This window comes from Streptomyces sp. NBC_00158, assembly GCF_045160885.1.
Lineage (GTDB): Bacteria > Actinomycetota > Actinomycetes > Streptomycetales > Streptomycetaceae > Streptomyces.
On sequence record NZ_CP108161.1, the window covers coordinates 4,624,653 to 4,852,141 of the forward strand.

199 protein-coding genes, 6 tRNA genes, 3 pseudogenes and 1 riboswitch (2 of these 209 cut by a window edge) are annotated in these 227,489 nt (G+C 73.0%); of the genes and pseudogenes, 102 read left to right on the forward strand and 106 right to left on the reverse strand.

What is annotated here, in order from left to right; all coding sequences use genetic code 11:
• Together OG553_RS21285 and OG553_RS21290 are read left to right on the forward strand one after the other, a co-directional pair.
• A protein-coding gene (locus tag OG553_RS21285) for a PLP-dependent cysteine synthase family protein (protein WP_125816755.1) crosses the window boundary here: on the forward strand, positions 1-480 show its 3' portion. The gene continues 471 nt to the left of window position 1, outside the view; the window shows 480 of its 951 coding nt (coding positions 472-951); its start codon lies off the left edge, out of view; its stop codon occupies positions 478-480.
• Between the two features lie 181 nt (positions 481-661).
• Positions 662-1,114, forward strand: a complete 453-nt coding sequence (locus OG553_RS21290; protein ID WP_405980509.1) for a hypothetical protein — start codon at positions 662-664, stop codon at positions 1,112-1,114.
• A gap of 77 nt (positions 1,115-1,191) precedes the next feature.
• On the opposite strand, the gene OG553_RS21295 is transcribed toward OG553_RS21290, so the two are convergent.
• Positions 1,192-1,545: a DUF488 domain-containing protein gene (locus tag OG553_RS21295; RefSeq protein WP_405980510.1), complete on the reverse strand. Its 354-nt coding sequence runs from the start codon at positions 1,543-1,545 to the stop codon at positions 1,192-1,194.
• Complete coding sequence (locus OG553_RS21300; RefSeq protein WP_405980511.1) at positions 1,542-1,958, reverse strand: hypothetical protein; 417 nt, start codon at positions 1,956-1,958, stop codon at positions 1,542-1,544. Before OG553_RS21300 ends, OG553_RS21295 begins: the two co-directional genes overlap by 4 nt.
• Before the next feature lie 195 nt (positions 1,959-2,153).
• Between OG553_RS21300 and OG553_RS21305 the strand changes: the two genes are divergently transcribed.
• Positions 2,154-2,906 (forward strand): MBL fold metallo-hydrolase, encoded by a 753-nt coding sequence (locus OG553_RS21305; protein WP_405980512.1) that lies wholly within the window; start codon positions 2,154-2,156, stop codon positions 2,904-2,906.
• Between the two features lie 89 nt (positions 2,907-2,995).
• On the opposite strand, the gene OG553_RS21310 is transcribed toward OG553_RS21305, so the two are convergent.
• Positions 2,996-4,252, reverse strand: a complete 1,257-nt coding sequence (locus OG553_RS21310) for a PTS transporter subunit EIIC (protein ID WP_405980513.1) — start codon at positions 4,250-4,252, stop codon at positions 2,996-2,998.
• Between the two features lie 277 nt (positions 4,253-4,529).
• A complete protein-coding gene (locus tag OG553_RS21315; protein WP_405980514.1) occupies positions 4,530-5,831 on the reverse strand; it encodes a PTS transporter subunit EIIC in 1,302 nt (433 codons plus the stop codon).
• Between the two features lie 218 nt (positions 5,832-6,049).
• Between OG553_RS21315 and OG553_RS21320 the strand changes: the two are divergent.
• The 4 genes and pseudogenes from OG553_RS21320 to rdgB all read left to right on the forward strand — a co-directional run.
• Positions 6,050-6,301 (forward strand): annotated as a pseudogene (locus OG553_RS21320) (glucose PTS transporter subunit EIIB); the annotation flags it as partial.
• 106 nt (positions 6,302-6,407) lie between these two features.
• Entirely contained in the window at positions 6,408-7,142 is a 735-nt protein-coding gene (gene rph, locus OG553_RS21325; protein WP_405980515.1) for a ribonuclease PH, read from the forward strand.
• 99 nt (positions 7,143-7,241) lie between these two features.
• Positions 7,242-7,637, forward strand: a complete 396-nt coding sequence (locus tag OG553_RS21330) for a hypothetical protein (RefSeq protein WP_405980516.1) — start codon at positions 7,242-7,244, stop codon at positions 7,635-7,637.
• Positions 7,638-7,644: 7 nt separating this feature from the next.
• Positions 7,645-8,247: an RdgB/HAM1 family non-canonical purine NTP pyrophosphatase gene (rdgB, locus tag OG553_RS21335; protein WP_405980517.1), complete on the forward strand. Its 603-nt coding sequence runs from the start codon at positions 7,645-7,647 to the stop codon at positions 8,245-8,247.
• A 53-nt stretch (positions 8,248-8,300) separates the two neighbouring features.
• On the opposite strand, the gene OG553_RS21340 is transcribed toward rdgB, so the two are convergent.
• From OG553_RS21340 to bcp, 4 genes and pseudogenes are all read right to left on the reverse strand, one after another.
• A tRNA-Leu gene (locus OG553_RS21340) sits at positions 8,301-8,384 on the reverse strand.
• Positions 8,385-8,457: 73 nt separating this feature from the next.
• Entirely contained in the window at positions 8,458-8,937 is a 480-nt protein-coding gene (locus OG553_RS21345) for an HNH endonuclease (RefSeq protein ID WP_405980518.1), read from the reverse strand.
• Positions 8,934-9,026, reverse strand: a pseudogene (locus OG553_RS21350) (HNH endonuclease); the annotation flags it as partial. The pseudogene OG553_RS21350 and the gene OG553_RS21345, both read right to left, overlap by 4 nt.
• A gap of 101 nt (positions 9,027-9,127) precedes the next feature.
• On the reverse strand, positions 9,128-9,595 hold the full coding sequence (gene bcp, locus OG553_RS21355) for a thioredoxin-dependent thiol peroxidase (RefSeq protein WP_361597615.1): 468 nt from the start codon (positions 9,593-9,595) through the stop codon (positions 9,128-9,130).
• A 116-nt stretch (positions 9,596-9,711) separates the two neighbouring features.
• On the opposite strand from bcp, the gene OG553_RS21360 reads away from it, so the two are divergent.
• From OG553_RS21360 to OG553_RS21370, 3 genes are all read left to right on the forward strand, one after another.
• On the forward strand, positions 9,712-10,029 hold the full coding sequence (locus tag OG553_RS21360) for a DUF3618 domain-containing protein (protein ID WP_405980519.1): 318 nt from the start codon (positions 9,712-9,714) through the stop codon (positions 10,027-10,029).
• A 57-nt stretch (positions 10,030-10,086) separates the two neighbouring features.
• Positions 10,087-10,428, forward strand: coding sequence for a co-chaperone GroES (locus OG553_RS21365; protein ID WP_079427293.1), 342 nt, complete (start codon positions 10,087-10,089; stop codon positions 10,426-10,428).
• Positions 10,429-10,481: 53 nt separating this feature from the next.
• Positions 10,482-10,554: riboswitch (guanidine-III (ykkC-III) riboswitch) on the forward strand.
• Between the two features lie 32 nt (positions 10,555-10,586).
• Positions 10,587-10,907, forward strand: a complete 321-nt coding sequence (locus OG553_RS21370; RefSeq protein WP_030158619.1) for a multidrug efflux SMR transporter — start codon at positions 10,587-10,589, stop codon at positions 10,905-10,907.
• 14 nt (positions 10,908-10,921) lie between these two features.
• On the opposite strand, the gene OG553_RS21375 is transcribed toward OG553_RS21370, so the two are convergent.
• Complete coding sequence (locus OG553_RS21375) at positions 10,922-13,351, reverse strand: transglycosylase domain-containing protein (protein ID WP_405980520.1); 2,430 nt, start codon at positions 13,349-13,351, stop codon at positions 10,922-10,924.
• 177 nt (positions 13,352-13,528) lie between these two features.
• Between OG553_RS21375 and OG553_RS21380 the strand changes: the two genes are divergently transcribed.
• The 5 genes from OG553_RS21380 to OG553_RS21400 all read left to right on the forward strand — a co-directional run bounded on the left by OG553_RS21380 (position 13,529) and on the right by OG553_RS21400 (position 18,556).
• Positions 13,529-14,332, forward strand: a complete 804-nt coding sequence (locus tag OG553_RS21380) for an ABC transporter permease (protein ID WP_405980521.1) — start codon at positions 13,529-13,531, stop codon at positions 14,330-14,332.
• Positions 14,325-15,239 carry an ABC transporter permease gene (locus OG553_RS21385; RefSeq protein ID WP_405980522.1) on the forward strand — a complete coding sequence of 305 codons (915 nt, stop codon included), beginning with the start codon at positions 14,325-14,327 and terminating at the stop codon, positions 15,237-15,239. The genes OG553_RS21380 and OG553_RS21385 overlap by 8 nt, the downstream gene beginning before the upstream one ends.
• Before the next feature lie 10 nt (positions 15,240-15,249).
• Positions 15,250-16,254: an ATP-binding cassette domain-containing protein gene (locus tag OG553_RS21390; RefSeq protein WP_405980523.1), complete on the forward strand. Its 1,005-nt coding sequence runs from the start codon at positions 15,250-15,252 to the stop codon at positions 16,252-16,254.
• 122 nt (positions 16,255-16,376) lie between these two features.
• A complete protein-coding gene (locus tag OG553_RS21395) occupies positions 16,377-17,135 on the forward strand; it encodes a DUF1707 domain-containing protein (RefSeq protein WP_405980524.1) in 759 nt (252 codons plus the stop codon).
• A 47-nt stretch (positions 17,136-17,182) separates the two neighbouring features.
• The gene (locus tag OG553_RS21400; protein ID WP_405980525.1) at positions 17,183-18,556 is read left to right on the forward strand and encodes a DUF445 domain-containing protein; all 1,374 of its coding nucleotides are present in this window, start codon (positions 17,183-17,185) and stop codon (positions 18,554-18,556) included.
• A 1,585-nt stretch (positions 18,557-20,141) separates the two neighbouring features.
• On the opposite strand, the gene OG553_RS21405 is transcribed toward OG553_RS21400, so the two are convergent.
• Positions 20,142-20,444 carry a hypothetical protein gene (locus tag OG553_RS21405; RefSeq protein WP_405980526.1) on the reverse strand — a complete coding sequence of 101 codons (303 nt, stop codon included), beginning with the start codon at positions 20,442-20,444 and terminating at the stop codon, positions 20,142-20,144.
• Between the two features lie 94 nt (positions 20,445-20,538).
• A complete protein-coding gene (locus OG553_RS21410; RefSeq protein WP_405980527.1) occupies positions 20,539-20,721 on the reverse strand; it encodes a hypothetical protein in 183 nt (60 codons plus the stop codon).
• A gap of 158 nt (positions 20,722-20,879) precedes the next feature.
• On the opposite strand from OG553_RS21410, the gene OG553_RS21415 reads away from it, so the two are divergent.
• From OG553_RS21415 to OG553_RS21440, 6 genes are all read left to right on the forward strand, one after another.
• Complete coding sequence (locus OG553_RS21415; RefSeq protein WP_405980528.1) at positions 20,880-21,422, forward strand: GNAT family N-acetyltransferase; 543 nt, start codon at positions 20,880-20,882, stop codon at positions 21,420-21,422.
• A 28-nt stretch (positions 21,423-21,450) separates the two neighbouring features.
• A complete protein-coding gene (locus OG553_RS21420) occupies positions 21,451-22,455 on the forward strand; it encodes a hypothetical protein (protein ID WP_405980529.1) in 1,005 nt (334 codons plus the stop codon).
• A gap of 22 nt (positions 22,456-22,477) precedes the next feature.
• On the forward strand, positions 22,478-22,939 hold the full coding sequence (locus OG553_RS21425) for a very short patch repair endonuclease (protein WP_405980530.1): 462 nt from the start codon (positions 22,478-22,480) through the stop codon (positions 22,937-22,939).
• A gap of 80 nt (positions 22,940-23,019) precedes the next feature.
• Entirely contained in the window at positions 23,020-25,113 is a 2,094-nt protein-coding gene (locus tag OG553_RS21430) for a helix-turn-helix domain-containing protein (protein WP_405980531.1), read from the forward strand.
• Positions 25,110-26,093 (forward strand): hypothetical protein, encoded by a 984-nt coding sequence (locus OG553_RS21435; RefSeq protein ID WP_405980532.1) that lies wholly within the window; start codon positions 25,110-25,112, stop codon positions 26,091-26,093. The genes OG553_RS21430 and OG553_RS21435 overlap by 4 nt, the downstream gene beginning before the upstream one ends.
• A complete protein-coding gene (locus tag OG553_RS21440) occupies positions 26,090-27,040 on the forward strand; it encodes a DUF6339 family protein (RefSeq protein WP_405980533.1) in 951 nt (316 codons plus the stop codon). Before OG553_RS21435 ends, OG553_RS21440 begins: the two co-directional genes overlap by 4 nt.
• A 22-nt stretch (positions 27,041-27,062) precedes the next feature.
• Here OG553_RS21440 and OG553_RS21445 read toward each other — a convergent pair whose 3' ends face one another.
• The 6 genes from OG553_RS21445 to OG553_RS21470 all read right to left on the reverse strand — a co-directional run bounded on the left by OG553_RS21445 (position 27,063) and on the right by OG553_RS21470 (position 36,036).
• The gene (locus OG553_RS21445; protein WP_405980534.1) at positions 27,063-28,340 is read right to left on the reverse strand and encodes a DNA cytosine methyltransferase; all 1,278 of its coding nucleotides are present in this window, start codon (positions 28,338-28,340) and stop codon (positions 27,063-27,065) included.
• 53 nt (positions 28,341-28,393) lie between these two features.
• On the reverse strand, positions 28,394-29,380 hold the full coding sequence (locus OG553_RS21450; protein ID WP_405980535.1) for a DNA cytosine methyltransferase: 987 nt from the start codon (positions 29,378-29,380) through the stop codon (positions 28,394-28,396).
• Between the two features lie 79 nt (positions 29,381-29,459).
• Positions 29,460-32,411, reverse strand: coding sequence for a Z1 domain-containing protein (locus tag OG553_RS21455; RefSeq protein ID WP_405983098.1), 2,952 nt, complete (start codon positions 32,409-32,411; stop codon positions 29,460-29,462).
• Between the two features lie 17 nt (positions 32,412-32,428).
• Entirely contained in the window at positions 32,429-33,409 is a 981-nt protein-coding gene (locus OG553_RS21460) for a PD-(D/E)XK motif protein (RefSeq protein ID WP_405980536.1), read from the reverse strand.
• The gene (locus OG553_RS21465) at positions 33,402-34,934 is read right to left on the reverse strand and encodes an ATP-binding protein (protein ID WP_405980537.1); all 1,533 of its coding nucleotides are present in this window, start codon (positions 34,932-34,934) and stop codon (positions 33,402-33,404) included. Before OG553_RS21465 ends, OG553_RS21460 begins: the two co-directional genes overlap by 8 nt.
• 97 nt (positions 34,935-35,031) lie before the next feature.
• A complete protein-coding gene (locus OG553_RS21470; RefSeq protein ID WP_405980538.1) occupies positions 35,032-36,036 on the reverse strand; it encodes an SEC-C metal-binding domain-containing protein in 1,005 nt (334 codons plus the stop codon).
• Between the two features lie 56 nt (positions 36,037-36,092).
• On the opposite strand from OG553_RS21470, the gene OG553_RS21475 reads away from it, so the two are divergent.
• From OG553_RS21475 to OG553_RS21490, 4 genes are all read left to right on the forward strand, one after another.
• Complete coding sequence (locus tag OG553_RS21475) at positions 36,093-36,971, forward strand: class E sortase (protein ID WP_405980539.1); 879 nt, start codon at positions 36,093-36,095, stop codon at positions 36,969-36,971.
• Between the two features lie 50 nt (positions 36,972-37,021).
• A complete protein-coding gene (locus tag OG553_RS21480; protein ID WP_405980540.1) occupies positions 37,022-37,369 on the forward strand; it encodes a DUF6412 domain-containing protein in 348 nt (115 codons plus the stop codon).
• Positions 37,370-37,483: 114 nt separating this feature from the next.
• Complete coding sequence (locus tag OG553_RS21485; RefSeq protein ID WP_405980541.1) at positions 37,484-38,143, forward strand: YidC/Oxa1 family membrane protein insertase; 660 nt, start codon at positions 37,484-37,486, stop codon at positions 38,141-38,143.
• A gap of 140 nt (positions 38,144-38,283) precedes the next feature.
• Complete coding sequence (locus tag OG553_RS21490) at positions 38,284-39,141, forward strand: fumarylacetoacetate hydrolase family protein (protein WP_405980542.1); 858 nt, start codon at positions 38,284-38,286, stop codon at positions 39,139-39,141.
• 91 nt (positions 39,142-39,232) lie between these two features.
• Here the strand turns inward: OG553_RS21490 and OG553_RS21495 are convergent, their stop codons facing one another.
• Positions 39,233-40,441, reverse strand: a complete 1,209-nt coding sequence (locus tag OG553_RS21495) for an ALF repeat-containing protein (RefSeq protein WP_405980543.1) — start codon at positions 40,439-40,441, stop codon at positions 39,233-39,235.
• A gap of 98 nt (positions 40,442-40,539) precedes the next feature.
• On the reverse strand, positions 40,540-41,646 hold the full coding sequence (locus OG553_RS21500) for a Gfo/Idh/MocA family oxidoreductase (protein WP_405980544.1): 1,107 nt from the start codon (positions 41,644-41,646) through the stop codon (positions 40,540-40,542).
• 55 nt (positions 41,647-41,701) lie between these two features.
• On the opposite strand from OG553_RS21500, the gene OG553_RS21505 reads away from it, so the two are divergent.
• The 13 genes from OG553_RS21505 to OG553_RS21565 all read left to right on the forward strand — a co-directional run bounded on the left by OG553_RS21505 (position 41,702) and on the right by OG553_RS21565 (position 54,877).
• A complete protein-coding gene (locus OG553_RS21505; protein WP_405980545.1) occupies positions 41,702-42,781 on the forward strand; it encodes an ROK family protein in 1,080 nt (359 codons plus the stop codon).
• Between the two features lie 435 nt (positions 42,782-43,216).
• The gene (locus OG553_RS21510; protein ID WP_405980546.1) at positions 43,217-43,966 is read left to right on the forward strand and encodes a hypothetical protein; all 750 of its coding nucleotides are present in this window, start codon (positions 43,217-43,219) and stop codon (positions 43,964-43,966) included.
• A 50-nt stretch (positions 43,967-44,016) separates the two neighbouring features.
• Positions 44,017-44,787, forward strand: a complete 771-nt coding sequence (locus tag OG553_RS21515; RefSeq protein WP_405980547.1) for a GntR family transcriptional regulator — start codon at positions 44,017-44,019, stop codon at positions 44,785-44,787.
• A gap of 158 nt (positions 44,788-44,945) precedes the next feature.
• On the forward strand, positions 44,946-46,067 hold the full coding sequence (locus OG553_RS21520) for a TIGR03364 family FAD-dependent oxidoreductase (RefSeq protein WP_405980548.1): 1,122 nt from the start codon (positions 44,946-44,948) through the stop codon (positions 46,065-46,067).
• A 101-nt stretch (positions 46,068-46,168) separates the two neighbouring features.
• Positions 46,169-46,885, forward strand: a complete 717-nt coding sequence (locus tag OG553_RS21525; protein WP_405983099.1) for a phosphonatase-like hydrolase — start codon at positions 46,169-46,171, stop codon at positions 46,883-46,885.
• Positions 46,882-47,931, forward strand: coding sequence for an ABC transporter ATP-binding protein (locus OG553_RS21530; protein WP_405980549.1), 1,050 nt, complete (start codon positions 46,882-46,884; stop codon positions 47,929-47,931). The genes OG553_RS21525 and OG553_RS21530 overlap by 4 nt, the downstream gene beginning before the upstream one ends.
• Positions 47,924-48,904, forward strand: coding sequence for a 2-aminoethylphosphonate ABC transporter permease subunit (locus tag OG553_RS21535; protein WP_405980550.1), 981 nt, complete (start codon positions 47,924-47,926; stop codon positions 48,902-48,904). The genes OG553_RS21530 and OG553_RS21535 overlap by 8 nt, the downstream gene beginning before the upstream one ends.
• Positions 48,891-49,688, forward strand: a complete 798-nt coding sequence (locus OG553_RS21540; RefSeq protein WP_405980551.1) for an ABC transporter permease — start codon at positions 48,891-48,893, stop codon at positions 49,686-49,688. Before OG553_RS21535 ends, OG553_RS21540 begins: the two co-directional genes overlap by 14 nt.
• Before the next feature lie 63 nt (positions 49,689-49,751).
• Positions 49,752-50,834: a 2-aminoethylphosphonate ABC transporter substrate-binding protein gene (locus OG553_RS21545; RefSeq protein WP_405980552.1), complete on the forward strand. Its 1,083-nt coding sequence runs from the start codon at positions 49,752-49,754 to the stop codon at positions 50,832-50,834.
• A 165-nt stretch (positions 50,835-50,999) separates the two neighbouring features.
• On the forward strand, positions 51,000-52,613 hold the full coding sequence (locus tag OG553_RS21550) for an alkaline phosphatase family protein (protein ID WP_405980553.1): 1,614 nt from the start codon (positions 51,000-51,002) through the stop codon (positions 52,611-52,613).
• Between the two features lie 107 nt (positions 52,614-52,720).
• Entirely contained in the window at positions 52,721-53,500 is a 780-nt protein-coding gene (locus OG553_RS21555; RefSeq protein WP_405980554.1) for an HAD-IIA family hydrolase, read from the forward strand.
• 103 nt (positions 53,501-53,603) lie between these two features.
• Positions 53,604-54,203 (forward strand): hypothetical protein, encoded by a 600-nt coding sequence (locus OG553_RS21560; protein WP_405980555.1) that lies wholly within the window; start codon positions 53,604-53,606, stop codon positions 54,201-54,203.
• Entirely contained in the window at positions 54,200-54,877 is a 678-nt protein-coding gene (locus tag OG553_RS21565; protein WP_405980556.1) for a class F sortase, read from the forward strand. The genes OG553_RS21560 and OG553_RS21565 overlap by 4 nt, the downstream gene beginning before the upstream one ends.
• Before the next feature lie 82 nt (positions 54,878-54,959).
• Here the strand turns inward: OG553_RS21565 and OG553_RS21570 are convergent.
• Positions 54,960-55,033 (reverse strand) — tRNA-Lys (locus OG553_RS21570).
• 227 nt (positions 55,034-55,260) lie between these two features.
• Here OG553_RS21570 and OG553_RS21575 point away from each other — a divergent pair.
• From OG553_RS21575 to OG553_RS21595, 5 genes are all read left to right on the forward strand, one after another.
• Complete coding sequence (locus tag OG553_RS21575; protein WP_405983100.1) at positions 55,261-56,712, forward strand: peptidoglycan-binding protein; 1,452 nt, start codon at positions 55,261-55,263, stop codon at positions 56,710-56,712.
• A gap of 865 nt (positions 56,713-57,577) precedes the next feature.
• Positions 57,578-58,906 (forward strand): SPFH domain-containing protein, encoded by a 1,329-nt coding sequence (locus OG553_RS21580; RefSeq protein WP_405980557.1) that lies wholly within the window; start codon positions 57,578-57,580, stop codon positions 58,904-58,906.
• 223 nt (positions 58,907-59,129) lie between these two features.
• Positions 59,130-59,786: a lytic polysaccharide monooxygenase gene (locus OG553_RS21585; protein WP_405980558.1), complete on the forward strand. Its 657-nt coding sequence runs from the start codon at positions 59,130-59,132 to the stop codon at positions 59,784-59,786.
• A gap of 26 nt (positions 59,787-59,812) precedes the next feature.
• Complete coding sequence (locus OG553_RS21590) at positions 59,813-61,522, forward strand: AMP-binding protein (protein WP_405980559.1); 1,710 nt, start codon at positions 59,813-59,815, stop codon at positions 61,520-61,522.
• 77 nt (positions 61,523-61,599) lie between these two features.
• Positions 61,600-61,673: transfer RNA gene (locus OG553_RS21595), tRNA-Lys, on the forward strand.
• Between the two features lie 111 nt (positions 61,674-61,784).
• Here the strand turns inward: OG553_RS21595 and OG553_RS21600 are convergent.
• Complete coding sequence (locus tag OG553_RS21600) at positions 61,785-62,543, reverse strand: IclR family transcriptional regulator (RefSeq protein WP_405980560.1); 759 nt, start codon at positions 62,541-62,543, stop codon at positions 61,785-61,787.
• A 263-nt stretch (positions 62,544-62,806) separates the two neighbouring features.
• Between OG553_RS21600 and OG553_RS21605 the strand changes: the two genes are divergently transcribed.
• On the forward strand, positions 62,807-63,958 hold the full coding sequence (locus OG553_RS21605) for an LLM class flavin-dependent oxidoreductase (protein ID WP_405983101.1): 1,152 nt from the start codon (positions 62,807-62,809) through the stop codon (positions 63,956-63,958).
• Between the two features lie 266 nt (positions 63,959-64,224).
• On the forward strand, positions 64,225-65,931 hold the full coding sequence (locus OG553_RS21610) for a glycosyl hydrolase family 18 protein (RefSeq protein ID WP_405980561.1): 1,707 nt from the start codon (positions 64,225-64,227) through the stop codon (positions 65,929-65,931).
• Positions 65,932-66,000: 69 nt separating this feature from the next.
• Here the strand turns inward: OG553_RS21610 and OG553_RS21615 are convergent, their stop codons facing one another.
• The 3 genes from OG553_RS21615 to OG553_RS21625 all read right to left on the reverse strand — a co-directional run bounded on the left by OG553_RS21615 (position 66,001) and on the right by OG553_RS21625 (position 70,827).
• Positions 66,001-68,445 carry a caspase domain-containing protein gene (locus tag OG553_RS21615; protein ID WP_405980562.1) on the reverse strand — a complete coding sequence of 815 codons (2,445 nt, stop codon included), beginning with the start codon at positions 68,443-68,445 and terminating at the stop codon, positions 66,001-66,003.
• Positions 68,442-68,876 carry a hypothetical protein gene (locus tag OG553_RS21620; protein WP_405980563.1) on the reverse strand — a complete coding sequence of 145 codons (435 nt, stop codon included), beginning with the start codon at positions 68,874-68,876 and terminating at the stop codon, positions 68,442-68,444. The genes OG553_RS21615 and OG553_RS21620 overlap by 4 nt, the downstream gene beginning before the upstream one ends.
• Positions 68,877-68,994: 118 nt before the next feature.
• Positions 68,995-70,827, reverse strand: a complete 1,833-nt coding sequence (locus OG553_RS21625; protein WP_405980564.1) for a putative bifunctional diguanylate cyclase/phosphodiesterase — start codon at positions 70,825-70,827, stop codon at positions 68,995-68,997.
• Positions 70,828-71,238: 411 nt separating this feature from the next.
• On the opposite strand from OG553_RS21625, the gene OG553_RS21630 reads away from it, so the two are divergent.
• A complete protein-coding gene (locus OG553_RS21630) occupies positions 71,239-72,438 on the forward strand; it encodes a M6 family metalloprotease domain-containing protein (protein ID WP_405980565.1) in 1,200 nt (399 codons plus the stop codon).
• A gap of 70 nt (positions 72,439-72,508) precedes the next feature.
• Here OG553_RS21630 and OG553_RS21635 read toward each other — a convergent pair.
• The 4 genes from OG553_RS21635 to OG553_RS21650 all read right to left on the reverse strand — a co-directional run bounded on the left by OG553_RS21635 (position 72,509) and on the right by OG553_RS21650 (position 74,453).
• Positions 72,509-72,582 (reverse strand) — tRNA-Lys (locus OG553_RS21635).
• Complete coding sequence (locus tag OG553_RS21640; protein WP_405980566.1) at positions 72,573-73,166, reverse strand: bifunctional DNA primase/polymerase; 594 nt, start codon at positions 73,164-73,166, stop codon at positions 72,573-72,575. Before OG553_RS21640 ends, OG553_RS21635 begins: the two co-directional genes overlap by 10 nt.
• A gap of 310 nt (positions 73,167-73,476) precedes the next feature.
• Positions 73,477-73,824, reverse strand: coding sequence for a hypothetical protein (locus OG553_RS21645; RefSeq protein WP_362461827.1), 348 nt, complete (start codon positions 73,822-73,824; stop codon positions 73,477-73,479).
• Between the two features lie 71 nt (positions 73,825-73,895).
• The gene (locus tag OG553_RS21650) at positions 73,896-74,453 is read right to left on the reverse strand and encodes an NADPH-dependent FMN reductase (protein WP_405980567.1); all 558 of its coding nucleotides are present in this window, start codon (positions 74,451-74,453) and stop codon (positions 73,896-73,898) included.
• A gap of 136 nt (positions 74,454-74,589) precedes the next feature.
• Here OG553_RS21650 and OG553_RS21655 point away from each other — a divergent pair, with 136 nt between their 5' ends.
• Genes OG553_RS21655 through OG553_RS21665 form a run of 3 tightly spaced genes read left to right on the forward strand, consistent with a single transcriptional unit; the run spans position 74,590 to position 76,125 of the window.
• Positions 74,590-75,084, forward strand: a complete 495-nt coding sequence (locus OG553_RS21655) for a MarR family winged helix-turn-helix transcriptional regulator (protein WP_405980568.1) — start codon at positions 74,590-74,592, stop codon at positions 75,082-75,084.
• A 15-nt stretch (positions 75,085-75,099) separates the two neighbouring features.
• Positions 75,100-75,666, forward strand: a complete 567-nt coding sequence (locus tag OG553_RS21660) for an SMI1/KNR4 family protein (protein ID WP_405980569.1) — start codon at positions 75,100-75,102, stop codon at positions 75,664-75,666.
• Positions 75,667-75,708: 42 nt separating this feature from the next.
• The gene (locus tag OG553_RS21665) at positions 75,709-76,125 is read left to right on the forward strand and encodes a GNAT family N-acetyltransferase (protein ID WP_405980570.1); all 417 of its coding nucleotides are present in this window, start codon (positions 75,709-75,711) and stop codon (positions 76,123-76,125) included.
• A 447-nt stretch (positions 76,126-76,572) separates the two neighbouring features.
• Here the strand turns inward: OG553_RS21665 and OG553_RS21670 are convergent, their stop codons facing one another.
• The 3 genes from OG553_RS21670 to OG553_RS21680 are packed head-to-tail and all read right to left on the reverse strand — an operon-like array spanning position 76,573 to position 80,683.
• A complete protein-coding gene (locus OG553_RS21670; RefSeq protein ID WP_405980571.1) occupies positions 76,573-77,907 on the reverse strand; it encodes an AAA domain-containing protein in 1,335 nt (444 codons plus the stop codon).
• Positions 77,904-79,475 (reverse strand): hypothetical protein, encoded by a 1,572-nt coding sequence (locus OG553_RS21675; RefSeq protein WP_405980572.1) that lies wholly within the window; start codon positions 79,473-79,475, stop codon positions 77,904-77,906. The genes OG553_RS21670 and OG553_RS21675 overlap by 4 nt, the downstream gene beginning before the upstream one ends.
• Positions 79,463-80,683 carry a hypothetical protein gene (locus OG553_RS21680; protein WP_405980573.1) on the reverse strand — a complete coding sequence of 407 codons (1,221 nt, stop codon included), beginning with the start codon at positions 80,681-80,683 and terminating at the stop codon, positions 79,463-79,465. The genes OG553_RS21675 and OG553_RS21680 overlap by 13 nt, the downstream gene beginning before the upstream one ends.
• Before the next feature lie 96 nt (positions 80,684-80,779).
• Between OG553_RS21680 and OG553_RS21685 the strand changes: the two genes are divergently transcribed.
• On the forward strand, positions 80,780-81,376 hold the full coding sequence (locus tag OG553_RS21685; protein WP_405980574.1) for a histidine phosphatase family protein: 597 nt from the start codon (positions 80,780-80,782) through the stop codon (positions 81,374-81,376).
• A 116-nt stretch (positions 81,377-81,492) separates the two neighbouring features.
• On the opposite strand, the gene OG553_RS21690 is transcribed toward OG553_RS21685, so the two are convergent.
• A complete protein-coding gene (locus OG553_RS21690; RefSeq protein ID WP_405980575.1) occupies positions 81,493-82,815 on the reverse strand; it encodes a tetratricopeptide repeat protein in 1,323 nt (440 codons plus the stop codon).
• Between the two features lie 291 nt (positions 82,816-83,106).
• Between OG553_RS21690 and OG553_RS21695 the strand changes: the two genes are divergently transcribed.
• Positions 83,107-83,550, forward strand: coding sequence for a hypothetical protein (locus tag OG553_RS21695; RefSeq protein WP_405980576.1), 444 nt, complete (start codon positions 83,107-83,109; stop codon positions 83,548-83,550).
• Positions 83,551-83,575: 25 nt separating this feature from the next.
• Positions 83,576-84,460 (forward strand): spermidine synthase, encoded by an 885-nt coding sequence (locus OG553_RS21700; RefSeq protein ID WP_405980577.1) that lies wholly within the window; start codon positions 83,576-83,578, stop codon positions 84,458-84,460.
• Between the two features lie 7 nt (positions 84,461-84,467).
• Here the strand turns inward: OG553_RS21700 and OG553_RS21705 are convergent, their stop codons facing one another.
• Positions 84,468-84,683, reverse strand: a complete 216-nt coding sequence (locus OG553_RS21705; protein WP_405980578.1) for a hypothetical protein — start codon at positions 84,681-84,683, stop codon at positions 84,468-84,470.
• 1 nt (position 84,684) lies between these two features.
• Here OG553_RS21705 and OG553_RS21710 point away from each other — a divergent pair, with 1 nt between their 5' ends.
• The 3 genes from OG553_RS21710 (at position 84,685) to OG553_RS21720 (ending at position 87,172) form a co-directional block, all read left to right on the forward strand.
• Positions 84,685-84,930: a hypothetical protein gene (locus OG553_RS21710; RefSeq protein WP_405980579.1), complete on the forward strand. Its 246-nt coding sequence runs from the start codon at positions 84,685-84,687 to the stop codon at positions 84,928-84,930.
• A 179-nt stretch (positions 84,931-85,109) separates the two neighbouring features.
• Positions 85,110-85,799: a response regulator transcription factor gene (locus OG553_RS21715; RefSeq protein ID WP_185899126.1), complete on the forward strand. Its 690-nt coding sequence runs from the start codon at positions 85,110-85,112 to the stop codon at positions 85,797-85,799.
• Positions 85,796-87,172: a sensor histidine kinase gene (locus OG553_RS21720; RefSeq protein WP_405980580.1), complete on the forward strand. Its 1,377-nt coding sequence runs from the start codon at positions 85,796-85,798 to the stop codon at positions 87,170-87,172. The genes OG553_RS21715 and OG553_RS21720 overlap by 4 nt, the downstream gene beginning before the upstream one ends.
• 30 nt (positions 87,173-87,202) lie before the next feature.
• Here OG553_RS21720 and OG553_RS21725 read toward each other — a convergent pair whose 3' ends face one another.
• Positions 87,203-87,358 (reverse strand): hypothetical protein, encoded by a 156-nt coding sequence (locus tag OG553_RS21725; protein WP_405980581.1) that lies wholly within the window; start codon positions 87,356-87,358, stop codon positions 87,203-87,205.
• 151 nt (positions 87,359-87,509) lie between these two features.
• Between OG553_RS21725 and OG553_RS21730 the strand changes: the two genes are divergently transcribed.
• Together OG553_RS21730 and OG553_RS21735 are read left to right on the forward strand one after the other, a co-directional pair.
• Complete coding sequence (locus OG553_RS21730; protein WP_405980582.1) at positions 87,510-88,187, forward strand: NADPH-dependent F420 reductase; 678 nt, start codon at positions 87,510-87,512, stop codon at positions 88,185-88,187.
• A gap of 87 nt (positions 88,188-88,274) precedes the next feature.
• Positions 88,275-88,571, forward strand: coding sequence for a DUF3303 family protein (locus OG553_RS21735; protein ID WP_405980583.1), 297 nt, complete (start codon positions 88,275-88,277; stop codon positions 88,569-88,571).
• On the opposite strand, the gene OG553_RS21740 is transcribed toward OG553_RS21735, so the two are convergent.
• A complete protein-coding gene (locus tag OG553_RS21740; protein ID WP_405980584.1) occupies positions 88,519-89,790 on the reverse strand; it encodes an MFS transporter in 1,272 nt (423 codons plus the stop codon). The two genes, OG553_RS21735 and OG553_RS21740, sit on opposite strands and share 53 nt — an antisense overlap.
• Positions 89,791-89,949: 159 nt before the next feature.
• Between OG553_RS21740 and OG553_RS21745 the strand changes: the two genes are divergently transcribed.
• Positions 89,950-90,942: a LacI family DNA-binding transcriptional regulator gene (locus OG553_RS21745; protein ID WP_405980585.1), complete on the forward strand. Its 993-nt coding sequence runs from the start codon at positions 89,950-89,952 to the stop codon at positions 90,940-90,942.
• 58 nt (positions 90,943-91,000) lie between these two features.
• On the opposite strand, the gene OG553_RS21750 is transcribed toward OG553_RS21745, so the two are convergent.
• The 4 genes from OG553_RS21750 to OG553_RS21765 all read right to left on the reverse strand — a co-directional run bounded on the left by OG553_RS21750 (position 91,001) and on the right by OG553_RS21765 (position 93,721).
• Positions 91,001-91,073, reverse strand: a tRNA-His gene (locus OG553_RS21750).
• 94 nt (positions 91,074-91,167) lie between these two features.
• Positions 91,168-91,770: an oligoribonuclease gene (orn, locus tag OG553_RS21755; RefSeq protein WP_405980586.1), complete on the reverse strand. Its 603-nt coding sequence runs from the start codon at positions 91,768-91,770 to the stop codon at positions 91,168-91,170.
• A 78-nt stretch (positions 91,771-91,848) separates the two neighbouring features.
• Entirely contained in the window at positions 91,849-93,024 is a 1,176-nt protein-coding gene (locus OG553_RS21760) for a helix-turn-helix domain-containing protein (protein WP_125817271.1), read from the reverse strand.
• Positions 93,025-93,400: 376 nt separating this feature from the next.
• Complete coding sequence (locus OG553_RS21765; RefSeq protein WP_405980587.1) at positions 93,401-93,721, reverse strand: hypothetical protein; 321 nt, start codon at positions 93,719-93,721, stop codon at positions 93,401-93,403.
• Between the two features lie 482 nt (positions 93,722-94,203).
• Between OG553_RS21765 and OG553_RS21770 the strand changes: the two genes are divergently transcribed.
• Positions 94,204-94,734 carry a universal stress protein gene (locus OG553_RS21770; protein WP_362461766.1) on the forward strand — a complete coding sequence of 177 codons (531 nt, stop codon included), beginning with the start codon at positions 94,204-94,206 and terminating at the stop codon, positions 94,732-94,734.
• 99 nt (positions 94,735-94,833) lie between these two features.
• Complete coding sequence (locus OG553_RS21775; protein ID WP_405980588.1) at positions 94,834-95,400, forward strand: GPR1/FUN34/YaaH family transporter; 567 nt, start codon at positions 94,834-94,836, stop codon at positions 95,398-95,400.
• A 102-nt stretch (positions 95,401-95,502) separates the two neighbouring features.
• On the opposite strand, the gene glmS is transcribed toward OG553_RS21775, so the two are convergent.
• The 3 genes from glmS to OG553_RS21790 all read right to left on the reverse strand — a co-directional run bounded on the left by glmS (position 95,503) and on the right by OG553_RS21790 (position 98,668).
• The gene (gene glmS / locus OG553_RS21780; protein ID WP_405980589.1) at positions 95,503-97,320 is read right to left on the reverse strand and encodes a glutamine--fructose-6-phosphate transaminase (isomerizing); all 1,818 of its coding nucleotides are present in this window, start codon (positions 97,318-97,320) and stop codon (positions 95,503-95,505) included.
• A gap of 74 nt (positions 97,321-97,394) precedes the next feature.
• On the reverse strand, positions 97,395-97,670 hold the full coding sequence (locus OG553_RS21785; RefSeq protein ID WP_007264192.1) for a hypothetical protein: 276 nt from the start codon (positions 97,668-97,670) through the stop codon (positions 97,395-97,397).
• A gap of 107 nt (positions 97,671-97,777) precedes the next feature.
• Complete coding sequence (locus OG553_RS21790; protein WP_405980590.1) at positions 97,778-98,668, reverse strand: DUF4429 domain-containing protein; 891 nt, start codon at positions 98,666-98,668, stop codon at positions 97,778-97,780.
• Positions 98,669-98,731: 63 nt separating this feature from the next.
• Here OG553_RS21790 and OG553_RS21795 point away from each other — a divergent pair, with 63 nt between their 5' ends.
• Positions 98,732-100,315 (forward strand): family 20 glycosylhydrolase, encoded by a 1,584-nt coding sequence (locus OG553_RS21795; protein ID WP_405980591.1) that lies wholly within the window; start codon positions 98,732-98,734, stop codon positions 100,313-100,315.
• Between the two features lie 159 nt (positions 100,316-100,474).
• Here the strand turns inward: OG553_RS21795 and OG553_RS21800 are convergent, their stop codons facing one another.
• The 10 genes from OG553_RS21800 to OG553_RS21845 form a co-directional block, all read right to left on the reverse strand.
• Complete coding sequence (locus tag OG553_RS21800) at positions 100,475-102,256, reverse strand: IucA/IucC family protein (protein WP_405980592.1); 1,782 nt, start codon at positions 102,254-102,256, stop codon at positions 100,475-100,477.
• On the reverse strand, positions 102,253-102,843 hold the full coding sequence (locus tag OG553_RS21805) for a GNAT family N-acetyltransferase (RefSeq protein WP_405980593.1): 591 nt from the start codon (positions 102,841-102,843) through the stop codon (positions 102,253-102,255). Before OG553_RS21805 ends, OG553_RS21800 begins: the two co-directional genes overlap by 4 nt.
• Positions 102,840-104,141, reverse strand: coding sequence for a lysine N(6)-hydroxylase/L-ornithine N(5)-oxygenase family protein (locus OG553_RS21810; RefSeq protein WP_405980594.1), 1,302 nt, complete (start codon positions 104,139-104,141; stop codon positions 102,840-102,842). The genes OG553_RS21805 and OG553_RS21810 overlap by 4 nt, the downstream gene beginning before the upstream one ends.
• On the reverse strand, positions 104,125-105,615 hold the full coding sequence (locus tag OG553_RS21815) for a pyridoxal phosphate-dependent decarboxylase family protein (RefSeq protein ID WP_405980595.1): 1,491 nt from the start codon (positions 105,613-105,615) through the stop codon (positions 104,125-104,127). Before OG553_RS21815 ends, OG553_RS21810 begins: the two co-directional genes overlap by 17 nt.
• Positions 105,616-105,769: 154 nt before the next feature.
• Positions 105,770-106,678 (reverse strand): siderophore-interacting protein, encoded by a 909-nt coding sequence (locus OG553_RS21820; RefSeq protein ID WP_405980596.1) that lies wholly within the window; start codon positions 106,676-106,678, stop codon positions 105,770-105,772.
• A 123-nt stretch (positions 106,679-106,801) separates the two neighbouring features.
• Positions 106,802-107,848, reverse strand: a complete 1,047-nt coding sequence (locus tag OG553_RS21825) for an ABC transporter substrate-binding protein (RefSeq protein WP_405980597.1) — start codon at positions 107,846-107,848, stop codon at positions 106,802-106,804.
• A gap of 149 nt (positions 107,849-107,997) precedes the next feature.
• A complete protein-coding gene (locus OG553_RS21830) occupies positions 107,998-109,158 on the reverse strand; it encodes an acyl-CoA dehydrogenase family protein (RefSeq protein WP_405980598.1) in 1,161 nt (386 codons plus the stop codon).
• 7 nt (positions 109,159-109,165) lie between these two features.
• Positions 109,166-110,086, reverse strand: a complete 921-nt coding sequence (locus OG553_RS21835; protein WP_405983102.1) for a hydroxymethylglutaryl-CoA lyase — start codon at positions 110,084-110,086, stop codon at positions 109,166-109,168.
• Positions 110,087-110,097: 11 nt separating this feature from the next.
• Positions 110,098-112,158, reverse strand: a complete 2,061-nt coding sequence (locus tag OG553_RS21840; RefSeq protein WP_405980599.1) for an acetyl-CoA carboxylase biotin carboxylase subunit — start codon at positions 112,156-112,158, stop codon at positions 110,098-110,100.
• Positions 112,159-112,183: 25 nt separating this feature from the next.
• Positions 112,184-113,800, reverse strand: a complete 1,617-nt coding sequence (locus OG553_RS21845) for a carboxyl transferase domain-containing protein (RefSeq protein WP_405980600.1) — start codon at positions 113,798-113,800, stop codon at positions 112,184-112,186.
• A 100-nt stretch (positions 113,801-113,900) separates the two neighbouring features.
• On the opposite strand from OG553_RS21845, the gene OG553_RS21850 reads away from it, so the two are divergent.
• Genes OG553_RS21850 through OG553_RS21860 form a run of 3 tightly spaced genes read left to right on the forward strand, consistent with a single transcriptional unit; the run spans position 113,901 to position 116,219 of the window.
• Positions 113,901-114,479, forward strand: coding sequence for a TetR/AcrR family transcriptional regulator (locus OG553_RS21850; protein WP_405980601.1), 579 nt, complete (start codon positions 113,901-113,903; stop codon positions 114,477-114,479).
• A gap of 56 nt (positions 114,480-114,535) precedes the next feature.
• Positions 114,536-115,342, forward strand: coding sequence for a phosphatase (locus tag OG553_RS21855; RefSeq protein ID WP_405980602.1), 807 nt, complete (start codon positions 114,536-114,538; stop codon positions 115,340-115,342).
• Between the two features lie 52 nt (positions 115,343-115,394).
• Positions 115,395-116,219 (forward strand): DUF4253 domain-containing protein, encoded by an 825-nt coding sequence (locus tag OG553_RS21860; protein ID WP_405980603.1) that lies wholly within the window; start codon positions 115,395-115,397, stop codon positions 116,217-116,219.
• 19 nt (positions 116,220-116,238) lie between these two features.
• Here OG553_RS21860 and OG553_RS21865 read toward each other — a convergent pair whose 3' ends face one another.
• From OG553_RS21865 to OG553_RS21885, 5 genes are all read right to left on the reverse strand, one after another.
• Positions 116,239-116,646 carry a helix-turn-helix domain-containing protein gene (locus OG553_RS21865; protein ID WP_385761584.1) on the reverse strand — a complete coding sequence of 136 codons (408 nt, stop codon included), beginning with the start codon at positions 116,644-116,646 and terminating at the stop codon, positions 116,239-116,241.
• A 4-nt stretch (positions 116,647-116,650) separates the two neighbouring features.
• Positions 116,651-117,640, reverse strand: coding sequence for a cation diffusion facilitator family transporter (locus OG553_RS21870; protein WP_405980604.1), 990 nt, complete (start codon positions 117,638-117,640; stop codon positions 116,651-116,653).
• A gap of 35 nt (positions 117,641-117,675) precedes the next feature.
• Positions 117,676-118,551 carry an acyl-CoA thioesterase II gene (gene tesB / locus OG553_RS21875; protein ID WP_405980605.1) on the reverse strand — a complete coding sequence of 292 codons (876 nt, stop codon included), beginning with the start codon at positions 118,549-118,551 and terminating at the stop codon, positions 117,676-117,678.
• A gap of 5 nt (positions 118,552-118,556) precedes the next feature.
• Positions 118,557-119,714 (reverse strand): acyl-CoA dehydrogenase family protein, encoded by a 1,158-nt coding sequence (locus tag OG553_RS21880; RefSeq protein ID WP_405980606.1) that lies wholly within the window; start codon positions 119,712-119,714, stop codon positions 118,557-118,559.
• Between the two features lie 132 nt (positions 119,715-119,846).
• On the reverse strand, positions 119,847-121,370 hold the full coding sequence (locus OG553_RS21885; protein WP_405980607.1) for a helix-turn-helix domain-containing protein: 1,524 nt from the start codon (positions 121,368-121,370) through the stop codon (positions 119,847-119,849).
• Positions 121,371-121,487: 117 nt separating this feature from the next.
• Between OG553_RS21885 and speB the strand changes: the two genes are divergently transcribed.
• Together speB and OG553_RS21895 are read left to right on the forward strand one after the other, a co-directional pair.
• Entirely contained in the window at positions 121,488-122,450 is a 963-nt protein-coding gene (gene speB, locus OG553_RS21890) for an agmatinase (protein WP_125817247.1), read from the forward strand.
• Between the two features lie 59 nt (positions 122,451-122,509).
• Positions 122,510-124,195, forward strand: coding sequence for a thiamine pyrophosphate-binding protein (locus tag OG553_RS21895; protein ID WP_405980608.1), 1,686 nt, complete (start codon positions 122,510-122,512; stop codon positions 124,193-124,195).
• A gap of 4 nt (positions 124,196-124,199) precedes the next feature.
• On the opposite strand, the gene OG553_RS21900 is transcribed toward OG553_RS21895, so the two are convergent.
• Positions 124,200-125,300: an alpha/beta hydrolase gene (locus OG553_RS21900; RefSeq protein WP_405980609.1), complete on the reverse strand. Its 1,101-nt coding sequence runs from the start codon at positions 125,298-125,300 to the stop codon at positions 124,200-124,202.
• A gap of 250 nt (positions 125,301-125,550) precedes the next feature.
• On the opposite strand from OG553_RS21900, the gene OG553_RS21905 reads away from it, so the two are divergent.
• Entirely contained in the window at positions 125,551-129,321 is a 3,771-nt protein-coding gene (locus OG553_RS21905; RefSeq protein WP_405980610.1) for an ABC transporter ATP-binding protein, read from the forward strand.
• A 44-nt stretch (positions 129,322-129,365) separates the two neighbouring features.
• On the opposite strand, the gene OG553_RS21910 is transcribed toward OG553_RS21905, so the two are convergent.
• Entirely contained in the window at positions 129,366-129,920 is a 555-nt protein-coding gene (locus OG553_RS21910) for an EF-hand domain-containing protein (protein WP_405980611.1), read from the reverse strand.
• Between the two features lie 121 nt (positions 129,921-130,041).
• Here OG553_RS21910 and OG553_RS21915 point away from each other — a divergent pair, with 121 nt between their 5' ends.
• Together OG553_RS21915 and OG553_RS21920 are read left to right on the forward strand one after the other, a co-directional pair.
• The gene (locus OG553_RS21915; protein WP_405980612.1) at positions 130,042-130,440 is read left to right on the forward strand and encodes a hypothetical protein; all 399 of its coding nucleotides are present in this window, start codon (positions 130,042-130,044) and stop codon (positions 130,438-130,440) included.
• 85 nt (positions 130,441-130,525) lie between these two features.
• On the forward strand, positions 130,526-132,004 hold the full coding sequence (locus OG553_RS21920) for an aminopeptidase (protein ID WP_405980613.1): 1,479 nt from the start codon (positions 130,526-130,528) through the stop codon (positions 132,002-132,004).
• A gap of 36 nt (positions 132,005-132,040) precedes the next feature.
• Here the strand turns inward: OG553_RS21920 and OG553_RS21925 are convergent, their stop codons facing one another.
• Positions 132,041-133,861 carry a glycoside hydrolase family 3 protein gene (locus tag OG553_RS21925; protein ID WP_405980614.1) on the reverse strand — a complete coding sequence of 607 codons (1,821 nt, stop codon included), beginning with the start codon at positions 133,859-133,861 and terminating at the stop codon, positions 132,041-132,043.
• 59 nt (positions 133,862-133,920) lie between these two features.
• On the reverse strand, positions 133,921-134,832 hold the full coding sequence (locus OG553_RS21930) for a LysR family transcriptional regulator (RefSeq protein WP_405980615.1): 912 nt from the start codon (positions 134,830-134,832) through the stop codon (positions 133,921-133,923).
• 82 nt (positions 134,833-134,914) lie between these two features.
• On the opposite strand from OG553_RS21930, the gene OG553_RS21935 reads away from it, so the two are divergent.
• On the forward strand, positions 134,915-135,889 hold the full coding sequence (locus OG553_RS21935; RefSeq protein ID WP_405980616.1) for an EamA family transporter: 975 nt from the start codon (positions 134,915-134,917) through the stop codon (positions 135,887-135,889).
• On the opposite strand, the pseudogene OG553_RS21940 reads toward OG553_RS21935, so the two are convergent.
• Together OG553_RS21940 and OG553_RS21945 are read right to left on the reverse strand one after the other, a co-directional pair.
• Positions 135,840-136,337 (reverse strand): annotated as a pseudogene (locus OG553_RS21940) (GNAT family N-acetyltransferase); the annotation flags it as partial. The gene OG553_RS21935 and the pseudogene OG553_RS21940 overlap by 50 nt on opposite strands.
• A gap of 61 nt (positions 136,338-136,398) precedes the next feature.
• Positions 136,399-136,920, reverse strand: coding sequence for a DUF937 domain-containing protein (locus OG553_RS21945; RefSeq protein ID WP_405980617.1), 522 nt, complete (start codon positions 136,918-136,920; stop codon positions 136,399-136,401).
• 308 nt (positions 136,921-137,228) lie between these two features.
• Between OG553_RS21945 and OG553_RS21950 the strand changes: the two genes are divergently transcribed.
• Positions 137,229-139,490: an ATP-dependent RecD-like DNA helicase gene (locus OG553_RS21950; protein ID WP_405980618.1), complete on the forward strand. Its 2,262-nt coding sequence runs from the start codon at positions 137,229-137,231 to the stop codon at positions 139,488-139,490.
• A 183-nt stretch (positions 139,491-139,673) separates the two neighbouring features.
• Positions 139,674-140,963, forward strand: coding sequence for a citrate synthase (locus tag OG553_RS21955; RefSeq protein ID WP_136216460.1), 1,290 nt, complete (start codon positions 139,674-139,676; stop codon positions 140,961-140,963).
• Between the two features lie 357 nt (positions 140,964-141,320).
• On the opposite strand, the gene OG553_RS21960 is transcribed toward OG553_RS21955, so the two are convergent.
• On the reverse strand, positions 141,321-143,615 hold the full coding sequence (locus OG553_RS21960; protein ID WP_405980619.1) for a heavy metal translocating P-type ATPase: 2,295 nt from the start codon (positions 143,613-143,615) through the stop codon (positions 141,321-141,323).
• A gap of 94 nt (positions 143,616-143,709) precedes the next feature.
• A complete protein-coding gene (locus tag OG553_RS21965) occupies positions 143,710-143,934 on the reverse strand; it encodes a heavy-metal-associated domain-containing protein (RefSeq protein WP_405980620.1) in 225 nt (74 codons plus the stop codon).
• Between the two features lie 131 nt (positions 143,935-144,065).
• On the opposite strand from OG553_RS21965, the gene OG553_RS21970 reads away from it, so the two are divergent.
• Positions 144,066-145,271 (forward strand): cation:proton antiporter, encoded by a 1,206-nt coding sequence (locus OG553_RS21970; RefSeq protein ID WP_405980621.1) that lies wholly within the window; start codon positions 144,066-144,068, stop codon positions 145,269-145,271.
• A gap of 37 nt (positions 145,272-145,308) precedes the next feature.
• Here OG553_RS21970 and OG553_RS21975 read toward each other — a convergent pair whose 3' ends face one another.
• From OG553_RS21975 to OG553_RS21985, 3 genes are all read right to left on the reverse strand, one after another.
• On the reverse strand, positions 145,309-145,509 hold the full coding sequence (locus tag OG553_RS21975; protein ID WP_042800909.1) for an AlpA family transcriptional regulator: 201 nt from the start codon (positions 145,507-145,509) through the stop codon (positions 145,309-145,311).
• Between the two features lie 271 nt (positions 145,510-145,780).
• Positions 145,781-146,794, reverse strand: a complete 1,014-nt coding sequence (locus tag OG553_RS21980; RefSeq protein ID WP_405980622.1) for a Gfo/Idh/MocA family protein — start codon at positions 146,792-146,794, stop codon at positions 145,781-145,783.
• 81 nt (positions 146,795-146,875) lie between these two features.
• Positions 146,876-147,790 (reverse strand): sugar phosphate isomerase/epimerase family protein, encoded by a 915-nt coding sequence (locus tag OG553_RS21985; protein WP_405980623.1) that lies wholly within the window; start codon positions 147,788-147,790, stop codon positions 146,876-146,878.
• Between the two features lie 105 nt (positions 147,791-147,895).
• Between OG553_RS21985 and iolC the strand changes: the two genes are divergently transcribed.
• The 4 genes from iolC (at position 147,896) to OG553_RS22005 (ending at position 153,475) form a co-directional block, all read left to right on the forward strand.
• On the forward strand, positions 147,896-148,819 hold the full coding sequence (gene iolC, locus OG553_RS21990; protein WP_405983103.1) for a 5-dehydro-2-deoxygluconokinase: 924 nt from the start codon (positions 147,896-147,898) through the stop codon (positions 148,817-148,819).
• 460 nt (positions 148,820-149,279) lie between these two features.
• Positions 149,280-150,080 carry a 5-deoxy-glucuronate isomerase gene (gene iolB, locus OG553_RS21995; protein WP_405983104.1) on the forward strand — a complete coding sequence of 267 codons (801 nt, stop codon included), beginning with the start codon at positions 149,280-149,282 and terminating at the stop codon, positions 150,078-150,080.
• Positions 150,077-151,963 carry a 3D-(3,5/4)-trihydroxycyclohexane-1,2-dione acylhydrolase (decyclizing) gene (gene iolD / locus OG553_RS22000; RefSeq protein WP_405980624.1) on the forward strand — a complete coding sequence of 629 codons (1,887 nt, stop codon included), beginning with the start codon at positions 150,077-150,079 and terminating at the stop codon, positions 151,961-151,963. Before iolB ends, iolD begins: the two co-directional genes overlap by 4 nt.
• Before the next feature lie 12 nt (positions 151,964-151,975).
• Positions 151,976-153,475 carry a CoA-acylating methylmalonate-semialdehyde dehydrogenase gene (locus tag OG553_RS22005; protein ID WP_405980625.1) on the forward strand — a complete coding sequence of 500 codons (1,500 nt, stop codon included), beginning with the start codon at positions 151,976-151,978 and terminating at the stop codon, positions 153,473-153,475.
• A gap of 75 nt (positions 153,476-153,550) precedes the next feature.
• On the opposite strand, the gene OG553_RS22010 is transcribed toward OG553_RS22005, so the two are convergent.
• The 6 genes from OG553_RS22010 to OG553_RS22035 form a co-directional block, all read right to left on the reverse strand.
• Positions 153,551-154,741, reverse strand: coding sequence for a hypothetical protein (locus tag OG553_RS22010; RefSeq protein WP_405980626.1), 1,191 nt, complete (start codon positions 154,739-154,741; stop codon positions 153,551-153,553).
• Between the two features lie 65 nt (positions 154,742-154,806).
• Entirely contained in the window at positions 154,807-155,844 is a 1,038-nt protein-coding gene (locus OG553_RS22015; RefSeq protein ID WP_405980627.1) for a WxL protein peptidoglycan domain-containing protein, read from the reverse strand.
• A 98-nt stretch (positions 155,845-155,942) separates the two neighbouring features.
• Positions 155,943-157,238, reverse strand: coding sequence for a hypothetical protein (locus OG553_RS22020; RefSeq protein ID WP_405980628.1), 1,296 nt, complete (start codon positions 157,236-157,238; stop codon positions 155,943-155,945).
• 215 nt (positions 157,239-157,453) lie between these two features.
• Entirely contained in the window at positions 157,454-158,779 is a 1,326-nt protein-coding gene (locus OG553_RS22025; RefSeq protein ID WP_405980629.1) for a S8 family peptidase, read from the reverse strand.
• A 94-nt stretch (positions 158,780-158,873) separates the two neighbouring features.
• Positions 158,874-159,290 (reverse strand): GNAT family N-acetyltransferase, encoded by a 417-nt coding sequence (locus OG553_RS22030; RefSeq protein ID WP_405980630.1) that lies wholly within the window; start codon positions 159,288-159,290, stop codon positions 158,874-158,876.
• Between the two features lie 327 nt (positions 159,291-159,617).
• The gene (locus tag OG553_RS22035) at positions 159,618-160,322 is read right to left on the reverse strand and encodes a 4'-phosphopantetheinyl transferase family protein (RefSeq protein WP_405980631.1); all 705 of its coding nucleotides are present in this window, start codon (positions 160,320-160,322) and stop codon (positions 159,618-159,620) included.
• Between the two features lie 82 nt (positions 160,323-160,404).
• On the opposite strand from OG553_RS22035, the gene OG553_RS22040 reads away from it, so the two are divergent.
• Entirely contained in the window at positions 160,405-161,181 is a 777-nt protein-coding gene (locus tag OG553_RS22040; protein WP_405980632.1) for an alpha/beta fold hydrolase, read from the forward strand.
• A gap of 10 nt (positions 161,182-161,191) precedes the next feature.
• Here the strand turns inward: OG553_RS22040 and OG553_RS22045 are convergent, their stop codons facing one another.
• Positions 161,192-161,758 (reverse strand): hypothetical protein, encoded by a 567-nt coding sequence (locus OG553_RS22045; RefSeq protein WP_405980633.1) that lies wholly within the window; start codon positions 161,756-161,758, stop codon positions 161,192-161,194.
• A 280-nt stretch (positions 161,759-162,038) separates the two neighbouring features.
• Between OG553_RS22045 and OG553_RS22050 the strand changes: the two genes are divergently transcribed.
• Positions 162,039-162,554 (forward strand): phospholipase, encoded by a 516-nt coding sequence (locus tag OG553_RS22050; protein ID WP_405980634.1) that lies wholly within the window; start codon positions 162,039-162,041, stop codon positions 162,552-162,554.
• Between the two features lie 297 nt (positions 162,555-162,851).
• On the opposite strand, the gene OG553_RS22055 is transcribed toward OG553_RS22050, so the two are convergent.
• A tRNA-Arg gene (locus OG553_RS22055) sits at positions 162,852-162,924 on the reverse strand.
• A 332-nt stretch (positions 162,925-163,256) separates the two neighbouring features.
• Here OG553_RS22055 and OG553_RS22060 point away from each other — a divergent pair.
• The 8 genes from OG553_RS22060 (at position 163,257) to OG553_RS22095 (ending at position 173,354) form a co-directional block, all read left to right on the forward strand.
• Complete coding sequence (locus tag OG553_RS22060) at positions 163,257-164,870, forward strand: dynamin family protein (protein WP_405980635.1); 1,614 nt, start codon at positions 163,257-163,259, stop codon at positions 164,868-164,870.
• Between the two features lie 4 nt (positions 164,871-164,874).
• On the forward strand, positions 164,875-166,839 hold the full coding sequence (locus OG553_RS22065) for a GTPase (protein ID WP_405980636.1): 1,965 nt from the start codon (positions 164,875-164,877) through the stop codon (positions 166,837-166,839).
• 105 nt (positions 166,840-166,944) lie between these two features.
• On the forward strand, positions 166,945-167,352 hold the full coding sequence (locus OG553_RS22070) for a single-stranded DNA-binding protein (protein WP_405980637.1): 408 nt from the start codon (positions 166,945-166,947) through the stop codon (positions 167,350-167,352).
• Positions 167,353-167,621: 269 nt separating this feature from the next.
• Positions 167,622-168,806 (forward strand): TQXA domain-containing protein, encoded by a 1,185-nt coding sequence (locus OG553_RS22075; RefSeq protein ID WP_405980638.1) that lies wholly within the window; start codon positions 167,622-167,624, stop codon positions 168,804-168,806.
• 32 nt (positions 168,807-168,838) lie between these two features.
• Positions 168,839-170,326, forward strand: a complete 1,488-nt coding sequence (locus tag OG553_RS22080; RefSeq protein WP_405980639.1) for a bifunctional phosphatase PAP2/diacylglycerol kinase family protein — start codon at positions 168,839-168,841, stop codon at positions 170,324-170,326.
• Positions 170,327-170,496: 170 nt separating this feature from the next.
• A complete protein-coding gene (gene ettA, locus OG553_RS22085) occupies positions 170,497-172,161 on the forward strand; it encodes an energy-dependent translational throttle protein EttA (protein WP_362463050.1) in 1,665 nt (554 codons plus the stop codon).
• A 9-nt stretch (positions 172,162-172,170) separates the two neighbouring features.
• Positions 172,171-172,638 (forward strand): acyl-CoA thioesterase, encoded by a 468-nt coding sequence (locus OG553_RS22090; RefSeq protein WP_405980640.1) that lies wholly within the window; start codon positions 172,171-172,173, stop codon positions 172,636-172,638.
• Positions 172,635-173,354 carry a hypothetical protein gene (locus tag OG553_RS22095; RefSeq protein ID WP_405980641.1) on the forward strand — a complete coding sequence of 240 codons (720 nt, stop codon included), beginning with the start codon at positions 172,635-172,637 and terminating at the stop codon, positions 173,352-173,354. The genes OG553_RS22090 and OG553_RS22095 overlap by 4 nt, the downstream gene beginning before the upstream one ends.
• Positions 173,355-173,456: 102 nt before the next feature.
• Here OG553_RS22095 and OG553_RS22100 read toward each other — a convergent pair whose 3' ends face one another.
• The 3 genes from OG553_RS22100 to OG553_RS22110 all read right to left on the reverse strand — a co-directional run bounded on the left by OG553_RS22100 (position 173,457) and on the right by OG553_RS22110 (position 174,617).
• On the reverse strand, positions 173,457-173,804 hold the full coding sequence (locus OG553_RS22100; protein WP_405980642.1) for a DUF1036 domain-containing protein: 348 nt from the start codon (positions 173,802-173,804) through the stop codon (positions 173,457-173,459).
• 10 nt (positions 173,805-173,814) lie between these two features.
• Complete coding sequence (locus OG553_RS22105) at positions 173,815-174,024, reverse strand: hypothetical protein (RefSeq protein WP_345501486.1); 210 nt, start codon at positions 174,022-174,024, stop codon at positions 173,815-173,817.
• A gap of 188 nt (positions 174,025-174,212) precedes the next feature.
• On the reverse strand, positions 174,213-174,617 hold the full coding sequence (locus OG553_RS22110) for a globin (protein WP_405980643.1): 405 nt from the start codon (positions 174,615-174,617) through the stop codon (positions 174,213-174,215).
• A gap of 109 nt (positions 174,618-174,726) precedes the next feature.
• Between OG553_RS22110 and OG553_RS22115 the strand changes: the two genes are divergently transcribed.
• Entirely contained in the window at positions 174,727-175,725 is a 999-nt protein-coding gene (locus tag OG553_RS22115) for a methyltransferase domain-containing protein (RefSeq protein ID WP_405980644.1), read from the forward strand.
• On the opposite strand, the gene OG553_RS22120 is transcribed toward OG553_RS22115, so the two are convergent.
• The 14 genes from OG553_RS22120 to OG553_RS22185 form a co-directional block, all read right to left on the reverse strand.
• Positions 175,722-176,777, reverse strand: a complete 1,056-nt coding sequence (locus OG553_RS22120; RefSeq protein WP_405980645.1) for an FHA domain-containing protein — start codon at positions 176,775-176,777, stop codon at positions 175,722-175,724. The genes OG553_RS22115 and OG553_RS22120 overlap by 4 nt on opposite strands.
• Before the next feature lie 16 nt (positions 176,778-176,793).
• Positions 176,794-178,122: a vWA domain-containing protein gene (locus tag OG553_RS22125; RefSeq protein WP_405980646.1), complete on the reverse strand. Its 1,329-nt coding sequence runs from the start codon at positions 178,120-178,122 to the stop codon at positions 176,794-176,796.
• A gap of 41 nt (positions 178,123-178,163) precedes the next feature.
• Positions 178,164-179,501, reverse strand: a complete 1,338-nt coding sequence (locus tag OG553_RS22130; RefSeq protein ID WP_405980647.1) for a protein phosphatase 2C domain-containing protein — start codon at positions 179,499-179,501, stop codon at positions 178,164-178,166.
• 279 nt (positions 179,502-179,780) lie between these two features.
• Complete coding sequence (locus OG553_RS22135; RefSeq protein ID WP_405983105.1) at positions 179,781-182,615, reverse strand: tetratricopeptide repeat protein; 2,835 nt, start codon at positions 182,613-182,615, stop codon at positions 179,781-179,783.
• Positions 182,616-182,620: 5 nt separating this feature from the next.
• Positions 182,621-183,880, reverse strand: a complete 1,260-nt coding sequence (locus OG553_RS22140; protein WP_405983106.1) for a hypothetical protein — start codon at positions 183,878-183,880, stop codon at positions 182,621-182,623.
• 119 nt (positions 183,881-183,999) lie between these two features.
• Entirely contained in the window at positions 184,000-185,091 is a 1,092-nt protein-coding gene (locus OG553_RS22145) for a glutamate ABC transporter substrate-binding protein (protein WP_405980648.1), read from the reverse strand.
• Positions 185,088-186,494 carry a hypothetical protein gene (locus tag OG553_RS22150; protein WP_405980649.1) on the reverse strand — a complete coding sequence of 469 codons (1,407 nt, stop codon included), beginning with the start codon at positions 186,492-186,494 and terminating at the stop codon, positions 185,088-185,090. Before OG553_RS22150 ends, OG553_RS22145 begins: the two co-directional genes overlap by 4 nt.
• A 212-nt stretch (positions 186,495-186,706) precedes the next feature.
• A complete protein-coding gene (locus tag OG553_RS22155; RefSeq protein WP_405980650.1) occupies positions 186,707-187,678 on the reverse strand; it encodes an N-acetylglucosamine kinase in 972 nt (323 codons plus the stop codon).
• Positions 187,669-188,934 (reverse strand): 6-phospho-beta-glucosidase, encoded by a 1,266-nt coding sequence (locus OG553_RS22160; protein ID WP_405980651.1) that lies wholly within the window; start codon positions 188,932-188,934, stop codon positions 187,669-187,671. The genes OG553_RS22155 and OG553_RS22160 overlap by 10 nt, the downstream gene beginning before the upstream one ends.
• A 5-nt stretch (positions 188,935-188,939) precedes the next feature.
• A complete protein-coding gene (locus OG553_RS22165; RefSeq protein ID WP_405980652.1) occupies positions 188,940-189,779 on the reverse strand; it encodes a carbohydrate ABC transporter permease in 840 nt (279 codons plus the stop codon).
• A 1-nt stretch (position 189,780) separates the two neighbouring features.
• Positions 189,781-190,743 carry a carbohydrate ABC transporter permease gene (locus OG553_RS22170; protein WP_405980653.1) on the reverse strand — a complete coding sequence of 321 codons (963 nt, stop codon included), beginning with the start codon at positions 190,741-190,743 and terminating at the stop codon, positions 189,781-189,783.
• 5 nt (positions 190,744-190,748) lie between these two features.
• A complete protein-coding gene (locus OG553_RS22175) occupies positions 190,749-192,083 on the reverse strand; it encodes an ABC transporter substrate-binding protein (RefSeq protein WP_405980654.1) in 1,335 nt (444 codons plus the stop codon).
• A 99-nt stretch (positions 192,084-192,182) separates the two neighbouring features.
• A complete protein-coding gene (locus OG553_RS22180; protein ID WP_405980655.1) occupies positions 192,183-193,472 on the reverse strand; it encodes an ROK family transcriptional regulator in 1,290 nt (429 codons plus the stop codon).
• Between the two features lie 133 nt (positions 193,473-193,605).
• On the reverse strand, positions 193,606-194,694 hold the full coding sequence (locus tag OG553_RS22185; RefSeq protein WP_405980656.1) for a mechanosensitive ion channel family protein: 1,089 nt from the start codon (positions 194,692-194,694) through the stop codon (positions 193,606-193,608).
• 280 nt (positions 194,695-194,974) lie between these two features.
• Between OG553_RS22185 and OG553_RS22190 the strand changes: the two genes are divergently transcribed.
• A complete protein-coding gene (locus OG553_RS22190) occupies positions 194,975-195,529 on the forward strand; it encodes an HNH endonuclease (protein WP_405980657.1) in 555 nt (184 codons plus the stop codon).
• 289 nt (positions 195,530-195,818) lie between these two features.
• On the opposite strand, the gene OG553_RS22195 is transcribed toward OG553_RS22190, so the two are convergent.
• Positions 195,819-198,842: a beta-N-acetylglucosaminidase domain-containing protein gene (locus tag OG553_RS22195; protein ID WP_405980658.1), complete on the reverse strand. Its 3,024-nt coding sequence runs from the start codon at positions 198,840-198,842 to the stop codon at positions 195,819-195,821.
• Positions 198,843-199,056: 214 nt separating this feature from the next.
• Between OG553_RS22195 and OG553_RS22200 the strand changes: the two genes are divergently transcribed.
• The 3 genes from OG553_RS22200 to OG553_RS22210 are packed head-to-tail and all read left to right on the forward strand — an operon-like array spanning position 199,057 to position 201,542.
• A complete protein-coding gene (locus OG553_RS22200; RefSeq protein ID WP_405980659.1) occupies positions 199,057-199,269 on the forward strand; it encodes a hypothetical protein in 213 nt (70 codons plus the stop codon).
• 18 nt (positions 199,270-199,287) lie between these two features.
• Positions 199,288-201,288, forward strand: coding sequence for a 4-alpha-glucanotransferase (locus OG553_RS22205; protein WP_405980660.1), 2,001 nt, complete (start codon positions 199,288-199,290; stop codon positions 201,286-201,288).
• A gap of 20 nt (positions 201,289-201,308) precedes the next feature.
• Complete coding sequence (locus OG553_RS22210; RefSeq protein WP_385770679.1) at positions 201,309-201,542, forward strand: hypothetical protein; 234 nt, start codon at positions 201,309-201,311, stop codon at positions 201,540-201,542.
• 117 nt (positions 201,543-201,659) lie between these two features.
• Here the strand turns inward: OG553_RS22210 and OG553_RS22215 are convergent, their stop codons facing one another.
• Positions 201,660-202,169, reverse strand: coding sequence for a MarR family winged helix-turn-helix transcriptional regulator (locus OG553_RS22215; RefSeq protein ID WP_405980661.1), 510 nt, complete (start codon positions 202,167-202,169; stop codon positions 201,660-201,662).
• A gap of 168 nt (positions 202,170-202,337) precedes the next feature.
• Between OG553_RS22215 and OG553_RS22220 the strand changes: the two genes are divergently transcribed.
• The 3 genes from OG553_RS22220 to OG553_RS22230 are packed head-to-tail and all read left to right on the forward strand — an operon-like array spanning position 202,338 to position 205,218.
• Positions 202,338-203,300, forward strand: a complete 963-nt coding sequence (locus OG553_RS22220; RefSeq protein WP_405980662.1) for an EamA family transporter — start codon at positions 202,338-202,340, stop codon at positions 203,298-203,300.
• A 45-nt stretch (positions 203,301-203,345) separates the two neighbouring features.
• A complete protein-coding gene (locus OG553_RS22225; RefSeq protein WP_405980663.1) occupies positions 203,346-204,305 on the forward strand; it encodes a DMT family transporter in 960 nt (319 codons plus the stop codon).
• Between the two features lie 10 nt (positions 204,306-204,315).
• Positions 204,316-205,218, forward strand: a complete 903-nt coding sequence (locus OG553_RS22230; RefSeq protein WP_405980664.1) for a LysR family transcriptional regulator — start codon at positions 204,316-204,318, stop codon at positions 205,216-205,218.
• A 508-nt stretch (positions 205,219-205,726) separates the two neighbouring features.
• Here the strand turns inward: OG553_RS22230 and OG553_RS22235 are convergent.
• A complete protein-coding gene (locus OG553_RS22235) occupies positions 205,727-206,194 on the reverse strand; it encodes an NUDIX hydrolase (RefSeq protein ID WP_405980665.1) in 468 nt (155 codons plus the stop codon).
• Positions 206,181-206,777, reverse strand: coding sequence for an XRE family transcriptional regulator (locus OG553_RS22240; protein WP_405980666.1), 597 nt, complete (start codon positions 206,775-206,777; stop codon positions 206,181-206,183). Before OG553_RS22240 ends, OG553_RS22235 begins: the two co-directional genes overlap by 14 nt.
• 309 nt (positions 206,778-207,086) lie before the next feature.
• On the opposite strand from OG553_RS22240, the gene OG553_RS22245 reads away from it, so the two are divergent.
• Entirely contained in the window at positions 207,087-207,275 is a 189-nt protein-coding gene (locus OG553_RS22245) for a hypothetical protein (RefSeq protein ID WP_405980667.1), read from the forward strand.
• Positions 207,268-207,522 (forward strand): hypothetical protein, encoded by a 255-nt coding sequence (locus tag OG553_RS22250; RefSeq protein ID WP_405980668.1) that lies wholly within the window; start codon positions 207,268-207,270, stop codon positions 207,520-207,522. The genes OG553_RS22245 and OG553_RS22250 overlap by 8 nt, the downstream gene beginning before the upstream one ends.
• A 632-nt stretch (positions 207,523-208,154) precedes the next feature.
• Here the strand turns inward: OG553_RS22250 and pepN (OG553_RS22255) are convergent.
• A complete protein-coding gene (gene pepN / locus OG553_RS22255; RefSeq protein ID WP_405980669.1) occupies positions 208,155-210,737 on the reverse strand; it encodes an aminopeptidase N in 2,583 nt (860 codons plus the stop codon).
• Positions 210,738-210,875: 138 nt separating this feature from the next.
• Here pepN (OG553_RS22255) and OG553_RS22260 point away from each other — a divergent pair, with 138 nt between their 5' ends.
• Complete coding sequence (locus tag OG553_RS22260) at positions 210,876-211,382, forward strand: DUF1203 domain-containing protein (RefSeq protein ID WP_405980670.1); 507 nt, start codon at positions 210,876-210,878, stop codon at positions 211,380-211,382.
• 62 nt (positions 211,383-211,444) lie between these two features.
• On the opposite strand, the gene OG553_RS22265 is transcribed toward OG553_RS22260, so the two are convergent.
• Positions 211,445-212,473, reverse strand: a complete 1,029-nt coding sequence (locus tag OG553_RS22265; RefSeq protein WP_405980671.1) for an aspartate-semialdehyde dehydrogenase — start codon at positions 212,471-212,473, stop codon at positions 211,445-211,447.
• A gap of 263 nt (positions 212,474-212,736) precedes the next feature.
• Between OG553_RS22265 and OG553_RS22270 the strand changes: the two genes are divergently transcribed.
• Positions 212,737-214,218 carry a M28 family metallopeptidase gene (locus OG553_RS22270; RefSeq protein WP_405980672.1) on the forward strand — a complete coding sequence of 494 codons (1,482 nt, stop codon included), beginning with the start codon at positions 212,737-212,739 and terminating at the stop codon, positions 214,216-214,218.
• Between the two features lie 119 nt (positions 214,219-214,337).
• Here OG553_RS22270 and OG553_RS22275 read toward each other — a convergent pair whose 3' ends face one another.
• Together OG553_RS22275 and OG553_RS22280 are read right to left on the reverse strand one after the other, a co-directional pair.
• Positions 214,338-217,673: a S8 family serine peptidase gene (locus OG553_RS22275; protein ID WP_405980673.1), complete on the reverse strand. Its 3,336-nt coding sequence runs from the start codon at positions 217,671-217,673 to the stop codon at positions 214,338-214,340.
• A 274-nt stretch (positions 217,674-217,947) separates the two neighbouring features.
• The gene (locus OG553_RS22280; RefSeq protein ID WP_405980674.1) at positions 217,948-218,514 is read right to left on the reverse strand and encodes a CGNR zinc finger domain-containing protein; all 567 of its coding nucleotides are present in this window, start codon (positions 218,512-218,514) and stop codon (positions 217,948-217,950) included.
• 120 nt (positions 218,515-218,634) lie between these two features.
• Between OG553_RS22280 and OG553_RS22285 the strand changes: the two genes are divergently transcribed.
• Together OG553_RS22285 and OG553_RS22290 are read left to right on the forward strand one after the other, a co-directional pair.
• Positions 218,635-219,096 (forward strand): VOC family protein, encoded by a 462-nt coding sequence (locus OG553_RS22285; RefSeq protein WP_405980675.1) that lies wholly within the window; start codon positions 218,635-218,637, stop codon positions 219,094-219,096.
• Positions 219,097-219,119: 23 nt separating this feature from the next.
• Positions 219,120-220,016 (forward strand): pyridoxamine 5'-phosphate oxidase family protein, encoded by an 897-nt coding sequence (locus OG553_RS22290; RefSeq protein ID WP_405980676.1) that lies wholly within the window; start codon positions 219,120-219,122, stop codon positions 220,014-220,016.
• Here OG553_RS22290 and OG553_RS22295 read toward each other — a convergent pair.
• Both OG553_RS22295 and pepN (OG553_RS22300) read right to left on the reverse strand, forming a co-directional pair.
• The gene (locus OG553_RS22295; RefSeq protein WP_405980677.1) at positions 219,992-220,954 is read right to left on the reverse strand and encodes a hypothetical protein; all 963 of its coding nucleotides are present in this window, start codon (positions 220,952-220,954) and stop codon (positions 219,992-219,994) included. The genes OG553_RS22290 and OG553_RS22295 overlap by 25 nt on opposite strands.
• Before the next feature lie 319 nt (positions 220,955-221,273).
• On the reverse strand, positions 221,274-223,826 hold the full coding sequence (gene pepN / locus OG553_RS22300; protein ID WP_405980678.1) for an aminopeptidase N: 2,553 nt from the start codon (positions 223,824-223,826) through the stop codon (positions 221,274-221,276).
• Positions 223,827-223,951: 125 nt separating this feature from the next.
• Here pepN (OG553_RS22300) and OG553_RS22305 point away from each other — a divergent pair, with 125 nt between their 5' ends.
• On the forward strand, positions 223,952-224,599 hold the full coding sequence (locus tag OG553_RS22305) for a DsbA family protein (RefSeq protein WP_362055109.1): 648 nt from the start codon (positions 223,952-223,954) through the stop codon (positions 224,597-224,599).
• A 138-nt stretch (positions 224,600-224,737) separates the two neighbouring features.
• On the opposite strand, the gene OG553_RS22310 is transcribed toward OG553_RS22305, so the two are convergent.
• From OG553_RS22310 to OG553_RS22320, 3 genes are all read right to left on the reverse strand, one after another.
• Positions 224,738-225,394, reverse strand: coding sequence for a superoxide dismutase (locus tag OG553_RS22310; RefSeq protein ID WP_405980679.1), 657 nt, complete (start codon positions 225,392-225,394; stop codon positions 224,738-224,740).
• Positions 225,395-225,565: 171 nt separating this feature from the next.
• Entirely contained in the window at positions 225,566-226,987 is a 1,422-nt protein-coding gene (locus OG553_RS22315) for an amino acid permease (protein WP_405980680.1), read from the reverse strand.
• 145 nt (positions 226,988-227,132) lie between these two features.
• Positions 227,133-227,489 carry the 3' portion of an amino acid permease gene (locus tag OG553_RS22320; protein WP_405980681.1) on the reverse strand. 1,032 nt of this gene lie beyond the right edge of the window, so the window shows 357 of its 1,389 coding nt (coding positions 1,033-1,389); the start codon falls outside the window, past its right edge; the stop codon is at positions 227,133-227,135.

Genomic DNA, 227,489 nt, shown 5'->3' on the forward strand with positions numbered 1-227,489 from the left:
GGCCCGGAGATCCTCGCCGACCTCCCGTCCATCACCCACTTCGTGGCGGGCCTCGGCACCACCGGCACCCTCATGGGCGTCGGCCGCTACCTCCGCGAGAACGTGCCCGGAGTGAAGATCGTCGCCGCCGAGCCGCGCTACGACGACCTCGTCTACGGCCTGCGCAACCTCGACGAGGGCTTCGTACCCGAGCTGTACGACGCCTCGGTGCTCACCACCCGCTACTCGGTGGGCTCGGCCGACGCGGTGACCCGCACCCGCGAACTCCTCCAGCAGGAGGGCATCTTCGCGGGCGTCTCCACCGGAGCCGCGCTGCACGCTGCGATCGGCGTGGGCCGCAAGGCGGTCGCGGCCGGGGAGTCCGCCGACATCGTCTTCGTCGTGGCCGACGGCGGCTGGAAGTACCTGTCGACCGGCGTCTACACGGCGGCGACGACCGAAGAGGCCATCGAGGTCCTCCAGGGACAGCTCTGGGCCTGAGGCCCCGCCGCGCGCCGCGCGCGGCCCCACGAACGCCCCGGAGCCGGGGGACGCGCGCCGTCGTCCCCCGGCTCCGCGCGTCCCCCGGGATTCACCCGTTCGGCCCGCACGGGTCGCCCGGCCGGAAGCGCTCCCGCACGCTCGGAACGACCGGTTTCCCAGCAGCAGGAAGGTCGTCGACATGACCACCACCCCGGGCGGAAAGACCCCCTCGGCGCCTGTCGGTGCTCCTGGCCAGGGACGGGGCTCATCGAACGCGTGGGCCGGCGGGGGCGTGATCTTCGCCGGCGTCCTGATGGCGGTCGGCGGCGTCGTCAGCGTCTTCGAAGGCATCGCGGCCCTCGCCAAGGACGACATCTACGTCCCCATCGGCGACTACACCTTCAAGTTCAACCTCACCTCGTGGGGCTGGATCCACATCATCCTCGGCGTGATCGTCTTCATCGTCGGCGTCGCGATCCTCAAGGGCCTCCACTGGGGCCGCATCGCCGGTGTGGTCGTGGCCGCCCTCTCGGTCCTCGCGCACTTCCTGTGGCTGCCCTACCAGCCACTGTGGGGGCTCGTCTCGATCGCCTTCGGCGTCTTCGTCATCTGGGCCCTGTGCACGGACGACCGCACCCACACGGTGGTCTGACGCCCGCCCCGCGCCCCCGGCCCCGTCCGCCGCGCCCGCCGTACCCCGCCGGGCGCGGCGGTGCGCGGCCGGCCGGGTCAGCCCCCGCCGCCCAGCAGCTCCGCGATCACCGCCGCGTGGCTGTGGTCCGGGTCCTTGACCGCCGTCAGCAGGGTCAGCGGGCCCGCCGCCGCCAGCTCCCGCAGCCGGGCCAGGCCCTCCAGCGCCCCCGGGGACGCCAGCTCCGCCTCGTACCTCCGCCGGAACTCCTCGGGCGAACCTCCCGCGTGGAACCACTTCCGCAGCTCCGCCGACGGGGTCACCGCCCGCGGCCACTGCTCCACCGCGGCCGCCTCCTTCGACAGCCCGCGCGGCCACAGCCGGTCCACGAGGACCCGTACGCCGTCGGCCCCCGGCTCCGGGGGATCGTAGACACGCCGCAGCCGGATCACTCCGCACCGCCTCCCAGCCCCTTGGCCTCGTCCCACAGCACCGGGTCCAGTGTCCCCACCGGCGTGCGGAACTCCCACAGCGACACCTCCTCGGGCCGGTCCGCCTCCAGGAAACCGCCCCGCCCGTGCCACCCGGCCATCCCCGGCGGCACCGGGATCACCCCGGCCCGCCGGTCGTCGTACTTCCCGGCGATCCAGGCCACCCGCGCCCGCTCCCGGTTCGCCCGTACGGCCAGCACCAGGCAGGTCCGGCCGTCCGCCAGCCGCCACAGCTCACCCGGCCGCACGCGCGGCGGCGGCGCCGGCCCGTGGGGCGGCGGTGCGACCGCCACCGCCGTGGCCCGCCGGGGGAGCAGCACCACCACCGCCACGGCGACCGCCGCCAGTACGGCGGGCCACCACGACGTGTCCATATTCCGACCGTAGCCGCGCACCGGGCCCCCGGCGCGGCAACGCCCGTGCCCCCTGTCGCTCCCCTGGGTGACAGCACAGGTGATTCCCCCCACAACGGCCCGCCGCGGAGGAGCGACCGGAGGTTTCGCGCCTTACGCTCGACCCACGCACGGCCCGCATTCCGTCCACGGACCGTCCCCGGAGGTTCACGCTCCATGAAGCTCACCGTCGTCGGCTGTTCGGGGTCCTTCCCGGCCGCGGATTCGGCATGTTCGAGCTATCTCGTCGAGGCCGACGGCTTCCGGCTGCTCCTCGACATGGGCAACGGCTCCCTCGGCGCCCTCCAGCGCCACTGCGGTCTCTACGACCTCGACGCGATCTTCCTGAGCCACCTGCACGCCGACCACTGCATCGACATGTGCGCGTACTTCGTGGCCCGCTACTACCGGCACGAGGGCGGCCGCTGCGGAACCATCCCGGTCTACGGTCCCGAGGGCACCGAGCAGCGCCTGACCACGGCGTACGAGGACGTCCCGGACGAGCGGTCGATGAGCGAGGTCTTCGACTTCCGCACCCTGAAGTCCGCCGTCTTCGAGATCGGCCCGTTCACCGTCCGCACCGAGAAGGTCTGCCACCCGGTCGAGTCGTACGGCATCCGCGTCGAGCACGGCGGGCGCGTGCTGGCGTACTCGGGCGACACCGGGGTCTGCCCCGAGCTGGGGACGCTGGCGGAGGGCGCCGACCTGTTCCTGTGCGAGGCCTCCTTCACGCACGGCAAGGAGGACATCCCGGACCTCCACCTCAACGGCCGGGAGGCCGGCGAGTACGCGCGCGACGGCCGGGTCGGACGGCTCGTGCTGACGCACATCCCGCCGTGGACGGACGCCGCGCAGAACCTGGCGGACGCCCGCGCGGTCTACGACGGCCGCGTCGACCTCGCGCACGCGGGCGCCGTGTACGAGGTCTGACCCCGGGCAGTCCCGGACACGACGGAGCCCCCGCCCTCCCTTCCGGGAGAGCGGGGGCTCCGTCGCGTAGTTGCCGCCTACGAAACTCGTTACTTGGCCTCGGCCTTCGCCAGCTCGGCGAGCTCCTCGTCGGACTCGCGGCCCGGCGTGGGGAGGTTCCACTTGATGATCGCGAAGCGGAAGATCGCGTAGTAGAGGGCCGCGAAGCACAGGCCCACCAGGACGAGCATCCACGGCTTGGTCGCGATGCCGAGGTTCAGGAAGAAGTCGATCGCGCCGGCCGAGAAGCCGAAGCCGTCCTTCATGCCGAGCGCCCAGGTCAGGGCCATGGACACACCGGTCAGGACCGCGTGGACCGCGTACAGCACCGGGGCGATGAACATGAAGGTGAACTCGATCGGCTCGGTCACGCCGGTGACGAACGCGGTGAGCGCGAGGGAGAACATCATGCCGCCGACGACCTTGCGGCGCTCGGGGCGGGCGCAGTGGACGATCGCGAGGCAGGCCGCCGGGAGGGCGAACATCATGATCGGGAAGAAGCCGGTCATGAACTGTCCGGCGCTCGGGTCGCCGGCGAGGAAGCGGCCGATGTCGCCGCTCTTGCCGTTGTACTCGCCCGCCTGGAACCACGGGAAGGAGTTGAGCAGGTGGTGCATGCCGACCGGGATCAGCGCACGGTTGGCGACGCCGAAGATGCCCGCGCCGACGGCGCCGGAGCCGACCAGCCACTCGCCGAAGCCGTGGATGCCCTTGCCGAGGACCGGCCAGATCAGACCGAAGACGATGCCGATGAACAGACCCGCGAAGGCGGAGAGGATCGGGACGAGACGGCGGCCGCCGAAGAAGCCCGCCCAGTCGGGCAGCTTGGTCCGGTAGAACTTCTGGTAGAGCAGGGCGACGACGATGCCCATCACGACACCGCCGAGGACCTTGGCGTCCACGGGCGCCTCGACCATGACGATCTTGCCGTCGGCCACCTTGGCGATCTTCGGCAGGCTCGGGTCGGTGAAGGTGGCGAGCACCTTCTGGAAGACCAGGTAACCGGTGACGGCGGCCAGGGCCGTCGAGCCGTCGGCCTTCTTGGCGAAACCGATCGCGATGCCGACGGCGAACAGCAGCGCCATGTTGCCGATGATCGCGTCACCACCGGCCGCCATGTAGGTGGCGATCTTGTTGATGAAGTCCGGCAGCGACGCCTTGCCGAGCATGTCGTCCTGGCCGAGGCGGATGAGCAGAGCGCCGGCCGGCAGCACGGCAACGGGGAGCATGAGGCTCCGGCCGATGCGCTGCATGACGGCCATCACGCCAGCGCCCTTCTTCTTCTCCGCAGCGGTCGCTGTGGACATGGGTTCCTCCAGTGGACAAGGCGCTGCCTGGGGACATGGAAAATGGGGGTGGCGGCGTCTCGGAAGTGGGGGACCAATGGCTGCTCGGCAGCTGCATGGTCTACACCATTGGGTGGTGTAGACCAGTTGTAGCACGGTCGGGGTTAGATAAGGAACCTTCGATTTTGTGTGGCCTGCGCCACAGGACGAAGGGCCTCCGGATCGTTGGATCCGAAGGCCCTGGCCTTGTGTCACAAGGGGCACTGCACGGCGCTGCGCGGCACTGCGCCTCGCCGTGCTACGCCTTGGTGTTCTCCGCCTGCATCGCGGCGATCTCCTCGTCCGACTCCCGCCCCGGCGTCGGGATGTTCCACCGCGTGATCGCGAACCGGAACACCACGTAGTAGACCACCGCGAACCCCAGCCCGATCGGCACGATCAGCCACGGCTTCGTCGCCAGCCCCCAGTTGATGACGTAGTCGATCAGACCGGCCGAGAAACTGAACCCGTCGTGCACCCCCAGCGCCCACGTCACCGCCATCGACACGCCCGTCAGCACCGCGTGGATCACGTACAGCGCCGGCGCCACGAACAGGAACGAGTACTCCAGCGGCTCCGTGATCCCCGTGACGAACGAGGTCAGGCCCACCGACAGCATCAGCCCGCCCACCTCCTTGCGCCGCTGCGGCTTCGCACAGTGCGTGATCGCCAGCGCCGCCGCCGGAAGGGCGAACATCATGATGGGGAAGAACCCGGACAGGAACAGCCCCGCGTCCGGGTCACCCGCCAGGAACATGTTGATGTCGCCGTGCACCGTCGCCCCGTCCGGCTTCGTGTAACTGCCGAACTGGAACCACACCGGCACGTTCAGGAACTGGTGCAGGCCGATCACCAGCAGCGCCCGGTTCGCCACGCCGAAGATGCCCGCACCCCAGGCACCCAGACCCACCAGCCAGTCCGAGAAGCTCTCCAGCGCGTCACCGACCGGCGGCCAGACCCACAGGCACAGCACCGCGAACGCGATCGCCACGAACGACATGATGATCGGCACCAGCCGCCGCCCGTTGAAGAACCCCAGCCAGTCCACCAGCTTCACCCGGTGGTACCGCTGCCAGAACCAGGCCGCCAGCAGCCCCATCACGATCCCGCCGAACACCCCCGGGTTCTGGTACGCGTACCCCGCGAACGTGTCCGTCGGCGTCAGACAGCCGCCCCCGATGTCCTTCGTCCCCGACGGGCACGGCTTCGGGAACGCGTGCAGCACCCCCCGGTACACCAGGAACCCCGCCACCGCCGCCAGCGCCGTCGAACCGTCCGCCTTCTTCGCCATGCCGATCGCGACACCCACGCAGAACAGCAGCGGCAGGCCCAGGTCCGCGTCCAGCAGCGCACCGCCCGCCCCCGCCATCACCTTCGCGACCGCGCTCCAGTCCAGACCGTCCTTGCCGAACACGTCCGGCTGCCCGAGCCGGTTCAGGATGCCCGCCGCCGGCAGCACGGCGATCGGCAGCTGAAGACTGCGCCCCATCTTCTGCAGGCCCTGGAACAACCCGTTCCACCGCTGACCGCGCGGCACCTCCGCCGCACTGCTCGCGCTCATCCGCGTCCTCCCTCGACCGGCCCGTTTTGGCAGTCGCAGTACGTGCGGCACACTGGTGTAGACCAGTTGTGGGCAGGCTGCTGCTGATCGTCATCCTTCGACAGGCGTCCGGCTCGCGCTCGCGCAGATAGGCCAACCGTGAGCAACGTGAGCTAACGTGACGAACAGGACGCAGCGGGTAGCCGGCCGGCCACGGCCGCAGAGACTCGTCCTTCGAAACACTCAGGGAGAAACACATGGCCACCAAGGCTGAGAAGATCGTCGCCGGGCTCGGCGGCATCGACAACATCGAAGAGGTCGAGGGCTGCATCACCCGCCTGCGCACCGAGGTCGCCGACCCCTCCCTCGTCGACGAAGCCGCCCTCAAGGCCGCCGGCGCCCACGGCGTCGTCAAGATGGGCACCGCCATCCAGGTCGTCATCGGCACCGACGCCGACCCGATCGCCGGCGAGATCGAAGACATGATGTGAGCTGAGCCCCCGGCTCACCACACCCCACCAGGGCAGTACGAGGACCCCGTACCGGGCACACCGGACGGGGTCCACGCGTACCCCCGCACCGACTAGGCTCACAGCCATGTCTCGCATCGACGGCCGCACGCCCGAACAGCTCCGCCCGGTCACCATCGAACGCGGATGGAGCAAGCACGCCGAGGGCTCCGTCCTCATCTCCTTCGGAGACACCAAGGTCTTCTGCACCGCCTCCTTCACCGAAGGCGTCCCGCGCTGGCGCAAGGGCAGCGGCGAAGGCTGGGTCACCTCCGAGTACTCGATGCTGCCCCGCTCCACCAACACCCGCGGCGACCGCGAATCCGTCCGCGGCAAGATCGGCGGCCGCACCCACGAGATCTCCCGCCTGATCGGCCGCTCGCTGCGCGCCGTCATCGACTACAAGGCCCTCGGCGAGAACACCATCGTCCTGGACTGCGACGTCCTCCAGGCCGACGGCGGCACCCGCACCGCCGCCATCACCGGTGCCTACGTCGCCCTCGCCGACGCCATCGCCTGGGGCCAGCAGAAGAAGCACATCAAGGCCGGCCGCAAGCCCCTGACCGGCACCGTCGCCGCCGTCTCCGTCGGCATCGTCGACGGCGTCCCCCTCCTCGACCTCTGCTACGAGGAGGACGTCCGCGCCGAGACCGACATGAACGTCGTCTGCACCGGCGACGGCCGCTTCGTCGAGGTCCAGGGCACCGCCGAGGGCGAACCCTTCGACCGCAAGGAACTCAACGCCCTCCTCGACCTCGCCGCCGGCGGCTGCGCCGACCTGGAAGCCCTCCAGCTCGGCGCCCTGGACCTCCAGGTCCCCTAGCAACCGCCGGACGCGGGCACGCGTTTACGCGGGTACGGGCGCACGGTCTCACGACCGTGCGCCCGTCCACGCATCCGAGCCTTTCCGGGGGACCGATCCATGAAGCCGAACAAGCCCAAGCAGCGCATCGCCGCGGTCGCCCTGGCGGCGGCCCTCACCATCCCGGCACTCACCGCCTGCGACGCCATCTCCACCGCCATGGACTGCGCCAACACCGCCGTCGCCATAGCGGACAGCGTCAACAATCTCCAGCAGGCCGTCTCCAACGCGGGCAACAGCATCCAGGACACCCAGAACGCGCTCGACCAGATCGACACCAACCTCAAGAACATCAAGGACACGACCGGCAACGCCGACCTCGGCAAGGCCGTCGACTCCATGAGCACGGCCGTCAAGAACGTCCGCACCGCCGTCAACAACGGCGACACCACCCCCGACGTCAAGCCGATCGCCGACGCCGCCGCCGAGATCTCCAAGGTCTGCACCCCGGGATAATGGGGGCATGACCCGCCTGATCCTCGCGACCCGCAACGCGGGCAAAGTCACCGAACTCCGCGCCATCCTGTCCGCCGCCGGCCTGCCGCACGAGCTGGTCGGCGCGGACGCGTACCCCGAGATCCCGGACGTCAAGGAAACCGGCGTCACCTTCGCCGAGAACGCCCTCCTCAAGGCGCACGCCCTCGCGCGGGCCACCGGCCACCCCGCCATCGCCGACGACTCCGGCCTGTGCGTCGACGTCCTGAACGGCGCCCCCGGCATCTTCTCCGCCCGCTGGGCCGGCGCCCACGGCGACGACCGCGCCAACCTGGACCTCCTGCTGGCGCAGCTGGGCGACATCGCCGACGAACACCGGGGCGCCCACTTCTTCTGCGCGGCCGCCCTCGCACTCCCCGACGGCACCGAACGCGTCGTCGAGGGCCGCCTCCTGGGCACCCTCCGCCACACCCCGGCGGGCGGCGGCGGCTTCGGCTACGACCCGATCCTCCAGCCCCTGGGCGAAACCCGCACCTGCGCGGAACTGACGGCGGACGAGAAGAACGCCATCTCCCACCGGGGCCAGGCCTTCCGCGGCCTGATCCCGGTCCTGCGGGAACTGCTGGGCTGACGCACCTTCATGCCGAAGGCCCCGCACGGTTTGCGTGCGGGGCCTTCGATGTGTGCGGCCGGAGGGACTCGAACCCTCAAGGGATTTCTCCCACAACTACCTAAAAGTTGCGTGTAGGCCAATTCCACCACGGCCGCCCAAACCAGACATTCGCCCAGTCGGCTGCGGCTAGTCTACGGCGGTTCCGTCAGATGGGGCGACCGACTTGCGTCACCGTCCACCGCGACACCAGGTGTCCGTAATCGCGTGGCAGTTGGGGCACAGCAGCCGGAGGTTTCCGATCCTGTCGTCACTCCGGTCGCCGTTGACGTGGTCCACCTCCAAGGTCATGGGGAGCCCGATCCATTCGGGTGGAGCGCCGCACTCGGCGCAGCGCTCGGGCGCGCCCGCCTCGCGGAGGGCGCGGCGCAGCTGCGCGGTCTTCGTGCGCCGCCCGTCTTCGCGCTTGACGAGGATCTCGTCAGCGGATCGCGGCGGGCAGGTGCCGGGTTTGCCGCGCTGATGGGCCTGCCCCAGGAAGTGCGCTGTCGAGAGCCCTTCCTCGCGGATCCAGCGCTTCAGCCTCTCGTTGAGTGTTCCGTTCGCCGGGAGGTCGAGCAGGCTCAGGGTTCCGGACAGCGAGACCGATGCGGCCACGGCCTCCCGCAGTGCCGTACCCGAGGGCCTCGGGTGGTAGGTGCGCGTGCTCACTGCCGCCGCCCCTTTGCGCGTCCTCGGTAGGTGTCCGTGGTGGAGTGGCAGTTTGGGCAGAGGAAGCGCAGGTTCTCGCGGCGGTTGTCATGCGGGCTAACCGATCAGCATCACGGGAGGTTACGTGCGATAAACGGAAAGTCCCGCACCACTTGGGGTGCGGGACTTCGCGGGGCAGGGCCGGGTGGGGTCAGATGCCCAGGTCCTTGATGATCTTCGCAACGTGACCGGTGGCCTTGACGTTGTAGAAGGCGTGCTCGACCTTGCCCTCCTCGTCCACGACCACCGTGGAGCGGATGACCCCGGTGACCGTCTTGCCGTACAGCTTCTTCTCGCCGAACGCGCCGTACGCCGTCAGGGTCTCCTTCTCCGGGTCCCCGACCAGGGTGACCTTCAGGTGCTCCTGCTCGCGGAACTTCGCGAGCTTCTCCGGCTTGTCCGGGGAGACGCCGATGACGTCGTAGCCGGCCGTGGCCAGGGCGTCCAGGTTGTCCGTGAAGTCGCAGGCCTGCTTGGTGCAGCCCGGCGTCAGGGCCGCCGGGTAGAAGTACACGATCACCTTGCGGCCCTTGTGGTCGGCCAGCGAGACCTCGTTGCCGTCCGCGTCGGGCAGGGTGAAGGCGGGGGCGATGTCGCCCGGCTGGAGTCGCTCGCTCATGTCAGTGCTCTCCTCGGGAGGGGATCCGTACGGCATGAGCCTAAGCTGACTTAGCTGACAGACTGTCCATGACGGATCAAGCCCACAGACGACGAAACGACGACGGAGGCAGCGCGGTGCCGGAAGCCAGGACCCCCGCACAGATCGAGGCGGACATCGTCCGCCGCCGCGAGCAGCTCGCCGAGACGCTCGACGAGATCGGCGTGCGCATGCACCCGCAGACGATCATCGGGGACGCGAAGGCCCGGGTCGCCTCGGCGGTGGACCACACGGCCGGCCGCGCCTTCGTCGCCGTGAACCGGCTCGTCACCGACGTGAAGGACGGCCTGCGCCACGAGGACGGCGCCCCGCGCTTCGAGCGGATCCTGCCGGTCGCGCTCCTCGCCGTCGGCGTGGTCGGACTGCTCGTGGCCTCCTCGCGCCGCAAGCGGTGACCACCCGGTGACGACCCTCCGGCTCACAGCGCGGGCGGCGGCAGGTAGGTTCGGGTCGTGAGCGAGAACACCACCCACGACAAGCTGCCCATCCGCATGCTCCACGACCGCGTGCTCGTGAAGTCCGACACGCCCGAGGGCGAGCGGCGCTCGGGCGGCGGCATCCTGATCCCGGCGACGGCCGCGGTGGGCAAGCGGCTCGCCTGGGCCGAGGTGGTCGCGGTCGGGCAGAACGTCCGCAGCGTCGAGCCGGGCGACCGCGTGCTGTACGACCCCGAGGACCGCGCCGAGGTCGAGGTGCGCGGGGCGACGTACGTGCTGATGCGCGAGCGGGACCTGCACGCGGTGGCCGCGGAGCGGCTGGAGGGGTCGAAGGACTCCACCGGGCTGTACCTCTGAGATCCGGGCACGCGCAAGGGCCGGTGACCGTCGTCACCGGCCCTTGCGCGTGCCCTTTGCTACGGTGGAGCGGAACCCCCGACGAGACGCGCCGTACCGGGTAGCAGGACGCAAAGACGACGCACCCCGTTTCCGCTCTCGTCCCGGAGGTGCCTGTCATGGCCTGGGTTCTTCTTCTCGTCGCCGGTCTCCTTGAGGTCGGCTGGTCGATCGGCATGAAGTTCACGGAGGGCTTCACCCGGCTCTGGCCGTCCGTGTTCACGGGTGCCGGCATCGTCGCGAGCATGGTGCTGCTGTCGTACGCGGCCAAGACCCTGCCCATCGGTACGGCGTACGGCGTGTGGGTGGGCATCGGCGCGGCCGGGGCGGCCGTGCTCGGGATGGCGGTGCTGGGGGAGCCCGTCACCGCCGCCCGGATCTTCTTCATCTGCCTGCTGCTGGTCGCGGTGGTGGGGCTGAAGGCCACCTCCGGGCACTGACCGGGCCTGCGGGCCTACTCCAGGAACTGTGAGGGCGGGCGGCGGCGGCCCTGGGTGGTGCCGCCCTGGGTCTGGCCTCCGGTGGTTTCGCCGCCGGTGGTCTGGCCGCCCGTCGTCTCGCCTCCGGTGGTCTGACCCCCGTTCGTCTGCCCGCCCGTCGTCTCACCGCCGGTGGTCTGGCCTCCGTTCGTCTGGCCCCCGTTGGTCTGCCCGCCCGTCGTTTCGCCGCCCGTGGTCTGGCCCCCGTTGGTCTGGCCGCCGTTCGGCGGGCCCGGCGGGGTGGGCGGGCCCGGCGGGGTAGGCCGGTCGGGGCGCTGCCACGGCGGGCGGGTTCCGTCGGGCTGCTGCGGGCTGGTCGGCTGGACCGGCGGGGGCGGCGGGAGCTGGGCCGCGCCGGGCTGGAGCTCCAGGTCGAAGTCCTCCGGGTCCGTGGCCTCCAGGGCCGCCTTCGTGTACGCCGCCCAGATCCGGGCGGGGTAGCCGCCGCCGCCGAGGCGGGCCTCGCCGAGCGCCCCGTACAGGGACTGGAGGGTGCCGGTGTCCGGGTCCTGGCCCATCACCGAGACCACCGTGACGAGGTCCGGGGTGTACGCCGCGAACCAGGCCGCCCGGTCCAGCTCGGCGGTGCCCGTCTTGCCTGCGGCGGGGTGCCCGGCGGCCAGGGCCTCCGTACCGGTGCCGTTGTCGACGACGCTGACCAGCATGGACGTGGTCGTGTCGGCGGCCTCGCGGGGGACGGCCTGGCGGGGGGTGCGGTCGGGGAGGTGGACGTCGTCGCCGTCCTTGGAGATCTTCTCCAGGAAGGTGTACGGGGTGTACCGGCCGTGGTCGGCGAGGGTCGCGTAGGCCTGGGTCATGTCCACGACGCTGGCCTGCATGGTGCCGAGGGCCATGGCCGGGCCGACGACGAAGTTCGGGGTGTTCTCGGGGATGCCGAGGTCGATGGCGGTCCGCTTGACCTTCTCGGTGCCGACGTCCACGACCATCTGGGCGAAGACGGTGTTGACGGAGAGGTCGGTGGCGGTGTTGACGGTGATGTCCCCGTACGACTGCTGGCCCTCGTTCTCGGGGGCGTAGGGGATCCGGGTGCCGACGACGCGGCGCTTGTTGTCGCCGTTGTAGATGGTGTTCGGGGTGATCCGGCGGCCGTCCTGGGTGCGGGAGTCGTTCTGGACGGCGGAGGCGAAGACGAACGGCTTGAAGGTGGAGGCGACCTGGTAGTCGTGCCGGGTCGCGTTGTTCACGTACTGCTTGGTGTAGTCGATGCCGCCGTACATGGCGACGATCTTGCCGGTGGCCGGGTCGATGGAGGCCCCGCCGGCCCGGACCACGCGGTCCGCAGGGCGCGCCTCGGGGTCGAGCTTGTCCATCAGCTGCTTCTGGACGGCGTCGACGAAGGCGGTCTGGCGGCGCTTGTCGATGGTGGTGGTGATCCGGTAGCCGCCCTCGGCGAGGGTCTTCTCGTCGAGGATCTTGTGCTCGGCGATGTAGTCCTTGACCGCCTCGACGAGGTAGCCGCGCTGGCCGGACAGGCCGGCGGCCGCGCGGACCTTGCCGGGCTCGGGGAACTGGGCGGCGGCCCGTTCCGCGGGGGTCATCCACTTCTTCTTGACCATGCCGTCGAGGACGTAGTTCCAGCGGGCGACGGCGCGGTCGCGGCTCTGGGGGTGGGAGACGACGTCGAAGGCGCTGGGGGAGTTGAGGAGGGTGGCGAGGTAGGCGCCCTCGGCGGGGGTCAGCTTGTTGACGTCCTTGCCGTAGTAGGCCTGGGAGGCGGCCTGGATGCCGTAGGCGTTGCGGCCGAAGTAACTGGTGTTCAGGTACCCCTCCAGGATGTAGTCCTTCGACTTCTCGCGACCGAGTTTGATCGCGATGAAGAACTCCTTGACCTTCCGTTTGATCGTCTGTTCCTGGCCCAGGTAGTAGTTCTTGACGTACTGCTGGGTGATGGTCGAACCGGACTGCGTGCCCTTGCCGGTCGCCGTGTTCCATGCGGCCCGGACCATCGCCTTCGGGTCCACCGCCCGTTCGGAGTAGAAGTCCCGGTCCTCGGCGGCCAGTACGGCCTCCTGGACGCCCCGGGGGACCTGGGAAAGCGGGACGTTGACGCGGTTGACCTCGCCGTCGCGGGCGAGCTGGGAGCCGTCGGCGTAGAGGTACACGTTGGACTGGGCGGTGGCGGCGGCGTTGGCCGGCGGGATGTCGACCAGCAGGTACCCGGCGACGAGCGCGCCGCAGACCAGCAGGGCGGCCAGCAGCAGGGTGCCGGCGACCATGCGCCAGGTGGGGACGAAGCGGCGCCATCCGGTGCGTCGTCGGGCTTTGGGCCCGGTGCTTCCGGCGCTTCCGGTGCTTCCGGCTGGGCGCGGACTCGGGGCGGCCGGTGTGCCGGGGGTGTCGGGGTCGCGAGGGGGCCAGCCGGGGGGTGGTGACTGGTCGCTCATCTCCGGGGCTCCTCGTGACCGTGGGAAATATCCACATTTTTACCTCATGCTGTCCGGATGGACTGGCGTAAAACGGTCGCGTGGCTCGCCCCTCCGCACTAAGCTCGCGCGCTTTGGCCGAAGTGGGTCCGACGGCTCCGGCTGACGTGGGAACGATGTGGGAAACGGAGGGATGCGGTGCGTCTGTACACGGCCGTCGCGGCCGGCGGGTTCCGGCGCTACGCCACCTACGGGACGGCGACGGCCGCCGGGGTGTTCACCAACACCGTGTTCGGCTTCATCGTCGCGTACACGTACGTCGCCCTGTGGGACGAGCGGCCCCACCTCGGCGGCTACGACCAGGCCCAGGCCCTCACCTTCGTCTGGGTCAGCCAGTCCCTGCTGGCCGCCGGCTCGCTCATCGGCGGCGGCTTCCAGGAAGAACTCCAGGAGCGCATCCGTACGGGTGACATCGCCGTCGACCTGTACCGCCCCGCCGACCTCCAGGCGTGGTGGCTCGCCGCCGACCTCGGCCGGGCCGCCTTCCAGCTGCTGGGGCGCGGGGTGCTGCCGCTGGTGGCCGGGGCGTGCGCCTTCACCCTCGCACTGCCGTCCGACCCGCTGCGCTGGCTGCTGTTCCTGGTGTCGGTCTGCCTCGGGCTGGTCGTCGGGTTCGCGGTGCGGTACCTGCTCGGGCTGGCCGCGTTCTGGCTGCTCGACGGCGCGGGCGTCAACCTGATGGCCACCGTCGTGACCATCTTCTGCTCCGGGATGCTGCTGCCGCTCACCGTCTTCCCGGGCGTCTTCGGCGAGTTGGTGCGGCTGCTGCCCTGGGCGGCGATGCTCCAGGTCCCGCTGGACGTGCTGCTCGGCACCCACACCGGCGCCGGGGCGGCCGTACGGGCCCTCGGCTTCCAGGCCGCGTGGGCGCTGGCCCTGCTGGGCGCGGGGCGGCTGGTCCAGTCGGCGGCCACGCGGAAGGTGGTGGTCCAGGGTGGCTGAGGCGACGACCGCGGTGACCCGGGGGGCCGGGGAGGGGCCGTGCGGGACGGAGGCGGCGGGGGCGGCGGGGGCGGCGGGGCCCGGGCCCGGGCCCGGCGGCCGGCTCCGGGAGGGGCTGCGCGGGTACGGGCTGATCGCCGGGATGTGGATCCGGTCGACGATGACGTACCGGATGTCCTTCCTGCTGGCCACCGTCGGGAACGCGGCGATCACCGCCCTCGACTTCGTCGCGATCGCCGTCATGTTCTCCCACGTCGACGCGCTGGGCGGCTTCACCCTGCCCGAGATCGCGCTGCTGTACGGGGCCTCCTCGGCCTCCCTGGGCCTGGCCGACCTGCTCCTCGGCAACACCGACCGGGTCGGCGCCCGGATCCGCGACGGCTCCCTCGACACCATGCTCGTACGCCCCGTCCCGCTGCTCGCCCAGGTCGCCGCCGACCGGTTCGCGCTGCGCCGGCTGGGGCGGATCGTGCAGGGGCTCGGGGTGCTGGGCTGGGCGATCTCGGTGCTCGACGTGCAGTGGACCCCGGTGAAGGTGCTGCTGGTGCCGGTCATGGTGGTGGCCGGGGCGGGGATCTTCGGCGGGGTGCTGGTGGCCGGAGCGGCCTTCCAGTTCGTCGCCGGGGACGCGGCGGAGGTGCAGAACTCCTTCACGTACGGGGGCTGCACCATGCTCCAGTACCCGCCGACCGTGTTCGCGAAGGAGCTGCTGCGCGGGGCGACGTTCGTGGTCCCGCTGGCCTTCGTCAACTGGCTGCCCGCGCTGTACGTGCTGGGCCGGCCCGATCCGCTGGGGCTGCCGGGGTGGGTGGCGTTCCTGAGCCCGCTCGTTGCCTTCGCGCTGTTCCTGCCCGCGTCGCTGGCGTGGCGCGCGGGCGTGCGTTCTTACCGGAGTACGGGAAGTTAGGGGGCTGGAGGTGTCGGGGTCGGTGTCGGGGTCTGTGTCGGGGTCTGCGTCTGTGTCGGATGGGCTGATTTCGCTGGACGGGGTCGAGAAGGTCTTCGACGTGCGGCGGCGGGTGGGGCTGATGAGGAGGGAGAGGCGCCAGGTCAGGGCCGTGGACGGGATCGGCTTCGAGATCGCGCGCGGGGAGATGGTCGGCTACATCGGGCCCAACGGGGCCGGGAAGTCCACCACCATCAAGATGCTGACCGGGATCCTCACCCCGAGCGCCGGCCGGCTGCGCGTCGCCGGCATCGACCCGGCGCGGGAGCGGATGCGGCTCGCGCACCGGATCGGGGTGGTGTTCGGGCAGCGCACCACGCTGTGGTGGGACCTGCCGCTCAAGGACTCGTACGGGCTGATGCGCCGGATGTACCGGATCCCGGCCGCCCGCTTCGCGGAGAACCTGGAGCGCTGCGTCGAGCGGCTGGACCTGGCCGAGCTGCTCGACGTACCGGTACGGCAGCTGTCGCTGGGGCAGCGGATGCGCGGGGACATCGCGGCGGCGCTGCTGCACGATCCGGAGGTGCTGTACCTGGACGAGCCGACGATCGGGCTGGACGTGGTCAGCAAGGCGAAGGTGCGGGAGTTCCTGCGGCAGTTGAACGAGGAGCAGGGGACGACGGTGCTCCTCACCACGCACGACCTCCAGGACATCGAGCAGCTGTGCGAGCGGGTGATGGTCATCGACCACGGCCGGCTGATGTACGACGGGGCGCTCGGCGGGCTCCACGCCCTCGGGGAGGGAAGCGAGCGGACGCTCGTGGTCGACCTGGAGCGGGAGCTCCCGCCGGTGGAGGTGGCTGGGGCCCGGGTGGTCAAGGTGGAGGGGCCGCGGCAGTGGCTGGCGTTCCCGGCGGGGGAGTCGGCGGCGCCGCTGGTGGCGGCGGTGGCGGCCAGGTACCCGCTGGTGGACCTGTCGGTGCGGGATCCGGACATCGAGGACGTGATCGCGCGGATGTACGCGGGGAGGGGGTGAGGGGGGAGGAGGGGGGAGGAGGGGGGAGGAGGGGGGAGGAGGTGAGGGGTGGGGGGTGAGGTAGGGGGAAATCAGGGTTCGCCCCGGGGTGGCGGGCGTCGTCTCTGCTTAGGGTGGGCCATATGAGTGACGAGCGGCCGGAGAAGCCGTTGCCGGAGAAGACCTCTTTGGAGAAGCCCTCCTTGGAGAAGGCGGCTGCCGAGCCGCCCGCGCTGAGGGCGTCGGACGCCGACCGCGAGCGGGTGGTTGACCGGCTGCGGGACGCCGTCGCCGAGGGCCGGCTCGACATGGAGGAGTTCGAGGAGCGGCTGGAGGCGGCGTACAAGTCCCGTACGTACGCGGAACTCGAACCGCTGACCCGCGACCTGCCGACCACCGACGCCCCGTCGCCGTCGCCGTCGCCGTCGTCGTCGTCCGTTCACTCCGCTCCGGCTTCTTCCTCGTCCTGGCCGGACCGGATCGGCGGTACGGGGACCTCCGCCACGGCCGTCGCCGTCATGTCGGGCTTCCAGCGCAAGGGCCGCTGGACCGTGCCCGCCCGCTTCAACGCCGTGGCGATCTGGGGCGGCGGTGAGCTGGACCTGCGGGAGGCGGACTTCGCGGAGCGCGAGGTCGTCATCACCTGCGTGGCCGTCATGGGCGGCATCGAGATCACCGTCCCGCCGGGCGTCGAGGTCGACGTGCGCGGCATCGGCATCATGGGTGCCTTCGACCAGGGCAAGTCCCTGGAGAACCGGCCCGAACCGGGTGCCCCGCGGGTCGTCGTGAACGGCCTCGCCTTCTGGGGCGGGGTCGCGGTCAAGGTCAAGCAGCCCAAGGGGCTGAAGGGGCCGAAGGGGTCGAAGGGGCTCGGCGGGGACGAGCCCCGCAAGGAGCTCTAGCCCTGCCGGCGGCGCGCCGGGAACTCCCCGGACCTCCCGGGAGTCGGATGCTATGCAGACAAAACCGGCCATCGGGGGAAGGGCAGGAGCAGCACGTGAACAGCAGTACGGGCACGGACGAGCGTACGAGGGGCCCGTCGGCCCCGCCACGGGGAGGGTTCGTCTTCAACGCGGCGGACGAGGAGCGGCAGCGCGGCGTCCGCCGGATGAAGGCGACCGCGACCGGGCTGCTGATCCTGGTCGCGCTGGTCTACGTACTGGCCAAGTGCGCGCAGAACGCCTGGGGCGCCGGCGCCTGGGCCGGGTACGTGGCCGCCGCGGCCGAGGCGGGCATGGTCGGCGCGCTCGCGGACTGGTTCGCGGTGACGGCCCTCTTCCGGCGGCCGCTGGGCCTGCCCATCCCGCACACCGCGATCATCCCCACCAAGAAGGACCAGCTGGGGGTCTCACTGGGCGAGTTCGTCGGCGAGAACTTCCTGTCGGCGGACGTGGTGCGCGCACGGCTGCACTCGCTCGGCATCGGCGGCCGGCTGGGATCCTGGCTGGCCGAACCCGCGCACGCCGACCGGGTCACGGCGGAGCTGGCCACCGCCCTCCGGGGCGCCCTGACCGTACTGCGGGACTCCGACGTGCAGGCCGTGGTCGGCGAGGCGATCACGCGGCGGGCGGAGGGGGCGGAGATCGCCCCGGGCATCGGCAAGACCCTGGAGCGGGTCGTCGCCGACGGCGGGCACCACCGTGCGGTGGACCTCGTGTGCGCCAAGGCCCACGACTGGCTGGTCACCCACGGGGACTCGGTCATGGACGCCGTCCAGGGCGGAGCCCCGGGCTGGACCCCGCGCTTCGTCGACCGCAAGATCGGCGACCGGGTGTACAAGGAACTGCTGCGCTTCGTCACGGAGATGCGCGACATGCCGGGCCACCCGGCGCGCGGGGCGGTGGACCGCTTCCTGCGCGACTTCGCGGCGGACCTCCAGTCGGACACGGAGACGCGGGCGCGAGTGGAGCGGCTGAAGTCCGAGATCCTGGCGCGGGACGAGATCCAGGACGTGATCGCCTCGGCGTGGTCCGCGATCCGCACGATGATCATCTCGGCGGCGGAGGACGAGCAGAGCGAGCTGCGGCTGAGGGTCCGGTCCTCGCTGATGTCCCTGGGCGCCCGGCTCGCCACGGACGGCCGGCTCCAGGAGAAGGTGGAGGGCTGGATCGAGGGCGCGGTGGTGTACGTGGTCACCACGTACCGCAGGGAGATCACCTCCCTGATCACGGACACGGTGGCGGCCTGGGACGCCGAACACACCTCCCGCAAGATCGAGGCCCACATCGGCCGCGACCTCCAGTTCATCCGCATCAACGGCACGGTGGTCGGCGCCCTGGCGGGCCTGCTGATCTACACGGTCTCGCGGGTGTTGGGGGGGTAGGGGGCGGCGGGGGACGGGGCTGCTGTAGGTGGGGCCGGGGTGGGGGCTCCGGGGTGTGCGGTACGCCGTTGCGTGGCGCGGGCCCGCCGGTCACCTCCCGGCTGCTGGCGCCGGGTCCGGCACGCCATCGCGGGCGCGGCCCCGCTGGTTCCCCCCCCGGCTCCCCTGACCGCGAGGCGCTGTACGTCGCCGCGGGGTGCGGGTCCGCTATCTCCCCCTCGAGGTGCCGGGGCTGGGCGGTGGTTGCCCACCCGCCTCCCTGTCTGCGGGTGGGTGGGTACGCCGGGTCGTGGCGGCGGCCGGTTCAGCGGGGCGGCCGGGGTGGGGCGGTGTTGAGCGTGGCGGTGCGGGGGTGTGCAGCGCGGTCGCGGGGTGCGGGTCCGCTATCTCCCCCTCGAGGTGCCGGGGCTGGGCGGTGGTTGCCCACCCGCCTCCCTGTCTGCGGGTGGGTGGGCACGCCGGGTCGTGGCGGCGGCCGGTTCAGTGGCGCGGCCGGACCGGGGCGGGGCGGTGTTGAGCGTGGCGGTTCGGGGCTCCGCAGCGCGCGCGGGCGCGGGGCGCGGGCGCTCCGCGGGTCGCCGGGCGATGGCCTGCTTCGGACGCGGGTCCGGGTCCGGGTGGGCGGTGCCCCCTGGGGCGGGATCAGGGTTGGTTTGGGGGTTTCCCGTCAGTCCCATCGTCCTTCCGTGTCGGGCCGGTCTGTCAAGGGCGCTCCCTTCGGTCGCGTCGCTTCGCGATGGCCTTCGGCCACCCTTGACAGGCCGTCCCGCCCCGGAAAGCCGAAGAACTGCCGGGAAACCCCCAAAAGAACGGCACGGTCCAGAGGAGAGGCACGGCCGTATCAGGGAGCAGGCGACGGGGCCGGGCGTCGGCCCGCCGGGCATTCGGGCCCCTCGGCATCCCCATTCCGAGCCAGGGGCGCGGCTACCCGCACGGAAGGTCGATCAGAGCCCCCTGGGAAGCCCCCAGCCGCGCCAGATCGCTACGCGCTCCTCTTTTCTCGGCGTCCGCAGCCCGTCCGGGGCTGATACCCGCACGAGAAGACGAACAGAACAGCCTGGGGAGCCGGCAGGCGCGGCAGATCGCTACGCGCTTCTCATTTCTCGGCGTCCGGCGACCGTCTGGCGCCGATACCCGCCCCGGAGGGCGAAGAGAACCCCCTGCGGACCGCCCAGGCGCAGCAGATCGCTGCGCGCTGCCCACGTCGCGGCGTCCTCAGCCAGTCTGGGGCTGATACCCGCACTTGAGGATCAACGGCACGGGTTCGGCACTTCCAGCCCCGCCGGCGTTTTGAGGCGCGGGGGTCTGTGGGCGGAGCCGCCAGGGGTCCGGGCGCAGCCCGGGGGCTATCAGCCCCGCCGGCGTTTGAGGCGCGGGTCCGGGCAGCGCCCGGGGAACGGTGGAAGGGCGGGTAGCGGAAAGCTTCGCGCAGCGTCACCCCCCGCACCCCGGGCCAGGGGAGCGGCAGCCCATCCGCGCCCCCGGCGGGAAGCCGCGCCCCCGGCGGGAAGCCGCCCCCACCCGGCGGGACCGGTCAGGGGCGGGACCGGTCAGGGGCGGGACACCGGACACCCCCCGGGACGGGTCAGGCGGGGCGGTCCGCCACGGCCCAGGCGGTCGCGGCGACGACACCCGCCGCGCCGACGACGGCCGGCCACGCGCCAACCTTCTTCGCCAGCGGGTGCGCCCCCGCGAAGCCGGCGAGGTACAGCGCACCCAGGCCGGCCGCCGCGGGCACCCCGCCGCGCTTGTGCCACTCGCGCCCGGCCACCAGCCCGGCGGCGCCGAGCACGACACCGCCCAGCGGCCGCTTCTTGGTCCAGCGGGCCACGGCGTAACCGCCGACCAGCCCTGCCGCCGCCACCGCGGAACTCGGTACCCGAGCCATCTCGAACTCCCTCACACGTCGCGTCTTGCGAAGAACTGCCCTGCACACGGCCGGCCCCGGCCCAGGCGGCCGGCACCGCACCCACCCCTCAAACCTAACGCGGGCGCCTCGACGCCCGACGGACACCCACCGCCCCGAGCACGAGCACCGCCCCGCCCACCACGGCGTCCGGCAGCGCCTCCCGCACCGCGCGCGGCAGCAGCGCGACCGCCCCCAGGACGAGGAGGAAGGCCAGCGCGCACCTCCCCGCCGCCCGCAGCAGTCTGTCCGTGTTCACGGGTTGCTCAACGCCCCACCCCGGCCCGCGACACGGACGACGCCGAGGCGATTTGTCGCACACTCGCCGCTTCTGCGCATCGCAGGGTGAGGGAACCCGCTGGGCGTAAATTCGGTCTTCCAGCCGGAAACCGCCCAATCACCCCAGGAGCCGACACAGTGATCTCCTACGGACGCACGGTCCTGGACCTTGAGCACGAACTGCTGGACGCCTACGCCGACGTCTTCTCCGCCGCGCCCTGGAACGAATGCGAAGAAACCATTCGCCAGTTCTCCACCCGCCTCCAGACGGACGTACGGCGCCCGGGGTTCCGGATGGCCTTCGCGCAGTCCGAGACCGGCGTCGACGGGTTCGCCACCGGCTGGTTGACGCAGGCCCCCTTCCCGCAGCACCGCGCGTACCCCCAGGTCGCCGCGCAGCTCGGACCCGACCGGGTGCGGGAGCTGCTCGTCGGGGCGCTGGAGATCGACGAGCTCGCCGTACGGGCGTACGCGCGCGGCCACGGCACCGGACGGGCCCTGCTCGCGGAGATCACCCAGGACGCCCCGCAGCGGCGGGCCTGGCTGCTGACCTCGCGGCTGGCCACTGACACGGTGGCCACGTACCGCCGCCTGGGCTGGCACGAGGTGGCGGCGCTCCCCGGCACGCAGACGGGCGTCGTCGTCTTCCTGGCCCCGGACCACCCGGGCCGGCCCGGCTAGCCGGACGCGGAGCGGGCATCACCGGGGCATGATCACGCCCGGAACCGCCAAAGTGGCCCGCCGCCAGCTCGGCCTCGCCACCCGCCACCAGCTCACCGCCACCGCCGGGGTCCCCGGCGGCACCATCACCTCCCGCACCCGCCCCGGCGGCCCCTGGCAACGCCTGCTGCCCCGCGTCTACCTCCTCCAGACGGGCCCGCCCGACCACCGCCAACGGGCCCTGGCCGCCGTCCTGTACGCCGCCGAGCCGGCCGCGGACCCGCTCTCCGGCGAGACCGCCGCCCTCACCGGCGCCGCCGCCCTCTCCCTCCTGGGCATCCGCGACGCCCCGGCCGCCCCGGCCGACGTACTGGTCCGCGCCCCGCGCCGGCTCAAGGCCACCCCGCAGGTCCGGCCCCTGACCACCTCCCGCTGGCCGCGCACCATCACCGTCGCGGGCGTCCCCAGCGCCCGCCCGGTCCGCGCCGCCGCCGACTTCGCCGCCCGCTGCCAGAACCCCGACCGGGTCCGCTCGGTCCTGGCCCAGGTCGTCCAGTCCGGCTGGTGCCACCCGCACGACCTCCACGCCGAACTCCGCACCTCCCGCCTCCTGTCCCGCCCGGCGGTCCGCGCCGCCGCCGGGGAACTCCTGGCGGGGGTCCGCTCGGTCGCCGAAGCCCGCGCCCGCGACGCCCTCACCGGCACCGACCTCCCGACCCCGCTGTGGAACGCCCGCCTCTACACCCCGGACGGCACCTTCCTGGCGAGCCCGGACGCCTACTGGCCCGACGAGGGCGTGGCCCTGGAGATCGACTCGGCGGAGTACCACTACACGCGCGACGCCTGGCAGGCCACCCTCCGCCGCCGCCTCCGCCTGGAAGCCCACGGCATCCTGGTGGCCAGCGCCACGCCATCGATGATCCGCGACACCCCGCACGAGGTAATCGCAGCCCTCCGCCACCTCCTGACGCTGGGCACCACCCGCCCCACCCCACCCACGGCCTCAGCCAGGGGTCACCAGCAGCTCACGCTGCCGTTCCAGGTGGGCGGGTGATCGGACGGTTCACAATGGAAGGGTGGAGAAACTGCCGACGACGGCGACCGTGCGTACCCGAATGAGTCGCCAGAAGAGCCGTGACACAGGTGTCGAGGTGGCCCTGCGCAAGGCGTTGCACGCCAAGGGAGCCCGGTATCGGATCCACCGGAAGCCGGTGAAGGGGGTACGGCGCGAGGCCGACATCGTGTTCGGCCCGGCACGTGTCGCGGTGTTCGTCGACGGTTGCTTCTGGCACGGCTGCCCGGTGCACGCCACCTGGCCGAAGAACAATGCCGAGTTCTGGCGCGCGAAGATCGAGGGGAACCGGCGCAGGGACCTCGACACGGATGCCCGGCTGGCCGAGGCGGGTTGGCTGGCCATTCGTGTCTGGGAGCACGAGCAGGCGGAGGGGGCGGCGGCCCGCGTGCTGGCCGTTGTGGCGAGCCGCCGATCCGACTCGACTCCCAGGACCCGAGCACAGGGCCCCGTCTCGAATATTTGACAACATCCACCTTGTCAAATAGGCCCTGTTAAGGTGATCAAGGAGTACGCCGTGGCGAGTCGGACAGCGGAGGACGATGCATGGAGCACCCGGGTGAGGAATTCGGCCCCTGGCTCACACGGCAGTTGAACCGCATGGACCTGTCCCAGTCCGACCTGGCGGCTCGACTCGGCTTGACCCGTGCGGCCGTTTCCGCCTGGGTGAACGGTCGGGCAGAGCCCAGGGAGGAGACCAAGCGGGCGATCGCCGAGGTGTTCGGTGCCAACCCCGATCTGGTCGACAGCCGCACGAGCGACGTGTCCCCCAATCGACCGCTGCGGTGGCACCACCGGACCGCCCATGCCGACGGCGGGCGTGAATACGGCAATGCCGCAGCCTTCGCCTTCGACGCGGACATGGCCGTACTGGCGAGGGAGGCCACCCAGAACGCGCTGGACGAGCGCTTCGAGGTCGGCTCCCCCGTCCGGGTGCACTACACCCTGCACGAGCTGACCGGCGACCACCTGTCGTCGTTCCTCGCCGCGCTCCAATGGGACGAACTTCGCCCGCACTACGATCGGGCGGCCTCCGCGCAACAGAAGGTGTCGAGGAGCCTGCGTGCGGCATTGGACGAACTGGAGTCGAAGGACTCCCTGGTCCTGCTGCGGGTCGACGACTTCAATGCCAACGGGCTCACCGGGCCCGAGTACCAGGACGGTCGGTTCGCAGCCGTCGTCAGGCGTCAGCTCGACAGCCACAAGCAGTCCGGAGGCCGTGCGGGCGGCTCGTACGGGCTGGGCAAGGCAACGCTGTGGGCCGCCAGCCGCTTCGGCCTCGTCCTCATCAACTCCACGCTCTCCCAACCGCACGAGGGCAGGACCGAACGGCGTGTCATCGGGCGGCTCGACCTGCCGTGGCGTCAGGTCGGCGGCGAGGCCTTCGCCGGGCCGGCCTGGTTCGGCGAGCCGGACACGGACCCCGCGCACAAAGACGTGTCGCGGTCGTGGTGGGCCGACGAGGAGACGGTACGGAGCCTGCACCTCGAGCGGCACACCGGCGAACCGGGTACGTCCTTCCTGGTGATCGGGGCGCACGACGCATCGGGTGATTCGGAGGACTTGAACGACCTCCACGACAAGCTCGTACGATCCCTGGCCGACGGCTTCTGGGCGGCGATGATCGGAGGTGCCGCCGCCGGCCCCCTGTTGGAGGCGCGCGTCTCGACGCTCCGTGACGGGCGGGTGGTCGTCCCCGAGGAGCGGGTCGATCCCTACACTCGGCATCCCGCTCTGAGCCGTGCCCTCCAGGCCTACCTCGATGGCAACACGGTCGGCAGCCTCACCGCGGAGGACCAGGTGGCGCGGGCCGAGGTGCCCCTGATCGTGACGCCCTTGAAGGGTCGTGGCAGGGCTCGGGACAAGGGTTGCGAGCATTTGGCGGTCCTCTTGCTCACTCCCGCCGCCGATGCGGACGAGCGGCACAGCAGGGTGGTGTGCATGCGGGGCAATCGCATGACCATCACGGAGCACCGGCCGCGTGAGCTGCCCCTGGGCACGATGCCGTTCCAGGCGGTGCTGCTGGCCGGCTACGCGACCGACAGGGACGCCGAGGACGTGGCACTGGCCGAGGAGTTCCTGCGGGCCTCGGAGCCGCCCGAGCATGACCGCTGGGACCGGACGGAGGAGCTCACCTCACTGTACGAGCGTGGTGCCGTCAGCCGTCTGAAGGAGTTCCGAGGCGATGTCGACAAGGCCGTGCGCGCTCTGGTGGGCAGGCGCGAGGCGAAGCGGGCGGGCGGTCCCGCGGCGCTGCGCGAGTTGTTGACCTGGGACGCCCCGTCCGGGGCGGTACGGCGGACACAGTCCTTCCCCACGGTCCGGGGGGTGGTGGCGCGCGTGGTGGACTCGGGGGCCTGGAGCGTGACCGTGGAGGTCAGACTTCCGGTCGCCGAGGACCCGTGGCGGTTGACGCCCGTGGCGAAGTTCGACGTGCGTTCGGGGGGCCGACCGGTGGTCGGATGGGCGGCTCTGGAAGCCGAGGAGGACTGCCGGGTGGAGAACGGTGACCTCGTCGTCGAGCCTGGAGTGCGCAGGGCCGTCTTCCGCGGTGTCACGGATCCCGCCACACACCCGGTGCGCAGCGGGTACGCGCGGCTGGTCGTAGAGGTCCAGAAGGCTCGTGGAGGTTCGGCGTGACGGCGGTTTTCCCCTATCCGACGCTCCTCGGGGACGTGGAACTGAGGGTCGTGTCCGTCTCGGTCGACAACCGGGAGCTGCCCTATTCGATGATCTCTGCGCCGGACCGCGCGGTCGCCCTGCACGAGACGGGGCGGAGCGCGTGGGAGCGGGCACGGCTTCGACTGTCGGTGACCTTCCCCGAGTCGGAGATCGCATCGGGTCCCTGGTCCGACGTGGTGTTCCTCGCCGTCCTCTCGGAGAAGGCGACCAACGCCCGTACGACCGCGGTTCTGTCCAGGGCGGCGGACGGGACGATGCAGGGAACCATCGAGCTGGACAGCGTGGCGTACCTTCGGCGCGCGACGTTGGGCGTCTTGGTCGTGGCGACGGTGGAAGGCGTGGCGGGCCGGCTCGTGGGGTCCGCCACGCAGGATTGGTACGTCGATCTGAAGACCTCGGCACCTGCGCGACAGCGGGAGATCGAGATCGTGGAGGTGGACTTCAAGGAGGGCGAGCACGAGTGGCTTCGGCCCTACAAGGAGGCTGCCTGGATCGTCGAGACCACGGGGGAGGTTCCGACGGTGTACCTCAACACCGGAGCCGTCGAGGGACTGATGGCGGCGCTGGGTGGGTCCGGGGGCAGTCCTGCGGAGCGGATGCTGCGTGATCTCGCGGCCACCCAGATCGCCCAGGATGCCTGGACCGCGATGTTCCACACGGCCGTGAGCGATCTGGACACGGATGAGGACGGCACTCCGATCCTGCCGAAGGGGTGGCGGGAGTCCGTGCTGCGTTCCATGCTCCCGGACGTGCTTCCGGGCCGCCAACCGACCGATGCGCTCTACGAGATCGTGGAGCGGCGTACCAAGGGCTATGGCTGGGCGGAAATCCAGACGGGCGTGCAGTTCGCCGCCGGGCGACGCAGTCGGGCAACCAGGAACCTGACCAATGCCGTGCGTTCGGTTCAGAACCTCGAAGGGGTCGGTGGGACGAGATGAGCCGTTCGGGTGTCGGTGAACTTCCGGCGGTCCTGGGCCTGCTGGCGGATGCCGCCGTGGCCAAGTACATCGGGCGGGCAGTGCAGACGGGGCAGGAGCGGCCGCCTCAGGTGGCGCTCCGGAGGGTGGCCGAAACGCTGGGCCCTTCCCACCGTTGGCGGACCGAACCGGTGAGGGTCCTGGTGGACGAGACGATGCGCCGGTTCGAGGACCGTCGCACGGCTGCGGACGGCTGGCTCGCACCCCGGATGCATGCGACCCTGCGCATGACACGGGCCGAGGCCGCGGACGGCCGACTGTGGAACTTCATCGCCATGGTGGTCGCTCCCGACTACGTGGTGTGGCGCCATCGGGGCTCGGACAAGGACGGCGGTCCGGGGGCGGCGACGGCAGCCCGCTTCTGTGGACCGCACTACACACAGACCTTCTCCCGCCTCTGGTGGGCCGCCGAGTTGTTCCGGGACGGTTCCGACTATGGTCCGCTGGAGACCGCCTGTCGGGTGCAGGACGTGTTGCAGACCACGATGCGCCTGGACGTGATCGACCACCGTCCGACCGCGCAGGCGATCCTGAAGGTTCTCGAACGCCGACTCGCCACAGGCGCGTCCCGCCTTGGGGACAAGGCGAACGCGCTCTCCGCGGCGGTGAACGCCGCCGGCAGCACCCTGGTCTACGACGTGTTGGCACCGGACCGGCCTGCCGACACCGACGCGCTGCAGGACTGGATCGACGAGGCGGAGGACGCCGCGGCGGCGCCCTGGGACCGGCTGCCGGAAGGCCCCCAGGACGGGGAGGTGAACCGTTCCTCGGTTGCCGCCCTGGTCCCGATCTTCGAACAGCTGCTGGCCGAGGCGCCGCTTCGGGACCGTTCGGCGGGTAAGGACGGTGTTCCCGAGCCGCGGGTGCCGACGGGGGTGAGCCTGGGCAAGCCGTCGGCCCACCTCTGACGAGGTGGGCCGACAGCCCGGGTCAGCTGTGGGGTGCCAGGAAGGTGTGGATGGCCTTCGCCAGGGTCGTGCCGAGGCCGACCGGTACGGCGTTCCCGATCTGACGGGCAATCTCGATCTTGGTTCCGTACCACTTGAAGGTCTCGGGGAATCCCTGGATGAGAGCAGCCTCGTAGTGGGTGATCGGGCGGTGTTCCGTCGGGTGCAGGTAGCGGCCCTTCTCCGGCTTGTAGAACTCCGTTCGGATGGTCACCGAAGGAGCGTTTTTCCGCATGCGTCCCATGACGTCACCGGATCCGGAATTGTGCTTGTCCCAGCTCTCGGTGGAGAGGTAGTGCTCCTGCCCCTTCAGTCGGCCGTAGTGCTCGTCCGTGGAGAGGCGAATCCGCCCCGTTCGGTCGAGGCGGTAACTGACCCCGCGGAGGTCCTTGCGGTTCCCGTTCTCGGGAATGGCCATGTACCGCGCCCGGGACAGATCCTCCGGATTTCTGCCGAAATGGAGGTCCGTCGTAAGGTAGTGACCCGGAACGGGACCGGCTGAATTCGCGTCGTCATGCGGATCGGGCATGCGCTCCAGGAGGGGACGCCCGGCAGAGACATCGAAGATCCTGGAAACCGGAACCCAGCGGGGCAGGGCCTGCCCACCGGGAAGGGAGTCGAAGAGGGCGTCCTGCGGGTCCTCCGACAGGTATCCGTTCTTGTCGTGTGTCGGCGCCGGGTGCCGAAGCGGCTCGGCGAAGTCCTTGTGGGTGCAGATGACGATCACACGTCGGCGCGCCTGCGGAACGCCGTAGTCGGCCGCGTTCATCACGGCCGGTACGACCGTGTAGTCGTGGAGCGGGTGACCGGGGGTCGCGGAAGCCGTGAGGAGCTCCGCGTACTGGGGGGACTTCAGGAAACGGTCGACGTTCTCGATGACGAACAGCTTGGGGTGGACCTTGGCCACCACCCGCACGTACTCCTGCCAGAGCTCGTTTCGGGGATCCGTCGGATCCTCCTTGCCGAGCCCGGAGAAGCCCTGGCAGGGCGGACCGCCCATGATCACGTCGACCTGACCCTTGAAGGGAGTGGGATCGAACTTCGCGATGTCGCCGGCGAAGACGTGGGCACCGCCGAAATTGGCGGCGTACGTCGCCGCCGCGGCCCGGTCGAACTCGACGGCGGCGACCGAGGTGAACGGGCCGGCAGCCCCGCCGGGGGTGTACTGGCTGAACCCGGAGGAGAAGCCCCCAGCCCCGGCGAACAGATCCATGACGCGGATCTGCTCGGGTTGAGACGGCTGAGGCTGCTTTCTGGTCATGGGGGTCAAGTGTAGTCACCGGCCCGAAGGCCCATCGCGCCCTTCCGGGTTCGTCAGGCCCGCAGGGCGGCGGCGATTGCCGTGCCCAGCGCGCGACCCACCGGCGGCGGTGAGGCATGGCCCACCTGTCGGTACATCGCGGTCTTGCGGCCCTCGATCCGCCACGAGGGAGGGAACCCCTGGAGGAGCGCAGCCTGGGACACGGTCAGTGGCATCATTCCCGGCCGACCGAGATCCGGGTTCCACCGGAAATCGGCGGTGGGCACCGCGTCCGCCACCGTCCCCCCGTCGACTCCCATGCGCGCCCAAGCCTGCTTGGACCCCGACGGCCCCAGGTCCGCTCCACCCCGCTCCCACGAACCTCCGACCAGGGTGGGGGCGGGCTGGTCGGCCTGCTCGGCCCATGCGTGTGCCCCGGACCAGCCGCCCGCGGCCATCGATTCCAACAGGGCCTCTCCGACCGTTTTGTGCGTATCGGTCGTCGGGCTCGGCCGGACGAAGGAATCGAGCATGTCGCCCTTGAAAGCCACCAGAATTCCCTGGCGGCGAGTTTGCGGCACTCCGAAGTCCGCCGCATTCACGACGAACCAGGTGTGCCGATAGCCCAGGTGTGCCAGCTCTTCCCCGATGTACGAGCGAAGCGCCTCGTAATCCGGCTTCGTCACCAGGTCGGGCACGTTTTCGACGAGCAGCGCCTTGGGCTGCACGCCGTGAAGCAGCAGCATCGTGGCCCGGAGCAGTTCGATTTCGGCATCGCTGTCGCGGCGCGCCACGGTGGCCGTCGCCTTCACCCGCGGCAGGCCGGCAGACAGCAGGTCCACGTCGTAGGTCTCGGTGTGCTCCGACGGGTCGAAATCGAGCAGGTTCGTCTCGAGGACTTTCCAGGAGGGGCGGTTGGCGCGCAGCGTGCGGCACGCGACGTCGCGGTTGTCGAGCAGGAGCACGGGGTCGAAGCCGGACTGCTCCAGGCCGAGTGCCAGTCCACCGGCGCCCGAGCAGATGTCCAGCGATCGAAGCCGTCCTGCCGTGCCTGCGTTCATGGCGCCCCCCAAGACGTTGTGTACGCGGTGGTGGTGAGGCGGGGCTCCGCCTCACCACCACCGTCGACCTGGCGGGAGATCAACTCCTGTCGATCTCCGTGATGTCGATGATCGCATTGGGCTTGGAGGAGATCGTCGTGAATTGGACGACCTGTCCGTTCGCGCTGTGGGCCGAGGCCGGAGCGACGAAGGTGAACGCCATGACGATCTTGTCCGAATCGATGCGTCCGCCGAGGGAGCCTTGGTGGACGGTTTCAACGATTGGGTACAGGACGATGGCACCACGACGCTCGGCCACCAACCCCTCCGTGGCAGGGTCTCCGGAGGCCCCCAGGGCGCCCGCGATCCGGTGGGCGACGCCACGGTGCTTCTTGTCGCTGATTGCGCCGAAGAGCGGCCCGCGGTCAGCACGGCGATCACGGGAGAACCACGAGTAGGACCGGCCTGTCGAGCCCAGGGTGACGGTCTTGGCGGCCGAGGCCGAGGCATGCTGGGGAGCCAGTACCACCCAGTCGTCGACCTTGCCCGCTTCGGTGATCTCCGAGATGTAGCGCAGGTGCGGGGGGAACTGCTCGGGAACTTCCCAGCGCAGTTCGCGGAGCGTGTCGAGGACCGTGGCCGCGGGGAAGATCCCGCTCAGAGCCCCGAACCGATGGACGACCCCGTTGTCCGGGAAGTGGTACCCGTACGTGCTCGGCTGTGTCCCGAGCGCTTCGAGGTACGGAACCCACAGCTCCGTGTTGCGCCGGAGGTCTTCGCCCTTCTGCGGGTAGGCGGTGGGCTCCTCCCAGCGTCCCGCCGACCGTACGAGTTCCAGCCGGGCGTTGTACATCTTGTTCGGGCTGGTCGGCTTGAGCCACGGCAGGTGCTGCGAGACCAGCGGCGGGATCTGCGCGGGGGTGACCTGCGGCCGGCCGTCGACCATGACGGAATAGCGCTGGAGCTCCGAACGGAAGGCCTCCTCGTCCAGGCAGATGGCCTGGAAGGCGTCGTACAGGTCCACCTCGGCCCGGCCCATGGTCTCCCTGCGGCCGAGGTAGAGCCGCACCAGATCGCGATACCCCTTGCGGAACCCGAACCAGCGCCCCATCTGCATGAGGGTGGAAGCGTTTCCCGCGCGACGGCGGAAGAACGACACGGTCAGTCCCTCGACAGTGAACCCGCGGGCCAGCTTCTGGCCTCCGATGAGGATCTTCCAGATCGGGCGCTTGTCGAAGTCGGCCTCGCCCGTCTCCAGGTCCTTGTCGCCGTTTACGACGATGATCGGCTGTCCGTCGCCGCCGATGCGCACGCTCGCCGGCCCGACATAGCGCATCAACTCGTCGTAGGAGGCGGGAACCGCCTGCCCGTCGGCCCGGACTTCCGACACGGGCGCGACGTCCGTCTCGAAGAGCCTTCGCAGTCGCTCGTGCCCCCGGGGCCCGGTATAGCCCGCGTTGTGCCACAGGCTCAGCACCCGGTCGTGCAGTTCGCGGTGGGCCCCGGTGCGCACCGACTCGTGAACGAGCATGGTGTGGTGCGCGAAGTAGCCGTCGCCGAGGCCGCCCACCTCCTCCCGGTACAGCTTCATGGCGGCCGTGAGTACGAACATGTCCATCGCCTGCTGCAGGCAGGTGTCGTCCTCCGCGTTGCCGACGATGTCGCGGACGTGCGCCTTCTCGTTGGAGTTGGCGACGGTGCGCCCGTCCTCCTCCACTTCGGAGTCGAGGTCGTGGAAGTCCCGTGCCCCCATGTACCCCTCGGGGCGGGGCAGCGAGATGAGGAAGTCCTTCGGGAAGATGTCCTCGGTGTCGCTCGGGTCCACGAAGACGTTGGCGAAGGGGGTCGCCGTGTAACCCACGTACTGCGCGCGCGGCAGCATGTTCAGCAGCTTCGAGATCTGTTCGTTGATCGCGCTGCGCTGGACGTCCGGCTTGGCAGTGTTGACCGAGGCCTCGTCCGACTCGTCGTCGATGATCAGGACGGGAATCTCCGCCAGCGGGGTTTTGATCTTCCCCAGGTCCTTGACGAGCTTGGCGAGCACGGTCTTGTTCTTCTTCACCACCATCAGGCGCGCCGACGAGCGGTGCAGGTTCTCCCGGTCATACAGCGGAAGGGCCGGCTCCCGCTTCTCGAACTCCAGAGCGGTGATCCCCTGCAGAAGGCTCTTGTAGTCGTCGTCGCGCGTGGTCATCCGCACGATGTCGAATGCCCCGAGCGCCGACGGCAGACTGCCGAAGGACACGAACTTCCCGGCCGTCCAGGCAGGGTCGTCGGCGTAGTCGGATTCCAGTTCGCCCGCCCCGCGCAGGATGTTCTCCCTGCCGACGAGTTCCATGTCCAGGCGCCGCTGGGTCTGCGCCCTCAGCATGTTCAGGGTTCCCCCGAGAACGATTACCAGGCGGTAGCCGGCGTCCACGGCCTTGGCCATGACGCCCGTGAAGTTCGCGGTCTTGCCGGACTGCACGTAGCCGACCACGAGCCCCTTGGACTGGTACATCTCCGAGTCCGTCGGATCCGCCAGCCGCTCGACCACCTGGTCCGTTGCCACGTCCAACGCGGCCACGGCATCGGCCGGCCACCCCTTGGCGGCGAGCAAGTTCCGATAGGCGGGCCAGTAGTGCGGTCGGCTGAGCTGGGACTGGGGTGTGTACCAGGGCTTGTGCTCAGGGCTGATCACCACGGAGACCGCCGCCTTCGACACCGGAATCAGCCCGTCGAGCAGCGCGCGCGTGGCCTCCTCCAGCTTCAGCAGACCATGGACCGCGGCCCTCCTCTCATCCGTGCGGGGAGAGGTGTCGGTCCAGGCGGGCTGGTCGGCGTAGTCCCAGCGGGTGAGTTGCTTCCGCCAGAGCTCGACCAGCTGATGGGTCGATCTGGCTCCCTGCAACGCTGCCTGGAAGTCGCGCTCGTCGGCGTACGTCGCGGCCTCCGGGACCATGTCCTCGGCCTGGTAGGCCAGCGCGCGGGCCAGATTCTTCGGCTTGCTGCCGTCGAGATCGGCGAGCACGGCACTGTGCAGTTCGAGCCGGAGGGTTTCGGTGCTTGTCAATTCAGGATCCTCGTCGGTCACGGAAGACGGAAGTCGGTGAGGTCGACCGGCGAGCCGGGTGCCGAGCTCAAATGAGTCACGTCCATGCGGTAGTCGATCGACGAAACGTGCTCTCGGACGGAGAGGGGAATCATCGACTCGGTCAGCCTCGGCAGATGCTCGGCCGGGACGAGCAAGGGTGCCGAGCGCAGGGCCCAACGTTCGTCGTCGGGGTCGTTCGCGCTCCAACCGGCGGCCGCGAGAGCGACTTCCAAACGCATTGACGCGATGCGGTCCGCGGCACGGGCGTCGCGGACCACGGAGGCCACCGAGTCACTCAGGGAACGACCGCCGAGGCCGCCGCGCGTCAGCTGGAGCGAGGCGAACCACAAGGGCCGCCCGGCACTCTCCGTCAACTGGTGTATTCCGTGAACGGTGTGCCGACGCCGCTCGGATGCGGTGGTCTTCACTTCCAGATCGGAGCCGGACAGCCCGAAGTCGTGTTCCTCGGCCTTGGGGCCGGTCCACGCCTCGATCGCAGGCACCCACCCGTGGGAGCGGGCCAGGGCGCCCAACACCGCCAGTTCGCCGTGCAGGCCGATCCGACGCTCCACACCCAGACCACGGGGCTGGTCGAGGAGACGGCTCCAGGCGTGGACCGTCTCCTCGAAGGCCTGCCCGAGGTCACGCTCGCCGGTGACGACACGATCCGCGACGGCCATGAGCAGGTCGTGGAAATCGCGCATCAACGCCACGTGGGAGGTGTGAATGCGCGCCATCCGGATGCCGTCCCGTCGCACCTGGTCGATGGTCACGGCCGGCAGCGACGAACGCGGAGGCTGTTGGTGGCGATCCAGTTCCACCTGAAGTGAGATCTGCTGCCCGCCGTCCCCGATTTCGTACCACACCGCACGATCGGCGCCGGGGGCGGAGAGCGGATAGCTGGCTGCCTGCCGCTCCCCCAGGTAATACTCGACGGTGGACCAGGGGAGTTCCGGATATCCGCCGATTTCAGTCATCGTCGCCCACGCGTTCCAGTTCGGTGCGGGCGGCCGCCACGAGGATGGACTGCCACAACTGGAGGTTGTCCTTTTCCCGGCTTCCGCTGTACTCCTTCTCGAAAACCTGGTGGAGCAGGAGATACATGAGTGATTTCAGTGTCGGAGCGTCGTTCAGCCCACCACGCCTTCCGCCGAGAATTGCCGAACGGTAGTGGTGATTCAGGACGATGGTGCGGTTTTCTCTGTCGACGTCGAAGAACAGACTGTTGTCCAGTGCCTGCCATCGGATGGCGATGGGGTCCTCGCCCGGCAGCAGGGGCAGCTCGTCCTCGATCGCCTCGCGCACGACGGGATCGAACCCCTTGCCCGGCCCGACGACGGGCTTCCGCGTGGTTCCGGAACGCTTGCGCGCCTCGCGGTAGACGGCCTCGGAATCCGCGACGTAGTCGAGGAAACGGTGGCCGTCGGCGTCCCGTGCCTCCTCCAGCGCGTTGACGAATTCGGGAGAGACCTCGACGCCCTCCTTCTTCACCGTGAGTCGGAAGACGTCGTTTCCGTTCGATGGGATGTCGATCGCGACACGCGAGAGCGAGAGGTGCTGGTCGGGCTGGCGGAAATTGTTCCACCCGCCTGCCTGTACGAGACGATTGTGTCGGTAGAAGTAGAATCCCTGGCGCTCGAGGACGGAACCGACCGCCTTGTATCCGTCGAGGGTCGACTTGGCGGGCCAGACGTGGGCATCGAGGGATACGCTCAGATCGGAGGGGAGTTCCAGACTGAAGCGTCGAGGGTATTCGCCGTGCCCGGGGACCGGATAACCGAAGGGGTCGAGGGGCTCGACTCCGAAATTCATGTACTCGGTTCCCGTGTTCACGTCCTCGACGGCGATCGTGATGTTGAAGTCGTCCCTGGCGAGGAACCTGTGCAGATACAGGCCGAGCTGCAGGCCGAGGCGATTGATGGTCCGGTGCAGATAGCGGTCGGTCTGGCCGCCCCCGCCGTTCCGGGGGAAGTTCTTCACCCCATCCCAGCGGATGACGGTGCCCTGCCAGGTGATGGGGCGCTGGGCGTAGCGGTCGATGAGCGATTGTGCGTAGTCGGCGGCCACGATGTCGCACTGGTATCCGGTGACCGCCCGCTCCATGAGCCATCGGCGACCCACGGCCCTGGTCCGACGGGTCTTGCTCACGACGGTCACCGCGGACGCATGGCTCAGCGATGCGGATTTCAATCCGGTGCCGAACATTCCCAACGCCTGGGAAGCATAGTCGCGCCGACCACCGACAGTCATGGCGACGTCGAGCTCCTCCTCGGTCATCCCCTTGCCGTCGTCGATGACGAGGAGGCTGACAAGGCGGTCCTCGTCCCGCAGGAAATGGATGACGACGTCCCGTGCGCCAGCGTCGATGGAATTGTCGACGAGGTCGGCGATGGCCACTTCGAAGCCGTATCCCTGACTGCTGAGCGCCTCCATGTAGCGGGCGTCGGGCGGGAGGTGCTTGCTGCCCGTCGTGGGGACTTCGAACTGCCAGTCGTCGCTCATTGCCTGCCTCGGGGATCGTCGAATCGAAGACGAGCCTAATCCGCGAAAGTCCCCTGCGGCAGGTCCCCGGACGAGCACGGGACCGTCGACCACAGAGTCAGGTGTCGATGGTTCCGTGGCACTCCGCGTAGGGCTTGCCCGAGGTGCACCAGCAGGGGGCTGTGGGGGTGGGGGGCCAGGGGGTGGCTTTGCCTCGGGCGGCCAGGGTGGTGGCGTACTCCGGGAGGAGGGCCGGGGAGGCCGGGGAGGTCTTCTCCGACGCCGCGAAGGCTTCGTAGGAGGGGACGCTGCCCGTCACGATGCCGAGGTTCGTGGTGCCCGAGGCGGCCAGGGCGCGGAGGGAGGATTCCACGGCCGTGAGGTGGGCTTCGCGGGTGGGGTACTCCGTCGCGAGGGTGGGGTACGACGTGAGGAGCTCGGACAGTTCGCGGGCCGGCCAGTGGAGGATCGCCACCGGGAAGGGGCGGGAGAGCGCGGCGCGGCGGTCGCCGAGTTCGGCGCGGAGGCGGGCGATCTCGGCGCGGAGTTCGGCCGGGTCGTTGGAGCCCAGGGCCCAGATGCGCTTCGGGTCGTGGAGTTCGTCCAGCGGGATCGGGCCGATGTGGCGGGTGTCGGCCACCATGTCCCAGTCGTCGTGGGGGAGGGCCAGGAGCCGGCGTACGCGGTGGCGGCCCGTCAGGAGTGCGGTCGTGGCCTGGGTGAGGGGGGTATCCTCCGAGGTGAGGAGGGTCGCCGCCTCCGTGAAGCACTCGTGGGAGGCCTCGAGTTCGTCGTGGGATTCGAGGGCTTCCGCGATGACCTCCCAGGGTGCCGGGTCCGTGGGGGCCGCGGCGCGGATGCCGGAGATCAGGGCGCGGGCCTCGGCCTCGTGGCCGTACTCCCACAGGTTCGCGGCCTGGCGGGCCTTGATCAGGTGGGGGTTGGCGGGGGAGGCGGAGAGGAGTTGGTCGTAGAGGGCGCTCGCGCGCTCCCGGGCGTCGGCCAGTTCGAGGTGGGCCGCGGCCTGGAGGAGCAAGGGCTCCTGGTCCTCGGGGTAGCGGGTCGCCGTGCGGATCAGACGCTCGGCTTCGGCGGTGTGCTCGGCAGGCGTGTCGGGGCGCATGGTTCACACCGTACTGCCGCTGGTCAGTTGAGGGGGGAGGTCTTAGGGTGCCCGCCGTGCGGGATCGCGTGCGGGTGGTGGTGCAGAGGGGCGGCCGGCCGGTGGGGCGGGCGGGTCTGGCCCGGGTGTTGTGGGTGGGCGGCGAGGTGCTCACCACTCTGGGGCTGGTGGTGGCGCTGCTGGTCGTGCACCAGGTGTGGTGGACCAACCGGCAGGCCGCGGCCGCCGCGCAGGAGCAGGTGCAGGTGTTGGAGGAGGGGTGGGGGAGGTCGTCCTCCGAGTCCGGGTCCGAGGCCGAGTCCCAGGAGACGGTGGGTGAGGGTGCGGAGGATCGTGGTGGGGATCCGGTCGTTGTCGACGGGGGCTCCAGTGGGCCTCCGGTGTCGTCTGCTCCGGGGAGGGGCGGGGTGGCGTCGCCTTCGCCTTCGCCCGGGAGGAGCGTTGGGGGGAAGGCTCCCGCGGCGCGGGTGCCGGCGCGGGACGAGGCGTACGCGGTGCTGCGGATTCCGCGGCTCGGGCTCGCCGTGCCGGTCGCCGAGGGCGTCGACAAGCGGGCCGTGCTCGACAAGGGGTACGCCGGGCACTATCCGGGGACCGCGCAGCCCGGTGCGGAGGGGAACTTCGCGCTCGCCGGGCACCGGAACACGCACGGGGAGCCGTTCCGGTACCTGAACCGGCTGCGGGACGGGGACGAGGTGTTCGTCGACGTGCGGGGACGGCGGTACGTGTACGTGGTGGGGAAGGTGCTGGCGGAGACGAGCCCGGGGGACGTCGGCGTCATCGCGCCGGTGCCGCGGAGCGCGGTGAAGCCGGGGTACGGCTACGAGGTGGCCGGCTCCTACATCACGTTGACCACGTGCACGCCCGAATACACCTCCAAGTACCGGCTGGTGGTGTGGGGGGTACTCAAGACCGTTGTCAGTGACGAGCGTTAGTATCGGTCGTGAGTTTGTTTCTTCGATGAGGGATTGAGGAGGGGGTGGGGATGGTGTTCGAGCGGGTTGTTCGTGCGCGGTCCTTCGTCGTCTCTTCCGTTCTGTCGTCGCCGCGAGTGGCGCGGGTGCTCGTCGCGCTGTTGCTGCTCGGCGGGTTCCTCGGGCTGGGGTCCGGGGAGGTGGGGCTGGCCGCCGGTGTGGTCGTGCTGGCCTCTGCCGTCGCCTTCGGGGCCGCCGTGCTGGCCGCGTGCCTCGTACGGCCCGTGCCGCCGCACCGAATACGTACCGCGATCCGTGATCGCGAGCAGCGCACGGCGTTCCTGCCGCAGCGCGATCCCGACGCCTCGGGCCGGTCGCGGCCCAGGGCACCCGGCCGTCTGGTCATGACGGCCGCGTAGGGGCGCGCAGTGCCTCCTGCCTTCTGCTGACCCATCGCTGTTGCCGCCCCTCGCGGGTCGTCACGCCGAAACGCATTTCTTTCGACGTTTGACGAGACCCCTCGGAGGGCCCGCGTGTCCGTTTTCACTGATCTTGTCGTCGAGCTGGGCCGGCTCCTGGAGCCGGTGCTGGCCGAGTCCGCGACCGCTGCCGCGATCGTGCTGTTCACCGTTCTCGTACGGCTGGCCCTGTATCCGCTGGGCCGTGCCGCGTTCCGTGCGGCGACCCCGGCCGCCGGCTGCCTGCCGATGTTGTTGCAGCTGCCGGTGTTCTACCTGATGTACCAGTCCTTCTCCTCGGGCGGTGAGCTGCTCGGGCACCGGCTGTTCGCCGCGCCGCTGGGCGCCCGCTGGACGGGGGCGCTGGAGGAGGGCGGCCCGTTCGGGGCGCAGGGGCTGGTGTTCCTCGGGCTGTTCGCGGCGATCGCGGTCGTGGCCGCCTGGAGTGCGGTGCGGGGGCGGCGCGCCGCGGCGGCCGCGCCGGTGCCCGTACCGGTTGCGGGTAAGGGCGCGAGTAAGGGCAAGGGTGCCCAGCCCGCGCTGAGTGCCGAGCAGGTGGAGGCGATGCGGAAGGTGGGCGGCGTACTGCCGCTCCTGTCGTTCGGGACGCTGGTCACGGCGGCCGTGGTGCCGCTGGCCGCCGGGCTCTACCTGCTGACCACCACCGCCTGGTCGGTCGGGGAGCGGGCCTGGCTCCAGTACCGCAGGGACGGAGCAGCGCGTTCCAGTCTGTGAACAGGGTCTTGCGGATTGGTCGGACATCTTGGAGGATCGACCAATCCTCCGATGGCCGCAACCCATCGGCCGGCCCGTGCCATGCCCGGTTCCACCCGCATGCCCATGGGCCGACCACCCACGACCACGGGAGAATGCCCATGAAGCTGCTGCGTGTCGGACCCGTCGGGTCGGAGCGCCCCGCGCTGCTCGACCAGGACGGGACCCTGCGGGACCTGTCCGGCCTGATCACGGATGTGGACGGAGCCCTGCTGTCCGACGAGTCCGTGCTGTCCCGGGTGCGGGAGGCCGCGGCGGCCGGTGAGCTGCCGGTCCTGGACGCCGAAGGGCTGCGGATCGGCTCCGCGGTCGGCCGGATCGGCAAGGTCGTGGGCATCGGGCTGAACTACTTCGGGCACGCGGCCGAGATCGGTGCCGAGCCGCCGGCCGAGCCGATCCTGTTCCTGAAGGCCGCGGACACCGTGGTCGGCCCGGACGACACCGTGCTGATCCCGCGGGGCAGCGTGAAGACCGACTGGGAGGCCGAGCTCGGCGTCGTCATCGGCAGCACCGCCCGCTACCTGGCCTCCGCCGAGGAGGGCCTCGCACACGTCGGCGGCTACACGCTGGTCAACGACGTGTCGGAGCGCGAGTTCCAGATCGAGCGCGGCGGCACCTGGGACAAGGGCAAGAACTGCGAGACGTTCACCCCGCTCGGCCCGTGGCTGGTCACGGCCGACGAGATCCCGGACCCGCAGGTCCTGGGCGTCAAGCTGTGGGTCAACGGCGAGCTGAAGCAGGACGGCAACACCTCGGACCAGATCTTCCCGGTCGGTGAGGTCGTCCGGTACCTGAGCCAGTTCATGACCCTGTACCCGGGCGACGTCATCGTCACCGGCACCCCGGCCGGCGTGGCGATGGGCCAGCCGGAGCCGAAGCCGTACCTGCGGGCGGGCGACGTGGTGGAGCTGGAGATCGAGGGGCTCGGGCGGCAGCGTCAGGAGTTCAAGAGCGCGTAGCGCGTAGCGCGTAGCGCGCAGGGCGCGAATACGGGGAGGGGCGGGCTGCCGGTGGCAGCCCGCCCCTCCGTGTTCCGTCCTGCGGTGCCGGTCAGCCCTCGGCCGAGGCGCGGCGGCGGCGGTTGGCGATCACCAGGCCGGCGCCCGCGGCGAGCGCGGCGGCGCCGGTGCCGGCGATCCACGTCTCGGAGCCGGCGCCCGTGCTGGCGAGCGGGCCGGAGCCGCCGGCCGGGGTGACGTTGCCGTTGCCGCCGGTGCCCTTGGCGCCGGCCGGCTGGACGCCGCCGGTGGTGCCCGTGCCGGAGCCGGTGCCCGTGCCGTTGCCGGTATTGCCCGAGCCGCCCGTGTTGCCGTCGTGGCCGGCGGCCTTGTCCTTGGCGCGGGCCACGTGCTGGCCGGTCTTCAGGAACGCGGCCCGGTCCTCGGGGGTGCCCTTGAGGGCGGCGAGGGCGGCCTTCTTCAGCTCGGGGCCGGCGCCGTTCACCATCCGCGAGATGTCGACCTTGTTGTCGTCGTCGCGGAGCTGGTGCTGCCCCTTCGTCATGAACTCGCGCAGCTGCTCCGGGGTCGCGTTGCCCTCCAGGAGCTTGATGATCCCCTCCTTCAGGCCCGGTCCCGCGCCGTTCAGCATCGAGAACAGCGCGACCCGGTCGTCCACGGCGCGGATCTTGTGCTGCTCGGTGGCGACGAACTCGCGGATCTGCTCGCGGGTGCCGTTGCTCATCAGGTCGTTGACGCGCTGGGTGATGCCCCGGCCGGCGCCGTTCAGCATGCGCATCATTTCGACGCGGTCGTCCTCGAGGCGGGCCACGTGCTGGCCCTCCTTCAGGAACGCGCTGATCGACTCACGGGTGTTCACCCGCAGCGCCTCCTGGGCGGCCTTCTTGACGCCCTTGCCGCCGGCCTCGGCGATCTGGGCGACCCGCACGCGGTCGTCCTCGAGCTTCTGCTGCGGATATTCGACCGTGAGGAACTTGTGCATGGCCGCGGCGTCGCCCTTGAGCGCCTTCTCCGCCCATTCGCGGACGCCGGAGCCACTCGCCGGGTCCTTCAGGATCTTCTCGATTTCGGCCCGATCCTTGGCGGCCTGGTCGTCGGCCGGCTTCGTCGCCGGCGGGTCCGCGGGCTTCGCGGCGCCCTGCGGGTCCTGGTCGGGCGCGGTCGGCGACGACGGGGTGGCCGGGGCCGCCGACGAGGCGTCAGCGGCGAAGGCGGGCGAGGAGAGCAGGACGGCCGGGGCTATCGCGGCGGTGGCCACGACGGACGCGATCCGGGGCAGCTTCACAGGTGGGGATTCCATTCTTCACAAGTGTGATGATCGGCAGCTTGTGAAGGATAGGTGCAGACCAGGAGCCTCAACCGTCGATTTTGCGACAAAGGTGGATCAAGTCAGAAGGATCACATCTCCACCGCCACCCCCTCGCGGGAGGACCTGCGGGCCGCCTCCAGTACCGCCAGGCAGCGCGCCGCCTCTTCGGCGGTGACCGGTGCCGGGCCGCCCGTACGCAGGGCCGAGGCGACCGCCGCGTAGTACGCGGGGTAGTCGCCCGGAGCCGTGGGCACCGGGATTCCGCCGCCGGTCAGGGGGGACTCGCCGGAGCCGAGGCGGCCCCACAGGTGCTCGGGCTCCTCGCCCCAGGGCTGGCCGTCGGGGCCGCCCGGCCGCAGGCCCTCGCGCAGGGCGGCCTCCTGCGGGTCCAGGCCGTACTTGACGTAGCCGGCGCGGGATCCGAGCACGCGGAACCGCGGGCCGAGCTGGGCCGCGGTCGCGCTGACGTAGAGGTGGGAGCGGACGCCGTTCGCATGCGTGATCGCGATGAACGTGTCGTCGTCGGCCTCGGCGGCCGGACGGCGCACGTCGGTCTCCGCGTAGACGCGCACCGCCCGGCCGAAGAGGACCAGCGCCTGGTCCACGACGTGGCTGCCGAGGTCGTACAGCAGGCCGCCGATCTCCTCCGGGGCTCCGGACTCCCGCCAGCCGCCCTTGAGCTGCGGACGCCAGCGCTCGTAGCGGGACTCGAAGCGCTGGACCTCGCCGAGCTCGCCGTCCGCGAGGAGGCGGCGCAGGGTGAGGAAGTCGTTGTCCCAGCGGCGGTTCTGGAAGACGGAGAGGAAGGTCCCGGTGCGCTCCGCGAGCTCGGCCAGTGCGTACGCCTCGGCGGCGGTGGCGGCCAGCGGCTTGTCCACGACCACGGGGACGCCGGCGGTGAGGGCGGCGGTGGCGAAGGGGACGTGGGTCTTGTTGGGGGAGGCGACGACGACCAGGTCGGGGGCGTCCGGCCGCTGCCACAACTCGTCGGCGGAGGCGGCGACGCGGACGTCGGGGTAGGCCTCGCGGGCCTGGGCCTGCCGGCCGGGGTCGGAGGTGACGACGGTGTCGAGGAGGAGGCCCTCGGTCGCGGACACGAGCGGGGCGTGGAAGACGGAGCCGGCGAGTCCGTAGCCGATGAGTGCGACGCGCAGCGGGGTGGATGCGGTGGTGGGGGAGGTGGGGGAGGCGTTCATGGGACCACTTTGGCAACAGTGTTGCGTAAGTGCAAGGAGGGTGGACAATGGGCTGGTGAACAGGGGTAACGGGGTCGGCGGGGTGAACCTGCCCGCGGTGCGCGGGCACAACGAGGCGCTGCTGCTGGACCTGCTGTGCGCCGCGGGTGCGCCGGGGCTGGGCCGTGCGGAGCTCGCCGCCCGTACGGGGCTCACCCCGCAGGCCGTCAGCAAGATCACCGCCAGGCTGGCGGCGGAGGGGCTGGTGGCCGACGCGGGCCGCGGCGCGTCGACGGGTGGCAAGCCGCGCACCCTGCTGAGGCTGGTGCCCGGGGCGCGGCACGCGGTCGGGGTGCACCTGGACCGGGACGGTCTGAGCGCGGTCCGCGTCGACCTGGCGGGCGGCGTGGTCGCGCGGTGGAGCGGGCCGCTGGACTTCGGGGCCGGTCCCGGACCGGTGGTGGATTCCGTCGTACGAGCGGTCGCGCGGGTTTCCGGCGAGGCGGGGGCGGAGCCGCCGCTGCTCGGAGTGGGCGCCGCCGCGCCGGGCCCGCTGGACTGGCGCAGCGGGGTGCTCGGGAGGGTGACGGGGTTTCCGGACTGGGCGGGGTATCCGTTGCGGGAGGTGCTGGCGGGGCGGCTGGGGCTGCCGGTGGTGCTGGACAAGGACACCAACGCCGGGGTCGCGGCGGGGGCTCCGGGCGGGCCCGGCTCGGGCACCTCGGTCTACCTCCACGTCGGCACCGGCCTCGGGGCCGGGCTGCGGATCGACGGGGCGGTGCACCGGGGGGCGCGCTCGGCGGCGGGGGAGTTCGGCCACCAGGTGCTGCGGCTGGACGGCCCGGCGTGCCGGTGCGGGGGGCGCGGCTGCCTGGAGGTGCTGTGCCTGGAGGCGGTGGCCCGGGGTGACCTGGCGGAGGCGGCGCGGGTGCTGGGGGAGGGGGCGGCGAACCTGGCCGCGCTGCTGGACGTGGACCGGATCCTGCTCGGTGGCCGGGTGGTGGACGCGGACCCGGAGCCCTTCCTGGCCGGGGTCCGCGCGGTGCTGGAGTCCCGCGTCCTGCTGGAGCACCCGCCGTTGGTCGCGTGCTCCCCGGGCGGGGTCGCGGAGGGCGCGGCGGCGCTGGTCCGCGGGCGGGTGTTCGGGTGGGCCTGACCTTGCCCTGGCCGGGCGGGGTCGGGGTAGGGGCGTCCCCCGGGGCCGGGCCGGTGAGGGCCGGGTGGGGCCGGTGCGGCGGGGTGGGCCGCTGCGCGGGGCGAGGTCCCCTACCCGCCCTTCCACCGTTCCCCGGGGCTCCGCCCCGGACCCCGCGCCTCAAGCGCCGGCGGGGCTGGAGCGGGGGCTGCGCCCCGGACCCGCGGGGCTGCGCCCCGGAGCCCGGCCGCCGTTCGGGCGTAAAGCGGCAGGGTTCGCGCGTGGGCTGCGGGGCCCCGGGGGCGGGGGCGTGGCAGGGTGCGGGCACGGGGGCGGGGTGATTGTCGCCTCGTCCGAACATCGTTCCGTTCCGTTCGGGTGCGTACCGTTCGGGTGCGTACCGTTCCGTACTCCTCCCTCCCTTCCTACCGTCCGGCGAGCAGCAAAGGGTCTTCCATGCGACTGCGCAACGCCCGCAACGCCCTCGCCCTCACCGCGCTCCTGCTCGCCCTCGGCGCCCCCGCCGCCGGCGCCGCCCCCGCCGACATCGGCAACGGGGGCGGCGCCCGACCGGCCCCCGCGCTGCCCTCCCGCGCGCACGCCACCTGCGGCGACGGCAAGGCCACCGCGTTCCCCATCGGGGCGCGGATCCGGGGCGGGCCGGCGGTCTACCGGGCCGGTGCCGGGCCGCAGAGCTGGCTGCTGGACCTGACCAACACCACGAGCGGTACCTGCACGGCCATCCACCCCGTGGTCGTCTTCACCGACGCCGCCCGGGCCCTGCGCCCCGCCCACCTCCGGATGGAGTTCGACGCACCCGGCGGCCCCTACCCCGTCACCCTGGAGCGCTCCGACCGCGACGAGATCATCGCCGTGTTCGACGGCGGCAGCCGGTTCTCCGGCTTCTCCGTACCGGCCGGGGGTTCGGCCACCGTGAAGGTGCGCCTCGCCTTCGCGCCCGACGCCCCCCTCGGCGAGGTCGTCGCCGACGCCGCGCTGGTCCAGCGCCAGGCCGACGACGGCGAGTGGGTCGGCGAGGCCGGCGGGTACCGGTTCTCGGTGCAGGGGGCGCAGGACCCGGCCGAGGCGGGCTCGCTCGCGCACACCGGCCCCCGCGAGTGGGCCTACGGCGGGATGGCGGTCGCCGCCCTCGCCGCCGGGGGCGGGCTCCTGCTCGGGGCGCGGAGGATCAGGGCCTCCGGGTAGCCCGTACGCCTCAGCCCGGCCCGTACACCTGCCCCGCGTACAGTCCGAGCGTGGAAGACCTGAACCAGCAGCCGCCCCACCGTCCCGGCTCGCCCGTCCGCTCCGGCATCCCCGAACACGGACGCATCCCCAAGTACTACGCCGTCAAGGCCCGCATCGCCGACCTCCTCGACGAGCTCGGCGAGGGCGGCCCGCTGCCCACCGAGCGCGATCTCGCCGAGCGCTACGAGGTGGCCCGCGAGACCGTGCGCCAGGCCCTGCGCGAGCTGCTGCTCGAAGGCCGGCTGCGCCGTTCCGGACGCGGCACCGTGGTCGCCGGCCCCAAGCTGGAGCAGCCGCTGTCGCTCGCCAGTTACACCGAGGGGGTGCGCCGCCAGGGCCGCCGCCCGGGCCGCAACCTCATCGGCCTGGAGCGGTTCGCCTGCCCGCCCGACCTCGCGCCCGGCATCGGGGCCGAGGCCGGCGAGCCCGTCTGGCACCTGGAGCGGGTGCTGCTCGCCGACGACGAGCGAGTCGGGCTGGAGAGCACGTACATCCGGGTGGCCCGGGTCCCCCACCTCGACGTCGATTTCAAGCCGGACTCCTCCTTCTACGGCTATCTCCACGACAGCCTCGGCATCTCCTTCGGGGACGCGGACGAGAAGCTGGAGACCGTCCTCGCCACCCCCCGCGAGGCCCTGCTGATCGGTACCCCGCCCGCGCTCCCGATGCTGCTCATCCACCGCTTTTCGCGGGACCGGGACGGCCGGCCGCTGGAGCGGGTGCGTTCGCTCTACCGTGGTGACCGGTTCAGCTTCACGACCCACCTGCGGCCCGAATAGCGGCAGGAGTCCCGCCCGAACCGCCGCCAAAGCGACCAAAACGGCCACCACTCGTATCACGGAACGATAACGGGTCTAGTCCAAGCGTCGAGGGCTGTTCACTGCCCCGTCGTCCCCGCGATCCCTCCGGGTCACGGACCGCGCCGACCGTGGACGCCGTGAGAGTCATAGTCGTCGGAGGCGGCGTGGTCGGCACCATGCACGCCTGGCAAGCAGTCCAACGCGGCCACGAGGTCGTCCAGATCGAGCGCGAGGCCGAGGCACGCGGCGCTTCGCTGCGCAATTTCGGCCAGATCTGGGTCAGCGGCCGGGCCGGGGGCGAGGAGCTCGACACCGCCCTGCGCGCCCGCGAGCTCTGGGAGCGGATCGGCGCGGAGGTGCCCGGCCTGGGCTTCCGCGCCATCGGCTCCCTCACCCCCGTACGCAACGCCCGCGAGTACGCGGTCGCCGAGGCGGCCTGCGCCCGCCCCGACGCCGCCGCCCGCGGCTACGAACTGGTCGGCGCCGCGCAGGCCCGCAAGGTCAACCCGGCCCTGCGCGGCGCCTTCGAGGCCGCCCTGTGGTGCGAACGCGACGCGGCCGTCGAACCGCGCACCGCCCAGCTCCACCTCCGCGAGGCCCTGCGCGCCTCCGGCCGCTACACCTTCGTCCCCGGCCGCGAGGTCCGCGACCTGGCCGGACCCGGCGCCGTCCGCGACGACCACGGCGACGTCCACCGCGGCGACGCCGTCGTCCTCGCCACCGGCGCCTGGCTGTCCGGCCTGGTCCGCGAACTCGCCCCCGAACTGCCCGTCCGCCGCGTCCGGCTCCAGATGATGCAGACCGCCCCGCTCGGCGAGCCGCTCACCACCTCCGTTGCCGACGCCGACAGCTTCCGCTACTACCCCGCCTACCGGAGCGACGCGCTCGACGTCCTCAACGCCGAACAGGCGCAGACCCCCGTCGCCGCCGCGCACAAGATGCAGCTGCTGATGGTCCAGCGCCTGGACGGCGGACTGACCATCGGCGACACGCACGAGTACGAGCACCCCTTCGCGTTCGACACCCTCGAAGACCCCTACGACCACCTCACCCGGGTCGTCGAGTCCTTCCTGGGCCGCCCCCTGCCGAAGATCAGGCACCGCTGGGCGGGCGTGTACGCGCAGTGCACCGACACCACCCGCGTCGTCCACCGCCAGCAGGTGGCCGACGGCGTCTGGCTGGTGACCGGACCCGGCGGCCGCGGCATGACCTGCTCGCCCGCCATAGCCGAGACCACCGCGAACGAACTGGGCTGGTGAGCCACGTGACCGACAGCACGACCGACAGCGTGACCGGCAGCACGACCGGCAGCGTGACCGATAACACGACCGGCAGCGTGACCGGCAACACGACCGGCAGCGTGACCGGCAACACGACCGGCAAGAGGCTCGTCGTCCTCGACATGGCCGGCACCACCGTCGCCGACGGCGGCCTCGTCGAGCGCGCCTTCGAGCACGCCGCCGCCCGCCTCGGAGTCGAACCGGGCACCCCCGCCCACGCCGAGAAGCTCCAGTACGTCCGCGACACCATGGGCGAGTCGAAGATCTCCGTCTTCCGCCACCTCTTCGGCACCGAGGAACGCGCCCGGCTCGCCAACTCCGCCTTCGAGGAGGCGTACGCGGAACTCGTCGACGGCGGCCTCGTCGCCCCGCTCCCCGGCGCCCGCGCCGCCATCGAGGAGCTCCGCGCCGCCGGCCACACCGTCGCCCTGACCACCGGCTTCGCCCGCGTCACCCAGGACGCCATCCTCGACGCCCTCGGCTGGCAGGGCCTCGCCGACCTCACCCTGTGCCCCGCCGACGCGGGCGGCCGCGGCCGCCCCTACCCGGACATGGTGCTGACGGCGTTCCTGCGCACCGGCGCGGTGGCCGACGTGCGCGAGACCGTCGTCGCGGGCGACACCGCGTACGACATGCTCAGCGGCCGCCGCGCCGGCGCCGGCACCATCGCCGGGGTCCTCACAGGCGCCCACGACCGCGCCACCCTGACCGGACACGGCGCGACCCACGTCCTCGGCTCCGTCGCCGAACTCCCCGGCCTCCTCGCCCTCCCCGCCCTTCCCGCGGGGTCGTCGTGAGCGGCATCCGCTTCGACTCCGTCTCGGTCGCCTACCACGGCACCACCGTCCTGGACTCCCTCGACCTGACCGTCGAACCCGGCGAGGTCATGGCCCTCCTCGGCCCCTCCGGCTCCGGCAAGACCACGGCCCTGCGCGCGGTCGCCGGTTTCGTCCGGCCCGCCTCCGGGCGGGTGCTGATCGGCGGCAAGGACGTCACCGGGCTCCCGCCGCACAAGCGCGGCATCGGGATGGTCGTCCAGCAGTACGCCCTCTTCCCGCACATGCGCGTCGAGGACAACGTCGCCTTCGGGCTCAGGGCGCAGAAGGCCCCCAAGGCCGGGATCCCCGCCCGCGTCGCCGAGGCCCTGGAGATGACGGGGATGGCCGCGTACGCCCGCCGCTACCCCCGCGAACTGTCCGGCGGCCAGCAGCAGCGCGTCGCCATCGCCCGCGCCCTCGCGATCCGCCCCGGCGTCCTCCTCCTGGACGAGCCGCTCTCCGCGCTCGACGCCCAGCTGCGCTCCGGGATGCTGGCGGAACTGGCCCGGCTGCACCGCGAACTGCCCGAGGTCTCCATCCTCTACGTCACGCACGACCAGGTCGAGGCGCTGACGCTGGCCGACCGGATCGCCGTCATGGACCGGGCCCGCCTGCAGGACTGCGGCACCCCGCAGCAGCTGTACCGGGCGCCGCGCACCGAGTTCACGGCCTCCTTCGTCGGCAACGCCAACCTGCTGCCGGTGACGGTCGCCGACGGCGGCGCGGTCTTCGCGGGCCGCCCGCTGGCCCTCGACGCCGGTCGCGCGGCGCCGGGCTCCACCGCCACCCTGTGCGTACGCCCGCACCTGCTCGGGCTCGGCGACGGGCCGAACGCGCTGCGCGGCACGATCACCGAAGTGCAGTGGCGCGGCTCGACGCACCGGCTGTACGTGGACGTGGGCGGGCACCGCGTGAAGGCGGACCTGCCCGAGCTGCGGGAGACCCCGGCCCTGGGCGACGAGGTGACCCTGCACTTCGAGCCCCGCGACGCGGTGCTGCTGGCGGCGGGGGTCTCCGATGGCTGAGACCGCCCGGGCCGAGACCGCCCCGCCGCCGCGGGCCGCCCCGGTGGGCGCCGTCGTACCGGAGCCGGAGCCCGCGCAGGAGCCGGAACCCGGTCCGGAGTCCGCGCAGGAGCCGGAGCCCGCGCCGGTGCCGCCCGCCTCCGGCGCCCGCCGTGCGGTGCCCCGCGCCGTCTGGGCGCTGCCCCCGGTGGTGGTGCTGGCGCTGGTGTTCCTGTACCCCCTCGCGCTGGTCGTCCGGCAGTCCTTCACCCCCGAGGACGGCGGCGGCGCCCTCGACGCCTACTCCGCCGTGTTCGCCTCGAACGCCTTCCGCGAGGCCCTCGGCACCACCGTCTGGCTGGCCGTCGGCGCCACCGCCGGCTGCCTGCTCCTCGGCTTCACCCTCGCCCTGGTCATCGCGTTCGTGCCGTTCCCCGGGGCCAGGGCCGTCGCCAAGTTCATCGACGTCTTCCTCTCCTTCCCCTCCTTCCTCATCACCCTCGCCCTGCTCTTCATCTACGGCACGGTCGGCATGGCCAACGGCGTCTGGACCGACGTCCTCGGCGTCGCCGACGGCCCCTTCCACTTCCTCACCACCCCCTGGGGCGTCCTCCTCGCGGAGATCACGTACTTCACCCCCTTCGTGATGCGCCCGCTGCTCGCCGCCTTCTCCCAGCTGGACACCGCCCAGCTGGAGGTCGCCGCGGGTCTCGGCGCCCGCCCCGCCCGGATCGTCCGGCAGGTGATCCTGCCGGAGGCCCTCCCCGCGCTCGCGGCGGGCGGCAGCCTCGTCCTCGTCATGTGCCTCAACGAGTTCGGGATCGTCCTGTTCACCGGGGCCAAGGACGTCACGACCCTGCCGATGCTCGTCTACGGCAAGGCGATCCTCGAATCCGACTACGCGGCCGCCTGTGTGGTCGCCGTCGTCAACATCGCGATATCCGTCGGCCTGTTCGGCCTCTACCGGGTGGTGGGCAAGCGTGCTGGTGCATAGCAAGGGCGGCCGCTGGGCCGCCTGGGGCCTGTTCGGAGTGCTCTTCCTGCCGCTCTTCGCCCTGCCCCTCCTCGTGGTGGTGGCCGCCTCCTTCGCCACCCACTGGTCCGGCGCCTTCCCCTCCGGCCCGACCACCGGGAACTACGCCTCAGCCGTGCGGGGCGAGTCCCTCCAGGCGCTGACCACCTCCCTGGTCACCGCCCTGGCCGCGAGCCTGCTCGCGCTCACCGTCGGGACCTGGGCCGCGCTGGCCGCGGCCTCCCTCGGCAAGCGCGGGAAGCGGTGCCTGGACGCCCTGTTCGTGCTGCCGGTCGCCGTGCCGTCCGTCGTCGTCGGCCTCGCCGTGCTCGTCGCGTTCAGCCGGCCGCCGGTCCTCCTCAACGGCACCAGCTCGATCGTCGTCCTGGCGCACACCGTTCTCGTGACCGCGTTCGCCTACCAGTCGGTCTCCGCCGCCATCGTCCGTCTCGACCCCGCGTACGAGCAGGCAGCGGCTTCCCTCGGCGCCCGTCCCGGCCACGTGCTGTGGCGGGTCCGCCTCCCGCTCCTGCTGCCGTCCCTCACCGCGGCCGCGGGACTCTGCTTCGCCCTGTCCATGGGCGAGCTGAGCGCCACGATGATGCTCTACCCCCCGGACTGGATGCCCCTCCCGGTCCGGATCTTCACCGCCACCGACCGCGGCTCGCTCTTCGCGGGCTCCGCCGTCGCCGTGGTCCTGATGGCCACCACCCTGCTGGTGCTGCTGGCGGTCTCCCGCGTCCGCACCCGCGCGTCCTACCGCTGATCCCCTCCCTCCCTCTCCCTCTCTCCGTCCCCCGCTGACTCCCTTTCCCCGTAAGGAAGTTCCATGACCGGCAAGCTCGGACTCCGTACCGCCGCCGCCCTCACCGGCGGCCTCGCCCTCACCGCCTCCCTCACCGCCTGCGGCGGCTCCACCACGGCCGCCGACGCCAAGGACGGCGGCGGCGAGAAGGTCGTCACCGTCTACAGCGCCGACGGCCTCAAGAGCGACAAGGGCGACGGCTGGTACGACAAGGTCTTCGCCGAGTTCGCCAAGAAGACCGGCATCGAGGTCAAGTACGTGGAGGGCGGCTCCGGCGAGATGGTCCAGCGCGCCGTCCGCGAGAAGACCAACACCCAGGCCGACGTGCTGATCACGCTGCCGCCCTTCATCCAGCAGGCCGACGGCAAGGGCCTGCTCCAGGCGTACGCCCCGCAGGGCTCCGACAAGGTCAACGGGGCCGACAAGGACGCCGGCGGCAAGTGGACCTCCGTCGTCAACAACTACTTCGGCTTCGTCTACAACAAGAAGGAGCTCGGCCAGGCCCCCAGGACCTGGGAGGAGCTGCTCGACGCCAAGTACAAGGGCAAGCTCCAGTACTCCACCCCCGGCGTCGCGGGCGACGGCACGGCCGTCCTCATCAAGTCGATGCACGACTTCGGCGGCAAGGAACCGGCGATGGAGTACCTCAAGAAGCTCCAGGCCAACAACGTCGGCCCGTCCTCCTCCACCAGCAAGCTCGCCCCGAAGACCGACAAGGGCGAGCTGCTCGTCGCCAACGGCGACGTCCAGATGAACTTCGCCCAGTCCAAGTCCATGCCCAACCTCGGCATCTGGTTCCCCGCCAAGGACGGCGCCAAGCCCACCACCTTCGCCCTGCCCTACGCCGCGGGCCTGGTGGCCAAGGCCCCGCACGCCGAGAACGGTAAGAAGCTCCTCGACTTCATGCTCGGCGAGGAGGCGCAGAAGCAGGTCAGCGAGATCGGCGGCGGCTTCCCGGCGCGCTCCGACGTCAAGCCGACCGACGCCAACGCCATCGAACTCACCAGGCTGATGACCGGAGTCGAGGTCTTCCAGCCGGACTGGGCCGACATCGACAAGAACCTCACCGCCCACGTCGACGCGTGGAAGTCCGCGACCGGCAGCTGAGCCTTAACCCCACGGCCATCCACGGCCGCAATAGTCACCAGTGCATAACGGGTCTGGACCGAAGGCCGCTCCCTCCGGTCCGGACCCGCCGCACGTCCGCGTGCACGCATCCCGCAGGTTCCCGCTCGATCCGCCGCGCCTTCCCCAACGCTCCTGGAGGAGCACGTGTCCACTGTCCCGTCCGGACGCACCCTCGCCGTGGCCGCCACCGCCACGGCCCTGCTCGCCACCACCCTCGGCCTCGGCGCCACGGCCTCCGCCGCCCCCAACCCCACCGACCCCGCCAGGGCGGCGGCCGAGGCCGCGGCCAAGGCGGCCGCCTCCGTTCCGGCGCCCGCCCAGGCCCCCGCCGCCGCGCAGGCGGGGAGCACCGACAAGGTGCTCGTCATCGGTCTCGACGGCGTCGTCCTCGACCGCGTCAAGGCCGCCAACGCCCCGAACCTCAACGGCCTGATGGCCGAAGGCCTCACCGCCCGCAGCACCCTGTACGCGAACCCGATGGCCGCCACCTCCTCCGGCCCCGGCTGGTCCACCATCGCCACCGGCGTCTGGCCCGACAAGCACGGCGTGAAGGACAACTCCTTCACCGGCAAGAACTACGGCGCCCACCCCGACTTCCTGACCCGCGCCGAGAACGCCAAGCCGTCCCTGAACACCTACGCGGCCGCGGACTGGGAGCCCATCACCTCCACCGACCAGAACGGCCCGATCTTCTCCGCCAAGGTCGACAAGCGGCTCTCCCTCAAGGGCGACCGCGACGGCTACGGCAACGAGGACCCGAAGATCGCCGCCGCGGCCGCCGCCGAACTGCGCGACCAGAACCCGGACGCCGCCTTCGTCTACCTCGGCCAGGTCGACTCCGCGGGCCACTCCTACGGCGCCGCCGGCCAGCAGTACCTCGACGCCATCGGCCGCGTCGACACCCTGGTCGGCCAGCTCCTCACCGCCGTCAAGGCCCGACCCGCGTACGCCCAGGAGAACTGGAAGATCCTGGTCACCACCGACCACGGCCACACCGACGGCGGCGGCCACGGCGGCTCCACCATCCAGGAGCGCGGCACCTTCGTCATCGCCAAGGGCGCCGGCATCCCGGCCGGCTCCGTACGCGAGGACGTACGCCTCGTCGACGTCGCCGCGACCGCCCTCGCCCAGGTCGGCGTGACCGCGCCCGCCCTGGACGGCGTACCGCTGGGCAGCCCCGACAGCGACCCCTTCGACACCCTGCGCCCGAACCTCCAGGCCCGCGTGGACGAGACCGGGATCCCCGCCGCCGCCAAGGGCTTCACGCACACCCCGCCCGCCGGCTGGTCGGTCGACAACTCGAAGATGGGCACCGGCGGCGTCACCGAATGGGCCGGCTGGGCCTTCGCCACCGACGAGTTCTGGAGCCAGGCGCAGCGCGACCAGTGGCGCGAGCTGAACGTCCGCTCCCGTGACGTGTTCGCCGTCGCCGACTCCGACGAGTGGGACGACAAGGCCCACACCGGTACCTTCGACTCCACCCTGATCACCCCCAAGTGGGCGGTCACCGGCGGCACCACGCGCACCCTGGACTTCCAGACGCACTACCGCCACGAGGCCGGCCAGACCGCCCAGGTCCTCGTCTCGTACGACGGCAGCGCCCCGACGGTGGTCAAGTCGTACACCGCCGACGCCGTCGCGAAGACCGAGTCCCTCCAGCTCCAGGTCCCGGCGGGCGCCACCGAAGTCCAGGTCCGCTTCCGCTACAGCGGCAGCAACAACTGGTACTGGACCGTCGACAACGTGAGGCTCGGCTAGTCCGTCCGGGCCGTGGACGCCCCCGGCGTCCGCGGCCCCCGCCCGCTAGGGTGGTGGTACAGACCACAGACCCACAGGTCAGCGGCCACCAGAGCGGAGAGAAGTCAGTGGCGGAGCGCAAGCCGATCGAATCCTGGCTCACCGACATGGACGGGGTCCTCATCCACGAGGGCACCCCGATCCCCGGCGCGGACGCCTTCATCAAGCGGCTCCGCGAGTCCGGCAAGCCCTTCCTGGTGCTGACCAACAACTCCATCTACACCCCGCGCGACCTCCAGGCCCGGCTGAGCCGGATGGGCCTGGACGTGCCCGTCGAGAACATCTGGACCTCGGCGCTCGCCACCGCGAAGTTCCTCGACGACCAGCGTCCGGGCGGCACCGCGTACGTCATCGGCGAGGCGGGCCTGACCACCGCCCTGCACGACATCGGCTACGTCCTGACCGACCACGAGCCCGACTACGTGGTCCTCGGCGAGACGCGGACCTACTCGTTCGAGGCCATGACCAAGGCCGTCCGGCTGATCAACGGCGGCGCCCGCTTCATCTGCACCAACCCCGACGAGACCGGCCCCTCCACCGAGGGCCCGCTCCCGGCGACGGGCGCGGTCGCCGCGCTGATCACCAAGGCGACCGGCAAGAAGCCGTACTTCGCGGGCAAGCCCAATCCGCTGATGATGCGTACGGGCCTCAACGCCATCGGCGCCCACTCCGAGACAAGCGCGATGATCGGCGACCGGATGGACACCGACGTGCTGGCCGGTCTGGAGGCGGGCATGCAGACCTTCCTCGTGCTGACCGGTCTGACCACGGCCCGGGACACCGAGAAGTTCCCCTACCGGCCCACCAAGACCGTCGACTCCATCGCCGATCTGGTCGACCTCGTCTAGCCGCGCGTTAGCGCGTACGGCTGACACGTACGGGCCAAGAGAGCGCCGCTCCGGATGCGGAGCGGCGCGCCGCGCGTGAATCTCCTTGTTGAGGAGGTTCACCATGCGCTGTTCTCTGATCGCTCTCCGTGTCGCAGGGGCCGCCGTCGCCCTGACGGCGTTCACCGCCGTGACCGCCCCCGCCGCCCTCGCGAACGAGTGGGACCGCGGCGGCGTCTCGGCGGAACCGAACCCGGCTGACCCGGGGACCCACGTCAAGATCCGCGTCCGGGGCTGTGACGGTGACTGGGGGGTGGCCCGTTCGCCGGTCTTCGTGTCGGACGCCCGGCTCTCCTCGGGCCGCGGCGACGGCCGGACCCTCCACGGCGAGGCGAAGATCCGCCCGCACGCCGACCCGGGCTGGCACGAGATCCGGATCAAGTGCGAGGGCGCCGACGGCCTGCGCGGCTCCATCGAGATCCGCCGCGACCACCACCGCCCCGACCCGCACCGCTCGCCGGTCTGGCCGGTCCACGCGGGCGGCGGCGCGATGTCCGCCGAGGTCGCCGAGACGACCCGGCTGGCGGCGGCCGCGAAGAAGAGCCACGGCGGCGATGGCCCCGGGCTGCCCCACACCGTGATCGGCGCCGTCCTCGCCGCCGCGGCCACCCTGGCGGTCGCAGGCCGGGCCATCACCCTGCGCCGCCGCCGCAACGGCGGATGAGCGAGCCCAGGGCCTCCGCGGGCGGCCGGCTGCTGACCTTCGCCGCCTGGGCGGTGCTGGTGACGGGCCTGTGGCTGTGGGGCAAGGAGATCACCGGGGTGCCGCCCGCCCCGTCCGCCGCGCAGGCCGGCGGGCAGCCGGGGGCGGTCCTCCCGGCGGCGCGGGCCCCGCTGTCCGGGGCGATGCCCGCGCGGGTCGACGTACCGGACCTGGGGGTCCGGGCGCCGGTGATCGCGCGCGGCCTGGACGCGCAGGGGGCGATCGATCCGCCGCCGTACGAGCTCCCGGGCACGGTGGGCTGGTGGGGCGCGGGTCCGGCGCCGGGCGCGGCGGGCGCCGCGCTGATGGTGGGGCACGTGGACACGAAGTCCAAGCCGGCCGTGTTCTACGGCCTGAGCTCGCTCAAGCCGGGCCAGAAGATCCGCGTGGCGCGGGCGGACGCGACGGTCGCCGAGTTCACCGTGGAGGACGTACGCGTCTACGAGCGCGCGGGCTTCGACCCGCACGAGGCGTACGGGCCCCGGGTGGAGGGCCGGGCCGAGCTGCGGCTCGTGACCTGCGGCGGGAACTACGACAAGGCGGCCGGGCAGTACTCGGCGAACGTGGTGGTCTCCGCCTACCTGACGGGCGCGGGGCCGGGCGCGGGGGCGGGTGCCGCCGCGACGGCGGTCTAGGCCGTTCGGGCCGTCCGGGCCGTTCGGGCCGGAAACGAAGAAGTCCCCCGCAGCTTTCGCTGCGGGGGACTTCTTCCGTCTGTGCGCCGCCAGGGACTCGAACCCCGGACCCGCTGATTAAGAGTCAGCTGCTCTAACCAACTGAGCTAGCGGCGCCTGCTGACAGGTAAAACTCTACCCCACCTGCCACGGTGCTCGTGACCAGCCGCGCCCGCGCTGTCCGATTAACCCATGTTTGGGGGGTTTATCGTGCACGATATGTCTGGTCGAGCCGAATCTGATGCCCCGACAGATGCGTGCCCGGCCGACCAGTGGACGAGCAGGGGAGTGGACGGAACCGCATGAGGACGCAGCCCCCGGTGCATGTGCAGATGCCGACGCCGATGACGATGCCGGTCTTCGAGGAGTACGAGCCCGCCGGCGACTGCGTGTGCCTCGGGTGCGCGCAGCGGCGCCGCGCCCTCGCGCGCGGGCGGGCCATAGCGCTCCGGGACGGCGGGCACCCGGCCGCGCGCGGGGCCCGCCGGGCGCTGGTACTGGCGACCGCGGCCGGCGTGGTGCTGGGCGGCGGCGGGTCGGCGGCGCTGGCCGCGGCCGGGCCGGTGCCGGGCCCGGGGCCGGTGGCACTGGACGAGCGGAACGGTTCGGGCGGGCGGAACGGTTCGGACGGGCGGAACGGTTCGGACGGGCCGGGCACCCCGCAGGGCGAACGGGCCCCGCTGCACGGACGCCCGGCCCCGGCCACGGGGCCGCGTCCGCCGTCCTCGGCGGCGGGCCGGCCGGGCGCGCCGCCCGCGGTGCGGGCCATCGACCGGGCCACGATCATCAACCGGGCGAAGATCTGGCTGGACGCCCAGGTCCCCTACAGCATGTCCGAGTACTGGTCGGACGGCTACCGGCAGGACTGCTCGGGGTACGTCTCCATGGTCTGGAACCTCGGGACGAACGAGTGGACCGGCAGCCTCGACACCTTCGCCACGAAGATCACGAAGGAGGAGCTGCTGCCGGGGGACATGCTGCTCTTCCACAACCCGGCGGACCCCAACAACGGCTCGCACGTCGTCATCTTCGGCGGCTGGGCCGACGAGACGCGCACGCACTACCTCGCGTACGAGCAGACCCGCCCGTACACGCGGAAGCTGGCCACGCCGTACGGGTACTGGAAGAACTCGGACAAGTACGTCCCGTACCGGTACAACGGCGTGACCACCGGGGTCCTCCCGGACGTGCCGGTGCCGGGCGCCCCGGCGGCGGGCACGGCGGTCTTCCCCGGCGCGGCGAAGTTCGGGCCGGGCGCGGACAACGAGCACGTCACCGAGCTGGCGAAGATGCTGATCGGGCGGGGTGCCCTGCGGTTCTACCCCAAGGGTCCGAGCCCGAAGTGGAGCGACGCCGACCGGCAGGCGACGCAGGCCTTCCAGCAGGCGCAGGGCTGGACGGGCGCCGACGCGGACGGCATCCCCGGCGAGCACACCTGGCGGCTGCTGGTCCAGCGGCAGGGCAAGGACATCCCGCCGACGGGGCGGACGACGACGGGACCGGGCGCGACGAAGCCGCCCGTGAAACCGCCGACGGCCCTGCCGGGCTCCGCCGGGGTGCCCGCCTATCCCGGGCTGCGGGTCTTCCGCCCGGGGCAGTCCGACCCTGCCGTACTCGCCCTCGGCCGCCGGCTGGTGCTGAAGGGCTTCGGCAAGTACTACACGTCCGGCCCGGGCCTCCGCTGGAGCGAGGCCGACCGCCGCAACGTCGAGGCCTTCCAGCGCGCCCAGGGCTGGCGCGGCGCCTCGGCCGACGGCTACCCGGGCCCGGAAACCTGGCGCCGGCTGTTCGCATGACGGAGGCAACGATGTACCCCACCCACACCACCTTCACCACGGGCACCTGCCGCATCCCCGCCTTCCCGCCTGCGGCGACGCTTCCGGAACCGGTCGCGGTGTACCGGGGCGCGTGGGCCCCGGCCCCCACCGCCCCGCACCCGGCCGACGCGGGCCCCGCCGGCCCCGCGGCCCCGCATCCCGCTGCCCGGCCCGGGCCCCAGACCCCGACCCCGGCCACCGGCGCGGCGCACCCGGCACCGGCCCCCAACACCCCGGCGGCGCACCCGACCCCGACCGTGGCCGCCCGCGCGGCGCACCCGGCACCGGAACCGACGCCCTGGGCGGGCGAGCCCGCCAGGCCGTCGCCGGTCCAGGCCGCCGCGGGCCCGGTACGGCCGGCCCCGCACCCGGCCGACCCCGCGCCACAGGGGCACCCGGCCCCCAACGCCCGCGCGGCGCACCCGGCACCGGAACCGACGCCCTGGGCGGGCGAGCCCGCCGTCCCGGCCCCGGTAGCCCCCGCCGCACCGGCCCGGATGCCGCAGCCCGCCCCCGCCGGGCACCCGGCCGACCCGGTGGGCCCGGAGCCCGCAGCCCGGGCCGCGCACCCCGTGCAGGCGGCGCCCCCCGCGCCCGGCCCGGCGCCGGAGCCCGCTCCCGCCGCCGCGCACTCCGCTGACCCGGAGCCGGGTGCCCGGGCCGCGCACCCCGCGCCCGGCCCGCAGCCGCTGACCGGCGCGGCCCCGGCTCAGCCGTTCGGGGTCACCCGGTTCGGGTCGGGGGTCGCCGCCGCCCAGCCGGTCCGACCGGAGCCGGCGGCCGCCGCCGTCTGCGCCCCGGCCCCCGCGCTGCCGGGCGGGCCGACGCCGCCCCGGAGCCGGCCGTGCCCGTGCCGGCCCCCGCCCGGGTGCCGGCCCCGGAGGCCGTCGCCCGGGAGCCGGAGCCGGAGCCCGCCCGGCCGGGGCCCGCCGCCCCCGAGCCGGAGCCCGTCCGGGGGCAGGCCGGGGACGGCCCCGCGGCCGGGATCCCGCATCCCACCCCCGAGCCCCCGTCCGGCGTGCCCGGACCCGGGCCCGCGGAGATCGCCGCGCGGGCCGTCGCGCGCGGGATGCGCACCGGGGACCCCGGCCCGCGCGACGGCCTCCCGCGCCCCCCGCGCGGCAGCGGCACCGGCAGCGGCACCGGCACCGCCGTCACGGAGGTCCCCCCGCACATCCCGTTCCGCCCCCAGCGGCAGGCCCCCGCCATCCCGGCCGCCGCCCCCGCCGCCGCCCGCGCCCCGAAGAAGCCCCCCGCCGGCCGCCGCGTCCCCCGGGGCGACGACCGGCTCCGGGAGCACCGCGGGCCCGTGCTGCCCGGCTGGACCGCGGTAGCGGTCGGCGGCCTCGCCCTCCTCGGCTGCGCGGCCGTGCTGTGGCGGGCCGGGGTGGTCCCCGCCACCGTGGTCGCCGCCTTCGGTGCCACACCCCGCGCCTACCAGGGGCTGCGCGCCGCGCACTGGCCCCCGCTCGCCTTCCTCGGCATCGTCACCCTCCTCGCGCTCGGCGGCCTCGGCCGGGCCAAGGCGGGCCACGCCTGGGTGCTCACCCTCTTCGGCCGCTACCGCGGCACGGTCCGGCGTACCGGCCTGACCTGGATCAGCCCCCTCCTGCTGCGCCGGCGGGTCGACGTACGGCTGCGCCACTGGCGCAGCGAGCCGATGGCCGCCGTGGACTCCGGCGGGCTCGCCCTCCAGGTGGTCGTGCAGGTCGTCTGGCAGGTCAAGGACACGGCCCGGGCCACCCTCGCCGTCGAGGACCACATCGACTACCTGGCCGAGCAGGTCGAGTCGGCGATGGCCCGGGTGCTGTCCCAGCTGCCCGCCGACGCCTTCCACGAGGACGCCCCGACCCTGCGCGACGCCGAGGCCGTCGGCGACGCGCTGACCCGGATGGTGGCGGCCGAAACCGAGGCGGTGGGCATCGAGGTGTTCTCCGCCCAGCCCACCCGCATCGAGTACGCCCCGGAGGTCGCGGACGCCATGCGCCGCCGCCGGGTGGCCGCGATCGACGCCAAGCACCGGGACACCGTGCTGACCTCGGTGGTCGACGCCGTGGACGACACGGTCCACCGGCTGACCTCGCGCGGGATCGTGGAGCTGGACGACTACGAGCGCAAGGCCCTGGTGAAGGACCTCACCGTCGCCTTCTACACCGGGCGGTCCGACCAGTAGCAGGAGTCACGGGGGTTCCGCGCGCGGACGGGTGGCCGGTAATGACCGGACCACCCGTTTTCGCATTGGTATAGACATGGCCAACTCCCGTCAATACTGTGGGACTTGGTCTAGACCTAGTACCGACTGACCGCACGGAGCCGTCACCTCACCGATCCGCCAGGGTCGATCCCCACGCGCGCGCACCTCCCCGCCGGAATCCCCCCCACGCCCAAGGAGCACCATGCGTTCCTTCCGCATGCCCTCATGGTCCTCGCGCCCCACGCGCCCCTCCCGCACCTCGCGCCCCGTGCGCGTCGGCGCGGCCGCGACGGTCGGCCTCGGCATCCTCGCCGGTGCCGCCCTGTTCGGCGCCCCCAACGCCAGCGGCCACGGCTACACCGACACCCCCATCAGCCGCCAGAAGCTCTGTGCCAACAGGACGGTCTCCGACTGCGGCCCCATCCAGTGGGAGCCGCAGAGCGTCGAGGGCTACAAGGGCTTCCCCGCCGCCGGCCCCGCCGACGGCAAGATATGCGCGGGCGGCCACGCCGAGTTCGCCCAGCTCGACGACCCCCGCGGCGGCAACTGGCCCGCGACCCGCGTGAACTCCGGCCAGCCCTTCGACTTCCGCTGGCAGTTCACCGCCAACCACTCCACCACCGACTTCAAGTACTACGTCACCAAGAACGGCTGGGACCCGGCCAAGCCCCTCACCCGCGCCTCCCTCGACCCGCAGCCCTTCCTCGTGGTCCCCTACAACGGCGGCCGCCCGGACATGACCACCATCCACCGCGGCTCCATGCCGGCCGGCAAGACGGGACGGCACATGATCCTGGCCGTCTGGACCGTCAACGACACCCCGATGGCCTTCTACGCCTGCTCCGACGTTCAGTTCTGACGGAACGTCAGCTAACCTCCGGCGGCATGCGGAACACGACAGCACCCGATGCCGCCGAGACCGTCGCGGAACTCGTCGCGCGCCAGTGGGGCGACCACCGCCCGGGGCTGATGTACGGGGCCGGTGCGGCCGACAGCGCCGGACCCGTCGTCCTCAGCCGCCACCGGACCGCCCAGGAGGCGGCCGCCCGCGCCGCGCTCCTCGCCGACCTGCTGCCGGTCGGTGCGGAACCGCACGTGGGGGTGCTGCTCGACAACACCCCCGAGTTCCCCTTCTGGCTCGGCGCGGCGGCCCTCGCGGGGGCCGCCGTCGCCGGGATCAACCCCACCCGGCGCGGCCCCGAGCTGGCCCGCGACATCCTGCACACCGACTGCCGGATCCTGGTCACCGAGCCCGCCCACCTCCCGCTGCTGCGCGGCCTCGACCTGCCCGGCGTACGCCTCCTGGTGACCGGCACCGAGGAGTACGCCGCCCTGCTCGCCCCCTACGCCGCCGCGGAGCCCGGCGCGGCCCGCGTACGGCCCGGCGGCCCGGCACCGGACACCCGGCTGCTGCTCTACTTCACCTCCGGCTCCACCGACGCCCCCAAGGCCGCCGTCTGCAGCCAGGGCCGCCTCGCCGCCGCCGGAGGATCGCTCGCCCGGCACTTCTCGGTCACCGCGGACGACGTGCACTACATCTGCATGCCGCTCTTCCACGGCAACGCCGTGATCGCCGACTGGCTGCCCGCCCTCTGCGCCGGCGCCCCGGTCGTGCTGCGCCGCCGGTTCTCGGCCTCCGCGTTCCTGGGCGACGTACGGGCCTACGGGGCGACGTACTTCACCTACGTCGGCCGGGCCGTGCAGTACCTGCTGGCCACCGAGCCCCGCCCCGACGACCGCGAGCACCGGCTGCGCCTCGGCTTCGGCACCGAGGCGGGGGCGGTGGACGCGGCCCGCTTCGCCGACCGGTTCGGGGTCCGGCTGGTCGAGGGGTACGGGGCCACCGAGGGCGGCGCCTCCGTGCAGCGCGGCCCCGGCACCCCGGCGGGCGCGCTGGGCCGGGCCGCGCCCGGCGACGACCTGGCCGTCGTCGACCCGGAGACGGGCCGGGAGTGCCCGCCGGCCCTGCTGGACGCGCGGGGCCGGCTGCTCAACGGGGACGAGGCCATCGGCGAGCTCGTCAACCGGGGCCGCAGCCTCTTCGAGGGCTACTGGCGCAATCCCGCCGCCGAGGCGGCCCGCACCCGGGACGGCTGGTACTGGACCGGCGACCTCTTCTTCCGGGACCCCGAGGGCTTCCTCTACTTCGCGGGCCGCACCGACGACCGGCTGCGGGTCGACAGCGAGAACCTGGCCGCCGCGGTGATCGAGAACGTCCTCGCCCGCTGGGAGGCGGCGGCCGCCGTCGCCGTGTACGCGGTCCCGGACGAGGTCGCCGGCGACCAGGTGATGGCCGCCGTGGCCCTGCGGGAGGGCGCGGCCGCCTTCGACCCTGAGGGCTTCGCCGCCTTCCTGGCCGCGCAGCCGGACCTCGGTACGAAGATGGCCCCGCGCTACGTACGGGTCCTCGACGAGCTGCCCGTCACCGCCACCAGCAAGATCCACCGGGTGGCCCTGCGCCGGGCCGGCTTCCTCGGCCCCGGCCCGGTCTGGCACCGGACCGGCGGTGCCTACCGCCCGCTCGGCGCGGAGGACCTGGCCGCGCTGCTGTCCGCGTACGAGGCCCAGGGCCGCCGGGAGCTGCTGGAACGCTGAGGGGGCCCGCGGTCCGGTGCTCCGGATACCGGTTTGGAGCACCCTCGGGGAGCAGGTAGTATTTTCTCTGTCAGCAGGCGCCGCTAGCTCAGTTGGTTAGAGCAGCTGACTCTTAATCAGCGGGTCCGGGGTTCGAGTCCCTGGCGGCGCACCTGTCCTTCGGGCGGTTTCCGGTTCACCGGGAACCGCCCGAAGTGTTTTCCGGGTCTTTCCGCCAGGGTCCGAGCCTTCCCGCTCCGCTCCGGGCGCTTCCCCGGAGCCCTCAGAGCGTGAGCGACAGCAGCAGCGGTGCGGCCTTGCGGTTCAGGGCGTCGGCCGCGGCGCGCAGCCGGTGGGCGTGCTCGACGGGCATGGACAGGGCGAGACAGCCCACGGCGGCGCCGGCCGTGATCGGGACGGCCGCGCAGACGGTGCCGACCGCGTACTCCTGGAGGTCCAGGACGGGGACGGTGGCCGGCTGGGCGTCCAGCTTGGAGAAGAGGATCCGCTCGTTCACGATCGTCTTCGACGTCAGCCGGGCGATCTTGTGCCGGGACAGGTGGTCGCGCCGTCCGTTCAGGTCGAGCTGGGTGAGCAGGCACTTGCCGACCGCGCTGGCGTGGGCCGCCGAGCGGAAGTCGACCCACTCGTGCACCTTGGGCGTGCGCGGGCTGTCCGCGAACTGGGTGATGCGGACCTCGCCGTCGACGTAGCGGCTGATGTAGACGGCCGCGCCGACCGAGTCCCGCAGCTTGTCGAGGGTGTCCTGGAGCTTTTCCTGGAGGGCCTGCTGCCGGTCCGTGCCGGAGCCGAGCAGGACGAGGGAGTCCCCTATGGCGTAGGCGCCGTCGGAGACCTGGAGGACGTAGCCTTCGCGCCGCAGCATGAGGAGCATCGGGGCGAGATGGACCGCGGGCAGGCCGGTCTCACGCGCGATCTGCACGTCGGTCACACCGCCGGTGTGCCGCGAGATCGTTTCGAGTACGCGCAGGGCGTACTGCACCGAGTGGAACGGCGCGGTCGGCTCGGGCTTCAGCGCCACGGTTTCCCCCTACCAGGTTGTTACCGCTTGCTCTACCACGATAGCCACCAAGAGGCCTACGTGGAGCGTGTGTTGAGGAGATTGATGGCTTAATCAAGTCCCCCTGCCTGGGCCTACTCGAATGGCATATGCCACAGGCACGGGCGTGCCCCGGTCTGCCGGGAATGCCCGGCGAACACTTCCCGTTCGACTTCTTCGTACGAACGCCGTACGAGGCGTACGGGGCGCCGCGGGCGCACGAGCGGGACGGGACGGGAGCGACGATGAGCGACACCGGGGACGCAGGCCGACGCACGGCCGGGCAGCCGGAAGACGGCCCTGCGCAAGGAGGTCCGGACCCGGACCCGATCCGCGGGACGGCCCGCGGCGAGGCGCCCGTGCCGCTGTCGGTGCTCGACCTGGTCACCGTCGGCAGCGGGTCCACCGCCCACGAATCCCTGCGCACCAGCGTCAAGATCGCCCGGCAGGCCGAGTCCCGCGGCTACCACCGCCACTGGGTCGCCGAGCACCACTCCATGCCCGGGGTCGCCAGCTCCTCCCCGGCCGTGATCCTGGCCCACCTCGCCGCCTACACCTCCAGCCTCCGCCTCGGCTCGGGCGGGGTCATGCTGCCCAACCACGCCCCGCTGGCCGTGGCCGAGCAGTTCGGCACCCTGGAGGCCCTGGCCCCGGGCCGGATCGACCTCGGGCTCGGCCGGGCGCCGGGCACCGACCCCCGTACGGCGGCCGCGCTGCGCGGGCCCGGGCGGCTGGACGAGGCGGCGGACGAGTTCCCCCGGCGGCTCGCGGAGCTGACCCGCTTCCTCGACGACGACTTCCCCGACGGGCACCCGTACTCCCGCGTGCACGCCGTGCCCGGCCCGGTCCAGGGGCCGGCCGCCCGGCCGCCGCTCTGGCTGCTGGGCTCCTCCGGCTTCAGCGCCCGCCTCGCGGGGGAGCTGGGCCTGCCCTTCGCGTACGCCCACCACTTCTCCGCGGCCGGCACCCTGCCCGCGCTGGAGCTGTACCGCGAGAGCTTCCGGCCCTCGGCGGTGCTGGACGCCCCGTACGCCATGATCGGGGTCTCCGCGCTGGCCGCCGACACCGCGGCGGAGGCCCGCGCGCAGGTGCTCACCGGCGCGCTGTCGATGCTCCGGCTGCGCAGCGGGCGTCCCGGGCTGGTCCCGACGCCCGAGGAGGCGGCCGCGTACGACTTCTCCCCGCTGGAGCGGGAGTTCGTGGACGGCTGGCTCTCCAACGTGGTCCACGGCACCGGCGACGAGGTCCGCGCCGGGCTCGACGCCCTGGTGGCGCGGACGGGCGCGGACGAGCTGATGCTGACCGCCAACGCCCACGGAGGGAAGGCCCGCATCCGCTCCTACGGGCTCGTTGCCAATGCGTACGGGATGCCCGTCGAGCCCTTGACGGTGAAGTGAGCGGGGCTGGATCCGCGGAGAACGGCGTTTGGCTGGTTTGTTGCCGAAACCTTGCCGGAGCATGACCTAAGAGAGCCTTAAACCGCTCGTCACCCGGGGTGGCGGGCGGTTCTCGGTGTGCGCCCAGGGCTCTGACTAGGGCATTTGGCCGCCGAGTGGTCTAGTCCTTCTTTGGTCCAAACCATTGACTGGGGCGGCGGGTGATCGCTATCACTTCTCTCACCTACAGCTGATGCCCTCCCCTCCCACCCCCACGGAGGCAGTTCATGCACATCCGTAAACCCCTCGTCGCGGCCGCCGCCACGGCCGCGCTGGCAGCCGGAGCGCTGGCCACCTTCGCGGGACTCGGCACCGCCCAGGCCGCCGACGCCTCCACCACCGCCGCGGCCGGCGGCGTGCGGATCGCCTACTACGACCAGTGGAGCGTGTACGGCAACGCGTTCTACCCCAAGCACCTCGACACCCGGGGCGTAGCGGGGAAGCTGGACGTCATCAACTACTCGTTCGGCAACATCCACCCCACCGACCTCACCTGTTTCGAGGCCAACAAGGCGGCGGGCGACGACAACAACCCCAACGCCGGTGACGGCGCGGGCGACTCGTACGCCGACTACCAGAAGTCCTTCAGCGCGGCCGACAGCGTCAGCGGTGTCGCCGACAAGTGGGACCAGCCGATCGTGGGCGTCTTCAACCAGTTCAAGCAGCTGAAGGCCAAATACCCCCACCTGAAGATCAACATCTCGCTCGGCGGCTGGACGTACTCGAAGTACTTCAGCGACGCGGCCAAGACCGACGCCTCCCGCAAGAAGCTGGTCTCCTCCTGCATCGACCAGTACATCAAGGGCAACCTGCCCAAGGCCGACGGCTACGGCGGCCCCGGCACCGCGGCCGGCATCTTCGACGGCATCGACATCGACTGGGAGTACCCGGGCTCGTCCGGCGGCCACCTCGGCAACCACTACGCCCCCGAGGACAAGCAGAACTTCACCCTCCTGCTCAAGGAGTTCCGCGAGCAGCTCGACGCCTACGGCCAGGCCAACGGCGGCAAGAAGTACCTGCTGACCTCGGCCCTCCCGGCCGGCCAGGACAAGATCAAGTACATCGAGACGGACAAGATCGGCGCGTACCTCGACTACGCGAACATCATGACGTACGACATGCACGGCGCATGGGACGGCGACGGGCCGACGTACCACCAGTCCCCGCTGTACTCCGGCACCAACGACCCGACCGACCCGATCGCCCCGGGCACCCAGAAGTACAGCATCGACAACGCCATCGACTCCTGGATCGACGGCAACCCGGCCTACGGCATCACCGGCGGCTTCCCCGCCAACAAGCTGACCCTGGGCTACGAGTTCTACTACCGCGGCTGGAAGGGCGTCCCCGCCGGCGCGGCGGGCGGCCTCGCCCAGCCCGCGACCGGAGCCTCCGGCGCCCGGCCCACCAGCCAGCAGGCCGGCATCGCCAACTACAAGGAGCTCGGCGGGATCGTCGACAACCCGGCGACGACCTACTGGGACGACCAGGCCAAGGCCTCCTACTTCTACAAGGACGGCGAGTTCTTCACCGGCCTGAACCAGAAGTCGATCCAGGCCCGCGTCGACTACGGCAAGCAGCGCGGTCTGGCCGGCGCGATGATGTACTCCCTGCTCGGCCTGGACAACAACACCACGCTGCTGAACCAGATCTCGGACGCCCTCGGCGGGACCACCGTGCCGCCGACCACCCCGCCGACCACGCCTCCCACCACCCCGCCCACCACCCCGCCCACCACGCCGCCGACCACGCCGCCGACGACGCCCCCGACCGGCTGCGGCAACGTCCCGGCCTACGTCCCGGGCACCGTCTACACCGCCGGCAACGAGGTGTCGCACAACGGCCGCAAGTACAAGGCCCAGTGGTGGACGCAGAACGAGGTGCCCGGCACCACCGGTGAATGGGGTGTCTGGAAGGACCTCGGCGCCTGCTGATCTCCCCCCACCCCGCGCCGAGCGCCGAACCGCCCCGCCCCTCCTCCCGAGGGGCGGGGCGGTCCCGGTTCAGTGCGCGCCCAGGGGGCCGCGCGCGTGCGAAGGGCGTCCGGCGGCAGACGGTCTGTCGCGCCACAGGGCGGCCGCGGTCCAGAGCTGGAGGGCGCAGCCGAGGGTGAGGAGGTACTGGCCGAAGCCGGCCTGGCCCCCCAGCACCGTCCAGAAGAAGACCGTCGCCCACAAGGTCAGCAGGGCCAGGGCGCCGTAACACCAGATCAGCCCGGGTACCCGGGCGACCGCGTGGCCGCTCCAGGCGTGGACGGCGACCGCCACACTGGCGACCGCACTCACCAGGATGACGGCGCTCGCCACCTGGCGGCCACCCCTCCACTCCAGCAGCGTGATGAGCTGCCAGGCCGGCCCGCCCGAGCCCAGGGGGATCGGCAGCACCAGGGCCATGACCACGGCCGCGAAGGTGCACGGCTGCAGCGAGCGGGCCTCGGGGAGGGGCCCCGCTCCCTTGGCTCCCGTGCCGGCGGCGCGCAGGTTCAGCCTCAGCTGCTCGGCCCCCCACGCCTGGAGCAGGCTGCCCACGGCGAAGGCCGTGAAGCCCGGGCCGGCGTCGAAGTCGCTCCGCACGACGGAGGCGGTGATCCACACCAGCACCATCGCGAAGACCGACACCGCCGCGAGCGCGATGCAGCTCCGGACCAGTGCCGGCCGTCGCAGGGCGGGAGAGCCGAGCAGGACGAGGAAGGCGGCCGCGATGCACGCGACCAGGCTCAGGACCGCCAGCACGAGCATGATCGCGCCGACCCCTCCCAGCGGCCAGTACCAGTCCGCGGGGGACGCGAGCCACATCGGGTAGCCGCGCTTGTCGATCTTCTCGTAGAAGGGCAGCCACAGCGCCAGCACCATCGCGACGGCCGCGAGCGGGAAGGGCCACGGGCTGAGCGGGGAGGCCGCGGCCGCTCGCGCCCGGGCCGCCTTCCGCGCCGTCCACGACGTGCGCTGCCCGGACGTCACCGGCTCGGGTTCCGCCGGTGTCCGCCGCCGGGTCCCGTCCGGCGTCTCCTCGTGAGTCTTGTCATGCGTCCTGTCGTGCGTCTCGTCCTGGGCCTCGCCCTGTGTCTCCTCCGTCGTCTTCGGTACGGGGTTCCCGGTCCCCGCCCTGCTTCCCGGCCAGGCCATCGCCCAGGGCTTCGCCGTTCGCCCCTTCCCGGATTCCGCCGCGGTCCCGGTTCCGGGCTCCGTCGCGGGTCCCGCCGCCGTTCCGGTCGCCACCGTGATCGCCAGTTCGCCGGTCACGGTACGCAGCTCTACCTTCCCTTCGTGCCGTCCCGGCCCTTCCGGCTCCGGCACCAGCTCGATGCCGGTCTCCAGGTACCGGACCTTCAGCCACGGGTCCGTCCTGGCCTCCAACGTGGCGAGGACGATCGGCGGACCCGTCACCTTGACCACGGCCGCCTCGGCCGCCCCCACCTCCACCACCGGGGTCTCGACCCCGGGCGCGGCCAGCGCCAGGGCGCGCTCGGCACGCTCGGCCACCCTGCGGCTGTCGTCGGCGGCGAGCTCGGACAGTGCCGCGTGGGCGGCGAGCGCCACGCCCACGTCCGTGCCGCACAACAGCGTGCCCAGGTCCTCGACCGACCACAGTTTGCGCTCCCGGCTGTCGGAGTGGACGGCATCGGCGAGCGGGGCCGGGAGGTCCGTGGCGACGGCCCGCCGCCGGCCGGTGTGCGCGATGGTCAGGTCGCCCTGGGTGCCGAACAGCCACAGCTGCGGCGTCTGGTGCGGAGTCCGCTCGCGGATCCGCTCGTTGACGTAGTCCGCCAGCTCGGACATGCCCACCTCGCCGTCGTGGTCGAGGTCGGCCTCACCGGAGCGCAGGCCCTCCACCAGAGCACCCGTGAACAGTGACGGCCCGTCCCCGGCCCCCGCCTTGCCGTCGGTCACCGGCTGGTCGCCCTCGAAGGCGTACTCCAGGGCGCTGGAGGCGGTGAAGACCGCGCGCCCGCGCTTCCCGCCGGTGCGTTCCAGGTCCTGGAAGCTCTCCTGCACCTGGACCTCCGAGCCCGCCCGGGTGAGCATCCCCCGCTCGAACGCTCCCGCGTAGCAGCAGTCCAGGAGGAGGACCGCACGCTGGGCGCGGCTCTCCAGCATGAGGCTGCTCACGTACTCGGCCGGTATCGCGGTCGCGGCGAGCCGGGTCCGATAGGTGTCGGAGGCGGCGAGGAAGAGCTTGCCCGCGGCGTTCTTCACCCCGTGGCACGAGAAGTGCAGCAGCAGGGTGTCCTTGGTGGACCTGTCCGCGAAGAAGTCCTCCACCGCGAGGCGCAGTTGCTGGACGGTGGGGTCGCTCAGCACCTCCACGTCGAAGTCGCCGACGGACGTGTCGCCGAGCACCTCGGCGAGACCGGCCGCGTCCTTCAGCGGTGCCCGCAGCGCGCCCAGTCCCGCGTCCTCGTACGTGCTGGTCACCACGACCAGCGCATGCCTGCCCGGCGTGGTCATGACTCCTGCTCCTGCTTCTGCTCCTGCCCCGGCGCGCCGGTGTCCGGCTCGCAGACGCGTGCGATCCACAGGTCGGTCAGGCGTCGCTGCTCCTCGCTGCGGACACCGGTCAGCTCCAGTCGGTTCCCGTCGATCTCCAGGACGACGTGGCGTGGGGTACCGGTGCGTCCGAGCCACTCCTTGACGACGCCGACGAGGTTCGACAGCAGCGGCAGCGCGGGCGGCAGGCTCACCAGGAGGACGTTGAGCAGGTCCGTCGCGGCGCCGCGGGTACCGTCCGGGGCCGGGCCGCCGTCCGGATGCGCCACTCGTTCCACGTCCAGCAGGAGCAGGTCCTCGCGCAGGACGTCGACTTCCCGTGGCAGCGACTCCGTCTCGTCGTCTGCGCGGCCGTCTGCAGGTCCGACAGTGATCCGTACTTGTCTGGTCACGGCTGATCGCCCCGGATGGCTCCCGTTTCCGCCGGTCAGTGGCGCGGTACCCCCGTCTCCAGTGTGGCACCACCCCGCCCGGGGCGCACGGCTCGCCGGGCGCCCGCGCCCCGGACGCTCAGGTTCCCGGCGTGCCCGTGGCGAACCGGGCTCCCGGTGGTGGGGCGATCATCTCCGCGATCCGCTCCGGGGCCACCGCGCGGGAGTACAGCCAGCCCTGCCCGGTGTCGCAGCCGACCCGCCGCAGCCGGGCCGCCTGGCCGGCCGTCTCCACGCACTCGGCGGTGACGGTCAGGCCGAGCCGGTGCGCGAGCTGCACCAGGGCCTCCACGATGGTCTCGTCGGCCGGGTTCGGGTGGGTGCCCTCCTCGTAGCGGAAGCCGCGGACGAAGGAGCCGTCCAGCTTCAGCACCGAGACCGGGAGCCGGCTCAGGTAGGCCAGGTTCGAGTAGCCGGTCCCGAAGTCGTCGATGGCGATCCGCACGCCCATGTCGCTCAGCGCCTGGAGGGCCTGCAGGGGCCGGCCCGCCGAACCCATCACCGCGGACTCCGTCAGCTCCAGCTGGAGCAGCTGCGGCGCGAGACCCGTCTCGGCGAGGATCTCGGCCACGTCCCCCACCAGGTCCGAGTCCCACACCTGGCGCACCGCCACGTTCACCGAGACGAACACCGGCGAGTCGCTGGGCTGTTCGATCTGCCAGCGCCGCGCCTGCCGGCACGCCGTGCGCAGCACCCACTGGCCCAGCTGCACGATCGAGCCGTCCTCCTCGGCGATCCCGATGAACCGATTCGGCGTCAGCATGCCGAACTGGGGGTGGTTCCAGCGGACCAGGGCCTCCACCCCGCGCACCACCCCGCTCTCCAGGTCCACCAGCGGCTGGTACTCCAGCTCGAACTCCCCGCGCTCCACGGCCGGGCGCAGGCTGGAGGAGAGCGCCTGCCTCGTCATCCGGTGCGCGTTGCGCTCGGGGTCGAAGAGGGTCCAGCGGGCCTTGCCGTCCGCCTTCGCCCAGTACAGCGTGGTGTCCGCGGCCTGCATCAGCCCCGTCGCCGAGGTGCCGGCCGCGTCCCGCTCGACCACGCCGATCGAGGCGGACACCGACAGCCGCTGCCCGGCCAGGTCGAAGGGCTCCTGCACGGCGGCCAGCACGCTGCGCGCCAGGTCCGCGAGCTGGTCGGTGCCGGTGGAGTCCTCGACCAGCAGCGCGAACTCGTCGCCGCCGAGCCGGGCGACGAGGTGCCCGCCCGAGCGGCCGTACCCGGACTGGTCCGCGCACTGGGTGAGCCGGGCCGCGACGGCGGTCAGCAGCCGGTCGCCGACGCGGTGGCCCAGGGTGTCGTTGACCGCCTTGAAACCGTCGAGGTCCAGGTAGCACAGGCCGATCCGGCCGGTGCCGCCCGTGCCGTAGGCGGAGGCCTCCAGGGCGGCCGAGAGCCGCTCGAAGAACAGTGCCCGGTTGGGCAGCCGGGTCACCGGGTCGTGCATCTGGAGGTGACGCAGCCGGGCCTGGAGGTCGCGCCGGTCGCTGATGTCGGCGACGGACAGCAGGACGTCCCGGGTGCCGGTCACCGGGCCGAGGGTGACCTCGGTCCACAGCGAGTGCCCGTCGGGGTGCTTGAGGCGGCGGGTGCACCGCAGCCGGGCCTGCCGGCCGCGCAGCACCTCCTGGTAGGCCTGCCAGGTGCGGGCCTCCGCCGCCAGGTCCACCAGGTCGGCGGCGCACTGCCCGGCGAGGGCGTGCGGCTCGGCGCCCAGGAGGGCGGCGAGGGCGCGGTTGGCGGCGATCACCTCGCCGCTGCGGCCGACGACGGCCATGGCGAGGTGGGCCGCGTCGAAGGCGGCGCGGTAGTCGCGGGGTTCGGGCACTACAGGCACTGCAGGGTGACGCTCCGTAAGGGCCGGTCGGGTGCTCTCGGCCGCCGAACCGGTCTCCTCTGAGGTTCCGCTCACCGTTCGCTCCCGCTGTGTTCGTGAGTGTCCGCGCAGGAAAGTGTGCCGATCATAGAGGCTGCCGGGAGGCCCTATCCAGCGGCGTCGCCGTGCGGGGCCGGGTCCGTCGCTGTGCTGACGCCTTCGGGGGGAGCTGCTGACGGTGCGTCGGGCAATGGCCGGGCGACCGTTTGCGCACACCTGTGAACGCCTGGTGACGGCGACTGTCCTCACGTGATCGATCGTGACGTTCTGTAGCGTCCGGCGTTAACTCCGGGGGTCACCGGCTTGCCGCATCACTCACTCATGTGGGGCACCGGAACAGGACATTAGTCAGACAATCGCCTCAAGGTGGATGGGACGGGACGAATCCACCACCGGGAGGTCGACGTGCGGCGAGAGCAGACACCCGGGGGAGTGGACCGCTCCCGCATGCGAAGTACGGCGGCCGTGCTCACCTCCATGACGGCGCTCGCCGCCATGTCGCTCGTCGCGGGGCCGGCGGTGGCGGCCGACGCCGCCGTCGCGGGGCCCTGCGCGCTGACGCGGACGGCCGCCCACCACTCCCTCGGGGTGGACACCTGGAACGCCGCCTACCCCAAGCCCGAGCGCACGCTGAACGCCGTCATGGTCTTCCTCTCCTTCCCCGGCCACCGCGCCGCGGTGACGCCCCGGGAACTGACGGCCGACTACTTCCCGGCGACCAGCGACTTCTTCGAGCGGGCCTCCTACGGCCGGTTCCGGCTGGTCCCGCACCCGCAGGAGCGGTGGATCCGGATGCCCCGGCCGGCGACCGCGTACGGGATACAGCGCGACTGGGCCCCGGAGGACCGGGCGGCCTACCTGCGGGACGCGGTCGCGGCCGCCGACCCGCTGGTGGACTTCAGCCGGTACGACGTCGTCTACTTCGTCGCCGACCCGGGAGCCCCCGGCGTGGACTCCGACGCCACCAAGGTCGTCAACTTCGACCGCCCGATCGTGGCGGACGGCGCGGAGCTGCGGCGGATCGTGACCGTCTTCGAGCAGCACCCGCCCGACCGCAACGTCCTGGCGCACGAGACCGGGCACGTCTTCGACCTGCCCGACCTCTACCACCGCCCCACGGACGGCAAGGGCGACTGGGACACGTACGTCGGCGACTGGGACGTCATGGGCAGCCAGTTCGGGATGTCCCCGGACCTGTTCGCCTGGCACAAGTGGAAGCTGGGCTGGCTGGATTCCGCCCAGGTGGACTGCGTACGGTCCGGCACCTCGCTGCACACCCTCCAGCCGCTGTCGCAGACCCCGCCGCCTGGCGGCACGGGCGGCACCCGGCTCGCGGTGATCCGTACGGGCCCCGGCAGTGCGATCGCGGTCGAGGCACGGGGCTCCGCCGGCAACGACGGGGACACCTGCACGGAGGGCGTCCTGGTCTACCGGGTGCGCAACGAGGCGGCCTCGGGCGGCGGTCCGATCGAGGTGCTCGACGGCCACCCCCGCACGGAGGCCTGCTGGGACCGCTCGGTGTACCCGCCACTGGCGGACGCGCCGCTGGAGGTCGGCGAGACCTTCACGGTGCCGGGGGAGCGGATCACGATCGAGGTGGCGGACCGGACCCAGTCGGGCGCCTACACGGTGAAGATCACGACCTGATGTGAACGCGACTGTCCCGCGCGCACGAAGAAGGCCCCCGCTCCGAAGAGCGGGGGCCTTCTCCCGTCTGTGCGCCGCCAGGGACTCGAACCCCGGACCCGCTGATTAAGAGTCAGCTGCTCTAACCAACTGAGCTAGCGGCGCCTGCTGACGTCGTAGACATTAGCATCCGTTTCGGCCGAACCAAAAATCGATACCGGGCCGCGGGCCGCGTGCAGGAACGCCCAGAGCAGGGAGTCCGGCCCCGGCAGCCAGGGCAGCCGGGTGTCCGGGGCCACCAGCCACCGCGACGGCCCCGGGGCGGCGGCCAGCGGCGGCACGGTGACGGCGTCCCCGTGGCCGTGGCACAGCGGAGCCGGGGCGGCCGGACCCCACTCCTCCCAGGCGAGCAGCGCCGGGAGCCGCTGGGCGGTGCCGGGGGCGGCGAAGAGCAGCATCCGGCCGCGGTGGACGGCGGCCGGCCCCGAGCCCGGCCCCCGCTCCCAGAGCAGGTCGAGCATCCGGCGGCCGAGCACGAGCGGAACGTTGACGACGTCGAACGCGGTCCCGCAGGGCAGCGCGGCGGGCGAGGCGGGCCGCGCCTGCCAGGCGGCCAGGGTCTCCTGCGGGTGCGCCGAAGCGGAGGCCAGCCAGGCGGCGCCCTGCGGGGTGACCTGGGTGGCGGGCGCGGTGCGTGCGTCGGGGCCGTCGAGGGCGGGGCAGCCGGCGGCCGTCGTCAGGGTCGTCATATGCCAGATGTACCCGGTGTGACGCAGTCGTTTCGCGGAGTTACCGAAAACCGGGACGGCGCGAGGGGTCCTGGGGTATCTTGCGCCGCGCATATGCCACACGGCTCCGCCGGTTTCCCGGGGCCGCCCGGTCGAGCTCCGGCCGGCGGGGCCGCTCCCGGGATGGGTCGCTCCCGGGCTGGGCCGGTCCCGGTCGGGCCGGGACCGGTGCGGTCGCCGCCGGGGCCCGCCCCGTGCCCGGGTTCCGGTCGCCGGCGCCCCTGCCGTCCGGAGGGCCGGGCCCCGTTCCGGCCGCGCCCGGCCGGGGTGGCTAGACCGTGTCGGGGGTGGTGCCGCGCTGGAGGTCCTCGCCGAACTCGATCATCTTGCGGGCGTAGTCCTCGGTCCACTCCGCGATCGCCGCGATGGCCTCAGGCGGGAGCCGGTCGAACCGTCGCGGGTCCGCCAGCTGGGCCGCCGCCAGGGCCTGGAACTCCACCGCCCGGTCCTGCGCGGCCCGGAACGCCAGCGTCAGCTCGGTCGCCCGGGCCAGCAGCTCGCGCGGGTCCTCGATCGACTCCAGGTCGAAGAAGTGCTCGGGGTCCGTGGCGGCCTCCGAGGGCTCGAAGAGCAGCGGCGCAGGCCGCTGCCTCCGCTCGGTCCGCTCGGGCTCTGCCATGCGTGTCCTCCTGCTGCGCTCCGGATCCTGGGCCACCCTCCATTGTCCAGCCGCGCGCAAGGGTGCGGGAGTCAGGCCGCCGCGGGCTCCTTCGCCAGGGCCGCGACGTCGTCCAGTACGCCCGCCAGTTCGCCGGCCAGGCCCTCGGGGGCCTCGAAGCCCGCGGCGCCGATCAGGCCGGGGATGCCGGGGACCGCCACCGAGCGCTCGGCGGGCAGCATGCCGAGCTGGGTGAGCACGGGCAGCAGCATCTGTGCCGCCGGGGCGCCGCCGGTGCCGCCGGCGCTGTAGCTGACCAGGCCGACCGGCTTGCCCCGCCACTCGCGGTAGAGGAAGTCGACGGCGTTCTTGAAGGGGGCGGTGAACCCGCCGTTGTACATCGGCAGGACGAACAGGAACGCGTCGGCGGAGTCGACGAGCGCGCTCCAGTCGCGGGTGTGCTGGTGGGCGTAGTTGCCGCTGGAGGCGTACTCCGGCTCGTCGAGGAACGGCAGCGCGAGCTCCGCGAGGTCCACCGGGGTGACCTCGAAGGCGCCGTGGTCGCGGGCCTGGCCGGTGACCCACTGGGCGAGGGGGCGTCCGGAGGAGGTGGGGCGGGTGGCGGCGGAGATGACGAGCAGTCGGGTCATGGTGCGAACTCCCGTTGTGTTCAGGTGCGGTGTGCCGGTCGCATTCTGGTTGTTGACGTGTCACCTAGGGAAATCGCTGATGCATGATATGTCAACTACATTGTTGATGTGTCACCAACCTGGGTAGGGTGACTCCATGACCGACGCGCCCGAGCCGGCCCACCCCCGCTGGCTCACCGAGTCCGAGCAGCACGCCTGGTACGCGTGGCGCCGGATGTTCCCCCTGGTCGACGCGGAGATCGCGCGTGACCTCAACCTGGACAGCGCGCTCTCCGAGGCCGACTACGACGTCCTGTCCGCCCTCGGCTCGACCGAGGGCCACCGCATGCGGATCAGCGCCCTCGCCGGGCTGATGCAGTGGTCGCGCAGCCGCCTCTCCCACCAGATCAGCCGCATGCAGCAGCGCGGCCTCGTCCGCCGCGAGGAGGTCGCCGGGGACGGCCGCGGCGCCGAGGTGGTGCTCACCGAACGGGGCGTGGACACCATCACCGCGGCGGCCCCGCTGCACGTGGAATCCGTACGCCGGCACCTGATCGACGTCCTCGCCCCGGAGCAGCTCCAGGCCCTCGCCGACGCCGGCGAGACCCTCCGCCGCCACTTCGGCATCGCCCGCAAGGGCCGCACCGACTAGTCGTACGATCCCCGCATGACCCTGCGGCCGCCGCTCACCGAGGACCAGGTGGCCGACGCCGAGCGCGAGCTCCGCGTCCGCTTCCCCGCCGACTACCGCGCCTACCTGCGCGGCCCGGACCCCGACGGGTTCGGCGTGGTCCGCACCGAGGACGGCTGGCGCTGGCCCGGGGACGACCAGCTCCGCCGCGACCTGCTGCCGGAGCCGTTCCCGCACCCCGACTCCTACGTGGAGGCCGACCGCGCGCTGTGGGAGGCCGAACCCCGGGAGGAGGACTTCGACGACCCCGCCGAGATGACGGCGGCCTGGAACGCCTGGGACGCGGAGTGCGAGGTGTTCGAGGACGGCCGGACGGCGGGCGCGATGCGCCTCCAGGAGCACGGCTGCGGCTTCTCCACCCTGCTGGCGGTCTCCGGGCCGCTGGCCGGCACGATGTGGTGGGACGGGCGCGCCAGCTGCGACCGCATCGTCCGGCTCTCCCTCGACCACGCGGGCGGCGGCAGGCCGGTCACCTTCGGGGAATGGCTCGGCCGCTCCTCCTGGGACCTGCTGCCGCCCGGCTGGGGCGGTCCCGCGGACTGATATCCGCTGGCCGGGCCGGGACGGACGCTGTTGGATGGCCCGATGGACGGCTACGAGATCTCCACCGACCCCGACCGGCTCGACAACGAGCGGGTCCACCGCTGGCTGTCCGAGGACGCCTACTGGGCCCTGGGACGCAGCCGCGAGAGCCACGACCGCGCAGTGGCCTCCTCCCTGAACTTCGGCGCGTACGACAGCGTTTCGGGCGCCCAGCTCGGCTACGCGCGGATCGTCACCGACCGGGCCACCTTCGCCTGGCTGTGCGACGTGTACGTGGACCCCGGCGCGCGCGGCAAGGGCCTCGGAGCCGCCCTCGTCGAGGCGGTCAAGACCCACCTGGCCCCGTACGGCCTGCGCCGCATCATGCTCGCCACCGCCGACGCACACGAGGTCTACGCCCGCGCCGGCTTCGCCCCGCTGGCGACGGTGGACAAGTGGATGCTGTTCGGGGAGCAGTAGCCCAGGCCGTTACGGCCGCCAGGGGGTGCGGTGTTCGGCGAGGTGGGCCAGGACCGAATGGTTCGCCTCCCAGCCGTCCGGGCTGTGTTCACCGGCCGCCTCCGGCGGCGTGCCGGACTCCGTCCGGCGGGTGGGGTGGGTGCCTGCGTGGGCCGTTACGGCCGCCAGGGGGTGCGGTGTTCGGCGAGGTGGGCCAGGACCGAATGGTTCGCCTCCCAGCCGTCCGGGCTGTGTTCACCGGCCGCCTCCGGCGGCGTGCCGGACTCCGTCCGGCGGGTGGGGTGGGTGCCTGCCCAGGCCGTTACGGCCGCCAGGGGGTGCGGTGTTCGGCGAGGTGGGCCAGGACCGAATGGTTCGCCTCCCAGCCGTCCGGGCTGTGTTCACCGGCCGCCTCCGGCGGCGTGCCGGACTCCGTCCGGCGGGTGGGGTGGGTGCCTGCCCAGGCCGTTACGGCCGCCAGGGGGTGCGGTGTTCGGCGAGGTGGGCCAGGACCGAATGGTTCGCCTCCCAGCCGTCCGGGAACTTGACCGTCACGCCCAGTTGGACCGGTTCCGTCGACGGGTGGTCGTCCAGCAGTGCCGCTATGCCCGCCCGGGCCACCACCACGCACGCGTGCCGGTGCCGGGAGGCCAGGACGCAGAGGCGGCCCGTCTCCAGGTGGAACGCCGTCGCGTCGGGGCGGCCCGACAGGGGGTGCAGGACCACCGTGAGGTCGTACTCGCGGCCCTGGAGCCGGTTCGCCGTGTCCACCGTGACACTGGTGACGCCCAGCGCGGCCAGCGCCGTGCGGACCGCCGCCGCCTGGTCGCGGTGGGCGGTGCCGACGGCGATGCGGTCCGGGGTCAGTGGGGTGGGGGCGGGGGAGCGTTCGTCCGAGGTCACCGCACCCCGGTCCAGGGCCCGGCGCACCACCAGGGCCACCGCCCCCACCGCCTCCGGGTCCGTGCGCGGGGTGTGCCGGGCGGGCAGCTCCAGCAGCCCCCAGCCCGAGGCGGCGGCCTCGTCCAGCACCCGGTCCGGGCCCGACCCGTCCCCCGCGACCCCGTACGCGAGGCGCCGCTCGCCGGGGCCGGTGCCGCTGCGGAACTGCGAGTACGGGTAGAAGGCGCGGGACACCAGCGGCGCGGCCGTCGCCGGGAGCCGCCACGACACCGGCAGCCGGTGCTGCGGCAGCCCGGGGTTGTGCGCCAGGAGGGTGGAGACCGCCGACGCCGAGGGGTCGTACGACAGCCCGGCCCACTGCTCCGCCCCGACCACGCTGAACGGGTCCAGCTGCCCCGGGTCGCCCACGAACAGCGCCCGCTCGAACAGCCCGGCCACCGCCAGCAGCGCGTCCGAGCGCATCTGGTACGCCTCGTCGACGATCGCGTGCTCCCACGGCGCGTCGGCCTTCACGTACGCCCACTTGGCGGCCGTGGAGATGGTCACCGGCAGCTCCGCCAGGTCCGCCGGCTTGGCGGACAGGGTGACCGACGGGAGCCCCCGCAACGCCGGGTCGTAGGCGTCGCCGTCGCTGCTGTGCAGCCGGCCCACCTTCAGCTCCGGATCCTTCTCGGCGAGCCGCACCACCAGGTCGTCGACCTGCGCGTTGGTCTGCGCGACCACCATCAGCCGGCGCCCGGCGGCGGCCAGTTCCCGGGCCGCCCGCACCACGAGGGTCGACTTGCCGGCGCCGGGCGGGGAGTCCACCACCACGCCCCGCTCGGTGCCGTGCAGGGTGTCGTGGAGGATGGCGGCGGTGGCCCGGCCGGCGGCCGCGCCCGGGTCGAAGGCGGTGGTCACAGCAGGTCCTCGTCGGTCACGGCGTCCAGGGCGGGGGCGGTCGCGGAGCCCGGCGGGCCGCCGTGCGTCCACGGGGTGTTCTCCGGGTCGGGCAGCTTCGGGCCGCCGCGCGCGTCGTGCTCGAAGAGGGTCCAGCAGTCCCGGTCGCCCTTCTCCGGCACCGAGCCCGCCACCGGCTCCCGGCCCGCGCCCATCTTGTCGAGCACGCGCAGCACCAGCTGCCCGTCCTCCTCGTACCGCACGAACTCGAAGGCCTGCTGCCGCCCGTCCAGCGAGCGGAACACCTTCCCGCCGCCCGCGTCCGCGAGCTGCGGCAGGTCCTCGGTGGCCACCGTCACCAGCGGGCGCGGCCGGGGGCGCTTGCCCTCCGTCCACTCCATCAGCACCTCGGTGACCTCGCCGGCGAAGGCCTCGCCGGCGAACCGGCGGCCCGCCATGACGAGCGGGTCGTCCAGCGCCTCCTGCGCGTCGAGGCGCACCTGCTCGGTCTCCCGAGTGGCCAGCTTCTGGGCCGCCGTCACCGCGTCGTCGCGGCGCGGCTGCGGCGGCTCGCCCGCCCGGACGCGGTCGCGGTGGCCGGTGAAGGACCAGCGGTCGCGGGTCCAGCGCTCCTCGGTCCGCTCGCCGGGCGGCAGGGTGCGCATGAGGTCGACGGCCGCCCAGGTCTGCCACCAGGCGGTCTCCATCTGGCCGAGGACCAGCCGCCGCACCGCCCGCTCGGCGAAGCGCGCGGTGTCCCCGCCGTCGTCCGCGTCGGCCGCCCGCGCCGCGTCGAACTTCGCGATCGCCGGTGCCAGCAGCTTGTTGTCGAAGGCCGGGTCGGTGGCCGGGCCGGCCGGCGGGACCGTCAACTGTCCGTCCGCGTCACGCGCGAGCTCCACGCGCAGCGCGAACTCGGCGCCCGAGACTCCCTCCGGCGGGTCGATCCAGCCGAGCAGCGCCCCGAGGTGCTGGTCCTCCAGGTTGCTCTGGCCCGTGGCCCAGTGCCGGCCCAGCAGCTCGGTGGCGGACAGCAGCATCGAGGAGCCGGGGACGCGGGAGCGTTCGGCGAGGTGCGTGAACCAGCGGCCCAGCAGCGGGACCTGGGTGGGTGCCGGGTACGGGTTCTCCGGGTCCTCCTCGGCGGTCCGGCGGAACCGCATGGACCGGCCCAGCAGGCGCACGTACTCGACGCCCGCCCGGCTCGGCACGACGATCTGCGGCGCGTCCACGCACAGTTCGGCCTCGACCTTGACCTTCTTGCCGGTCTCCGGGTCGGTCTCGGTGCGCTCGGCCGGCTCGACGACGTCCGCGTACGCGTCCACGTACGCCATGACGTGCACGGCCAGGTCGGCCAGGAACCGCCAGCGCAGGTCGCGGTCGCGCGGCTGGGGTATGACGAAGATCCGCGGCTCGTGCCGGTTCGTGCCCAGCATCGCGCCCAGCGGGGCGCCCGCCTCACCGGCGGTGGTCAGCGGTACGAAGACCAGCGGCTCGGCGCCCAGGTGGCGGTGGCGCACGGTCGCGAGCGGCTGGGCGCGGCCCGCGCGGACCGCCTCCAGCCGGGCCAGGGTGCTCAGCAGGGGCATTCGGGGGTCTCCGGGGCCTGGTACGGGGGTCGGGCGGCGGCCAGCGCAAGCGCCTCGGCGCGCAGCCGGGCCGCCCGGCGCAGCGCGGCCGCGGTGGGGTCGTCGTCGGGGCCGGCTCCGCGGCCCTCGCCGGAGCAGGTCCCGGCGGCCGCGGCGAGGGCGGTCCCGACGGTGGTCAGGCCGCCCAGCTCGCTCCGCACGGCACGGCCCAGCGCGGCCGGCTCCCCGGCGTCGCGGGCCCGCTCCCGGCAGTGGAAGGCCAGTTCGCAGGCGGCCAGGCACTCGGGGGCGTAGGCGGCGGAGACCGCGGAGACGGCCTCGGTCAGCTCGGCGGCGGGCCGGGCCGGGTCGAAGCTGAGCCCCTGCGGCAGCCCCTCGGCCAGCTCCTCCACCCGGGTCAGCCGCTCCAGCTGGCGGCGGGTCACCGACCGCTCCCGGCGTACGTCCACGAGCGCGGCTGTGGGCAGGTTGGAGAAGTCCTTCGGGCAGACGAGCAGCACCTGGTGGCCGACCTCGGCGCCCTCCAGCTTGCCGGCGGTCTGCTCCAGGGCCAGCACGTACACGGCGGCCTGCCGGGCGGCGGCCCCCACCTTCGCGGCGTCGGCGGACCCGTCGATCAGCGGGAACGACTTGATCTCCACCACGGTCCAGCGGCCGTCGGGGTGCACCACGACGGCGTCGGGCTCCAGGTAGGCGGGGGTGCCCGCCACCTCCAGGGCCAGCATCGGATGGTCCAGCAGGGTCCACGTCCGCGCGGCGGTGGCCTCCCGCAGGGCCAGCGCCGTCCGCGCGGCACGCCCCTCGGGTCCGGCGGCGGTCAGGTCCGGCACCCGGGAGTCCGGCCCGGGCGGCTCGGCCCCGCCGCCCAGGCGGGCGTGCGTGAGCCGGAGCAGTTCCGTTCCGCCGTCGCCCTTGACCCGGGCCTCGAAGGAGTTGCCGCGGACGATCGCGAACTGCGACTGCCCGAAGGCGGCGGGGGAGCCCAGCGCGGCCGCGAGCGCGGTCTTGTCCACCCCGGCGCCGTCGAGCAGGGCCCGTCTGCCGCAGCCGGGGTTGGCGGCGAGGGCGGCGAGCGCCCGCGCGTCGAGCGGGCGGGGCGGCACGGCGGGGCCGCGCAGGTCGGCGAGCCGCTGCCGCAGTGTCGTCTGGGGCGGGCCGTCGGGCGGGTAGGAGCTCACGGGCGGAAGTGTCCCATCCGCCACTGACAATCGTGGTCATACGGCGGAAACGGTCCGGTCCCCGCCCTTGCGACGGCGTCGGCGATGATGGACGGACCGAACCCCCACGGACCGGGAGAAACACAGATGGCCCCGCGCATCCTGCTGGCCCGCCACGGCCAGACGGCATGGTCCCTGCTCGGCAAGCACACGGGACGCACGGACGTGCCGCTGCTGGAGGAGGGCAGGCTGGGGGCGAAGCGGCTCGGCGAGCGCCTGGCCCGCGAACCCTGGGCGGCCCTGCGCGGCCTGGAGGTGCGCACCAGCCCGCTGGTCCGCGCGAGCGAGAGCTGTGACCTGGCCGGCTTCGGGGCCCAGGCCGACCCCTGGGACACGCTCATGGAGTGGGACTACGGCGACTACGAGGGCATGACCCCGGCCGAGATCCAGGCGGTCCGGCCGGGCTGGCTGATCTGGCGGGACGGGGTCCCGGGCGGCGAGTCCGTCGCCGACGTCTCGGCGCGCGCGGACGAGGTCGTGGCCTGGGCCCGGGCGGCGGAGCGGGACGTCCTCGTCTTCGCCCACGGCCACATCCTGCGTACGCTCGCCGCCCGCTGGCTCGGCTTCGAGGCCTCCTTCGGCGCCCGCATCCGCCTGGACCCCACCTCCCTGTCGGTCTTGGGCTGGGCGTACGGCGCCCCGGCGCTGGAACGCTGGAACGACACGGGCCACCTGGAGGGCTAGCCGCCCGGACCGCGGGAAACGCAGGCCGCCGCAGCCGCGTCCCGCCAGGGGCGCGGGGAACTGCGCGCTCGGCCACGGCGGGCCCGCAGCCGAAACGCGGCGTCGCCCGGAGAGCGTCAGACCTCGGCGTGCCTGATCAGGAAGGCGCCGACGCGCGGGGAGCGCTGGTGGGGGACCAGAGTGCGGGCCGTGCCCGCGAGCATCGACCGGATCCGGGTCGACCGCACCTCGGAGAGCAGGTCCAGTACCCGGCCGCCCGCCCAGGCCGCCTCGTCGGGTGCGCCCGCGCGGGCCAGGTCGTCGGCGAGCTCCGCCGTGTAGAGGGCGACGTTCCGCGCGAAGTGCGGGTCCTGGAGGTCCGCCGCGCGCCGGGCGTGCCGGGCGGCCCGGGCGTGCTCCCCGAGGGCGGCCCAGCAGCGGGATTCCAGCGACTCCAGCTCGGCCTCGCCGAAGAACGACATCCACTCCGGGTCGGCGGGCGACGCGCCCCGCGCGAACTCCGTGTGCGCCCGGGCCAGGGACTCCTCGCAGGCCCGGCGGTCCCCGAGCCCCGCCCAGCCGCCCGCCTCCCGCAGTGCCAGCAGGGCCAGCAGCCGGGGCGAGCCCAGTGAGCGGGCCGCGAGCCGGCCCGCCTGGGCGGCCCGTACGGACTCGCGGTGGCGGCCGCGGTCCCGGGCCAGGAAGGCCATGTTGCTGAAGGCGTGGGCCTCCAGCGCGGCGTTGCCGGAGACCCGGGCGGTGGCGAGGGCCTCCGCGTAGTGCGAGCGGGCGTCCTCGAAGCGGCCCGAGTCGTGCGCCAGCCAGCCCACCGAGACGGCCAGTTCTCCGGCCCCGGCGTGCAGCCGGTCCTCGGTGGACTGCCGGGTGGCGCCCGCGTCGAGCAGTGCGTACGCGGTCTTCAGGGGCTGGGAGGCCCGCCGGTAGAGGGCGTCGGCGCCGTGCCGGTCGTCCAGCAGCCGGATCTGCCGTACCGCGTCCTCGACGGCGTCGGCCTCGGCCTCGCCGGCGCGGGAGGGGATCCGGCGGCCGTCGCCGAGCAGGGTGAGGCTGAGCGTCGCGGCCGCCACGGTCGCGGAGCCGCCCGTCATGAACGCGCGACGCAGCACGTCGCTCTCCTTGGAACGCTGGACGAGGTGGGTGAGGACCGGCGGCGCCGGCAGCGTGCGCTGCGCCCCCCGGCCGCGCACCGCCTCGCGCGGGGAGAAGCCGAGGTCGGCCAGGGTGCGGCCGGGGAACATGTGGAGGAAGACCCGCTCGTAGGCGTAGTTGGGGCAGCGGATCTCGCCCGACTCGACCCGGCCGATGTAGCGGGCGTCGCAGGAAACCGTTTCGCCGATCTCCCGGCCCGCGCGGCGGACCATGGCCGCGAACTCGGCGGGGGAGTGCTGTCCGCGCAGGCGGCGGAAGGAGGAGTTGGGTGAGTGGGGGGACGCCGCCATGGACGTGTGCCTCTCTGGACGATCCCAGGTGTCCCGCGGGAAGCAGGACCCCTGTCGATCCCTGTCGATCCCTGTCGATCTCGCTCCGGAGTCAGGGCTCCGGCGCGCATGAACGTACCGCCAGCGGCGGGTGGTTCACGCGGTGTTTGGCTACAAAACGGATATCTCACCCGCGATCCGCCATGAACTGCCATCCTTTGCGGCGTCTTGCCGCCGCACCCGTTGACGCTTCCGTGCGTTGAACCCATGCGGATACGGATCGAGGAGGGGTTCCCCTTGGTGGAGGCCGGCATGGACAGCATCGGAACGAACACCGCGCCCGGATCCGGCGCGACCTCCCCGGCCTCGGCCCTGGGCCCGCAGGTCCCCTCCGCGGCCCCGGACCTGGTGACCGTGCCCACCCGCCAGGGCCTGGAGGCGGTGGACATCATCCGCCGCGGCGCGGGCCTGGCCGCCCCCGGGGTCGGGCCGGTGCTGCACGACGGCTCCGACGACACCCTCGGCTTCCTCGTCCCGCCCGGCACCGCCGACGCCTGGGACCTGCCCGGCAGTGCCTGTACGCAGACCAACGGGCGCGGCATGCGCTTCGGGGACCTCGCCGCCGCGCCCACGGCGGGCGGTACGGGCTGGCTGCTGCCCCCCGACGCCGTGGGGCCGGTCACCGATCCCGAGGTGCTGCGCGCGGCGCTGGGCGAGGCGGCCCGGCTGATCGAGGCGGCCGACAACTGTCGGTGATGCTCTGGCCAGCGATAATGGGGGCGTGGCAGGCAAGAGCAAGGGCAGCAGGGGCAGCAGGGGCGGCGCGGCAACGGCCGCCGGACCGGTCGCCGGGCAGGTGGGCGGCGGTCTGGCCGAGCTGGCCCCGGACCGCGAGCGCTCGCGCGCCTGGACCCTGCTGATCGACGGAGCCCCGCAGTCCCACGTGGACCTGGACGACCCCGGGTACCTGGACTTCGCGTACCAGCGCCGGATCGGCCACCTGATAGACCTGATCGCGCCCGCCCGGCAGCCCCTGAACGTGGTGCACCTGGGCGGCGGCGCCTTCACCCTGGCCCGCTACACGGCCGCCGCGCGCCCCCGCTCCACCCAGCAGGTGGTGGAGCTGGACGGGGCCCTGGTCGCCTTCGTACGGGAACACCTGCCGCTGGACCCGCAGGCGCGGATCCGCGTACGGGCCGTGGACGCGCGGGCGGGGCTCGCGAAGGTGCCCGACGGCTGGGCGGACCTGGTCATAGCGGACGTGTTCAGCGGGGCGCGCACCCCGGCCCACCTGACCAGCGGGGAGTTCCTGGACGAGGTGCGCCGGGCGCTCGCGCCCACCGGCTGGTACGTGGCCAACCTGGCGGACGGCCCGCCGCTGGCGCACCTGCGGGGCCAGGTCGCCACGGCCGCCTCGCGGTTCGGGCGGCTGGCGCTGGCGGCGGACCCCGTCGTCTGGCGGGGGAAACGTTTCGGCAACGCGGTGCTCGTGGCCTCCGACCGGGAGCTGCCCGTGGCGGAGTTCACCCGCCGCGTGGCGAGCGACCCGCACCCCGGCCGGGTGGAACACGGCCGCGCCCTGGCCGACTTCACCGGCGGCGCCACCCCGGTGAAGGACGCCTGCGCCGTCCCCTCCCCGCAGCCGCCGCCCTCGGTCTTCCGCTAGGCACCCGCTACGGGTCGACGGTCTCCACCACCGGCGGGTGGTCGTGCCAGGTGCAGAACACCGACACCTCGCGCGTGCCCTGCGTGAAGGTGACCCGGATCCAGAAGTCCTGCTTCCACACCTGCATCCGCCAGCCCGCCTCCGGGGTCGCCGAGACCAGCCCGGCCGAGGAGGTCCCGAGGTCGAACACGACCCGGCCGCCCGACACCGAGTAGCTCTTCACCGTGCCGCCCCCGCCGCCCCCGCCGCCCTCCGGATACGGGCGCCGGCCCGGCTCCGGCGACTGCTTCGGCTTCGCGCCCGGGGAGGACGAGGGGCCGGTCTGGGCCGGTGCGGACGCCGGGGGTGACGGGGAGGCGGAGGGGGAGCCCGAGGGGGTCGGCGCCGGATCCGGCCCCGGGGTGGCGGAGGGCGACGGCGTCGCTTCCGGCGCCCTCGCCGTCAACGGCACCGCGCGCGGGGGATCGTAGGCGGTCCCCGACATGACCGTGTGCACACCCCACCACGACAGGGTCACGGCGGCCGCGGTCGCCAGCACCCAGGCCATGGCATGTACAGGTCCTCGTCGCATCAGGGCACATACTGCACCACACGTCACAAGCCCGTCCCGGCACCTCCCCGGGTCCCCCGGATGGACTACGGTGCGCCCATGGCTAGTGTGCTCGTGGTCGAGGACGACCAGTTCGTACGTTCCGCCCTCATCCGGCACCTGACCGAGGCCTCCCACACCGTGCGGAGCGTCGGCACGGCCCTGGAGGCCCTGCGCGAAGTCGCCCACAACCGCTTCGACGTGGTCATCCTCGACCTCGGACTGCCCGACCTCGACGGGTCCGAGGCCCTGAAGATGCTGCGCGGCATCACCGACGTTCCGGTCATCATCGCCACCGCCCGCGACGACGAGGCCGAGATCGTCCGGCTCCTCAACGACGGCGCCGACGACTACCTGACCAAACCTTTCTCCGTCGAGCACCTCTCCGCCCGGATGGCCGCCGTCCTGCGCCGCGCCCGCGCCGCCGCGGGCGCCGAACCCCCCTCGCGCGTCCTGCGCGTCGGCGGGCTCGCCATCGACCCGCTGCGCCGCCAGGCCGAACTCGACGGCGCCGTACTCGACCTCACCCGGCGCGAGTTCGACCTGCTGGCCTTCCTCGCCGGCCGGCCCGGGGTGGTCGTCGCCCGGCGCGAACTCCTCGCCGAGGTCTGGCAGCAGTCGTACGGCGACGACCAGACCATCGACGTGCACCTGTCCTGGCTGCGCCGCAAACTCGGCGAGACCGCCGCCCGGCCCCGCTACCTGCACACCCTGCGCGGCGTCGGCGTGAAACTGGAGCCGCCGCTGTGAGGTGGGCGCTGGTCAAGGTGTGCCTCGCGGTCACGACCATGGTGGTCCTGGCCTTCGCGGTGCCGCTGGCGATGGTCGTGCGGGAGATGGCCAGCGACCGGGCCTTCTCCAACGCCGAGCGGCAGGCCGCCACCATGGGGCCGACCCTGTCCATCACCACCGAACCCGCCCAGCTGCGCCGGGCCGTGGAGTCCACCGAGATGGGCGCCGCCGGACGGATGGCCGTGCACGTGCCCGCGATCGGCGGCGCCGCGGCCGTGGACATCGGCGACGGCCGCGCCGGGGCCCACGCCGTCGCCGAGACCCGCTCCCTCGGCCGCGCCACCACCGCCCGCGTCCCCGGCGGGGGTTCGGCCCTGCTCCAGCCCATCGCCCTCGGCTCCGGCGACATCGCCGTCATCGAGATCTACGTCCCGGAGAGCGAGGTCAGCAACGGGGTCACCACCGCCTGGCTGATCCTCGGCGGCGTCGGACTCGCCCTCGTCATCGGCTCGGTGGCCGTCGCGGACCGGCTCGGCGCCCGCCTGGTGCGCCCCGCCGAACGGCTCGCGGACGCCGCGCACCAGCTGGGGGAGGGCAGGCTCGGAGCCCGGGTGCCCGAGGACGGCCCCAAGGAACTCCGCTCGGCCGCAGTCGCGTTCAACTCGATGGCCGACCAGGTCGTGGAACTCCTCGCCAACGAACGCGAGCTCGCCGCCGACCTCTCGCACCGGCTGCGCACGCCCCTGACCGTGCTGCGGCTCAACGCGGCCTCCCTCGGGGACGGCCCGGCCGCCGAGCACACCCGGGCGGCGGTGGAGCAGCTGGAACGGGAGGTCGACACGATCATCCGTACCGCCCGCGAACAGCGCCCGCCCGCCAGCACCGCCACCGCCGGCTGCGACGCCTCCGAGGTGATCCGCGACCGGATGGCCTTCTGGTCGGCGCTGGCCGAGGACGAGGGCCGCGAGGTCCGGCTCGCGGGCGTGGACCGCACCGTGCGCATCCCGGTGGCCCGCCCCGAACTGGCCGCCGCGCTCGACGCCATGCTCGGCAACGTCTTCCGGCACACCCCGGAGGGCACCCCCTTCGCGGTGGACGTGCACGACGCCGGGGACGCCGTCATCGTCCTCGTCTCGGACGCCGGCCCCGGCATCGCCGACCCGGACGCCGCCCTGCGCCGCGGCAACGACGGCGCCCGGGACGGCTCCACGGGGCTGGGCCTGGACATCGTGCGGCGGGTCGCCGAGTCCACCGGCGGCGACGTCCGGATCGGGCGATCGGTGCTCGGCGGGACCGAGGTGCGGGTGTGGATCGCGCTGGACGGCCGGACCCGGGGCGGTGAGGGCGGCGCCCGCGGCCGCCGCGCCCGCCGCAAGCGCCGCGGCGCCTGACGCCCGCCGCCCGGCCGGAGGCGGGCGCGATCAGGAGCGGCGGCCGTTGTAGACCTCGTCCCAGTCCCAGTCGCCGATGATCGGATCGTGGTGCACCTCGCCCGGATGCCCTTCCGGAAGCGTGCACTCCGCCTCGAAACCCTCATCGTCGAAGAAGACCGCGGACACCTTGCACTTCACCGTCATGGGCACCTCTCCCGGGTAGATGTCCAGTCTCCGCCCCCGCGCCGTGGAATACCGTACGGATCGCGCCAGTTGGGGGCCGGTACACGCCGGTCCCGTAGCGGCCGCATCCCGCGCCCGGCACGTGCAGAACCGATCCTGATGGGACATCCGCATGCGTTACGCAGTTCTCGGCACCGGCGTCGTCGGCCGTACGGTCGCCGCCCGGCTCGACTCCCTCGGCCACGAGGTGGTCATCGGCACCCGCGACCCCGGCTCCACCCTCGCCCGCGCCGAGTACGCCGCATGGCAGGCGGCCCACCCGGCGATCGGCCTCGCGGGCTTCGCGGAGGCCGCGCGCGACGGCGAGGTCCTGGTCAACGCCACCGGCGGCCGGGTCAGCGTCGACGCCCTCGGCGAGGCCGACGCGGCCGACCTGGACGGCAAGGTCCTGATCGACATCTCGAACCCGCTGGACTTCTCCAAGGGCTTCCCGCCCGTCCTCGACCCCGCCAACGACGACAGCCTCGGCGAGCTGATCCAGCGGACCTTCCCGCGACTGCGCGTGGTCAAGACCCTCAACACCATGAACTGCCAGATCATGGTGGACCCGGCCCGGGTGCCGGGCGAGCACACCGTCTTCCTCTCCGGCGAGGACGCCGACGCGAAGAAGACCGTCCACGACCTGCTGGGCTCCTTCGGCTGGCCGGACCGCGCCATCCTCGACCTCGGCGGCATCGAGACCGCGCGCGGCACCGAGATGCTGCTCCCGGTGTGGCTGCGCGTGATGGGCGCCCTGGGACACTCCGAGTTCAACTTCCACATCCGGACGGCCGAAGGCCCCGCCGCCTGACCACCGCCCCGATCAGCCGGACGGGGGCGCACATGTTGCCGCGCCCCCGTATCGCGCCGAGGGTGGCCGTGACGGAAGGAGCCACGCATGAGAGTCATGCTCAGGGCCCACATGGACACGGCCGCCACCAACGAGGGCATCACCACCGGAGGCCTGCCCCAGGCCATCAAGAGCCTGATGGACAAGGTCAAGCCCGAGGCGGCCTACTTCGGCCTCCACGAGGGCGTGCGCTCCTGCTGGATCGTCTTCGACCTCCAGGACAGCGCGCAGATGCCGTCGCTGACCTGGGACCTGTTCCACGAGTTCAACGCCGAGATCGAGGTCGCCCCCGTCATGACCGGGGAAGACCTGGCGAAGGCACTGGGGGCGTTGCGGTCCTCGTGACGGCGGCCCCGAACCGTACCCGCCCCGCGGCCGCCAGTCCCAGCAGCGCGGACGCGGCCACCGCCGCGCAGGACACGGCGAACGCGGCCCGGTACCCGTACGCGGCGGCCAGCGGCCCGGCCGCCGCCGCGGCGAGGGCCTGACCGACGATCAGGCCGCTGCCCAGCACGGTCATGGCCTCGCCCATCCGCTCCGCCGGGCCCGTCCGCTCGACCAGCCCGAACAGCGCGATCAGGTGCGGGGCCACCGCCAGTCCGATCCCGGCCACGGCCGCCGCCGCGCCCCACAGCCCCGACACCGCGAGCAGCGGCAGGGTGAGCAGGGCCTGGATGCCGACCGTCCACCGCAGCCGCACCGGCAGGTCCGCGTTCCCGGGCCGGGCCACCGTCACCAGGCCGGCGACCGAGCTGGTCACCGCCATCCCGGCCCAGACCAGCCCGGCCGCGCCGGGCTCGCCGAGCGAGCCCGCCAGCGCGTTGACCCCCGTGTTGGCCCCGCTGAACGCGGCCCCCTGGAGCACGGCCATCGTGAACAGCAGGGCCAGCCCCGGCGACCACAGCCGTACGCCGGCCCGCGCGCCCGCGGCTGCGACCGGTCCGGGCGCGCTCGGGTGGAGGGCGAACAGGGTCCCCGACACCAGGATCAGGAGTGCCGCCAGCATCAGCGCCGAGGCCGGGTGCACGGTCACCGCGAGGATCCCGGCCAGCGCGGGCCCCACCACGAAGCCCACCTCGTCGAGGGTGGTGTCGAAGGACAGCGCGGAGCCCAGCAGGGCCCGGTCCTCCCCGGCCAGCCGCGCCCAGCGGGCCCGCGCCAGCGGCCCGACCTGCGGGACCGTCAGCCCGGCCGCCACCGCCAGCGCCATGCGGGCGGCCAGCGGCAGCCCGGCCAGCACGGCGGCGACCAGCGCGCCCAGCACGGCGGCGTTCGCGGCGCAGGCCACGAGCAGCACCGGGCGGTGGCCGCGCCGGTCGGCCAGCCTCCCGATGACCGGGCCGCCCAGGGCCTGGCCCAGCCAGAGCGCCGAGGCGACGGCGCCGGCGTCGCCGATGCCGTCACGGTCGTTGATGAGCAGCAGCGTCCCGATGGGGCAGAGCGCGGCGGGCAGCCGGGCCAGGAACGCGTGGACGGGCAGGGCGCGCCCGCCGAGGGCGAACACCCCGCGGAACCCTGCGGGAGCCGTCCCGGCGGTGGGCCGGGACGCGGTGGAACGGGACATGGGGGCAACCTCCAGCCGCACGCCGACCCTCCCGTTTCTCCGGCGCGCACCGTTGCCCGTCGCGCTGGACGCTAGCCGCGGAACGCCCGCTTCGGAAGCCCCCGGTGAGGGGAGCGCTCCCGCCCCTACCAGGAGGTAGATTCGCAGCGGGAGGCAGCCATGAACGGTCACGGGCGCGGGCGGGGACGGCCGACCCTGGAGGAGGTCGCCCTGCGGGCCGGCGTCGGGCGCGGCACCGTCTCCCGGGTGGTCAACGGAGCGCCGGGGGTCAGCGAGCGGACCCGGGCGGCGGTGGAGGCCGCCGTCGCCGAGCTCGGGTACGTCCCCGACCGTGCGGCCCGGGCGCTCGCCGCCGACCGGGCCGGAGCCGTCGCCCTGGTGCTGCCCGAGCCGCAGTCGCCCGCCCTCACCGAACCCTGCTTCGCCGGGCTGCTGCGCGGGGCCGCGGAGGCGCTGGCGGGGGCCGGGGTGGAGCTGGTCCTCGCCCTCGGGGGCGGGGCGCCGGCGCTGTCCGGGCACCGGGTGGACGGGCTGCTGCTGCCGGCCGCGGGGGCGGTGGAGCCGCCGCCGGGGATCCCGGCGGTGGCCGGTGGGCGCGGGGCGGGCGCCGGGACGCTGCCGAGCGTGGACTGCGACCACCTGGGGGGCGCCGCCGAGGCGGTGCGGCACCTGCTGGGGCGGGGCCGGCGGACGATAGCCGCCATAGCGGGCCCGCCCGGGGACGAGGGGGCCCGGCGCCGCCTGGAGGGCTACCGGCGGGCCCTGGCCGCCGCCGGGCACCCGCCGGACGAACGGCTCGTCGCCGCCGGGGGACCGGGCGAGGACGGGGGCCGCCGGGCCATGCGGGAGCTGCTGGAGCGGCGGCCCGCCCTGGACGCCGTCTTCGCCGCCTCCGACCTGCTGGCGGCGGGCGCCCGGCGGGAGCTGCGCGCGGCCGGGCGGCGGGTGCCGCAGGACGTGGCGCTGGTCGGCTTCGGCGATTCGGCGCTGGCCCGCCACCTGGACCCGCCGCTGACCAGCGTCCGGCCGCCGGCGGAGGAGCTGGGCCGGACCATGGCGCGGCTGCTGCTGGCCCGGATCGCGGGCGGGGGCGGCGCGGAGCGGGAGGAGGTCGTCCTGCCGACGGAGCTGATCGTCCGCGGGTCGACGTGAGGAGCCGGGAAACGCAGAAGGCCCCGGTCCGCTTCCGCGTACCGGGGCCTTCCCACAGGGTGAGTGACGGGACTTGAACCCGCGGCCACCTGGACCACAACCAGGTGCTCTACCAACTGAGCTACACCCACCATGTCCGGTCGCAGAACGACCGGCCGAAGAAAAGGGTACAGGGTCCGGGAGGGTGCTCGCTCCACCTTTCCCCCGCGCCCCCCTCCGGAGGGTCTACTCGCCGGTCACCACGTGCTTGGCGGCGATGGTGCGGGCGGTGTCCGAGTCGGGTCCGGGCTGCGGGACGAAGACCGCCTCCCGGTAGTAGCGCAGCTCGGCGATGGACTCCCTGATGTCCGCGAGCGCCCGGTGGTTGCCGTTCTTCGGCGGGCTGTTGAAGTACGCGCGCGGGTACCAGCGGCGCGCCAGCTCCTTGACCGAGGACACGTCCACGATCCGGTAGTGCAGGTGGCCCTCCAGCGCGGGCATGTCGCGCGAGAGGAACCCGCGGTCGGTGCCGACCGAGTTCCCGCACAGCGGGGCCTTGCGCGGCTCCTTCACGTGCTGCCGCACGTACGCCAGGACCTGGGCCTCGGCGTCGGCGAGGGTCGTGCCCGCGGCCAGCTCGTCGAGCAGGCCGGAGGCGGTGTGCATCTCGCGCACCACGTCAGGCATGGTCTCCAGGGCCGCGTCCGGCGGGCGGATCACGATGTCCACGCCTTCGCCGAGCACGTTGAGCTCCGAGTCGGTGACCAGTGCGGCCACCTCGATAAGTGCGTCGTCCGTCAGCGAGAGCCCGGTCATCTCGCAGTCGATCCACACCATGCGATCGTTCATGCGCCCCACCTTATGCCGAAGGTCCCCCGCACCGGTGCTCTACCGGTGCGGGGGACCTCCTCGCTCGTGCGCCGAAGGCTACGCGTGCTCGCGCAGCACCCGGCTCGGGGCGTACAGCTCGGTCACGCTCGGACCGGAGGCGGCCAGGGCCGCCGCGGCCCGCTGGGGCTGCGGGGTCCGCTGGTGCGGCACCGGCGAGCCCTGCATCTCCGACACCGGGGACACGTCGGCCTGGGGCCGGCGCGCGCGGTAGGCGGAGCGGTAGGCGGCAGGGGAGGAGCCCAGCTGCCGCCGGAAGTGGCCGCGCAGGGCGACCGGCGAGCGGAAGCCGCAGCGTCCGGCGACCTCGTCGACGGAGTAGTCGGAGGTCTCCAGCAGCCGCTGTGCCTGGAGCACCCGCTGGGTGATCAGCCACTGGAGCGGCGCGCTGCCGGTGAGCGAGCGGAACCGCCGGTCGAAGGTGCGCCTGCTCATGTAGGCGCGGGCGGCCAGCGTCTCCACGTCGAACTGCTCGTGGAGGTGCTCCAGTGCCCAGGCGACGACCTCGGCGAGCGGGTCGGCGCCGATCTCCTCGGGCAGCGACCGGTCGAGGTAGCGCTCCTGGCCGCCCGTGCGGCGCGGCGGGACGACGAGCCGGCGGGCCAGGGCCCCGGCCGCCTCGCTGCCGTGGTCCGTGCGCACGATGTGCAGGCACAGGTCGATTCCGGCCGCGGTGCCCGCGGACGTGAGCACGTCGCCGTCGTCGACGAACAGCTCGCGCGGGTCGACGTGGACGGACGGGTAGCGCTTGGCCAGCGTCGGCGCGTACATCCAGTGCGTTGTCGCGGGCCGCCCGTCCAGCAGCCCGGCGGCGGCGAGCACGAAGGCTCCCGTGCACAGGCCGACGATCCGGGCCCCCTCCTCGTGCGCCAGGCGCAGCGCGTCGAGCGCTTCCGGCGGCGGGGGCGAGGTGATGGAGCGCCAGGCCGGGACGACGACCGTGCCTGCCCGGGCGATCGCCTCCAACCCGTACGGCGCGGTCAGTTCGAGTCCGCCGGTGGTCCGCAGCGGACCGTCCTCCCCGGCGCACACGAGCAGTCGGTAGCGTGGAACTCCCGCGTCCTGCCGGTCGATCCCGAACACGGACAGCGGAATTGAACTCTCGAAGATCGGCCCGCCGCTGAACAGCAGCACGGCGACGATCTCCCTGCGGCGACGCCCCGCGAGCTTCCGGCCCGCGTCTGCGACGACAGCGGCGGTGGAATCCTGGCTCATGGCGCTAAGCCCCCCTTGGGTGTCGCGACTCCTTGGTCTGGTCGCACCTGCACGTTTCCCCTCGGCCTTGCACGTGGATCCCCCGCCGTAAATACATGATCGAATCTACTGCGTCCCGTGGTGTCGGCGTGACAAGTTCAGCACGCAGCGCTATGTCGACTTGGCAACTTGGCGAAAAGCATTCGATCAGGAAGCGTTCCACTCCGCTACCCGACGGGGAAGTCCGCGATCCGGCCGTGGCCAGTACTCATGGGGTCGAATCGCCCCCTGTCGCCCATAGTCGCTGGTGGTCGGGGGGTTGGGGGGACATTCCGGCAAGGGAAGCATGGGGTCCGGAAGTTGGCTGAAAACAACCGGGTGTGTACGTGCGAACCGGTCAGTCGTGAGGGGAAGTGCCGCCGGAACCGTGGCAACCCCGGTGCGAACCGGCCCCGGTGCGGGAGTGCCGGCCGCGGTGGCCGGACGGAAGCGGATCCTCCGACCGGACGCGGGCCGCGGCCCGCTCCGTCTTCTCCGCGTGCCGCAGCAGCACCCGGCAGGCGGCCGTGACGGCGGCCAGCCCCAGGGTCGCCACGGCGGCCCCGCCGTACGAGGTCCCGTAGACCACCAGTACGACCGGGACGAGCAGGCAGCTGAAGGCGGCCCAGCGCACCACGTCACCCGCGGGGTCGTCGTCCGCCCGTCCGGCGGACCGCACGGACGGGTGAAGCGGAGCGCGCGCGGAGGACGGCGCGGACCTGGCGGACCGGGCGGACCGCGTCATCGGAGCGGGCTGGACGGGCTGGACGGGGTGAACCGGATGACCGGGCACGGCGTACTCCCTGCGGGCTCTTCCTGGACGGTCGGACTCTTGTCCAACGCCCCGGTGCGGGCCTCGGTCACTGCGCGCACGGGTGGCGCAAGGGCCTCTCGTCACTGGCTGTAGGGGGCAGCGGCCATTGCCAAGGCGCCCGCGCTCCGGCATGCTCCCTGGGACGCTCTCCAAGGGCGGCATGCCCTGTGCAGGACAGGAGTGTCGCCGTACCCTGGTGGGTAAGGGCTTGGAAAGATGCTTCCAGGACAGAGCCCGGTCACGCTGCGTCGTCGAAAACGCTCGTGGCCCGGGTCCCCGTCGTCAGAAGATCCGAGTCGCCGAAACCGTCCCTGTCGCTTCCCCCGAGGACTCTTCCCCGAGACACCATGGCCGGTCACGAATTCTCCGAACCCGCGGACCGCAAGCGCAAGCACCTCGCCGATTCCGTATCGAGCGACCTGCGCGCGGTGGAACAGACACGCCATCCCTGCGACCCGGCCTTCCGGCACGGCGTGGTGGTGGGCTTCGACGGATCCACGTCAAGTGAGCGCGCCCTGGCCTATGCGATCGGCATGGCCCGGCGTTCCGGTTCCGGTCTGATCATCGTCCACGTGGCGAACAGGCTGCCCACCACGGTGTGGGCCGGCTGCGAGCCGCCCGTCTTCGTGGACGTCCCCGACCACCGCACCGAGGTGCTCGGCCTGGAGCTGGCCTGCGCGGACTACCTGTCCGAGGTGCCGTGGATCCTCGTCGAGCGCGGCGGCGACATCTGCCACGAGCTGGAGGAGGTCGGCCGGGAGTACTCGGCGGACGCCATCGTGGTGGGTTCCACTCACGGGATCGTCGGCCGGATCTTCGGCTCGGTGGCGGGGCGGCTGGCGAAGCGGGCGCAGCGACCCGTTGTTGTCATTCCGTAACCCGTTGTATGTCGATTGTGCGGTTGTGAACCCCCTTGTAAAGGGTAGATAAATGCTGCTGGGACGCAGCAAACAACTGCAGATCGAAGGGAGCCCGCCGTGGACAATGGTGTCTCTGCGGGAAGCACGGCCTCGACCTCGACCCTGGGGAACATCGCCCTGGGTCTCACCCTTCTCGCGTTCGGTATCGGCCACACGGGTGTCCTGTCCGGTGTGACCGCCGCCAACTCCGTGTCGCTCGCCATGTACGTCGGCGGCGCGGCCCTCTTCCTCCTCGGCCTCCTGGAGTACCGCGGCGGAAACGGGTTCAACGGCACCGCCTTCGCGGGCCTCGGCGTCTTCTGGTTCACCTGGGCCAAGGGCGCGGGCGCCTCGGTCTCCGACGAGGCGGGCGGAACGTTTCTCGTCCTCTTCGCGATGCTCGCGCTGACCCTGACGCTCGCCGCGTCGAGCGGGCTGTTCGGCCAGGGCGTCTACGCCCTGCTGACCCTCTCCCTGCTGCTGCTCGCGATAGCCGCGTTCGCGGACAGCGCCGGCCTGGCCAAGGCGGGCGGCTGGGTCGCGGCCGTGTCCGGCCTGCTGGCCTGGTACGGGGCCACGGCCGCGCTGGCCAACTGGCCGATGGCGCTGGGCAGGTCGTCCGGACGGGCGGTCGCCGCGGGCTGACGGGCCCGGGCCGCGCAAGGACGCGAAGGGGTGCCACCGGAGTTCCGGTGGCACCCCTTCCGCGTGCGGTGCCCGCGCGTGCCCGCGCGTGCGCGGTGGTGACTACTCGACCGTGACGGACTTCGCCAGGTTGCGCGGCTTGTCGATGTCCCGGCCCAGGGCCAGGGCGGTGTGGTACGCCAGCAGCTGGAGCGGGATGCCCATCAGGATCGGGTCCAGCTCGTCCTCGTTCTTGGGCACGAGGAGGGTGTGGTCGGCCTTCTCCTGCTCGCGGTGGGCCACGGCCAGGATCCGGCCGCTGCGGGCCTTGATCTCCTCCAGCGCCGCGCGGTTCTTCTCCAGCAGGTCGTCGTCCGGGACGATCGCGACCGTCGGCATCGCCGGCTCGATGAGGGCGAGCGGGCCGTGCTTCAGCTCGGAGGCCGGGTAGGCCTCGGCGTGGATGTAGGAGATCTCCTTCAGCTTGAGGGAGGCCTCCAGGGCGACCGGGTAGCCCCGGACGCGGCCGATGAACATCATCGACTTGGCGTCGGCGTACTCGGCGGCGAGGCGCTTGATGTCCTCCTCGCCCTTGAGGATCTCCTCGATCTGCGCCGGCAGCTTGCGCAGGCCGTCGATGATCCGCTTGCCGTCGGTGACCGAAAGGTCCCGGATCCGGCCGAGGTGCACGGCGAGCAGCGCGAAGGCCACCACCGTGTTGGTGAAGCACTTGGTGGAGACGACGCAGACCTCGGGGCCGGCGTGCACGTACACGCCGCCGTCGGCCTCGCGGGCGATCGCGGAGCCGACCACGTTGACCACGCCGAGGACGCGGGCGCCCTTGCGCTTGAGCTCCTGGACGGCCGCGAGCACGTCGTACGTCTCACCGGACTGGGAGACGGCGATGTACAGGGTGTCGGGGTCCACGACCGGGTTGCGGTAGCGGAACTCGGAGGCCGGCTCGGCGTCGGCGGGGATGCGGGCCATGCTCTCGATGAGCCCGGCGCCGATCAGGCCGGCGTGGTACGAGGTGCCGCAGCCCAGGATCTTGACGCGGCGGATGCCGCGCGCCTCGCGCGGGTCCAGGTTCAGGCCGCCCAGGTGGACGGTGTTGAAGCGGTCGTCGATCCGGCCGCGCAGCACGCGGTCGACCGCGTCGGGCTGCTCGGAGATCTCCTTGTGCATGTAGGTGTCGTGGCCGCCCATGTCGTAGGAGGCGGCCTCCCACTCCACGGTCTCCGGGGTGGCGGTGGTCGTCGTACCGCTGGTGGTGTAGGTGCGGAAGTCGTCGGCCTTGAGGGTGGCCATCTCGCCGTCGTTGAGGGTCACTACCTGGCGGGTGTGCGCGATCAGGGCGGCCACGTCGGAGGCGACGAGCATCTCCTTCTCGCCGATGCCGAGGATGACCGGGGAGCCGTTGCGGGCGACGACGATGCGGTCGGCGAAGTCGGCGTGCATGACGGCGATGCCGTAGGTGCCCTCGATGACCTTGAGCGCCTCGCGGACCTTCTCCTCCAGGCTGTCGGCCTGGGAGCGGGCGATCAGGTGGGTGATCACCTCGGTGTCGGTCTCGGACGCGAAGACGACGCCCTCGGCCTCCAGCTTGACGCGCAGCTCGGCGGCGTTGTCGACGATGCCGTTGTGGACGACGGCGACCTTGTTCTCGGGGTCCAGGTGCGGGTGCGAGTTGGTGTCGCTCGGGGCGCCGTGGGTGGCCCAGCGGGTGTGGGCGATGCCGGTGGTGCCGGCGAAGCGCTTGGGGACGCGGGCCTCCAGGTCGCGGACGCGGCCCTTCGCCTTGACCATCTTCAGCGCGGCGGCCTTCGGGCTGTTGACGACGATGCCGGCGGAGTCGTATCCGCGGTACTCCAGTCGTGCCAGGCCTTCGAGCAGCAGCGGCGCCACGTCGCGCTTGCCGATGTAACCGACGATTCCGCACATACGGTGTTGCCCCTCCTGAGGTTCGGTGGTCGTGCTCTTCCCCGCGCGGCGGCCCCGGGCCGCCCCGGCCGCTGTCAGCCGTAGACGATGCGGCGCAGCTGCCGGAGCGAGAGCTCCGGCGGCGCCACGGCGCGGTGCGGCAGCTCGGCCGCGATGCGTTCGAAGATCTCCGCGTTGACCGCGCCGCCCGACTGCAGCTCGCGGTGACGGCGGCGGACGAACTCCTCCGTCGTCTCGTTGAAGTACGCGAGCACGTCCAGCACCACCCGGGCGGCTTCACCGCGCTGCAGCGCGGTGCTGCGCACCAGGTGGTCGACGAGGTCGTCATGTGACGGGCGGCGGTCGAGCACCAGTAGATATTGACTGTCCAAGGAGTGAAACGCAAAGATCCTGCCCGATATCGGGCAGGATCTCGCTGGTCTGGACCAGAGGAATGGACTATTCCGGTATTCCCCGGTCAGAAACGACCCAAAATCGCCGCCTTCGCCGCCGAGAACTCATCGGCGGTGAGGATCCCCGCCTGGTGCAGCTCGCCCACCTCGCGCAGCCGCCGCAGCAGGGTGTCGTGGTCCGCGGCCTCGCCCGCCAGCGCGGGGCCGGACTCCGCGAGCGGCAGGGCCTTGGCCGGCCCGGGCCCGGCCCCGGGAGCCGCCGGATGCGGCATCCGTACCGCCACGGCCGCCGCGACCAGCGCCATCAGCGGGTCCTTCTTGAACCCGAAGAGCTCCACCGCGCAGCGGTCGTACTTGGGCGCGGGCGCCGACGGCGCGCCCGCCAGGGTGAACCGCAGCCAGCCGTGGTCCAGGCCCTTCGACGGGTACCAGTCCACCGCCCGCACGTCCGCGACCCGGAACTCGCACGGACCCACCGAGCGCTTGGCCTCCTCGGTGGTCCAGTTCCAGTCCAGCACCACCCGGTCGCCGTCGAAGGACGCCGTACCGTCGCCCGCGCCGAACGAGAGCGGCACCGCCGGCCCCGGCATCAGGTAGCCGTCGCACGGCCCCGGATCCACCTGGTCCAGCAGCAGGGCGCTGCGCACCTCGTCCACGAAGTACTCCGCGACGCCGCTGCGGTCCGACTCCACCGACAGCCGGTACGGGTCCGAGGCCTCCGGCAGCCGCCCGCCCGTCACCTGCGTCAGCGGGTCCGCCCCGTCGCGCAGCCTCAGCCGCAGCCGGCCCGCCTTGCGGCCCGGCTCGTAACTGATCCCCCCGATCGCGCGCAGCGGCACGACCACCTCGCCCAGGTGCTGCCGGAGCAGCCCCACCCCCTTGTCGCGGCCCGGCACGATCCGCACCGCGTCCCCGTCGAAGGTCCAAGTACCGTCCTTCTGGATGATTTCCGCCATCCGGGGATTGTCCCATCGCGATACGGGGCCCCGGCGGGGACCGTTTGGCCTATACCTGGGCGCATGAGAGCCCCGCGCCGCACGCTCGCCGCCGTCCTGGTCCTCGCCGCCGCCGTCTCCTGCACCGCGGCCCGCGGTGCCGACGCCAGACCCGGGGCCGGCCGGCCCGCCGCCCTCACCCCCTACGAACGGCTCCTGCCGGTTCCGGTCTCCGTGCGGCCCTCGGGGGGTGCCGGGTACGCCTTCGGCGCGGGCACGGTGATCCGTACCGGGCCGGGCTCCCCGGAGGAGGTGCGGCGGGTCGGCGAGCTCCTCGCGGAGCAGCTGCGCGGGTCCGGCGGGGTGCCGCTGCCGGTGGTCGACGGGGAGGAGGGGGACGGGATCCGGCTGCGGCTGGACGCGCGGGCCCGGGAACTGGGCGCGGAGGGCTACCGCCTGCACACCACCGCCTCCGGGGTCACCCTGACCGCGCACGCCCCGGCGGGCCTGTTCCGCGGCGGGCAGACGCTGCGGCAGCTGCTGCCGGTGCGGGGCGCGGGCGAGGTGCCGGGCGGCGACGTCACGGACACCCCGCGCTTCGCCTACCGGGGGGCGATGGTCGACGTCGCCCGCCACCACTTCCCCGTCGAACAGGTGAAGCGGTACGTCGACCAGCTCGCCCAGTACAAGATCAACACCCTGCACGTGCACCTCAGCGACGACCAGGGCTGGCGCATCGCCGTCGACTCCTGGCCGCGCCTGGCGACGTACGGCGGCGCGAGCGAGGTCGGCGGCGGGCCGGGCGGCCACTGGACCAAGGACGAGTACCGGGACCTGGTGGCCTACGCGGCCCGGCGCTACGTCGACGTGGTCCCGGAGATCGACATGCCCGGCCACGTCAACGCCGCCCTGGCCTCCTACGCGGAACTGAACTGCGACGGCAGGGCCCCCGAGCGCTACACCGGCGTCAAGGTCGGCTTCAGCTCCCTGTGCGTGGGCAAGGAGCGCACGTACGAGTTCGTCGACGACGTCCTCGGCGAACTGGCCGCCCTCACCCCCGGCCGCTACCTCCACATCGGCGGCGACGAGGCCCACTCCACCCCGGCGGCGGACTACGCGGCCTTCATGGACCGCGCCCAGGCTGTGGTGGCGAAGCACGGCAAGACGGTGGTGGCCTGGCACCAGCTCGCGAACGCCCGCCCGGCGCCGGGCGCGGTCCTGCAGTACTGGGGCCACGACAAGACGGCGGCGGCGGAGAAGGCGGCGGTGGCGACCGCCGCCCGGGCGGGCCACCCCCTCGTCCTCTCCCCGGCGGACCGCGCCTACCTGGACATGAAGTACGACAAGTCGACGAAGCCGGGCCTGGCCTGGGCCGGATACGTGCCGGTGCAGCGCTCCTACTCCTGGAACCCGGGCGGCTACCTCCCGGACGTCCCCGAGTCCGCGGTACTGGGCGTGGAGGCCCCGCTGTGGACGGAGACCATCGCGACCCGCGCCGACTGGGAACTCATGGCCTTCCCGCGCCTGCTGGGCCTCGCGGAGCTGGGCTGGTCCCCGGCCGCGTCCCTGGACTGGCCCGCGTACCGCCTCCGCCTGGCCGCCCAGGCCCCCCGCCTGGCCGCGCAGGACACGGCGTACTACCGCGCGCCGGAGGTGCCGTGGGAGTAGCCCGCACGCGGACGCGTACGGGCTGGGGGCCGGGCCGTGACGGCCTGACGGCGGGGACGCGAAGAGGGCCAGTCAGGGCTTCGCGGCCCCGCTCGTCAGGGCGGAGGGGCGGGTGCGTCTTCGAGGGACCGTGTCGAAGGCCGCACCCGCCCCCTTTGTTCACCGCCGCGCGAAGGGCGCGACGGGGTTCTTGAGGGTGCCGATCAGCTGGAGGGCCGCCGCAGGGTCGGCGAGGTCGACCATCTGCTTGTTGTTCCGCAGCTGGAGGCGGTTCAGGCAGGACAGCTGGAACTCCTCGGCGAAGAGGTCGTACTGGGCGAAGCGGTCCGCCAGGGCGGGCGCCGAGGCCTGGTAGTCGTGGGCGCAGTCGGCCACGGCCTGCCAGAAGACCGTCTCCTCGCAGATGCCTTCCGAGACCAGGATCGAGCCCAGGAAGCGGAAGAAGCAGTCGAAGACGTCCGTGAAGATCGACAGGAGCTTCATGTCCTCCGGGATGTCGGCCCTGACGCGCTCGACGGCCGGCGGCAGGACCGCGTCCGGGTCCATGACCACGATCTCCTCGGCGATGTCCTTGAAGATCGCCCGCTGCACCACACCGTCCTTGATCACCAGGATGGTGTTCTCGCCGTGCGGCATGTAGGCGAGGTCGTACTGGTAGAAGCAGTGCAGGAGGGGGAGGAGGTAGGCGCGGAGGTAGGGCTTCAGCCACTGGGCGGGGGTCAGGCCCGATTCCTCGATCAGGGCGCCCACGAAGGACTTGCCGTCCGCGTCCACGTGGAGCAGCGAGGCCATGGTGGCCAGGCGCTCGCCGTCCCGCAGGGAGTTCACCGGGGACTCGCGCCACAGGGCCGCCAGCATCTTGCGGTACGGCGAGTAGCGGTCCGTCGCGCGCTCGTACTGGCGGTGGTGGTAGCCGATCGCCGCGCGCTCGCGGATGATCGAGAAGTCGACCGACCGCAGGACCTCGTCGGACTCGATCAGCTGGTGCAGCCAGTCGTTGATGGCCGGGGTGGCCTCCATGTAGGCGGCGGACAGGCCGCGCATGAAGCCCATGTTGAGGACCGAGATGGCCGTCTTGACGTAGTGCTTCGTCGGGGTGGTGGTGTTGAAGAAGGTGCGGATCGACTGCTGCGCGAGGTAGGCGTCGGAGCCCTCGCCCAGCAGGACCAGGCGGCGGTTGGCGATCTCGGCCGCGAAGGTGACCGTGGTCTTGTTCCACCACTGCCAGGGGTGGATCGGCAGCAGGTGGTAGTCCGCCAGGTCCAGGCCCAGGGAGGTCATCTTCGCCGCGAAGAGGGTGAGGGCGTCCTCGCCCAGCTCCTCGCGCATGAACGCGTCGTGCTCCAGGCCCGCGCCCGCCGTGAAGGTGGAGACGTCCTTGCGGGCGGCGACCCACACCAGGTGGACCGGGCTCGCCGTCTCCGGGGCGTACGAGAGGTACTCGTGCACGCCGAAGCCCAGGCGGCCGTTGTTGGCCACGAAGCAGGGGTGGCCCTCCGTCATGCCCGTCTCGACGTCCTGGAACGTGGACTTCGCGAGGGCGGCGGAGGAGAGCTGGGGCTTGGTGTACTTGAAGCCCGTGCCGGCCAGGGTGGAGGAGATCTCCTCCAGGTAGACCGGCAGGACCTCCGCGCTCAGGCCCAGGGTCTCCCGGAGCTCGATGTGGAAGTCCAGGGCGTCCAGACCGAGCTCGGCGCCGTCCTGGTGGCGGGTGATGGACTCCTCGTCCACCGCCCAGTGGTCCAGGGCGTGCAGGGCCGAGCGGAAGCGGTACTCGACCGTGCCGTCGTCGCTGCGGACGGAGTAGAGGTCCCCGCCCAGCGGCTCGGGCGTCAGCAGGCGCTCGTGGGAGAACTCCGCGAGGGCCTTGCGGACCAGGGCGCGGTTCGCGCGGGCCCACAGCTCGGGGGAGAGGTGGGAGATGGCGTCGGCGAGGCTCATGCCGGGACTCCCGTCGTGAGGGCGGTGGCCGCCTCGAACTGGGCGCGGGTGCAGAAGCTCAGCAGGGCTTCCTTCTCCGGCTTCTGGACCGGGCCCTCGGGGACGAAGCCGACGGCCTCGTTCAGGGCGTGGACGGCCTTGTTGCGGACGTCCGGCTCGACGACCACGCGCTCCGTCGCCGGGTCGGCGAACAGGGAGGCCATGACCGTGGTGATCACCGCGCGGGTGAAGCCGGATATGGGGGTGTCCGAGGGGGCCACCAGGAAGTGCATGCCGACGTCGCCGGGCTGCGCGTCGTACAGGCCGACCAGCTCCAGCCGCGAGGGGTCGTAGCTCTCCATCAGGAAGGCCGGACGGCCCTCGTGGAGGCCGATGAAGGCCTGGTGGTGCTCGTGCGCGGTGATGCGCACGTACTCGCGCTCGACCTCGGTGAGGGAGGCTTCCTGCATCATCCAGAACGCGGCTTTCGGGTGCGTCACCCAGCCGTGCAGGAGTTCCGCGTCCGAGAAGGGGTCCAGGGGACGGATGGAGAAGGTCCCGAGGGCCGCGTCGGTGCGGGCGAAGAGGAGTTCAGGGGTGGTGCTCATGCGTGCATGCCTTCCGGGGCCGCGAACTGCTGGAACGCGATGGACTTCTCGACCTTGTAGTACTCGCGGCCGAGCAGCTCGCCGACGATGTACGCGTTGCGGTACGCGGCCATGCCCAGGTCGGGCGAGGTGAGGGAGTGGTTGTGGGTGGTGCCGTTCTGGAGGTACACCCCGTGGCCGGTGACGTCGACGGCGTAGTTGCGGCCGGCGTCGAGGCGGCCGTGGCCGTCGAAGTTCAGCCGGTCGTGGACCGGGGCCAGGAACTCCGGGATCCGGTACTTGTAGCCGGTGGCCAGGACCAGGCCCTCCGTGGCGAGCGAGAAGTCCCGCTCCTGCTCCTCCTGGCGCAGCCCGAGGGTGTACGTGCCCGTGGTGGTGTCGTACGCCGTGCTGTTCAGGGAGGTGTTGGTGAGCAGGGTCGTGGGGACCGCGCCCGGCATGGTGATCTTCTTCTGGTAGAGCAGGTCGAAGATGGCGTCGATGAGGTCGCCGTCGATGCCCTTGAAGAGGTTCTTCTGCTGGGTCTCCAGCCGGTAGCGGGTCTCCTCGGGGAGGGCGTGGAAGTAGTCCACGTACTCCGGGGAGGTCATCTCCAGCGTGAGCTTGGTGTACTCCAGCGGGAAGAAGCGCGGGGAGCGGGTCACCCAGTTGAGCTGGTAGCCGTGGACGTCGATCTCGGCGAGGAGGTCGTAGTAGATCTCGGCGGCGCTCTGGCCCGAGCCGACCAGGGTGATCGACTTCTTCTTCTGCAGGGACTCCTTGTGCTGCATGTACGAGGAGTTGTGCAGGAAGTCCCCGCCGAGGTCCTCGCAGGACGCCGGGACGTGCGGCGGGGTGCCGGTGCCCAGGACCAGGCGGCGGGCCCGGTGGGTCTCGCCGCGGTCGGTGCGGACCTCGTAGACGCCGGCGGCCTCGTCGAAGGTCACCTCGGTGACGGAGGTGGAGTACAGGACGTTGTCGAGCCGGTCGGCGGCCCAGCGGCAGTAGTCGTTGTACTCGGCGCGCAGCGGGTAGAAGTTCTCCCGGATGTAGAAGGAGTACAGCCGGTCCTTGTCCTTCAGGTAGTTCAGGAAGGAGAAGGGCGAGGTCGGGTCGGCGAGGGTGACCAGGTCCGACATGAACGGCGTCTGCAGGTGCGCGCCGTCCAGGAACATGCCGGCGTGCCACTCGAAGTGCGGCTTCGACTCGATGAACAGACCGTCGAGCTCGTCGATCGGCGCGGTCAGGCAGGCCAGTCCCAGGTTGAAGGGACCGAGGCCGATGCCGATGAAGTCGTGGGGCTTAGCGGTGGACGGCAAGGGATTCTCCCAGGAACTGCTCGGCGTGTGCGGCGAGGAGGTCGAGGACGGCCGTGATGTCGGCCGTCGTGGTCTGCGGGTTGAGGAGGGTGAACTTCAGGTACTGCTTCCCGTCCACCTTGGTGCCGGCGACGACCGCCTCTCCGGAGGCGAACAGGGCCTTGCGGGCGTGCAGCTGGGCCTCGTCGACGAGGTCGGCGCGGGTCTCGTCGGCGGGCAGGTAGCGGAAGACGAGCGTGGAGATCTGCGGCTCGACGACGACCTCGAAGCGCGGGTCGGCCGCGATGACCTCGTAACCGGCGGCGGCGAGGTCGACGACCTGGTCGAAGAGGGAACCGACCCCGTCGGCGCCCATGATGCGCAGGGTCATCCAGAGCTTGAGCGCGTCGAACCGGCGCGTGGTCTGGATGGACTTGTCGACCTGGTTCGGGATCCGCTCCTCGGCCATCCGGCGCGGGTTGAGGTAGTCCGCGTGGTAGGTGGCGTGCTTGAGGGTGTCGCGGTCGCGGACCAGCATCGCGCTGGAGCTCACGGGCTGGAAGAACGACTTGTGGTAGTCGACGGTGACCGAGTCGGCCTTCTCGATGCCGTCGAGGAGGCCGCGGCGGGTGGGGGAGACCAGCAGTCCGCAGCCGTAGGCGGCGTCCACGTGCATCCACGCGGAGTGCTCGTCGGCCAGGCGGGCGATCTCGGGGAGCGGGTCGATGGACCCGAAGTCGGTGGTGCCGGCGGTGGCGACGACGGCCATCGGGAAGAGGCCCTCGGCGGCGCAGCTCTCGAGCTCCAGGGCCAGGACCGAGGTGTCCATGCGGCGGTTGCGGTCGACCGGCACGGAGATGACGGCCTCGTAGCCCAGGCCCAGCATGGCGGCGGACTTCTGGACGCTGAAGTGGCTGGCCTCGGAGGTGAAGATGCGCAGCTTCGGCAGCAGTTCGGCCTTGGTGAGCTCGGTGCCGGCGTCGAGGGCGCGCTTCATCACGGTCCGGCAGGCCTCGTCGCGGGCCAGCAGCAGGGCGTGGAAGTTCGACTGGCTGCCGCCGGAGGTGAAGATGCCGTCCGCGGCCTCGCCGAGGCCGATGCGGCGGGCGGTCCACTCGATCAGGCGGCGCTCGATGAGCGTGCCGCCGATGGACTGGTCCCAGGTGTCGAGGGAGGAGTTGACGGCCGACAGGACCGCTTCGCCGACCACCGCGGGGATGACCACCGGGCAGTTGAGGTGGCCCAGGTAGCGCGGGTGGTGGAAGTAGACGGCGTCGCGGAGGTAGACGTCCTCCAGCTCGTCGAGGGCGGCGGTGGCGTCACCGAGCGGCTTGTCGAGGTCGATCCCGTTGATGACCGGGGCGAGTTCGTCGACGGATATGCCGGTGTGGGGCCGCTCGGTCGTGGCGAGTTTGGCGGCGACGCGGTCGACGCCCTCGGTGACGGAGCGCCGGTAGAGGTCCGCGGTCGTCTCGTTCAGCAGATGCGAGCGCATCAACTTTCCTCCGGGCAGGGGAGCGGGGGGACGGGTGAGGCTTGGGGTGCAGGAGTTAGGTTAGCCTAACCTTAATTCGATCACAAATGCGGGAGGCCCCGGCGAATGCCGGGGCCTCCTGTGTGAAGTGCCCTACGGGGTACGGGCGTTGTGGCTACAGCTCGGACGCCGGGTCCTCGCTCGGGGCCTTGCCCGCGTACGCCTCCGCGAGCAGCTGCTCCTCGCTCGCGCCGAGCCGCCAGTAACCGGTGAAGCGCACCGCGCGCCGGTCGATGGAACGTTCCTGCACCAGGTGGCGGCGCACCGAGCGGATGGTGCCCGCCTCGCCCGCCAGCCAGGCGTACGGGGTTTCGGCGGCGGGCAGTTGCGCCGCCCGCATCTCCTCCACCACCCGGCCCGCCCGGTCGGCGCCGGACGCGCCCTTCTCGCGCACGATCCAGGTGATGTCCACGTCGGCGTCGGTGCGCAGGGCCAGCCGGTCGTCCGCGTGCGGGACCTCGAACCAGGCCCTGGCCCTCGCCCCGGCCGGGAGCCGGTCCAGGATCGCGGCCGCGGCGGGCAGGGCCGTCTCGTCCGCGTACATCAGGAAGGCGTCGGTGGCGGCCGGGGGCTGGAAGCGCACGGACTTGTTCTCCGCGACGGCCGGCCCGATCGCCATGATCCGGCGGCCGGTGACCGCCCGGCCCGCCCAGTGGGAGGCCGGAGAGGCGTCCCCGTGCAGCACGAAGTCGATGTCCACCTCGTCCACGCCCTCGTCCGTGCGCCGCTGCTCGCGCACGGTGTACGAGCGCATCACCGGGCGGTCCTCGTCCGGCATCGCGCGCCAGGCCCCGAACCAGGTGTCCTCGTCCGTGGACGGCAGTTCGGTGTGCTCGACGTGCGCCGGCGGCAGGAAGAGCGAGAGGCTCTGGTCGTACCCGCCCGATCTGAAGCCGGCCAGGGACTCGCCGCCGAAGGTGACGCGCAGGAACGAGTGGCCGAGCCGGCGCGTGCGCAGCACTTCCATCGTGAAGAAGCGGAAGTGCGCCACGGCCTGTTCGGCCTCGGATGCGGTGGCGGTCATGCGCGAGTCCCCCCTGGGATTCGAATGGGCGCCGGCGGCGGGTGTGGTGCCGGGCGGTCAGTGCCGGAGGCCGGGCCGCGGGCGGTGGCCCGCGGCCCGGCCTTCAGGACCGGCGGAAGAGGGTCAGGAGACCTTCTTGGCGTTCTGGATGGTCTTGGCGAGGTCCTCGAGGAGCTGCGCGCACTTCTCGTACGAGTAGATCGGCTCGGTCACGCGCGGGGCGACCTGGCCGGCCTTGACGGCGGGCAGCTCGTTCCAGGTCGGCTTGGCCTTCAGGGCCTCGGGCTGCAGGGCCTGGGTGCGGTTGTCGAGGAGGACGACGTCGGCCTTGTACTTGCCGGCGTTCTCCCAGCTCAGGCTCTCGTAGAAGCCCTGCGGGTCCAGCTTGTCCTGCTCCGGGGCGACGAACTCGACGCCCAGGGACTCGAAGTACTTCAGGTCGGCCGAGGTCTTCGGGGTGGAGACGTAGAAGAGCTGGTCGGCGCCGGAGCCGACGAGCACCTTGATGCCCGGGTTGGCCTTGACGGCCTCGCGGACCTTGGCGGAGGCGGCGTCGAAGCGGGCCTTGGCGTCGGCGGCCTTCTTGGAGTTCAGGTCGGCGCCGAGGGACTTGGCGAGGTCCGCGGTGCGCTCCAGGGCCTTGTCCATGGAGGCCTTGTCGCCCACGCCGATCGCGGCGGCCGGGGCCAGCTTCAGGATCTTGTCCTTGGAGGCCTCGGGGACGTACCAGTACGTGCCGTCCCAGGTGTTGGTGGCGAGCAGCTCGGGCTTGAGGGCCGCGTACTTCTCGACGTTGAACTCGTCGTAGACGTTGCCGAGGATCTCGACCTTGGAGATGTCCATCGAGCCGGCCATCGGGTCGGGCTTGCCGTCGGCCAGCTTGGTCGGGCCGAACACGCCCTTGACCTGCACGCCGTAGTCGTACAGCGCGGCGGCGGTGCCGGTGTAGGCCACGATGTTCTTCGGCGTGGACTTGGCGCCGGCGGTCTTGTCCAGGTCGTCCTTGAAGCTCCACGCGCCCGAGGCGGCGGCCGTGCTGCCCTTGTCGCCCTCAGCGTCCTTCGCCTTGTCGTTGCCGCCGCACGCGGTCAGGGCCGCGACGAGGCCGAGGGCGCCGCCGGCGGCGACGAGACCGCGGCGGGAGAGGAACGTGGAGCTGGGCTTGGGCATGGAGAAGTCCGCTTTCGTGCGTGCAGGGCGGCCGGGGGACCCGAGGCCGTTCGGTGGGAAGGTTAGCCTAACCTTGGCCGAAAACGGTAAGGGGACCCTAATTATTTTCGGGTCCCCTCGTCGTTCCCCGCGCGCGGCGCGGGTGTTCGTCAGCCGGCGAAGCCCAGTTCGCGGGCGATCAGCATGCGCTGCACCTCGCTCGTGCCCTCGCCGATCTCCAGGATCTTGGAGTCCCGCCACATGCGGGCCACCGGGTACTCGTTCATGAAGCCGTAGCCGCCGTGGATCTGCGTGGCGTCCCGGGCGTTGTCGACGGCGACCGTGGAGGAGTACAGCTTCGCGATCGCCGCCTCCTTCTTGAACGGCTCCCCGTGCACCAGCCGGGAGGCCGCGTCGCGCCAGCCGATGCGGGCCATGTGGGCGCGGGTCTCCATGTCGGCCAGCTTGAACTGGATGGCCTGGTTGTCGCCGATCGGCCTGCCGAAGGCCTGCCGCTCCTTGGCGTACTTCACCGACTCGTCCACGCAGCCCTGGGCGAGGCCCGTGGCCAGGGCCGCGATGGCGATCCGGCCCTCGTCGAGGATCCGCAGGAACTGGGCGTAGCCGCGGCCCTCCTGGCCCACCAGGTTGGCGAGCGGCACCCGTACGTCGTCGAAGGACAGCTCGCGGGTGTCGGAGGAGTTCCAGCCGACCTTGGAGTACGGCGCGGCCACCGTGAAGCCCGGCGTGCCGGACGGGACGATGATCGAGGAGATCTCCGGGCGGCCGTCCGCCTTGCGGCCCGTCACGGCGGTGACGGTGACCAGACCGGTGATGTCCGTACCGGAGTTGGTGATGAAGCACTTCGAGCCGTTGATCACCCACTCGTCGCCGTCGCGCACGGCCGTGGTGCGGGTGCCGCCGGCGTCGCTGCCCGCGCCGGGCTCGGTCAGACCGAACGCGCCGAGGACCTCGCCCGAACACAGCTTCGGCAGCCACTCCCGCTTCTGCTCCTCCGAGCCGAACAGGTACAGGGGCATCGCGCCCAGGGAGACGCCCGCCTCCAGGGTGATCGCGACCGAGGAGTCGACGCGGGCCAGCTCCTCCAGGGCGATGCCGAGGGCGAGGTAGTCGCCGCCCATGCCGCCGTACTCCTCGGGGAACGGCAGGCCGAACAGGCCCATGCGGCCCATCTCGCGGACGATCTCGTACGGGAACTCGTGCCGCTCGTACAGGTCGCCGATCTTCGGCGCGACCACGTCGTGCGCGAACGCCTCGACGGTACGGCGGAGTTCCTCGTGCTCGGGGGTGAGCCGGTGGTCGAGGGACATGGTGTGACTACTCCTTGTGGGAGAGGGCGCGGACGGTACGGGAGGGGCTGGGTCGCCCCAGCTGTTCGGCCATCCACACGCTCGTGGCGGTGAGGGCGGCCAGGTCGACCCCGGTCTCGATGCCGAGGCCGTCGAGCATCCACACCAGGTCCTCGGTGGCGAGGTTGCCGGTGGCGCTCTTCGCGTACGGGCAGCCGCCGAGGCCACCGGCGGAGGCGTCGACCGTGGTCACGCCGTGCTGGAGTGCGGCGAGGGTGTTGGACAGGGCCTGGCCGTACGTGTCGTGGAAGTGCACGCCGATCCGGTCGGTCCCGACGCCCGCCTCGTTGAGGGCGGACAGCAGGGTCTGCACGTGGCCGGGCGTGGCGACGCCGATGGTGTCGCCGAGGCTCAGCTCGTCGCAGCCGAGGTCCAGCAGGGCCTTGGCGACGGAGACCACCTGGTGGACCGGGACCGGCCCCTCCCAGGGGTCTCCGAAGCACATGGAGAGGTACCCGCGGACGTGCGCGTCCCGGGCCTTGGCGCGGGCCACGACGGGCTCGAACATGGCGAGGGACTCGGCGACGGTCCGGTTCAGGTTGCGGGCGGCGAAGGTCTCCGTCGCCGAGCCGAACACGGCGATCCGGGTAGCCCCCAGGGCGAGCGCGCGGTCCAGGCCGCGCTCGTTGGGGACCAGCACCGGCAGCGCCGCCTCCACGTCGGAGAGGAGGGGGAAGAGCTGCTCCGCGTCCGCCAGCTGGGGGACCCACTTGGGGTGGACGAAGCTGGTGGCCTCGATGGTGGTGAGGCCGGCGGCGGCGAGCCGGTGGACGAACTCGGCCTTCACCTCCGTCGGTACGGCCGTCTTCTCGTTCTGCAGCCCGTCGCGGGCGCCGACCTCGTGGATGCGGACGCGGGGCGGGAGCCCGGCGGGGGCCGGGACGGTCATGGGCAGCCCGTTCACGAGGCCTCCTCCTCTTCGTCGGGGGTGACCACGGCCAGGACCTGGTCCATGGCCACGGTGGTGCCCGGGGTGACGTCGAGTTCGGTGACGGTGCCTGCGTGCGGGGCGGAGATGACGTGCTCCATCTTCATCGCCTCGACGACCAGCAGGCTCTGCCCGGCCGTGACCCTGTCGCCGACGGCCACCTTGACGACGGTGACGGTGCCGGGCATGGGGGCGGCGAGGGTGTCGGCGCCCGCGCCGGCCGCGCCCTTCGCGGTGACGGGGTCGTACGTCTGGACGTGCCAGCTGTCGCCGTCGCGGCCGAGCCATACCCCGTCCGGGGAGGTGGCGTGGCTGAAGCGGTGGGTGACGCCGTCCAGTTCGACGGTGACGGTGTCGGGGGTGCGGGTGACGATCCGGCCCCGGGCCGGGTTGCCGGTGCCCTCCGGGAGGAGGAGTTCCGTGTGCCGGCCGGTGGCGCTGGGGCTCTGCCCCGGACCCCGCGCCTCAATCGCCGGCGAGGCTGAAGTCGCGGGGCGGGAGCGGACCTCCACCGGGTCTTCGCCCGGGAGGCGGAGGTGGTGCACCGTCCACGCGGGGGTGCCGCCCAGGCGCCAGCCGTTCGCCGAGTCGAAGGGGTCGACCCAGCCGGCCGGCTCCGCCTCCGCGGGACGCGCGAGCAGCGCAGCCGCCGCGTACACCTCCGGCGGGACGCCGTCAGGGAGGAGCCCGTTCAGGTCCCGCTCCACCAGGCCGGTGTCCATGTCGCCCGACACCACGTCCGGGTGCGCCAGGAGCCTCCGGAGGAACCCGGCGTTGGTCTGGACGCCCAGGATCACCGTGTCCGCCAGGGCACCCCGCAGGACACGGAGTGCGGCCGCGCGGTCGGGCCCGTACGCGATGACCTTCGAGAGCATCGGGTCGTACGTCGAGCCCACCGGCACCCCGGCCGTCAGCCCGGAGTCGGTGCGCACCGCGCCGCCGTCCGGCTCCGACAGCGCCAGCACCGTGCCGCCGGACGGCAGGAACCCGCGCGCCGGGTCCTCCGCGCAGACGCGGGCCTCGATCGCGTGCCCGGTCAGCCGGACCTCGTCCTGGGTGACGGGCAGGGCCGCGCCGGAGGCGACCCGCAGCTGCTGCTCCACCAGGTCCAGGCCGGTGACCAGCTCGGTCACCGGGTGCTCCACCTGGAGGCGGGTGTTCATCTCCATGAAGTAGTAGGAGGAGGGGTCCCCGCCCGGGACGATGAACTCCACCGTGCCCGCGCCGACGTACCCGCAGGAGCGCGCGGCCTCCACGGCCGCCGCGCCCATCGCCGCGCGGGTCTTCTCGTCCAGCAGGACCGAGGGGGCCTCCTCGATGACCTTCTGGTGGCGCCGCTGGAGGGAGCACTCGCGCTCGCCCAGGTGCACCACGTTCCCGTGGGCGTCGGCCAGCACCTGGATCTCGATGTGCCGGGGCCGGTCGATCCACCGCTCCACGAGCAGGGTGTCGTCGCCGAAGGAGGACTTCGCCTCGCGGCGGGCGGCCGCGATCTCCTCGGCGAGCAGCGCCTCGTCCCGCACCAGCCGCATGCCCTTGCCGCCGCCGCCCGCCGAGGGCTTGAGCAGCACCGGCATGCCGATCTCGGCGGCGGCCGCGGCCAGTTCGGCGTCCGTCAGGCCGCTGCCGGAGGAGCCCGGGACCACCGGGACGCCGGCCGCGCGGACCGTCTCCTTCGCCGTGATCTTGTCGCCCATCAGGGAGATGGCGGAGGCGGGCGGCCCGATGAAGGCCAGCCCGGCCTCCGTACAGGCCGCCGCGAAGGCCGCGTTCTCGGCGAGGAAGCCGTAGCCGGGGTGCACGGCCTCGGCGCCGGTGCGCTTCGCGGCGTCCAGGAGCCGCTCCACCGACAGGTAGCTCTCGGCGGCGGCCGCCGGGCCGATCCGGACGGCCGTGTCGGCCTCCCGTACGTGGCGGGCGTCGGCGTCGGCGTCGCTGAAGACGGCCACCGAGCGGATGCCGAGCTGCCGCAGGGTGCGGATGACGCGTACCGCGATCTCGCCGCGGTTGGCGACCAGAACAGTGCTGAACATCGAAGGGGTCCTCACGTCACTCACGTCACATACGGAAGATGCCGAAGCCGGAGTCGCCCAAGGGGGCGTTCGCGCACGCGGTCAGGGCCAGTCCCAGCACCTGCCGGGTCTCCAGCGGGTCGATGACCCCGTCGTCCCACAGCCGCGCGGTGGCGTAGTAGGCGTTGCCCTGCTCCTCGTACTGCGCGCGGACCGGGGCCTTGAAGGCCTCCTCGTCCTCGGCCGGCCACTCCTGGCCCGCGCCCTCGATCTGGTCCCGCTTGACGGTCGCCAGCACCGAGGCGGCCTGCTCGCCGCCCATCACCGAGATCTTGGCGTTGGGCCACATCCACAGGAAGCGCGGCGAGTACGCCCGGCCGCACATCGAGTAGTTGCCCGCGCCGTAGCTGCCGCCGACGACCACGGTCAGCTTCGGGACCCGGGCGCAGGCCACCGCGGTGACCATCTTCGCGCCGTGCTTGGCGATGCCGCCCGCCTCGTAGTCGCGGCCGACCATGAAGCCGGAGATGTTCTGGAGGAAGAGGAGCGGGATGCCGCGCTGGTCGCACAGCTCGATGAAGTGGGCGCCCTTCTGGGCGGACTCGGCGAACAGGATGCCGTTGTTGGCGATGATGCCGACCGGGTGGCCGTGGATCCGGGCGAAGCCGGTGACCAGGGTCTGCCCGAACTCCGACTTGAACTCCTGGAAGCGGGAGCCGTCCACGACGCGGGCGATGATCTCGCGCGCGTCGTAGGGGGTGCGGGAGTCGACGGGGACCGCGCCGTACAGGCCGGACGGGTCCACCTTGGGCTCCTCGGGAGCCTCGACCGACCAGGGCAGGGCCCCGCGCGCGGGCAGGGTCGCCACGATGTTCCGTACGATCCGCAGCGCGTGCGCGTCGTCCTCCGCGAGGTGGTCGGTGACGCCGGAGACCCGGGAGTGGACCTCGCCGCCGCCGAGCTCCTCGGCCGTGACCACCTCACCGGTGGCGGCCTTCACCAGCGGCGGGCCGCCGAGGAAGATGGTGCCCTGGTTGCGGACGATGACGGCCTCGTCGCTCATCGCCGGCACGTACGCCCCGCCGGCGGTGCAGGAGCCGAGGACGGCGGCGATCTGCGGGATGCCGGCCCCGGACATGCGGGCCTGGTTGTAGAAGATCCGGCCGAAGTGCTCCCGGTCGGGGAAGACCTCGTCCTGCATGGGCAGGAAGGCGCCGCCGGAGTCGACCAGGTAGAGGCAGGGGAGACGGTTCTCCAGGGCCACTTCCTGGGCGCGCAGGTGCTTCTTCACGGTCATCGGGTAGTAGGTGCCGCCCTTGACGGTGGCGTCGTTCGCGACGATCACGCACTCGCGCCCGCTGACCCGGCCGATGCCCGCGATCACCCCGGCGGCCGGGGCGGAGCCCCCGTACATGCCCTCGGCGGCCAGCGGGGCCAGCTCCAGGAAGGGCGAACCGGGGTCGAGGAGGGTGTCCACGCGGTCGCGGGGGAGCAGTTTCCCGCGCGCGGTGTGGCGGGCGCGGGCCTTCTCGCCGCCGCCGAGGCGGGCCGCGTCGAGCCGGGCGCGCAGGCCTCCGGCGAGTTCGCGGTGGGCGGCCTCATTGGTCCGCCAGGCCTCGGACGCCGGGTCCGCGGCGCTCGTCAGCACTGGTGCCTGCTGCATCGGTCGAGCTCCCTTGCTCGTGCACGCTTTGTTAATGACCGTTAACGCGTTCGGGTTTCAGGTTAACGAGCGCTAACCGCCCTGTCTAGAATGGATTCCCATGAGCACCAGAGCGGCCACCCCGACCCGTCGCGAGCAGATCCTCAGTGAGGCCGCTCGTCTTTTCGCGGAGCGCGGCTTCCACGGCGTCGGCGTGGACGAGATAGGCGCGGCGGTCGGCATCAGCGGCCCCGGGCTCTACCGGCACTTCGCCGGCAAGGACGCCATGCTCGCCGAGCTGCTCGTCGGGATCAGCGAGCGGCTGCTGACCGGCGGCCGGCGGCGCGTCGAGGAGGCGGCCGGGGATCCGGAGGCGATCCTCGCCTCCCTGGTCGAGGGGCACATCGACTTCGCCCTCGACGACCGGGCGCTGATCACCCTGCACGACCGCGAGCTCGACCGGCTGCGCGAGGCCGACCGCAAGCTCGTGCGCCAGCTCCAGCGGCAGTACGTCGAGCTGTGGGTGGAGGTCGTACGGGAACTGCACCCCGAGGTCGGCGAGGCGGAGGTGCGGGTGGCCGTGCACGCCGTCTTCGGCCTGCTGAACTCCACCCCCCACCTGGGCGCACCGGGCCGCGATGCCACCGAGTCCCTGCTGCGCAGGCTGGCCAACGGGGCCTTCGGAGCGTTGTCGGGGTGAGGCGCGGCTTGAGGGGCACTTGGCGGAACGGACGCCTCCGGGCGGGCGGCGGCAGAATGGGCCGCATGCCGAAGCCGATAGAGACGCCCGTACCCACCCGCGCCGAACTCGTCGACCACCTGGTCCGCACGCGGATCGCGGGGCAGGTGGCCACCCCTCGCGAGAACAACCTCTCCCACTACCGCAAGCTCGCCAACGGCGACCGGCACTACTGGCTCGGCCTGGAACTGGGCGACCGCTGGGCCGACGAGCAGGACGTACTGGCCGTGATGGCCGAGCGCGTCGGCGTCGTCGACGACCCGGCCCACCGGGTGGGTCAGGACACCATCGACCCGGAACTGACCGTCGCGGGCCTGGACCGGATGGCGGCCCGGCTCCACAAGGCCGCCCTCGACCGGCACAGCGTGCTGTTCGCCACCGGCCACCCCGGCGGGCTGCTCGACGTCCACCGCGCCACCGCCGACGCGCTGCGCGCCGCGGGCTGCGAGATCGTCCGGATCCCGGCCGGCCTGTTCGCCGACGAGGGCTCGGTGTGGCAGTTCGCGGACGTGGCCGTGCTGGAGCGGGGCGCGACCCTGTGGCACACCCACTCCCCGGCCCCGATGGCCGCGATCCTGGACGGCCTCGCGGCGGAGGGCCGCCCGCAGCCGGACCTGGTCGTCGCCGACCACGGCTGGGCGGGCTGCGCGGCGCAGCGCGGGCTGGACGCGGTCGGGTACGCGGACTGCAACGACCCGGCGCTGTTCCTCGGCGAGGCGGAGGGCACCCTTCAGGTCGCCGTCCCCTTGGACGACCACGTCCGCGACCCGCGCTACTACGACCCGATGGTGGCGTACCTCCTCTCGGCGGCGGGCCTGCTGTAGCCCCGGCCGGGACCCGGTGGGGGTGTCGGTGGGGGCCGGTACGGTCGCCGGTGTGGCCGATGCACCGAACCCGTTGTCCGTGCACGATTCCGCCGGAGGCTTCGCCGGGCTGCCGCCGGGCGGGCTGATCACGCGGGCGGTGCGGCGCGGGCGGCTGCGGCGGGTGCGGCGGGAGCCGTTGCTGTGGCTCTCCGGCGGGCCGGTGGACGCCCCGGCCGCCGCGTACCCGGCGCCCGCCGGGCTGCTGCCCGTCCTGCTGCACGACCAGTACGGGCCCGAGCGGTGGTGGCAGGACGAGGACCACGTGCGTCCGGACCGCTGCTCCGACCCGGACGACCACGACGCGGAGACCGTGCTGCGGGACTACTGGAACGCCGTCGTCCCCGACCCGGAGGAGGGGGAGGAGGGCGTGGAGCTGATCGCCCCCTTCGGCCGGTCCTGGCCCGGCACCGCCCGGCCCGGGACCCCGGCCGCGGAGCCCCGGGCGGCGGCTGACGCGGTGGCGGGCGGGCTGCTCGCGCGGGGGTGGCTGGGCGGCGGTCCCCGGCTCGCGATGGTCCCCGCCCGGCGCGGGGCCGACGTACCGGCCGCGATCGGCTGGTGCGGCCCCACCAACCACGACGACGACACCGCCCGCGTCAGCGCCGTCCTGCGCTCCTGGGAGGACCGCTTCGGTGCCCGCGTGCTCGCGATCGGCCACGACCGGCTCGACCTGTCGGTCGCGGCCCCGCCCCGTACGCTCGCCGAGGCCCTCCCGGTCGCCGCCGAGCACTTCGCGTTCTGCCCCGACAACGTCTGGCAGGGCTCCGGCACCGTCCGCGACTACGCCGCGGAGGCGCTGACCGGCGAGGCCCACTGGTCCTTCTGGTGGGACTGAGGGCCCCGGCCGGCGACCGTCAGCCGGCGTTGGGGCCGTTCCTGACCGGCCGGGTGTGGATCTTCGACACGCAGGCCGGCAGGGCCGCGTCCGCCTCGTGGTCACGGGCCCGGTACGCGCTCGGGCTCTCGCCCACCAGCTCCGTGAACCGCGAGCTGAACGACCCCAGCGAGGTACAGCCCACCGCGAAGCAGACCTCCGTCACCGACTGGTCGCCCCGCCGCAGCAGCGCCTTGGCCCGCTCGATCCGGCGCGTCATCAGGTAGCTGTACGGGGTCTCCCCGTAGGCGGCGCGGAAACTGCGCGAGAAGTGCCCCGCCGACATCAGCGCGACCTGCGCCAGCGCGGTGACGTCGAGCGGCTCCGCGTAGTTGCGGTCCATCAGGTCGCGGGCCCGGCGCAGCCGGGCGAGGTCCTCCAGGTTCACTCGGTCAGCCTTGCACAGCCCCGGGCGGTAGCGAAGGTTCCGCCGACGGGACCGGTGTCGGCGTCGGGTCCAGGTAGACCCGGCGGATCGCCGGCCACCGCTCCCGCAGCTGGTCCTCCGCGTCCTCGCAGGCCGCCTCCACCTGCCGGGCCGACGCCAGGTCGTGGAAGTCCACCTTCGCCGCGACGAGCACCTCGTCCGGCCCCTGCACCAGGGTGGTCAGCTCCAGCACCCCCTCGATGTGCAGGACGGACAGCAGCTCCTCGCGCACCTCCGCCCGCATCGGCGCGGGCAGCGGCCGCCCGATCAGGTACTGCGCGTTCGAGCGCCCCAGCTCCCACGCCACCGCCACCAGCAGCGCCGCGATCAGCAGCGAGGCCACCCCGTCGTAGACGCCCGACCCGGTCAGCTGCGCCCCGAGCAGCCCGCCCGCCGCCAGCGCGAGCCCGACGAGCGCGGCGGCGTTCTCCAGCAGGACCGCCTTCACCGCCGTGTCCGGGGTGTGCTTCACGTACAGCCCCAGCGGCGCCCGCATCCGCGCCGCCTCGCCCGTCACCTGCCGCCAGGCGACCAGTAGCGAGTACCCCTCCAGGACGAACGCGACGGCGAGGACGGCGTACGAGAACACCGGGTCGCCGGGGTCCTCCCCGTGCACCAGGGTGTGGATCCCGTCGTAGCAGGCGAAGACCGCGCCGCCCGCGAACGTGGCGATCGAGGCGAGCAGCGCCCAGATGTAGCGCTCGGGCCCGTACCCCAGCGGGTGCGCCTCGTCGGCGGGCCGGGCGCTGCGCTTCAGGGAGGTCAGCAGCAGCACCTCGGTGACCGTGTCGGCCACCGAGTGCGCGGCCTCGGACAGCATCGCGCTGGACCCGCTGACGATCCCGGCGACGGCCTTCGCGGCGGCGATGGCCAGGTTGGTGACCACGGCGACGACCACCGTGGCGAGGCTCTCGGATCCCGTCCCCGCATCCGGGGCGTCGGCTTCGACCGGCATGGGGCGACGGTATGTCCGTCCGGCCGCGTGTCCACTCAGCCGCGCGGGACGCGCACGACACCTTCTTGGATCACTGTGACCGCCAGGCGGCCGTCCTGCGTCCAGATGCGGGCCTGTCCCAGGCCCCGGCCGGCGGACGCCGAGGGGGACTCCTGGTCGTACAGGAGCCATTCGTCGGCGCGGAAGGGGCGGTGGAACCACATGGCGTGGTCCAGGGAGGCGCCGACCACGTCGCCGACGGCCCAGCCGCCCCGGCCGTGCGCGAGCAGCACCGAGTCCAGCAGGGTCATGTCGGAGACGTAGGTGGCCAGGCAGATGTGCAGCAGGGGGTCGTCCGCGAGCTTGCCCTGGGTGCGGAACCAGACCTGGGAGCGCGGCTCCAGCGGCTCGCCGACCGAGCCCCACGGCGGGGTGGTCGCGTACCGCAGGTCCACGGCGCCGCGCGCCTCCAGCAGCCGTTCGACGGTGCCGGGGTCGCGGAAGGTCTCCCGGTACGCCGGCAGCGCCTCGGCGGCCGTCGGCAGGGTCTCGGGGTCCGGCGCGGCCGGCATCCCGGCCTGGTGCTCCATGCCCTCCTCGTACGTCTGGAAGGACGCGGAGAGGTGGAAGATCGGCTGGCCGTGCTGGACGGCGACCACGCGGCGGGTGGTGAAGGACCGCCCGTCGCGGATCCGGTCCACGGAGTACACGATCGGCGCGCCGGAGTCGCCGGTGCGCAGGAAGTACGAGTGGAGCGAGTGCGGAAGCCGGTCCGCGGGCACCGTGCGGCCGGCCGCGACCAGCGCCTGGGCCGCGACCTGGCCGCCGAACACGCGCGGCACCAGGGAGGTGCGGCTCGTGCCGCGGAAGATGTTCTCCTCGATCTGCTCCAGGTCGAGCAGATCGAGGAGGTCCGCCAGTGCCTCGTTCAAGTGGGCTACAGACCCATCGACTTGGCGATGATCGACTTCATGATCTCGCTGGTGCCGCCGTAGATGCGGTTGACGCGGTTGTCGGCGTACAGGCGGGCGATCGGGTACTCGTTCATGTACCCGTAGCCGCCGTGCAGCTGGAGGCAGCGGTCGATGACGCGGTGCGCGACCTCGGTGCAGAACAGCTTCGCGGAGGCGGCCTCGGCCGGGGTCAGCTCGCCGGCGTCCAGGGCCTCCAGCGCGCGGTCGGCGACGGCCTGGGCCGCGTCCACCTCGGCCTGGCAGGCGGCCAGCTCGAACTTGGTGTTCTGGAAGTGCGCGACGGGCTTGCCGAAGACGGTGCGGTCCGTGACGTACTGCTGGGCGAACCGGACGGCGGCGGCGGCCTGGGCGTAGGCGCCGAAGGCGATGCCCCAGCGCTCGGAGGCCAGGTTGTGGCCGAGGTAGTAGAAGCCCTTGCCCTCCTCGCCGAGCAGGTCCTCGACCGGGACCTTGACGTCGACGAACGCCAGCTCGGCGGTGTCGGAGGTCTTCAGGCCCAGCTTGTCGAGCTTGCGGCCGATCGAGTAGCCCTCGGACTTGGTGTCCACGGCGAAGAGGGAGATGCCGAAGCGGCGGTCGTCGGCCGACGGGGCGGAGGTGCGGGCGCAGACGATCACGCGGTCGGCGTGCACGCCGCCGGTGATGAAGGTCTTGGAGCCGTTGAGGACGTAGTGCGTGCCGTCCTCGGAGAGCTTGGCGGTGGTCTTCATGCCCGCGACGTCGGAGCCGGTGCCCGGCTCGGTCATCGCGAGGGCCCACATCTCCTCACCGGAGACGAAGTTCGGGAGGAAGCGCTTCTTCTGCTCGTCGGTGGCGAGCATCTTGATGTAGGGCAGGGCGAGCAGCACGTGCACGCCGGAGCCGCCGAAGTTGACGCCCGCGCGGGAGGTCTCTTCGTAGAGGACGGCCTCGAACTTGTGGGTGTCCAGGCCCGCGCCGCCGAACTCCTCGGGGACGTTGATGCCGAAGACGCCCAGCTCGCCGAGCTTGTAGTAGAAGTCGCGCGGCGCCTGGCCGGCCTGGAACCACTCGTCGTAGACGGGGACGACCTCGGCCTCGATGAAGGCGCGGAGGGTCTCGCGGAACGCCTCGTGGTCCTCGTTGAATACGGTACGGCGCACGAGCCGCCTCCTCGATCACTGGTTCGGCCAGACTATGTCTAAGCGCTTGCTCATACCTAAGTTACCCGGCGGTCACTCCGGCTGTCCAGGGAGTGTGACGCGGTCCGGAAACCTTTCTGCGGGCCTTGCGGCTCAGGACGGGCGGCGCAGCGCGAACCACAGCTCCATCCGGGTGTCGGGGTCGTCGAGGTCCCGGTCCAGCAGCGCCGCGCAGCGGGCCACGCGCTGGCGGACCGTGTTGCGGTGCACCCCGAGGGCCGCCGCGCTGCGGTCCCAGCTGCCGTGGTGGGCCAGCCAGCCGCGCAGGGTGTCCCGCAGGGCGGGGGAGAGGGGCTCCAGCAGGGCCGCGGCGTGGGCCCGCGCCTCGGCCTCGCCGACCAGCCCCGCGAAGCCGGGGTCCGTGTGCCGGGACAGCGGGGTCCGCGCCGCCTCGGCGCGGGCGAGGGCGCGGCGGGCCTGCGCCGCGGCGGTGGCCAGGGCGCCGGGCGCGGCCGGGGCGCTGACCCCGAGCCGCCAGCCGGGCTGCGGGCCGGGCTCGCGGTCGGTGAGCAGGCGTACGCCGTCCCCGCGCGGGTCCAGCAGTACGGTGCCCAGCGCGGCGGCGAGGGCCCCCGGGTCGCCGCCGCCCCGGGCGTGGACCGCGTACCAGGGCCCGGGCGCGAGCGCCCCGGCCGGATCCCCGTCCAGCAGCAGCCGGGTCAGGGCCGCGGCCTCGTCCCCGGCGGGGCGCTCGGCCGTGACCAGGGCCAGCAGCACGGCGGCGATGGACGCGATGGTGTGGTCCCCGGGGGTCCGCCCCGGGGTGGCCAGGGCCAGCACCCGCCCACCGCCCACGGCGTACGCGGCCAGGCTCGTGCCCCCGACCGCGTCGGTGGCGGTGGCCGCGGCCCCCGGCGCCACCCGCCGCGCCAGCGCGTCCACGGCGTCGAGCACCCCGTCGTCAGGCGCGGCCCCGGCGGCGACGGTCCGGGCGGGGCCGGGCCTGGGGGCCCCGGCCGGGCCGGCGGCTCCGGGGGTTGCCGCCGTCGGCCCGGCGCCGGTGCCTCCGGCGGTCATGGGTATGGCCGGGTCGGCGCCCGGGTCGAGGAGGGCCGCCCAGCCCGTCAGGCTCGCCGCCAGGCGGGACAGGAGGGCCGGGACCGGGTCCGGGCGGGCCGCGGCCGCCGCCAGGGCCTGCTGCGCCTCGGCGACCCGGCGCAGCTCCCGCGTACGGGCCTCCGCCATCAGCCGCCCGACGCTGCGGGCGACCGCCGTGAACGGGGTCCCGGGCGGGACCTCGATCAGCGGCAGCCCGCTGCGCTCGCACGCCTCGGCCAGGCCGGGCGGAACCACCTCGTGCACCGGGGTCACCCCGAAGCCGAGCGCGGCGGCCCCGGCGCGGGCCAGCCGGCCCACGTACTCGGCGGCCCCGGCCTCCGTCAGCGCCGCCCCGGCCGTCAGCAGGAGCTCGCCGCCCAGCAGGTACGGGGACGGGTCCGCCATCTCCGAGGCGTGCACCCCGTGCAGCTCCGCCGCCGCCGGCCCCGCGAGGTGCCGCAGCCCCAGCCCCCGCTCGCCGAGCAGCCCCGCGAGCCCCACGGGCGGCGTCATCGGCTCCCCGGCGGGTCCCCCGGGCGGCCCGCTGCCGGGGGACGGGGGGACCGGGAGGTCGGCCATGGATACTCCGTACATCTCAGTGCTGCCAGATGGATGAAACGTACCCTCCCCACCCCCGCGCCGCCCGCTTACGCTCGAAGGACCGCACCAGCAGGACCACCAGAAGGGCACCCCCCCATGAGCACGCAGCCGCGCGGCCCCGTCGACTCCTCCCGCATCCCGCGCTACGCGGGCCCGGCGACCTTCGCCCGCCTGCCGCGCCTCGACGAGGTCGGCTCCGCCGACGTCGCCGTCGTCGGCGTGCCCTTCGACTCCGGCGTCTCCTACCGCCCCGGCGCCCGCTTCGGCGGCAACGCCATCCGCGAGGCCTCCCGCCTGCTGCGCCCGTACAACCCGGCCCAGGACGCCTCCCCGTTCGCCCTCGCGCAGGTCGCCGACGCCGGCGACATCGCGGTGAACCCCTTCAACATCAACGAGGCCGTCGAGACGGTCGAGGCCGCCGCCGACGAGCTCCTCGCGGGCGGCTCCCGCCTGATGACCCTCGGCGGCGACCACACCATCGCCCTCCCGCTGCTGCGCTCGGTCGCGAAGAAGCACGGCCCGGTCGCCCTGCTCCACTTCGACGCCCACCTCGACACCTGGGACACCTACTTCGGCGCCGAGTACACCCACGGCACCCCGTTCCGCCGCGCCGTCGAAGAGGGCATCCTCGACACCGAGGCGCTCTCCCACGTCGGTACCCGCGGCCCGCTCTACGGCAAGCAGGACCTCGACGACGACGCCAAGATGGGCTTCGGCATCGTCACCTCCGCCGACGTCTACCGCCGCGGTGCCGACGAGGTCGCCGACCAGCTGCGCCAGCGCATCGGCGACCGCCCGCTGTACATCTCCATCGACATCGACGTGCTCGACCCGGCCCACGCGCCCGGCACCGGCACGCCGGAGGCCGGCGGCATGACCTCCCGCGAGCTGCTGGAGATCATCCGCGGCCTGTCGTCCTGCAACCTGGTTTCGGCCGACGTCGTCGAGGTCGCCCCGGCGTACGATCACGCGGAGATCACCTCGGTCGCGGCCTCGCACACCGCGTACGAGCTGACCACGATCATGAGCCGTCAGATCGCGGCCTCCCGCCAGGGCTGACCCCCCGGCACGGCGGCGAAGACGGTGCGGCAGCCGAGCACGAAGGGCACCACACACCCGTGACGCACGACCACGACCTGGTACTCCGTCCCACCGAGGCCCAGACGGCGGCCGCCCTGGCGCCGCCGCCGGGCCGCACGGGCGGGGACCTGGTCGTGGAGACGCTGCGCGGGCTCGGCGCCACCACCGTCTTCGGCCTGCCCGGCCAGCACGCGCTGGGCCTCTTCGACGCCGTCGGCCGCTCCGACCTGCGCCTGGTCACCCTGCGCACGGAGAACAACGCGGGCTTCGCCGCCGACGCGTACGGGCGCCTCACCGGCGAGGCCGTGCCGCTGCTGCTCTCCACCGGGCCCGGGGCGCTGATGTCCCTGCCCGCCCTCGCGGAGGCCGCGGCCGCCTCCGCGCCCGTCCTCGCGATCTCCTCCCAGGTCCCCACGGCGGGCCTGGGCGGGGGCCGCCGGGGCCACCTGCACGAGCTGCGGGACCAGTCGGCTTCCTTCCGCGACGTGGTGAAGTCCGTCCACACCGCCCGCACCCCCTCGCAGATCCCCTCCGTGGTCGCCGAGGCCTGGGAGTCGGCGCTGACCGCCCCGCACGGCCCGGTCTGGGTGGAGATCCCCGAGGACGTGCTCCGCGCCGAGACGCTGATCCCTCAGGTCACCGGCATGGACGCGGCCCCGCACGAACTGGCCCCGCGCCCCGAGCTCACCGCGCTGGCCGCGCACTGGCTCTCGAAGGCCGCCCGGCCCGTGATCATCGCGGGCGGCGGGGTGGTCCGCGCCGACGCCGCCGGCAAGCTGCGGCAGCTCGCGGAGCGCCTGAACGCCCCCGTGGTCACCACCTTCGGCGGCAAGGGCGCCTTCCCCTGGAACCACCCGCTCTCGCTGCGCTCCTGGCTGGAGGACCGCCACACGACGGACTTCCTGGAGGACGCGGACGTCCTCCTCGTCGTCGGCTCCGGCCTCGGCGAGCTGTCCTCGAACTACCACACGTTCTTCCCCACGGGCCGGGTCGTCCAGATCGAGGCCGACCTCGGCAAGCTGGAGTCCAACCACCCGGCCCTCGGCATCCACGCCGACGCCCGCCTCGCCCTCCAGGCCCTCCTGGAGACCGTCGAACCCCGCGAGGACGACGGGGCCCCCGAGCGGGTCCGCGCCCTCCTCGCCGCCGTCGAGGACCGCCTCGCCCCGCAGGGCGTCACCCTCGAACGGGAACTCCTGGACTCGATCAGGCAGGCCCTCCCGCCCCGCTCCCCGTCCTTCTGGGACATGACGATCCTGGCCTACTGGGCCTGGTCCGCCTTCGACCCGAAGCACCCGAACACCATGCACTCGGCGCAGGGCGCGGGCGGCCTCGGCTACGCCTTCCCGGCGGCCCTGGGCGCGGCGGTCGCCGATCCCGGCACCCCGGTCCTCGCGGTCTCCGGCGACGGCGGCGCGATGTACTCCCTCCCGGAGCTGGCCACCGCCAGGGAACACGACCTGGACGTCACCTGGCTGATCGTCGACGACGGCGGCTACGGCATCCTCCGCGAGTACATGACGGCCTCCTTCGACGGCCGCACCACGGCCACCGAACTGGCCCGCCCCGACTTCACCGCCCTGGCGGCCTCCTTCGGCGTCCCGGCCTCCACCACCACCCCGGACACCCTCCGCGAGGACCTCGCCCGAGCCCTGAAGACCCCGGGCCCCTCGCTCCTGGTCCTCCCGGCCACCCTCAAGATGTTCGCCCCGACCCACCTCTAGGGATTCACTCGGCCTTCAGGCGGGCGCTGGTCCACTGGAGGGCCGGGGGGATCTCGCGGTTCCAGGTGTTGAAGTTGTGGCCGCCCCGGTCGAGGGTGATCGACGAGACGTGGGCCGGGGCCTTCACGGCCTTGACGAACTGCTGGGTCGCCCTGAGGTTGCTCTCGCCCTGGAGCGAGGTGGTGACCAGGAACGACGTGTTCGGCTGGGGCCGGTTGGCCAGGTGCCACAGCAGGTCGGAGCGCTTCTCCTCGTCCTTGTTCCCGTGGAAGAGGTCGCCGGAGTCCCCGTCGACCTCCGGCTTGTAGTCCGCCGAGAGGCCGACGCCGGCCGCGTACGTCTCCGGGTGCTGGAGCGGCATCTTCAGGGCGCAGTAGCCGCCCGTCGAGTCGCCGATGATCGCCCAGTTCCGGGCCGAGGTGCCCACGCGGTAGTGGCTCGCGACGGTCCGGGGGACGTCCGTGCCGAAGAAGGTCTCGCTCTGCGGGCCGCCGCCGGGGACGTCGACGCACTGGCTGTTGGACGGGCCGACCACGGGCCTCATCATCACCAGGACCATCGGCTGCATCTTCTTCTGCTTGACCTGCGTCCAGGCAGTCTTCGGGTACCGCAGCCCCTTCAGCAGGTTCTCCGCCGTGCCCGGGAAGCCCGTCAGGACCACCGCCGCCGGGAACCTGCGCCGCTCGGCGCCCTTCTGGAAGTACTCCGGCGGCAGGTACACGTACGCCTGGGCCGCCACCCCCGACCGCTCGCCGTGCAGGGTCACCTTCTCGATCACCCCGGCCGTCTGCGGGCTGCGCCCGCCCGGTACGTCCGGCGCCTGGCGCCCCAGCACCTGTACGGCGGCCCCGCCGGGCGCGGCCTCCTGGCGGGGCGGCCCGGCGGTCAGGTCCTCCCACGACCCGTAGATCAGGAAGCTGCGGTTCGCCGCGAGCGCGACCGAGGCGATCAGGAACACCTGGACCAGGAGCAGCAGCCCGGTGCGCCCCAGGAGCGGCCCCCGGCCCCCTCCGGCCAGCCGCGGCCACAGCCGCACCGCCGCCGCGAACGCCAGCGCCGTGCACAGCACGGCGACCGCCAGGAGTGCGCCACTCGTCAGACCCATGAACCCGCGAACCCTTCCAAGACACCCGGAGCACCGCCAACCGGCGCACACCCGGCTAGAGCGCCTCCAGGGCTCGGGGGTTCCCCGGCCCGCGCCCGTTCGAGCGCCGGGCCGGCGGGCGACGGTCCCCTGATCGGGTCAGGCCCCCGGGCGCCCCGCGGACACCGGTGCGATTGTTGCAGCGGGATGAAATCCGCCGGTGGGGGCGTTGGGGGAGGCGGCAGGACAGGACCGACGGGGAGGCAATCACGTGACGGCGGCGCAGGCTGCAGAGAAACAGGGCTGGGGCGGGCGGCTGGCCGCCTACACCTGGCGGTACAAGGCCAACGTGCTCCTCGCGCTCGGGTCCTCGCTGGCGGGCATGGCCGTCATGGCGCTCGTCCCCCTCGTCACCCGGGTCATCATCGACGACGTCATCGGCGACGAGAGCCGGGCCATGGGGCCCTGGGCCGGCCTGCTCATAGGCGCCGCCCTGCTGGTCTACGTACTGACCTACATACGCAGGTACTACGGCGGGCGCCTCGCCCTCGACGTGCAGCACGACCTGCGCACCGACATGTACGACACCATCGCCCGCCTCGACGGGCGCCGGCAGGACGAGCTGTCCACCGGACAGGTCGTCGGCCGGGCCACGAGCGACCTCCAGCTGATCCAGGGGCTGCTCTTCATGCTGCCCATGACCATCGGGAACTTCCTCCTCTTCGGGATATCCCTCGGCGTCATGCTGTGGCTGTCCCCGCTGCTGACCCTCGTCGCCCTGCTGATGGCCCCCGCCCTCTGGTTCATCGCCAAGCGCAGCCGCAAGAAGCTCTTCCCCGCCACCTGGTACGCCCAGCAGCAGGCCGCCGCCGTCGCCTCCGTCGTGGACGGCGCCGTGACCGGCGTACGCGTCGTCAAGGGCTTCGGGCAGGAGGAGCAGGAGACCGGCAAGCTCCGCGAGGCCGGCCGCCGGCTCTTCGGCGGGCGGATGCGCGCCATCCGCCTGAACTCCCGCTACACCCCCGCCCTCCAGGCCGTCCCCGCCCTCGGACAGGTCGCCATGCTGGCCCTCGGCGGCTGGATGGCCACCCGGGGACAGGTCACCCTCGGCACCTTCGTCGCCTTCTCCACCTACCTCGCCCAGCTCGTCGGCCCCGTCCGCATGCTCGCCATGGTCCTCACCGTCGCCCAGCAGGCCCGGGCCGGCGCCGAGCGGGTCTTCGAGCTCATCGACACCGAGCCGGAGATCCGCGAGGGGACGCGGGAGCTCCCCGCCGACGCGCCCGCCACCGTCGACTTCCAGGACGTCGGCTTCGGGTACGAGCCCGGCCGCCCCGTCCTCGACGGCTTCACCCTCACCGTGGCCGAGGGCGAGACCGTCGCCCTCGTCGGTGCCTCCGGCAGCGGCAAGTCCACCGTCTCCCTGCTCCTGCCGCGCTTCTACGACGCCGACCGCGGCACCGTCCGCGTCGGCGGCCACGACGTGCGCGAGCTGACCTACGACTCGCTGCGCGGCGCCATCGGCCTGGTGCCCGAGGACTCCTTCCTCTTCTCCGACACCATCCGCGCCAACATCGCCTACGGACGCCCCGGCGCCTCCGAGGAGGAGATCCGCGCCGCCGCCCGCGCCGCCCAGGCGGAAGGGTTCATCGAGGCCCTCCCCGCCGGCTTCGACACCAAGGTCGGCGAGCAGGGCCTGACCCTCTCCGGCGGCCAGCGCCAGCGCGTCGCGCTCGCCCGCGCCATCCTCACCGACCCCCGCCTGCTGCTCCTGGACGACGCCACCTCGGCCGTCGACGCCCGCGTCGAGCACGAGATCCACGAGGCGCTGCGGGCCGTCATGGCCGGCCGCACCACCCTGCTGATCGCCCACCGCCGCTCCACCCTCGCGCTGGCCGACCGCATCGCCGTACTCGAACACGGGCGGCTCGCCGACATCGGCACGCACGAGGAACTGGAGCTCCGCTCCCCGCTGTACCGCAGGCTCCTCACCGACCCCGACGTCCTCGGCGCGCACTCGCCGCGCACCCCCGACGCGCCGTCCATGGCGGAGTTCGAGCGGGACCTGGAGAAGGACATCGAGCTGGAGGCGGAGATCGACTCCGAGCCGGTGAACGCCAAGCGGCGCGTCGTGGACGGGGTCACCCCCGAGCTGTGGCGCCGCGGGGACCGGTCCGAGGCCGATCCGGCGCCGGGCGCCACGCCCGAGCTGCTGGCGCAGGTCGCAGCGCTGCCGCCCGCCGACGACGAGCCGGGGGTGGACGAGAGCCGGTCCGCGGCCGCCGAGGAGAGCTACGGCCTGCGCAGGCTGCTGGCCGGCTTCTGGGCCCCGCTCGCCGTCAGCCTCGGCCTGGTCGCCCTCGACGCGGGCGCCGGGCTGCTGCTGCCCGTCCTGATCCGGCACGGCATCGACCAGGGCGTGGAGCAGGCCGCCCTGGGCGCGGTGTGGGCGGCGTCCCTGCTCGCCCTCGCGGTGGTCCTCGGCCAGTGGGCCGCGCAGTTCGCGGAGACCCGGATGACCGGGCGCACCGGCGAGCGCGTGCTCTACTCCCTGCGCGTCAAGATCTTCGCCCAGCTCCAGCGCCTCGGCCTGGACTACTACGAGCGCGAGCTCACCGGCAAGATCATGACCCGGATGACCACCGACGTGGACTCCCTGTCGAGCTTCCTGCAGACCGGGCTCGTCACCGCCGTCGTCTCCGTCCTGACCTTCTTCGGCATCCTGGTGGCCCTGCTCGTCCTCGACGCCGAGCTCGCGCTGATCGTCTTCGCCACCCTGCCCGTGCTGGTCGTCGGCACGATCGTGTTCCGCCGCAAGTCGGTCGCCGCGTACGAGCTGGCGCGCGACCGGGTCAGCCTGGTCAACGCCGACCTCCAGGAGTCCGTGGCCGGCATCCGCCTGGTGCAGGCCTTCCGCCGGCAGGAGGCGGGCCGGGCCCGGTTCGCCGAGCGCAGCGACTCGTACCGCGAGGCGCGGGTGCGCGGCCAGTGGCTGATATCGGTCTACTTCCCCTTCGTCCAGCTGCTGTCCTCGGGCGCGGCGGCGGCCGTGCTGATCGTCGGCGCGGGCCGGGTCGAGGCGGCCACCCTCACCACCGGCGCGCTGGTGGCGTACCTGCTGTACATCGACCTGTTCTTCGCCCCGGTCCAGCAGCTGTCCCAGGTCTTCGACGGGTACCAGCAGGCCACCGTCTCCCTCGGCCGGATCCAGGACCTGCTGCGCGAGCCCACCACCACCCCCCGTGCGGCCGACCCCCGCGAGGTCACCGCGCTGCGCGGCGAGATCGCCTTCGAGGGCGTGCGGTTCCGGTACGGGACCGCCGAGGAGCGGGGTGCCGAGGGCGAGGCGCTGGCGGGGATCAGCCTGCGGATCCCCGCCGGGCAGACCGTCGCCTTCGTCGGCGAGACCGGGGCGGGCAAGTCGACGCTGGTCAAGATGGTGGCCCGGTTCTACGACCCGACCTCCGGCCGGGTCACCGCCGACGGCACCGACCTGCGGGAGCTGGACCTGACGGCGTACCGCCACCGGCTGGGGGTCGTCCCCCAGGAGCCGTACCTCTTCCCGGGGACGGTCCGCGACGCCATCGCCTACGGCCGGCCCGGGGCGAGCGACGCCGAGGTGGAGGCGGCCGCCCGCGCGGTCGGCGCCCACGACATGATCGCCACCCTCGACGGCGGCTACCTGCACGCCGTCTCCGAGCGCGGCCGCAACCTCTCGGCCGGCCAGCGCCAGCTGATCGCGCTGGCCCGCGCCGAGCTGGTCGACCCGGACGTGCTGCTGCTCGACGAGGCCACGGCGGCCCTGGACCTGGCCACCGAGGCGCAGGTCAACCAGGCCACCGAGCGCCTCGCGGGCAAGCGCACCACCCTGGTGGTGGCGCACCGGCTGACGACGGCGGCCCGCGCCGACCGGGTGGTGGTCATGGACCGGGGCCGGGTCGTCGAGGACGGCAGCCACGCGGAACTGCTGGCCCGCGGCGGCCGGTACGCGGTGCTGTGGCGGACCTTCGCCGGCGAGGACGAGGCGGCCGCCGCCGCTTAGCCGGCCGCGAGGCCGGTCACGGTCACACGGGGGCGCCCCCGGGATCAGAGCTCGCCGAAGAGCAGGTTCCCGGGGGCGTCCTCGTCGTCACCGGTGTAGTACTCGCGCACGGCGTCGAGGAGTTCGTCCACCGACAGGTAGCCGTCGTGGTTCTTGTCGATCTTCGCGAAGAGGGTGTCCGCGTCGGCGGGCTCCAGGCGGGTGTCGAAGGCCAGCTGCGCCTTGTGGAACTCCTCGGGGCTGATGTGCCCGTCGCCGTTGGTGTCGACGACCGTGAGGATCGCCCTCATCATCGGCCGGAAGGACTTCTCGTAGGCCGGGCCGCCGTCCTTGTAGAGGCGGGTCATGCCGTCCCGGTACTGCACCGGGGTCAGCTTCTGGTCCTGGCCGACGCCGAGCTCGTTGAAGAGGTCCACCCAGAAGTCGGTGAGCCCGCGGAAGACCTCGGTCGCCTTGGGGGAGTCGGCGGGCTCCGACAGCGCCGTCAGCAGCCGCGACCCGAACGCGATCATGTCCTTCTCGTCGATCACGCCGTTGTCGTCGGCGTCCAGGTGGGCGAACGCGCGCTCCAGTTTGCGGTCGAGCAGATCGGTCGTCATGTCGGCTGCCTTTCACGGCTACGGTGTGCATTCGGTCGATCGCCTAGGGTAGTGCAACCTTCCGGGGCGGCTGAGCGTCGTACGTGAGTGCGTGTTACGTACGACCGATCGGGGGGTCAGGATGAGGCAGGGCCGCATGCGGCGGGGGCGGGTCGTGTCCCTGGGGGTGCTCGGGGGTGCGCTGTGGCTCGCCGTCGGGGGCGTCCTCGCGGCGCCGGCCGCGTCGGCGGCGGGCGGGGGCTGCGGGGGCCAGCTGGTCAAGACGATGCCGCTGCCCGGCGCCGAGGTGCGGGTGTTCAAGAGCCGGACCCAGGTCTGTGCGATGACCGTCGCCCTGCGGCCGGGGGAGCGCCGCCACATGGCGGTCAGCGTTCAGCCGCGCGGTGGGGTCCCGGTGGGCGATGCGGGGCAATTCGCCCGGTACGCGGGCCCCGTCACGGTGGGCGCGATCAACCGGTGTGTGTATGTAAGGGGCGAAGCGGCGGCCGGATCCGTCGAATCTGGCTGGATCCTGTGCTGATCCCGCGTCCCAACTGGGGCTTTTCACGGGAGTGTTGACCCCGCTAGGTTCACGGGCGACCACAGTGAACTGAAGGGGAGGGTGAATGCGCAAGACGCTTGGCCGGGTACTGCCCGTCGCGGTGCTGATCGGCACCATGGGCACGGCCGGTTTCACGGCTCAGACGGCCACCGCCGCAGAGCCGGCCGCCGCCGCGCAGGCCACCGCCGGACAGGGTTCCGCAGCGGACGTCAAGGACCAGATCCTCGCGATCCCGGGCATGAGCCTGGTCGAGGAGAAGCCGTACCCCGGCTACAGATTCTTCGTACTGAACTACGAGCAGCCGGTCGACCACCGGCAGCCGTGGAAGGGCACCTTCAAGCAGCGCGTCACCCTGCTGCACAAGGACGTCTCCCGCCCCACGGTGTTCTTCACCTCGGGCTACAACGTCAACACCAACCCGCGCCGCGCGGAGCCGACGACCATAATCGACGGCAACCAGCTGTCGATGGAGTATCGATTCTTCAACCCGTCCCGCCCCGACCCGGCGGACTGGTCGAAGCTCGACATCTGGCAGGCCGCCAGCGACCAGCACCGCCTGTTCACCGCCCTGAAGAAGCTCTACCCCAAGAACTGGCTCTCCACGGGCGCCAGCAAGGGCGGCATGACGGCGACGTACTTCGAGCGCTTCTACCCCCGTGACATGGACGGTGTCGTCGCCTACGTGGCGCCCAACGACGTCGTCAACAAGGAGGACTCGGCCTACGACCGGTTCTTCGGCAAGGTCGGCACCAAGGAGTGCCGCGACAAGCTGAACAACGTCCAGCGCGAGGCACTGATCCGCCGCGAGCCGCTGGAGGCCAAGTACAAGGCCGCCGCCGCCGAGAACGGCTGGACCTTCAACACCGTCGGCAGCCTCGACAAGGCCTTCGAGGCCGTGGTCCTCGACTACACCTGGGCCTTCTGGCAGTACAGCCTGCTCGCCGACTGCGCCGCCATCCCGGACGCCAAGACCGCCACCGACCAGCAGATCTGGGACACGGTCGACACGATCTCCGGCTTCTCGGCCTACGCCGACCAGGGCCTGGAGACGTACACGCCGTACTACTACCAGGCCGGCACCCAGCTCGGCTCGCCCGACATCAAGCAGCCGCACCTCAAGGGCCTGAGCCGCTACGGCTACCAGCCGCCGCGCAACTTCGTGCCGCGCGACATCCCCATGACCTTCCAGCCTGCGGCCATGGCGGACGTGGACACCTGGGTCCGCAACAACGCCAACCAGATGCTGTTCGTGTACGGGCAGAACGACCCGTGGGGCGCCGAGCCCTTCCACCTCGGGTACGGGACGCGCGACAGCTACGTCATGACTGCTCCGGGCGCCAACCACGGGGCCAACGTCGCCAAGCTCCAGGACGGCGAGAAGGCCCTCGCGACCGCGCGGATCCTCCAGTGGGCCGGCGTCGCCCCCGCCGCCGACGTGTTCCGCACCGACGGCGCCGCCGCCCCGCAGACGGTGGCCCCGCTCGCCGCGCCGGACCCGGTGCTCGACCAGACCGACCTGCGCCGCGACTCGCTGCGCCGCTGAGGGCCCGGCGGGCTGTCGTACCCCGGGCCTCCGCCTTCAGTACGACAGCCCGTGGCCCAGCGGGTAGCGGCCCGGGACGGGCACCGGGAGCCGGCCCGACGGCCGGCTCGCGCCCGTCAGCACCCGGGCCGCCGCCCGCATCTCCACGTCCGTCCAGGTGTACGTGGCCACCTCGGCCGCGCACTCGGGCAGCCGCGCCGGGTCGTACGGGTTGCGGACCGCCACCAGCACCACCGGGACGCCCGTCGCGACCAGCCCCGACACCAGCGCGCGCTGCGGGCTCTCCCCCTCCGGGACGTTGTACGTGCACACCAGCACCGCCGCGTGCCCCGGGGCGGCCGCCACCGCCCGCTCCGGCGGGAGCGCCTGCGCCCGGCACCCCAGGGCGGTCAGCTCCCGCGCCAGGACCGTCGTCGGGGGGCCCGTGGTGCCCGTGGGGGAGGACGGGTCGGTCCCGGTGACCAGCAGCCGGGGCCCGGCCGACGGGTCCAGCGGCAGCAGCCCGCGCGGATTGGCCAGCAGGGTCGTCGTACCCGCGGCGACGGCGTCGGCGGCCGCCAGGTGCCCGCCCGTCCCCACCGCCGCGTCCACCGCCGCGTCGGAGGTGTACGGGTCCGCGAACAGGCCCCGGCGGGCCTTCAGCTCCAGGACCCGCAGCACCGACTCCTCGACCCGGCCGCGCGACAGCTCGCCCGACTCCAGCGCCGCCAGCACGGCGCGCTGCGCCAGCCCCAGGTCCGGCGCGTTCAGCAGCAGGTCGCAGCCCGCCTTCAGGGCCAGCACCGGCACCCGGTCGTCCCCGTACTTCTGCCGGACCCCGGCCATGTCGAGGGCGTCGGTGACCACCACCCCTCCGAAGCCCAGGTGTTCGCGGAGCAGGCCCGTCACGATGGGCCGGGAGAGGGTGGCCGGATCCCCCGAGGGATCGAGCGCGGGGAAGACGATGTGCGCCGTCATGACCACGTCCACGCCCGCGCGCACCGCCGCCCGGAACGGCGGCGCGTCCAGCTCCTCCCACTGGGCGCGGGAGTGCCGCATCACCGGCAGCCCGACGTGGCTGTCGGTCTCGGTGTCGCCGTGGCCCGGGAAGTGCTTCGCCGCGGCCGCCACCCCCGCCCCCTGGTAGCCGCGCACCTGGGCCGCGGCGAGGGCCGCGACGGCGGCCGGGTCGGAGCCGAAGGAGCGTACGCCGATCACCGGGTTGGCCGGATTGACGTTCACGTCGGCCACCGGAGCCCAGTCCTGCCGGATGCCCAGGGCGGCCAGCTCCGTCCCCGCGACCCGGGCCGCCCGGCGCGCCCCCTCGGCGGAGCCGGCCGCGCCGAGCGCCATCGCCCCGGGCAGCAGGGTCGCGGGACGGCCGATCCGGGCGACGGCCCCGTGCTCCTGGTCCACCGACAGCAGCAGCGGGATCCCCGCCCCCGAGTCCGCGGCGGCCCGCTGGAGCCCGTTGGACAGGGCCGCGATCTGGTGCGGGTCACGGGTGTTGTGGGCCCACGCGAAGTAGACGACCCCGCCCAGGTGGTAGCGGGCCACCAGCTCGGCGGCGGTGCGCACCCCGAAGTGCTTCAGGTTCAGCTCGGCGTCCGCCGGGTCGGGGTCCGTCGCCGAATGCCCGTAGGCCCGCGACACGAACAGCTGACCCACCAGCTCGGGCAGTCCCAGCCCGGCGACCCGCGCCCGCAGCCGCTCCCGCTCCGGCCCCCGGCCCGGCGGCCCGCCGGGGGCCCGGGAGTCGTCCGGGGTCCCGGAGGCGGCGGGGGAGGGCGTGGAGGCCGTGGAGGCGGCCCCGGCGGCCGTGACGGCGGCCATGGCGGCGGCGGCGAGCAGAGCCCTGCGGGAGGCGTGGTTCGGCACCCGTGGGACCCTACTGCGGTACCCCGCGCCACGCCTGACGGACACTCGGGAATGGCCCGTTAGGGACGCTCCGGTGCCGCCGCCCAGTGGTCCTGGAGGGTGCGTACGGTCTCGGTGATCGCGGGGCGGCGGGACGCTCCCGTCCGCCACAGGGCGTACAGCCTGCGGACCGGGCCCGGCTCCAGCCGGACGGCCACCGCGCCCGGCGGCAGCGCGCCCGTGCCCAGCCGGGGCACGACCGCCACCCCGAGACCGGCCGCGACCAGCGCGACGATCGTGTGGTTCTCCTCGGCGGTGTGCGCGATGTCGGGCTCGAACCCGGCCGTGCGCATGGTCCGCACCAGCCAGTCGTGGCAGACCCGGCCGGGCGGCTGGCACACCCACCGCTGGCCCCCGAGGTCCGCCCGGCGGACCGTCCGCCGGGTGGTGAAGGGGTGCCCGGCCGGGACCACCAGATCGCAGGGGTCGTCCCCGATGACGGCCTGCTCGACGCCCTCGGGGGCGGGCAGCGGGGCGATGTCCCAGTCGTGGGCCACCGCGAGGTCGGTGACGCCCCGGGCGACCAGGTCCACCGACAGGTGGGGGTCGACCTCCGCCAGGCGTACGTCCAGCGCCGGATGCCGGCCCGCCAGCTCGGCCAGCACCCCGGGCAGCAGCCCGCGCGCCGCCGACGCGAAGGCGGCGACCGTCAGCAGCCCGCTCGGCCGGCCGCGCCGCTCCTCCAGGGTGGTCTCGGCACGCTCCACGATCGCCAGCAGCTCGTGGGCGGTGTCGGCCAGGTGCCGGGCCTCCTCGGTGAGCGCGACCCCGCGCCCGCGCCGCTCCAGCAGCGTCGTGCGGGTCTCCCGCTCCAGTTTGGCGATCTGCTGCGAGACCGCGGAGGGGGTGTAGCCGAGTGCGGCCGCCGCGCCCGCGACCGAACCGTGGACGGAGACGGCGTGCAGGGCGCGCAGCCGGGACAGGTCGAGCATCCCCCAATCGTAAGCACTGCTTCATCCATCCCGGTAGGGATCCGCGCTGGTGCTACATGGTCCGGGCGCCGATGCTCGGAGCATGCGTCCCGTACACACCGCACTCGCCGTACTCGTCGCCGCCGTCTGGGGGTTCAACTTCGTCGTCATCGAGATCGGCCTCGGCCACTTCCCGCCGCTGCTGCTGTCCGCGCTGCGCTTCCTCGTGGCCGCGCTGCCCGCCGTGTTCTTCGTGGGGCGCCCCAAGGTCGCCTGGAAGTGGATCCTCGGGGTCGGGGCGGCCCTCGGCATCGCCAAGTTCGGGCTGCTGTTCACGGGGATGGCCGCCGGCATGCCGGCCGGGCTGTCCTCGCTCGTGCTCCAGGTCCAGGCCGTCTTCACCGCCCTCCTGGCCGCCGTCGTGCTGCGCGAACGGCCCGGCCGGGTGCGGCTGCTGGGCATGGCCGTGGCGCTGGCCGGGATCGGGGTGGCCGCCGTCGACCGGGGGCTGTCCGGGCCCGTCACCGGCTTCGTCCTGGTCGTCGCGGCCGCCGCCTGCTGGGGCGTGTCCAACGTGCTCACCCGCAAGGCCGCCCCGTCCGACGCCATGAACTTCCAGGTGTGGGTGTGCGTCGTCCCGGTGGTCCCGCTGTTCGCGCTGTCGCTGCTGCTGGAGGGGCCCGAGCGGGACCTGGCCGCGTTGCGCGCCCTGGACTGGTCCGGGGTGGCCGTCATCGGCTACGTCGCCTGGGTGTCCACGGTGTTCGGCTTCGGCGCCTGGGCCTACCTGCTGCGCCGCTACCCGGCCTCGGCCGTGGCGCCGTTCTCGCTGCTGGTGCCGGTGTTCGGGATGTCCTCGGCCGCCCTGGTGCTCGGCGAGGGGGTCTCCGGGCCGGGCTGGGTGGCGGCCGTGCTGCTGGTCGGCGGGGTGGGCCTGACCTCGCTGGCCCCCGCGCGGGCGAAGCCCCGTACGGTCCCGGTCCCGGCTCCGGACGCGGCTCCGGACGCGGCTCCGGCCCCGGGCGCGGTCAGCGCGGCGGGTCCTCGCGCAGCGGCAGCCGCCAGTCCTGCCCCGTGAGGGAGGCCCCGTACGAGCGGTGCGGGCGCTCGGCGACCAGGGTGAAGCCGGCCCGCTCGTAGAGCGAACGGGCCGCGGTCAGCACGTCGTTGGTCCACAGCACCAGCTCGCGGTAGCCCGCCGCGCGGGCGAAGGCGACGACGGCGTCCACCAGCAGGGTGCCCACCCCGAGGCCGCGCCCGGCGGGCTCCACGAGCAGCAGCCGCAGCCGGGCCGTGCCGGGCGAGCCGTCCTCGCGCACGCACATCACCGAGCCGACCGGCTCGCCCTGGTGCTCCGCGATCCAGACCCGCTCCCGGTGGGGGTCGTGGTCCTCGGCGAAGTCCGCGACGATCCGGGCCACCAGGCCCTCGAACTCCTGGTTCCAGCCGTATTCGGCGGCGTAGAGCGCGCCGTGGCGCTGCACGATCCAGCCCAGCTCGCCGGGCCCGGGATCCCGCAGCCGCACCGCCGCGCCGGAAGTCTCCATGGCTGCCGAGGATAGCGCGGGGCGCCCCGCCCGGGCCGGGCTACTTCTTCCCGCCGCCCAGGATCTGGCCCAGCAGGTCGCCGAGGCCGCCCGCGCCGGCGGGGGCGGAGCCGGGGGCCGGGGCGCCGGCGGCGGGGGCGCCCGCACCCTTGCCGGCGGCGCGCTTGGCGAAGACGGCCATCAGCACCGGGATCAGGAGCTCGATGACGCGCATGACGGTCGCGGCGGGGATGCCGGTCTTCTTCGAGACGGCCTCGGCCACGGGCTTGCTCACCTTGGACAGCACCCCGGCCATCATCCCGCCGCCGAGCAGGCCGCCGAGGCCGCCGCCGAGGGTGGCCACGCCCTGGAGGGGGGCCTCGGACACCTCCGCGAAGGCCTGGCGGACCTCGTCGTCATCGGCGTCGGCCTTCTCCTGGAGGCCGCCGGTCATCGCCCCGACGGTCTGGGAGACGGTGTCGCGGGCGCCGGCGGCATCGGTGCCGAGCAGGGAGGCGATCTCGTTCAGCTTGTCGTCGCCGAGCTCGCCCAGTACGTCGTCCTCGAAGGAAGAGTCGCTCATGCCGGAAACGCTACTTGTGCACCGTTTTCACGGCACCTCGGAGTACTCCCGGGGTGGCTGAATGTAACGGAAAGGTAAAGCTGTGATTCCGCATGCAACCCTCCGGGCGGCACGCGGGTCGTATGTTGCGTCAGGACTTCCGGGTGGGGATCCGGGGGGATCGGGAAGTCCGACGAGGGAGGGGTAACCGTGAGGGGGTCCGGCCGCGAGGCCGGACCCCCTTTCGTTTCCCCCGGAGGCCCGCCGGTCCCGCGGCCGTCGTCCACAGGCCCCGGCGCCCTGTCGGCGGCGGACTGTAGCTTCGTGCCATGGCGAACAACGGGGCGGTGAACGGCGGGGCGGTGCAACTGGCGGTGGTCGAGGGGGTGCTGGAGCGCATCACCTACGCCAACGAGGAGAGCGGCTACACGGTCGCCCGGGTCGACACCGGCCGCGGCGCCGGGGACCTGCTGACCGTCGTCGGCTCGCTGCTCGGCGCGCAGCCCGGCGAATCCCTGCGCATGGAGGGCCGCTGGGGCTCGCACCCCCAGTACGGCAGGCAGTTCAGCGTCGAGAACTACTCGACGGTCCTGCCCGCCACCATCCAGGGCATCCGCCGCTACCTCGGCTCCGGACTCATCAAGGGCATCGGCCCGAGGATCGCCGACCGCATCGTCGAGCACTTCGGCCTCGACACCCTCGACGTCATCGAGGGCGAGCCGAAACGGCTGATCGAGGTCCCCGGCCTCGGCCCCAAGCGCACGAAGCTGATCGGCGCCGCCTGGGAGGAGCAGAAGGCCATCAAGGAGGTCATGGTCTTCCTCCAGGGCGTCGGCGTCTCCACCTCCATCGCCGTCCGCATCTACAAGAAGTACGGGGACGCCTCCATCTCGGTGGTGAAGAACCAGCCGTACCGGCTCGCCGCCGACGTCTGGGGCATCGGCTTCCTCACCGCCGACCGGATCGCCCAGGCCGTCGGCATCCCGCACGACAGCCCGGAGCGGGTCAAGGCCGGCCTCCAGTACGCCCTCTCCCAGTCCACCGACCAGGGCCACTGCTTCCTCCCCGAGGAGCGCCTCATCGCCGACGGGGTGAAGCTGCTCCAGGTGGACACCGGGCTGGTCATCGAGTGCCTGGCCGAGCTCGCCGCCGATCCGGAGGGGGTCGTACGCGAACCCGTGCCCGACCCCCAGGGCGGCCCGGACCCCCTCACCGCCGTCTACCTGGTCCCCTTCCACCGGGCGGAGCTGTCGCTGGTCGGCCAGGTCCGGCGGCTGCTGAACGCCGAGGAGGACCGGATGCCCGGCTTCGGGGACGTGGACTGGGACAAGGCCCTCGGCTGGCTGGCCGGCCGCACCGGGGCCAGCCTCGCCCCCGAGCAGCGGGACGCGGTCAGGCTCGCCCTCACCCGCCGGGTGGCGGTCCTCACCGGCGGGCCCGGCTGCGGCAAGTCCTTCACCGTGCGCTCCATCGTGGAGCTGGCCCGGGCCAAGAAGGCCAAGGTGGTGCTCGCCGCCCCCACCGGCCGCGCGGCGAAGCGGCTGTCCGAGCTGACCGGGGCCGAGGCCTCCACCGTGCACCGGCTGCTGGAGCTCAAGCCCGGCGGGGACGCGGCGTACGACCGGGACCGGCCGCTGGACGCCGACCTGGTCGTGGTCGACGAGGCCTCGATGCTGGACCTGCTGCTCGCCAACAAGCTGGTCAAGGCGGTGGCGCCGGGAGCGCACCTGCTGCTGGTCGGCGATGTGGACCAGCTCCCCTCGGTCGGCGCCGGCGAGGTGCTGCGGGACCTGCTCGCCGAGGGCGGGCCGGTGCCCGCCGTCCGGCTGACCCGGATCTTCCGCCAGGCCCAGCAGTCGGGCGTGGTCACCAACGCGCACCGCATCAACACCGGGGTCCCGCCCATCACGGACGGCCTGCCGGACTTCTTCCTCTTCCCGGAGGAGGACACGGAGGCGGCCGGAGCCCTCGCAGTGGACGTGGCCGCCCGCCGGATCCCGGCCAGGTTCGGGCTCGACCCGCGCCGGGACGTCCAGGTCCTGGCCCCCATGCACCGGGGCCCGGCCGGCGCCGGCAACCTCAACGGCCTGCTCCAGCAGGCGATCACCCCGGCCCGGCCGAACCTGCCCGAGAAGCGGTTCGGCGGCCGGGTCTTCCGGGTGGGCGACAAGGTCACCCAGATCCGCAACAACTACGAGAAGGGCGCCAACGGCGTCTTCAACGGCACCGTCGGGGTGGTCACCGCTCTCGACGTGGACGAGCAACGCTTGACGGTCCGTACGGAGGAGGACGAGGAGGTGGAGTACGAGTTCGCGGAGCTGGACGAGCTGGCGCACGCGTACGCCGTCACCATCCACCGTTCCCAGGGGAGTGAATATCCGGCGGTCGTGATCCCCGTCACCACCGGGGCCTGGATGATGCTCCAACGGAATCTGCTCTACACGGCCGTGACCAGGGCGAAGAAACTGGTCGTCCTGGTCGGGTCCCGCAAGGCGCTCGGACAGGCGGTGCGTACCGTTTCCGCAGGCAGGAGGTACACGGCGGTCGCCGCACGACTCGCCGGCCGGGTCTCGGTGGGAAACATCACCTAGATGATCGATCATTTGGGGTTCCGACAACCGGCGCGGAGGGGGCAGGATGAGCAGGTTGACGGCACTCAGTGCCGTCAAAAAGACCAAAGGCCGACCCCGAGTGCACTCTCCTGCGCCAAATGGGGGAAGGTAGAGGCAGTCAGGGCACCTCGAAGAAGAGGCACTACGTCGGTGAGGGATGACGTGAGCGACAACTCTGTAGTACTCCGGTACGCGGACGGTGAATACACCTACCCGGTGGTCGAAAGCACCGTCGGTGACCAGGGCTTCGACATCTCGAAGCTCCGGGCCCAGACCGGGCTCGTCACGCTGGACAGTGGCTACGGCAACACCGCCGCCTACAAGTCGGCGATCACCTACCTCGACGGTGAGCAGGGCATCCTGCGCTACCGCGGCTACCCGATCGAGCAGCTGGCGGAGCGCTCGACCTTCATCGAGGTCGCCTACCTGCTGATCAACGGTGAGCTGCCGACCGTCGACCAACTCGCGTCGTTCCGCAACGAGATCACCCAGCACACGCTGCTGCACGAGGACGTGAAGCGGTTCTACGACGGCTTCCCGCGCGACGCCCACCCGATGGCCATGCTGTCGTCCGTGGTCAGCGCGCTGTCGACGTTCTACCAGGACAGCCACAACCCGTTCGACGAGAAGCAGCGCCACCTCTCGACGATCCGTCTGCTGGCCAAGCTCCCGACGATCGCCGCGTACGCGTACAAGAAGTCGGTCGGCCACCCGGTGGTCTACCCGCGCAACGACCTCGGCTACGTCGAGAACTTCCTGCGCATGACCTTCTCCGTGCCGGCCCAGGAGTACGACCTGGACCCGGTCGTGGTCTCCGCGCTCGACAAGCTGCTGATCCTGCACGCGGACCACGAGCAGAACTGCTCGACGTCCACCGTGCGCCTGGTCGGCTCCTCGCAGGCGAACATGTTCGCCTCGATCTCCGCCGGCATCTCGGCCCTGTGGGGCCCGCTGCACGGTGGCGCCAACCAGTCCGTCCTCGAGATGCTGGAAGGCATCAAGAACGACGGCGGCGACGTCGACGCCTTCATCCGCAAGGTGAAGAACAAGGAGGACGGCGTCCGCCTGATGGGCTTCGGGCACCGCGTCTACAAGAGCTTCGACCCCCGGGCGAAGATCATCAAGGCGGCGGCGCACGACGTCCTCTCGGCGCTCGGCAAGAGCGACGAGCTGCTGGACATCGCGCTCAAGCTGGAGGAGCATGCGCTGGCCGACGAGTACTTCGTCGCCCGCAACCTCTACCCGAACGTGGACTTCTACACCGGTCTGATCTACCGGGCCATGGGCTTCCCGACCGAGATGTTCACCGTGCTCTTCGCGCTCGGCCGCCTTCCCGGCTGGATCGCCCAGTGGCACGAGATGATCAAGGAGCCCGGCTCCCGCATCGGCCGCCCGCGCCAGATCTACACCGGCGAGGTCCTGCGCGACTTCGTCCCGGTCGAGGCCCGCTAGGTCCTCCCGGCCGCTCCGGTCAAACGGAAAGCGCCCCGCCGTCGATCCCCCCACGGGTCGACGGTCGGGGCGCTTCCCTTTTCCCCGGGCAGCGGATTCCCCCCACGGGACCCGCGCCGGGGCGTCGGTGTGTGCCGGGACCCGTTCGGGTCGGGAGGGCCGCTCAAAGCTTCCCGAGGGCACGCGTCCCGGCCGGCGGATGCCCGGAAGCCCCCCAAGGACTTCCGCGAAACGTCCCCCAAGACGTTTTCCGGCATCGCCCCATTAGACCTGTGCCGACCCCGGATGGTTACGTTGTCATCACTGTGATCTGCGTCTCCAGTGAAGGATCTGTGGAGGGAACGAGGAGGAGATCCTCTAGCGGAACGAGCGCAGCCGCAGGCTGTTGGTCACCACGAAGACCGACGAGAAGGCCATCGCGGCCCCCGCGATCATCGGGTTGAGCAGCCCCGCGGCGGCCAGCGGGAGCGCCGCCACGTTGTAGCCGAAGGCCCAGAACAGGTTGCCCTTGATGGTGGCGAGGGTCCGCCGGGCGAGCCGGATCGCGTCCGCCGCCACCCGCAGGTCGCCGCGTACGAGGGTCAGGTCGCCGGCCTCGATGGCCGCGTCGGTGCCGGTGCCCATGGCGAGGCCGAGGTCGGCCTGGGCGAGGGCGGCCGCGTCGTTGACCCCGTCGCCGACCATGGCGACCGTACGGCCCTCGGCCTGGAGCCGCTTGACGACGTCGACCTTGTCCTGCGGGAGCACTTCGGCGATCACCTCGTCGATGCCCACCTCGTGGGCGACGGTCTCGGCGACGGCCTTGTTGTCACCGGTCAGCAGCACCGGCGTGAGGCCGAGCGCCCGCAGCCGGGCCACGGCCTCGGCGCTGGTCTCCTTGACGGCGTCGGCCACGGTCAGGACCCCGCGGGCCGCGCCGTCCCAGGCGACCAGCACCGCGGTGGCGCCGGCCGCCTCGGCGGCGTCCCTGGCCGCGGCGAGCGGGGCGGGCAGGGCGATCCCCCGGTCCGCGAGCAGCCGCTCGCGCCCCACCAGGACCTCCCGGCCCCCGACGGTGCCGCGTACGCCCAGCCCGGCGAGGTTTTCGAAAGCGGAGGGGACCTCGAAAGCGGAGGGGGCCGACGGCTCCCCGGCCGCCGCGGCCGAGGCCCCGGCGGCGATCGCCCGCGCGACCGGGTGCTCGGAGGCGTGCTCCAGCGAGCCCGCGAGCCGCAGCAGTTCCGCCCCGTCCACGCCCTCGGCCGGGTGCACCCCGGTCAGGGCCATCCGGCCGGTGGTGACCGTCCCGGTCTTGTCGAGCACGACGGTGTCCACGCGCCGGGTGGACTCCAGCACCTCGGGCCCCTTGATCAGGATGCCCAGCTGCGCGCCCCGGCCGGTGCCGACCATCAGGGCGGTCGGCGTGGCCAGGCCCAGGGCGCAGGGGCAGGCGATGATCAGGACGGCGACGGCGGCGGTGAACGCGGCGGTTGGGTCGTCGGTGATCAGCAGCCAGGTGACCCAGGTGCCGAGCGCGAGGAGCAGGACCACGGGCACGAACACGGCCGAGATCCGGTCGGCGAGCCGCTGCACCTCGGCCTTGCCGCTCTGGGCCTCCTCGACCATCCGGGCCATCCGGGCGAGCTGGGTGTCGGCCCCGATCCGGGTGGCCTCCACGACGAGCCGGCCGGAGGTGTTCACGGTGGCGCCGGTGACGGCGTCCCCGGCGGTGACGTCGACCGGGACGGACTCGCCGGTCAGCATGGCGGCGTCCACGGCGGAGGAGCCCTCGACGACCGTTCCGTCGGTGGCGATCTTCTCCCCGGGCCGCACCACGAAGCGGTCGCCGACGGCGAGGGCGCCGACCGGGATCCGCACCTCGCGGCCGTCGCGCAGCACGGCCACGTCCTTGGCGCCCAGCTCCATCAGCGCCCGCAGGGCCGCGCCCGCCTTCCGCTTGGAGCGGGCCTCCAGGTAGCGGCCGAGCAGGATGAAGGTCACGACGCCCGCCGCGACCTCCAGGTAGAGGGCGGAGGAGCCGTCGGTCCGCCCGGCGGTGAGGTCGAAGCCGTGCCGCATGCCGGTCGTCCCGGCGTGGCCGAAGAAGAGCGCCCACACGGACCAGGCGTAGGCGGCCAGCGTGCCGACCGAGACCAGGGTGTCCATGGTCGCGGCGCCGTGCCGCAGGTTGGTCCAGGCGGCCCGGTGGAAGGGCAGGGCGCCCCACACCACCACGGGCGAGGCGAGGGTGAGGCAGAGCCACTGCCAGTTGTCGAACTGGAGGGCGGGGACCATCGAGAGCAGGACCACCGGCAGGGCCAGGGCGGCGGACACCAGCAGCCGCTGCCGCAGCGCCGCGAGCTCGGGGTCGCGTACGGCCGGGGCCTCCTCGGCCTCCGCTTCCGGTTCGGGGCGCGGCGGCGGGGGTTCCTCGGCGGTGTAGCCCGTCTTCACCACGGTGGCGATCAGGTCGGCCACCTCGACGCCGCCGCCGTAGGAGACGCGGGCCTTCTCGGTGGCGTAGTTGACCGTGGCGCTGACGCCGTCCATCCGGTTGAGCTTCTTCTCGATGCGGGCCGCGCAGGAGGCGCAGGTCATCCCGCCGATCGTCAGCTCGACCTCGGAGGTGGCGGTGTCCGTTATGGGCCCGTCGTGCACTGTGCTGCTGCTCATGTTCCCGCTCCAGGGGGAGGGCCGGGCCGTACGGTCCAGTATGAGCTGGCGGGTGCGGCCCGGCGGGTACTGCGGTGCGAGGGGTGCGGGGGCCTCAGGCCGCCACGCCGGCGAGCTCGTAGCCGGCCTCGTCCACGGCGGCGCGCACGTCGTCCTCGGAGAGCGGGGCCTGGGACTCGACGGTGACCTCGCCGGTGGCGGCGACGGCCTTGACCGAGGTCACGCCGGGGAGGGCGGTGAGCTCGGCGGTCACGGCGCCCTCGCAGTGCCCGCAGGTCATCCCGGTGACCTTGTACACGGTTACCGTCACGGCGGTCATGTCGTTCTCCTCTGTCGGGGAATGGCTCTCGTCACCACTCTATACCCCTAGGGGGTATTGAGCGTTCATTGAGTCCGGTTCGAGCGGAGCTCCGGTGGACGGGACCATCGAACCGTATGCAAATGGCGCACATGGCCCATTCTGTGACGCTCGTCCTCATCATGGCCGTCGCGGTGCTCGCGCCCCTGCTCGCCCACGGAGTGGCGCGCTGGCTGCCCGTCCCCCTGGTGATCTTCGAGATCCTGCTGGGCGTCCTCATCGGGCCCGACGTCCTCGGCTGGGCGCACACCGGCGAGGTGATCGACGTACTGGGCCAGCTGGGCCTGGCCATGCTGATCTTCCTGGCCGGCTACGAGATCCGGTTCGACGAGGTGCGCGGCGACACCCTGCGCCGGTCGGTCCGGGCCTGGCTGGCCGCCCTCGTCCTCGGCCTCGCCGCAGGCATCCTCCTCGCCCACGGCGGCGGCTTCGACAAGGGCGTCTACATCGGCACCGCGCTCACCAGCACCGCCCTCGGCACGGTCCTGCCCATGCTGCGGGACTCCGGGGGCCTGGACGGCCGGTTCGGGACGGTGACCATGGCCGTCGGCTCCGTCGGCGAGTTCGGGCCGATCATCGCGATGGCCCTGCTGCTCAGCGGGCGGGCGCCGGCCCGCTCGGCGGTGCTGCTGGCCGCCTTCGCCGTCCTGACGGCCGCGGCGGTCCTCTGGGCCATGCGGCCCAAGCCGCCCTGGTTCGCGGCCGTCATCGCCAAGACCCTGCAGAGCAGTGCCCAGTTCGCGGTACGGCTGGTCGCGCTGGTGCTCGTCGCGATGCTCGGGCTCGCCCAGGCGATGGGCCTCGACGTCCTGCTCGGCGCCTTCGCCGCCGGGCTGATCACCCGGCTGGTGCTGACCGGGGCGGCGCCCGAGAGCAGCGGGGCCGTGCTGTCGAAGGTGGAGGCCATGGGCTTCGGCTTCCTGGTGCCGCTGTTCTACGTGGTCACCGGGATCCAGTTCGACCTGAAGGCCCTCCTCGCGGGCGGCCGCGAGCTGCTCCTGCTGCCCGTGTTCCTGCTGCTGTTCCTGCTGGTCCGGGGGCTGCCGATCTGGCTGCTGGCCCCGCGCGACCTGGAACGGCGCGACCGCGCGGCGCTGGTGCTGTTCGGGTCGACCGCGCTGCCGCTGGTGGTGGCGATCACCACCCTCGGGGTGGAGGACGGCGAGCTGGATGCCGGGGAGGCGGCAGCCCTGGTCGGGGCCGGCATGGTCTCGGTACTGGTCTTCCCGCTGCTCGCGCTGAGGCTGCGTGGCCACGCCGCGGGCGGCGGCCGGCGGCCCGGGGAGGAGTCCTGGTGACGGGGGCGGGGCCCGGCCCCGCCCCCGTGCCGGCGGGTCACTCCTCGCGGCGGCCGCGGTTGCCGGGGCGGCGCGAGACCCAGGTCCGGATGGTGTCGGCGTACCAGTAGGGCTTGCCGCCCTCCACGTGGTCGGGGGCGGGCAGCAGCCCGTGCTTGCGGTAGGAGCGCACGGTGTCCGGCTGGACCCTGATGTGGGCGGCGATCTCCTTGTAGGACCACAGCTGTCGGTCGCTCATGTACGCCACCTCCTGGTCCACGGCGCGGGGCCGGCCGGGAGGCCGTCGGGGGAGCCGGCGCGTGGACACTGACGATCACTCGGGTTGTGCCCGGAGAACGACGCTCGGTGAGCGCGGGGGAGCGTCTGTGGACTCCCTGTGACGGAAAACCCGCGTAGTACGGACATGTGTGACACGGCGGCGACTCCCGTGACAGACGTGACACAGGAGCCGCCCGGCGCCGCCCGGCACCGCCTCCGCGGCGGGCCCGGGCGTGCGTACGCGACGGGCCTCAGCGCGCGTACAGCTCCGGCCGCTCCGCCAGCCGCACCTGCGTCCGCACGCCGCTGCGCGCCGCCTCCAGCCCAGCCTCCGACACCGCGGCGGCCGCGTACCCGTCCCAGGCGTCCGGGCCGTCCACCCGCCCCCGCGCGGCCGCCGCCACCCAGCGCCGCACCTGGCGGTCGTAGGCGTCGGCGAAACGCGTGGTGAAGTCCTGGGCGATCTCCCCGCCCCAGCGGCCGCCCGACTGCACCACCATCGCGTGCCCGTCGCCGATCCGGGCGCTCCCGGACTCGCCGACGGCCTCGCACTGCACCTGGTAGCCGAACCCGCAGTTGACGAAGATCTCCACGTCGACCACCGCCCCGCCCGAGGTCTCCAGCAGCACCAGCCGGGGATCGCGCAGCCCCTCCGGCGCCGCCGAGGACGGGGTGGGCGACAGCACCGTCACCGCCGTCACCTCCTGCCCCAGCAGCCAGCGGGCCGCGTCCACCTCGTGCACCACCGAGTCGCTGATCAGCATGTCGCTGGTGAAGAAGGACGGCGACGCGGCGTTGCGGTGCCGGCAGTGCAGGAAGAGCGGCCGCCCGATCCCGCCCGCGTCCAGCAGCTCCTTCAGCCGCTCGTACTCGGCGTCGAAGCGCCGCATGAACCCCACCTGCACCAGCCGTCGGCCCAGCCGGCGCTCCGCCTCCAGCACCCGCAGGGCCCCCTCCGGATCCGGGGTCAGCGGCTTCTCGCAGAGCACCGGCAACTCCCGCTCCAGCGCCTGCAGAATCGCTTCCTCATGGGCCGGTCCCGGCGAGGCGATCAGTACGGCGTCAACCCCGGGCGCCGCCACCGCCGCCGCCGCATCGGTGTAGGCGCCCACCCCGTCCAGGCCCGCCGCGACCTCCTTGACCCGGTCCCCGTCCGGATCGGCCACGGCCGCCACCCGCGCCCCGCCCACCCTGTCGCCGATCCGGCGGACGTGGTCGGCGCCCATCTTCCCGGTGCCGATGACGGCGATGCCGAGCGTGCTCATGTCTCTCCTCCGAGGTTCGGTGCGGGGTGTGCCGTGCGGGGTGTGAGGTGTGGGGTGTGAGGTGTGGGGTGTGCGGTGTCGTCAACGGGCGCCGCAGGAGCGCAGGTAGGCGCGGGTACGCCGGGCGATCGGCAGCGGACGCTCGGGCGGACACGGGTACATGTCCTGCTCCACGATCGCGAACAGCTCCACCCCCAGCCGCTGCGCCGCCGCCAGCACGGGCTCCAGCGCGGGCACCCCGGACGGCGGCTCGCACATCACCCCGCGCGCCACCGCCGGGCCGAACGGCGTCCCCCGCTCCCGCACTTCGGCGAGGACCCGCGGGTCGACCTGCTTCAGGTGCAGGTAGCCGATCCGCTCGCCGAAGGCCTCGATCGCCTCGACGCTGTCCCCGCCGCAGTACGCGTAGTGCCCCGTGTCCAGACACAGGGAGACCAGCGCCGGATCGGTGGCGTCCAGGAACCGGGCCACGTTCTCCGGGGTGTCGACGTGCGTGTCCGCGTGCGGGTGGACCACGATCCGCAGCCCGTACCGCTCCAGCACCTCCCGGCCCAGGCGCTCGGTCTGGGAGGTCAGTTCACGCCATTGGGCGGGGCTCAGGACCGGGTCCTCCAGCATTCCGCCGGTCTTGTCGTCACGCCAGAACGACGGGATCACCACGAGGTGCTCCGCCCCCGCGTCCCGGGTCAGCGCGGCGATCCGCGACACGTGCGCCCAGGTCTGCTCCCAGACGCCGGGGCCGTGATGGAGTCCGGTGAAGACGGTGCCGGCGGACACCCGCAGCCCGCGCTTGGCCGTCTCGTCGGCGAGCCGGGCCGGATCGGTGGGCAGGTAGCCGTACGGGCCGAGCTCGATCCACTCGTACCCGGCGTCGGCGACCTCGTCGAGGAACCGCTCCCACGGGGTCTGGAGGGGGTCCTCCGGAAACCAGACACCCCAGGAGTCCGGAGCCGAACCGACACGGATACGGGTCAACGCGGGTGGGGAGGAGGTCATGACGGCCACCTTAGGGTGCGGGGTCCGAGGGAAGAGGGAGGACGAGTGGGAGGAGAAACGGCTGTGGACACGTCGGACGGGGGAGCCGTTCACGACCTCATCACGATGGGGCGGATCGGGGTGGATCTCTACCCGCTGAAGACCGGCGTACCGCTCGCGGAGGTCGACACCTTCGGCAAGTTCCTCGGCGGCTCACCGACGAACGTCGCCGTCGCGGCTGCCCGGCTGGGGCGGCGCACGGCCGTCATCACCCGGACCGGCGCGGACCCCTTCGGGGCGTATCTGCGCGCCGAACTGCGGGGGTTCGGGGTCGACGACCGGTGGGTGGCGGAGGTCGCGGCCCACCCGACGCCCGTCACCTTCTGCGAGGTCTTCCCGCCCGACCACTTCCCGCTCTACTTCTACCGGTTCCCGAAGGCGCCCGACCTGGAGATCCTCCCGGACGAGATCGACCGGGACGCGGTGCGGGCGGCGCGGGTCTTCTGGATGACCGGCACGGGCCTGAGCGCCGAGCCGAGCCGCGCCGCGACCCTGGCCGCGCTGGAGGCCCGCTCGAAGTCCGGGACCACCGTCTTCGACCTCGACTGGAGGCCGATGCTGTGGGACGGCCCGCCGCAGCCCTGGTACGGGCGGGCGCTCGCGCTGGCGACGGTCGCCGTCGGCAACACCGAGGAGTGCGAGGTCGCCACCGGCGAGCGCGAACCGTACGCGGCCGCGCGGGCGCTGCTCGCGGCCGGGGTGGAGCTCGCGGTGGTCAAGCGGGGGCCGGAGGGGGTGCTGGCCGTCCACCGGGACGGCACGGCGGTGGAGGTGCCGCCGGTGCCGGTGACGGTGGTCAACGGGCTGGGCGCCGGGGACGCGTTCGGGGGCGCCCTGTGCCACGGACTGCTGGCCGGCTGGGACCTGGAGCGGGTCCTGCGGTACGCGAACGCCGCCGGGGCGATCGTGGCCTCGCGGCTGGCGTGCTCGTCGGCGATGCCGTTCGCGTCCGAGGTGGAGGAGGTGCTGGGCGGTGCCGGTGGTGTCTGAGACGGGGATGGAGTTCACCCGGCTGGTGGTGCTGGAACTGGAGCCGGGGCAGGCGTACGCGCACACGTGCGGGGACGCGGAGTGGATCGTCCTCCCGCTGTCGGGCGCCTGCGAGGTCCGCTGCGCGACTGCTTCCCCGGCCCCGGGCGGGGTCCCGGCCCCGGCCCCGGGCGGGGTCCCGGCCCCGGCCCCGGGCGCGGGCGCGGGCCCGGGTGGGGGTGGGGTACCGGGCCCGGCCCCGGGCTGGGCTGCGGCCTCGGACCCGGCCCCGGCCCCGGACCCGGCCCCGGCCCCGGACCCGGGCTGGGCTGCGGACGCGGCCCGGGGTGGGGCCCCCGGTGCGGAGCCGGCCACGGGCCCCGGGGCCGGGGCACGGGCGGGATCCTCCCCGCCCCGCCCTTCCACCGTTCCTCCCCGAGCTACCGCTGGGGGTACCCCCAGGGGCTCCGCCCCGGACCCCGTGCCGGGGGCGCGGCTGAACGCAGCCCCGCCGGAGGCGCTGGGGTTCGGGGGCGGAGCCCCCGAGGGGGTCCAGGGCGCAGCCGTGGTTTCGGGAAGGGGCGGAGTGGGGGAGAGCCCCGCAGGGACGTTCCGACTGCGCGGCCGCGCCGGCGTGTTCGACGGGCCCACCGACTTCGCGTACCTGCCCCGGGACGCGTACGCCCGGGTGACCTCGGCCGACGGCGGTCGCTTCGCGCTCGTCGGGGCCCGCTGCGAGCGGCGCCTCGCCGCGCGGTACGGCCCCGCCGCCTCCGTACCCGTAGAGCTGCGCGGCGCCGGCCACTGCTCGCGGCAGGTGCACAACTTCGCCGCCGCCGGCGCCTTCGACTGCGACCGGCTCATCGCCGTCGAGGTCCTCACCCCGGGCGGGAACTGGTCCTCGTACCCGCCCCACAAGCACGACGAGCACCACCCCGGCGAGGAGTCCCGGTTGGAGGAGATCTACTTCTACGAGATCGCCCCGCACGGGGACACCCCCGGCGTCGGCTACCAGCGCGTGACGCCCTCGCCCGCCGGGAAGACCGACGTGCTCGCCGAGGTGCGGTCGGGTGACGTCGTGCTGATCCCCGACGGCTGGCACGGCCCCTCGATCGCGGCGCCCGGCCACGACATGTACTACCTGAACGTGATGGCCGGCCCGGACGCGGACCGGGAGTGGCTGATCCGGGACCACCCCGACCACGCCTGGATCCGCGCCACCTGGCCCGACCAGCGGGTCGACCCCCGCCTCCCGTTCCCCCGACCCGAGGAGACCCCGTGACCGCGCAGCGCAGCGTACGGCTCACCACCGCGCAGGCGCTCGTCCGCTTCCTGGCCGCGCAGCACACCGAGCGCGACGGGCGGCGGCAGCGGCTGATCGCCGCCACCTGGGGGATCTTCGGGCACGGGAACGTCGCCGGGATCGGGCAGGCGCTGCTGGAGAGCGGGCCGGAGGCCATGCCCTTCCTCCAGGGGCGCAACGAGCAGGCCATGGTGCACGCCGCCGTCGGGTACGCCCGGCAGCGCGGGCGGCTCTCCGCCCACGCCGTGACCACCTCCATCGGGCCCGGCGCCACCAACCTCGTCACCGGCGCCGCCCTCGCCACGATCAACCGGATCCCGGTGCTCCTGCTGCCCGGGGACACGTTCGCGACCCGGCCCGCCGACCCCGTGCTCCAGCAGCTGGAGGTGCCCTGGGCCGGCGACGTCTCCGTCAACGACACCCTGCGGCCCGTCTCCCGCTACTTCGACCGGATCACCCGCCCGGAGGCCCTGATCCCGGCCGCCCTCCAGGCCGTGCGGGTGCTCACCGACCCCGTGCAGACCGGCGCCGTCACCCTCGCGCTGCCGCAGGACGTGCAGGCCGAGGCGTACGACTGGCCCGAGGAGTTCTTCGCCGAGCGGGTGTGGCGGGTGCGCCGCCCCCGGCCCGACGCGGACGAGCTGCGGGCCGCCGCCGGGGCCGTACGGGCGGCCCGCCGCCCCCTCCTCGTCGTCGGCGGCGGCATCCGCCACAGCGGGGCCGAGGACGCACTGAGGGCCTTCGCCGACGCCACCGGCATCCCCGTCGCCGCCACCCAGGCCGGCAAGGGCGCCCTGCGCCACGACCACCCCGCCGAGGTGGGCGCCGTCGGCCACACCGGCACCGCCACCGCCGACGACCTGGCCCGCGCGGCCGACCTGGTCATCGCGGCCGGCACCCGGCTGACCGACTTCACCACCGCCTCCTCGACCCTCTTCCAGGACCCCGGCGTCCGCTTCCTCGGCCTCAACCTCGACCCGTACGACGCCCACAAGCAGGCCGCGCTGCCGCTGGTCGCCGACGCCCGCGAGGGCCTGGACGCGCTGCGCGCGGAGCTCGCAGGCCACCGCGTCGACCCCGCGTACGAGCGGACGTACCGCAAGGCCAAGCTCTACTGGGAGGCCCTGGTGGACCAGGCCTTCCACGCCCCCGACGAGGACGCCGTCCCCACCCAGGCCCAGGTGCTCGGCGCCCTCGACGCCGTCGTCGACGACACCGACGTGATCGTCAACGCGGCCGGCTCGCTCCCCGGGGACCTGCACCGGCTCTGGCGGGCCCGCTCCGCGTACCAGCACCACGTGGAGTACGGCTACTCCTGCATGGGCTACGAGATCCCCGGCGCCCTCGGCGCGGCCCTCGCGGCCCCCGGCCGGCCGGTGTGGGCGCTGGTCGGCGACGGCTCGTACCTGATGAACCCCACCGAGCTCGTCACCGCAGTCCAGGAGGGCGTCCCGCTCAAGGTGGTCGTCCTCGACAACCACGGCTACGCCTCCATCGGCGGCCTCTCCGGAGCGGTCGGCGGCGAGGGCTTCGGCACCGCCTACCGCTTCCGGGCACCCGACGGGACGTACACCGGGGACCCCCTTCCGGTGGACCTCGCGGCCAACGCCGCCTCCCTCGGGATGGCCGTGATCCGCACCCGCACCATCGGTGACCTGCGAAAAGCCCTGGCCGAAGCCCGCCGGTCGGACCGGCCCACATGTGTCTACGCACAGACCCGAACACCCGACACTGTGTCGGGCCCGCCCCCGGCACAGGCGTGGTGGGATGTTCCTGTGGCCGAGACCGCGACCCGTGCGTCGGCGGCCCTGGCCCGTGAAGAGTACGACCGGCAAGCCGCGCAGCGACGTCGCCATCTGTGAAGGAGCAGCACAATGAAGACCGTCAACCACTGGATCGGTGGCAAGACCGTCGAGGGCGCGTCGGGCAACTACGGCCCGGTCACCGACCCGGCCACCGGCGAGGTCACCACGCAGGTCGCGCTCGCCTCCGCCGAGGAGGTCGACGCGGCCGTCAAGGTCGCCCAGGAGGCCTTCCTGTCCTGGGGCCAGTCCTCGCTGGCCGCCCGCACCAAGGTGCTCTTCGCCTACCGCGCCCTGCTGGACGCCAACCGCGACGCCATCGCCGAGCTGATCGTCGCCGAGCACGGCAAGGTGCACTCCGACGCGCTGGGCGAGGTCGCGCGCGGCCTGGAGATCGTCGAGCTGGCCTGCGGGATCACCACGCAGCTCAAGGGCGAGCTGTCCACGTCCGTCTCCAACCGGGTGGACGTCTCCGCGATCCGCCAGCCGCTCGGCGTCGTCGCGGGCATCACCCCGTTCAACTTCCCGGCGATGGTCCCGATGTGGATGTTCCCGCTGGCCGTCGCCTGCGGCAACACCTTCATCCTCAAGCCGAGCGAGAAGGACCCGTCGGCCTCCAACAAGCTGGCCGAGCTGATGACCGAGGCCGGCCTGCCGGCGGGCGTCCTCAACGTGGTCCACGGCGACAAGGTCGCCGTGGACGCCCTCCTCGCCCACCCGGGCATCTCCGCCGTCTCCTTCGTCGGCTCCACCCCGATCGCCCGGCACATCCACACCACCGCCTCCGCCAACGGCAAGCGCGTGCAGGCGCTGGGCGGCGCCAAGAACCACATGCTGGTGCTCCCGGACGCCGACCTGGACGCCGCCGCCGACGCGGCCGTCTCCGCCGCCTACGGCTCGGCCGGCGAGCGCTGCATGGCCATCTCGGCGGTCGTCGCCGTCGGCTCCATCGCCGACGAGCTGGTCGAGAAGATCCGCGAGCGCGCCGAGAAGATCAAGATCGGCCCCGGCAACGACCCGACCTCCGAGATGGGCCCGCTGATCACCGCCGCCCACCGCGACAAGGTCGCCTCCTACGTCAAGGGCGCCGCCGCCCAGGGCGCCGACGTGGTCCTCGACGGCACCGGCTACACGGTCGAGGGCAACGAGAACGGCCACTGGATCGGCCTCTCGCTCCTCGACAACGTGAAGACCGACTCCGACGCCTACCGCGACGAGATCTTCGGCCCGGTCCTGTGCGTGCTGCGCACCGAGACCTACGAGGAGGGCGTGGCCCTCATCAACGCCTCGCCGTTCGGCAACGGCACCGCGATCTTCACCCGCGACGGCGGCGCCGCCCGCCGCTTCCAGCTGGAGATCCAGGCGGGCATGGTCGGCGTCAACGTGCCGATCCCGGTGCCGGTGGGCTACCACTCCTTCGGCGGCTGGAAGGACTCGCTCTTCGGCGACCACCACATCTACGGCAACGACGGCATCCACTTCTACACGCGCGGCAAGGTCGTCACCACCCGCTGGCCCGACCCGGCAGACGCCCCCGCCGGCGTCGACCTGGGCTTCCCCCGCAACCACTGAGCCCCGGCGCCCCGCAGGACCAGCAGCCCCCGGCCAACCCTCACCGGCCGGGGGCTGCTGCGTGCCCCGGTCCCCTCAGTCCCGGAGCAGCGGCCAGACGTCCGCCGCCGCCGTCCGAGACCAGACGGCGTCGCCGTGCCCGTAGCCCGGGACCACGGCGAAGCGGACCCGGTCGTTCCCGGCCGCCCGGATCAGCTCCGCGCCGAGCGGCTCGTCGCCCCGGCCCAGCTCGGTGTTGACCCACACCACCTCGCAGCGGATCCGCTCCCACGCGATCCCGTACGCCTTCCCGTCGCCCGCCCACACCGCCGCGAGGTCCCGCATCAGAGCGGTCGGGACCAGCCCGCTGCCCAGCGCCGACGTGGCCGCGTGCCAGACGGCCAGCGGGGTGTGGTGCAGGGCGAAGCGGTCCTCGGCAGGGGAGGCGCCGAAGACGTACTCGCCCGCGCCGTGCCCCCGCCGGTGGATCCAGTTCGCCGGGCCGGGCAGGGCGGCGGTGCGGACCAGCGCGAAGTGGGCCAGGCCCGCGTGCGTGAACCGCTGCGCCGGGTCCGGCGGCCAGGGCGCCTCCGACACGCCCGACGGGTCCGCCACCGCCCGTGCGACCAGCGCCGCGAGCCCCGGGTCGGCCGCGTGGACACCCCGCGCGAGCTGCTCCTCGTACACCTCCCGGGTCGCGGCGGCCCGCTCGGCCAGGTCCCCCGCGTACGGCCCGGTCGTGTCCAGGACCAGCACCCGGCGCAGCCGCTCCGAGGGGTCGTGCGAGGCCGCGTCCAGGGCCAGGGCGGCGCCGGCCGAGTGGCCCGCGTACGCGTACGGCAGGCCCAGTACGGAGTCCAGCGCGGCCACCACCCCCGCCAGGTCCCGGCGGTGCGCGGCGAGCCCGGAGTCCGCGCCGACCTCCTCGGGGCGGGCGGCGTCCTCGCGGGGGGTCACCCCGACCACCAGCAGGCCCTGGCGGCGCAGGTGGTGGGCGAGGTTGTCGCGGCCCGGAGTGAAGAAGTCCGCCGCGAAGTTCAGGCCACCGCCCGGCAGCAGGTACGCGATCCCGCGCGGGGCCCGCACGGTGTCCGCGACCACGTCCACCGTCACGGGCGCCGGGCCGCCGTCGTCGAGCGGGAGGGTGAGCCGTATCCAGCCGTCCCCGGGCAGGTAGGCGGCGGTCCCGGTGCCCAGGGCCCGCTCGATGCGGGTCAGCAGCCCCACGCCCCTGACCGGCCCGGCGGCGGGCGCGGCGGGCCAGGACTCGCTGTGCTCTCGTTCCATCCGTCGTGCCTCCCCGTCACAGGTGATGGCCGAATGCCGTCACCCCCCGGGGACACCCTCGCCGGTCAGCTGGCCCGAGCCAAGTCCGGTTCGCTCAGCGCTTCTTCCGGAGTTCCGCGGCTCCGCCGGCGCAGCACCAGGAAGGTGATCCCGGCCCCCGCCAGGACCAGGGTGACGCCCGCCGCGGGCCACGGGACGGCGACGAAGTCCGTACCGGCGTCCGGGGTGAGGTCCGGGTAGGCCGCCGCACTCGCCCGGACCTTGACGGACACCCGGTCCAACTGAGGGGCGTCCGGCCACGGTTCGGTCAGCTCGATGCGCTGGCCCGGCAGCAGTACGAGCTTCAGGTCGCGGGCGGGCCGGTTCAGCACCCGGCGCCCGAACAGCCCCTCGGCGGACACCGCCACCCTCGGTTCGACGACCACGTTGCCCCGGTTGACCAGCGTGTACGTGACGGTGGCGCGGGCGTCCTTGACCCACGGCAGAAGGGGGGCGCCCCGGTCGACCCGTACGTCCTCCACGCTCAGCCCGGGCGTCAGCGGGCCGGGCACCCGGAAGTACAGCCGGGCGCCCACCTGCCGCTGGACCCCGACCTGCACCTTGCCCTCCTTCTGCACCCCCTCGACCCGGGTGTTCAGCGCGACGATCCCCCCGACGTGGTCGCCCGGCACGGCGTCCTGCGGGATCCTGACGGTGAACGGGATGTCCTTGCGGCCCCGGGGCGGGACGGTGACGGTGGCCGCCGCCTCCGGAGCCAGCGCGACCCAGGCGCCGACGTCCTTCGGCTTCGTCTGCACGGGCAGCAGCGCGAAGGCGCCGCCCGACGGGGTGTTGACGGCGTCGGTGGCGAAGACCCGGAAGGTCAGCTCGGTGTCGGAGGAGTTCAGGACCGTCACGCTGTCGCTGACGGTGGTCCCGGCGGCGCCCTGGTGGAAGAAGTACGCCCGGTCGGTCACCGACGCGCCGGCCGGCGGCGTCGGGAACACCCCCCACGTGCCGTTGTCCGCGGCCGTCGCGGGGGCGGCGGGGAGCAGCAGCACCAGCAGCACCAGCACGCCGGACAGGGCGGGGAGGAGGGAGCGGACAACGGTGCGGATGCGCATGGGCGTCGGTCTCCAGTGTCGCGGCGGGCGGTGCGGGGGCGGAACGCGGGAGGGTGGTGCGGCGCCGGGGCGCCGCACCACCCGGTTCGGGTCGTCCGTCAGGCGATGGAGAAGGTCACGACCGACTGGTAGGTGTCGGCGAACATGAACGGCGGCAGCTGGATCATCGCCGCGCCGCCCACGGCGAACTCGCCGCCGGTCAGCTCCTCACCGCCGGCCGCCTGGGAGGCGACCTTCATCGGCGTGCCCGAGATCGCACCCGGGGCACCGGCCGTGCAGGTGCTCGGGCTGTCCGGGTTGGTCACGGTGCAGGACGGCTGGATGCCGAGCTGCGCCTTGGTCATCGAGTGGCCCGTCGCCTGGTTCAGGAACGGCGTACGGGTCGCCGTCACGTCCCAGCCGAGGCTGCCGCCGCGGAAGTCCTGGACGGTCGCGGCGTTGAACGCGCCGAACACCGACTGGGCCTTGCCGTTGATGGTCACGGCCCCGAAGCTGACGGCCGGCTGGTCGGCCTTCGGTCCGAGGGCCAGCGGCCCGGGCAGCACCTCGATGTCGACCGGGTTCTGCACCCCCACCTGCTCCTCGATGAACGTGAAGGCCTTGGCGGGGCCGGTCGATCCGTCGATCTTGATCGTGTCGGCCTTCTTGGTGACCGTGATGTTGCAGGTGGCGGCGCCGGACGCGTCCGCCGTGCCGGTACCGGCGTCACCGGTCGCGACGCCCGCGAGCTGGGCGGAACAGGTGACCGGGCCGGCCGGGAAGTTGGCACCGGTGGCGGTGACGGCCGTGCCCGCCTTGCCGCTGTTCGGCGTCAGCTTGGTCGTGACCGGGTCCTTCGGCAGGGCCTCGACGGCGATCGAGGCGACCGGGGCGCTGGGCCGCGGGTCCGGCGTACAGGTCGTCGTGTAGACCGTGCCGGCGAGGTCGGCGTCCGTCACCACCTGGTCGATGGTGATCTGCACCGTCGTGCCCTCGGTGCCGTCCGGGATCTTGACGGTGCCGCTGAAGGGGGGCGGGTCGGCCTTCTTGCCGGCTTCCTGGTGGCTGTTCACGGGCGGGCTGGTGACCGTCTGCGCGACCCCGCCGACGAGCAGCTTCGCCTTGATGGTGTTGACCGTGTCGATGGTGAACATCGGGACGACCGGCGTCTCGCCGGGGTCGATGGTGATCGGTACGGTCTCGCCCGCCTTGGCGGTGTCCGGCACCGTGACCGTGTAGTCCTGGTTGCCGTTGGCCCCCGGCTGGGGCGCCGGGGCGACGCACTTCACCGGTACGGACGTGGTCTTGGTCGCGGCCTGCGCCGGTCCCGTCAGGGCCACGACGCCGCCCGTCAGGGCCAGGGACAGGGCGCCCGCCCCGGCCAGCACTCTTCGTCTGAGGGTTCTCGTACTCACAGGGTCGCGACTCCTTCGTCATGACGAACCCCTCCCCCCACCCGCTGTGTGGGGAAGGCCGAGCCGGTGCGGATGGCCGTCATTGACGCGTCGCGGTGTTGAGAAGTCAATGGCTTGCTTTCGCCCGAAGCGCACAGACATTGATGTCCCATCAGACCCGGTCTGATGGGACATCGGATACCGACTGGTCGGTGCCGCCGGGGCTGCCTCTCGGGCTACCTCTCCGGCTGCTGTTCCGGCTGATGCTCCGGTTGCTGTTCCGGGGGGACGTGCAGGAGCAGGTTCGGGGTCCCGGGGGGCAGGTTCGTGATCCGGTCCGGGACGGCGCCGCGGACCAGCAGCCGGCCCACCTCCGCGGGCGTGCGGGCCGGGCCGTCCGCCAGCAGCAGCGCGGCGGCGCCGGCGACGTGCGGGGCGGCCATGGAAGTGCCCGAGGCCCGCGCGAGGGCGGTCGGAGAGCCCTTCCAGGCCGAGGTGACGCCCTGCCCCGGCGCCGAGACGTCCACGCAGCGGCCGTGGTTGGAGAAGCCCGGACGCCGGTCCGCGCCGTCGGTCGCGCCGACCGTGAGGGCCTGCGGAACGGCGGACGGGGAGCCCGCGCAGGCGTCCCGGGCCTCGTTGCCGGCGGCGACGGTGAAGGTGATCCCGTAGGCGACCGCGCGGATCACCGCCGCGTCCATGGAGTGGCTGCGGGTGCCGCCCATGCTCATGTTGGCGACGGCGGGCCCCCGGGCCGGGTTCCGGACGTGGTCCTTCACCATCCAGTCGAGGCCGCGCAGGATGACCGAGAGGCTCCCGTCGCCCCGGCAGTCGGCCACCTTCACACCGACCAGGGAGACCTCCTTCGCGACCCCGTACGTCGCCCCGCCGACGGTGGCGGCGACGTGCGTGCCGTGGCCGTTGCAGTCCTCGGCACCGCCCTGGAAGAGGCCGGTGTAGCCGTTGTAGCCGTTGCGGGCGCGGCCGCCGAACTCCTGGTGGAGGGTGTTGATCCCGGTGTCGACCACGTACACGGTGACGCCCCGGCCGCTGTTGCCGGAGTACGTGTACGAACCGTCGAGCGGCAGCTCGCGCTGGTCGATCCGGTCGAGCGTCCAGGGGGCCTGCCGCTGGGTCAGGGGCGCGGGTCCGGGCGCCGTGACGGGCTCGGGGACGAGACCGGGGAAGGGGACGGGGATGTAAGGGGGGTCGGGGAAGGCCGGCGCGCCGGAGATCCGGAACGGCGCGTCCGGCTCCACCGAGGCGACCCTCGGGTCCGCGGCGAGGGCGGCGGCGCGGGCCGCGGTGGTGCGTACCGCGAAACCGTCGAGGGCGGCGTCGTAGACCGCCCCGACCTCGTCCCCCGCCCGCGCCGCCTCGGCGGCCAGCGCCCGGGTCGGGGCGCGGGAGGTGGTGTCCTTCAGCATGACGACGTAGGCGGCGGGGGCGTCGTCGGCAACGGCGGCGTGGGCGGGGTGCGGAGGCAGGACGGCGGCCGCCGCCAGCAGGGCGGTGGCCGGGAGCAGGGAGGTCATGGCGGTCATGGCGGTCATGGCGGTCATGCGGCCGATGCTCGGCCAGCCCGGCCGCCCCCGCGCGGAGGGTGCGCCGACTGGCCCCACGACACGCCGCCGGAGGGGTGCGGCCGGGCGCCCGTCAGGCGTCGCGCAGGGGCCAGCCGCGCATGGAGAAGAGGCCCTCGTCCTCGGCGCCCGCCGACGCGTACGTGGCCAGTGCCGCCTCGTTGTCCGTGTCGACGCCCACCCACATGCCGTAGCAGCCGCGGGCCTTGGCCTCGTCGGCGAGCGCCAGTGCCAGGGCCCGGCCGATGCCGCGCCGCCGGTACGCCTCGTCCACGGACAGCTCGTACAGGCACATCTCGGTGCCCTTGTCGGGGTGCGTCATCTCGACGCCGGAGACCATGCCGGCGGGCACGCCGTCGACGTAGGCGATGAGCATCAGGTGGCCGGTCCGCGCGAGGAAGCGCTCGCACCACTCGGGGCGCGCGGGCCCGTCGAAGAGCCCCTCGGCGGCCACGAGTTCGCCGGCGCTGCGGGCGCGTCGAATGTCCATGCCGGCCAGGTTAGGACGCGACCGCCGCCCGAGCATCCGGATAAGCCCGCTGCGCGGGGCCGGTTCCCCTACCCTCCCCTCGCCCGTTCCCCGGGGCTGCGCCCCGGACCCCCTGGGGGCTCCGCCCCCAGACCCTCCCCCAGCTACCGCTGGGGGGGACCCACCGGGCGCGGAGCGTCCGGTATCGGGGTCAGGGGCGGAGCCCCTGGGAACGGTGGAAGTGGGGGTCCCCCCGGACGGAGTCTGGGGGAGGGTAGGGGACCAGCCCCGCGCAGCGGCGACCGACCGACCGCCCCCGACCCCCGCGCGGCAGCGCACGGGCTGCCGTCAGGCGGGCAGGCGAACGGCCACCGCGGCGGCGTAGCCGTCCGGGGCGGGGAGGTCCCGCAGGGTCCAGCCCGGGACCGGGGCGGGGGTGGGGCCCGACCCCACGTACGGATCGGCCAGGCCGAACGCGACCCCCAGACCGGTGCCCTTCAGGCAGGCCTCCTTGCGGGCCCACACCCGGGCCAGCGCCGCCTGCCGCTCCGCCTCCGGGAGCGCGGTGATCTCGCCCGACTCCGCCGGATGCAGGCTGCTCAGGACGTCGTCCACGGCGCTCGCCCTCGGTATCCCCTCCACGTCGACGCCCACCGGCACCCCCGAGAAGGCGAAGTACGCCACGTCGTCGCTGTGGGACAGCGAGAAGTGCACCGCGCCCCCGGCCACGGCGGGACGGCCGTGCGGCCCCCCGCATCCCGGGCAGTCCTCGCGGACCAGGACGACCTCCTGTGGCGCCAGCCCCAGGTACCCGCCGAGCAGCACGCGCAGCCCCAGGTGCGAGGCGAGGTAGCTGCGCTGGTCGGCCGGGCGCAGCAGGCGGTCGGCCCGCTCCCGCTCGGTCGCGTCCAGCAGGGCCCGCGCCCCGCCGGCCTCGTGGCCGCCGATCGCCCCGCGCGTGGTGTCCAGCGACCACACCGCCACATCGGACCCGGCCGGGGGCGGTCCGGTCACAGGCGCGGCGCCGTCGAGCTGGTTCACGTACAAGGTCATCAGACGAGGGTAGACGAGGCAGTTGGAGCCGCGGTTACCCTCGTGCCGGAGTTGTGGATCATCACTTGAGGGGGAACACACCGTGCACAGTGCCGTCGTGACGCCGGAAGGCGACCGGATCCGTTGGGTCGAACTCCCGGGAGCGGACGCGCCCCGCGTCTACCTGCACGGGCTCGGCTCGACCTCACCCGCCTACTTCGCCGCGAGCGCCGTCCACCCGCTGCTGGCCGGGCGGCGCTCGCTGCTGCTCGACATGCTCGGGCACGGCCACAGCGACCGCCCGGAGGCGTTCTCGTACACCTTGGAGGCGCACGCCGGCGCCGTGGCCGAGGCCCTGACCGCGGCCGGTGCCGAAGGCGCCGAGGTGATCGCCCACAGCATGGGCGGCGCGGTGGCCATCGTGCTGGCCGCCCGGCACCCCCGGCTGGTCTCCCGCCTCGTCCTGGTGGACGCCAACCTGGACCCGCTGCCGCCCACCCCGGGCACGGCCGGCAGCAGCGGCCTCGCCTCCTACACGGAGGAGGAGTTCCTGGCGGGCGGCTGGGCGGAGGTCCGCGACCGGGTCGGCGCGCACTGGTGGTCGACCATGCGGCTGGCCGGCCGCACCGCCCTGCACCGCAGCGCCGTGAACCTGGCCGCGGGCACCACGCCCACCATGCGGGAGCTCCTGCTGGAGCTGAAGGTCCCGCGCGGCTTCCTCTTCCCGGAGCAGGACGGACGGCTCGACGGCACCGAAGCCCTGGAGGCGGCCGGGGTCGCCGTGGTGGCCGTACCGGACTGCGGGCACAACATCATGCTCGACAACCCGGAGGGCTTCGCCCGGGCCACGGCGGCGCTCCTCGCCCGCGACACCGCCTGAGCGGCTCCCCCTACCTGGCGGGCGCACCGCCGGACACCCCGCCGGACACCCCGGCGGGCGCGACGGCCGGGCCGCCGCCGGGGCCGCCGCCCTCCGGTATTCGGGCTCCGGGAGAGGGCGTCCCGTCGGTCCAGGCGTAGACCTGCCGGCCGCGCACCGAGACCTGGTACTGGTAGCGGTCCCGGCACTCGGGGCGTTCCTCGCGCCGGGTGTCGCCGGGCCACCAGCGGGCGCCCAGGCGGGGGCCGCCCGCCTTCTTCGGCGTCCCGGCGGCGCACTGCGGGCCGTCCAGCGGGGTCTTGCCGAGGGTGAACCGGATCAGCCGGGCCCCGCCGTCGCCACGCGCGCGGATCCGTATGTCGGTGGCGTCCCCCGGTATCCAGCTGGGCAGGACGAACGCCCGGTCACCCTTCTTCGGAGCGTCGGCGGCACTGGCGTACCGCTTGCCCTTCTCCCGCAGGACCTGCTTCTCAAGGGCGTTCGTAACCGGGTTGGGCGGCAGGTTGGGCAGCGCGAAGGCGGCCAGGGCGAGGACTCCCGCGACGGCGGCGGCGATGACGAGCGGACGGCGGTTCATACCCATAAGTGTTCGGGCCGGGCGTCACGCGCGCGTCCCTCCCCGGTATCAACCTCGAATCTGCCGGAGGTCGGACACGGAGTCATACCTGAGAGGGGTGCGGTCCAGGACGTACCAGGTCGAGCCAGGTCGGCACGTATGCGTCCGGGCCGCGTTATAGGGGCGGTAGGGGCCGGGGATATGGCGTGCTCCGAGGGTGAATCCCGACGCCGCACCGGGGAGTTGGCCGGGCGCGGCCCCGTCGCCCGCTCGCCCCGCCGCCCCCACTCGGAGGAATGCCATGCGTCGCCGTCTCGTCCCCCTGCTCGCGTCCGTGTCCGCCGGCCTGCTGGCCCTCGCCACCCCGGCCTCGGCGGCCCCGGCGGACAAGCCGCAGGTGCTGAGCGGCTGGACGCAGACCAGCGCCTCCAGCTACAACGCCTGGGTCGCGGCGCGCGGCAGCCAGGGCAACTGGGCCTCGTACGCCTTCGACTGGTCGACGGACTACTGCTCCTCGTCCCCCGACAACCCCTTCGGCTTCCCCTTCCAGACGGCCTGCGCCCGCCACGACTTCGGGTACCGCAACTACAAGGCGGCCGGCACCTTCCCCGCCAACAAGTCCCGTCTGGACGACGCCTTCTACGCCGACCTGAAGCGGGTCTGCTCGCAGTACTCGGGCGTCAAGAAGGGCTCCTGCGACAGCACGGCCTGGACGTACTACCAGGCGGTCAAGGCCTTCGGCGTCTCCCCGCAGGACGCCCCGGCCGACGGCGCCCCGGCCACCGCCGATTCCACCCCCGCCTTCCCGTCCTACTGATCCGGGACCCGGCCCCACCCGGACCCGGCCCCGGACCCACCCGGACCCGGCCCCGGCCCCACCCGGACCCGGCCCCGGACCCGCCCCCCGAGTCCGGAGTCCCGTACTCCGTCCCGCCCGAACGAACCCCCGTCGGGCGGGACGGCGCTCTTCCGGTTTTCAGGTTTCCGGTTTTGCGGGTGCAAGGATCCCGCAAGGGTCCGGTCGAGTGAATTTCCGCCAATCGCGGACGGCGTGACGATCCCGCGCCAGGGCGGCCCGGACGGCCTGATCGGCCCTCGGGAAGGTGGAAGGAAGTGCCCCCGGCAGGACTCGAACCTGCGGCCAAGCGCTTAGAAGGCGCCTGCTCTATCCACTGAGCTACGGGGGCCGGAAGGTGACCGTGGTGGCCTGGAGCCCCTTGGTGGGGGTGGGACTGCGGTCCGTGCCGGGTCAAGGATAGGGCTCCGGTTGCCTTGTCCCGGTTGCTTCACTCGCGTGCCACGTTGTGGAGGTTCGGTGAAGCGGTCCCGATAATCGCAGGCAGGTGCGATTCTCGCACCGCTTTTGCGCCGCGTCGGCCTGGGTGTTGTGCACTCGTTATGCCTGCGTCCCACTCGTCCGCCGTGTCCATGATGTCCCTCAGGAGTCGCGGTCGGCGCGCAGAGGGCGTATAAGCTTCAAAAATGGTCCCAAATTGGGCATTCTTCGCATGTGGTGACCTTGGATGTTCGGCCTCAGCTGCTCGATGCCCTGTCCGCCCTGCGCGACCGGGTCGCGTCCGTGCGTCTGCCGCTGCCCCTGCCCGGCGCCCCGCGCGCCCGCCAGACCAGAGCCGAGCTGCTCGCGCAGCTCGACGACTACCTCGTCCCCCGGCTGAAGGCGCCCGAGGCGCCGCTCCTCGCCGTCATCGGCGGGTCCACCGGGGCCGGCAAGTCCACCCTCGTCAACTCCCTCGTCGGCCGCCAGGTCAGCGAAGCCGGAGTGCTGCGCCCCACCACCCGAACCCCGGTCCTCGTCTGCCACCCGGACGACCACCACTGGTTCGCCGGGATGCGGATCCTCCCCGACCTCATGCGGGTCTGGGTGCCCCAGCAGGACGAGGAACTGGTCCCCTCCTCCAGGAAGAACCCCCTGCGCGCACCCGGCCGCCCCGGCGCGACCAGCGAGCTGCGCATCGAGACCGTGTCCACCCTCCCGCGCGGCCTCGCCGTCCTCGACGCCCCCGACATCGACTCCCTCGTCGTCGAGAACCGCACCCTCGCCGCCGAGCTGATCTGCGCCGCCGACGTCTGGGTCATGGTCACCACCGCCTCGCGGTACGCCGACGCCGTCCCCTGGCACCTGCTGCGCACCGCCAAGCAGTACAACGCCACCCTGATCACCGTCCTCGACCGGGTCCCGCACCAGGTGCTCGCCGAGGTCTCGCGCCAGTACGGGGCCCTGCTCACCCGGGCCGGGCTGGGCGACGTACCGCGGTTCACCGTGCCCGAGCTGCCCGAGTCGACCGGCGGCGGCGGACTGCTGCCGGCCAGCGCGGTCGCGCCGCTGCTCGCCTGGCTCACCCACCACGTCCACGACCCGGCCGCCCGGCAGTACGCGGTCGGCCGCACCGCCCTCGGCGCCCTCGACTCCCTCAAGCGCCGCATGCCGGAGCTGGCCTCCGCCGTCGCCGCCCAGCACGCCGCGGCCGTCCGGCTGACCACCGCCGTCGAGGACGCGTACCGCAAGGAGGGCAAGCGGGTCCGCAACCGCCTCGACAAGGGCGCCGTACTCGCCGGCGACGCCCTCACCCGGTGGCGCGGCTACCCCCTCGACACCAGCGCCGACGAACTCCTCGACTCCCTCGCGGAATCCCTCGCCGCGCTCCTCCAATGCGCCGTCGCCGCCGCCGACGAGCGGATCGCCGAGGTCTGGCGGCGCGAGCCCGCCTCCGGGGCGGTGCCGCTGCCCGCGCCCGACCGGGAAGCGGCGGAACGTATCGGCATGGCCGTACGCCGCTGGCGGCGCGTGCTGGAGGAGCTCGCCGAGGAGGAGGTCGCCAAGCTCGGCAAGCAGCCCGCGCCCGACCCCGACGGCGTCGCCGCCCTCCTCGTCGCCGCCCTCCTCGGCGGCAAACGCGCCCGTCCGGCAGGGGAGAAGCTCGCCGAGCGGATCGGCGTACAGGCCGCCGTACGCCTGCGCGACCGGGGCGGCGAACTGGTCGGCGACCACCTCGACCAGGTCCTGCGCGCCGAACGGGACCGCAGGCTCGCCCCCCTCCAGGCACTCGAAGTCACCCCCGAACCACAGGCCGAGCTGATCGCCGCGCTGTCCCTACTGCAGAAGGAGAGGTGACGCGGTGACCGCCCTGACCGACCGCGACAGCGACCACGCCGGCGACCGGTGGGACGACGGGTTCATCGCACGCTCCCGCCACCGCGCCGGCAGCAAGGGCGGCCCGCGCGGTACCGGCACGCGCGCCGGCGACGCCCTCATCGACGACGCGCTGCTCGACGCCGCCCTCCTCGCGTCCGGCCTCGACGAAGAGGCAGGACGTGACGGCGGGAGCGCCGAGGACGACGGGGACGACGACGCGGTCGTGCGGGCCGTCTCCGGCGCCGGCAGCGACGGCGGCAAGGCCCCCGCACCCCCGCTCAGCCCCGAGGCCCAGGCCCTGCGCACCCGCCTCGACGCCCTGCGCCAGCTCGTCGGACTGTCCCGCACCCGCCTCGACGGCAAGACCCTCGCCGAAGCCGGACGGGTCCTGGACGAAGCGGCCGCACGCCGGGGCCTGTCCCCGCAGCACACCGTCGTCGCCATCGCCGGAGCCACCGGAAGCGGCAAGTCCACCCTCTTCAATTCACTCGCCGGAGTGCAGATCTCCGAAACCGGACTGCGCCGCCCGACCACCGCCGCCCCCATCGCCTGCAGCTGGTCCGACGGCGCCGCCGGCCTCCTCGACCGGCTGGAGATCCCCGGACGGCTGCGCCGCCGGCCCCGCGAGACCCCGGAGGCCGAGGCGCTGCGCGGCATGGTCCTCGTAGACCTGCCCGACCTGGACTCGGCGCTCGGTGCGCACCGGGAGCACGTCGACCGGGTGCTCGCGCTGGTCGACGCCGTGGTGTGGGTGGTGGACCCGGAGAAGTACGCGGACGCCGTCCTCCACGAGCGGTACCTGCGGCCGCTGGCCGGGCACGCCGAGATCACCTTCGTCGTGCTGAACCAGGTCGACCGGCTCCCCGGCGACGCCGCCGACCTCGTACTCGACGACCTGCGGCGGCTGCTGGACGACGACGGGATCGCCCTCGGCGAGCACGGCGAGCCCGGCGCCACCGTCCTCGGACTGTCCGCCCTGACGGGTGAAGGGGTCGGGGAACTCCGCGAGCTCCTCGGACAGTTCACCCAGGAGAAGGGCGCCGCGACCCGCCGGATCTCCGCCGACGTCGACCGGGCCGCCACGCGCCTGCGCCCGCTCTACGTCACCGACGGGCACTCGGGCCCCTCCGGACCCGAGATCGGCGAGGCGGCACGCGCCGAGTTCGAGGACCGGCTCGCGGAAGCCGTCGGGGCCTACGCCGCCGGCCTCGCCGCCGAGCGGGCCTGGCGGCGCAACGCCGGCAAGGCCTGCGGCACGCCCTGGCTGCGGCTGTGGCGCTGGTACGAGAGCCGGCGCGCCCCCCGGTCGCTCGCCTCGCTCGCCCTCATGTCCGCCAGGGGCCGCGGCTCCGGCACCTCCGCCGCCGTGCCTCCCGAGGAGGAGGTGACCGCCCGCCAGCGCGTGGAGCAGGCCGTACGGACGGTCGCCGACGAGGCGGTCGCAGGCCTGCCCGACCCCTGGGCGCAGGCCGTACGGGAGACCGCGGTGCGCGGTGCCGAACAGCTGCCGGAGGCGCTGGACGAGCTGGCGGTGACCCTGGGCGCGGCCGTCGCCGTGCCCGGCGCGAAGCCGCCCAGGCCCGCTTGGTGGCCGGTCGCGGTGCTGGCGCAGGCGGCCATGACGCTGGTGCAGATCTTCGGCGGCCTGTGGCTGGTCGGGCAGATCGTCGGGGTCCTGGAGCCGAAGCTGCTGCCGCCCGTCCTGTTCATGGCGGCCGGCATCGTCGGCGGGCCGCTGGTGGAGTGGGCCTGCTCGATCGCCGCCCGGGGGCCGGCGCGCCGGTACGGCCAGGACGCCGAACGGCGGCTCAGGCAGGCCGCGGCGGGCTGCGGCCGGGCCCGCGTCCTCGAACCGGTGGCGGCCGAGCTGCTGCGCTACCGCGAGGTGCGCGAGCAGTACGCGGCGGTCGCCGCAGGGGGGACGAAGTTGTCCACAACCCGCCAGTAATCCACAGGCCGGAGCGGGGGACCGGGGCCCGGGGCCCGGGGCCAGCATGGTCGTACCTCGTGCGGATGGTCCGCACGGGTACGACTTCGGGGGAGGGCGGCCGGGATGAACGACACCCTGGTGACGCTGGTGGGGCACGTGGCGACGCAGGTCGACTTCAAGGAGACGGCGACCGGGCCGTCGGCGAGATTCCGCTTCGCGGTGACCCCGCGCTACTTCGACCGGCGCACGGAGACCTGGACGGACGCCCCCACCAGCTTCTACACCGTGTGGGCGCGCCGGGTGCTGGCGGTCAACCTGGCCAGTTCCGTCTCGGTGGGGGAACCGCTGGTGGTGCACGGGCGTCTGCGGGTCCGGGAGGGTCCGCCCGACGGCGAAGGCGTCCGCTGGTTCTCGGCGGACATCGACGCGATCAGCGTCGGACACGACCTCAACCGCGGAACGGCGGCCTTCCGCAGGGTCGTCAAGACGGACACCCCACTGATGGGCCCTCAGAAGGCGGCGGTGGTCTGAGTGTTCGAGGCGGCTAGGATTCCCCGGTACTCACGGGCACCTTGGTCTTCGGCCCGAAGGGGAGAACTGTGTCGATTGCTGTTCCCGTGTCCTCCACACCCTCCGAACCCCGCGCGGCGTCCGCCGCGTCCGCGGGCGGGCCGGCCTGCGCATCCACCGTCCCACCCGAGGCCGGACCAGTCCGGCCGGAGGTTCCGCTTCCACCCGGTGCCGGTGCCGGTGGCGGTCCTGCCGCGGCCGGCAGCGTCGCCGGTGCCGTCCGCGGCTCCGTGCGCCGGCCCCTGGCGGCGGCCCTGCTGGCCGCGGCCCTCACCGCGGCGCCCGGAGCCCGCGCCGCGGCGGACTCCGGCCCGGCCGCCGCCGGCCGGGCGGCCGGGGGCGCGAGCGCCGTGCTCGACGGCCTCAAGACGTACGGGCAGGCGGTCCTGCGAGCCGGGGACGGCTCGGTCCGGCAGATCCCCGCCGGGCTGTACGAGATGCGGGTCGACGGCGGCGGCATGCTCCAGACGTACGGGGTCGGCGTCGCGGGCTACGCGCAGCCCCAGGCCCGGTACACGGAGAGCGGCTGGGGCGGCAGCCCCCTCACCGGGAACACCGACGCGGGCGGCCGGATCCGCTGGGTCCTGGAGCACTCCTACCCCCAGCACAACGACCTGGCCGGGCTGGCGAAGGCGGCCGGGGCCGGCGCGCTGACCGCGGAGAGCGCGGCCGCCGGGACCCAGGTGGCGATCTGGCGGCTGGCCGACGGGGCGCAGGTGGAGGCGGCCGACCCGGCGGCGGAGCGGCTCGCCGACTACCTCCAGCGGGAGGCCGGGCGGCTGCCGGAGCCGCCGGCGTCGCTCGGGCTGGACCCCGGGCAGGCGTCCGGACCGCTGACGGGCGCCGTCGGGACCCGGCTGGGCCCGGTCACCGTCCGGACGGGGGCGCAGAGCGTGACCGTCACCCCCGACGCGGCCGCCACGGCCATGGGGGTGCGGGTGGTCGACTCCGAGGGGCGGCCGGTGACGTCCGCGGCGAACGGCAGCCGGCTGTACTTCGAGGTGCCCGCCGGCACCCCGGACGGGACGGCCTCGGTGACCGTGCACGGCTCGACGAAGGTGCCCGTCGGCCGGGTCTTCACCAGCGGGATCCCGGCCGAGGCGCAGATCGTGGCCGGCTCCAGCGAGTCCGCGGCGGCCGCCACCGCCACGGCGGTCTGGCCGCAGCCCCCGGCCGCCGCGGCGGGCACGGCCGGAGCCGTGGGCCAGCTGGCCGGCGCGTCCGAGGCGGCGGTGGCCGCCGAGTCCGCCACGGCCGGGCAGGACTCCCCGGACGAGGAGCGGCTGGCGACCAGCGGCAGCTCCGCGGCCACTCCGGTCATCGCCTCCCTCGCGGTCGGGCTGGTGGTGCTGGGCGGCATGGTCGTCCTGCTGCTGCGCAAGCGGCCGTTCGAGGGGGAGGACGGCGAGGTGTGATTCCGGGCGGCGGCCCGGGGTAGGCGCGAAGGATGACTGATCAGCATCAGAAACTGACCTGGCGGGGCACCCTCGCGTCCTGGGACCGGCGGCTGTTCGACCTCGTGGCCCGGCGGCACTGGCCCGGGGCCGAACGGGTGCTGCCCGCCCTCGGGCGGGCCGCGAACCACGGGGTGCTGTGGGGCGGGACCGCCGCGGTGATCACCGTCCTCGGCTCGCCCCGGGCCCGCAAGGGGGCGCTGACCGCGGCCGCCTCGCTCGCGCTGGCCTCGGGCACCATCAACACCGTCGGCAAGTGGTCCGTGCGCAGGCCCAGGCCGCTCCTGGAGGGGGTGCCCGCGGCGCGGCTGCCGGCCGTGCAGCCGTGGACCACCTCCTTCCCCTCCGGGCACTCCGCCTCGGCCGCCGCCTTCACCGCCGGCCTCGCCCTGGAATCCCCCGGGTGGGGGGCCGCGGTGGCCCCGGTGGCCGCGTCCGTGGCCTTCTCCCGGGTCTACACCGGCGTGCACTACCCGTCCGACGTGCTGGCGGGCGCGGCCCTCGGGGTCGCGGCGGGGTTCGCCGTACGCGGCCTCGTGCGCCGGGCCGAGCGGGCGCGGGCCGTCCCCGGCGGCGAGCGCCCGGCGGCCGACGCGCCCGCGCTGCCGGACGGGGCCGGGCTGACGGTCGTGGCGAACACCGCGTCCGGCCCGGCCCGGGGCGGGGAGCTCGACGTACTGCGCGGGCGGCTGCCGGGGGCGGAGGTCGTGGAGTGCGCGGGCGACGAGGTGGAGGCCGTGATGGCGGCGGCCGCCGCCCGGTCCGCGGTGCTCGGGGTGTACGGCGGCGACGGCACCGTCAACGCCGCCGCGACCGCCGCCCTGCGGGCCGGGGTGCCGCTCGCGGTGTTCCCCGGCGGCACCCTCAACCACTTCGCGCTGGACCTCGGCCTCACCGGCCCGGAGGACACCTGCCGCGCCCTCGCCGCCGGCCAGGCGGTCCGCGTCTCCCTGGGCCGCATCACCCCGGCCGACGGGGCCGGGCAGGCGGCCCGGTACTTCCTGAACAACTTCAGCATCGGGGCCTACCCCGAACTGCTGCGGCACCGCCTGCGGTGGGCGCCGCGGATCGGGGGCGGACCGGCCGCGGTGCTGGCGGCCTGGCGGGTGCTGCGGGCCGAGCGGCCCGTCCGGCTGACCCTGGCCGGGCGGCCCCGCAGCGCCTGGCTGCTCTTCGCGGGCAACGGCACCTACCAGGGCACCGGCCCCGCCCCCCGCCGCCGGGCCGGACTCGGCGAGGGCCTGCTCGACCTGCGGCTCGTCCACGGCGGCGGCCGCCCCGGCCCGCGCCTGCTGGCCGCCGCCTTCGCGGGCCCGCTCAGCCGGTCCCCCGTCCACGTCGCCACCCGGCTGCGCGGCCTGCACGTCGCGGACATCCCGCCCGGCACCCCGCTCGCCTACGACGGCGAATACGCCCAGGCCCCCGCCGCACTCACCCTCGACGCCCTCCCCGACGCCCTGACCGTCTACCGTCCCCGCTGAAGTCGGCCCGTCCGTACTCGTAACTCGTGATACCGGAAGCACTCAGTGTCATCCCGCCCTGGCCGGGGGCCCGCGGGGCCCCGGGGGAGCCGTACTGGTTTCCCCCGGGGGATGGACGTACGGCAGTATGGGGTGTATCTGCCCACCATCGATCTGCCGGACGGTTTCTCTTGGCTGAGTTCATCTACACCATGCGCAAGACGCGCAAGGCGCACGGCGACAAGGTGATCCTCGACGACGTCTTCCTGAACTTCCTGCCGGGGGCCAAGATCGGCGTGGTCGGCCCGAACGGCGCCGGTAAGTCCACCGTCCTGAAGATCATGGCGGGCATCGAGCAGCCGTCCAACGGCGACGCCTTCCTGTCGCCCGGCTACTCCGTCGGCATCCTCATGCAGGAGCCGAAGCTCGACGAGTCCAAGACCGTCCTGGAGAACGTCGAGGACGGCGTCGGCGAGATCAAGCAGAAGCTCAACCGGTTCAACGCGATCGCCGAGGAAATGGCGACGAACTACACCGACGAGCTGATGGAGGAGATGGGCAAGCTCCAGGACGACCTGGACCACGCCAACGCGTGGGACCTGGACGCCCAGCTGGAGCAGGCCATGGACGCCCTGGGCTGCCCGCCCGGCGACTGGCCGGTCACCAACCTCTCCGGTGGTGAGAAGCGCCGCGTGGCCCTCTGCAAGCTGCTGCTGGAGGCCCCCGACCTGCTGCTCCTCGACGAGCCCACCAACCACCTCGACGCCGAGTCCGTGAACTGGCTGGAGCAGCACCTGGCCCAGTACAAGGGCGCCGTCGTGGCGGTCACCCACGACCGCTACTTCCTCGACAACGTCGCCGAGTGGATCCTCGAGCTCGACCGCGGCCGCGCGCACCCCTACGAGGGCAACTACTCCACCTACCTGGAGAAGAAGGCCGAGCGCCTCAAGGTCGAGGGCAAGAAGGACGAGAAGCGCGCCAAGCGCCTCAAGGAAGAGCTGGAGTGGGTCCGCTCCAACGCCAAGGGCCGCCAGGCGAAGTCCAAGGCCCGTCTCGCTCGCTACGAGGAGATGGCGGCCGAGGCCGACAAGATGCGCAAGCTCGACTTCGAGGAGATCCAGATCCCGCCGGGCCCGCGCCTGGGCTCGATCGTGGTCGAGGTCAACAACCTCTCCAAGGCGTTCGGCGACAAGGTCCTCATCGACGACCTGTCCTTCACGCTCCCGCGCAACGGCATCGTCGGCATCATCGGCCCGAACGGCGCCGGCAAGACCACGCTCTTCAAGATGATCCAGGGCCTGGAGCAGCCGGACTCCGGCGAGATCAAGGTCGGCGAGACCGTCAAGATCTCGTACGTCGACCAGGGCCGCGCCAACATCGACCCCAAGAAGACCCTCTGGGCGGTCGTGTCGGACGAGCTGGACTACATCAACGTCGGCAACGTCGAGATGCCGTCCCGCGCCTACGTCAGCGCCTTCGGCTTCAAGGGCCCGGACCAGCAGAAGCCGGCCGGCGTGCTCTCCGGCGGTGAGCGCAACCGCCTGAACCTCGCGCTCACCCTCAAGCAGGGCGGCAACCTGCTGCTCCTCGACGAGCCCACCAACGACCTCGACGTCGAGACCCTGGGCTCGCTGGAGAACGCGCTGCTGGAGTTCCCGGGTGCGGCCGTGGTCGTCTCCCACGACCGCTGGTTCCTGGACCGAGTGGCCACCCACATCCTCGCCTACGAGGGCGAGTCCAAGTGGTTCTGGTTCGAGGGCAACTTCGAGTCCTACGAGAAGAACAAGGTCGAGCGGCTCGGCCCGGACGCCACCCGTCCGCACCGCGCCACCTACAAGAAGCTCACCCGGGGCTAGGTCGCGGTCATGGCCAGACACCACTACCGGTGCCCCCTCCGCTGGGCGGACATGGATGCCTTCGGGCACGTCAACAACGTCGTCTTCCTCCGCTACCTGGAGGAGGCGCGCATCGACTTCATGTTCCGCCTGGCGCCGGGGGAGGGCAGCGAGTCCTTCACGGGCGGGTCCGTCGTGGCCCGTCACGAGATCGACTACAAGCTCCCCCTCGTGCACCGGCACGAGCCGGTGCTCATCGAGTCCTGGGTGACCCGGATAGGCGCCGCGTCCCTGACCATCCGCTACGAGGTCAAGGACGAGGCGACCGAGGACGCTCCGGAGACCGTCTACGTCCGCGCCGAGACGGTCGTCGTGCCCTACAACCTCGCCGAGGGGCGGCCCCGCCGCATCACCGAAGAGGAACGGCACTTCCTGGAGCAGTACCTCGACAAGCCCGAGAACGCTCCCGCGGCCGCCGAAGGGCGCCTCGCGGCATGAGCGGACAGCTGCGCCTCGCCGACTCCGGGGAGGCGGCGGACCTCGCCGCCTTCCTGGGCCGGCTGGTGCACTACGACCGCGCCGCCGCCGTACGCCTCCAGGCGCCGGCGGGCGGCGGCGCGCTCGCCGTCTTCGGACGGCCGCCCTCCTTCGAGGTCCTGGCCGTCCGCACGGCACGGCTCGCCGAGCCCCTCGCGACCCCGCTCGACGTCACCGTCTCCGCGGGCGAGCTGCTGGAGGCCGTCGACGAGAGCGGCGCCGCCGTGACCGTCCCCGGCCCCGTCACCGGCCCGCCCTGGGCGGGCGTCCTGCCGCCCCGCGGCGGCTGGCGTCCCGTCCCCGGCCTGCCCGCCCCCGAGGCGGTGCGCGCGGCCGTGGCCGCGGCCGTCGCCGAGTTCCGCGCCCGCGACGAGGCCCTGCCCCCACAGCACCGGACCCGCTCCGAGCGGGACCGCATCGGCCGCGAGATCTGGTCCCGGACCCTGGGCGACACCGAGCTGCCCCTGCGCGCGGTGCACGCCGCCCAGTCCCTGGGCTTCCTGCGCCCGGTACGCACCCCCGTGCCCGCGGGCGCCCCCGACGCGGGCGCTCCCGCCCCGGTGGCCCTGTTCGCCTCCGGCGGCTGGCTGCGGCTCAGCACCCCGTACGGCTCCGTCGCCACGCGCCGCCCCGGCGCCCTCGCCGGCCTGGGCGGGATCCAGGTGCGGCCCGTCTAGGGCTCCCGTCCCGGACCGGGCCGGGGCCGCCCGCCCACCGGGTACCGGGGGCGGACGGGCCCGCTCCGTGCGCCGTGCTCTGCCCCGCCGTGCCCTGCAGGGCTACGGGTTGAACGAGTGCACGTGGTTCGGACGGGTCACGACGAACTCGCTCATGAAGATCGTCCGCGAGTTGGAGTCCGACGTGTTCGCGCACCACTCGAAGGCGCTGTTCGGGACCGTCTCCCGGAAGCGGTCGCGCCACTCGACGCCGTCGCCCGCGAACGCGTAGCAGTACCAGATCTGGTTGAGGGCGAGGACGTCACCGCCGTAGACGACGGCGCTCTCCCCGGGGCCGAGCCTCCACCAGCCCTCCTTGACCCAGTTGCTGCCGTCGGAGCAGCTGGGATGGTGCCGCTCGACCATCGTCCAGATCTCGCGGTGGTAGTTGTTCTGGAACCTCATGGACATGGCGCGCCTCCTATTCCGAGTCCAGCTGCCTGCGGGCGGCCGTGCGGCCGCCGGACCCGTACTCGGGTGCCGGCCCGCGGGCGGGTTGGGAGGAACTCGCGCTCGTACTCTCGTGCAGGCCGGGATCCGCGCCGGACGCGTTCGCGGCGAGGGCGCGGTCCAGCGCTTCCCCGTCCGCGTCGGTGGTCGGATCAACCGTGTCTGCGGTGCCCTGCGACATGGAACCTCCAGTTCCGTCGGTGTCGGTGCGACGGAAGGGGTTCCCGGGAGGGCGCGCCGGGTACCGCGGGCGCCCCGCCCGTGCCCCGTACGGGCCTGGCAGGGCCCCCGGCCGAGGGGAAGCGTTCGGCCGCTTGCAGGGACCCCTGCACGCGGAGGGCGTCGATCCGGTAAGGACCGGGTGTCCGGCTAGCCGGCGGTGTTGATCATCGAGGCGGCCGCGTAGGTCAGGTACCGCCACAGCTGCGCCTCGTGGTGCGGGGCGAGCCCGAGCTCGTCCACCGCCACGCGCATGTGCGCGAGCCACGCGTCGTGCGCGGCCGCGTCCACCTGGAACGGCGCGTGCCGCATGCGCAGGCGCGGGTGCCCGCGGTGCTCGCTGTACGTCGTCGGACCGCCCCAGTACTGCATCAGGAACAGTGCGAACCGCTCCTCGGCGGGCCCGAGGTCCTCCTCCGGGTACATCGGGCGCAGCAGCGGGTCCTCGGCGACTCCCTGGTAGAAGCGGTGGACCAGACGGCGGAAGGTCTCCTCGCCGCCCACCTGCTCGTAGAAGGTCGTCTCCTGGACCGTGCTCTGCGCGTCGTCATTCACCCGACCATCGTCTCAGACGCCCGGACGGAGGACCCCGGTCCTAGGACCACTGCCGCACCGTCCCCGCCGCGAGGTCGCACCCCGGGCCCGACCGCAGCACAGTGGAGACATGGGCACGGCGAAGGCCGCGGAGAAGGACCTGCGGGAGACGGCGCACGCCGCCCAGGTACGGGAACTCACCGCCGCCGGCGTGCTGGAGGACCCGGCCTGGCGGGCGGCCTTCGCCGCCGTGCCCCGGCACGTGTTCGTGCCGTACTTCTGGACCGGCCGTGGAGCGGGGCACGAGCGGCTGTGGGACGAGGATCCGGACCCCGAGCGCCGGGCCCGCTGGCTGCGCGGGGTGTACACCGACGCCCCGCTCGCCACCCGGCTGCGCGACGGCGAGCTCGTCTCCTCCAGCAGCCAGCCCTCGCTGATGGCGAAGATGCTGGACGCGCTCCGGGTGCGGGACGGGGACAACGTGCTGGAGATCGGCGCCGGCACCGGCTACAACGCGGCCCTGCTCTGCCACCGGCTCGGCGACGGCCTCGTCACCACGGTGGACCTGGACGAGGAGATCACCGAGTCGGCCCGCTCCCACCTGGCCCGGCTCGGCTACCGGCCCGCCGTGGTCACCGGCGACGGGGCACGCGGCTGCCCCGCCCGGGCGCCCTTCGACCGGATCCTCGTGACCTGCACCCTGCCGCTGATCCCGCCCGCCTGGCTCGGCCAGTGCCGGCCGGGGGCGCGGATCCTGGCCCCGCTGTCGACCGGGCTGATCGCGCTGACCGTCCGGGACGCCGGCTTCGCGGAGGGCCGCTTCCTGCACACCTCCGCGTACTTCGTCCCGCTGCGCGGGGCCACGGCCGCGCCGGGGCCGCCCGGGGCGACCGGGCCGCTGCACGGGATCCCGTACGAACTGGTGGAGAACGAGCGCTTCCAGTTCCTGCTGATCCTGACCGCGGACGTGCTGCACCCGCGCGAGGCGCTCGACCTGTGGCGCGGCGAGGGCCGGCCGGCGCGCGAGCGGTTCGGGGTCACGGTCACCCCGGAGGGGCAGTGGGCCTGGCTCGACGATCCACAGGGGCCCTACGCGTGGCCCCTGGGGGAGCCGTCCGCCCCCGGCTAGCCGCGGCGGACGGTGATGGTGGTCCAGGCGCCGACGTGGACGCGGTCGCCGTCGGCGAGGGGCACGGGCACGTACGGCTGGATGGGGTCCTCGCCGCCGTTGATGGTGGTGCCGTTGGTGGAGTTCTGGTCGACCACGGCCCAGGTCAGGTCCGGCTGCTGGACGAGCACCGCGTGCTGGTGGGAGACCCCCGGGTCCTCCGGGGGCACCGACAGGTCGATGTCGGGGGACTCGCCCGTGGAGGCACGGCGGCGGCCGATGGTGATCTGCCCGCCGGAGAGCGGCAGGTGGAGCTCCGGGGAGTACGCCGGCAGGTTGAGCGCGGCGGCCTCGGGGCCGCTGCGCTGCATCATCGCCATGAAGTACGAGCGGTCGGGGCCGATCGTCGCCGACCAGGAGGCGCCGGCGCCCCGGTCCGGGGCCGCGAAGGGCTCGGGCTGTGACGGCTGCGAGGCCTGCGACGGCTGGGGCCGCTGGTAGTCGGGCTGCGGCTGGTACTCGGGCTGCGGCGGAACCGGCGGTACCGGCGGCGGTGCGGGCTGCTCCTGCGCGGGCGGCTGGAGCAGCCAGTCGTCTTCGCCCTGGAGCGGCTCCGCCGGCCGGTTGACCCGCGACGGGCGGGAGCCCTGGTACTCGAAGTGGTCCTGGGAGAACACCGGCTGGGGCGGGGCCGGCGGCGGGGGCGGCGGGGTGGCCACCGCGCCGGTGCCCGGTCCGGCGGCGGCTCCGGGGGCGGCGATCTGGCCCCCGGCCGGCGTCGCGGGCTCGGCGGCGTACGGGGTGGCCGAGCGGGTGAGGAAGTTGTACCGGCACTCCTCGCAGAAGGGGGCCATCGCCTCGCGCGGGGTCCGGCACTGCGGGCACAGCTCGGCCTGGGCGGTCGGCTCCCCGCTGGTGGGAGGGTAGCCGTAGCCGTAGGAGGGTGCAGCGGGAGCGGCGCCGGCAGGGGCGGTCATGCGGAGGCCGCAGACCTCGCACCAGTCGTCGGAGGCGGACTGGTGGCCGTTCGGGCAGGTCGGCATCGCGGCGTTTCCCCCTTTTTCCTGCGTCATCGCGTCAGGCTTCTTCTCAGGTCTTCTTCACTCGGACGGTCTGCGTCGAACGCGTTTCAAGGGTCATCTCGTCGGCATCGGCGACCTTCGCCTTCAGCCGCACAGTACCCGCCGCCGCGTCCACGACATCCACCACCTTCGCCAGCAGTTTGGCGGTGTCGGCGTTCCCGGAGGCACTCGCCAACTGCACGGCACGGCCCAGCTTCGCCGTCGCACTGTCGACATCGCCCATTTTGCGGGCGTCCAGGCCCTGCTGGATAGCCTCCGCGAGTTCCGCCTGCCCCGTGTAGTGCGCCACCTGGGGGTTGATGGCCGTCGACACGGCGAGGTCGGCCGTCCACACCGCCCGGACCAGCCCCTGGGCGAGCGGCGGCCGCGGCTCGCCGTCCGGCCCCGGCAGGACCAGCGAGGCCCGGGCGGCCAGCATCTCCTGCCCAACGGAGGCCCCCGGCACGCGGACGCACACGTGGTACTCGCGGGACTCGTCGCCCCACGAGCCGGTCGGGTAGTCCCCGGCGCGCGGGCCCGCCTCGGTACGGCGGCCCGTCAGGTCGTGGACGGAGGGCGAGACCTGCTTGACGTACTGGACCTCCGCGCCGACCGGGGTCCACAGGCGCAGCGCGACGTCCGCGACCTCCTTGCCCATGGCCTGCCCCATCATGCGGGTGAAGTCCTCGGCGAGGTGGGCCGGATCGGCGACGATGTCGGCGGAGCCGAGCAGCGCCCGCGCGATCCCGGTGACCTCCTTCACCTCCCAGTCCGTGCCCACCCCGCGGGCGTCGCAGGTGAAGCGGCCGGCGCAGGCGTCGAGGGTGGCGCGCAGCACGGCCGGGTCCTCGTGCTCGTTGCGGCCGTCGGTGAGCAGGATGCCGTGCCGGATCGTCGCCGTGGTGCGGCGCAGCAGGCCGTCGGCCAGCCGCAGCCAGGTTCCGATGGCCGTGCCGCCGTGCGCCTGCAGACCGCGCAGGGCCTCCTTGGCCTGGGCGCGGGTGACGGGCCCGGCGGTGGCGAGGGCGCCCTGGCCGGGGTACACCTCCCTGGCCTCGTGCGTACCGGCGATCACGGCGAAGGCCGTGCCGTCGCGCAGGGTGTCGATCGCGGCGGCGGTGGCCTCGCGGGCGCCGCGCATCTTGTCCGGCGGGTACTCCATGGAGCCGGAGCAGTCCACCATGATCACGACGGCCGCGTCCTGGCCGCCGGGCGCGTGCGCGGCGGTGGCCGTGGCCCCGCCGGTGGAGGTGACCGTCACGATGGCGTGCACGTCCCGCCCGCCCTCGGGCAGGAACTCGTTCTGGTACACCTCCACGCTGAAGCGGGGTGCGCTCGGCTTGGCGAAGTTCGCCATCGGTGGGTCTCCTCCTCCGGGCTTGCCGGTGCGGCGGTTGGTCAGGCGCCGGGACGGAACCGGGGTTCCGCTTCGGGTTCCGCTTCGGGCTGGGCGTGGGCTTCCGCGGGGGGCTGCGGCGGTTCCTGTGCCGGGCCCGCGAAGGGCACGACGGCGACGGTGATGTTGTCGTGACCGCCCCCGTCCAGGGCGTGCCCGACCAGCACCTGCGCGCTGTGCAGCGGCCGGTCGGCGGCGTCCGCGGGCAGGACCTGCGCCATCTCCCGCGCGGACTCGGCGTAGTTCCACAGGCCGTCCGTGCAGACGACCACCACGCCGGGGTGGTCCGGTCTGAAGCTGGCGGTGTGCGGGTCGAGGTCGTACGCGTCGGCCCCGAGCCAGCCGGTGATGGCGTGGGCCCGGACGTCGGCGTAGGCCTCGGCCTCGCCCATCAGGCCCGCCGCGACCATCTGCGCGGCCCAGGAGTCGTCCTCGGTGAGCCGGCGGGCCAGGGCGGCGCGGTCGTCCGGCACCCAGTAGGCGCGACTGTCGCCGACCCAGCCGATGGTGAGCACGCCGCCGCTGACGACGGCTCCGACCAGCGTGCACGCGGGGGCGTTCTGCGCTCCGGGGGCCGGCGGGGCGAGCGCGGTGACCGCGGAGGCCGCCGCGAGGATCGCCCCGCGCATGGCCTCCACCGGGTCGGTGCCGCGCGGAAGGGCTTCGAGGAGCGACTCGTTGGCGGCACCGGCGGCGGCCGCCGAGGCCTCGTCGGGGCGGCTGGCGGAGGAGACGCCGTCGCAGACGATCGCGACGGTCGCGGCCGACCCGTCGGGCAGGGCGGTGGCCGACACGGCGAAGGAGTCCTCGTTGCGGTGGTGGCGCAGGCCGCGGTCGCTGACGGCGGCGACGCTGCAGAGCTCCTCCTCCAGGTGGTCCCGCTCGCGGGGCTGCGCGTGGCCGCAGTGCTCGCAGTACCCGTCCGTGTCCACGTGCCCGGCGCGGCAGGCGACGCAGGTCCTGCCCTCGCCCTGCGGGGCGGCGGCGTACGGGTTCTCCTGCGGGGCGGCCGCGTACGGCTCCGGCTCCTCGTCCCCGGTGCCGGGCGGGTCGTGGCGCACCCCGCCGGTGTCCTGCGGGGCCTGGGCGTACGGGTCCTCGTGCGGGCCGTCGGGGCCGGTGGCGGCGGACGCCCAGGGGGCGTCCGGGCCGGTCTCGCCCTCCCAGCCGGGCGCGGGCACGCCGTACCCGGCGGTGGCCGCGCCGTAGCCGGCGGAGTACGCGGCCCCGGCCGGGACGGGCGCGGGCTCGGGCTCGGCACCGGACGCGGCCGGGAGCCCGCCCGCCGGGGCGCCGTACCCGGGCTCCCACCCGGGCGCCGCCACCGGAGCCGGAGCCATGGCTGGAGGGGCGGGCGGCGCGGCCGGTGCGGCCGGGGCCGGTGGGACAGAGGGGGTTGGCGGGACAGGAGCCGGAGGGGCCGGCGGGGGGCCGGCCGGGGGCTCGTGAGCGGCCCGGCCCGCCGCGCCCGCGGTCGGGGTGACCGGGAGGGTCGGGGTGGGGTCCGCGTCCGGGGGAGCGGCGGAGAGGGCGTATCCGCACACTCCGCAGAAACGGTCACCCTCCTCCAGGGGCTCCGCGCAGCTGGGGCAGCCCGACGGCCGATGCATCGACATCACTCACACCCACGTCCGGGGACGGAAACGGTTTGCCCGTTCCACCAGTTCGATCCGCTCCTCGCCCCGCTGCGCCAGCCGGGCGAGGACGCGGTAGGAGCGTTCCAGGCCCAAGCGCAGCCCCCGCTCGTCCAGTTGACTGCCGAGCAGTGAGGTCCGGCCGAGGTCGGCACCCCGGCTACCCGACAGTACCCAGTCCAGGGCGGAGCCCAGAACCTCCGTCGCCAGCCGCTCCTGCCGCTCCGGGTCCAGGCCGAACCGCCGCAGCGCCTCCACCTGGTCGGAAGCCGCCGCGAGGTCGGCCAGCAGCTCCTCGCCCGGGGGCCGGTCGCGCAGGCGTGCCCGTACCGCCGCCACCCGTGCGGCGGTGTAGTGGATCGACGCCTCCGGTACGGATTCCAGGGTGCGCACCGCCGCCTCCCGGTCCCCGGCCGCCAGTTGGACCCGGGCCAGCCCGAAGGCCGCGCTCACGAAGCCCGGGTCGGTGATCCAGACGAGCCGGTAGTACTCGGCGGCGTTGTCCAGCTGGCCCAGCACCTCCGCGCACAGCCCGAGCGCCAGCTTCGGCGCCGGCTCGCCCGGGAAGGCGTCGTAGACGGCGTCGAAGGACAGGGCCGCTATCTCGTCGTCCCCGGTGGCCAGCGAGGCGATCCCGCGCGCCCACACCACCCGCCAGTCGTCCGGGTGGCGGGCCTCCAGCTCGGCCAGCGCGTCGCCGGCCACGGCCAGTTCGCCCAGTTCGAGCCGGGCGCGCAGCTCCCGCAGCCGCAGCTCGGCCGAGTCGGCCGGGGCCGCGCCGAGGGCGCCCAGCAGGTCGGCGGGCGCGGAGGCGAGGAGTCCGGCGAGGAACCCGGCATTGGGGTCGGACGGGTCCACCAGCGGCACCGGCAGCGCGAGCGCGGTGTCACGAGGGTCGAGCACCGCGAGCCCCGCCGTCGCCGGCGCGGCCGTACGCGGCACCGGGAACGGCGCGGACGCCTGCGCGGGCACCGCCGCGGCGTGCCGGGGTCCTGGCACCGGGGCCCCGGCGACATGCGTGGCGGTGGTCCCGAGCGAGGGCAACGCCCCGCCCCCGACGGGAGCAACGGACACAGGGGCGGATCCGGGCGCACCGGCGTACGCCGCCCCGCTCCCGGGCGCACCGGCGCCCCCGGCCGCACCCGGGCCCACGGCCCCCGCGGCCTCGGCGGTGACCGCCGGGACGCCGGCCGCCGGAGCCCGCACGGCGCCGGCCGCCCCCGCCCCCGCAGCCTCCGCCGCGCCCGCCCCCGTGCCGCCGGAGCGCCGGCCGAGCCGGAACCCGCCCCGCCGGGGGGCCACGGACCGCACGCCCAGCCGGGACACCTCCGCCCCCGCCGCGTCCTCGTACAGCTCAGTGTCCGGAACCCGCAGTTCCGGCCCGAAGAGGGTCGACAGCCACGGCCTCGGCCGGCCCGTCTGCAGCGCGACGACCTCCCGCAGCACACCCGTCAGCTGGTCCGCCATCTCCTGCGCCGACGCGAACCGCCGCCCCGGATCGGGATCCGTCGCCCGCACCAGCAGCCGGTAGAAGGACTCGTACCGCTGGAACACCTCGATGTGCTCCGGATCCGGCAGCGAGTCCACGAACACGTTCGTGTAGCCCTGGAAGTCGAAGGTCAGCACCGCCAGCGTGCGCGCCACCGTGTACAGGTCCGAGGCCACCGACGGCCCCAGCTCCGCCACCTCCGGAGCCTGGTAGCCCACCGTCCCGTAGATGGCCGACTCCTCGTCGTCCATCCGCCGCACCGCACCCATGTCGATCAGCTTCAGCTGGTCCTGCTGCTGGATCGCGTTGTCGACCTTGAAGTCGCAGTACAGCAGGTTCCGGCTGTGCAGGTGCCCGAGCGCCTCCAGCGCCTCGATCCCGTACGCGCACGCCTGCTCCACCGGCAGCGGATCGCGCCGCCCGTCCGGCCGCCGCCGCTCGTTGGCGATCTCCTTCAGCGACTTGCCGCCCACGTACTCCATGACGATGTACCCGTCCAGCGAACCCGTCCGCTGGTCCAGGTGCTCCACGAAGTTGTAGATCCGCACGATGTTCGAGTGCTCGATCTCCGCGAGGAACCGCCGCTCGGAGATCGCCGCCTCCATCGCGTCCTGGTCCCCGGTGTCGAGCAGGCCCTTGAGCACCACCCACCGGTCCGACACCGCCCGGTCCACCGCCAGGTAGACCCAGCCGAGCCCGCCGTGCGCCAGGCAGCCCGCCACCTCGTACTGGCCGTGCACCACGTCCCCGGCGCGCAGCTTCGGCACGAAGGAGTACGGGTGCCCGCACTTGGTGCAGAACCCCTCCGTACGCCCCGGCCGGTCCCCGCGCGCCCGGCCCACCGGCGCCCCGCAGTCCGAGCGCGAGCAGAACCGCTTGCGCTCCGGCACCTCAGGATTCTCCAGCACCGCCGCCGAAGGATCCGGACGCGGCACCTCCGGGACGCTGACCAGCCCCGCGCCCAGCCGGCTGCGCCCCGACGAGGACGCCGACGAGCCCGAACTGCGCACCGACACCGACCGGGTGGACGCCGACCCCGGCAGCGAGCGCGACAGCCGCCCCGACACCGAACGCCGGGACGACGAGGACCGCGAGGACCGGGACGAGCGGGCCGACGCCGAGGAACGCCCCGAGCCGCGCGAACCCGCCGAACCCCGGGAGTCGCCCTGCCGGGCGGCGCTCGTCATCCCCGTCGGCGGCGACACCAGCTCCTCCGCACCCGCCGCGACCGCACCCACCGGCGCGAGCCCGCAGGTGTCGCAGTACACCTCGCCGCCGCCCATGTCCTCGTACGACCCCGGGCAGCCCGGACGAAGGCAGGGCGATCCGATCAGGCTCACGCCTCCTCCTCTCCCGGCCGTCCGGGCCGGTGGTCCTGCGGCGCCAGCGCCTCCGCCGTCGCCTGCTGGTAACGCCACACCGCCTGCTCGGCGGCCCGCAGGTCGCAGGGCGCGCTCCACAGCATCCGCCGGGCCGCGTCGTACCGCTCGATCAGCAGCGGGTCCTCCGCCAGCCCGTGCCGGGCCGCCTTCGCCCTGTACGCGTCGAGCCGCCCGCGCAGCTCCGCCCGCACCGCGAGCGGAGCCGTCACAGCGGTCAACGACTCACGGGCCCGCCGCAGTTCCTCCTCCGCCCGGTCCTCCAGCGCGTCGAGCAGCGGGGACAGCCGGTGCCACTGCGACTGCCGCCGGTACTCGGCCGCCGCCGCCAGCTGCTCCTGCAGGGCCGTCGGCGGACCGCTGACCGCCGGCACCTCCGACGCCGCGATCTTCGCCAGCACCTCGCCGCGCGCCGTCCGAGCCTCCGACAGGGTCCGGTCCGCCCGCGACAGCAGGTCCCGCACCGCGATCAGCCGCTGCTCCGCGTCCTGCCGCACCGTCAGGACCGCCTCGACCTCACGCCGTACGTCGTCCAGCGCGCGCGCCGCCCGGTCGTAGCGGGCGGTGTCCGGACGGCCCCCGCCCGGCGCGGAACTCCCCGCCACAGACACCCAGAAGGCCAGCGGGTCGGCGATCACCGCCTCCCGCAGCTCCGCCAGCTCGGCGGTGATCTCCTCCAGATCGTCCCCCGAGGGGTGCTCGCCCGGCCGGACCCCCACCGAGCGCGCCAGCGAACGCGTCCGGTGCAGCTCGGCGGCGAGCAGGTCGATCCGCGCGGGCAGCGCCGACCACACCGCGTCGGCGGCGACCACCACGTCCAGGGAGGCCGCGTACAACTCGTTCATCCGGGACACCAGCTCGGCCAGCGAGAAGCGCTCCGCCAGCGCGACGCCCTCCACCCCGGCCCCGGCGATCGTCACCCCGGGCCCGCGCAGCCGCTCCGTCAGCTCCGCCAGGTCCTCCCGGCTCGGCCAGCGGCGCCGCTCGCGGATCTCCCGGGCCGCCGCGAGCGCCCCGCTGTACGCGTCGAAGTACGTCCACAGCCGGGTCACCGACGCGTCCGCGGCGGCCCACCGCTCCTTGGTGACCCCGCTCAGCGCGGCCCCCTCCAGCAGCCGCCGGCCCGCGTGGTCCTGGAGCGCCAGCAGGGACGTCTCGACGGCCTCGTGCTCCGCGCCCAACCGCGCCAGCGCCCGGTCCACGTCGTCCCGGTCCATCACCGCGGACCCCGTACCCGGCCGGCCCGCACGGAACCCGCCCGCACGGTCCCCGCCCGCGTGAAGCCCGTCCCGCCCGTCCCGCTCGCTCACGTACCGCTCCGAATCCGCCATGGGCCTCAGCCGTCCCGGTACTTGGGCGCCGGCGGCACGCTCGCCTTGGGCAGGACGTCCTCGAAGTGCTTCTTGTAGGAGGTCGTCCACGGGCTCTGGTCACCGCCCGCCCGGTAGTTCTCCAGCACCTTGTTCACCCGGCGCACCAGGTCGGGGGCGTCCTTGTTGATCGCCACCCCGTAGAACTCGCGGGTGAACGGCGCCCCGACCAGCTGCACCGACGGGTCCTGCGCCGCCTGCCCGGCGGCCAGCGCGTTGTCCGTGATGATCCCGTCCACCTCGCCCAGCTGGAGCCGCACCAGGCAGTCCAGCTGGTTCGCCACCGACACCCCGACCGACCCGTACGACTGGGACTTCAGGGCCGCCTCCGCCGTGGAACCGGCCGCCGTGCAGATCCGGCGGCCCTTCAGCGAGGCGTCGTACCCGGTGATCGGCGAACCCTTGGGGGCCAGCACCTGCTGGCCCGCCTCGAAGTAAGCCGTCGAGAACGCCACGTCCTCCAGGCGCTTGCAGTTGATCGTCATGGTCCGCACCACGATGTCGACCCGGCCCTCCTGGAGCGCCGGGACGCGCTGACTGGTCGGGATCGCCCGGTAGATGACCAGGTCCTCGTTGCCCAGGATGTCCTTCGCTATGGCCTTGACCAGGTCGATGTCGAAACCGTCCAGGTGCCCGTCCGGATTGCGGTAGCCCCACTTGAAGCTGTTCTGGTCCACGCCCGCCACGAGCTTGCCCGCCTTGCGGATCCGCTCGATCGCGGGCCCGTCCAGCCCCGAAGGGCGCAGACTGGCCTCCGGGTCCTGACAGGTGTCGGCCGGCGCGTACGGGACCACCGCCACCGAAGCCGGATCGTGGACCACCCCGGACCCGCCCGAGGACGAAGACCCGGCCAGCGGCAGCAGCACCGCGGCCGCCGTCACCGCGCAGGCCGCGGCCATCGCGCTCACCCCGCCCCAGCCGCGCAGCCGGCCCGCCGCGCGCCGCACCCGGGCCGCGCCGGCCCGCCGCGGCCCGCCCGCCGCGGCCTCCTCCGGCGTCCCCGGCCCGTACGGCTCCGGCCGCTCCGGCCGTGTCCCTCGTATCCGCATCGATCTCACCTGTACTCCGAAAGCCTGCGACCGATGCCGAGGAGGGCCGCCGCCGCGCCGGCGACCGCCAGCACCGCCGAGCCCGTCACCAGCCCGCCCAGCGCGCCGAGCCCGCCCCGCGCGGCCAGGGTGAACTGCTTCTGCTCATGGGCCACGGCCCGCTCCAGGGAGGCGTCCACCGTGTCGAACGAGGCCCCGCTGCTGTCCTTGTGCTTCTCGTCGCCGATGACCTGCGGCAGGGCCTGCTCGTAGTCGCCCTTCATGTCGGCGTCCCGGGCCGCCGCGTGCCGCTGCTTCCACTGCGCCACGCCCTCGACGGCCTTCGAGACCGGATCCCGGCCGCTCCCGTCGTCCGCCAGCCGCAGCGCCCGCGCCAGCCCGGCGTCGAGCTGCTTCATGTTCTTCTCGTAGTCCACGTCGTACTTGTCGGACTTCTTGTCCTCGGCCAGTACGGCACCCCGCGCGATCAGCGTCAGGTTCTCGTTCGCCCGCGCCTGGAGCGAGGCGATCCGCGCATCGTTCAGCACCTTCAGGGACTCCTGGCCGTCGGCCCTGGCCTCGCCCAGCCCCGCCCGCGCGACCGACTGCCCCACCGTCAGCCACAGCAGCACCACCGCCGCGGCGGCCGTCGCCCCCAGCAGCCCGTGGTTGAAGACCCGGTTCGTACGCCGGTAGTTGCGCCGCTGCGCCCACACCAGGGCGGCCAGCGCCAGCACGCCCGCGCCCGTCGCCGCCACCGGCCAGGACCGGGCCTCGTCGTAGTCCGTGTACAGCCGGCCCGTCTCCGCCTCGTACAGCCGCTGCGCGGCGGGCAGCAGCACCGTGCTCATCTGCTCGTTGGCGTAGCGCAGGTAGGCGCCGCCCAGCGGCAGCCCCTGCCGGTTCGTGGCGCGGGCCTGCTCGATCAGACCGGTGTACCGGGGCAGCTGCTCGCCGAGCAGCGCGATCTCCTTGCGGGACTCCCCGCCGGCCCCGGTGTTCGCGGCCGCGCTCACCAGCAGCCGGGAGGCGTTCGCGATGTCCTTCTCGTACCGCTGGCGCACCTCCCGGGGCTCCTGGGCACCCGCGAGGAAACCACTGGAGGAAGCCGTGTCGGCGTCGGCCAGAGAGCGGTAGATGCTCGCCGCGTCCGCACTCAGCGGCTGGCTGCGCCCCACCACGTCCTCGGCGGCGGTGACCCGCCCGGACACCTCCCACACCGCGACGGCGCCGAACAGCACGACCAGGGCGGCCAGCACCGCGCCGATGATCCGCAGCCGGCCCGGCTCGGTCGTCGCCGCGGCGCGCACCCGCTCCACGCCCTCGGCCCAGGCCGTACCGCGCCCGGGCGGCCCGGACGCTCTCCCGTCCGGCCCGGCGGGCGTCCCGGAGGTACCGCCCCCGGGCGCGGACGCGCGTGTCGTGATGGCCACCGTGACCTCCCCCTCGGTCCCTCTGCTCCGCAGCAGTATGGCCGTAGCGGCGCCCGACCACAGCACCCGGTGCCCGATCTTGGACGATCCCCCTCCCGGACCGCCCGGCCCCCGCCCCGGCTCCTACCCCCTCGGTTTCCCCCGTCACCCTTCGACGTGAATACGCCGCAGCGGCCCCCGTGGTTCCAGGCGTACGCGCCGACGGCCCGGGTTCACCCGAATTGGGCACGCAGCCGCGCCAGCGCCGACGGGGGTGCGCCCAGGGCGTCCAGGCCCAGCAGGGCCGAGCCCAGGACCGGCGGGGCCGTGACCACCGCGAGGCGGGCCAGGGGGGCGCGGGCGGCCAGGAGTTCGGCGATCCGGTCGTTCAGGAGCGGGTGCCGGGCCGCGAGGACGCTGCCGCCCAGCAGCACCGGCGCCTCCCGCTCCAGCAGCCCGAGCCGCTCCAGCGCCACCGACGCCAGCGCCACCACCTCCTCGGCCTGCCTCTCCACCACCGCCGCCGCCACCGGGTCGCCCGCCGCCGCCACCGCGAACAGCACCGGCACCAGCTCGTGCAGCCGCCCCCGGTCCAGCGGGCCCAGGTGCAGGGCTTCGATCAGCGCCGCCATCGAACCCAGGCCGAAGTGCCCCGGCAGGGCCGCTGCCAGTGCCGTCGGCCCGCCGCGCCCGTCCTCGGCGCGCGCCGCCCACCACATGGCCTCCTGGGCCAGGCCGCCCCCGCCGCCCCAGTCCCCGGAGATCTGACCGAGGGCGGCGAAGCGGGCGGTCCGCCCGTCGGGCAGCATGCCCACGCAGTTGATGCCCGCCCCGCAGACCACGGCGACCCCGAGCGGGCCGTCCGCGCCGGCCCGCAGGATCGCGAAGGTGTCGTTGCGCACCTCGGTGGCCGCGCCCCAGCCCCGCGCCGCCACCGCCTCGGTGAGCCGCCGCTCCTCCACCGGCAGGTCGGCGTTGGCCAGGCAGGCCGAGACCCGGGCCGCGCGCGGCACCCCGGGCAGCCCGGCGGCGGCCGCCGCCCCGGCGACGGCCTCCGCGAGGACGTCCACGGCCGCCTCCACACCGGACACGGGCGGCTGGAAGCCCCCGGCGCGCCCGGTGCCGAGGACCGTGCCGTCGGCGGCGACCAGCGCGGCGTCGGTCTTGCTGTTGCCCGCGTCGATCGCGACGACGGCTACGCCCACGGCAGGTGCTCCTTGTTGTGCGCGAGGAGCCGGTCGGTCAGCCCCTCGGCGAGGTCGTACTGTCCGACGAGCGGATGGGCCAGGAGGGCCTTGAAGACCCGCTCGCGCCCGCCGCGCAGGGCCGCGTCCAGCGCGAGGTCCTCGTACGCGCTGACGTGCGCGACCAGCCCCGCGTACAGGGGGTCGAGCCGGGGCGCGGGCAGCGGGACCGGGCCGTCGCCGTCGACCCGCGCCTGCACCTCGATCACGGCGTCGTCCGCCAGGAACGGCAGCGTGCCGCCGTTGCGGGCGTTGACCACCTGCACGGACGGCCCGCCGCCGCCCAGCAGGGCCGCCGCGAGGTCCACGGCGGCCTCGGAGTAGAAGGCCCCGCCCCGCTTGGCCAGCAGCGCGGGCTTCTCGTCGAGCGCGGGGTCCCCGTACAGGGCGAGGAGTTCCCGCTCCATCGCGGCGACCTCGGCGGCCCGCGAGGGCTTCTCGCCGAGCTCCCGGACCACCTCGTCGTGGGCGTAGAAGTAGCGCAGGTAGTACGAGGGCACCACGCCGAGCCGGTCCAGCAGCGGCCGGGGCAGGTGCAGGTCGGCGGCGACGGCGTCGCCGTGCTCGGCCAGCAGCCGGGGCAGCACGTCGGTGCCGTCCGGGCCGCCGAGCCGGACCCCGAATTCCCAGGTCAGGTGGTTGAGGCCGACGTGGTCGAGGTGGACCTCGGCGGGCGCCGCGTCCAGCAGCCGCGCGAACTTGCGCTGGAAGCCGATGGCGACGTTGCACAGTCCGACGGCCTTGTGGCCGGCCCCGAGCAGGGCCCTGGTGACGATCCCGACCGGGTTGGTGAAGTCGATGATCCAGGCGTCGGGGGCGGCCCGGCGGACCCGTTCGGCGATGTCGAGGACCACCGGGACGGTCCGCAGGGCCTTGGCGAGCCCGCCCGCGCCGGTGGTCTCCTGGCCCACGCAGCCGCACTCCAGCGGCCAGGTCTCGTCCTGGAGCCGGGCCGCCTGCCCGCCGACGCGCAGCTGCAGCAGCACCGCGTCGGCACCGGCCACGCCCGCGTCCAGGTCGGAGGTGGTGGTGACGCGGCCCGGGTGGCCCTGCCGGGCGAAGATCCGCCGGGCCAGGCCGCCGACCAGCTCAAGCCGTTCGGCGGCCGGGTCGACCAGTACGAGTTCGCTGACGGGCAGTGTGTCGCGCAGCCGTGCGAAGCCGTCGACCAGTTCGGGCGTATAGGTGGAACCGCCGCCCACCACTGCGAGTTTCATCGGGATCAGCCTTTCACTCCGGTCAGGGTGACTCCCTCGACGAACGCCTTCTGGGCGAAGAAGAAGAGGACGATCACCGGGGCCATGACGAGCACCGTCGCCGCCATGGTCAGGTTCCAGTTGGTGTGGTGCGCGCTCTTGAAGGACTCCAGGCCGTAGCTGAGGGTCCAGGCGGCCGGGTTGTCGGAGGCGTAGATCTGCGGGCCGAAGTAGTCGTTCCAGGCGCAGAAGAACTGGAACAGGGCGACTGCCGCGATACCGGGCTTCGCCATCGGCAGGACCACGCGCAGCAGGGTGCGGACCTCCCCGCAGCCGTCGACGCGGGCCGCGTCGAGGTACTCGTCGGGGATGGTCAGCAGGAACTGCCGCAGCAGGAAGATGGAGAAGGCGTCGCCGAAGGCCAGCGGGACGATCAGCGGCCACAGGGTGCCGGACAGGTCGAGCTGCTTCGCCCAGAAGAGGTACATGGGGATGAGGACCACCTGCGGCGGCAGCATCATCGTGGCGATCACCAGGAGCAGCGCGAGCCGCCGTCCGCGGAAGCGGAACTTGGCGAGGGCGTAGGCGACGGGCACCGAGGACACCACGGTCAGCACGGTGCCGAGCCCCGCGTACAGCAGGGTGTTGCGCCACCAGGTCAGGAAGCCCGGGGTGTTCCAGACCTGCGCGTAGTTGCCCCATTCCCAGGTGCGAGGCCACAGCTCGCGGGTGAGGGCCTGCTGGTCGTCCATCAGGGAGGTGAGGACCAGGAAGACGAAGGGGAGGACGAAGAACAGGGCGGCGGCCACGGCCAGTGCGTGGACCCCTATCCAGTGCAGTACGGCCTTGCGGCGGTGGGTGCGCATCTCAGTCACCGGCTCCGATCAGTCCGCCCCGCCGGCGCATCAGGAGCGCGGTGAAGGCCATGGAGAGGGCGAACAGCACCAGGGCCAGGACGCAGGCGGAGCCGTAGTCGAAGCGCTGGAAGCCGAGGTGGTAGACGGTCTGGGGGAGGGTCAGCGTGGACCTGTCGGGGTAGCCCGGTTCGGTCTGCTGGCCGGAGCCGCCGATGATCCCGGCGGCGGCCTTCTGGGCGACCGTCGGCTGCGTGTAGTACTGCATGGCCTGGATGACCCCGGTGACCACGGCGAACAGGACGACGGGGGAGATGTTGGGCAGGGTGATGTGCCGGAAGCGGGCCCAGGCCCCGGCCCCGTCGAGCTCGGCGGCCTCGTACTGCTCCTTCGGTACGTCGAGCAGTGCGGCCATGAAGATCACCATCAGGTCGCCGGTCCCCCACAGCGCGAGGGCGGTGAGCGCGGGCTTGGACCAGCCGGCGTCGGTGAACCAGCCGGGCTGGGGCAGTCCGGCGGAGTCCAGCAGGGTGTTGACCGGGCCCGTGCCGGGGTTGAGGAGGAAGACGAAGGCGAGGGTCGCGGCCACGGGCGGGGCGAGGTAGGGCAGGTAGAACAGGGTCCGGAAGAGGCCGGCGCCGGTCTTGACCTTGGTGACGAGCAGGCCGACGCCGAGGCCGAAGACGACCCGGCAGCTCACCATGACCACGACGAGCCACAGGGTGTTGCGCATCGCCGGCCAGAAGAGCGGATAGTCGGTGAAGACGTAGCTCCAGTTGTCCAGGCCGTTGAAGGCGGGGGGCCGGAAGCCGTCGTAGCGGGTGAAGGAGAAGTAGACGGTGGACAGCAGCGGGTAGGCGAAGAAGACGGCGAAGCCGATCAGCCAGGGCGACAGGAAGGCGAGGGTCCGCAGGGCGGAGCGCCGGTGTCTGGCCCGCAGGGCGGGGGTTACCGGGGTGTGGGCGGCAGGGGTCATCGGGGTTACTCGGCCTTCGCGATGTCCGTGTCGATCTGCCGGTCGGTCTTGGCGAGCCCGGCGGCGAGGTCGGGGACGTCGCCCTTCTCGACGGCGTACGCGAAGTCCTGGAAGGTCAGCTGGTAGGCGCCGCCGTCGGCGCGGGCGGGGGTGGTGCTGGACTTCGCGTGCCGGGCGATGTCGAGGAACGTCTTCGACTCGGGGGTCACCTGGAGCTTCGGGGACCGGAGCGCCGCCAGGGTGGAGGGCACGTTGTGGATGGCGTTGGCGAAGGCGACGACGGCCTCGGTGTCGGTGGTCATGTACCGCACCAGCTCCCAGGCGGCGTTCTGCTTCCGGCTCGTGGAGGAGATGCCCATGATGGTGCCGGAGACGTAGCCCTTGCCGTAGTCGCCCCGCTGGTCGTCGGGCACGGGCAGCGGGGCGGTGCCGATCTCGAAGGGGACGCCGGCCTCCTTGGCCATGGCCGGCCGCCACTCGCCGTCGATCTGCATGGCGACGAGCCCCTTGTGGAAGGGGTGTTCGGCGCTCCACTCGTCGCCGAAGCCGGCGCGGAAACGTTCCAGCTTCTCGTAGCCGCCGAGCTTCGCCACCAGGTCCTTCTGGGCGGTCAGCATCTTCGCGAAGGCCGGGTCGCCGGCCAGGTTCGCCTTGCCGTCGGCGGTGAAGTAGGTGGGGCTCCACTGGGCGACGAGGCGCTGCGGGGTGGTCTCGTAGCCGTGGAAGGTGGGCATCACGCCGACCCGCTCGTACGAATCCCCCTTGGGCTTGGTCAGCTTCTGCGCGACCTCGGCGAACTCGCTCCACGTCACGGGCGGTCCGCTGATCCCGGCGTCGGCGAACGCGGTCTTGTTGTAGACGAGGCCGTAGGCGTCGTGCAGCAGCGGCAGGGTGCACTGGTTGCCCTTGTACTGCGTGTACTCCAGCAGGGTCGCGGGGAAGACCTGGTCCTTGTCGATCCCGGACTTCTGCATGAAGGGGTTCAGGTCGGCGAAGGCGCCGGAGTTGCAGAACTTGCCGACGCTGTCGGTGGCGAAGGAGGACACCACGTCGGGGGCCTTGTCCCCGCCCGCGCGCAGCGCCTGGTTGATCTTGTCGTCGGTCATGTTGCCGGTGGCTTTGACCTTGATGTTCGGGTGCGCCTTCTCGAAGCGGTGGATGCTGTCCTGGATGGCCTTGACCTCGGAGGGCGCGGACCAGCCGTGCCAGAAGCTGATGGTGACGTCGGCCTTCGGGTCGTCCGCGGCGTCGGCGCCGCTCTGGCCGGTGCAGGCGGTGGCGAGTACGGATATGGCGGCAAGGGCGGCCGCGGTGGTGGTCAGGCGTGCGGCTCGGGGCATGGGGGTGCTCGCTCTCTGGGGGAGAACTCGGGACAGGGGGTTTTACAGGGGGCTGCGGGGCCATGGGGCTGCGGGGCAAGGGGGCTACGGGTGTCGGCGTCAGCGGGAGGTGTCGAAGACTTCCTCGCGGGTGGCGGCCAGGGCGCTCTCCAGCGCGCCGCGCAGCACGGGCCGCTCGCGCACCTCGCCGGTGACCAGCCGCGGCCGGGAGGGGGCCAGTTCGGCGAGCTCGTCCTCCAGCAGGGTGCGCAGCGGGTCGCCGCCCGCGGTGATCAGGGCGCCCGACAGGACCACGATCTCCGGGTCGAGTACGGCGATCAGCGAGGCCAGACCGGTCGCGAGCGCGGTGGCGTACGAGCGGAGGAAGGCGAGGCGGGCCCCCTCCGGCTCGGCCGCGGCCAGCCGCAGCAGCTCGGCGCCGGCGGCCACCTGCGCGGCGGGCGGGGCGTCCGGCACGGGGCCGGATCCGAGACCGGAACCGAGACCGGATCCGAGACCGGATCCGAGACCGGAACCGGGGAAGGCGCCGGCGCCGGTTCCGGTGCCGATTCCGGCCGCGGCGGCGAGCGCGGGCAGCACCTGTACGCCGGCCAGCTCCTGGTAGCCGCCGGTGTTGGCCCGGGTGACCTGGCGGACCAGGGGGTGGCCGGGCACGGGCAGGAAGCCCACCTCGCCCGCGCCGCCGGTCCAGCCGCGGTGCAGCCGCCCGCCGAGCACGAGGGCGGCGCCGAGGCCCTCCTCGTTCCACAGCAGGACGAAGTCCTCGTGGCCGCGGGCCGCGCCGAGGCGCTGCTCGGCGACCGCGGCGAGGTTCACGTCGTTCTCGTACTCGACCGGCAGGGGCAGGGCTGCGGCCAGCTCGTCGAGGAGGGTGGGGGAGTGCCAGCCGGGCAGGTGGCTGGCGTAGCGCAGCCGCCCGGTGCGGGGGTCGAAGGCGCCGGGGGTGGCGATGACCAGGCGGTGCAGGTCGGGCAGGGTCAGCCCGGCGTCCGCCAGGGCCCCGCCGAGGGCCCGGGTGACCTGGCCGACGGCGTCGGCGCCCTCGGTGTAGGGGAGCTCGAAGCCGCCCACCACCTCGCCGGTGAGGTCGGCGACGGCGGCGAGCACCCGGTCGGGGGTCACGTCGAGGCCGCCGACGTGGGCGGCGCGGGCGTTGAGCGAGTACAACTGGGCGTTCGGGCCGGGGCGGCCGCCGTCGGTACCGGTGGCGACGACGAGCCCGGCGGCCTCCAGCCGGGCGAGCAGCTGGGAGGCGGTGGGCTTCGACAGCCCGGTGAGGTGTCCGATCCGGGTCCGGGACAGGGGGCCGTGCGTCAGCAGCAGCTCCAGGGCGGCGCGGTCGTTCATGGCGCGCAGCACGCTGGGTGTTCCTGGAGTGGCGGCGGGCATGGCGGGGGTCCCTCTCTCACCGAGGAGAACTGTTAGGTAAGTTTCCTATTGGCTTCCGAGGCGTGTCAACGCCGCTGCCCCGCCGGAACGGACCGGCGGGGCAGCGGAGGGCGCGGGTGAGGGGGCGGCGGGCCTACTTGGGCAGCCGGACCCCCGGCGCCGGCGCGGGTGCGGGCGCGGGAGCCGCCGGTATCGGGGCGGTGGCCAGGGACTGCGGGGAGGCCGGGTTGGCCAGCGCCGAGGGCGCCGCGACGGCCGCCGCCGGGTCGGCCGGGGCGGTCTCGTCCTCGCCGGGGGCGGGCGCGCCGCCGATGATCCGGATGCCGGCCGCGTCGAAGGCGTCCTTGATCCGCCAGCGCAGCTCGCGCTCCACCGCGAACTGCTGGCCCGGCATGGTCTTCGCCGACACCTTCACCGTCATGGAGGCCAGCAGCACCTCGTCCAGGCCCAGCACCTCCACGGGCCCCCACAGGCGCTCGTCCCACGGGGTCTCCTTCGCCAGGGTGTCCGCGACCCCCCGGACCACCTCGCGGATGTGCGCGAGGTTCTCCGTCGGCTTGACCTGCACGGCCACGCCCGCGGTCGCCCAGCCCTGGCTCAGGTTCCCGATGCGCTTGATCTCACCGTTGCGGACGTACCAGATCTCACCGTTGTCGCCGCGCAGCTTGGTCACGCGCAGACCGACCTCGATCACCTCGCCGGAGGCCACCCCGGCGTCGATCTTGTCGCCCACGCCGTACTGGTCCTCCATGATCATGAACACGCCGGAGAGGAAGTCCGTCACGAGGTTGCGGGCACCGAAACCGATCGCCACACCGGCCACACCGGCACTCGCCAGCAGCGGCCCCAGGTCGATCTTCAGCGCCGCCAGGACCATCAGCGCGGCCGTGCCGAGGATCAGGAACGACGACACCGAACGCAGTACGGAGCCGATCGCCTCCGAGCGCTGACGGCGCCGCTCCGCGTTGACCAGCAGCCCGCCCAGCGCGGTGCCCTCGACGGCCTCCGCGCTGGAGTTCATCCGGCTTATCAGCTTCGTCAGGGCCTTGCGGACCACGGTGCGCAGCGCCACCGCGATCACGATGATCAGCAGGATCCGCAGGCCGATGCTCAGCCAGGTGGCCCAGTTCTCCTCGACGAAGCTCGCGGCGTTCGTCACGCTCTCGGCGGCGTCGTCGGTGGTGGACGCTGCCTGCGGTAGCAGTGTGGCGGGCGAGGGCACGGCGGGAACCTCCAGGGGCATAGCGGGCCGCCCGCGGAACGGTCGTACGGTCGTGCTGGCTGTGCGGGCAGGCCCATCCACACTAACGGGGCACGGGACCGACCTCGTTGCGTTGTTCGAGGGAGAGACCGGACTCACCTGGGGATGAAAGGGAGTGTGGTCGAAAACACCCCGGGCCCGTTACCGGCGCGTGGTGGCGCTTCGACCAGCCGTAAGGGGAGACTGAGAGCAGATCGTCCCGGCGCGAGCCACGCGCCGCCGGCGTACAAGGAGGCAGTCCGTGCCGCACGTCCTGGTCCTCAACGCGTCGTACGAGCCCCTCGGCGTCGTACCGCTCCGCCGCGCGCTCGTCCTCGTCCTGGAGAACAAGGCAATCTCCCTGGAGGAATCGGGCGCCTTCCTGCACAGCGCGACACGAGCCGTCCCCGCGCCCAGCGTGGTCAGGCTCAAGCGCTTCGTGCGGGTCCCCTACCGGGGGCCCGTTCCACTCACCCGCCGCGCCCTCTTCGCCCGCGACGGCGGCCGCTGCATGTACTGCGGGGCCGTCGCCACCAGCGTGGACCACGTCATCCCGCGCAGCCGGGGAGGGCAGCACGCCTGGGACAACGTGGTCGCCGCGTGCCGTCGGTGCAACCACGTGAAGGCGGACCGGCACCTGCTGGAACTCGGCTGGCGGCTGCGCCACCAGCCGGCTCCGCCGTCGGGACTGGCCTGGCGGATCATCGGCACCGGGCACCGGGACCCGCGCTGGATGCCGTACCTCCAGCCGTACGGGGCGGAGGACGCGCTGGAGCGCATCGGCGTCCCGACGGCCACCGCCGCCGCCGCGTCCTGACGGACCGCCGGGCCGGTGCGCTGCCGCCGGGGCCGGTCCCCTACCCGCCCTTCGCCCGTTCCCAGGGGCTCCGCCCCTGACCCCGTCGCCTCAAACGCCGGCGAGGCTGAGATCAGCCCCGCCGGCGTTTGAGGCGCGGGCGCGGTAGCGCCGTGTCTTGAGCCGCGCCCGGCGACTGAGGGCGAGAACGGGTGAAGGGCGGGGAGGGGCGAGCCCCGCGCAGCGGCCGACCACCCGCGGACGACCCAACGGCAGCGGCCACGCGAACCGGCACCGGCCGAGCGGCGCATCAAGAAGGAGCTGCCACTGCCTGGGCCGTCGCGGACCAGAGGCTGCAGCCGAAGCGCGTCGCACGGCGTTCGCACGTCACGCGGACGAAGCGGGTGTCCGGCGCGTCCAGCCGGACCGCGTCCACCCCGCCCCGGGAGGAGACCACCGCGCCCGGACGCCACGTCACGCCGTCGCGGGACGTCTCCACCCGGAACTGCGAGGGGTACGCCTCCTGCCAGTGCAGGGTGACGAGGCCCACCCTGGCCGGCGCGGCCAGCTCGGCCTGCCACCAGGCGCCGTCCTCCGCCGGGGACGACCAGCGCGTGGCGGCCGAGCCGTCCACCGCCGCCGACGCCGGGAACTGGGGGGCCTCGACCCCCGAGGAGGTGGCCCGGGCCCCGCGCAGCAGGTCCGGCCCGCCGGTCCGCGGTACCGCCCGGACGGTGAGCACACGCACCTCCCCGTCGAAGGAGAGCGGGACCGCGTACTCCCCGGACGGGGTGCCCGCCGCGACGGTGACCTCCACCGGGACGGAGACCGTCGTCCCCCGGGGCACCACCACCTCCTGCGGCAGCCGCACCTGGACCCCGGCCGGCGGGGCCGCCGTCAGCGGACCCCGGAACTCCCCGGGCCGCAGCCCCGACAGCTGCGCGGTCACCGTGCGCGCGGCGCCCCCGGCCTCCACGTCGGCCCGGCCCCGGTCGGCCAGTTCGAAGCGGGCCCGCGGGCCGTCCGCGAACCACGGGACCACCTTGTGCACCACGGGGGCCGGGCCCGCCCACGACAGCCGGACCGCGTCCGCCCGTACGCCCTGCGCGTCGGCCTGCGTCCAGCCGGACACCGCCGCCTCGCCCAGCCGGCGCCAGCCCTCGCCGGGCACGTGAACCTCCACCGCGGCGCCCCGGGTGCCCGGCGCCAGCGGGTCCGTCATCACCGTCACCGCGGCGAGCGGACGCGCGGAGTCCAGCCGGACGGTGTGCGCTCCGGGCTCCTGGCGTACGGTGCCGTCCTTGCGGGCCGCGCCCGTCCAGGCGTCCGACTCCGCCGCCGCCCTCGCGAGGAAGGGGTCCAGCACGGAGGTGTCCACCCGCACCCCGCCCGGTTCCGCCAGCTCCTCCCGCGCCGCGGCGAGTTCCCGCGAGGCCTGCCAGGCGGCCGCCCCGTCGCCCCGGGCCTCGGCCCGCATCATGTCGACCGCCAGCTCGCCCGCGGCCCCGTACCGCGACAGCCGCTCCAGCCACGGCCCGGCCTCCGCCGCCACCTGTGCGTCGAGGCGCCGCGGGGCCTCCCGGAGCACGGTGAACGCCGCGCGCAGCCGCTCGCCGGCGGCCTTGTCCCCGGCGGCGCGGGCCCGCCAGAACTCCTCCACCAGCGGCTTCAGATAGGCAGACTCCTCCACCTTCAGGCCCGAGGCCGCGGTGTTCCCGGCCAGCGCCGCCAGCGCGGCCCGGGTCTTCGGGTCCGGGCCGGACAGGTCGCGCACGGCCGCCGCCCAGGACTCCCCGGCCCGGTAGCCGCGCGGGTTCCAGGCGTAGTCCGCGGCCGTGAACAGCGGGATCCGCGACAGGGTGCCCTGCGCCATCGCGTTGGCGAGCACCCCCGCCGAACCGCCCGCCACCGCCGGATCGCGCCCGGCGTACGGGCCCAGGAAGATCCGGCCCGGGTCCCAGTCGTTGACCGGGTAGTTGTCCATGGTGACCAGCGGGTGCGCGAGTGCCGCCCGCGCCCCGGCCAGCTCCCGGCCGGTGATGGTGCGCGGCACCACGCCCACGCCCGTCCAGGCCACTTCCACCCGCGGGTCCAGCGCCGAGGCCAGCGCCGTCCGGTAGGTGGTGGCGCCGTCCTGGAAGTACTCCGTCGGCATCAGGGACAGCGGGGCCGCCCCGGGATGCCGCGCCGCCAGGTGCGCGGCCAGCTCGCCCGCCACCTCGGCGTGGGCCTTCGCCGCCGCCGCGGGGCCCGTCCCGTACCGCACCCGGTCGGCCCGGCAGCCCCACTCGGTGTAGCTGACGTCCTGGAACTGCACCTGGAACGCCCGGAAGCCCAGCTCCCACATGGCGTCGGCCTTGCGCAGCAGCGCCGCCCGGTCGTCCGCCGACGCCAGGCACATCGACTGGCCCGGCGACACCGCCCAGCCCAGCACCACCCGGTTGGCGCGGGCCCGTTCGGCCAGCGCCCGGAACTCCTCCTGCCGTTCGCGCGGGTACTCCTCGCGCCAGGCCGTGGTGCGGTACGGGTCGTCACCGGGCGCCAGCAGCATCCGGTTCTGCTTGGTGCGGCCCAGGAAGTCCAGCTGCGCCAGCCGCTGCTCCCGGGTCCAGGGCTGCCCGTAGAAGCCCTCGGTGATCCCGCGCACGGGTGCGATCGGCCAGTCCCGCACCAGCATCCCGGGCACCTTGCCGTGCCCGGCCGCCAGCAGCTGGCGCAGCGTCTGCGCGGCGTGGAACAGCCCGTCCTCGCCCACCCCGGCCAGCGCGACCGTGTCCCGCCCGCCCGCCTTGCCCACCGCCAGCCGGTAGCCGCCGGCCGGCAGGTCCCCGGCCGGGGCCGCGCCGAGCGCCAGCAGGGCCTCCTCGGCGTCCGCGCCCTGGAGCCGTACGACGAGCGCCCGTTCGGGCAGCGCCGCGCCCGGGGGCCGCTCGTGCAGGGTGCGTACGCCGGCCGCGCGCAGGGAGGTGCGTACGACCTCGGCGGCGTACGGGTCCACGTCGACCGGGAGCACCAGTACGGCCTCCGCCGGCACCGGCAGCTCCCGGCCCGGGTCGGCGGTGGCCGACTGCGGCCGCGGCCACACGGCCGGACCCTCGGATGCCGCTCGGGGAACGTCGGAGCCCGGGTCGATGACGGCCCCGAGTCCCGACGTGTATACGGGGGCGGACCCGCTGTCGGGGCGCGATGAGCCCGAACTCCCGGGGGCCGCGCCGATCCTCGGCGGAGCCGAGGCGACGGCCCCGCCGAGGAGGGATCCGATGACCGCGACGGCCGCGGCCGTGGTCCGCTTCCTGCCCCTGAGCTGCACGGAGCCTCCCCCGTCCCGAGTCATCCGCCGACCGTGTGAACGGGCCCGAGCCCACCACCCGTGCGGCCGGGGTGTCAATGCGCGTGGGGTGATCTGACCTGGATCCGCCAGGAATGCGATGCCCCTGACTGGGTATGGCTGCGGTGTTCGCCACGGGTGTTGCATGGGCGGTCCGAAGTACCGCAGCGCGGTCCCAAGAACCGCCCGGCGGTCCGAAGAACCGTAGAGGGAGGACCTCATGAACGCCCGCCCCGCGTCCGGAACCCGCAGGAAACCCGCCCCGCTCGCCCACCTGCCCGTCCCGTCCGGTCCCTCCGACGAGCCGGCCGACGACGACCTGTACCCGCCGCTGACCAGCGAACCCCCGCTGGCCGGTTCCGCGTACGCGCCGCTGACCAGTGAGTCCCCGCTCGTGGCCGAGGCCCACCTCACCAGCGAGCCGCTCACCTAACCCCTCACCCAGCCAAGGATGACGATGGACGACCTCGCCCGGCTCGCGGCCCTCTACGGCGTCGCCACCTCCTACAAGCCCGCCGAGGACGTCACCGTCCAGGTGCCCGAGACCACGGTCCGGACCGTGCTGGGCCTGATGGGCGTCCCCGTCGACACCCCCGAGGCCGTACGGGCGACGGCCGCCGGCGCCGAGCGGGAGCGGGCCGGGCGGCTGCTCCCGCCGACGCTGGTGCACTGGCGGGGCGAACCCGCACCCGGGCCCCTGGCCGCCCTGCCGGCCGGGACTCGGGTGCGGGTGACCCTGGAGGACGGGGCCGGGCAGGCCGACTGGCACCCCGCACTGCCGCTCGGGGTGCACCGGCTGACGGCCGACGCACCGGACGGCCGCACCGCCTCCGCCACCCTGATCGTGGCCCCGGACCGGGCCCCGGCCGCGCCCGAGCGGGCCCACGGGCTGCTCGTCCAGCTCTACTCCCTGCTCTCGGAGCGCTCCTGGGGCATGGGCGACCTCGGCGACCTCGCGGAGCTGGCCCGCTGGGCCGCCCGCACCCACGGCGCCGGGTTCATCCAGGTCAACCCGCTGCACGCGGCCTTCCCGGGCACCCCGAGCGACCCGTCCCCCTACCGGCCCTCCTCCCGCCGCTTCCCGGATCCGGTGCACCTGCGCGTCGAGGACCTCCCCGAGTGGGCGGACTGCCCGGACCGGGACGCCCTCGCCGAACTCGCCGCCCGCGGCGGGGAGCTGCGCCGCGAGGTGCTGGAGAAGGGGGCGCTGATCGACCGGGACGCCGTGTGGGCCCTCAAGCGGGCCGCCCTGGAACTGCTGTACGCCGTCCCGCGGACCCCCGCGCGCGAGGCCGCCTACCGGGCGTTCCGCGCCGCGCAGGGGGAGGGGCTGGCGGCGCACGCCGCCTGGTGCGCGGCCGCCGCCGGGGAGGAGCCGGGGGAGCGCGCCGACTTCCACTGCTGGCTGGTCTGGCTGACGGACACCCAGCTGACCGCCGCCCAGCGGGCCGCGCGGCAGGCAGGGATGAGCGTCGGCATCGTGCACGACCTCGCCGTCGGGGTGCACCCCGACGGCTCGGACGCACTCCTCGGCCCCTGGCACCTCCGGGAGGCCTCCGTCGGCGCCCCGCCGGACGCCTTCAACGCGCGCGGCCAGGACTGGGGACTGCCGCCCTGGCGCCCCGACGTCCTGGAGGCCCACGCGTACGCCCCCTTCCGGGCGCTGCTGCGCGGGGTGTTCCGGTACGCGGGGGCGGTGCGCCTGGACCACGTGATGGGCCTGTTCCGGCTCTGGTGGATCCCGGAGGGGACCGCGCCCGCGCAGGGCACGTACGTCTCCTACGACGGGGAGGCGATGCTGGCCGTCCTGGTCCTGGAGGCGCACCGGGCCGGGTCGCTGGTGGTCGGCGAGGACCTCGGGACGGTCGAGCCGGCGGTGCGGCGGGCGCTGGCCCGGCGCGGGATCCTCGGCACCTCGGTGCTGTGGTTCGAGCGGGACTGGGCGGGCGACGGCGAACCGCTGCCGGCCGGTGCCTGGCGGTCCCAGTGCCTGGCCACCGCCACCACCCACGACCTGCCGCCCACCGCCGCCAAACTGGCCGGCTCGCACGTCGAACTGCGCGACCGGCTGGGCCTGCTGACCCGCCCTCTGGACCTGGAACGGGCCGAGGACGCCGCCGACACCGCCGAGTGGCTGGCGGTGCTGGACCGGCTGGGGCTGGAGACCAAGGGCGAGGAGGCCGCCGTACGGGCCCTGTACGCCTTCCTGCTCGGCACGCCCGCCCGGCTGGTCGGCGTATGGCTGCCCGACGCGGTGGGGGACCGGCGGCCGCAGAACCTGCCGGGCACCTGGGACCAGTACCCCAACTGGCGGCTGCCGGTCGCCGACGCGGACGGGCGCCCGCTGACCCTGGAGGCGCTCACCGCCTCGCCCCGGGCGAACGCCCTGCTGAGCGCGGTGCGGGAGGGCGCGCAGACCCGTACGGCACCCCCGGGCGCGCGCCCCGTTTAGGTGTTCGCTACTTTTGCACCGTGGACAAGAAGAACGCTCTGCGCGCCGGCGCCGTCACGGCCGGAACGACGCTGATGATGCTGCTGATGACGTCTCCCGCCCTCGCGCTGACCCGCGACGACGGCGACGACCCGGGCCCGGGCCTGAGCATTGGCGAGACGCTCGGCCTGTTCGTGGCCGCGCCGATCGTGCTGTTCCTGGTCATCGCGGGTCTCGTGATGGTCGGCGACAAGTCGCGCAAGAACCAGGCCTGACCCGACCGGGCAGGTCCCTTCACAAGACTTCCGGGCGCCGGAGGTCCGCGGAAACGGTATGAGCCGTTCCCGTCGCGACCTCCGGCGCCTCGTCGTACCCTGAAGCGCGCGGCCGCCCTAGGAAACGTCGGCCAGGAGCTTGCGCAGCATCCCGGTGAGCTGTTCGACCTCATCGGGGTCGAAGCCCTCCAGGGCCCGGCGGTGCACGGCCAGGCCGGCGGAGACCGCCTCGTCGGCGAGGGCGAGGCCCCGGTCGGTGAGGGTCACCTGGAGCCCGCGCCGGTCGTGCGGGTCGGGGCTGCGGGTGAGCAGTCCGGCCTTCTCCAGCTTGTCCAGGCGGCCGGTCATCCCGCCCGTGGTGAGCATCAGGGTGGCCGACAGCTGGCGCGGCGAGAGGGTGTACGGGGCCCCGGAGCGGCGCAGCGTCGCGACGACGTCGAACTCCCCGCGGCTGATGCCGTAGCCGTTGTAGGCGCGTTCCACGCCCTCGCCGACGGCCTTGGCGATCCGGTAGATGCGGCCGAAGACGGCCATCGGGGCGGTGTCCAGGTCCGGTCGCACGGCGGCCCACTGCGTGGTGATCGCGTCGACGGCGTCCGGCTGGGTGTCCCTCTTCACGTCGGTCATAACTGAAGTATCCGATTCCGCTCGCTCGTTCGCAAGAAAGTAGCTTGCGAAAAAGTAGCTTAGGAGTAAGCTACTTATCAGCGACCTACTCGGGGAGGTCCGGGGACGGGCCCCCGGGTAGGTCGCGGCCAACCCGCACCCGCCAGCCCGTCCTCATCTGCCCGAGGAGTGACCGTGAACCGCGTCACCACCACCATCCTGACCGCGCTCGCCCCCATCTCCTGGGGCTCGACCTACTTCGTCGCGAGCGAGCTGCTCCCCGCCGACCGGCCCCTCTTCACCGGGGCCATGCGCGCCCTGCCCGCCGGTCTGCTCCTGGTCGCCCTCTCCCGCGTCCTGCCCAAGGGCGCCTGGTGGTGGAAGTCCGCGGTCCTGGGCACCCTCAACATCGGCGCCTTCTTCCCGCTGCTCTTCCTCTCCGCCTACCGGCTCCCCGGCGGCGTCGCCGCGGTGCTCGGCTCGGCCGGACCGCTCTTCGTCGTCGGGCTCGCCGCCCTCCTGCTGGGGGAGCGGGCCAGGCTGCGGACCGTGCTCGCCGCCGTCGTCGCCGCGTTCGGCGTGAGCATGGTGGTACTGACCGCCGAGGCCGAGCTCGACCTCATCGGCGTCATAGCCGGAGTGGTCTCCTCCGCCTCCATGGGCGCCGGCACCGTGATGACCAAGCGCTGGGGCCGCCCCGAGGGCGTCGGCCCGCTGGCCGTGACCGGCTGGCAGCTCACCGCGGGCGGCCTGGTCATCATCCCGATCGCCGCGCTGGTCGAGGGGGCGCCGCCCGCGCTCGACGGCAAGGCCTTCCTCGGCTACGGCTACATGATGCTGATCAACACCGGCGCCGCGTACTTCCTCTGGTTCCGCGGCATCGGACAGCTCACCGCCACCTCCGTCACCCTGCTCGGCCCGCTCTCCCCGCTCACCGCCGCCGTCATCGGCTGGGCCGCGCTCGGCCAGGCCCTGTCGCCCGTACAGCTGGCGGGCATGGCCCTCGCCTTCGGCGCCACGGTCTTCGGCCAGCTCCCGGGCCGGGCGGCGAAGCCGGAGCAGGCCACCACGGAGCGGAACGGGGAATCGTTCAGCATGGCTAAAGAAACCAATCGGAATCTTTCGATGGACCTGGGCAAAGCGCAGGTGTGAAAGTGGGTCCACGACCCACACCACACACGCAGGGGGAAACCACCAGTGACCGTCACCGACCGCATCCGCACCGCACCCACCGCCGCCGGCACCCACGCCGGCGGCGGCGCCGTTGCCGGAAACGGGGCGAGGAAGGGAGCCGCCGGACTCGGCGTACTCCTCGCCCTGGTCGCCACGGTCGTCTGGTCCGGCAGCTTCGTCGCCACCCGCGGCATGGCCGACACGGTCCCGCCCGTCCAGGCCGTCTTCTGGCGCTGGATCATCGCCGCCGTCGCGGTCACCCCCTTCGCCGCCCGCCAGGCCTGGCAGCAGCGGGCCCTGCTCCGCAAGCACCTCGGCTACGTCAGCCTCGCCACCCTCTTCGGCGTCACCCTCTACAACACCCTGGTCCACCAGGCCGGCCTGACCACCTCCGCCTCCAACATGGGCATGATCATGGCCGCCTCGCCGGTCGTCATGGCCCTCTACGCCCGCCTCGGCGGCGAACGGCTCGGCGCCCGCCGCTCCTTCGGGATGCTGCTCGCGGCCTTCGGCGTACTGCTGCTGGTCGGCGACGGCTCCCTCGGCTTCGACTTCGGCGCCGGCGACCTGTGGATGTTCGGCGCCGCCCTCTCCTTCGCCACCTACAGCGCCCTCCTGAAGCGCAAGCCCGCCGAGATCGGCGGCCTGGCCTTCCTGCTCAGCACCTTCGTCCTCGGCGCCCTGATGCTGGCCCCCGCGTACGCCGTCTCCCTCACCGTCCAGGGCGGCTTCGAGGCCACCCCCCACACCGTCGGCCCCCTCCTCTACGTCGGCGTCTTCTCCTCCGCCGTCGCCTTCTTCGCCTGGAACAAGGCCATCTCCCTCATCGGCGCGGCCCGCGCGGGAGTCGTCTACTACCTCCAGCCGGTCTGCGTCGCGGTCCTCGGCCTGCTCCTCCTCGGCGAACGCACGGGCCCGGCCCAGCTCCTGTGCATGGCCCTGATCCTCGGCGGAGTCGCCATCAGCTCCACCACCCGCCGGTAACTTCCCTCTCGTGACCGACTGGGACATCAAGAAGCTCCGCATCCTGCGGACCCTGGCCGACCAGGGCACCGTGACCGCGACGGCCGAGGCGCTGCACATGACGCCCTCGGCCGTCTCGCAGCAGCTGACCAACCTCGCCCGCCAGCTGGGCGTACCGCTCCTCGAACCCCAGGGCCGCCGGGTACGCCTCACCGACGCCGCCCACCTGGTCCTGCGCCACACCGAAGCCGTCTTCGCCCAGCTCGAACGCGCCGACGCCGAACTCACCGGCTACCTGTCCGGCGAGGCGGGGGAGGTCCGCGTGGGCGCCTTCTCCACCGCCGTCCCGGTCCTGGTCGTCCCGGCGGTCGCCGCCCTGAAGCTCACCCACCCGGGCATCGAACTCCGCGTACGCGAGACCGAGGCGGCCGAGTCCTATGAACTCCTCTCCGCCGGCACCGTCGACCTGGCCCTCTCCCTCGCCGCGCACGCCCCGACCGCCCGGGACGCCCGCTTCACCCGGATCACCCTCCTGGAAGACCCCCTGGACGTGGCCCTCCCCCCGGACCACCCCCTGGCGGCCGCACCGGTCCTCCGCCTGGCGGACCTCTCGGCGGACCGGTGGATCTACGGCGGCAGCGGCCCCTGGTCGGAGATCACCCGCTCGGCGTGCGAACCGGCGGGCTTCGTCCCGGAACAGGCCCACTCGGCGTCCGGCTGGACCGCGATCCTGGCGATGGTCGAGGCGGGCATGGGCGTGGCCCTGGTCCCCCGCATGGTCGCGGCCCGAGCCTCGGGCGTAACGGTCCGCACCCTCACCCACGACCGCCCCACCCGCCACGTCATCGCCGCCCTCCGCCGCGGCGCGGAAGCCGGCCCGGCGGTGTCCCGGGTACTGCGGGCCTTGCAGGCTGCGGCGGCGGGGCTCGGGTGAGGGGGAGCGGGGTCCGGCCTGGGCGGGATCAGGGTTGGTTTGGGGGTTTCCCGTCAGTCCCATCGTCCTTCCGCGTCGGGCCGGCCTGTCAAGGGCGCTCCCTTCGGTCGCGTCGCTTCGCGATGGCCTTCGGCCACCCTTGACAGACCGGCCCGCCACGGAAAGCCGAAGAACTGCCGGGAAACCCCCAAAAGAACGGTCACGGGGGAGAGGACAAGGGACGGGCCCGTCAGCGATCAGGCGAGGGGCCGGGGCCCGGCCCGCCGGGCATCCGAGCCCTCAGCAGTCCCCATCCCGGGCCAGGGGCGCGACTATCCGCACGAGAGGTCGATCAGAGCGACCTCCGGAGCCCCCAGGCGCGTCAGATCGCTACGCGCTCCTCATTTCTCGGCGTCTTGCGACCGTCTATGGCTGATACCTGCACCAGAGGACGAACAGAGCAGCCCGGGCAGCCGCCAGGCGCGTCAGATCGCTACGCGCTTCTCTGGTCTTGGCGTCTGACGCCTGTCTAGGCCTGGTCTGTTAGCAGTTGGCGTCCGTCGTGGCTTCGTACGTGGGGGCTGTTGCCGTCGAGTGCGTCCAGGAGTCGGATGGCGTAGGCCTCGGACATGCGCTCGGTCACCTCGTCCGCTGTGAGCCACTGGACTGCCGTGGTTTCGCCTGAGACGCGTTCTGTGCCGCCGGAGGGCTTGCAGCGGAAGACGAGTGCCACCACTCCGGCCGTGACGTTCTTGTACACGCCGGTGAGCTGGTCCACCTCTACATGGATGCCCGTCTCCTCCAGCACTTCCCGCCGCACCCCGTCTTCAGGGGTCTCCGCCAGCTCCAGCACTCCGCCCGGTGGCTCCCATGTCCCGTTGTCGGCGCGGCGGATGGCCAGCAGTCGGCCGTCATCACGCACCACCACCCCGGCAACCGACACGGAATGGCGTGGCGTGGCGTTGACAGGGTCGCCTTCGTAGTCACGCCTGGGCATTGCTCTCCCTGATGTCGGTGCCACGGCTCCACAGCTCCTCGGCATGTTCGGCGAAGCGGTCGAACATGCCCTCTTTGCTCTGCCGGCGCAGGTGGAACATGGGTGAGTCGTGCCCGATGACACGAGCCAGATGGGGTGTGACGAGGGCGTCGGAGTCGAAGCGGAACACGCTGAGGCCGACGTGGTTGGTGGCGTCTTCGGGGGAACTGACACGGACTTCCAACCCGTTCAGAGGGCCGAGGCGGTCCAGTTGTTCGAGGGTCATGCGGATGCGGGCGGAGACGGTCAGTGCCGCGTCCTCGATCGCCTCGCGCTGTCGAGTGGTCTCGCCGTTCGGGTCGCCCACGAGGAAGCGGACCCGGCATCCGCTCTCGGTCTTCCTCCGGACGATCCCGGCGAAGTCGGGGATCATGGTCCAGAAGAAGTAGTTCGTGTACCCGGACAGCAGCATGTCGGTGGTCGTGTCAGCGACCAGCTTCGCCCACGTCGTGGAGGGGCACGCGGAGCGGTAGGGGTAGGAGTGGACCAACTCCTTGTCCTGTCCGACCTTCACGCGGCTGGTCACTGCTTCGGGCCAGATCATGTGCTCTTCAACTCCCAACACCCGAGCCACATCTGCACGGTTTCGAGCATGCGGCACCAGAGCGGGATCCGCTAACCACCGGGTGACCGTCTTCCCAGATACCCCCACCTGATCAGCCAGCTGGTGTGGCCTCACGCCTGCGTCGGCCATAGCTGAACTCAAGGCGGTGTTCAAGGGCCCTCCACTGGACATTTGGGCGTTCTCCGGAACATAGCGCGGAACGGCCCAACCGTCTTTGGATAAGGGCAGATACGTCCATACGTGGGGGAGCAGGCTGAGTCCGTCGGTGACCGAGTGCAGGAGGGTCTGATGGACGGGTATGAACGCGCGCTCAAAGGCGGGGTCGTGCTGACTCCTCCAGACCGGTTCACCTCGCTGGAACAGCTGGTGGCCACCCTGGCCGTAGTGTGCTCGGAAGGCCACGACCGGGCACGCCGCGTATTCGGTGAGGGTTATGAACGGCGGTTGCCGATCCTCGGTGGTGGGCGTGATGAGTGAGCAGTACGAATACGTCCCTCACCGCCTCCTCCGTCGTCGCGTCCGCGACATCGCCTCTGGCGTCGAGGGTGTCCTCATGGCGGTGATCAACGAGAACGTCTCGGACACCGGCATCGAGCGCTGGTTGGAACTGGCCTACATCCGGGGCGCCTCGGGCCGGGAGTTCACCACCGCCGTCACCAATGTCGAACCCGCCCCGGACCAGCCCAAGACGGCCGTCAGCCGCCGAGATCAGAGAAGCGCGTAGCGATCTGACGCGCCCACACGCTCCCTGGGCCGCTCTGTTCGTCCTCTGGTGCGGGTATCAGCCCAAGGCGGTCGCCGGACGCCGAGAAATGAGGAGCGCGTAGCGATCTGGCGCGCCCGGGGGCTCCGCAGGGGGCTCTGGTCGGCCTTTCGTGCAGGTAGGCGCGCCCCCTGCCTCGGAATCGGGACATCTGAGGGCCCGGATGCCCGGCGGGCCGGCGCCCGGCCCCTCGCCTGGTCCATGAGAGACCCGTCCCTTCTCCTCCGGACCGTGCCGTTTCTTTGGGGGTTTCCCGGCAGTCTTTCGGCTTTCCGGTTCGGGTCGGTCGGTCAAGGGTGGCCGAAGGCCATCGCGTAGCGACGCGACCGAAGGGAGCGCCCTTGAGGGACCGGCCCGAACCGGAAGGACGATGGGACTGACGGGAAACCCCCAACCCTCCCTGAGACCGTCCGAGGGGATCCCGCCCCCTCGGCCACTCACCCGCACCCGGGGGCGGGTGGGCAAACACCGACCCGCCCCCGCCCCCTCGCGGGGGAGATAGCGGGCCCGCGCGGCAAGCCCCGTACACCCCCCAAGCAGGACGGCCCCCGCCTCCCCGAAAGGGGAAGCGGGGGCCGTACAGGCAGGACCCGTCAGGCCTGGGCGGCGCCCGCCGCCGCGTCCGCGGACTGGGCCTTCAGGGCGCGTTCGACGCCCGAGCGGGATTCCGAGACCAGGCGGCGCAGGGCGGCGTTCGGCTCGGCCGAGGTCAGCCACGCGTCCGTGGCGTCCAGGGTCGCCTGCGACACCTGGAGCGACGGGTAGAGGCCCACCGCGATCTGCTGCGCGATCTCGTGGCTGCGGCTCTCCCAGATGTCCTTGACCACCGCGAAGTACTTCTCCGCGTACGGGGCGAGCAGCTCGCGCTGGTCGGTCTGGACGAAGCCGCCGATCACGGCCTCCTGGACCGCGTTCGGCAGGTCGGCCGACTCCACCACCGAGGCCCAGGCCTCCGCCTTGGCCCCGGCCGTCGGCCGGGCGGCCCGCGCGGTCGCCGCGTGGCGCTCGCCCGCGGCCGTCGCGTCCCGCTCCAGCTCCGCCGCGATGGCCGCCTCGTCCGCGAGACCCGTGGCCGCCAGGCGCTCCAGGAACGCCCACCGCAGCTCGGTGTCGACGACCAGGCCCTCGATCTCGGCCGAGCCGTCGAGCAGCGCCGCCAGGTAGGTCAGCTGCCCCTCGGTACGGGCCGTCGCCGCGAAGGCGCGGGCCCACGCCAGCTGGTGGTCGCTGCCCGGCTCGGCGCCGCGCAGGTGCTCCAGCGTGGCCTCGGTCCAGACGGTCAGGCCCTGGTCCCGCCACGCCGGGTCGGCGTACAGGTCGACGGCCAGCTTCACCTGGCGGTGCAGGGACTGCACCACGCCGATGTCGGACTCCTTGCCGATGCCCGACAGGACCAGCGACAGGTAGTCGCGCGTGGCCAGCTCGCCGTCACGGGTCATGTCCCACGCCGACGCCCAGCACAGGGCCCGCGGCAGCGACTCGGTGAAGTCGCCCAGGTGCGCGGTGACGTTCGCCAGCGACACCTCGTCGAGGCGGACCTTGGCGTACGACAGGTCGTCGTCGTTGAGCAGCACGACCGCCGGACGGGTCCGGCCCGCGAGCTCCGGTACGGCCGTCAGCTCGCCGTCGATGTCCAGCTCGATCCGGTCCGTACGGACCAGCTTGCCGCCGTCGAGGTCGTACAGGCCGACCGCGATGCGGTGCGGGCGCAGCACCGGCTCGCCCTTGGCGCCGGCCGGGAGCGCCGGGGCCTCCTGGCGGACGGCGAACGACGAGATCAGACCGGACGCATCGGTCTCGATCTCGGGGCGCAGCACGTTGATGCCGGCCGTCTCCAGCCACGCCTTCGACCAGGCGGTGAGGTCGCGGCCGGAGGTCTCCTCCAGCGCGCCCAGCAGGTCCGACAGGCGGGTGTTGCCGAAGGCGTGCGCCTTGAAGTACGCCTGCACGCCCTTGAAGAAGGCGTCCATGCCGACGTACGCGACGAGCTGCTTGAGCACCGAGGCGCCCTTGGCGTACGTGATGCCGTCGAAGTTGACCAGGACGTCGTCCAGGTCGCGGATGTCGGCCATGATCGGGTGGGTGGACGGCAGCTGGTCCTGCCGGTACGCCCAGGTCTTCATGGAGTTCGCGAACGTGGTCCACGCGTGCGGCCACTTCGAGCCCTCGGCGTAGGCCTGGCAGGCGATCGAGGTGTAGGTGGCGAACGACTCGTTCAGCCACAGGTCGTTCCACCACTCCATGGTGACGAGGTCGCCGAACCACATGTGGGCGAGCTCGTGGAGGATGGTCTCCGCGCGGACCTCGTACGCCGCGTCCGTGACCTTCGAGCGGAAGACGTACTGGTCGCGGATGGTGACCGCGCCGGCGTTCTCCATCGCGCCCGCGTTGAACTCGGGCACGAAGAGCTGGTCGTACTTCGCGAAGGGGTAGTCGTACGCGAACTTCTCCTGGAACCAGTCGAAGCCCTGCCGCGTGACGTCGAAGATCGCGTCGGCGTCGAGGAACTCGGCCAGCGAGGGGCGGCAGTAGATGCCGAGCGGCACGGACTGCCCGTCCGGGCCCTCGTACGAGGAGTGCACCGCGTGGTACGGGCCGACGATCAGGGCGGTGATGTACGAGGAGATGCGCGGGGTCGGCTCGAAGGCCCACACCCGGTCCTTGGGCTCTGGGGTCGGGGAGTTCGAGATGACGGTCCAGCCCTCGGGGGCCGTCACGGTGAACTGGAACGTCGCCTTCAGGTCGGGCTGCTCGAAGCTGGCGAAGACCCGCCGCGCGTCCGGCACCTCGAACTGGGTGTACAGGTACGCCTGCTGGTCGACCGGGTCGACGAAGCGGTGCAGGCCCTCGCCGGTGTTGGTGTAGGCGCAGTCCGCGACGACGCGGAGCTCGTTGGCCCCGGCGGCGAGGTGGTCCAGCGCGATCCGCGAGTCGCGGAAGACGGCGGCGACGTCCAGCGCCTTGCCGTTCAGGACGACCTCGTGGACGGCCGGCGCGACCAGGTCGATGAAGGTACCGGCGCCTGCCTCGGCCGACTGGAAGCGCACGGTGGTCACGGACGGGTAGGTGCCGCCCTCCTGTGCGCCGCTGAGATCGAGTTCGATCTCGTACGAGTCGACGGTGAGCAGCTTCGCCCGCTGCTGAGCCTCTTCACGGGTGAGATTCGTGCCAGGCACGCGTTCATCTCCTTTGATGGTGACGTTGCCCCGCCATCCTTCCACGCGGGCCGGGCCACCGGGCGGGACTAATCCAGAGGCGAACACGAGGTCCGATTCCTGCCAGACCGGGCCGGGCCGCCCGAGCACCCTGGACCCATGACCACCATCACCACGCACACGGCCCTGCCCATCCCGCCCTCCACCCTCACCGCCCTGCGGGCGCGGGACGACGCCGGGCGCCCCTGCACTCCGTACGAGGACCCCGAGGGCGGCGCGCCGCTGCGCTGCTGCCTGCGCCGCAGCCGGCCGGGGGAGCTGATCGCCCTCGTCTCGTACGCCCCGCTGCGCCGCTGGGCCGCCGGGGCGGGCGTCGACCCGGGCGCGTACGACGAGCAGGGCCCGGTCTTCGTCCACGGCGCGGAGTGCGCCGGACCGCCCGCCGGGTCGGACCTCCCCTTCGTGAACGCGGGGGCCCGGCGCACGGTCCGCCGCTACGACGCGGGCGGCCACATCCTCGGCGGCCGCGTCCTCACGCTTCCGGAAGCCGGCGCCGAGGCCGTCGAGCGGGCCCTGTCGGAGGCCTTCGCCGACCCGGACACCGCTCTGGTCCACGTCCGGGCGGCCGAGTACGGCTGCTTCCTCTTCGAGGTCCGCAGGCCCTGACGCGCCGGAGGGGCGGCGCCGTACCGGCACCGCCCCTCCGCTCACGACTCGTGACGCGTGCGTCAGCCGCGCAGCTCCTCGGCGACCAGCTCCGCGATCTGGACGGCGTTCAGCGCGGCGCCCTTGCGGAGGTTGTCGTTGGAGAGGAACAGGGCGAGGCCGTTGTCGACGGTCTCGTCCACGCGGATGCGGCCCACGTAGGAGGCGTCCTTGCCGGCGGCCTGGAGCGGGGTGGGGATCTCGGACAGCTCGACGCCCGGGGCGTCCTTCAGCAGCTCGTACGCGCGCTCGACGCTGATCGGACGCTCGAAGCGGGCGTTGACCTGGAGCGAGTGGCCGGAGAAGACGGGGACGCGCACGCAGGTGCCGGAGACCTTGAGCTCCGGGATCTCCAGGATCTTGCGGGACTCGTTGCGGAGCTTCTGCTCCTCGTCGGTCTCGAAGGAGCCGTCGTCGACGATGGAGCCGGCCAGCGGCAGCACGTTGAAGGCGATGGAGCGCTTGTAGACGCCCGGCTCGGGGAACTCGACGGCCTCGCCGTCGTGGACCAGCTTGGTCGCCTCGGAGGCCACGGCCTTGACCTGGCCGTCGAGCTCGGCGACGCCGGCCACGCCGGAGCCGGAGACGGCCTGGTAGGTGGTGGCGATCAGGGCGGTGAGCCCCGCCTCCTCGTGCAGCGGGCGCAGCACGGGCATGGCGGCCATGGTGGTGCAGTTCGGGTTCGCGATGATGCCCTTGGGGCGGTTCTTGATCGCGTGCGGGTTGACCTCGGAGACGACGAGGGGGACCTCGGGGTCCTTGCGCCAGGCGGAGGAGTTGTCGATCACGACGGCGCCCTGGGAGGCGACCTTCTCGGCGAGGGCCTTGGAGGTGGCGCCGCCCGCGGAGAAGAGCACGATGTCCAGGCCGGAGTAGTCGGCCGTGGAGGCGTCCTCGATGGTGATCTCGCGGCCTTCCCACTCCACGGTGGTGCCCGCGGAACGCGCCGAGGCGAACAGCCGCAGCTCGTCCACCGGGAACTTCCGCTCGGCGAGGATGCCGCGCATGACTCCGCCGACCTGTCCGGTGGCTCCGACGATTCCGACCCTCACGGTGACTCCTTCAAATACGTGGACGCGGGCGCGCGTGAAGCCATCATGCGTTCGACCCCACGAGGCTTGTCCAATCCATTGTCCGAGGTGCGGACAGTGTCAGGTCCGTGAACCCCGGTGACGAGTCCGTGACGGCCGTGTTTCAGCGCCCCTGAAGGTCCGTTTTGCCTGGTCGGGGCGGGTTAGCTTCCGTTCAGCCGTGATCGTTATCCGGACGCGGCCCACCAGAATCCGACACACCCGCACCCCGGGGGGACTGCACCATGCCGAACATCCACCGCCACCGCCGGTCCATACCGGCCCTCGCCGCCCTCGCGGCGGCCGCCGTCGCCGCGCCCGTGCTGCTGGCCGCCACCCCGGCCAGCGCCCACCCGCGCGAGGGCCGGCTGGCCCAGGAGCTGGTGGAGGAGGTCACCGCGCGCGGGGCCTACCGCCACCTGGCGAAGTTCCAGCAGATCGCCGACGCCAACGGCGGCAACCGGGCCGCGGGCACCCCCGGCCACGCCGCCTCGGCCGCCTACGTCCACGACACGCTGAAGAAGGCCGGGTACGAGGTCTCGTACCAGGACTTCGACATCTACGAGGCGCACACGAAGACGGAGAAGACCACCGTCCTCGGCGACCAGCCGCGCGAGCTGGCCACTGCGGCCTTCACCTTCACCAAGTCCACCCCGGCCGGCGGACTGGCCGCCCCGCTCGCCCTCGCGCGGGTCGACGAGACCCCGGGCTGCACCGCCGACGACTACGCCTCCGGGACCTTCACCGGGAAGATCGCCCTGGTCAAGCGGGGTGCGTGCACCTTCGTGGAGAAGCAGCGGGCCGCCGCCGCGGCGGGCGCGATCGGCGTGATCGTCTACAACCACAGCGGCACCACCCCGGTCCGCGGCGGTTTCTCCTCCCCGGCCGAGGGAGTCATCCCGAGCGCGGGCATCACCCTGGCCGACGGCGAGGCGCTGGCCGCGGCCGCGGCGAAGGGCGAGGTGAAGGTGCGCCTGGACCTGGACCAGGAGCACGTGAAGAAGACCACCCGCAACGTGATCGCCGAGACCCGGGGCGGCCGCGCCGACCGCGTGGTGACGGTCGGCTCGCACCTGGACTCGGTGCCCGAGGGCCCCGGCATCAACGACAACGGCTCCGGCTCGGCCGGCCTCCTCGAAGTCGCCCTGAAGCTCGCCGACGAGGGCGCCAACAAGAAGAACAAGGGGCCCGCCAACAAGGTGAGGTTCGCCTGGTGGTCGGCGGAGGAGCTGGGCCTGCTGGGCTCGGAGCACTACGTCGCGCAGCTGTCCGAGAAGCAGAAGAGGGACATCGCGCTCTACCTGAACTTCGACATGATCGCCTCGCCGAACCCGGCGCAGTTCGTCTACGACGGCGACGACTCGGACAAGACCGGTGCGGGCGCCGGCCCGGCGGGCTCGGCGCAGATCGAGGCGCTGATCAACGGCTTCCTGGACAAGAAGGGCAAGCCGCACGAGGGCAGTGACTTCGACGGCCGCTCGGACTACGGCCCGTTCATCGAGAACGGCATCCCGGCGGGCGGCACCTTCACCGGCGCCGAGGGCATCAAGACGGCCGAGCAGGCCAAGCGCTACGGCGGCACCGCCGGGGCGGCGTACGACCCGAACTACCACGGGGCGGGCGACAACCTGAAGAACATCGACCTCAAGGCGTTCGACACCAACCTGGACGTCATCGCCCACGCGGTCGGCACGTACGCGGAGTCCCTGCGCACGCTGGGCAAGTAGCCGGCGCGACGGGGGAGCGCGTGACGGCGTAACGGGGGAACACAGGAGGGGCGGTGCTCGGTCGAGCACCGCCCCTCCGTCATGCGTTCACGCGTTCACGCGTTCAGCCGGTCACGTCGTTACGGGATGACCTTGTCGATCTGCACGCTGCCGGTGCCGGCGGCGGTGCCGCGGGCGTTGAGCAGCTGGACCTGGCCGAAGAACTGACGGCCCTCGGGGGCCGCGCCCGTCACCAGGACGTTCGCCGAGACCTGCGCGGAGGCGCCGGTGGCGAGGTTGACCGCGGCGGCCTCGTCGACCTGGACGGAGCCCAGGGCGGCGGAGAAGAACACGTCGCGGTAGTCGTACGTGGTGGTGCCGGCCGGGATCGCGTAGCCGATCACCTTGATGGTGTAGGTGCCGGCGGCGGGCTTGACCAGGCTGACGGACTCGTCGGAGTCGCCGTCGGCGGAGGAGCCGACCTTGACGCCGTCCTTGTAGACCTCGAGGTCGAGGTCGGCGGCGGTGTCCGAGGGCTTGTTGATCGCCACGTCGAGGCGGGCGGCGCCCTCACCGACGGTGACCTCGGTGGTCTTGGTCTCGCCGGCGGCGATGGTCGGCTTGTCGACCTTCGCGGAGCCGAGCGGGCCACCGCGCAGCTTGCCGCCGGAGATGGCGGCGGCGTCGTTCTTCACGGTCCACTGGACCGGCGCCGGGGTGCCCTGCTTGACCTCGGGCAGGACCTTGACGGCCGGGTCGAAGCCCGCGCCGAGGACGGAGACGTCCAGCTTGAACGGGTTGTCGAGCAGCGGCGACGTACGGCGCGACTCGACCTCGATCTCCCAGACGCCCGGCTGCGGGTTCTCGTACGAGCGCAGGTCGGGGCGGCACTGGTTGGCCGGGTTGTCGTAGTTCGGGTAGCACTGGGTGGTCGCGCTGTCCTCGACGCCCGTGCCGTACGGGTGGATCGAGATGAAGCGCGTCTGGCTGCCCGCCGCGAGCCCGCCGAGGGCGACCTCAAGGGTCTTGGCGCCCTGCGGGACGGTCACGAAGTACGACTTGTGGGTGTTGCGCTGCACGGAGGACTTGTCCGACAGCGTGAAGGACGGCTTCGCCAGCGGGGTGGAGGCGACGACCGTGGCCAGGATCTGCTTGTCGACGCCCTCGGTGGTGGGGTCGTCGAGCTGCAGGATGCCGCTGTGGACGCCGGCCGACTTGACGTTGGCCTCGACCTTGATGGTGACCGGCTTGTTCAGCGGCAGGGTGACGTAGTCGTAGCCGCCACCGCCGACGACCTTGAAGGTGCCGTCGTTGTTGCGCCAGCTGATGTCGTGCCGGGTGCCGTACTTGACGCCGGTGGTGCGGGTGACGACGACGTCGTAGACCTTCTTCTGGCCGACCTTCAGGCCGCCCTCGCGGTCGTAGAGGCCGGTGCCGAAGCCCGGGGTCTTCAGGAACTGGTCGAGCGCGGTGTCGACGGGGGCCTTGACCGTGAACTCGTTGGCCTTGGCGCCGCGCTGGATGGACTCCCACGCCTTGGGGATGTCGATGAGACCGGCACCCTGTGCGTGCGCCGGAACGTCGTCGATCTTCTTGGCGGTGCTGGTCAGCGCCACGCGCAGGTTGGCCGGGGGCAGGGCGATCTTCGCCTGCTTGGCGGCCGAGATCAGCAGGGCGCTGGCGCCCGCGGCCTGCGGGGAGGACATCGAGGTGCCCTGGAGCATGCCGTAACCGGCCGGGAGGTTGTAGCCGGCCTCCTTCACGGGCGCACCGGGCAGCCAGGTCTGGATGGTGTTGATGGCCGCGCCGGGGGCGGTGATGGTCGGCGTGAACCCGCCGTCCTCACGCGGACCGCGCGAGGAGAAGGGGAACATGTTGTACTTCTTGGTCACGCCGGAGCCGTAGTTGGCGGCCCAGGTCTCCTTGGAGACCGCGGCACCCACGGAGATGACCTTGTCGGCGAGGCCGGGGTCGCCGATGGTGTTGACGCCCGGACCCTCGTTGCCCGCCGAGATGACGAGCTGGACACCGTAGGTGTCGATGAGGTTCTTGTAGAGCTCGGAGCGGGCGTTGTTGCCGTCGTTGAGCGCGGGCAGGCCGCCGATCGACATGTTGACGATGTCGACGCCGCGGTTGACGACGAGGTCGATCATGCCCTCGGTCAGCGCGACGTTGGTGCAGCCGCCGGACCAGGAGCAGGCGCGGGAGGAGACGAGCTTGGCGCCCGGCGCCTGGCCGTTCATCTGGCCGCCGAACAGGCCGTTGGCGGCGGTGATGCCGGCGACGTGCGAGCCGTGCTCGGACTCGATGATGCCGATGTTGACGAAGTCGGCCTTCTTGCCGACCCAGTCGCCACCGAGCGGGTCCATCTTGACGTCCTTGCGGATCTCGATGGTGAACGGGATCCGCTCCGCCACCTCGGTCGCCGGGTCGTCCTTGCCGAAGTAGCCGATCTGGAAGCCGTCCTTGTACGGCTTCATCGGCTCGTTGTTGGTGAAGTCGCCGTCCTGGTCGGTGTCGACGCGGACGGTGCCGGCGGCCGGGTCGTAGAGCATGCCGAACCGGTCGGTGGTGTCCCCGTCCCGGTTGACGTCGCCCTTCATGTCGCCGTTGGCGGTGATCGACTCGCTGAAGCGGCTCCACTGGAAGTTGCCCTCGGGGGCCTTCCAGCTCTGGCCGCCGGCGGTGAAGGCGCCGCCCGTGGCGGTGACCGGGGTGATCTGGGCGCGCCAGGTCCCGTCGTTGTCCGTGATCGGGTCGGTCGCGGTCACCCAGTCGACGATCTTGCGCTCGCCGGTGGTGGTCTTCTGCAGCGCGGGGTGGCTGACGTCGACGCCCGAGTCCATGATGCCGATGGTCACGCCACGGCCGTCGGCCTGGGGGTTCTTCTTGACGAAGTCCACCGAGCCGGTCTCGAACGAGGGGTTGTACGGGTTCTTGGCCGGGGTGTTCTTGTCCGGCGCCGGGTAGCTCTCGGCGGCGGTCTTCTTGGCCGAACCGTCCTTGCTCGCCTCGGGGCGCGGGTCCGGCAGCTTGATCTCGTGCCGCAGGTCCATGCCGTGCACGGACTCCAGCTTGGCGGCCGCCTTGAGAGCGGCCTCCGCCTTCTCGGTCGGCAGGGTGGCGCGTACGTAGCCGAGCTTGTCGTACGTCTGGCCGATCGAGGCGCCCTGGACGGCGTCCAGCTGGTCGGCGACCTGCTTGGTCTGGCCGGGGGCGGTCGCGACCATGACGGTGACGGTCGCGTCACCCTTGGCCTTGGCCTCCTGGAGCAGTTCGGCGTCGGCCGAACCGAGCTTCTGGTCCGCGGACTTGACCGGGGCGGTCGTCCACGGGTCGTCGCCGGCCGCCGCGAAGGCGGGCACCGCGCCGGTGGCGCAGAGGGCGGCCACCAGGCCCGCGGCCGCCGCGACGCGGGCCGCGCGCCTGGTGCCGGGTATGGCCCCGGTGGTGGAGCTGGGGGAGTCGAGGGTCATCAGCATCCCTGGCTAAGTGAAAGATACGGTCCGGATTTCGGTGCCGGATGACCGGTCAGCTTTGCCTAAGTGACTGCTGTTTGGGGAGTGTTGTCATTGACCGAGACCTGACATGGCGGGTTCCCGTCAATGCGGAGTCTCCGCCACTGAGGACATGTCGGGGCAAGCCGGGGCGACTCGCAGCGCCCTGTGTGTTGATTTATCGACTTCCCGACCGTGTTGAGGGGAAGGATCGGGCTTCCGTCTCAGGGCCGGTGTGACAGATTCCGACCGTTCAGCGCTCGCGCGTGCGCGCGTAGTGCCGCGAGGCCTTGGCGCGGTTGCCGCAGACGGCCATGGAGCACCAGCGCCGGGTGCCGTTGCGCGAGGTGTCGTGGAAGTGCAGTACGCAGGTCTCCGAGGCGCACTTGCGGATCCGGTCGGGCGCGGTGGCCAGCAGGCCGAGGTAGTCGCGGGCCGCCGTCCAGGCCGGACCCCAGGAGGGATCGGCGAACTCGGCGCGCTCGCCGGGGCCTTCGGCGGTGAGGGTGGCCCGGATCCGGCCGTGCTCCAGGACGGAGTCCACCAGGGAGCGCGCGCCCTCGTCGGCCGGGTCCGCGACCGCGCGGGCGATGGCCTCGCGCGCGGTCAGCAGGTGGACCAGGGCCGACTTGTCGGCGCGGAAGCGGCCGGCCAGGCCCGCGCTCTCCAGCCAGACGGCCAGTCCCTCCAGCCGGCTCAGCCCGAAGGCTCCGCCGAAGAGGTCGGCGATCTCGCCGTCCAGCATCCAGCGCGTGTTCAGCAGGTCGAGGGAGACCGGCTCGCCGGTCAGCGGACGTGGGTCCGTGGTCGGTGCCGTCATGTCCGCCTCCTCGCGCCGCTAACCCCTCAAGGGTACGTGACCGGTTGACGAGCCCCGCTCTAACCTTTAATCTCGATTTAGAAGGTTAGGAACTCTCGGACCTCGGGGAAGGGAACCCTCATGTCGACCGCCAACACCGGCACGCTCCGCACCGGGCACATCGGCCTCAACGTCACCGACCTGGACCGCTCGCTCGCCTTCTACCGCGACGCCCTCGGCTTCGCGCTGCTGGGGGAGGGCAAGGAGGAGGGCCGCAGGTTCGCCTTCCTCGGCCGGGACGGCGAACTCGTCCTGACCCTCTGGCAGCAGGCGGAGGGCCCGTACCGGCCGCAGGCCGCCGGACTGCACCACCTCGCGTTCTCGGCCGGCGCGATCGAGGACGTCCGGGCGTACGAGGAGCGGCTGCGCGGCCTCGGCGTCGAGTTCGCCCACGAGGGCGTCGTCGCCCACAGCGAGGGCGCGGCCTCCGGCGGGATCTTCTTCCACGACCCGGACGGCACCCGTCTGGAGATCTCCGTGCCCACCGGCGCGCAGGACGCTCCCGCCCCCAGCGGGGCCGCTCCGACCTGCGGCTTCTTCTAGGAACTCAAGGATTGGGGGACGTCATGGGCCGGTACCACGAGGGCTCGCTGGCCGTACAGGAACGGGTGGGCGTACGCGAGCTCGCCGAGCACGTCGGCCGCTCCATCGGCGCGGACATCCGCGAGGTCGCGGCGGCCTTCCTCGCCCAGCAGCCCCACCTGGTCGTCGGCGCCGCCGACGGCGCGGGGCGGCTGTGGGCCTCGCTGCTCACCGGCGCGCCCGGCTTCGTACGGGCCACCGGTCCGGACCGCATCCGGGTCTCGGGGGGCCTCCCGGAGGGTGACCCGCTGGCCGGGGCGCTGGCCACCGGGGGCACCCGGGTCGGCACGATCTCCCTCGACCCGCGCACCCGGCGCCGGATGCGGCTGAACGGGACCCTCGCCGTGGCTCCCGGCGGCTTCGAGGTGGCGGCCGAGCAGGTGTTCTCCAACTGCCCGAAGTACCTGCAGAAGCGGCAGCCGCTGGAGCTGGTGGCCGAAGGGCCCGGTGTGGTGCGGCGCGGGGACGCGCTCACCCCCGGCCAGGAGCGGGCCGTCCGCGCCGCCGACACCTTCTTCGTCGCCACCACCGCCGCGGCGGACGGGGCCGACGCCAGCCACCGGGGCGGGATGCCCGGCTTCGTGGAGGTGCTGTCGCCGACGGAGCTGCTCTGGCCGGACTACGCGGGCAACGCGATGTTCCTGACCCTGGGCAACCTGGCCGCCGACGGGCGGGCCGGGCTGCTGTTCCCCGACTGGGAGGGCGGCGGGCTGCTCCAGCTGAGCGGGCGGGCCCGGACCGAGTACGGACCCGGCGGGAGCCGTGCCGTGCGCTTCCGGGTGGAGGCGGTGGTGGAGGGCCTGCATCCGGGGCGGCTGCGCTGGAGCGCCCCGGAGTACTCCCCGGCCAACCCGCCTCACCGGGGAAGTACGACCAGGTAGGCGGCGGGCTCGCGGTCGTCGGACGCCGTCAGGGCGGTCCGTACGACCGCCGCCTGCTGCTCGGGCCAGTCGCGCAGCTTGCGGGGCGTCAGGTAGAGGACGGTCACCCCGAGGCGCTCCAGGGTCTCCCGCTTGCGGACCGCCTCCGACCAGTCCTCGTCCTCGCCCTGGCGGGGTGCGCGGGTGTCGATCTCGATGGCGACGGCCTGCTCGGGCCAGTACGCGTCGACCCCGCCCAGGTGCGGGCCGCCGGGCAGCCGCAGGTCGACGTTCCAGACGGGCTCGGGGAGCTCGTAGCCGCGTACGAGCTGGTACAGCCGGTCCTCTGCGATGGCCCGGCCCTCGGCGAGGAGGGACTCGACGGCGTCGACCACGTGCGGCCGGTTCAGCAGCCGGGCGACCGTCAGCTCCCGTACGACGGCGGCCGGTTCGCAGTGTCCGCCGCGCACGGCCTCGCTGAGGATGCGGCGCACCGTGCCGGCGTCGGAGACCTGCCCGACGGCGTCGGCGACGGCCCGCGCCACCGGTGCCACCGGCAGGCCGGTCACCTCGACCGGGCGGGGCGGGGTGTGGGCGCGGACGATGCGGACGTCGCCGGTGGAGCGCAGGCGGCGGGTGTTCGGCACCAGCACGTCGATGTGGGAGAGGGCGAGCAGGGCGGGGGTGGCGGAGAACCGGTAGAGCGCGAGGGCGGCCAGCCCGGTGATCATGACCTCGCCGCTGCCGCGCCGGCCGGCGTACAGCAGGGCGGCGTGCAGCCGCTCCTCGCTGGTCGCGGGGCCGGAGTGGAGCAGGAACACCCCGGGCAGCACCTGCTGCCAGGGCCGCCCGGCGGCCTCGGAGGCGCTGACGCCGTGCTCGCGCAGCTGCGCGAGGGTCAGCACGCGGGGGCGGCTGGCGGTGAGGTGGGCGAGGGGGAGGGGTGCGTTCTGGTTCATGACGCGGTGATTCCCTCAGGCCATGGCCTTGCTAACCCCTGTTACACGCCCGTCGACAAATCCGGACAAGCCGGGGCTAAAGTACGGGCGTTCGAGTGCCGAAAGGGGCCTCGCCCTCTGATCACCCTATGACCTCACAGGTACCGCCGAACGCGCTACGGGGCGAGTGTTCCCCCCGTACCCGGCGCCGACAGGGACCCGCCTCCGGCAGGGACCCGCCTCCGGCAGGGAGATCGACACCGTCAAGGGTCTGCTGAACCACCGCACCACGGGGTCCGGCAGGGTGCGGGGCCGCCGGCCCGCGCCCTGCCGGACCGGGTCAGACCGCCGCGTCGCAGGCCTGGCCGCGCAGCGCGCGGGCCAGGTCGTCGCGGGACTCCAGCACCAGCCGGCGCAGCGCGGGGGCCGCGTCCGGGCGGGCGGCGAGCCACGCGTCGGTCGCCTCGACCGTGGCCCGCGCGTCCTGGAGCATCGGGTAGAGCCCCTTCACCACGTCGATGCCGATCTGGATCGACCGCTGCGCCCAGACCCGCTCGATCACCTCGAAGTAGCGCCCGGTGTAGCCCGCCAGCAGCTCCCGCTGCGAGCCCTGCTGCATCCCGGAGATGGTGGCCTCCACCAGCGCGTTCGACAGCGCGTCCGACTCCACCACCGCCGCCCACGCCTGGTCCTTGACCGCCGCCGACGGCCGGGCGGCCAGGCACCGCACCTGGTGCCGCTTGCCCGAGGCCGTGTCGTCCCGGGTCAGCTCGGCCTCCACCGCGGTCTCGTCCAGGGCCCCGTGCGCCACCAGTGGCAGCAGGAAGTCCCAGCGCAGCTCCTGGTCGATCTCCAGCCCGTCGATCCGCGCCGTGCCGTCCAGCAGGCCCAGCAGCAGCTGGAAGTCGCCCTCCGTCGCCGCGCTCGCCGCGAAGAACCGGGCCCAGGTCAGCTGGTGCTCGGAACCCGGCTCGGCCAGCCGCAGCTCGTGCAGCGCGCCCGCGGCCAGGTCCCGCCCGGTCTGCTCGCGCCGCTGCGCCGGCGTGTAGTGGGTCACAGCGCTCAGCGCCTGCGCGTGCAGCTGCTGGAGCACGCCGACGTCGGTCTCCCGGCCCGCGTGGGCGAGGACCAGCGAGACGAAGTCCCGCGCGGGCATGAGCGCGTCCCGCGTCAGGTTCCACAGCGCCGACCAGCACAGCGCCCGCGCCAGCGGGTCCGTCAGGTCGCCCAGGTGCCCGCGCAGCGTGGCCAGCGAGGCCTCGTCGAAGCGGATCTTGCAGTACGTGAGGTCCTCGTCGTTGACCAGGACCAGGTCCGGCCGCTCCAGCCCGGCCAGTTCCGTGACCACCGTCCGGCCGCCCGCCACGTCCGCCTCGGCCCGCGCGTAGCGGGCCAGCGATCCGTCCGCCTCCAGCCGGTACAGGCCCACCGCGACCCGGTGCGGGCGCAGCTCGTCGCCCTCCTGGACCACGGCCAGCTCGGTCAGCCGCCCGGCCGCGTCCGAGGTCACCACCGGCGTCAGCGCGTTCACGCCCGCCGTCTGGAGCCAGGCCCGCGACCACTCGGCCATGTCCCGCCCGGAGACCTCCCCGAGCACCGACAGCAGGTCGTCCAGGGTGGTGTTCCCGTACGCGTGCGCCTTGAAGTAGCGCCGCGCGCCGTCCAGGAACGCCTCCCGGCCCACGTACGCGACGAGCTGCTTCAGCACCGCGGCGCCCTTGGCGTACGTGATGCCGTCGAAGTTCAGCTTGGCGTCCTCCAGGTCACGGATGTCGGCCGTGATCGGGTGCGTGGACGGCAGCTGGTCGGCCCGGTAGGCCCAGGCCTTGCGGCTGTTGGCGAAGGTGACCCAGGCCTGGTCGAAGCGGGTGGCCTCGACGAGCCCGAAGGAGCCCATGAAGTCCGCGAAGGACTCCTTCAGCCACAGGTCGTCCCACCACTTCATGGTGACCAGGTCGCCGAACCACATGTGGGCCATCTCGTGCAGGATGACGTTCGCGCGCCGTTCGTAGGAGGCCTGCGTGACCTTCCCGCGGAAGATGTACTCCTCGCGGAAGGTGACCATGCCCGGGTTCTCCATGGCGCCGAGGTTGTACTCGGGCACGAAGGCCTGGTCGTACTTCCCGAAGGGGTACGGGTAGTCGAAGATCTCGTGGAAGAGGTCGAAGCCCTGCTTGGTGACGAGGAACACGTCGTCGGCGTCGAAGTGCTTCGCCAGCCCCTTGCGGCACATCGCGCCCAGCGGGATGGTCAGGTCCCCGCGCGTGTAGGTGTCCGTGACGTAGTGGTACGGGCCGGCCACCACACAGGTGATGTACGTGGAGATGGGCGCGGTCTCGGCGAAGCGGCGGGTCTGCCCCTCGCGGGACTCCTCCGCGCCGTTGCTCCACACCTGCCAGCCCTCGGGCGCGGTCACCTCGAAGCGGTAGGGCGCCTTCAGGTCGGGCTGCTCGAAGTTGGCGTACACGCGGCGGGCGTCCGCCGGTTCGTACTGGGTGTAGAGGTAGACCTCGCCGTCCTCGGGGTCCACGAAGCGGTGCATGCCCTCGCCGGTCCGGCTGTAGGCGCAGTTCGCGTCGACGACCAGGACGTTCTCGGAGTCCAGGCCCTCCAGCGCGATCCGCGCCCCGTCGAAGACGGCGGCCGGGTCCAGCGCGCGCCCGTTCAGGGTGACGGAGTTCACGGAAGGGGCGATCAGGTCCGCGAAGGAGGACGCGCCCGGGACGGCGGCCCGGAAGCGCACGGTGGTCACCGAGCGGAAGGTGCGGGGGCCTTCGGCCGGTTCGGCCTCGTCCACCGCGGACCTCAGGTCGAGGACCACCTCGTACCCGTCGACGGACAGCAGCTCGGCCCGTTCACGGGCCTCGTCGCGGGACAGGTTCTCTCCGGGCACGTTGCACTCCTTCGTGCGTGATCGCGGTCTTCGCTCGAATCCTCCCACGGGGAATGCGTGCGATCCCGGCCTGGTTGGCGGAAAGGAACATGACCCGTGACGCCTTATGTGACTTGAGGAGAGCCATGACCGACACCCAGGTGCGCGAGAAGACCCCGGTCGACTTCTGGTTCGACCCGCTCTGCCCCTGGGCCTGGATGACCTCCCGCTGGATGCTGGAGGTGGAGAAGGTCCGCGACGTGGAAGTCCGCTGGCACGTGATGAGCCTCGCCGTGCTGAACGAGGACAAGCTCGACGAGCTGCCCGAGCGCTACCGCGAACTGCTCGGCCCCAAGGGCTGGGCCCCGGTGCGCGTGGTGACCGCCGCCCAGCAGAAGTTCGGCGACGAGGTCACCGGCAAGCTGTACACCGCCCTCGGCACCAAGATCCACAACGAGGACCGCGGCGCGACCCGCGAGGTCATCGCCGACGCCCTGGAGGAGGTCGGCCTGCCGGCCGAGCTGCTCGCCTACGCCGACTCCGACGAGTACGACCAGGTCCTGCGCGACTCCCACAACGACGGCATCGAGCGCGTCGGCCAGGAGGTCGGCACCCCGGTGATCTCCGTGCCCGGCGCCGACGGCGAAGAGGTGGCCTTCTTCGGCCCGGTGGTCACGCCCGCCCCGCGCGGCGAGGCCGCCGCCCGCCTGTGGGACGGCACCCTGCTGGTCGCCTCGACCCCCGGCTTCTACGAGATCAAGCGCACCCGCACCAAGGGTCCGTCCTTCGAGTAGTCCGGCCCCGGCCCCCGCGGGCCCGTGCACACAGAAGACCCCCGTGAGTCACGTCCTCACGGGGGTCTTCCGTTCAGCACGCCCGCACGCGAAGGTTGAGAAGACGATCACGAGGCGGACGGGTCCTGCGGGGTGTGATCAGCCCTTGGCGGGGATCAGCAGCGGGGTGTTCGCCTTGGCGTCGGCGTAGCGCTTGGCCACGTCCTGCCAGTTGACGACGTTCCACATGGCCTCGATGAAGTCCACCTTCTGGTTCTTGTACTGCAGGTAGAAGGCGTGCTCCCAGGCGTCGAAGACCAGGATCGGCGTGCTGGCGACGCCCACGTTGCCCTGGTGGTCGTAGACCTGCTCGACGACGAGCCGGCCGCTGACGGGCTCGTACGCGAGGACGCCCCAGCCGGAGCCCTGCGTCGCGGAGGACGCGAAGGTCAGCTGCTTCTTGAACTTGGCGAAGGAGCCGAAGGACTCGGTGATCGCGTCCGCCAGGTCGCCCACGCCGTCGGCCGCGGTCGGCTCGCCGCCGCCCTCGCCCGTCTTCGGGCTGGCCATGTTGTTCCAGTAGATGCTGTGCAGGATGTGGCCGGAGAGGTGGAACGCGAGGTTCTTCTCCAGGCCGTTGAGGGCGCCCCAGTTCTCCTTGTCGCGTGCCTCCTCCAGCTGCTCCAGCGTGGTGTTGGCGCCCGTGACGTAGGCGGCGTGGTGCTTGTCGTGGTGCAGCTCGATGATCTGCGGGTTGATCACCGGCTCCAGGGCCGCGTAGTCGTAAGGAAGCTCAGGAAGCGTGTAGATGGCCATGCGTGTTGTACCGGTCCCCTCAGCGTGTCAATCGCTAATTGCAACTAATGCGCAACTGCACGCTAGCAGTATCTATTCCGGGCCACACGTAAGGGTTACCTCTGTACGAAGAGAGGCGGACCCCGCGTCGCACACGGGATCCGCCTCTCGGGGGAAGGGCTCGTCGGGCCGTCAGTCGCGCGCCGCCCGGCGCTGCATCGCGTATCCGGTCGCCGCCAGGGCCGCGGTCAGCCCGCCGGTGAAGACCACCTGCGTCCGGGTGTCCTCGCCCAGGGCCATCAGCACCAGCACGCCGACGACGCCCGCCAGTGCCACCCACGTCAGGTACGGGAAGCCCCACATCTTCACGACCAGCTTCTCGGGGGCCTCGCGCTCCAGGCGCCGGCGCAGCACGAACTGCGAGACGGCGATGAAGCCCCAGACGATGAGGATGACCCCGCCGACCATGTTCAGCAGCCAGGCGAACAGGGTGTCCGGGTACCAGTAGGACAGCAGGACGGTGACGAACCCGAAGCCCGCGGAGGCCAGCACCGCCCGGCGCGGCACCCCGCCGGAGACCTTGCCCAGCGCCTTCGGGCCCTGGCCCCGGGCGACCAGGGAGTAGGCCATGCGCGAGGAGCCGTAGATGTTGGCGTTCATCGCGGACAGCAGGGCGATCAGGATGACCACGTTCATGATCTGGCCGGCGGCCGGGATGCCCAGGTGGTCCAGGGTCGCCGCGTACGGGCCGTGCTCGGTGACGGCCGGATCGTTCCAGGGCAGCAGGGTGACGATCACCAGCATCGAGCCGACGTAGACGATCGCGATCCGCCACATGGTCGTCCGCACGGCCTTGGCCACGCCCTTGACCGGGTCCTCGGACTCGGCGGCCGCGATGGTCACCGTCTCCAGGCCGCCGTACGCGACGACCGAGGCGAGCAGGCCGACGAGCAGGCCGTCGACGCCGTTGGGCAGGAAGCCGCCGTCGTGCAGCAGGTTGCCGGCGCCGGGGGAGGAGGTGCCGGGCAGCAGGCCGAGTACGGCGAGCACGCCCAGGCCCAGGAAGAGCGCGATGGCGCCGATCTTGAGGGCGGCGAACCAGAACTCGAACTCGCCGAAGCGCGCGACCGCGCCCAGGTTGGCGACGGTGAAGACCACCATCAGCACCAGCACCCACATCCACGACGGGGTGCCGGGGAGCCAGCCCGCCAGGATGTGCGCCGCGCCGATCGCCTCGATGGCCACGCCCACGACCAGCAGGGTCCAGAACATCCAGCCCGCGGTGAAGCCGGCCCAGGGCCCGATGGCCCGGTCGGCGTGCACCGAGAAGGAGCCGGAGGCCGGGTTGGCGGCGGACATCTCGCCGAGCATCCGCATCACGAACATCACCAGCAGCCCGGACACGGCGTACGCCAGCACGATGGACGGGCCGGCGGCCGCGATGCCGGCGCCGGAGCCGACGAAGAGGCCGGCGCCGATGACCCCGCCGAGGGCGATCATCGAGAGGTGGCGCTGCTTGAGGCCGCTGCCGAGGGGGGCGTCGGCCTTCGCGGGCGCGGGCGCGCCGGCGCCCCGCTGCTGCTCGGGAGGTGCGGTGGTGGTGCTCTGACTCATGGGGTCAGTCTGCCGATCGTCCGTTTATCGGACGTTGCACGTCCATTATTCGGACACCGCTCTCACCGGACGTGACCGCCCGCCCCGGAAACGGGAACAGGCCCGGGACCGAAGTCCCGGGCCTGCCCCACCTCCGCCGAAACGGTCAGGACCGCCGGTCCCGCACCTCCCGGTACCAGGCCACGAGCAGCACCGCGGCCGCCGCGCCCGAGGACCACAGCAGCTGCGGCCGCGCCGAGTCGTCGAACAGCATCAGCACCAGCACCGCCGCCATCCCCGCCAGCGCGGCCCACGTCAGGTACGGGAACGCCCACATCGGCAGCGTCAGCCGCTCCGGCATGTCCCGCTCCAGCCGCGGCCGCAGCCGCAGCTGCGAGACCGCGATCAGCGCCCACACGAACAGCAGCACCGCGCCGACCGCGTTGAGCATGTAGAGGAACACCGTGTCCGGCCACAGCAGGTTCAGCACCACCGACACGAACCCGAACGCCACCGAGGCCAG

What these genes read in the sequence shown, in the direction of transcription:
- OG553_RS21790 (WP_405980590.1), bottom strand. Translation starts at nt 98,668, where the DNA reads ATGGCGGAAATCATCCAGAAGGACGGTACTTGGACCTTCGACGGGGAC.
- OG553_RS21685 (WP_405980574.1), top strand. Translation starts at nt 80,780, where the DNA reads ATGGCCCCGCGCATCCTGCTGGCCCGCCACGGCCAGACGGCATGGTCC.
- OG553_RS21440 (WP_405980533.1), top strand. Translation starts at nt 26,090, where the DNA reads ATGAGCCGTTCGGGTGTCGGTGAACTTCCGGCGGTCCTGGGCCTGCTG.
- OG553_RS22095 (WP_405980641.1), top strand. Translation starts at nt 172,635, where the DNA reads ATGAGCGGACAGCTGCGCCTCGCCGACTCCGGGGAGGCGGCGGACCTC.
- OG553_RS21585 (WP_405980558.1), top strand. Translation starts at nt 59,130, where the DNA reads ATGCGTTCCTTCCGCATGCCCTCATGGTCCTCGCGCCCCACGCGCCCC.
- OG553_RS21315 (WP_405980514.1), bottom strand. Translation starts at nt 5,831, where the DNA reads ATGAGCGCGAGCAGTGCGGCGGAGGTGCCGCGCGGTCAGCGGTGGAAC.
- OG553_RS22240 (WP_405980666.1), bottom strand. Translation starts at nt 206,777, where the DNA reads ATGATCTGGCCCGAAGCAGTGACCAGCCGCGTGAAGGTCGGACAGGAC.
- OG553_RS21730 (WP_405980582.1), top strand. Translation starts at nt 87,510, where the DNA reads ATGCGTTACGCAGTTCTCGGCACCGGCGTCGTCGGCCGTACGGTCGCC.
- OG553_RS22295 (WP_405980677.1), bottom strand. Translation starts at nt 220,954, where the DNA reads ATGAACCAGAACGCACCCCTCCCCCTCGCCCACCTCACCGCCAGCCGC.
- OG553_RS22165 (WP_405980652.1), bottom strand. Translation starts at nt 189,779, where the DNA reads ATGCGCACCCACCGCCGCAAGGCCGTACTGCACTGGATAGGGGTCCAC.
- OG553_RS21970 (WP_405980621.1), top strand. Translation starts at nt 144,066, where the DNA reads ATGGCCCATTCTGTGACGCTCGTCCTCATCATGGCCGTCGCGGTGCTC.
- OG553_RS21800 (WP_405980592.1), bottom strand. Translation starts at nt 102,256, where the DNA reads ATGAGCCTCGCCGACGCCATCTCCCACCTCTCCCCCGAGCTGTGGGCC.
- OG553_RS22195 (WP_405980658.1), bottom strand. Translation starts at nt 198,842, where the DNA reads ATGACTCGGGACGGGGGAGGCTCCGTGCAGCTCAGGGGCAGGAAGCGG.
- OG553_RS21465 (WP_405980537.1), bottom strand. Translation starts at nt 34,934, where the DNA reads ATGAGCGACGACTGGCAGTTCGAAGTCCCCACGACGGGCAGCAAGCAC.
- OG553_RS21500 (WP_405980544.1), bottom strand. Translation starts at nt 41,646, where the DNA reads ATGAACGCCTCCCCCACCTCCCCCACCACCGCATCCACCCCGCTGCGC.
- OG553_RS21805 (WP_405980593.1), bottom strand. Translation starts at nt 102,843, where the DNA reads ATGAGCACCACCCCTGAACTCCTCTTCGCCCGCACCGACGCGGCCCTC.
- OG553_RS21510 (WP_405980546.1), top strand. Translation starts at nt 43,217, where the DNA reads ATGCGACTGCGCAACGCCCGCAACGCCCTCGCCCTCACCGCGCTCCTG.
- OG553_RS21370 (WP_030158619.1), top strand. Translation starts at nt 10,587, where the DNA reads ATGGCCTGGGTTCTTCTTCTCGTCGCCGGTCTCCTTGAGGTCGGCTGG.
- OG553_RS21945 (WP_405980617.1), bottom strand. Translation starts at nt 136,920, where the DNA reads ATGAGCGACTCTTCCTTCGAGGACGACGTACTGGGCGAGCTCGGCGAC.
- OG553_RS22305 (WP_362055109.1), top strand. Translation starts at nt 223,952, where the DNA reads ATGACCGACACCCAGGTGCGCGAGAAGACCCCGGTCGACTTCTGGTTC.
- OG553_RS21495 (WP_405980543.1), bottom strand. Translation starts at nt 40,441, where the DNA reads ATGGAATCCCCACCTGTGAAGCTGCCCCGGATCGCGTCCGTCGTGGCC.
- iolC (WP_405983103.1), top strand. Translation starts at nt 147,896, where the DNA reads ATGGGGCGGATCGGGGTGGATCTCTACCCGCTGAAGACCGGCGTACCG.
- OG553_RS21920 (WP_405980613.1), top strand. Translation starts at nt 130,526, where the DNA reads ATGCGCAAGACGCTTGGCCGGGTACTGCCCGTCGCGGTGCTGATCGGC.
- OG553_RS21675 (WP_405980572.1), bottom strand. Translation starts at nt 79,475, where the DNA reads ATGCCCCTGCTGAGCACCCTGGCCCGGCTGGAGGCGGTCCGCGCGGGC.
- OG553_RS21770 (WP_362461766.1), top strand. Translation starts at nt 94,204, where the DNA reads ATGGCCGGTCACGAATTCTCCGAACCCGCGGACCGCAAGCGCAAGCAC.
- OG553_RS22180 (WP_405980655.1), bottom strand. Translation starts at nt 193,472, where the DNA reads ATGCCCGCCGCCACTCCAGGAACACCCAGCGTGCTGCGCGCCATGAAC.
- OG553_RS22030 (WP_405980630.1), bottom strand. Translation starts at nt 159,290, where the DNA reads ATGGACATTCGACGCGCCCGCAGCGCCGGCGAACTCGTGGCCGCCGAG.
- OG553_RS21975 (WP_042800909.1), bottom strand. Translation starts at nt 145,509, where the DNA reads ATGAGCGACCGACAGCTGTGGTCCTACAAGGAGATCGCCGCCCACATC.
- OG553_RS21445 (WP_405980534.1), bottom strand. Translation starts at nt 28,340, where the DNA reads ATGACCAGAAAGCAGCCTCAGCCGTCTCAACCCGAGCAGATCCGCGTC.
- OG553_RS22160 (WP_405980651.1), bottom strand. Translation starts at nt 188,934, where the DNA reads ATGAAACTCGCAGTGGTGGGCGGCGGTTCCACCTATACGCCCGAACTG.
- rdgB (WP_405980517.1), top strand. Translation starts at nt 7,645, where the DNA reads ATGACCCGCCTGATCCTCGCGACCCGCAACGCGGGCAAAGTCACCGAA.
- OG553_RS21400 (WP_405980525.1), top strand. Translation starts at nt 17,183, where the DNA reads ATGCTATGCAGACAAAACCGGCCATCGGGGGAAGGGCAGGAGCAGCAC.
- OG553_RS21630 (WP_405980565.1), top strand. Translation starts at nt 71,239, where the DNA reads ATGCGAAGTACGGCGGCCGTGCTCACCTCCATGACGGCGCTCGCCGCC.
- OG553_RS21590 (WP_405980559.1), top strand. Translation starts at nt 59,813, where the DNA reads ATGCGGAACACGACAGCACCCGATGCCGCCGAGACCGTCGCGGAACTC.
- OG553_RS22260 (WP_405980670.1), top strand. Translation starts at nt 210,876, where the DNA reads ATGACCACCATCACCACGCACACGGCCCTGCCCATCCCGCCCTCCACC.
- OG553_RS22080 (WP_405980639.1), top strand. Translation starts at nt 168,839, where the DNA reads ATGACTGATCAGCATCAGAAACTGACCTGGCGGGGCACCCTCGCGTCC.
- OG553_RS21910 (WP_405980611.1), bottom strand. Translation starts at nt 129,920, where the DNA reads ATGACGACCGATCTGCTCGACCGCAAACTGGAGCGCGCGTTCGCCCAC.
- OG553_RS22175 (WP_405980654.1), bottom strand. Translation starts at nt 192,083, where the DNA reads ATGCCCCGAGCCGCACGCCTGACCACCACCGCGGCCGCCCTTGCCGCC.
- OG553_RS21420 (WP_405980529.1), top strand. Translation starts at nt 21,451, where the DNA reads ATGATCACGCCCGGAACCGCCAAAGTGGCCCGCCGCCAGCTCGGCCTC.
- OG553_RS21885 (WP_405980607.1), bottom strand. Translation starts at nt 121,370, where the DNA reads ATGGCCGACCTCCCGGTCCCCCCGTCCCCCGGCAGCGGGCCGCCCGGG.
- OG553_RS21460 (WP_405980536.1), bottom strand. Translation starts at nt 33,409, where the DNA reads ATGACTGAAATCGGCGGATATCCGGAACTCCCCTGGTCCACCGTCGAG.
- OG553_RS21305 (WP_405980512.1), top strand. Translation starts at nt 2,154, where the DNA reads ATGAAGCTCACCGTCGTCGGCTGTTCGGGGTCCTTCCCGGCCGCGGAT.
- OG553_RS21690 (WP_405980575.1), bottom strand. Translation starts at nt 82,815, where the DNA reads ATGGCGGCGTCCCCCCACTCACCCAACTCCTCCTTCCGCCGCCTGCGC.
- OG553_RS21760 (WP_125817271.1), bottom strand. Translation starts at nt 93,024, where the DNA reads ATGAGCCAGGATTCCACCGCCGCTGTCGTCGCAGACGCGGGCCGGAAG.
- OG553_RS21490 (WP_405980542.1), top strand. Translation starts at nt 38,284, where the DNA reads ATGAAGCTGCTGCGTGTCGGACCCGTCGGGTCGGAGCGCCCCGCGCTG.
- OG553_RS21915 (WP_405980612.1), top strand. Translation starts at nt 130,042, where the DNA reads ATGAGGCAGGGCCGCATGCGGCGGGGGCGGGTCGTGTCCCTGGGGGTG.
- OG553_RS22245 (WP_405980667.1), top strand. Translation starts at nt 207,087, where the DNA reads ATGGACGGGTATGAACGCGCGCTCAAAGGCGGGGTCGTGCTGACTCCT.
- OG553_RS21965 (WP_405980620.1), bottom strand. Translation starts at nt 143,934, where the DNA reads ATGACCGCCGTGACGGTAACCGTGTACAAGGTCACCGGGATGACCTGC.
- OG553_RS21450 (WP_405980535.1), bottom strand. Translation starts at nt 29,380, where the DNA reads ATGAACGCAGGCACGGCAGGACGGCTTCGATCGCTGGACATCTGCTCG.
- OG553_RS21575 (WP_405983100.1), top strand. Translation starts at nt 55,261, where the DNA reads ATGACGATGCCGGTCTTCGAGGAGTACGAGCCCGCCGGCGACTGCGTG.
- OG553_RS22105 (WP_345501486.1), bottom strand. Translation starts at nt 174,024, where the DNA reads ATGTCGCAGGGCACCGCAGACACGGTTGATCCGACCACCGACGCGGAC.
- OG553_RS21375 (WP_405980520.1), bottom strand. Translation starts at nt 13,351, where the DNA reads ATGAGCGACCAGTCACCACCCCCCGGCTGGCCCCCTCGCGACCCCGAC.
- OG553_RS21470 (WP_405980538.1), bottom strand. Translation starts at nt 36,036, where the DNA reads ATGCGCCCCGACACGCCTGCCGAGCACACCGCCGAAGCCGAGCGTCTG.
- OG553_RS22285 (WP_405980675.1), top strand. Translation starts at nt 218,635, where the DNA reads ATGTCGACCGCCAACACCGGCACGCTCCGCACCGGGCACATCGGCCTC.
- OG553_RS21545 (WP_405980552.1), top strand. Translation starts at nt 49,752, where the DNA reads ATGACCGGCAAGCTCGGACTCCGTACCGCCGCCGCCCTCACCGGCGGC.
- OG553_RS21665 (WP_405980570.1), top strand. Translation starts at nt 75,709, where the DNA reads ATGGACGGCTACGAGATCTCCACCGACCCCGACCGGCTCGACAACGAG.
- OG553_RS22025 (WP_405980629.1), bottom strand. Translation starts at nt 158,779, where the DNA reads ATGACCGCCATGACCGCCATGACCGCCATGACCTCCCTGCTCCCGGCC.
- OG553_RS21640 (WP_405980566.1), bottom strand. Translation starts at nt 73,166, where the DNA reads ATGACGACCCTGACGACGGCCGCCGGCTGCCCCGCCCTCGACGGCCCC.
- OG553_RS22035 (WP_405980631.1), bottom strand. Translation starts at nt 160,322, where the DNA reads ATGACCTTGTACGTGAACCAGCTCGACGGCGCCGCGCCTGTGACCGGA.
- OG553_RS21960 (WP_405980619.1), bottom strand. Translation starts at nt 143,615, where the DNA reads ATGAGCAGCAGCACAGTGCACGACGGGCCCATAACGGACACCGCCACC.
- OG553_RS22215 (WP_405980661.1), bottom strand. Translation starts at nt 202,169, where the DNA reads ATGACCGACGTGAAGAGGGACACCCAGCCGGACGCCGTCGACGCGATC.
- OG553_RS21655 (WP_405980568.1), top strand. Translation starts at nt 74,590, where the DNA reads ATGACCGACGCGCCCGAGCCGGCCCACCCCCGCTGGCTCACCGAGTCC.
- OG553_RS21840 (WP_405980599.1), bottom strand. Translation starts at nt 112,158, where the DNA reads ATGTTCAGCACTGTTCTGGTCGCCAACCGCGGCGAGATCGCGGTACGC.
- OG553_RS21430 (WP_405980531.1), top strand. Translation starts at nt 23,020, where the DNA reads ATGGAGCACCCGGGTGAGGAATTCGGCCCCTGGCTCACACGGCAGTTG.
- OG553_RS21565 (WP_405980556.1), top strand. Translation starts at nt 54,200, where the DNA reads ATGAGCGAGCCCAGGGCCTCCGCGGGCGGCCGGCTGCTGACCTTCGCC.
- OG553_RS21715 (WP_185899126.1), top strand. Translation starts at nt 85,110, where the DNA reads ATGGCTAGTGTGCTCGTGGTCGAGGACGACCAGTTCGTACGTTCCGCC.
- OG553_RS21310 (WP_405980513.1), bottom strand. Translation starts at nt 4,252, where the DNA reads ATGTCCACAGCGACCGCTGCGGAGAAGAAGAAGGGCGCTGGCGTGATG.
- OG553_RS21745 (WP_405980585.1), top strand. Translation starts at nt 89,950, where the DNA reads ATGAACGGTCACGGGCGCGGGCGGGGACGGCCGACCCTGGAGGAGGTC.
- OG553_RS22010 (WP_405980626.1), bottom strand. Translation starts at nt 154,741, where the DNA reads ATGGAACGAGAGCACAGCGAGTCCTGGCCCGCCGCGCCCGCCGCCGGG.
- OG553_RS21835 (WP_405983102.1), bottom strand. Translation starts at nt 110,086, where the DNA reads ATGACCGTCCCGGCCCCCGCCGGGCTCCCGCCCCGCGTCCGCATCCAC.
- OG553_RS22050 (WP_405980634.1), top strand. Translation starts at nt 162,039, where the DNA reads ATGCGTCGCCGTCTCGTCCCCCTGCTCGCGTCCGTGTCCGCCGGCCTG.
- OG553_RS21695 (WP_405980576.1), top strand. Translation starts at nt 83,107, where the DNA reads ATGGACAGCATCGGAACGAACACCGCGCCCGGATCCGGCGCGACCTCC.
- OG553_RS21825 (WP_405980597.1), bottom strand. Translation starts at nt 107,848, where the DNA reads ATGCCCAAGCCCAGCTCCACGTTCCTCTCCCGCCGCGGTCTCGTCGCC.
- OG553_RS21820 (WP_405980596.1), bottom strand. Translation starts at nt 106,678, where the DNA reads ATGACCGCCACCGCATCCGAGGCCGAACAGGCCGTGGCGCACTTCCGC.
- OG553_RS21725 (WP_405980581.1), bottom strand. Translation starts at nt 87,358, where the DNA reads ATGACGGTGAAGTGCAAGGTGTCCGCGGTCTTCTTCGACGATGAGGGT.
- rph (WP_405980515.1), top strand. Translation starts at nt 6,408, where the DNA reads ATGTCTCGCATCGACGGCCGCACGCCCGAACAGCTCCGCCCGGTCACC.
- OG553_RS21395 (WP_405980524.1), top strand. Translation starts at nt 16,377, where the DNA reads ATGAGTGACGAGCGGCCGGAGAAGCCGTTGCCGGAGAAGACCTCTTTG.
- OG553_RS22310 (WP_405980679.1), bottom strand. Translation starts at nt 225,394, where the DNA reads ATGGCCATCTACACGCTTCCTGAGCTTCCTTACGACTACGCGGCCCTG.
- OG553_RS21980 (WP_405980622.1), bottom strand. Translation starts at nt 146,794, where the DNA reads ATGAGCACGCTCGGCATCGCCGTCATCGGCACCGGGAAGATGGGCGCC.
- OG553_RS21480 (WP_405980540.1), top strand. Translation starts at nt 37,022, where the DNA reads ATGGTGTTCGAGCGGGTTGTTCGTGCGCGGTCCTTCGTCGTCTCTTCC.
- OG553_RS22250 (WP_405980668.1), top strand. Translation starts at nt 207,268, where the DNA reads ATGAGTGAGCAGTACGAATACGTCCCTCACCGCCTCCTCCGTCGTCGC.
- OG553_RS21795 (WP_405980591.1), top strand. Translation starts at nt 98,732, where the DNA reads ATGAGAGCCCCGCGCCGCACGCTCGCCGCCGTCCTGGTCCTCGCCGCC.
- OG553_RS22120 (WP_405980645.1), bottom strand. Translation starts at nt 176,777, where the DNA reads ATGACGCAGGAAAAAGGGGGAAACGCCGCGATGCCGACCTGCCCGAAC.
- OG553_RS22140 (WP_405983106.1), bottom strand. Translation starts at nt 183,880, where the DNA reads ATGGACCGGGACGACGTGGACCGGGCGCTGGCGCGGTTGGGCGCGGAG.
- OG553_RS22315 (WP_405980680.1), bottom strand. Translation starts at nt 226,987, where the DNA reads ATGAGTCAGAGCACCACCACCGCACCTCCCGAGCAGCAGCGGGGCGCC.
- OG553_RS21535 (WP_405980550.1), top strand. Translation starts at nt 47,924, where the DNA reads ATGGCTGAGACCGCCCGGGCCGAGACCGCCCCGCCGCCGCGGGCCGCC.
- OG553_RS21650 (WP_405980567.1), bottom strand. Translation starts at nt 74,453, where the DNA reads ATGACCCGACTGCTCGTCATCTCCGCCGCCACCCGCCCCACCTCCTCC.
- OG553_RS22090 (WP_405980640.1), top strand. Translation starts at nt 172,171, where the DNA reads ATGGCCAGACACCACTACCGGTGCCCCCTCCGCTGGGCGGACATGGAT.
- OG553_RS22115 (WP_405980644.1), top strand. Translation starts at nt 174,727, where the DNA reads ATGGGCACGGCGAAGGCCGCGGAGAAGGACCTGCGGGAGACGGCGCAC.
- OG553_RS22270 (WP_405980672.1), top strand. Translation starts at nt 212,737, where the DNA reads ATGCCGAACATCCACCGCCACCGCCGGTCCATACCGGCCCTCGCCGCC.
- OG553_RS21615 (WP_405980562.1), bottom strand. Translation starts at nt 68,445, where the DNA reads ATGACCACGCCGGGCAGGCATGCGCTGGTCGTGGTGACCAGCACGTAC.
- OG553_RS22275 (WP_405980673.1), bottom strand. Translation starts at nt 217,673, where the DNA reads ATGACCCTCGACTCCCCCAGCTCCACCACCGGGGCCATACCCGGCACC.
- OG553_RS21660 (WP_405980569.1), top strand. Translation starts at nt 75,100, where the DNA reads ATGACCCTGCGGCCGCCGCTCACCGAGGACCAGGTGGCCGACGCCGAG.
- OG553_RS22125 (WP_405980646.1), bottom strand. Translation starts at nt 178,122, where the DNA reads ATGGCGAACTTCGCCAAGCCGAGCGCACCCCGCTTCAGCGTGGAGGTG.
- orn (WP_405980586.1), bottom strand. Translation starts at nt 91,770, where the DNA reads ATGAACGATCGCATGGTGTGGATCGACTGCGAGATGACCGGGCTCTCG.
- OG553_RS21950 (WP_405980618.1), top strand. Translation starts at nt 137,229, where the DNA reads ATGGCGAACAACGGGGCGGTGAACGGCGGGGCGGTGCAACTGGCGGTG.
- OG553_RS22290 (WP_405980676.1), top strand. Translation starts at nt 219,120, where the DNA reads ATGGGCCGGTACCACGAGGGCTCGCTGGCCGTACAGGAACGGGTGGGC.
- OG553_RS21610 (WP_405980561.1), top strand. Translation starts at nt 64,225, where the DNA reads ATGCACATCCGTAAACCCCTCGTCGCGGCCGCCGCCACGGCCGCGCTG.
- OG553_RS21900 (WP_405980609.1), bottom strand. Translation starts at nt 125,300, where the DNA reads ATGGGTCTGACGAGTGGCGCACTCCTGGCGGTCGCCGTGCTGTGCACG.
- OG553_RS22205 (WP_405980660.1), top strand. Translation starts at nt 199,288, where the DNA reads ATGACGATGGACGACCTCGCCCGGCTCGCGGCCCTCTACGGCGTCGCC.
- OG553_RS22280 (WP_405980674.1), bottom strand. Translation starts at nt 218,514, where the DNA reads ATGACGGCACCGACCACGGACCCACGTCCGCTGACCGGCGAGCCGGTC.
- OG553_RS21855 (WP_405980602.1), top strand. Translation starts at nt 114,536, where the DNA reads ATGGGCCGCATGCCGAAGCCGATAGAGACGCCCGTACCCACCCGCGCC.
- OG553_RS22070 (WP_405980637.1), top strand. Translation starts at nt 166,945, where the DNA reads ATGAACGACACCCTGGTGACGCTGGTGGGGCACGTGGCGACGCAGGTC.
- OG553_RS21405 (WP_405980526.1), bottom strand. Translation starts at nt 20,444, where the DNA reads ATGGCTCGGGTACCGAGTTCCGCGGTGGCGGCGGCAGGGCTGGTCGGC.
- OG553_RS22130 (WP_405980647.1), bottom strand. Translation starts at nt 179,501, where the DNA reads ATGGCTCCGGCTCCGGTGGCGGCGCCCGGGTGGGAGCCCGGGTACGGC.
- OG553_RS21330 (WP_405980516.1), top strand. Translation starts at nt 7,242, where the DNA reads ATGAAGCCGAACAAGCCCAAGCAGCGCATCGCCGCGGTCGCCCTGGCG.
- OG553_RS21850 (WP_405980601.1), top strand. Translation starts at nt 113,901, where the DNA reads ATGAGCACCAGAGCGGCCACCCCGACCCGTCGCGAGCAGATCCTCAGT.
- OG553_RS21290 (WP_405980509.1), top strand. Translation starts at nt 662, where the DNA reads ATGACCACCACCCCGGGCGGAAAGACCCCCTCGGCGCCTGTCGGTGCT.
- OG553_RS21845 (WP_405980600.1), bottom strand. Translation starts at nt 113,800, where the DNA reads ATGCAGCAGGCACCAGTGCTGACGAGCGCCGCGGACCCGGCGTCCGAG.
- OG553_RS21830 (WP_405980598.1), bottom strand. Translation starts at nt 109,158, where the DNA reads ATGTCCCTCGACCACCGGCTCACCCCCGAGCACGAGGAACTCCGCCGT.
- OG553_RS21645 (WP_362461827.1), bottom strand. Translation starts at nt 73,824, where the DNA reads ATGGCAGAGCCCGAGCGGACCGAGCGGAGGCAGCGGCCTGCGCCGCTG.
- OG553_RS22200 (WP_405980659.1), top strand. Translation starts at nt 199,057, where the DNA reads ATGAACGCCCGCCCCGCGTCCGGAACCCGCAGGAAACCCGCCCCGCTC.
- OG553_RS22015 (WP_405980627.1), bottom strand. Translation starts at nt 155,844, where the DNA reads ATGCGCATCCGCACCGTTGTCCGCTCCCTCCTCCCCGCCCTGTCCGGC.
- OG553_RS21870 (WP_405980604.1), bottom strand. Translation starts at nt 117,640, where the DNA reads ATGCCGGTCGAAGCCGACGCCCCGGATGCGGGGACGGGATCCGAGAGC.
- OG553_RS21815 (WP_405980595.1), bottom strand. Translation starts at nt 105,615, where the DNA reads ATGCGCTCGCATCTGCTGAACGAGACGACCGCGGACCTCTACCGGCGC.
- OG553_RS21735 (WP_405980583.1), top strand. Translation starts at nt 88,275, where the DNA reads ATGAGAGTCATGCTCAGGGCCCACATGGACACGGCCGCCACCAACGAG.
- OG553_RS22005 (WP_405980625.1), top strand. Translation starts at nt 151,976, where the DNA reads ATGAAGACCGTCAACCACTGGATCGGTGGCAAGACCGTCGAGGGCGCG.
- bcp (WP_361597615.1), bottom strand. Translation starts at nt 9,595, where the DNA reads ATGAGCGAGCGACTCCAGCCGGGCGACATCGCCCCCGCCTTCACCCTG.
- OG553_RS21935 (WP_405980616.1), top strand. Translation starts at nt 134,915, where the DNA reads ATGCGTCCCGTACACACCGCACTCGCCGTACTCGTCGCCGCCGTCTGG.
- OG553_RS22170 (WP_405980653.1), bottom strand. Translation starts at nt 190,743, where the DNA reads ATGACCCCTGCCGCCCACACCCCGGTAACCCCCGCCCTGCGGGCCAGA.
- OG553_RS21930 (WP_405980615.1), bottom strand. Translation starts at nt 134,832, where the DNA reads ATGCTCGACCTGTCCCGGCTGCGCGCCCTGCACGCCGTCTCCGTCCAC.
- OG553_RS22100 (WP_405980642.1), bottom strand. Translation starts at nt 173,804, where the DNA reads ATGTCCATGAGGTTCCAGAACAACTACCACCGCGAGATCTGGACGATG.
- glmS (WP_405980589.1), bottom strand. Translation starts at nt 97,320, where the DNA reads ATGTGCGGAATCGTCGGTTACATCGGCAAGCGCGACGTGGCGCCGCTG.
- OG553_RS22045 (WP_405980633.1), bottom strand. Translation starts at nt 161,758, where the DNA reads ATGAACCGCCGTCCGCTCGTCATCGCCGCCGCCGTCGCGGGAGTCCTC.
- speB (WP_125817247.1), top strand. Translation starts at nt 121,488, where the DNA reads ATGAGCACGCAGCCGCGCGGCCCCGTCGACTCCTCCCGCATCCCGCGC.
- OG553_RS21560 (WP_405980555.1), top strand. Translation starts at nt 53,604, where the DNA reads ATGCGCTGTTCTCTGATCGCTCTCCGTGTCGCAGGGGCCGCCGTCGCC.
- OG553_RS21300 (WP_405980511.1), bottom strand. Translation starts at nt 1,958, where the DNA reads ATGGACACGTCGTGGTGGCCCGCCGTACTGGCGGCGGTCGCCGTGGCG.
- OG553_RS21605 (WP_405983101.1), top strand. Translation starts at nt 62,807, where the DNA reads ATGAGCGACACCGGGGACGCAGGCCGACGCACGGCCGGGCAGCCGGAA.
- OG553_RS22235 (WP_405980665.1), bottom strand. Translation starts at nt 206,194, where the DNA reads ATGCCCAGGCGTGACTACGAAGGCGACCCTGTCAACGCCACGCCACGC.
- OG553_RS21985 (WP_405980623.1), bottom strand. Translation starts at nt 147,790, where the DNA reads ATGACCTCCTCCCCACCCGCGTTGACCCGTATCCGTGTCGGTTCGGCT.
- OG553_RS21740 (WP_405980584.1), bottom strand. Translation starts at nt 89,790, where the DNA reads ATGTCCCGTTCCACCGCGTCCCGGCCCACCGCCGGGACGGCTCCCGCA.